The 215,926-nt window shown below is 73.6% G+C and carries 194 protein-coding genes, 2 tRNA genes, 1 other RNA gene and 1 pseudogene (1 of these 198 running past the window's edge); 70 read left to right on the top strand and 128 right to left on the bottom strand.

Annotated features, from left to right (window positions below):
* Positions 1-89: 89 nt before the first annotated feature.
* Together yidD and V6U88_RS10260 are read right to left on the bottom strand one after the other, a co-directional pair.
* Positions 90-476: a membrane protein insertion efficiency factor YidD gene (yidD, locus tag V6U88_RS10265; protein WP_334451880.1), complete on the bottom strand. Its 387-nt coding sequence runs from the start codon at positions 474-476 to the stop codon at positions 90-92.
* Positions 477-520: 44 nt separating this feature from the next.
* The gene (locus tag V6U88_RS10260) at positions 521-1,300 is read right to left on the bottom strand and encodes a PPOX class F420-dependent oxidoreductase (protein ID WP_334451879.1); all 780 of its coding nucleotides are present in this window, start codon (positions 1,298-1,300) and stop codon (positions 521-523) included.
* A gap of 59 nt (positions 1,301-1,359) precedes the next feature.
* On the opposite strand from V6U88_RS10260, the gene V6U88_RS10255 reads away from it, so the two are divergent.
* A complete protein-coding gene (locus V6U88_RS10255; protein WP_334451878.1) occupies positions 1,360-1,779 on the top strand; it encodes a VOC family protein in 420 nt (139 codons plus the stop codon).
* On the opposite strand, the gene V6U88_RS10250 is transcribed toward V6U88_RS10255, so the two are convergent.
* Positions 1,772-2,905: a hypothetical protein gene (locus tag V6U88_RS10250; protein ID WP_334451877.1), complete on the bottom strand. Its 1,134-nt coding sequence runs from the start codon at positions 2,903-2,905 to the stop codon at positions 1,772-1,774. The genes V6U88_RS10255 and V6U88_RS10250 overlap by 8 nt on opposite strands.
* Before the next feature lie 313 nt (positions 2,906-3,218).
* On the opposite strand from V6U88_RS10250, the gene V6U88_RS10245 reads away from it, so the two are divergent.
* Positions 3,219-4,751, top strand: a complete 1,533-nt coding sequence (locus V6U88_RS10245) for a gluconokinase (protein ID WP_334451875.1) — start codon at positions 3,219-3,221, stop codon at positions 4,749-4,751.
* 135 nt (positions 4,752-4,886) lie between these two features.
* Here V6U88_RS10245 and V6U88_RS10240 read toward each other — a convergent pair whose 3' ends face one another.
* From V6U88_RS10240 to V6U88_RS10195, 10 genes are all read right to left on the bottom strand, one after another.
* Positions 4,887-5,171 (bottom strand): putative quinol monooxygenase, encoded by a 285-nt coding sequence (locus V6U88_RS10240; RefSeq protein ID WP_334451873.1) that lies wholly within the window; start codon positions 5,169-5,171, stop codon positions 4,887-4,889.
* A gap of 76 nt (positions 5,172-5,247) precedes the next feature.
* Positions 5,248-6,006: a MerR family transcriptional regulator gene (locus V6U88_RS10235; RefSeq protein WP_334451871.1), complete on the bottom strand. Its 759-nt coding sequence runs from the start codon at positions 6,004-6,006 to the stop codon at positions 5,248-5,250.
* 162 nt (positions 6,007-6,168) lie between these two features.
* A complete protein-coding gene (locus V6U88_RS10230) occupies positions 6,169-6,807 on the bottom strand; it encodes a hypothetical protein (RefSeq protein WP_334451869.1) in 639 nt (212 codons plus the stop codon).
* A gap of 182 nt (positions 6,808-6,989) precedes the next feature.
* Positions 6,990-9,266, bottom strand: coding sequence for a putative bifunctional diguanylate cyclase/phosphodiesterase (locus V6U88_RS10225; protein WP_334451867.1), 2,277 nt, complete (start codon positions 9,264-9,266; stop codon positions 6,990-6,992).
* 302 nt (positions 9,267-9,568) lie between these two features.
* On the bottom strand, positions 9,569-11,083 hold the full coding sequence (locus tag V6U88_RS10220; RefSeq protein WP_334451865.1) for a hypothetical protein: 1,515 nt from the start codon (positions 11,081-11,083) through the stop codon (positions 9,569-9,571).
* A gap of 49 nt (positions 11,084-11,132) precedes the next feature.
* Complete coding sequence (locus tag V6U88_RS10215; RefSeq protein WP_334451863.1) at positions 11,133-12,221, bottom strand: hypothetical protein; 1,089 nt, start codon at positions 12,219-12,221, stop codon at positions 11,133-11,135.
* The gene (locus tag V6U88_RS10210; RefSeq protein ID WP_334451861.1) at positions 12,218-13,621 is read right to left on the bottom strand and encodes an MFS transporter; all 1,404 of its coding nucleotides are present in this window, start codon (positions 13,619-13,621) and stop codon (positions 12,218-12,220) included. The genes V6U88_RS10215 and V6U88_RS10210 overlap by 4 nt, the downstream gene beginning before the upstream one ends.
* An 81-nt stretch (positions 13,622-13,702) precedes the next feature.
* A complete protein-coding gene (locus V6U88_RS10205; RefSeq protein WP_334451860.1) occupies positions 13,703-13,879 on the bottom strand; it encodes a hypothetical protein in 177 nt (58 codons plus the stop codon).
* A 7-nt stretch (positions 13,880-13,886) separates the two neighbouring features.
* On the bottom strand, positions 13,887-14,120 hold the full coding sequence (locus V6U88_RS10200) for a zinc-ribbon domain-containing protein (RefSeq protein WP_334451859.1): 234 nt from the start codon (positions 14,118-14,120) through the stop codon (positions 13,887-13,889).
* A 41-nt stretch (positions 14,121-14,161) separates the two neighbouring features.
* Positions 14,162-14,455: a hypothetical protein gene (locus V6U88_RS10195; RefSeq protein ID WP_334451857.1), complete on the bottom strand. Its 294-nt coding sequence runs from the start codon at positions 14,453-14,455 to the stop codon at positions 14,162-14,164.
* A 211-nt stretch (positions 14,456-14,666) separates the two neighbouring features.
* On the opposite strand from V6U88_RS10195, the gene V6U88_RS10190 reads away from it, so the two are divergent.
* Positions 14,667-14,999: a YciI family protein gene (locus V6U88_RS10190; protein WP_442934602.1), complete on the top strand. Its 333-nt coding sequence runs from the start codon at positions 14,667-14,669 to the stop codon at positions 14,997-14,999.
* Between the two features lie 5 nt (positions 15,000-15,004).
* Complete coding sequence (locus V6U88_RS10185) at positions 15,005-16,210, top strand: RNA polymerase sigma factor (protein WP_334451855.1); 1,206 nt, start codon at positions 15,005-15,007, stop codon at positions 16,208-16,210.
* Positions 16,211-16,757: 547 nt separating this feature from the next.
* On the opposite strand, the gene V6U88_RS10180 is transcribed toward V6U88_RS10185, so the two are convergent.
* From V6U88_RS10180 to V6U88_RS10165, 4 genes are all read right to left on the bottom strand, one after another.
* Positions 16,758-17,612 carry an SRPBCC family protein gene (locus V6U88_RS10180; protein ID WP_334451853.1) on the bottom strand — a complete coding sequence of 285 codons (855 nt, stop codon included), beginning with the start codon at positions 17,610-17,612 and terminating at the stop codon, positions 16,758-16,760.
* A complete protein-coding gene (locus V6U88_RS10175) occupies positions 17,605-18,165 on the bottom strand; it encodes a helix-turn-helix domain-containing protein (protein WP_334451852.1) in 561 nt (186 codons plus the stop codon). The genes V6U88_RS10180 and V6U88_RS10175 overlap by 8 nt, the downstream gene beginning before the upstream one ends.
* A 94-nt stretch (positions 18,166-18,259) precedes the next feature.
* Complete coding sequence (locus V6U88_RS10170) at positions 18,260-19,606, bottom strand: class I SAM-dependent methyltransferase (RefSeq protein WP_334451850.1); 1,347 nt, start codon at positions 19,604-19,606, stop codon at positions 18,260-18,262.
* Complete coding sequence (locus tag V6U88_RS10165) at positions 19,603-20,985, bottom strand: FAD-binding oxidoreductase (RefSeq protein WP_334451848.1); 1,383 nt, start codon at positions 20,983-20,985, stop codon at positions 19,603-19,605. The genes V6U88_RS10170 and V6U88_RS10165 overlap by 4 nt, the downstream gene beginning before the upstream one ends.
* Positions 20,986-21,021: 36 nt before the next feature.
* Here V6U88_RS10165 and V6U88_RS10160 point away from each other — a divergent pair, with 36 nt between their 5' ends.
* The 3 genes from V6U88_RS10160 to V6U88_RS10150 are packed head-to-tail and all read left to right on the top strand — an operon-like array spanning position 21,022 to position 22,662.
* Positions 21,022-21,549, top strand: a complete 528-nt coding sequence (locus V6U88_RS10160; protein WP_334451847.1) for an aminoacyl-tRNA deacylase — start codon at positions 21,022-21,024, stop codon at positions 21,547-21,549.
* A gap of 48 nt (positions 21,550-21,597) precedes the next feature.
* Positions 21,598-21,882 carry a DUF427 domain-containing protein gene (locus V6U88_RS10155; RefSeq protein ID WP_334451846.1) on the top strand — a complete coding sequence of 95 codons (285 nt, stop codon included), beginning with the start codon at positions 21,598-21,600 and terminating at the stop codon, positions 21,880-21,882.
* Positions 21,883-21,939: 57 nt separating this feature from the next.
* A complete protein-coding gene (locus tag V6U88_RS10150; RefSeq protein WP_334451844.1) occupies positions 21,940-22,662 on the top strand; it encodes an RICIN domain-containing protein in 723 nt (240 codons plus the stop codon).
* Between the two features lie 4 nt (positions 22,663-22,666).
* On the opposite strand, the gene V6U88_RS10145 is transcribed toward V6U88_RS10150, so the two are convergent.
* Positions 22,667-23,965 (bottom strand): MFS transporter, encoded by a 1,299-nt coding sequence (locus V6U88_RS10145; RefSeq protein ID WP_334451842.1) that lies wholly within the window; start codon positions 23,963-23,965, stop codon positions 22,667-22,669.
* A gap of 53 nt (positions 23,966-24,018) precedes the next feature.
* Between V6U88_RS10145 and V6U88_RS10140 the strand changes: the two genes are divergently transcribed.
* Positions 24,019-25,011, top strand: a complete 993-nt coding sequence (locus V6U88_RS10140; RefSeq protein ID WP_334451840.1) for a GlxA family transcriptional regulator — start codon at positions 24,019-24,021, stop codon at positions 25,009-25,011.
* A 44-nt stretch (positions 25,012-25,055) separates the two neighbouring features.
* On the opposite strand, the gene V6U88_RS10135 is transcribed toward V6U88_RS10140, so the two are convergent.
* From V6U88_RS10135 to V6U88_RS10095, 9 genes are all read right to left on the bottom strand, one after another.
* Positions 25,056-26,024, bottom strand: coding sequence for an FUSC family protein (locus tag V6U88_RS10135; RefSeq protein ID WP_334451839.1), 969 nt, complete (start codon positions 26,022-26,024; stop codon positions 25,056-25,058).
* A gap of 88 nt (positions 26,025-26,112) precedes the next feature.
* Positions 26,113-26,628 (bottom strand): hypothetical protein, encoded by a 516-nt coding sequence (locus V6U88_RS10130; RefSeq protein WP_334451838.1) that lies wholly within the window; start codon positions 26,626-26,628, stop codon positions 26,113-26,115.
* 70 nt (positions 26,629-26,698) lie between these two features.
* On the bottom strand, positions 26,699-28,651 hold the full coding sequence (locus V6U88_RS10125) for a vWA domain-containing protein (RefSeq protein WP_334451837.1): 1,953 nt from the start codon (positions 28,649-28,651) through the stop codon (positions 26,699-26,701).
* Between the two features lie 3 nt (positions 28,652-28,654).
* Entirely contained in the window at positions 28,655-30,118 is a 1,464-nt protein-coding gene (locus tag V6U88_RS10120) for a magnesium chelatase (protein ID WP_334451835.1), read from the bottom strand.
* A gap of 94 nt (positions 30,119-30,212) precedes the next feature.
* On the bottom strand, positions 30,213-31,289 hold the full coding sequence (locus tag V6U88_RS10115) for a hypothetical protein (RefSeq protein WP_334451834.1): 1,077 nt from the start codon (positions 31,287-31,289) through the stop codon (positions 30,213-30,215).
* A gap of 72 nt (positions 31,290-31,361) precedes the next feature.
* Entirely contained in the window at positions 31,362-32,012 is a 651-nt protein-coding gene (locus V6U88_RS10110) for a response regulator transcription factor (RefSeq protein WP_334451832.1), read from the bottom strand.
* Positions 32,009-33,316: a sensor histidine kinase gene (locus V6U88_RS10105; RefSeq protein ID WP_334451830.1), complete on the bottom strand. Its 1,308-nt coding sequence runs from the start codon at positions 33,314-33,316 to the stop codon at positions 32,009-32,011. Before V6U88_RS10105 ends, V6U88_RS10110 begins: the two co-directional genes overlap by 4 nt.
* Positions 33,317-33,429: 113 nt before the next feature.
* Entirely contained in the window at positions 33,430-33,927 is a 498-nt protein-coding gene (locus tag V6U88_RS10100; RefSeq protein ID WP_334451829.1) for a hemerythrin domain-containing protein, read from the bottom strand.
* A 5-nt stretch (positions 33,928-33,932) separates the two neighbouring features.
* Positions 33,933-34,901: an aldo/keto reductase gene (locus V6U88_RS10095; protein WP_334451827.1), complete on the bottom strand. Its 969-nt coding sequence runs from the start codon at positions 34,899-34,901 to the stop codon at positions 33,933-33,935.
* Positions 34,902-34,968: 67 nt separating this feature from the next.
* Between V6U88_RS10095 and mgrA the strand changes: the two genes are divergently transcribed.
* Positions 34,969-35,958 (top strand): L-glyceraldehyde 3-phosphate reductase, encoded by a 990-nt coding sequence (mgrA, locus tag V6U88_RS10090; RefSeq protein WP_334451825.1) that lies wholly within the window; start codon positions 34,969-34,971, stop codon positions 35,956-35,958.
* A 65-nt stretch (positions 35,959-36,023) separates the two neighbouring features.
* On the opposite strand, the gene V6U88_RS10085 is transcribed toward mgrA, so the two are convergent.
* Complete coding sequence (locus V6U88_RS10085) at positions 36,024-36,944, bottom strand: lytic polysaccharide monooxygenase auxiliary activity family 9 protein (protein WP_334451824.1); 921 nt, start codon at positions 36,942-36,944, stop codon at positions 36,024-36,026.
* A gap of 454 nt (positions 36,945-37,398) precedes the next feature.
* On the opposite strand from V6U88_RS10085, the gene V6U88_RS10080 reads away from it, so the two are divergent.
* Positions 37,399-37,875 carry a hypothetical protein gene (locus tag V6U88_RS10080; protein WP_334451823.1) on the top strand — a complete coding sequence of 159 codons (477 nt, stop codon included), beginning with the start codon at positions 37,399-37,401 and terminating at the stop codon, positions 37,873-37,875.
* 168 nt (positions 37,876-38,043) lie between these two features.
* On the opposite strand, the gene V6U88_RS10075 is transcribed toward V6U88_RS10080, so the two are convergent.
* Positions 38,044-38,116: transfer RNA gene (locus V6U88_RS10075), tRNA-Ala, on the bottom strand.
* A gap of 90 nt (positions 38,117-38,206) precedes the next feature.
* Complete coding sequence (locus V6U88_RS10070) at positions 38,207-38,797, bottom strand: YqgE/AlgH family protein (protein WP_334451822.1); 591 nt, start codon at positions 38,795-38,797, stop codon at positions 38,207-38,209.
* 150 nt (positions 38,798-38,947) lie between these two features.
* Here V6U88_RS10070 and V6U88_RS10065 point away from each other — a divergent pair, with 150 nt between their 5' ends.
* Both V6U88_RS10065 and mdlC read left to right on the top strand, forming a co-directional pair.
* Complete coding sequence (locus tag V6U88_RS10065) at positions 38,948-39,751, top strand: S-methyl-5'-thioadenosine phosphorylase (protein ID WP_334451821.1); 804 nt, start codon at positions 38,948-38,950, stop codon at positions 39,749-39,751.
* Positions 39,752-39,889: 138 nt separating this feature from the next.
* The gene (mdlC, locus tag V6U88_RS10060) at positions 39,890-41,485 is read left to right on the top strand and encodes a benzoylformate decarboxylase (protein ID WP_334451820.1); all 1,596 of its coding nucleotides are present in this window, start codon (positions 39,890-39,892) and stop codon (positions 41,483-41,485) included.
* Positions 41,486-41,488: 3 nt separating this feature from the next.
* Here the strand turns inward: mdlC and V6U88_RS10055 are convergent, their stop codons facing one another.
* The 9 genes from V6U88_RS10055 to pruA form a co-directional block, all read right to left on the bottom strand.
* Positions 41,489-42,436, bottom strand: a complete 948-nt coding sequence (locus tag V6U88_RS10055) for a hypothetical protein (RefSeq protein ID WP_334451819.1) — start codon at positions 42,434-42,436, stop codon at positions 41,489-41,491.
* A 41-nt stretch (positions 42,437-42,477) separates the two neighbouring features.
* The gene (locus tag V6U88_RS10050; RefSeq protein ID WP_334451817.1) at positions 42,478-42,942 is read right to left on the bottom strand and encodes a hypothetical protein; all 465 of its coding nucleotides are present in this window, start codon (positions 42,940-42,942) and stop codon (positions 42,478-42,480) included.
* Positions 42,943-43,113: 171 nt separating this feature from the next.
* Positions 43,114-43,489, bottom strand: a transfer-messenger RNA (tmRNA) gene (gene ssrA / locus V6U88_RS10045).
* Between the two features lie 104 nt (positions 43,490-43,593).
* The gene (gene smpB / locus V6U88_RS10040; RefSeq protein ID WP_334451815.1) at positions 43,594-44,073 is read right to left on the bottom strand and encodes an SsrA-binding protein SmpB; all 480 of its coding nucleotides are present in this window, start codon (positions 44,071-44,073) and stop codon (positions 43,594-43,596) included.
* A 138-nt stretch (positions 44,074-44,211) separates the two neighbouring features.
* Positions 44,212-45,087 (bottom strand): permease-like cell division protein FtsX, encoded by an 876-nt coding sequence (gene ftsX / locus V6U88_RS10035; RefSeq protein ID WP_334451813.1) that lies wholly within the window; start codon positions 45,085-45,087, stop codon positions 44,212-44,214.
* Positions 45,088-45,157: 70 nt separating this feature from the next.
* Complete coding sequence (ftsE, locus tag V6U88_RS10030) at positions 45,158-45,838, bottom strand: cell division ATP-binding protein FtsE (protein WP_088969966.1); 681 nt, start codon at positions 45,836-45,838, stop codon at positions 45,158-45,160.
* Positions 45,839-45,956: 118 nt separating this feature from the next.
* Entirely contained in the window at positions 45,957-47,078 is a 1,122-nt protein-coding gene (prfB, locus tag V6U88_RS10025; protein WP_334451810.1) for a peptide chain release factor 2, read from the bottom strand.
* Positions 47,079-47,142: 64 nt separating this feature from the next.
* Positions 47,143-47,658: a PadR family transcriptional regulator gene (locus tag V6U88_RS10020; protein WP_334451808.1), complete on the bottom strand. Its 516-nt coding sequence runs from the start codon at positions 47,656-47,658 to the stop codon at positions 47,143-47,145.
* Between the two features lie 314 nt (positions 47,659-47,972).
* The gene (gene pruA, locus V6U88_RS10015) at positions 47,973-49,601 is read right to left on the bottom strand and encodes an L-glutamate gamma-semialdehyde dehydrogenase (RefSeq protein ID WP_334451806.1); all 1,629 of its coding nucleotides are present in this window, start codon (positions 49,599-49,601) and stop codon (positions 47,973-47,975) included.
* A gap of 354 nt (positions 49,602-49,955) precedes the next feature.
* On the opposite strand from pruA, the gene V6U88_RS10010 reads away from it, so the two are divergent.
* Positions 49,956-50,972: a hypothetical protein gene (locus tag V6U88_RS10010; protein ID WP_334451804.1), complete on the top strand. Its 1,017-nt coding sequence runs from the start codon at positions 49,956-49,958 to the stop codon at positions 50,970-50,972.
* A 16-nt stretch (positions 50,973-50,988) separates the two neighbouring features.
* On the opposite strand, the gene V6U88_RS10005 is transcribed toward V6U88_RS10010, so the two are convergent.
* The gene (locus tag V6U88_RS10005; protein ID WP_334451803.1) at positions 50,989-51,498 is read right to left on the bottom strand and encodes a DUF6912 family protein; all 510 of its coding nucleotides are present in this window, start codon (positions 51,496-51,498) and stop codon (positions 50,989-50,991) included.
* A gap of 198 nt (positions 51,499-51,696) precedes the next feature.
* Here V6U88_RS10005 and V6U88_RS10000 point away from each other — a divergent pair, with 198 nt between their 5' ends.
* Together V6U88_RS10000 and V6U88_RS09995 are read left to right on the top strand one after the other, a co-directional pair.
* Entirely contained in the window at positions 51,697-51,924 is a 228-nt protein-coding gene (locus V6U88_RS10000; protein ID WP_334451801.1) for a helix-turn-helix domain-containing protein, read from the top strand.
* Positions 51,925-52,030: 106 nt separating this feature from the next.
* Entirely contained in the window at positions 52,031-52,615 is a 585-nt protein-coding gene (locus tag V6U88_RS09995; protein ID WP_334451930.1) for an Rv3235 family protein, read from the top strand.
* A gap of 99 nt (positions 52,616-52,714) precedes the next feature.
* Here V6U88_RS09995 and secA read toward each other — a convergent pair whose 3' ends face one another.
* Positions 52,715-55,615 (bottom strand): preprotein translocase subunit SecA, encoded by a 2,901-nt coding sequence (gene secA, locus V6U88_RS09990; protein ID WP_334451799.1) that lies wholly within the window; start codon positions 55,613-55,615, stop codon positions 52,715-52,717.
* Positions 55,616-55,785: 170 nt separating this feature from the next.
* Between secA and V6U88_RS09985 the strand changes: the two genes are divergently transcribed.
* Complete coding sequence (locus V6U88_RS09985) at positions 55,786-56,943, top strand: GNAT family N-acetyltransferase (protein ID WP_334451798.1); 1,158 nt, start codon at positions 55,786-55,788, stop codon at positions 56,941-56,943.
* A complete protein-coding gene (locus tag V6U88_RS09980) occupies positions 56,940-58,049 on the top strand; it encodes a GNAT family N-acetyltransferase (protein WP_334451796.1) in 1,110 nt (369 codons plus the stop codon). The genes V6U88_RS09985 and V6U88_RS09980 overlap by 4 nt, the downstream gene beginning before the upstream one ends.
* Positions 58,050-58,125: 76 nt before the next feature.
* Here the strand turns inward: V6U88_RS09980 and hpf are convergent.
* From hpf to mtrA, 5 genes and pseudogenes are all read right to left on the bottom strand, one after another.
* Positions 58,126-58,748: pseudogene (gene hpf / locus V6U88_RS09975) on the bottom strand (ribosome hibernation-promoting factor, HPF/YfiA family).
* Between the two features lie 247 nt (positions 58,749-58,995).
* On the bottom strand, positions 58,996-59,703 hold the full coding sequence (locus V6U88_RS09970) for a ComF family protein (RefSeq protein ID WP_334451794.1): 708 nt from the start codon (positions 59,701-59,703) through the stop codon (positions 58,996-58,998).
* Positions 59,704-59,710: 7 nt separating this feature from the next.
* Positions 59,711-61,531 carry an LpqB family beta-propeller domain-containing protein gene (locus V6U88_RS09965; protein ID WP_334451928.1) on the bottom strand — a complete coding sequence of 607 codons (1,821 nt, stop codon included), beginning with the start codon at positions 61,529-61,531 and terminating at the stop codon, positions 59,711-59,713.
* Between the two features lie 67 nt (positions 61,532-61,598).
* On the bottom strand, positions 61,599-63,215 hold the full coding sequence (gene mtrB / locus V6U88_RS09960) for an MtrAB system histidine kinase MtrB (protein WP_442934609.1): 1,617 nt from the start codon (positions 63,213-63,215) through the stop codon (positions 61,599-61,601).
* A gap of 150 nt (positions 63,216-63,365) precedes the next feature.
* Complete coding sequence (gene mtrA, locus V6U88_RS09955) at positions 63,366-64,055, bottom strand: MtrAB system response regulator MtrA (RefSeq protein WP_154939275.1); 690 nt, start codon at positions 64,053-64,055, stop codon at positions 63,366-63,368.
* A 226-nt stretch (positions 64,056-64,281) separates the two neighbouring features.
* Here mtrA and V6U88_RS09950 point away from each other — a divergent pair, with 226 nt between their 5' ends.
* Genes V6U88_RS09950 through V6U88_RS09930 form a run of 5 tightly spaced genes read left to right on the top strand, consistent with a single transcriptional unit; the run spans position 64,282 to position 69,530 of the window.
* Complete coding sequence (locus V6U88_RS09950) at positions 64,282-65,133, top strand: hypothetical protein (RefSeq protein ID WP_334451793.1); 852 nt, start codon at positions 64,282-64,284, stop codon at positions 65,131-65,133.
* The gene (locus V6U88_RS09945) at positions 65,130-65,813 is read left to right on the top strand and encodes a DUF4129 domain-containing protein (RefSeq protein ID WP_334451792.1); all 684 of its coding nucleotides are present in this window, start codon (positions 65,130-65,132) and stop codon (positions 65,811-65,813) included. The genes V6U88_RS09950 and V6U88_RS09945 overlap by 4 nt, the downstream gene beginning before the upstream one ends.
* On the top strand, positions 65,810-67,234 hold the full coding sequence (locus V6U88_RS09940) for a DUF4350 domain-containing protein (protein WP_334451791.1): 1,425 nt from the start codon (positions 65,810-65,812) through the stop codon (positions 67,232-67,234). The genes V6U88_RS09945 and V6U88_RS09940 overlap by 4 nt, the downstream gene beginning before the upstream one ends.
* A gap of 59 nt (positions 67,235-67,293) precedes the next feature.
* Complete coding sequence (locus V6U88_RS09935; RefSeq protein WP_442934608.1) at positions 67,294-68,223, top strand: AAA family ATPase; 930 nt, start codon at positions 67,294-67,296, stop codon at positions 68,221-68,223.
* Positions 68,220-69,530 (top strand): DUF58 domain-containing protein, encoded by a 1,311-nt coding sequence (locus tag V6U88_RS09930; RefSeq protein WP_334451788.1) that lies wholly within the window; start codon positions 68,220-68,222, stop codon positions 69,528-69,530. Before V6U88_RS09935 ends, V6U88_RS09930 begins: the two co-directional genes overlap by 4 nt.
* A gap of 73 nt (positions 69,531-69,603) precedes the next feature.
* On the opposite strand, the gene V6U88_RS09925 is transcribed toward V6U88_RS09930, so the two are convergent.
* Positions 69,604-70,653: a stage II sporulation protein M gene (locus V6U88_RS09925; RefSeq protein WP_334451786.1), complete on the bottom strand. Its 1,050-nt coding sequence runs from the start codon at positions 70,651-70,653 to the stop codon at positions 69,604-69,606.
* 41 nt (positions 70,654-70,694) lie between these two features.
* Here V6U88_RS09925 and V6U88_RS09920 point away from each other — a divergent pair, with 41 nt between their 5' ends.
* Together V6U88_RS09920 and V6U88_RS09915 are read left to right on the top strand one after the other, a co-directional pair.
* Positions 70,695-71,681, top strand: coding sequence for an RDD family protein (locus V6U88_RS09920; protein WP_334451784.1), 987 nt, complete (start codon positions 70,695-70,697; stop codon positions 71,679-71,681).
* Positions 71,682-71,876: 195 nt separating this feature from the next.
* Positions 71,877-72,029: a hypothetical protein gene (locus V6U88_RS09915; protein WP_334451783.1), complete on the top strand. Its 153-nt coding sequence runs from the start codon at positions 71,877-71,879 to the stop codon at positions 72,027-72,029.
* Between the two features lie 177 nt (positions 72,030-72,206).
* Here V6U88_RS09915 and ahcY read toward each other — a convergent pair whose 3' ends face one another.
* The 14 genes from ahcY to V6U88_RS09845 form a co-directional block, all read right to left on the bottom strand.
* Complete coding sequence (gene ahcY / locus V6U88_RS09910) at positions 72,207-73,694, bottom strand: adenosylhomocysteinase (RefSeq protein WP_334451781.1); 1,488 nt, start codon at positions 73,692-73,694, stop codon at positions 72,207-72,209.
* Positions 73,695-73,998: 304 nt separating this feature from the next.
* Entirely contained in the window at positions 73,999-75,162 is a 1,164-nt protein-coding gene (gene manA, locus V6U88_RS09905; RefSeq protein WP_334451779.1) for a mannose-6-phosphate isomerase, class I, read from the bottom strand.
* 2 nt (positions 75,163-75,164) lie between these two features.
* Complete coding sequence (locus V6U88_RS09900) at positions 75,165-76,172, bottom strand: cation diffusion facilitator family transporter (protein WP_334451778.1); 1,008 nt, start codon at positions 76,170-76,172, stop codon at positions 75,165-75,167.
* Between the two features lie 76 nt (positions 76,173-76,248).
* Positions 76,249-77,445, bottom strand: a complete 1,197-nt coding sequence (locus V6U88_RS09895) for an SIS domain-containing protein (protein WP_334451777.1) — start codon at positions 77,443-77,445, stop codon at positions 76,249-76,251.
* Entirely contained in the window at positions 77,442-77,627 is a 186-nt protein-coding gene (locus tag V6U88_RS09890) for a Trm112 family protein (RefSeq protein ID WP_334451776.1), read from the bottom strand. The genes V6U88_RS09895 and V6U88_RS09890 overlap by 4 nt, the downstream gene beginning before the upstream one ends.
* A gap of 62 nt (positions 77,628-77,689) precedes the next feature.
* Positions 77,690-79,072, bottom strand: coding sequence for a phosphomannomutase/phosphoglucomutase (locus tag V6U88_RS09885; RefSeq protein ID WP_334451775.1), 1,383 nt, complete (start codon positions 79,070-79,072; stop codon positions 77,690-77,692).
* Positions 79,073-79,141: 69 nt separating this feature from the next.
* Complete coding sequence (locus V6U88_RS09880) at positions 79,142-80,218, bottom strand: hypothetical protein (RefSeq protein WP_334451774.1); 1,077 nt, start codon at positions 80,216-80,218, stop codon at positions 79,142-79,144.
* A 168-nt stretch (positions 80,219-80,386) separates the two neighbouring features.
* Entirely contained in the window at positions 80,387-81,058 is a 672-nt protein-coding gene (gene nfi / locus V6U88_RS09875) for a deoxyribonuclease V (RefSeq protein WP_442934601.1), read from the bottom strand.
* A 201-nt stretch (positions 81,059-81,259) separates the two neighbouring features.
* Complete coding sequence (locus V6U88_RS09870; RefSeq protein ID WP_334451773.1) at positions 81,260-81,484, bottom strand: hypothetical protein; 225 nt, start codon at positions 81,482-81,484, stop codon at positions 81,260-81,262.
* Between the two features lie 70 nt (positions 81,485-81,554).
* Positions 81,555-82,013 (bottom strand): DinB family protein, encoded by a 459-nt coding sequence (locus V6U88_RS09865; protein WP_334451923.1) that lies wholly within the window; start codon positions 82,011-82,013, stop codon positions 81,555-81,557.
* A 194-nt stretch (positions 82,014-82,207) separates the two neighbouring features.
* Positions 82,208-82,588 (bottom strand): hypothetical protein, encoded by a 381-nt coding sequence (locus V6U88_RS09860; protein ID WP_334451772.1) that lies wholly within the window; start codon positions 82,586-82,588, stop codon positions 82,208-82,210.
* A gap of 53 nt (positions 82,589-82,641) precedes the next feature.
* The gene (locus V6U88_RS09855; RefSeq protein ID WP_334451771.1) at positions 82,642-87,063 is read right to left on the bottom strand and encodes a toxin glutamine deamidase domain-containing protein; all 4,422 of its coding nucleotides are present in this window, start codon (positions 87,061-87,063) and stop codon (positions 82,642-82,644) included.
* Between the two features lie 18 nt (positions 87,064-87,081).
* Entirely contained in the window at positions 87,082-87,426 is a 345-nt protein-coding gene (locus V6U88_RS09850) for a hypothetical protein (protein WP_334451770.1), read from the bottom strand.
* Positions 87,419-87,850, bottom strand: coding sequence for a YbaB/EbfC family nucleoid-associated protein (locus V6U88_RS09845; protein WP_334451769.1), 432 nt, complete (start codon positions 87,848-87,850; stop codon positions 87,419-87,421). Before V6U88_RS09845 ends, V6U88_RS09850 begins: the two co-directional genes overlap by 8 nt.
* 76 nt (positions 87,851-87,926) lie before the next feature.
* Between V6U88_RS09845 and V6U88_RS09840 the strand changes: the two genes are divergently transcribed.
* Positions 87,927-89,150, top strand: coding sequence for an SUKH-3 domain-containing protein (locus V6U88_RS09840; protein WP_334451767.1), 1,224 nt, complete (start codon positions 87,927-87,929; stop codon positions 89,148-89,150).
* 121 nt (positions 89,151-89,271) lie between these two features.
* On the opposite strand, the gene V6U88_RS09835 is transcribed toward V6U88_RS09840, so the two are convergent.
* Positions 89,272-90,711 carry an aldehyde dehydrogenase family protein gene (locus V6U88_RS09835; protein ID WP_334451766.1) on the bottom strand — a complete coding sequence of 480 codons (1,440 nt, stop codon included), beginning with the start codon at positions 90,709-90,711 and terminating at the stop codon, positions 89,272-89,274.
* A gap of 141 nt (positions 90,712-90,852) precedes the next feature.
* On the opposite strand from V6U88_RS09835, the gene V6U88_RS09830 reads away from it, so the two are divergent.
* A complete protein-coding gene (locus V6U88_RS09830; protein ID WP_334451765.1) occupies positions 90,853-92,289 on the top strand; it encodes a gamma-aminobutyraldehyde dehydrogenase in 1,437 nt (478 codons plus the stop codon).
* A gap of 3 nt (positions 92,290-92,292) precedes the next feature.
* Positions 92,293-93,564 (top strand): 4-aminobutyrate--2-oxoglutarate transaminase, encoded by a 1,272-nt coding sequence (gabT, locus tag V6U88_RS09825; RefSeq protein WP_334451764.1) that lies wholly within the window; start codon positions 92,293-92,295, stop codon positions 93,562-93,564.
* 120 nt (positions 93,565-93,684) lie between these two features.
* Here gabT and V6U88_RS09820 read toward each other — a convergent pair whose 3' ends face one another.
* The gene (locus V6U88_RS09820) at positions 93,685-94,365 is read right to left on the bottom strand and encodes a hypothetical protein (RefSeq protein ID WP_334451763.1); all 681 of its coding nucleotides are present in this window, start codon (positions 94,363-94,365) and stop codon (positions 93,685-93,687) included.
* A 145-nt stretch (positions 94,366-94,510) separates the two neighbouring features.
* Entirely contained in the window at positions 94,511-94,729 is a 219-nt protein-coding gene (locus V6U88_RS09815) for a hypothetical protein (RefSeq protein ID WP_334451761.1), read from the bottom strand.
* 140 nt (positions 94,730-94,869) lie between these two features.
* On the opposite strand from V6U88_RS09815, the gene V6U88_RS09810 reads away from it, so the two are divergent.
* From V6U88_RS09810 to V6U88_RS09800, 3 genes are read left to right on the top strand one after another with little or no spacing between them, the layout of a single operon-like run.
* Positions 94,870-96,156, top strand: coding sequence for a GAF domain-containing protein (locus tag V6U88_RS09810; RefSeq protein WP_334451760.1), 1,287 nt, complete (start codon positions 94,870-94,872; stop codon positions 96,154-96,156).
* 38 nt (positions 96,157-96,194) lie between these two features.
* Positions 96,195-97,700 carry an aldehyde dehydrogenase gene (adh, locus tag V6U88_RS09805; protein ID WP_334451758.1) on the top strand — a complete coding sequence of 502 codons (1,506 nt, stop codon included), beginning with the start codon at positions 96,195-96,197 and terminating at the stop codon, positions 97,698-97,700.
* On the top strand, positions 97,700-98,047 hold the full coding sequence (locus V6U88_RS09800; RefSeq protein WP_334451757.1) for a DUF779 domain-containing protein: 348 nt from the start codon (positions 97,700-97,702) through the stop codon (positions 98,045-98,047). The genes adh and V6U88_RS09800 overlap by 1 nt, the downstream gene beginning before the upstream one ends.
* 238 nt (positions 98,048-98,285) lie before the next feature.
* On the opposite strand, the gene speB is transcribed toward V6U88_RS09800, so the two are convergent.
* Genes speB through V6U88_RS09765 form a run of 7 tightly spaced genes read right to left on the bottom strand, consistent with a single transcriptional unit; the run spans position 98,286 to position 106,011 of the window.
* A complete protein-coding gene (speB, locus tag V6U88_RS09795; RefSeq protein WP_334451756.1) occupies positions 98,286-99,299 on the bottom strand; it encodes an agmatinase in 1,014 nt (337 codons plus the stop codon).
* A complete protein-coding gene (locus tag V6U88_RS09790; RefSeq protein WP_334451755.1) occupies positions 99,296-100,498 on the bottom strand; it encodes a saccharopine dehydrogenase family protein in 1,203 nt (400 codons plus the stop codon). The genes speB and V6U88_RS09790 overlap by 4 nt, the downstream gene beginning before the upstream one ends.
* A complete protein-coding gene (locus V6U88_RS09785) occupies positions 100,498-101,919 on the bottom strand; it encodes an NAD(P)/FAD-dependent oxidoreductase (protein ID WP_334451753.1) in 1,422 nt (473 codons plus the stop codon). Before V6U88_RS09785 ends, V6U88_RS09790 begins: the two co-directional genes overlap by 1 nt.
* A complete protein-coding gene (locus tag V6U88_RS09780; protein WP_334451751.1) occupies positions 101,916-102,758 on the bottom strand; it encodes an ABC transporter permease in 843 nt (280 codons plus the stop codon). Before V6U88_RS09780 ends, V6U88_RS09785 begins: the two co-directional genes overlap by 4 nt.
* Positions 102,759-103,673: an ABC transporter permease gene (locus V6U88_RS09775; protein ID WP_334451749.1), complete on the bottom strand. Its 915-nt coding sequence runs from the start codon at positions 103,671-103,673 to the stop codon at positions 102,759-102,761. It abuts the gene before it with no gap.
* Positions 103,670-104,821 (bottom strand): ABC transporter ATP-binding protein, encoded by a 1,152-nt coding sequence (locus V6U88_RS09770; protein WP_334451921.1) that lies wholly within the window; start codon positions 104,819-104,821, stop codon positions 103,670-103,672. The genes V6U88_RS09775 and V6U88_RS09770 overlap by 4 nt, the downstream gene beginning before the upstream one ends.
* A 5-nt stretch (positions 104,822-104,826) precedes the next feature.
* Positions 104,827-106,011 (bottom strand): polyamine ABC transporter substrate-binding protein, encoded by a 1,185-nt coding sequence (locus tag V6U88_RS09765; protein WP_334451747.1) that lies wholly within the window; start codon positions 106,009-106,011, stop codon positions 104,827-104,829.
* A gap of 208 nt (positions 106,012-106,219) precedes the next feature.
* Between V6U88_RS09765 and V6U88_RS09760 the strand changes: the two genes are divergently transcribed.
* Complete coding sequence (locus V6U88_RS09760) at positions 106,220-106,732, top strand: Lrp/AsnC family transcriptional regulator (protein ID WP_334451745.1); 513 nt, start codon at positions 106,220-106,222, stop codon at positions 106,730-106,732.
* 215 nt (positions 106,733-106,947) lie between these two features.
* Here V6U88_RS09760 and V6U88_RS09755 read toward each other — a convergent pair whose 3' ends face one another.
* A complete protein-coding gene (locus V6U88_RS09755; protein WP_334451744.1) occupies positions 106,948-107,124 on the bottom strand; it encodes a hypothetical protein in 177 nt (58 codons plus the stop codon).
* Positions 107,125-107,302: 178 nt separating this feature from the next.
* On the opposite strand from V6U88_RS09755, the gene V6U88_RS09750 reads away from it, so the two are divergent.
* The 4 genes from V6U88_RS09750 (at position 107,303) to V6U88_RS09735 (ending at position 111,409) form a co-directional block, all read left to right on the top strand.
* A complete protein-coding gene (locus V6U88_RS09750) occupies positions 107,303-107,755 on the top strand; it encodes a MarR family winged helix-turn-helix transcriptional regulator (RefSeq protein WP_334451743.1) in 453 nt (150 codons plus the stop codon).
* Positions 107,756-107,940: 185 nt separating this feature from the next.
* Positions 107,941-109,287: an aspartate aminotransferase family protein gene (locus tag V6U88_RS09745; protein ID WP_334451741.1), complete on the top strand. Its 1,347-nt coding sequence runs from the start codon at positions 107,941-107,943 to the stop codon at positions 109,285-109,287.
* Complete coding sequence (locus V6U88_RS09740) at positions 109,272-110,033, top strand: pyridoxamine 5'-phosphate oxidase family protein (RefSeq protein ID WP_334451739.1); 762 nt, start codon at positions 109,272-109,274, stop codon at positions 110,031-110,033. The genes V6U88_RS09745 and V6U88_RS09740 overlap by 16 nt, the downstream gene beginning before the upstream one ends.
* Entirely contained in the window at positions 110,033-111,409 is a 1,377-nt protein-coding gene (locus V6U88_RS09735) for an NAD(P)/FAD-dependent oxidoreductase (RefSeq protein ID WP_334451738.1), read from the top strand. The genes V6U88_RS09740 and V6U88_RS09735 overlap by 1 nt, the downstream gene beginning before the upstream one ends.
* A gap of 135 nt (positions 111,410-111,544) precedes the next feature.
* On the opposite strand, the gene V6U88_RS09730 is transcribed toward V6U88_RS09735, so the two are convergent.
* On the bottom strand, positions 111,545-111,913 hold the full coding sequence (locus tag V6U88_RS09730) for a DUF3499 domain-containing protein (protein WP_334451737.1): 369 nt from the start codon (positions 111,911-111,913) through the stop codon (positions 111,545-111,547).
* A gap of 154 nt (positions 111,914-112,067) precedes the next feature.
* On the opposite strand from V6U88_RS09730, the gene V6U88_RS09725 reads away from it, so the two are divergent.
* Positions 112,068-112,517 (top strand): metallopeptidase family protein, encoded by a 450-nt coding sequence (locus V6U88_RS09725; RefSeq protein WP_088963879.1) that lies wholly within the window; start codon positions 112,068-112,070, stop codon positions 112,515-112,517.
* 82 nt (positions 112,518-112,599) lie between these two features.
* Here V6U88_RS09725 and V6U88_RS09720 read toward each other — a convergent pair whose 3' ends face one another.
* The 6 genes from V6U88_RS09720 to V6U88_RS09695 all read right to left on the bottom strand — a co-directional run bounded on the left by V6U88_RS09720 (position 112,600) and on the right by V6U88_RS09695 (position 119,296).
* Complete coding sequence (locus V6U88_RS09720) at positions 112,600-112,857, bottom strand: WhiB family transcriptional regulator (protein WP_007455784.1); 258 nt, start codon at positions 112,855-112,857, stop codon at positions 112,600-112,602.
* 471 nt (positions 112,858-113,328) lie between these two features.
* A complete protein-coding gene (locus tag V6U88_RS09715) occupies positions 113,329-113,673 on the bottom strand; it encodes a phospholipase (RefSeq protein ID WP_334451704.1) in 345 nt (114 codons plus the stop codon).
* A 14-nt stretch (positions 113,674-113,687) separates the two neighbouring features.
* Positions 113,688-115,085 carry a DUF4331 domain-containing protein gene (locus tag V6U88_RS09710; RefSeq protein ID WP_334451702.1) on the bottom strand — a complete coding sequence of 466 codons (1,398 nt, stop codon included), beginning with the start codon at positions 115,083-115,085 and terminating at the stop codon, positions 113,688-113,690.
* Positions 115,086-115,181: 96 nt separating this feature from the next.
* Entirely contained in the window at positions 115,182-115,463 is a 282-nt protein-coding gene (locus tag V6U88_RS09705; RefSeq protein ID WP_334451701.1) for a hypothetical protein, read from the bottom strand.
* 126 nt (positions 115,464-115,589) lie between these two features.
* Entirely contained in the window at positions 115,590-118,100 is a 2,511-nt protein-coding gene (locus tag V6U88_RS09700) for a bifunctional FO biosynthesis protein CofGH (RefSeq protein WP_334451700.1), read from the bottom strand.
* A 284-nt stretch (positions 118,101-118,384) separates the two neighbouring features.
* On the bottom strand, positions 118,385-119,296 hold the full coding sequence (locus V6U88_RS09695) for a hypothetical protein (RefSeq protein ID WP_334451699.1): 912 nt from the start codon (positions 119,294-119,296) through the stop codon (positions 118,385-118,387).
* 97 nt (positions 119,297-119,393) lie between these two features.
* On the opposite strand from V6U88_RS09695, the gene cofD reads away from it, so the two are divergent.
* Together cofD and V6U88_RS09685 are read left to right on the top strand one after the other, a co-directional pair.
* Complete coding sequence (cofD, locus tag V6U88_RS09690) at positions 119,394-120,341, top strand: 2-phospho-L-lactate transferase (protein WP_334451697.1); 948 nt, start codon at positions 119,394-119,396, stop codon at positions 120,339-120,341.
* On the top strand, positions 120,338-121,426 hold the full coding sequence (locus V6U88_RS09685; RefSeq protein WP_334451695.1) for a coenzyme F420-0:L-glutamate ligase: 1,089 nt from the start codon (positions 120,338-120,340) through the stop codon (positions 121,424-121,426). The genes cofD and V6U88_RS09685 overlap by 4 nt, the downstream gene beginning before the upstream one ends.
* Positions 121,427-121,439: 13 nt before the next feature.
* On the opposite strand, the gene V6U88_RS09680 is transcribed toward V6U88_RS09685, so the two are convergent.
* A complete protein-coding gene (locus V6U88_RS09680; protein WP_334451693.1) occupies positions 121,440-122,444 on the bottom strand; it encodes an ArsR/SmtB family transcription factor in 1,005 nt (334 codons plus the stop codon).
* Positions 122,445-122,721: 277 nt separating this feature from the next.
* On the bottom strand, positions 122,722-123,762 hold the full coding sequence (locus V6U88_RS09675) for a hypothetical protein (RefSeq protein WP_334451691.1): 1,041 nt from the start codon (positions 123,760-123,762) through the stop codon (positions 122,722-122,724).
* 120 nt (positions 123,763-123,882) lie between these two features.
* Between V6U88_RS09675 and V6U88_RS09670 the strand changes: the two genes are divergently transcribed.
* On the top strand, positions 123,883-124,422 hold the full coding sequence (locus V6U88_RS09670) for an NUDIX hydrolase (protein ID WP_334451919.1): 540 nt from the start codon (positions 123,883-123,885) through the stop codon (positions 124,420-124,422).
* A 24-nt stretch (positions 124,423-124,446) separates the two neighbouring features.
* On the opposite strand, the gene V6U88_RS09665 is transcribed toward V6U88_RS09670, so the two are convergent.
* Together V6U88_RS09665 and V6U88_RS09660 are read right to left on the bottom strand one after the other, a co-directional pair.
* Positions 124,447-125,538, bottom strand: coding sequence for a mannose-1-phosphate guanylyltransferase (locus V6U88_RS09665; protein ID WP_334451690.1), 1,092 nt, complete (start codon positions 125,536-125,538; stop codon positions 124,447-124,449).
* A gap of 63 nt (positions 125,539-125,601) precedes the next feature.
* Positions 125,602-126,747 carry a glycosyltransferase family 4 protein gene (locus tag V6U88_RS09660; RefSeq protein WP_334451689.1) on the bottom strand — a complete coding sequence of 382 codons (1,146 nt, stop codon included), beginning with the start codon at positions 126,745-126,747 and terminating at the stop codon, positions 125,602-125,604.
* A 151-nt stretch (positions 126,748-126,898) separates the two neighbouring features.
* Between V6U88_RS09660 and V6U88_RS09655 the strand changes: the two genes are divergently transcribed.
* Positions 126,899-127,588 carry a TIGR03089 family protein gene (locus V6U88_RS09655; protein WP_334451687.1) on the top strand — a complete coding sequence of 230 codons (690 nt, stop codon included), beginning with the start codon at positions 126,899-126,901 and terminating at the stop codon, positions 127,586-127,588.
* A gap of 13 nt (positions 127,589-127,601) precedes the next feature.
* Here the strand turns inward: V6U88_RS09655 and V6U88_RS09650 are convergent, their stop codons facing one another.
* Positions 127,602-129,650, bottom strand: coding sequence for an acetoacetate--CoA ligase (locus V6U88_RS09650; protein ID WP_334451685.1), 2,049 nt, complete (start codon positions 129,648-129,650; stop codon positions 127,602-127,604).
* A gap of 160 nt (positions 129,651-129,810) precedes the next feature.
* Entirely contained in the window at positions 129,811-130,329 is a 519-nt protein-coding gene (locus tag V6U88_RS09645; RefSeq protein ID WP_334451683.1) for an acyl-CoA thioesterase, read from the bottom strand.
* Positions 130,330-130,352: 23 nt separating this feature from the next.
* On the opposite strand from V6U88_RS09645, the gene V6U88_RS09640 reads away from it, so the two are divergent.
* Entirely contained in the window at positions 130,353-131,012 is a 660-nt protein-coding gene (locus tag V6U88_RS09640; RefSeq protein WP_334451681.1) for a hypothetical protein, read from the top strand.
* 46 nt (positions 131,013-131,058) lie between these two features.
* Here the strand turns inward: V6U88_RS09640 and V6U88_RS09635 are convergent, their stop codons facing one another.
* A complete protein-coding gene (locus tag V6U88_RS09635; protein ID WP_334451679.1) occupies positions 131,059-132,222 on the bottom strand; it encodes an acyl-CoA dehydrogenase family protein in 1,164 nt (387 codons plus the stop codon).
* A gap of 248 nt (positions 132,223-132,470) precedes the next feature.
* Here V6U88_RS09635 and V6U88_RS09630 point away from each other — a divergent pair, with 248 nt between their 5' ends.
* Both V6U88_RS09630 and V6U88_RS09625 read left to right on the top strand, forming a co-directional pair.
* Positions 132,471-133,898 carry a UDP-glucose dehydrogenase family protein gene (locus tag V6U88_RS09630; protein WP_334451677.1) on the top strand — a complete coding sequence of 476 codons (1,428 nt, stop codon included), beginning with the start codon at positions 132,471-132,473 and terminating at the stop codon, positions 133,896-133,898.
* Between the two features lie 157 nt (positions 133,899-134,055).
* Complete coding sequence (locus V6U88_RS09625; RefSeq protein ID WP_334451675.1) at positions 134,056-138,969, top strand: SCO7613 C-terminal domain-containing membrane protein; 4,914 nt, start codon at positions 134,056-134,058, stop codon at positions 138,967-138,969.
* 438 nt (positions 138,970-139,407) lie between these two features.
* Here V6U88_RS09625 and purE read toward each other — a convergent pair whose 3' ends face one another.
* The 3 genes from purE to V6U88_RS09610 all read right to left on the bottom strand — a co-directional run bounded on the left by purE (position 139,408) and on the right by V6U88_RS09610 (position 143,235).
* Complete coding sequence (gene purE, locus V6U88_RS09620; RefSeq protein WP_334451673.1) at positions 139,408-139,899, bottom strand: 5-(carboxyamino)imidazole ribonucleotide mutase; 492 nt, start codon at positions 139,897-139,899, stop codon at positions 139,408-139,410.
* A 40-nt stretch (positions 139,900-139,939) separates the two neighbouring features.
* A complete protein-coding gene (locus V6U88_RS09615) occupies positions 139,940-141,112 on the bottom strand; it encodes a 5-(carboxyamino)imidazole ribonucleotide synthase (protein WP_334451672.1) in 1,173 nt (390 codons plus the stop codon).
* Positions 141,113-141,198: 86 nt separating this feature from the next.
* Positions 141,199-143,235, bottom strand: coding sequence for a thioredoxin domain-containing protein (locus V6U88_RS09610; RefSeq protein ID WP_334451670.1), 2,037 nt, complete (start codon positions 143,233-143,235; stop codon positions 141,199-141,201).
* Between the two features lie 134 nt (positions 143,236-143,369).
* On the opposite strand from V6U88_RS09610, the gene V6U88_RS09605 reads away from it, so the two are divergent.
* Complete coding sequence (locus V6U88_RS09605; protein WP_334451669.1) at positions 143,370-144,401, top strand: phosphatidylinositol-specific phospholipase C domain-containing protein; 1,032 nt, start codon at positions 143,370-143,372, stop codon at positions 144,399-144,401.
* A gap of 196 nt (positions 144,402-144,597) precedes the next feature.
* Here V6U88_RS09605 and V6U88_RS09600 read toward each other — a convergent pair whose 3' ends face one another.
* The 3 genes from V6U88_RS09600 to mca all read right to left on the bottom strand — a co-directional run bounded on the left by V6U88_RS09600 (position 144,598) and on the right by mca (position 148,514).
* Complete coding sequence (locus V6U88_RS09600; protein ID WP_442934607.1) at positions 144,598-147,066, bottom strand: putative bifunctional diguanylate cyclase/phosphodiesterase; 2,469 nt, start codon at positions 147,064-147,066, stop codon at positions 144,598-144,600.
* 242 nt (positions 147,067-147,308) lie between these two features.
* The gene (locus V6U88_RS09595) at positions 147,309-147,584 is read right to left on the bottom strand and encodes a hypothetical protein (protein ID WP_334451668.1); all 276 of its coding nucleotides are present in this window, start codon (positions 147,582-147,584) and stop codon (positions 147,309-147,311) included.
* A gap of 48 nt (positions 147,585-147,632) precedes the next feature.
* Positions 147,633-148,514 carry a mycothiol conjugate amidase Mca gene (gene mca / locus V6U88_RS09590; protein ID WP_334451667.1) on the bottom strand — a complete coding sequence of 294 codons (882 nt, stop codon included), beginning with the start codon at positions 148,512-148,514 and terminating at the stop codon, positions 147,633-147,635.
* Positions 148,515-148,702: 188 nt separating this feature from the next.
* Between mca and V6U88_RS09585 the strand changes: the two genes are divergently transcribed.
* Positions 148,703-149,137: a DUF4307 domain-containing protein gene (locus tag V6U88_RS09585; RefSeq protein ID WP_334451666.1), complete on the top strand. Its 435-nt coding sequence runs from the start codon at positions 148,703-148,705 to the stop codon at positions 149,135-149,137.
* A 140-nt stretch (positions 149,138-149,277) separates the two neighbouring features.
* Positions 149,278-149,778, top strand: a complete 501-nt coding sequence (greA, locus tag V6U88_RS09580) for a transcription elongation factor GreA (RefSeq protein ID WP_334451665.1) — start codon at positions 149,278-149,280, stop codon at positions 149,776-149,778.
* Positions 149,779-149,853: 75 nt separating this feature from the next.
* On the opposite strand, the gene ilvA is transcribed toward greA, so the two are convergent.
* Genes ilvA through V6U88_RS09560 form a run of 4 tightly spaced genes read right to left on the bottom strand, consistent with a single transcriptional unit; the run spans position 149,854 to position 154,608 of the window.
* Positions 149,854-151,074: a threonine ammonia-lyase gene (gene ilvA / locus V6U88_RS09575; protein WP_334451664.1), complete on the bottom strand. Its 1,221-nt coding sequence runs from the start codon at positions 151,072-151,074 to the stop codon at positions 149,854-149,856.
* A complete protein-coding gene (locus tag V6U88_RS09570) occupies positions 151,071-151,991 on the bottom strand; it encodes a DUF4328 domain-containing protein (protein ID WP_334451663.1) in 921 nt (306 codons plus the stop codon). Before V6U88_RS09570 ends, ilvA begins: the two co-directional genes overlap by 4 nt.
* A 51-nt stretch (positions 151,992-152,042) precedes the next feature.
* Entirely contained in the window at positions 152,043-153,452 is a 1,410-nt protein-coding gene (locus V6U88_RS09565; protein ID WP_334451662.1) for an amidase, read from the bottom strand.
* 16 nt (positions 153,453-153,468) lie between these two features.
* Positions 153,469-154,608, bottom strand: coding sequence for a cystathionine gamma-synthase (locus tag V6U88_RS09560; protein ID WP_334451661.1), 1,140 nt, complete (start codon positions 154,606-154,608; stop codon positions 153,469-153,471).
* 421 nt (positions 154,609-155,029) lie between these two features.
* Here V6U88_RS09560 and V6U88_RS09555 point away from each other — a divergent pair, with 421 nt between their 5' ends.
* The 9 genes from V6U88_RS09555 (at position 155,030) to V6U88_RS09515 (ending at position 164,588) form a co-directional block, all read left to right on the top strand.
* Positions 155,030-155,449 (top strand): HIT family protein, encoded by a 420-nt coding sequence (locus V6U88_RS09555; RefSeq protein ID WP_334451660.1) that lies wholly within the window; start codon positions 155,030-155,032, stop codon positions 155,447-155,449.
* A gap of 174 nt (positions 155,450-155,623) precedes the next feature.
* Entirely contained in the window at positions 155,624-156,598 is a 975-nt protein-coding gene (locus V6U88_RS09550; RefSeq protein ID WP_334451659.1) for a Fic family protein, read from the top strand.
* A gap of 75 nt (positions 156,599-156,673) precedes the next feature.
* Positions 156,674-157,336 (top strand): peptide-methionine (S)-S-oxide reductase MsrA, encoded by a 663-nt coding sequence (msrA, locus tag V6U88_RS09545; RefSeq protein ID WP_334451658.1) that lies wholly within the window; start codon positions 156,674-156,676, stop codon positions 157,334-157,336.
* 203 nt (positions 157,337-157,539) lie between these two features.
* Positions 157,540-159,324: an N-acetylglutaminylglutamine amidotransferase gene (locus V6U88_RS09540; RefSeq protein WP_334451657.1), complete on the top strand. Its 1,785-nt coding sequence runs from the start codon at positions 157,540-157,542 to the stop codon at positions 159,322-159,324.
* 2 nt (positions 159,325-159,326) lie between these two features.
* Positions 159,327-161,168, top strand: coding sequence for an N-acetylglutaminylglutamine synthetase (gene ngg / locus V6U88_RS09535; protein WP_334451656.1), 1,842 nt, complete (start codon positions 159,327-159,329; stop codon positions 161,166-161,168).
* Complete coding sequence (locus V6U88_RS09530) at positions 161,165-162,349, top strand: osmoprotectant NAGGN system M42 family peptidase (protein ID WP_334451655.1); 1,185 nt, start codon at positions 161,165-161,167, stop codon at positions 162,347-162,349. The genes ngg and V6U88_RS09530 overlap by 4 nt, the downstream gene beginning before the upstream one ends.
* A gap of 360 nt (positions 162,350-162,709) precedes the next feature.
* Entirely contained in the window at positions 162,710-163,639 is a 930-nt protein-coding gene (locus V6U88_RS09525) for a ribonuclease Z (protein WP_334451654.1), read from the top strand.
* On the top strand, positions 163,636-164,145 hold the full coding sequence (locus V6U88_RS09520; RefSeq protein ID WP_334451653.1) for a GNAT family N-acetyltransferase: 510 nt from the start codon (positions 163,636-163,638) through the stop codon (positions 164,143-164,145). Before V6U88_RS09525 ends, V6U88_RS09520 begins: the two co-directional genes overlap by 4 nt.
* A 62-nt stretch (positions 164,146-164,207) precedes the next feature.
* Complete coding sequence (locus tag V6U88_RS09515) at positions 164,208-164,588, top strand: trypsin-like peptidase domain-containing protein (RefSeq protein WP_334451652.1); 381 nt, start codon at positions 164,208-164,210, stop codon at positions 164,586-164,588.
* Positions 164,589-164,632: 44 nt separating this feature from the next.
* Here V6U88_RS09515 and V6U88_RS09510 read toward each other — a convergent pair whose 3' ends face one another.
* Positions 164,633-166,003, bottom strand: coding sequence for a cystathionine beta-synthase (locus V6U88_RS09510; RefSeq protein WP_334451651.1), 1,371 nt, complete (start codon positions 166,001-166,003; stop codon positions 164,633-164,635).
* Between the two features lie 76 nt (positions 166,004-166,079).
* Positions 166,080-166,436 (bottom strand): YkvA family protein, encoded by a 357-nt coding sequence (locus V6U88_RS09505; RefSeq protein WP_334451649.1) that lies wholly within the window; start codon positions 166,434-166,436, stop codon positions 166,080-166,082.
* Between the two features lie 181 nt (positions 166,437-166,617).
* Between V6U88_RS09505 and V6U88_RS09500 the strand changes: the two genes are divergently transcribed.
* The 4 genes from V6U88_RS09500 to V6U88_RS09485 all read left to right on the top strand — a co-directional run bounded on the left by V6U88_RS09500 (position 166,618) and on the right by V6U88_RS09485 (position 171,465).
* Complete coding sequence (locus tag V6U88_RS09500; RefSeq protein ID WP_442934600.1) at positions 166,618-167,670, top strand: SGNH/GDSL hydrolase family protein; 1,053 nt, start codon at positions 166,618-166,620, stop codon at positions 167,668-167,670.
* A gap of 97 nt (positions 167,671-167,767) precedes the next feature.
* A complete protein-coding gene (locus V6U88_RS09495) occupies positions 167,768-168,571 on the top strand; it encodes an SGNH/GDSL hydrolase family protein (RefSeq protein WP_334451647.1) in 804 nt (267 codons plus the stop codon).
* A gap of 109 nt (positions 168,572-168,680) precedes the next feature.
* Positions 168,681-169,943 (top strand): acetyl-CoA C-acetyltransferase, encoded by a 1,263-nt coding sequence (locus V6U88_RS09490; protein WP_334451646.1) that lies wholly within the window; start codon positions 168,681-168,683, stop codon positions 169,941-169,943.
* Positions 169,944-169,983: 40 nt separating this feature from the next.
* On the top strand, positions 169,984-171,465 hold the full coding sequence (locus V6U88_RS09485) for a CYTH and CHAD domain-containing protein (RefSeq protein WP_334451645.1): 1,482 nt from the start codon (positions 169,984-169,986) through the stop codon (positions 171,463-171,465).
* A 4-nt stretch (positions 171,466-171,469) separates the two neighbouring features.
* On the opposite strand, the gene V6U88_RS09480 is transcribed toward V6U88_RS09485, so the two are convergent.
* From V6U88_RS09480 to V6U88_RS09465, 4 genes are all read right to left on the bottom strand, one after another.
* Positions 171,470-171,790, bottom strand: coding sequence for a hypothetical protein (locus tag V6U88_RS09480; protein ID WP_334451644.1), 321 nt, complete (start codon positions 171,788-171,790; stop codon positions 171,470-171,472).
* A gap of 37 nt (positions 171,791-171,827) precedes the next feature.
* Positions 171,828-172,583 (bottom strand): Bax inhibitor-1/YccA family protein, encoded by a 756-nt coding sequence (locus V6U88_RS09475; protein ID WP_334451643.1) that lies wholly within the window; start codon positions 172,581-172,583, stop codon positions 171,828-171,830.
* 163 nt (positions 172,584-172,746) lie between these two features.
* Positions 172,747-173,568, bottom strand: coding sequence for a Bax inhibitor-1/YccA family protein (locus V6U88_RS09470; RefSeq protein ID WP_334451641.1), 822 nt, complete (start codon positions 173,566-173,568; stop codon positions 172,747-172,749).
* 110 nt (positions 173,569-173,678) lie between these two features.
* A tRNA-Leu gene (locus V6U88_RS09465) sits at positions 173,679-173,759 on the bottom strand.
* Between the two features lie 102 nt (positions 173,760-173,861).
* Here V6U88_RS09465 and V6U88_RS09460 point away from each other — a divergent pair.
* Positions 173,862-175,697, top strand: a complete 1,836-nt coding sequence (locus V6U88_RS09460) for a hypothetical protein (RefSeq protein WP_334451639.1) — start codon at positions 173,862-173,864, stop codon at positions 175,695-175,697.
* A 63-nt stretch (positions 175,698-175,760) separates the two neighbouring features.
* Here V6U88_RS09460 and V6U88_RS09455 read toward each other — a convergent pair whose 3' ends face one another.
* The 16 genes from V6U88_RS09455 to eno form a co-directional block, all read right to left on the bottom strand.
* Positions 175,761-177,101, bottom strand: a complete 1,341-nt coding sequence (locus tag V6U88_RS09455; RefSeq protein WP_334451637.1) for an NAD(P)/FAD-dependent oxidoreductase — start codon at positions 177,099-177,101, stop codon at positions 175,761-175,763.
* Between the two features lie 103 nt (positions 177,102-177,204).
* On the bottom strand, positions 177,205-177,765 hold the full coding sequence (locus V6U88_RS09450) for a hypothetical protein (protein ID WP_334451636.1): 561 nt from the start codon (positions 177,763-177,765) through the stop codon (positions 177,205-177,207).
* Positions 177,766-177,880: 115 nt separating this feature from the next.
* A complete protein-coding gene (locus V6U88_RS09445; protein WP_334451915.1) occupies positions 177,881-179,257 on the bottom strand; it encodes a DUF58 domain-containing protein in 1,377 nt (458 codons plus the stop codon).
* Positions 179,254-180,264 (bottom strand): AAA family ATPase, encoded by a 1,011-nt coding sequence (locus V6U88_RS09440; protein WP_334451635.1) that lies wholly within the window; start codon positions 180,262-180,264, stop codon positions 179,254-179,256. Before V6U88_RS09440 ends, V6U88_RS09445 begins: the two co-directional genes overlap by 4 nt.
* The gene (locus V6U88_RS09435; RefSeq protein ID WP_442934599.1) at positions 180,264-180,851 is read right to left on the bottom strand and encodes a hypothetical protein; all 588 of its coding nucleotides are present in this window, start codon (positions 180,849-180,851) and stop codon (positions 180,264-180,266) included. The genes V6U88_RS09440 and V6U88_RS09435 overlap by 1 nt, the downstream gene beginning before the upstream one ends.
* A gap of 34 nt (positions 180,852-180,885) precedes the next feature.
* On the bottom strand, positions 180,886-181,629 hold the full coding sequence (locus V6U88_RS09430) for a DUF4129 domain-containing protein (protein ID WP_334451633.1): 744 nt from the start codon (positions 181,627-181,629) through the stop codon (positions 180,886-180,888).
* Positions 181,630-181,649: 20 nt separating this feature from the next.
* On the bottom strand, positions 181,650-182,390 hold the full coding sequence (locus tag V6U88_RS09425) for a uracil-DNA glycosylase (protein WP_334451631.1): 741 nt from the start codon (positions 182,388-182,390) through the stop codon (positions 181,650-181,652).
* The gene (locus V6U88_RS09420; RefSeq protein WP_334451629.1) at positions 182,383-183,069 is read right to left on the bottom strand and encodes a dienelactone hydrolase family protein; all 687 of its coding nucleotides are present in this window, start codon (positions 183,067-183,069) and stop codon (positions 182,383-182,385) included. The genes V6U88_RS09425 and V6U88_RS09420 overlap by 8 nt, the downstream gene beginning before the upstream one ends.
* Before the next feature lie 202 nt (positions 183,070-183,271).
* Positions 183,272-183,778 (bottom strand): LppU/SCO3897 family protein, encoded by a 507-nt coding sequence (locus V6U88_RS09415; protein ID WP_334451628.1) that lies wholly within the window; start codon positions 183,776-183,778, stop codon positions 183,272-183,274.
* A gap of 107 nt (positions 183,779-183,885) precedes the next feature.
* Positions 183,886-184,953, bottom strand: coding sequence for an HAAS signaling domain-containing protein (locus V6U88_RS09410; RefSeq protein WP_334451627.1), 1,068 nt, complete (start codon positions 184,951-184,953; stop codon positions 183,886-183,888).
* Complete coding sequence (locus V6U88_RS09405) at positions 184,950-185,282, bottom strand: PadR family transcriptional regulator (protein ID WP_154939485.1); 333 nt, start codon at positions 185,280-185,282, stop codon at positions 184,950-184,952. The genes V6U88_RS09410 and V6U88_RS09405 overlap by 4 nt, the downstream gene beginning before the upstream one ends.
* Before the next feature lie 82 nt (positions 185,283-185,364).
* Complete coding sequence (locus V6U88_RS09400) at positions 185,365-186,294, bottom strand: Ppx/GppA phosphatase family protein (protein ID WP_334451912.1); 930 nt, start codon at positions 186,292-186,294, stop codon at positions 185,365-185,367.
* A 185-nt stretch (positions 186,295-186,479) separates the two neighbouring features.
* A complete protein-coding gene (locus tag V6U88_RS09395; RefSeq protein ID WP_334451625.1) occupies positions 186,480-186,992 on the bottom strand; it encodes an amino-acid N-acetyltransferase in 513 nt (170 codons plus the stop codon).
* Position 186,993: 1 nt separating this feature from the next.
* Entirely contained in the window at positions 186,994-187,551 is a 558-nt protein-coding gene (locus V6U88_RS09390; protein WP_334451623.1) for a DUF501 domain-containing protein, read from the bottom strand.
* A 34-nt stretch (positions 187,552-187,585) separates the two neighbouring features.
* Positions 187,586-188,206, bottom strand: a complete 621-nt coding sequence (locus V6U88_RS09385) for an FtsB family cell division protein (RefSeq protein ID WP_334451622.1) — start codon at positions 188,204-188,206, stop codon at positions 187,586-187,588.
* Positions 188,207-188,237: 31 nt separating this feature from the next.
* Entirely contained in the window at positions 188,238-189,521 is a 1,284-nt protein-coding gene (gene eno / locus V6U88_RS09380; RefSeq protein ID WP_334451620.1) for a phosphopyruvate hydratase, read from the bottom strand.
* Positions 189,522-189,754: 233 nt separating this feature from the next.
* Between eno and V6U88_RS09375 the strand changes: the two genes are divergently transcribed.
* Together V6U88_RS09375 and nudC are read left to right on the top strand one after the other, a co-directional pair.
* Complete coding sequence (locus V6U88_RS09375; RefSeq protein WP_334451618.1) at positions 189,755-190,447, top strand: hypothetical protein; 693 nt, start codon at positions 189,755-189,757, stop codon at positions 190,445-190,447.
* Positions 190,444-191,346, top strand: coding sequence for an NAD(+) diphosphatase (gene nudC / locus V6U88_RS09370; protein WP_334451616.1), 903 nt, complete (start codon positions 190,444-190,446; stop codon positions 191,344-191,346). Before V6U88_RS09375 ends, nudC begins: the two co-directional genes overlap by 4 nt.
* A gap of 8 nt (positions 191,347-191,354) precedes the next feature.
* Here nudC and V6U88_RS09365 read toward each other — a convergent pair whose 3' ends face one another.
* The 4 genes from V6U88_RS09365 to mfd all read right to left on the bottom strand — a co-directional run bounded on the left by V6U88_RS09365 (position 191,355) and on the right by mfd (position 198,553).
* Positions 191,355-192,974 (bottom strand): DUF885 domain-containing protein, encoded by a 1,620-nt coding sequence (locus tag V6U88_RS09365; protein ID WP_334451615.1) that lies wholly within the window; start codon positions 192,972-192,974, stop codon positions 191,355-191,357.
* Between the two features lie 80 nt (positions 192,975-193,054).
* Complete coding sequence (locus V6U88_RS09360) at positions 193,055-194,053, bottom strand: nucleoside triphosphate pyrophosphohydrolase (RefSeq protein WP_334451614.1); 999 nt, start codon at positions 194,051-194,053, stop codon at positions 193,055-193,057.
* Positions 194,054-194,055: 2 nt separating this feature from the next.
* Positions 194,056-194,841 (bottom strand): hypothetical protein, encoded by a 786-nt coding sequence (locus tag V6U88_RS09355; RefSeq protein ID WP_334451612.1) that lies wholly within the window; start codon positions 194,839-194,841, stop codon positions 194,056-194,058.
* A gap of 61 nt (positions 194,842-194,902) precedes the next feature.
* Complete coding sequence (mfd, locus tag V6U88_RS09350; protein ID WP_334451610.1) at positions 194,903-198,553, bottom strand: transcription-repair coupling factor; 3,651 nt, start codon at positions 198,551-198,553, stop codon at positions 194,903-194,905.
* A gap of 278 nt (positions 198,554-198,831) precedes the next feature.
* On the opposite strand from mfd, the gene V6U88_RS09345 reads away from it, so the two are divergent.
* A complete protein-coding gene (locus V6U88_RS09345; RefSeq protein ID WP_334451608.1) occupies positions 198,832-199,743 on the top strand; it encodes a cyclase family protein in 912 nt (303 codons plus the stop codon).
* Between the two features lie 40 nt (positions 199,744-199,783).
* Here the strand turns inward: V6U88_RS09345 and V6U88_RS09340 are convergent, their stop codons facing one another.
* Positions 199,784-200,824 (bottom strand): S66 family peptidase, encoded by a 1,041-nt coding sequence (locus V6U88_RS09340; RefSeq protein WP_334451606.1) that lies wholly within the window; start codon positions 200,822-200,824, stop codon positions 199,784-199,786.
* A 193-nt stretch (positions 200,825-201,017) separates the two neighbouring features.
* Here V6U88_RS09340 and ppc point away from each other — a divergent pair, with 193 nt between their 5' ends.
* A complete protein-coding gene (gene ppc / locus V6U88_RS09335) occupies positions 201,018-203,804 on the top strand; it encodes a phosphoenolpyruvate carboxylase (RefSeq protein ID WP_334451604.1) in 2,787 nt (928 codons plus the stop codon).
* Between the two features lie 63 nt (positions 203,805-203,867).
* Here the strand turns inward: ppc and V6U88_RS09330 are convergent, their stop codons facing one another.
* Positions 203,868-204,674, bottom strand: a complete 807-nt coding sequence (locus V6U88_RS09330; protein WP_334451602.1) for a hypothetical protein — start codon at positions 204,672-204,674, stop codon at positions 203,868-203,870.
* Positions 204,675-204,728: 54 nt separating this feature from the next.
* Between V6U88_RS09330 and V6U88_RS09325 the strand changes: the two genes are divergently transcribed.
* On the top strand, positions 204,729-205,892 hold the full coding sequence (locus V6U88_RS09325; RefSeq protein WP_334451600.1) for a DNA recombination protein RmuC: 1,164 nt from the start codon (positions 204,729-204,731) through the stop codon (positions 205,890-205,892).
* 148 nt (positions 205,893-206,040) lie between these two features.
* On the top strand, positions 206,041-209,358 hold the full coding sequence (locus V6U88_RS09320) for a S8 family serine peptidase (RefSeq protein WP_334451598.1): 3,318 nt from the start codon (positions 206,041-206,043) through the stop codon (positions 209,356-209,358).
* Between the two features lie 187 nt (positions 209,359-209,545).
* Here the strand turns inward: V6U88_RS09320 and V6U88_RS09315 are convergent, their stop codons facing one another.
* Both V6U88_RS09315 and V6U88_RS09310 read right to left on the bottom strand, forming a co-directional pair.
* Positions 209,546-209,980, bottom strand: a complete 435-nt coding sequence (locus V6U88_RS09315; protein WP_334451596.1) for a hypothetical protein — start codon at positions 209,978-209,980, stop codon at positions 209,546-209,548.
* 38 nt (positions 209,981-210,018) lie between these two features.
* The gene (locus V6U88_RS09310; RefSeq protein ID WP_334451594.1) at positions 210,019-211,005 is read right to left on the bottom strand and encodes a 4-hydroxy-3-methylbut-2-enyl diphosphate reductase; all 987 of its coding nucleotides are present in this window, start codon (positions 211,003-211,005) and stop codon (positions 210,019-210,021) included.
* Positions 211,006-211,189: 184 nt separating this feature from the next.
* Here V6U88_RS09310 and xseA point away from each other — a divergent pair, with 184 nt between their 5' ends.
* Both xseA and V6U88_RS09300 read left to right on the top strand, forming a co-directional pair.
* Positions 211,190-212,404, top strand: coding sequence for an exodeoxyribonuclease VII large subunit (gene xseA / locus V6U88_RS09305; protein ID WP_334451592.1), 1,215 nt, complete (start codon positions 211,190-211,192; stop codon positions 212,402-212,404).
* A gap of 22 nt (positions 212,405-212,426) precedes the next feature.
* On the top strand, positions 212,427-212,639 hold the full coding sequence (locus V6U88_RS09300) for an exodeoxyribonuclease VII small subunit (protein ID WP_334451590.1): 213 nt from the start codon (positions 212,427-212,429) through the stop codon (positions 212,637-212,639).
* Positions 212,640-212,753: 114 nt separating this feature from the next.
* Here V6U88_RS09300 and V6U88_RS09295 read toward each other — a convergent pair whose 3' ends face one another.
* The gene (locus V6U88_RS09295; RefSeq protein WP_334451588.1) at positions 212,754-213,599 is read right to left on the bottom strand and encodes a hypothetical protein; all 846 of its coding nucleotides are present in this window, start codon (positions 213,597-213,599) and stop codon (positions 212,754-212,756) included.
* A gap of 217 nt (positions 213,600-213,816) precedes the next feature.
* Entirely contained in the window at positions 213,817-214,623 is an 807-nt protein-coding gene (locus V6U88_RS09290; protein WP_334451587.1) for a DUF4245 domain-containing protein, read from the bottom strand.
* A 159-nt stretch (positions 214,624-214,782) separates the two neighbouring features.
* Between V6U88_RS09290 and glpX the strand changes: the two genes are divergently transcribed.
* Positions 214,783-215,817: a class II fructose-bisphosphatase gene (glpX, locus tag V6U88_RS09285; RefSeq protein ID WP_334451586.1), complete on the top strand. Its 1,035-nt coding sequence runs from the start codon at positions 214,783-214,785 to the stop codon at positions 215,815-215,817.
* Positions 215,814-215,926, top strand: the beginning of a protein-coding gene (locus tag V6U88_RS09280) for a DMT family transporter (protein WP_442934598.1). Its footprint extends 859 nt past the window's final position; the window shows 113 of its 972 coding nt (coding positions 1-113); the start codon lies at positions 215,814-215,816; its stop codon lies beyond the right edge, outside the window. The genes glpX and V6U88_RS09280 overlap by 4 nt, the downstream gene beginning before the upstream one ends.

Here is a 215,926-nt window from a genome sequence, read left to right as displayed (position 1 = left end):
CCTCCCAGCGCGGGCCTTCACCCCCGCCCTGAAGGGCGGAGCACTGGCCCGCATCCCGGTAGCGCCGGGGTGGGACGGGCGGCGAGGGGTTATCGCACCGGGTCGTGGGTGCCGCGCGGCACGCCGGGCCGGCAGCGGCGCAGCCGGTCGGCCGCCATCCGCCCGCCGACGGCGAGGCCGTAGCGCTCGACGGCGGTGAGGCCGTACGCGCTGCACGTCAGGGTGTACCGGCACTGGCCGGGCCAGCGGTGCGACAGCCAGCGCCGGTAGCGGAGGATGGCGGCCCGGCCGGCCCGGTCGACGACCGGCGCCCGGCTGACCTGCGCGGTGGTGGCACCGAGGGTGAGCAGGAAGGAGAAGAGCCCGAGGTCGCAGCAGTTCGGACCGTCGCACTCGCAGGCGTCACAGCCGGCGTAGGCCCAGTCGCGCTTCTTCGACTTCTTGGCGGTGCGCCGGCCGAACAGTCTGTTGATCACGCCGTACATGGTGCGACAGTCCCGCTACCCGCGGAACGCGCTGGTCAGTCCAGCGACACCGTCAGGGCGAAGTGGACGGTACGGCCGGTGCGCCGCCGTCCGACCCGATGGGCGAGCGGCACCAGCACCCCGTGCAGCACCGGGTACTTGCGAACCAGCAGCCGAGCGGCGTGCCGCTCCTCGTCGCCCACAAGGCGCCGAGCGATGGCCTCGACGGCAGGGCCGGTCGGCCGGCCGCGACCGGTGCACGGGGCGACGGTGACGTGCGGATCGATGCGGATGCGCCGGGTCTTGCCGGCCCGTTCGAAGCTGCGCACGTACGCCTGCTCGCCGTCGACGGCGATGCTCACCGCCGTACCGACCGGCGTGCCGTCGCGGCGGAAGCTGGTCAGCAGCACGGTCTTCTGCCGGGTGAAGGGTGCCCACACCGGTGTTGCGCCGACCTCGACCGCGCCGAGCACTCCCCCGAGTTCACGCCAGCGCGCTACCAGCGCGACCGCGGCCAGCACGGCGGTGAACCCGACCAGCCCGGTCTGGGTGGCGCTGCCGCCGAGGTGCCGGTCGACGACGTGGGTGCCGGTGTGCGCGAGCGCCCCGGCGAGGTACCCGGCCAGGGCGACCGTGGGCGCGTCGGCCCAGATCGCGGCGAGCAGCAGGGTCACCCCGATGCCCAGTTGGAACGCGCCCACGTCGTGGACGAAGTGGTGGCTGGCGGGAAAGTCGACGGCCTGCGCGAAGCCTTCCGGTCGGCCCAGCCCCCACCCGCCGACGATCAGGGCGGCCACTCCGAGCAGGACGCAGGCGGCGCGGACGATGCTTTTCATGCCGCCTCGACGGGACGCGGTGGCAGAACGTGACGGTGCCCGGCGGTACGGTCCGAGGCATGGAGCAACGGATCAGCCTGGTCACTCTCGGCGTCGCCGACCTGCCGCGCGCCCGGGCGTTCTACGAGCGGCTCGGCTGGCGCGGCCAGGAGGTCGAGGAGACCGTCTTCTTCCAGGCCGGCGGCCTGGCCGTGGTGCTGTGGGGTCGGGACAAGCTGGCCGCCGACGCGGGCGTGCCGGATGTCGGCCCGGGCGGCGTGACGCTGGCGCAGAACGTCCGTTCCCGTGCCGAGGTCGACGACGTGCTGGCCACGGCGGCGCGGGCGGGCGCGCGGATCACCCGCCCGGCGGCGGAGACCTTCTACGGCGGCTACGCCGGCTTCTTCACCGACCCCGACGGTCACGTCTGGGAGATCGCCTGGAACCCGGGCTTCCCGCTCGCCGACGACGGCACGCTCGCCCTGCCCGACTTCACCTGAACACGGTGCGCCGCACACCCCGGTGGCCGGCGCAGGCGTCGCGCCGACCGCCGGTGAGGCTGACCGCGCCGTCCCGGCACTGCACCAGGTAGCCGCGGCCGGACCAGAAGTCCTGTGCGCAGTCGAACCAGTCGCAGATCCGGTGGTCGGGTTTGCGGACGCGTTTGCCGGCGCAGAAGTCGTACCCGATGGGGTTCGCCGGGGCGCCGCAGCGCCGCTCGGCCGACGTCGTCGGTGCGGGCGTGGGGGACGGGCGGCGCGCCTTCGGGGCGGCGGGCGGCGGCGGTGCGGCGGCGCGCGGCGCGGCGACCCGGGCGGGTACCGGCGTGGCGGCGACCGCGACGTCGGCGGCGGTGGTGGCGGGCGGGTCGGATTCGAGGAGCACCGCGGGTACGACCAGGGCGAGCGCGGCGGCGACGGCGACGGTGCGTCGGCCGCCGGGGAGGCGCCCGATCAGCCGGGCCTGCCCGGGGGTGGCGATCGCCTGCCGGAACGGTTTGGTCTGCTCGTGTTCGGCGATCAGCTCGCCGAGCTGCGCGATCACCGCCCCGCGCTGCTCGATGGCGTCGGCGAAGGCCAGGGTGAGGGTGAACCGGAACTCGGCCGCCGCAGTGGGCGGCACCAGCAGCCCACAGGTCTGCCGCCGGTCGAGGACCTGGATCAGCGAGACCGGGGCCGCCGGGTCGTGCAACAGCCCGGTCATCTTCCCGTACGCCCAATCGCGCCGCCCGCGTCCGCCGAGCAGCACCAGGCGACGGTTGGTGATCACGGCGACGCCGGCGTCGGTGACCTTGACCCCGTCGGGGAGCCGGTGGCGCAGCGGCGCCGGCAGCGGCTCGACGGTCAGGTCGGGGGCGGGCAACACCGCGGTGTGCCGGAGCTCGACCAGTTGCGCGGCGGGCAGCGCCCAGAAGACCACCTCGCCGGGAGCGAGTTCCAGGGGCAGCCCGTGGCCCGCCGCGACCGAGCCCTGCAGGCCGACCGCGAGGGTACGCAGCCGCCGCAGCTCGTCGTCGCGCTGCCGCCACGCCCGCTCGGCCTCGCGGTATGCCCGCTGCCGGCGCTCGTTCTGCTTTCGTGCCCAGGTGTAGCGCCAGGTGGAACCCGTCGAATCAGTTTCTGCCACGCCGACTCCTTCGCCGCGCGAGCCACCCAACCGAGGTGTCACCCGGATCAACGGCATCGGCGTGTCCGCCGGACTCGCCGAAGCGGGCGAATCACCCGATCGGGGGACCAATCAGCACGATAGGTGGAGGCAGCCGCGTCGATTCACGTTCCGCCCGGTCACACGCCGGCCGAAGAGATCGACGCCGGCCAGGCGGCGAGCATGCCGGGCGGGATCGTCCCGTGCGCCCTGCGGGGTGGCGGAAGCCTCGGTAACGTCAGCCGCAGCCGGACGGCGACGGGGGCCACCCGGCACGTCAGGCGGAGGTGGGCCGGTGAGCGTCGTGCTGGGCGTCGACATCGGCACCACCAGCACCAAGGTGGTCGCCTACGACACCGAGGGTGAGCAGCTCGCCCATCATGCGGTGGAGTATCCGCTGAACGAGCCGCACCCGGGTTGGGCGGAACAGGACCCGCCGACCATCTTCGACGCCGTCGTCGAGTGCCTCCGTACCGTGGTCGGTGAGCTGCCCGGGCCGGTGGCGGGCCTGTCCTTCAGCACCGCCATGCACAGCCTGATCGGGCTGGACGCCGACGGCGTCCCGCTCACCCCGTCGGTGATCTGGGCGGATTCCCGGTCCAGCGCGCAGGCGGAGCGGCTGCGGGCCGCGCCGCCGGGGCTGGCGCTGCACCGGCGCACCGGCACCCCGGTGCACCCGATGGCCCCACTACCGAAGCTGGTCTGGTACGCCGAGCAGGAGCCGCGGCTCTTCGCGCAGGTCACGCACTGGGTCGGCATCAAGGACTACGTGCTGCTGCGCCTGACCGGCGCGCTGGTCACCGACCACTCGGTGGCCTCGGCCACCGGGCTGATGGACATCCACCAGCTGGTCTGGGACGCGCAGGCGCTGAACATCGCCGGCATCGTCGAGAAGCAGCTGCCGCAGCTGGTCCCGACCACCACGGTGCTGCCCGGCCTCACCGCCGCGGCGGCCGCCGCGACCGGGCTGCCCGCCGACACCCCGGTGGTGGTCGGCGCGGGCGACGGGCCGCTGGCCAACCTCGGCCTCGGCGCGGTCAAGCCCGGCGTGGTGGCCTGCTCGATCGGCACCTCGGGGGCGATGCGGGTGGCCGTCGAACGGCCGGCCGTCGACCCGCTCGGCGGCGTGTTCTGCTACGCGCTGACCGTGGACCGCTGGGTGGTCGGCGGTGCGATCAACAACGGCGGCATCGTGCTCCAGTGGGCCGGTGACGCGCTCGCGCCGGAGCTGGGCGAGCACTCCGAGGAGGAGCTGCTGGCGCTGGCCGAGCGGGCCCCGGTCGGCTCCGGTGGGCTGATCATGCTGCCGTACCTGCTCAGCGAACGGGCGCCGCACTGGAGCGCCCTGCCGCGCGGCGCGTACGTCGGGCTGACCCACGGCCACCGCCGCGAGCACCTAGTCCGGGCGGCGCTGGAAGGGGTGTGCCAGCAGCTCGCCCTGGTGCTGGCCTCGGTGCGCGCGGCGGGCAACGAGGTGCGCGAGATCCGGGCCAGCGGCGGCTTCGCGCGCAGTCCGCTGTGGCGGCAGATCCTCGCCGACGCGCTCGGCATGCCGGTGCGCTTCCCCGCCGGGCACGAGGGCTCCAGCTTCGGCGCGGCACTGCTCGGCATGCAGGCGCTCGGGCTGATCCCGTCGATCGAGGTGGCGGCCGACCTGGTGGACATCGACGAGACCGTACAACCCGACCCGGCCGCCGCCGCGACCTACGCCGCGCTGCTCCCGCTCTTCTCCGAGCTGTACGACGCGCTGGTGCCGACCTTCGCGTCGCTGCGACGGCTGGCCCCCAGCCTGCCGCCGGAGCCGTCACCCACCGCCGCTCCCATGTGATCGCCCGTCCCTTCGCGGGCCGGACAACTGGTCGGTGATGGAGACGATCATCTTGATCGTCGGCTTCCTCGGCGTCCTTCTCCTCGACCTGGTGCTGTAGCGCCCGGCGGGCGGCGTTGAGGCGGTGGGTGGCGGTCAGGGGGCCTCGACGCCGGAGATGCGGTAGCGGTGCACCTCGGCGCCGAGGATCGCCGCCGTCTGCTCCTCCGCCGGGCCGGAGCCCCGGAAGGCGAGCAACTGGGTGTCGCTGTCCCAGCGCTCGTAGACGTTGATCCGGCCCGGCTCCACCAGGTCGGCACTGATCGCGAAGTCGATGCAGCCGGGCGCGGAGCGCGCCTGCCGGACGACCTCCGCGCAGGAGGCCAGGTAGTCGTCCCGCCCGGCCGGGTCGACGTAGAGACTGCCGGCGACGATGAGCACGGTGACCTCCGGTGGGCGGTGGGCCTGACAGGCACGATTGTGCCTGTCAGGCCCGACGTTCACCCGCCGCACCGGATCAGGCGCGGGTGATCGCGTTGGCGTGGATCGCCTCGCTCAGGTACGCCGCCATCCCCGGCGCGATCTTCTCGTAGTACGCGGTGAACCGCGGGTCCGCCAGGTACATGTCGGCCAGCCCGGTGTGGATCTCGTACGAGCAGTCGTAGAACCAGCGGCTGATCGACTGGCGGTGCTCCTCGGCCAGCGCCATCGCCTCCGGCGAGTCGGCCGGCGCCCCGGACGCCATCACCTCGACGAACCGCCGCCCCCAGTCCTCGTTCTCCGCCTTGATCCGCAGCCAGTCCTCCTTGGTGTGGGCGGCGGCGCGCCGGGTCGACTCCCGGTACGCGTCGGTGCCACCCCAGCGCTGCTCCGCCTCCTCGGCGTGCGCGTCCGGGTCGAAGTCCCCGAAGACCTCGAACCGCTCCTCCGGGGTCAGGTTGATGTTCATCCTTCTCGCCTCCATCGCGAGCTCGATCGCGGTGACCATCTCCTGGAGCTTCCCGATCCGCCCGGTCAGCAGCTCGTGCTGCCGGCGCAGGTGCACCGCCGGGTCGGCGGCCGGGTCGTCGAGGATCGCCGCGATCTCCTCCAGCGGGAACCCCAGCTCCCGGTAGAACCGGATGTGCTGCAACCGCTCCAGGTCCGCGTCGTCGTAGCGGCGGTAGCCCGCCGCGGTGCGCCCGCTGGGCGACAGCAGCCCGATCTCGTCGTAGTGGTGCAGCGTCCGGACCGTGACCCGGGCCGCCTTCGCCACCTGTCCCACCGTGTACGCCATGGTTTCCCTCCCTTCCGCGACCAAGGCTCCCGCCTGCCGTTGCGTGAGGGTCAAGCCCGATTCTGCGCGGGTCGTCACACCCTCGCCCCGGGAAGTCGGCGCGACGGCGAACGCCCCCGGCCGCCGAGGGGGTGGCGGCGGCCGGGGGCGTCCGGGTCGGGGTCAGGCGGTGGCCCGGTCCTTCGCCCGCTCCGGGGCGGCGAAGGCCTCGGTGGCCGGGGTGCGGAAGGCGTGCACCAGACCGGCGACCGACAGCAGCAGGAGCAGCCCCGCCCCGATGAAGGTCACCAGCGCCGCCTGGCCGGCCTTGCGGCCGAACTCGCTGAAGCCGTACGAGGTGAGCAGCAGGCCGCGCAGCGTCTCGCCCTTGAACACGGTGTCCCGCTGGGCGCTGACCTCGGCGAGCTGCTTCTGCAGGTCGGCCAGGGCCGGGTCGTTGGTCTTGGTGGCCTGCTCCACCTTGGCGCGCAGCTCGGTCTGCGGCTCGCCGAGGTCGGCGTAGGTCCGGCCGCCGGCGATGGAGGTCAGGTGCAGCCCGATGAACTCGTTGGCGTAGCACTCCGCCTGCTTGCCGGTGGTCAGCTGCTGGCCGGCGTACTCGACCAGGCAGTCCGCCTTCTTCTCCTCGTCGGTCAGCTGGTCGGCCGGCTTGAAGGAGATGTGCTGGGCGCCGAGCTGGTCGCGTACGTAGTCGTTGGCGAAGTTCGCGTTCGAGGTCAGGACGATGCCGGCGACGAGTAGCAGGACGGCGAGGCCCAGCCCACCGATGCTGAGCAGCAGGTCCAGAGTGCGTCGCTTCATGTCGGAACTCCCGTGGGGGTGGTGGGGGCGTCGTTGGTGTCGCCTCCCATCCTGGGCTGGCACGGGCGTCCCGGTCAGGGCCGAACCCCCTGTCCCGGCCGGGACCTTCGACTCCCCCGGCCCGGGCCGTCCGGCCGCCGACCGGCTCGGGCCGGTCGCCGGCGGAACCGAGCGGAGGGCGGTCAGACCGGGGCGGCGACCGGGCGCAGGTCGGCCAGGCCGCCGGGGCGGCCGTAGCGGTAGCCCTGCCCGTGTACGCAGCCGATCGCGGTGACCGCCGCGTGCTGCTCCTCGGTCTCCACCCCCTCGGCCACCACCGCCAGGTCGAACGCGCCGGCCAGCCGGGTCACCATCTCCACCGTCGCGTACGCCCGGGCGTCGGTGTCGAGCCGGGAGACGAACGACCGGTCGATTTTCAGGTCGGTGGCGGGGATGCGGTGCAGGTAGCTCAGCGACGAGTAGCCGGTGCCGAAGTCGTCGATGGCGATCCGGATGCCCAGCTCGCGCAGCTGACCCAGCCGCTCCAGCACCGCCTCGCTGCCGTCGATCAGCGCCGACTCGGTCAGCTCCAGGGTCAGCGCGCGGGGGGCCAGCCCGGCGCTGGCGGTGGCCGCGGTGACGGTGGCGATCAGGTCCGGCCGGCGCAGGTGGGCGGCGGCGATGTTCACCGCCACGGTGGCCTCCGGCGCCCGCTCCCGCCAGGTGGCGGCCGCCCGGCAGGCCTCGTGGATCACCCAGCGGTCGATCGGCACGATCAGCCCGGTCTCCTCGGCCAGCGGCAGGAACGCGGCCGGCCCGAGCAGCCCCAGCCGGGGGTGCCGCCAGCGGACCAGCGCCTCCGCGCTGCGTACCGCGCCGGTGGCCAGGTCGACGATCGGCTGGTATTCCAGGTGCAGCTGCTGCTCGTCGACCGCGCGGCGCAGGTCGGCGATCAGCTCCGCCCGGGTCACCGCCGACTCGCGCAGCCCCGGCGTGCAGGTCCGGTACGCGGACTTCCCGGCCGCCTTCGCCGCGTACATGGCGATGTCGGCGTCGCGCAGCAGGTCGGTGTGGGAGGCGTGCTGCGGGCCGTACTCGGCGATGCCGATGCTGGCCGACGGGTGCACGCCCACGTCCTCCTCGTCGGCCGAGGGTTGCAGGGCGGTGAGCAGCCGCTCGGCGAGCCGTTCCGGCGCGACCTGGCGGTCCCCGTCGACCAGCACGGCGAACTCGTCGCCGCCGAGCCGGGCGATGGTGCCGTCGTCGCCGACCGCGTCCCGCATCCGTTCGGCGATGCTGGTCAGCAGGGTGTCCCCGGTGGCGTGCCCGAACCGGTCGTTGACCTGCTTGAACCCGTCGAGGTCCAGGAGCAGGACGGCGACCGGCGGCCCGTCGCGCAACGCCTGGCGCAGCCGCCGGTTGAACATCAGCCGGTTGGGCAGGCCGGTGAGCTGGTCGGCGTAGGCGAGCCGGCGCAGCCGCGCCACCAGGCGCAGGTTCTCGTTGGCGGCCAGCCCCTGCCGCAGCGCCAGGGCGCCGAGCAGCGTCATCATGCCGATGAAGACCAGGTGCGGGGTCTGCCCGGTGGGATGCCGGGCCAGCACCACCGCGATGATCGCCCCGCCCACCGGCAGGTACGGCAGGGCGACCCGCCACCAGGGCGGCAGCGGTGACTCGACGGCCTCGTCGACGCCCTGGCCGACCGGCGGCGGATACGTGGTGGCCACGCCGATCAGCAGGTAGCTCAGCGGCCAGCAGACGTCGATCACGTGCCCGGGGACGTAGCTGCCCTGCGCGACGAGCGAGACGTAGACCGTGTCGGCGCCGGCCCGGGTGGCCAGGCTGGCGCCGATCAGGGTCAGCGGCCGCCAGATCGGGCGGGCCGGGCCGGCCACCGCCACCAGGATGGTCAGCTGCATCAGGTCGAGCATCGGGTAGAGCAGGCCGAAGGTGCGCAGCGGATCCGCCAGGTCGGCGTCGGCGATGTCCCGGAACACCACCACCCAGCCGATCGGGATCAGGGCGAGGGCGACGATCACCCCGTCGAGCAGGGTGCGGGCCTGGCCCACCGCGCTGCGCGGGGCGGCGAGCGAGCAGAGCAGGGCGGCGGTGCCGGTGACGATGCCGGCAGTGAAGACGGCCCCGATCAGCGGGGTGTGCGGCAGCGTCTCGTCGCCGAGGCGCTGCACCGCCCAGAGCGTACGACCGGCGGCGGCGAGGGCCATGGTGACCGCCAGCAGCGTCCAGAACCGGCGCAACGCCGGGGGATGCCGGCGGGCCGCGCCGGCGCAGGCGAGCGCCGACCAGACGGCCACCGTGATCGCGCCGGCGTCACTGGCCCCGGCCGCGCCCGGGAGCGCCGCGGCCAGCCAGACCGCCTCGACGAGGACGACCACCGTCGCGGCGAGGGCGCCCACCCGCCGGAAGCGGCTCGGGCGGGGCGGCGCGACAGCCTGTCGACGGGCGTCATCGGGCAGCACGGTGGTCGCTCCGGCTCTCTCTCCTGTGCGCACCTCGACGGTGAGGACCGGCTCCTGCGCACCTCGACGGTGAGGACCGGTGACGGGCGGCGAACCACCGAAGCCTAGCCAGCACGGTAGCGAGCCGCCAGGGCCGTTGAACCCGGGTGGACGGTCCGTTCAGGACGGTCCGACCGGCGCGACGGCGGGCGCCACGAGCTGTCCGGGTGGGAGGGACGCGGGTCGCGGCGGCGGTCAGCAGCGCCGTCGGCGGGGGCCGACCAGGGCGGGTGAGCCGGTGGCGGTGCCCGGGCCGCCGCTGCTCAGGCCCACTCCTCGGCGGGGTCGCCGTCGCTCGCGGCGGGCGCATCGTCGGCGCGGGTGGCCGGCGGACCGCCGTGCGTCCACGGGGTCTCCTCCGGTGCCGGGAACGCCCCGGCCGGCAGGAACGCGTCGGACAGGGTGGTGAAGCAGAGCCGCTCCCCCACCTCCGGCACGCTGCCCGGCGGCGCGCTCAGCCCCCGGCCCATCCCGCCGGAGAGCTCCAGCACCACCTCGGTCTTGCCGTCCGCCGCCGGGGTCAGGAAGACCACCTTCGCCTTCTGCCCGGGCCGGGCCGGCGAGTACAGCGTCGCCCCGACCGGCACCCGCACCGGCTCGGTGGTGACCAGCTGGATCCGGGGCCGCAGCACCGGCCGCTTCCCGGTGTCGTCCACCCGCTTCGGGTCGGCCAGCGTCACGTCCCCGACGAACGCCTCCCCGGTCAGCCGGTGCTCGGCCATCACCAGCGGGTCGTCGTAGGCGCGCTGCACCGCGTACGAGGTCAGGGCGCGTTCCAGCCGGTGCAGCCGCTGGGCGGCCACCACCGCGCCGTCGCGCCGCGGCTGCGGACCGCCGCCGGCGTCGACGTGCTCGGCGTGGCCGGTGAAGGCGTCCTTGTCGCCGTCCCAGCGGCCCGCCACCCGGGCCCCGGGCGGCAGGGCCCGCAGCAGCCCGACGCCGCGCCACATCAGCGCCCAGGTGGGCGCCAGCTGATCGCGCAACAGCCTTTCCAGCTCCGCGTACGCCTCGCCGCGCGCCGCCTCGTCGCCCGCGTCGGCGTACGCGGCGACGGCCGGGGCGAGCAGCCGGTTGTCGAACTCCGGGTCGGTGGCCGGGCCGGCGGGCGGACAGACCGCCGGGTCCTCGGCCCGGGCGGCCGCCTGCGCCCCGGTCAGCCCGGCCGGCGGGTCGATCCAGCCGAGCAGCGCCGGCAGGTGCAGGTCCTCCACCACGCTCTGGCCGGTGGCCCAGTGCAGGGTCAGCGCGTCGGTCAGCGCCACCAGCGCCGACGAGCCGGGCTGCTCGGCCCGCTCGGCGAAGAAGGTGAGCCAGCGGCCGAGCAGCGGCACCGACGGGTGCACCGGGTGGTCGCCGTCCGGGCGGCGGAACCGGGTGGAGCGGCCGAACAGCCGCAGGAAGGTGATTCCGGCCGGGTTCGGCACCAGCAGTTGCGGCGCGTCGACGTACCGGTGCCGGACGTCCCGACCCCGGTCGACCGGCACCGCCTCGGTGACGCTTCGGAACGAGTCGAGGTACGGCAACACGATGGCGGCCAGTTCGGCCGCGAAGCGGAAGCGCTGGTCCCGGTTGCGGGGCTGCGGCACGAACAGCAGCCGCGCCTCGTCGGGGGCGGTGCCGACCAGCGTCGCCAGGGGCGCGTTCGCTTCACCGGCCATGGCCAGCGGCACCAGCACCAGCGGCCGCTCGGACAGGTGCAGGTGCCGGACGGTGGCCACCGGCTGGGCCACCCCGGCGGCCAGCGCCTGCGCCTTGGCCAGCGCGCGCAGCGTACTCATGCCGGCCTCCGCACCGGTGCGGCCGGGCGGCGGCGGGCGGGCGGCGTACTCATGCGGGGTGTCCGGCGAGGGCGTCGGCGCGCAACCGGGCGGCGGCCCGCAGCAGCGCGGCGGCCTCCTCCTGCTCGGGCTCGGCGGCGCGTTCGCCGGTAGCCAGCGCCAGCACCTCGGCGACGGTGGCGACGCCGCCCAGCGCCTCCCGGACCGGCCGGCCCAGCGCCGCGGTGTGCCCGCCCGCCTCGTTTCGGCAGAAGTACGCCAGCTCGCAGCTGGCCAGGCACTCGGGCGCGTAGCGGGCCGGCACCCGGTGCAGCCCGGCGGCGAGCGTCACCGGGTCGGCGGCCGGGTCGGCGGTGAAGTCCGCCGGCACGGTGTCGAGCAGGGCGTCCAGCCTCGCCATCCGGTCGAGCTGGCGGCGCAGCACCAGCAGTTGCTTGCGGACGTCCAGCAGGCTGGCCACCGGCCGGTTGCCGAAGTCGCGCGGGCAGACCAGCACCACCTCGTGCGAGACCAGCTCCTCGTCGTGCCCCTCGGCGGCGAGCAGCTCGCGCAGCGCCAGCACGTAGACGGCCGACTGGATGGCGGCGGCGGCGACCTTCGCCGGGTCGGCCTGCCCGTCGACCACCGGAAACGACTTGATCTCCACCACGTGGAACCGGCCGCCGAGCCGGGCGGCGACCAGATCGGGCTCCAGGTGCACCCGCTGGCCGGCGACCGCCAGGCCGAGCAGCGGATGGTCGAAGAGCGCCGCCTCCGGCCCCTCGGCCGTCAGCGCCCGGCGGGACCGCTCGTGCCGGTCCGGCAGGTCGTCCGCGCCGCCCAGGTCCGTCCAGCTCGCCTGCTCCGGCACCGGTACGCCCAGCCGCTCGGCGACCAGCCGCAGCAGCTCCGCCCCGCCGTCGGCCTTGACCTGCGCCTCGAACGCGTTGCCCCGGGTGATGGCGAACCGGGACTGCCCGAAGCGGGCCGGGAAGCCGATCGCCTCGGCCAGCCTCGGCTTGTCCACCCCGGCGCCGTCCAGCACCGCCCGCCGGGCGCAGCCCGGGTTGCCGGTGAGCGCGGCGATGGTCCGGGCGTTGTGCCGCTTCGGCGGCAGGTCGCCGCGGATCGCGGCCAGGCGCTGCGCGGTGCTCGTCATGATCCGCCAGGATAGGCGCTCACCGCCGGTTCGGCCGGGACGCGGGCCCGGCGCACCAGCACGGCGGTCGCCACCGCGGCGACCAGGGCCACGCCGGCCATCGCCCAGAGCACGGTACGCAGCCCACCGGTGAAGCCCGGGTCGGCGAGCCGGCCGGCGGTGGTGCTGGCCAGCACCGCCCCGACCACCGCGATGGCGACGGTCTCGCTGGCCAGCCGCGCCGTATTGATCATCCCGGCGCCGGTGGCCGCCCGGTGCGCGGCGACGCTGCCGATCGCCAGCGCGTCGAGCAGGCCGATCGACAGTCCGACCCCGACACCGATGGTGAGCAGCGGGCCGGCCAGGGCGGCGGCGCCGCTGTCGGGAGCGAGCACGGTGGCCCAGGCGGCGCCCACCGCGACCACCGCCACCGAGGCGACGATCACCGCCGGGGCCGGCACCAGCCGGGTCATGGCCCCGCTGAGCAGCGGCAGCACCAGGGTCGGCGCGGTCAGCAGGATCAGCGTGGCGCCGGCCCCGCCGGGGCTCATCCCGACCACCGTGGTCAGGTACGACGGCAGGTAGACCAGCAGCGGCACCAGCACCGCGACGATGGTGGCCGCCGCCAGGCAGATGCCGAGGAACCGGGGGCTCGCCAGCAGGGCCAGGTCGAACATCGGGTCGGCCCGGCGGCGTTCCACCCGGACGAAGGCCACCAGCAGGGCCACCGCCGCGACGAAGGCCGCCACGATCACCGGGGCGGACCAGCCCAGCTCGGGGCCCTGCACGAACCCGAAGATGAGCAGCAGCAGCGCGGCGGTGAAGGTGACCGTCCCCGGCCAGTCGATCCGCCCGGCGTGCGGCTGGCGGGACTCGGGCAGCAGCGGGGTGAGCGCCAGCACCGCCACGGCGGCCAGCGCCGGCGCGGCGAAGACCGCCCGCCAGCCGAACGCGGAGATCAGCAGGCCGGCGATGGAGGGTCCGAAGGCCAGGCCGACGCCGATGGTCGTACCGAAGATGCTGAACACCCGGGCTCGGGCCCGACCGGGGAAGGCGTGGGCCAGCAGGGCGGAGGCGCTGGTCGCGGCGGCGGCCGCGCCGATGCCGGCCAGCGCGCGCAGCAGGTCGAGCAGCACGATGTTCCCGGCGACCGAGGCGAGCAGCCCGGAGCCGGCGAAGATGGCGACGCCGGTGGCGAAGACCCGGCGCCGGCCGAGCAGGTCCGCCAGCGCCCCGGTGGCCAGCATGAAGCTGGCGAAGGTGGCGTTGTAGCCGTTCACCACCCACTGCACGCCGGCCAGCCCGGCGTCGAGGTCCCGCCCGATGTCCGGCAGCGCGACCGACGCGCCGGTCAGCGACACCGGCAGCGAGAGGGTGGACAGCAGGACGGCGACCAGCACGACGGCCGGGTGGTTACGCAAGAATTCTCCCCGTTCGGACGGCGGGCCCAGCCTAGAACGCGCAGGTGGGAACGGATCCGGTACGGGCGGAAGATCACATGCTCAGCGCTCGGCGGAGCGGTTCCAGGGTGAGCGGGGCGAGCGGGCCCCGGCCAGCGGCCGGCGGCGGCGGTGCCGGCGGCGGCCCGGGGTGCAGGGCGGGCGGGAGACGGTGTGCACCGGCGCGGAAGCCGGTACGACCGGTTGCCGGCCGATCAGCCAGCAGAGGAAACGGGCCATCGCCGGTTCAGCCGACCGGGAGGCTGCGGGCCTCGTTCTTGGAGATGCCGTACTCGGCGCCGCAGAACGAGCACTGCTGCACGTAGCGGGTCCGAACCGGGATCAGCGGAATGAAGAAGAGGGTGAACTTGGTCGACCGGCGGGTGATCACCTGCGCGGCCCGGTTGCCGCAGTTGCGGCAGACCGCGGTGACCACGCCCGACCGGTTGACGGACGTGCGGAATCCGAAGATGAAGAACATCGCCGGCCTGTACCCACGGAAGGGGGCTCACACACCCGGTTTCAGGAAGAGGTTCGCCGCCACGGCCGGCGGGCGTCGAGCTGGACGGCAAGCAGCTCCAGGAACGCCCGGAACCGCTCCTCACCGTGTGGCGTGGGCATCTCGTCGGTCAGCGGGCCGCGGTGCCGCCGGGCCCGGGTGATGGCCGCGGCGTAGACGTCCGGACCGGCGCCGAACGACCGGCGTTCCACCATGGCCTCCGCCATCCGGGCGGCGGCGGCCTCGTCCAGCTCGGGGGTGAAGATCAACCCGTAGAGGATCTGGTTGACGACACCCTTCCAGTCGTCGCGGGGCATCGCGGTCCTCCTCGGTACTCCATCGCCGCTGAGCGCTGCCGATGACATGATCCCCTCGCGCCCCGCTTCGGCCGGGTGGACCCGCCGTACGGCGCGCCCGGCTCGGCCGGCGCCGACCATGCCGACAAAGATTTCCCACCCGCCGGTGTCCGGATCCGGGTCCGGTGTTCGTCACCCTGGTGAGAGACCACGACACTGAGGAGCGCCGCTGATGAGGTTCATGATGTTCGTCTGCACCGACACCGAGCCGGACACCGACCCGGACGCCGCGCCCGACATCGAGCAGTGGGTGGCGGAGCGGGACGCCCGCGGCCAGCGCCTGGAGGGCAGCGTGCTCGCCCCGCCCTCGGGGGCGACCACGGTCCGGGTACGCGGCGGCGAACTGCTGCTCAGCGACGGCCCGTTCGCCGAGACCAAGGAGGTCATCGTCGGGTTCGACATCCTGGAGTGCGCCGACCTGGACGAGGCGGTCGAGGTCGCCCGGGCCCACCCGATGGCGTACGGCGGGCGGATCGAGCTGCGCCCCTTCGCCGACCTGGACTGACGCGGGTGCTGGACGCGGCCGGCGCGGTGGCGGACGCGGGTGCCGAGGCGTACCCGCGGATCGTCGCCGCGCTGATCCGAGTCACCGGGGACTGGACGCTCGCTGAGGACTGCGCCCAGGAGGCGCTCGCCTCGGCGCTGGAGCGCTGGCCCCGCGACGGCGTACCCGGCAATCCGGGCGGCTGGCTGATGACGGCCGCCCGGAACCGGGCGGTGGACGTGCTGCGCCGGGCCTCGGTGGAGCGACGCCGACTGCGCGACCTGGCCCTGCTGACCGATCCGGAGCCGCCGACGGGCGCGGAGGGGGACGTGGTGGACGACCGGCTGCGCCTCGTCTTCACCTGCTGTCATCCGGCGCTGGCCCTGGAGGCGCGGGTCGCGCTGACCCTGCGCACGGTGGCCGGGGTGCCCACCGCCGACATCGCCCGCGCCTTCCTGGTCAGCGAGTCCAGCATGACCCGGCGGATCACCCGCGCGAAGACCAGGATCGCCACGGCCGGTATCCCCTACCGGGTGCCGACCGGGCCCGCGCTGGTCGAGCGGCTGCCGGGCGTCCTGGCCGTGCTCTACCTGCTCTTCACCCGGGGGTACGACGCCGACGGCGAGCCCGCCTTCGCCGACGAGGCGATCCGGCTGGCCCGGCTGCTCGACCGGCTGATGCCCGACCAGCCGGAGGTCGCCGGGCTGCGGGCCCTGTTCCTGTTCCAGAACTCGCGCCGCGCGGCCCGCCGCGACCAGGCCGGCGACCTGCTCACCCTCGACGAGCAGGACCGCTCCCGCTGGGACCACGCCGCCATCGCCGAGGGACTCACGGCGCTGGCGCGGGCCGGCCGTGGCCCGTACGCGCTCCAGGCCCGGATCGCCGCCGCCCACGCCACCGCCCCGACCGCCGCCGACACGGACTGGGCCGGCATCGCCGGCTGCTACGACGAGCTGGCCCGGCTCCGCCCCACCCCGGTGGTCCGCCTCAACCGGGCTCTGGCGCACGGCTACGCCTACGGGCCGGCGGCGGGACTGACCCTGATCAGCGAGGCCCGCGCCGGCGGCACCCTCGACGGCTACCCGCCCGCGCTGGCCGCCGAGGCCGAGCTGACCGCCCGCCACGGCGACCCGGTACGCGCCGCCGCGCTGTTCCGGACCGCCGCCGACCTCGTCGGCTCCGACCCCGAGCGGCGGGCGCTGCTGCGCCGCGCCGACGAGCTGGACCGCTGACGGCGCGCCGTCCCGTCGGCACCCACCGGTCTCCGGGCCGGTGGGCACCAGCGGGCCGACCGGCGCGGACGCCGTCGCCACCATGACGTGGGGTGTGCGAGCCCTGTGGAGCTGATGACGTCAACGAATCGGGGCCAAGGGCATCCACCACGTCGACGCTGCTGGCACGCCCGACCGGCCCGTCCCTGGTCAAGGCCGGCGCAGCTCCCGGACACCGCCCACCACGATCGGCACCTGGTAGCCGGCGAATGCCAGGCACCCGGCCCCCGGACACCGGGTGAATCGTTTGCGTCATCAGCTCCACAGGCACCGACACAGCAACACCCGATCAGCCCGTCCGTCTCAAGGGGCTCGGACCGCACCAGCACCGGGCGAGGACACTCTGCGCGGCACCCGCCAGACCACCGCCAGACCACCGCCGGTCGACGCGCCAGGATTCACGCCGGAACCGCGCCAGGAATGGAGCCGGAACCGGGACACGCTGCACGGACGGCGCGGGCCGCACCACGAGGGGGTGCGGCCCGCGTCGGCGGAGAGGGCCGGACGGTCAGGCACCGGTGGGCAGCTCCTCCATCACCCAGATCGGCTGCCAGTCGGCCATCTCGTGGTAGCGGCGCAGCTCGAAGAGGCCGGCCACCGACCCGCTCCAGGCCGCGTACGGCGGGTTGCCCTCGTCGAAGCCGCTCTGCACGAAGGTCAGCCGGGTCTTGCCGTCGGACTCGGCCAGCTCCCAGGTGGTCACGCCGGTCGGTCCCCAGTCGACGGACATCCGGCGGCCCGGCTCCAGGTCGACCACCTTGGCCGCGTAGCCGCTCTCGAAGCCGCCCATGGCGTACCGGCCGCCGACCCAGGGCTCGATGCCGATCGGGTAGCCGAACCAGGCGCTGGCCTGGGCCGAGTCGGTCAGCGACGCCCAGACCCGCTCGGCCGGCGCGCCGATCACCAGCTCGCCGCGCAGGTCGGCGGAGGTGAAGTCGGTCTTCGGCAGCAGCGGCCGTCCTTCCAGGTGGGCGGCGAGGTTGCCGATCGACAGGCTCCACCAGGTCTGCAGGACGCCGCGGATGGTGCTGCCGTCCAGCGCCTCGGCGAACTTGAAGTGGCTCTGGGTCACGGTCAGCAACGTGCTGTCCGGGCCCTCGGCCGCCAGGGATATCTCGCTGGTGGTCTCCACGCCGTCGAGCAGCCAGGCGAAGCGCAGCGTGTGCTCGTCGGCGTGCAGCAGGCGCTGGTGCGGCGCGTCGCCCTCCGGCGTGTAGCGGCCCCAGAACTCGTACCGTCGCGGCAGCTCGACCTCGGCGTGCTCGGCGAACCAGACGCGCAGCTCGGCCGGGTCGGTCAGGGCGCGCCGGACGGCCTCGACCGGCGCGGCGAGACGGGCACCCAGCTTCAACAGATCACTCACGGTCGTCCCCCTTGGGGTAGCAGGCCACGGCGAGCTTGAAGGCGTCTCCCTCGGCGCCGCCGTAGCGGGTGAACAGGTCCTGCAGCGTGGACTGCAGGTCGTGCAGGAACTCCTGCCGGCGCTCGGCCGGCACCCGGATCTCGCCGGACACCCCGATCGAGGGCAGCTCCGGCGCGGACCGGTCGAGGGCGGCGACGTCCGCCTGGACCTCCTCCATCAGGTCGAGCAGGTAGCCCAGGCTGAGCTCGTCGCGGGCCCGGCGTGCCCCGCCGACCCGCCCCACCAGGCGCGGCGAAAGCCAGTACGACCGGGCGGCGGCCTGGTAGATGCCCTCGCTGATGCCGCGCACCTTCCGGGTCGACACCTGCTCGACCAGCCCGGCCGCCACCAACTGCTTGACGTGGTAGTAGACGCGCTGCGGCGTCTGCTCCAGCCGGGTGGCCACCTCGGTGCAGGTGCGGGGCTCGGCCAACTGCCGCAGCACCTCGACGCGCTGCGGCTTGAGCAGGACCTCGGCCTGCTCGATCTGCTCCAGGTACATGACGTCTCTCATCGCACAAATGAGCTTGTACGTAAAAACTTTCTTTGTCAATGGGATCGAGGAAAGCCGCGCCGATCCGGCGCGGCTTTCCTCGACGGTCCCGGCGTCAGGGGGTCCAGTCGGGGCGCAGGGGGTACGACGTCTGCCCGTCCGGCCCGTTGCGGGTGGCCAGCACCTGGTGCAGCTGGATGCCGTTGGTCTCGAAGGCCAACCGCGAGCCGGCCATGTAGAGGCCCCACACCCGCGCGGTGCCCTGGCCCACCTCGGAGACGCAGAAGTCCCAGTTCTCGACCAGGTTGCGGCACCAGGCGGCCAGCGTCAGCGCGTAGTGCCGCCGCAGGTTCTCCTCGTGGTGCACCTCCAGCCCCACGTCGTGGATCTCGCCGATCAACCGGCCCGGCCCGGCCAGCTCGCCGTCCGGGAAGACGTACCGGTCGATGAACGCGCCGGAGCGGTGCGGGGCCCGGTTGTCGGCCCGGGTGATGCAGTGGTTGAGCAGCCGGCCGTCCGGCCGCAGCCGGTCGCGCAGCGCCCGGAAGTACGCCGGGTAGTTGCGCACCCCGATGTGCTCGGTCAGCCCGATCGAGGAGACCACGTCGAACTGCTCCCACGGGGCGTCCCGGTAGTCCAGGTGGCGCACCTCGGCCAGCTCGGTCAGCCCCTCCCGCTCGATCGCCACCTGCGCCCACCGCGCCTGCTCCCGGGAGAGGGTCACGCCCAGCGCCTTGACGCCGTACTCCCGGGCAGCGTGCCGGACCATGCCGCCCCAGCCGCAGCCGACGTCGAGCAGCCGCATCCCCGGCTTGAGCGCCAGCTTGCCGGCGACCAGGTCGTACTTGGCCGCCTGGGCCTGCTCCAGGGTGTCGTCCGGGCTGCGGAACACCGCGCAGGTGTACGTCATCGACGGGCCGAGCACCTTCTCGTAGAAGGCGTTCGAGACGTCGTAGTGGTGCGAGATGGCGGTGCTGTCACGCAGGCGGGAGTGGCGCAGCCCGTTCATCACCCGACGCCAGCGCGGTTGCGCCTCCTGCGGCGGGGGCGGCGGGGGCAGCAGCCGCTCCCAGCCCAGCCCGCGCACCAGGGCCAGCCCCTCGGTCAGCGGGGGCACCCGCACCCGCAACTCGTCTTTGAGCACCCGCAGCGTCTCGTACGGGTCGCCCGGGTGCACCCCCTCCAGCCCCAGGTCACCGCTGACGTACGCCCGGGCCATGCCCAGGTCGCCGGGGGCGGTGAGCAGGTACGACAGGCCCCGCTCGGAGTGGATGGACAGGGTGATCCCGGAGTCGGCCGGGCCCAGCACACTGCCGTCGTACCCGGTGATGCGCACCGGCAGGTCCCCGACGGTCAACGCCCGGACGACGTCCGCGACGGTCGTGCGTCCGCGCCGGCCTCCCGCCGGCGGTGGTGTGGCGGGGGAACTGCTCGCCCCCTGTTCACGATCGGTCAGGCTCATTTCCTTGCTACCGCCTTCTCGTACAGTCCGGTGAGCCGGTGGTCCGGGTCGTAACGGTCCTTCGCGGCGCGCCAGACGTCCCCGCCGTAGAGCCGGTCGAACGCTTCCCGGTCGTAGTACGCGTCCGAGTAGAGCGACTTGTGACCGCCCAGCTCGGACACCGCCCGCTCGATCGAGCGGTTCACATCGCCGTCCGCCGCCCCTTCGGCGATCGGCACGCTGCCCCAGAAGCCGACGTTGACGTAGGTCTGCCCCGGCCGGAGCGGGTACAGCGGCCAGGCCCGCGCCGAACCGGACCCGGCCGGCTCGCGCAGCCGCAGCGGGCAGAGCCAGACGGGGTTCATCCCCACGTTGCCGGCGAACCAGCGGAGGAATTCGGCGGTGGCCTCCAGCGGGATCTCGACGTCCTGCACCACCCGCTCGCGGGCGGGGCGGCCCCGCCAGCGGTCCACCCGAGCGGCGACCTGGTGCCGGTGCTCCAGCCGGACCAGCCGGTGGTAGAAGTCGCTGCGCCGCCACCGGGCCGGCCAGAGCCGGCGGAGGACCGGGTGCTGCACCCCGAACGCCGCCGAGCACCAGAACCAGTCGGTGTCCCAGCGCCAGAGGTAGTCGTGGGTGGTCAGCGCGTCGCGGGTGCGCCGGCGCAGCGACCGGTAGTAGATCTCCTGGCCGGTGTAGTCGCTGAGCTGCGGCGCGTCGTCGGTGAAGGTGCCCAGGGTCAGGTACGCCTCGCCGGGGCTGAACATCACCCCGTCCATCGCGTCGACGGGCTGCCCCTCCCACTCGCCCTTGACGACCACGTCGCCGATCGCCTCGGTCAGCTCCTCCAGGCGGCTGAAGCGCACGTTGCGCAGCGCCACCGCGTGGCGTACCGGTTGGAGTTCGATGCGCAGCCGGGTGGCGTAGCCGAGGCTGCCCAGCGAGTTGGGGAAGGCCGCGAAGAGGTCGGCGTGCTCCCCCTCGGGACGGATCGTGAGGATCTCGCCGGCGCCGGTCAGCACGTCCATCTCGGTCACCGACTCGTGCGGCAGCCCGTTGCGGAACGAGGTCGACTCGATGCCCAGGCCGGTGACCGCGCCGCCCAGGGTGATCGTGCGCAGTTGCGGCACGACCAGCGGCATCAGCCCGTGCGGAAGGGTGGCGGCGACCAGGTCCTCGTACGTGCACATGCCCTGGACGTCGGCGGTGCGGGCCCTCGGGTCGACCGCCAGCACGCCGTTCAGCCCGGAGACGTCCAGGCCGGGCGAGCTGGTGGCCGTCCGGGGACGGAAGAGATTGGAGGTGCGTTTGGCGAGGCGGACGGGTTGCCCCGGGGGCACGGCGGCGTACGACCGCCGCAACCTGTCCACCGCCTGGTCATGATCACGCAGCGCGCGCATGAGATCACTTTACGCGCCGAACGGCTTCCGCGTGGGATGTCCACGGTGGCCTTTTCGCATCCAGAATCGGACAGCCGCGTTACCGTGGCGGGCGTGCCGTCACCTGCTCTCACCGCACTGGACGCCGCCGGTCTGCCGTACCGGGTGATCCGGCACGGGCCGGTGCGCAGCCTCGCCGAGGCGGCCGCCGCCCGCGGCGTCGCGGTACCGGACGTGGTGAAGACGATCGTGGTCCGCCGCGGCCCGGACGACCACCTCTTCGTGCTCACCCCCGGCGACCGGGTGATCTCCTGGCCCAAGCTGCGCGCGCTGCTCGGCGTCAACCGGCTCTCCATGCCGGACGCGGCGGCGGCCCGCGCCGCCACCGGCTACGAACGCGGCACCATCACCCCGTTCGGCGCGACGACCGCCTGGCCGGTCGTCGCCGACGAGCGGCTGCGCGGCCGGGAGATCACCCTCGGCGCGGGCGAGCACGGCACCGCCGTCGCGCTGGACGCCGACGCGGCGATCACCACGCTCGGAGCGACGGTCGCCGACGTCACCGACCCGCAGCCGCCGGGCTGACACCGCCGATCGGTGGCCGCAGCGACGCGGGCGCAATAGCGTGGAGGCATGCCGAAAGCCGTCTGGAACGACCTGGTGATCGCCGAGAGTGACGACACCGTGGTGGTGGAGGGCAACCACTACTTCCCCCGCCAGGCCCTGCGCGACGACCTGATCCGGGAGTCGGCGACCCACACGGTCTGCGGATGGAAGGGCACCGCCTCCTACTACACGCTGGAGCACGACGGCCGGACCAGCGCCGACGCGGTCTGGTACTACCCGGACCCGAAGCCGGAGGCCGAGATGGTGCGCGACCGGGTGGCGTTCTGGAAGGACGTCACGGTCGTCGACTGAGTCACCGCCGGACGGGCCGGGTGGCCGTCGACCGGCCCGGTGGGTGAGGATGCCCCCATGTCCGTCTCCGACGAACACCACGACCCGTCCGGCACCGTCTACGGCGCCCGCCGGGCCGCCCGGCCCGGGCTGCCCCGGGACCCGCTGATGCGGTTCGCGCTGGCCACCGGGCTGGTCGGCGTACTGGTGGGGGTCTTCTTCGCCACCGGCGTGCTCGGCGGCGGCGACCAGCCGGTGGTGCCGGCGTCCGCCGCCTCGGCGCCCCCGCCGCAGCCGCAGCCGCCGTCGCCGGAGGTCACCGAGCCGGCCCCGACCACCCCGGCCGCGCCCTCGCCGACCGCCGCGCCCACCACCCCGCCCGCCCCGGTGGCCGGGCCGAAGGTGTTCCAGGCGGTGGCCTCGGGCCTCTGCGTCGGCACCGACGGCGACGACGAGAAGGCCGTCGCCGAGCTGGCGGCCTGCACCGGCGGGCCGGAACAGCAGTGGGTGGCCAACCCGGTCGCCCCGGACCTGGTCACCCTCACCAACACCGCGCACGGTCAGTGCCTGGACGTCGAGGGCGGCAGCGCCGACGACGGCGCGAAGCTCCAGCAGTTTCCCTGCCACGGGCAGGCCAACCAGCAGTGGCGGCTGACCCCGGTCGGCACCGGCCCGGTGCTGCTGGTCGCGGTGCACTCCGGCAAGTGCGCCGAGGTGAAGGACGGCGGCACCGAGGCCGGCGACGAGCTCCGTCAGGTGCCCTGCACCGGCGCCGCCCAGCAGCAGTGGACGGTGGGCTGACCCCTCAGCCCCGGTAGCTCCAGGCCCGCGGCGGCGGCGCCACCACGGGCACCGGCACCGGCACGGGCTCCCGGCGGCGCAGCAGCAGTGCGAGCCCGGCCGCGCCGATCGACAGCGCCCCGGCGACGTACCAGGCCAGCGCGTAGTCGCCGAGCCGGTCGCGGACCAGGCCCGCCCCGGTCGCGGCGACGGCCGCGCCGAGCTGATGGGCGGCGAAGACCCAGCCGAAGACCACCGCGCCCGACGCGCCGAAGTACTCCCGGCAGAGCGCGACGGTCGGCGGCACGGTGGCCACCCAGTCCAGGCCGTAGAAGACGATGAAGACCAGCATGCTCGGCTCGGCGGTGCCGGCGAAGAGTCCGGGCAGCACCAGCAGCGACGCGCCGCGCAGCGCGTAGTAGGCGCCGAGCAGCAGCCGGCTGTCCACCCGGTCGGTGAGCCAGCCGGAGGCGATGGTGCCGACGATGTCGAAGAGCCCGACCAGGGCGAGCAGCCCCGCGGCGGTGGTCTCCGCCATCCCGTGGTCGTGCGCGGCCGGCACGAAGTGCGTGCCGACCAGCCCGTTGGTGGTCGCGCCGCAGATCGCGAACCCGCCGGCGAGCAGCCAGAACGGCCGGGTCCGCGCGGCCGTGGCCAGCGCGCCGACCGCCCGGGCCGCCGCGCCGCCCGTCGTCGGCGCGGGCGGCACCACCTCGGCCGCGCCGTAGGCGGGCAGGCCGAGATCCGCCGGGTGTTCCCGCAGCAGCCAGGCCACCAGGGGTACGACGGCCAGCGCCGCCCCGGCGACGACGAGCGCCGCCGTGCGCCACCCGTGGTCGCGGACCAGCACGGCGAGCAGCGGCAGGAAGACCAGTTGCCCGGCCGCCCCGCCGGCGGTCAGCACCCCGGTGACCAGCCCGCGCCGACGGACGAACCAGCGCCCGGTCACCGTGGCCACGAAGGCGAGCGCCATCGACCCGGTGCCCAGCCCGACCAGCACCCCCCAGCAGAGGATCAGCTGCCAGCTCGCCGTCATGAACACGGTCAGGCCGCTGCCGACGGCCACCAGCGTCAGCGCCCCTGCCACCACCCGCCGGACGCCGAAGCGGTCCATCAGCGCGGCGGCGAACGGCGCGGTCAGCCCGTAGAGCAGCAGGTTGACCGAGACGGCGGCGGAGATGGTGGCCAGCGGCCAGCCGAACTCGGCGTGCAGCGGGTGCAGCAGGACCGAGGGGGTGGCGCGGAAGCCGGCGGCGCCGACCAGCGCGACGAACGCGACGGCGGCGACCAGCCAGGCCGGGTGGAGACGGCGGGATCGGTTCACGCTCCGAGTCTCGGCGGCGGGCACCCCGACAGACGAGTGGCCGGAAAGCCATCATGCGCAATAATCGGGCCATGACGATCGTCCCGCACCGGGTCGCGGTGCTCGCCATCGACCAGGTGGTCGGCCTCGACCTCGGCACCCCCTCCCAGGTCTTCGGCACCGCCCGCACCCCGGACATGCGGCAGCTCTACACCGTCGACGCCTGCAGCGCGGGGGGCCGCCCGGTACGCAGCACCGCCGGCTACCAGGTGCTCCCCGACCACGGGCTCGAACTGGTCGAGGCCGCCGACACGGTGGTCGTACCGGGCATCCACGGCGGCCCGGCGCTGACCGACGGCATCCTCGACCCGGAGGTGGCGGCGGCGCTGCGGACGGCCCACGAACGGGGCGCGCGGATCATGTCGATCTGCACGGGCGCGTTCGTGCTGGCCGCCGCCGGGCTGCTCGACGGCCGGCGGGCGACCACCCACTGGGCGTACGCGGAGGAGTTCCGCCGGCTGTACCCGGCGGTCGACCTGGACCCGGACGTGCTCTTCATCGACTGCGACGACGTGCTCACCTCGGCCGGGGTGGCCGCCGGCCTCGACCTGTGCCTGCACGTCATCCGCACCGACCACGGCAGCGAGGTGGCCAACCGCTCGGCCCGGCGCTGCGTGGTGCCGCCGTGGCGCGACGGCGGCCAGGCCCAGTACATCGAGCGGCCGGTGCCGGCGGGCGCGGGGACCGGCACCGCCGGCACCCGGGAGTGGGCCCGGCGCCGGCTGCACGAGCCGGTCACCCTGCGCGACCTGGCCGAGCACGCGCGGATGAGCGTGCGCACCTTCACCCGGCACTTCCGGTCCGAGACCGGGCTGAGCCCCGCCCAGTGGCTGCTCCAGGAACGCACCGAGCACGCCCGGCTGCTGCTGGAGACCACCGACCTGACCGTCGACCAGGTCGCCCACCGCTGCGGCTTCGGCACCGCCGCCGCCCTGCGCCAGCAGCTCCGCCAGCGCATCGGCGTCGCCCCGAGCGCGTACCGCCGGGCCTTCCACCGGCACCCCTGATCCGCGTTCCCGTGCCGCGAGCGAGGACCGCCCGGTCGGCGGGGTCAGGGTGGGGCGGCGGCGCGGAGCCGGTGCAGGGCGACGGTGGCGTCGCGCAGGTGCACCTCGATCACCGGGCGGTCGCCGGGGCCGGACGGCACGGGTGCGGTGGACCCGGGCCGGGATCCGGAGCGGTCGGTGGTGGCGGCGGAGAGCTCCGCCAGCCCGTCGGCCAGCTCGGTCAACCGGTCCGGCAACGGGCCCGACGCCACGGTGGGGTCGGACGTGAGCTGTCGCTGCACGTCGTCGCAGAGCAGCAGGGCGGCGGCAACCAGCACGTGGACGTCGTCGAGGGGGCGGTCGGCCCCGTGCAACCGGGCGGCGCGCCGGCGCCCGCGTACGGTGCGGCCCGTGACCCGGTGGGCCTCGACCCGGGCCTCGGCGAGCCGGCCGAGGCGGGCGTTGGCGTGTCGGGCCTGCTCGCAGGCGGCGGCCGCCAGCCCCGGCCCGCCCCGGCGCAGCGCCTCGGCCGCCGTCCGCAGCGCGCCCGCGGTGTCCCGCAGGATCTCCGGGACCGGCGCGGCGACCAGCTTCACCGGATCGGGGCTGAACAGCACCTGGCTGCCGAGCAGACCCAGCGCGCCACCGACCGCCACGTCCAGCAGATAGCCGGCGGGCGACCGCGCCGGCCCCAGTGCGGCCACGATCAGTACGGCGGTGCCGGACTGGACGTAGGTCAGCGGTCGCGGGTTGACCAGGGCGGCGATCGACATCGCCAGCGCGAGCGCCGGCACCATCACCAGGAATCCGATGCCGAGGTCGAGGGCCTGGACGACCTCCCCCACCGCGACGCCGGCCAGCACCCCCACGAACAGGTCGACGGCCTGGCGACCCCGCCCGCCCAGACCCGCCGACAGGCAGATCAACGAGCCGGTGGCGGCGAAGATCGGCGACTGGTGGCCGAAGACGGTCGCCGCGATCCACCAGGCCACGCCGGCCGTCAGCGCGCACTGGCCGATCAGCGGCAACGCCATCCGGATCCGGTGCGGCAACAGCGCGGGGACGACCGACCGGGCCGCTCTGCGCAGGCCCGCCCCGCGCCGGCTCACCGCACCGGCTGGCTCACGACCCGACCGACCGGTCGACGGTCGGCCGGTCGACAGTGGGCGCCCCCGGCGGCGTCCGCAGGACCCGGAGCTGCGCGAGGTGCTTCGGCAGGTGGACGCGGGCGTGCAGGTCGAGGGTGCGCGACCAGGGCAGGGTGTCGTCGACGACCAGGTCGAAGCCCTCCCGCAGGTGGGTGTCGACCGGGGTGTCCGCCGCCAGGCCGAGCCGGTCCACCAGGGCGCAGAGCTTCTGGCTGGTGGCCCGCAGCAGGGTGGCCAGCCCGTCCAGGCCGCCGCACTCGACGACCAGCGCGTCCACCTGGGGGCGGTGGATGGTCTCCAGGTCGTAGTAGGCGAAGGGCGAGCCGGCGAGGACCGCCTCGGTGGCCTCGCTCATCAGCTCGTCGTTGGCGGCCAGGTGGGCCACGATCTGCTCGGCGCTCAGCTGCCCCGGCGGCGGCTCGCCGAAGCCGCCCGCCTCCACCTCGGCGAGCAGTTCGTCGTAGATCCGCCGCAGCCCCGCGCTCTCCACGTCCCCAGTCAACCCCGCGGACCGGGGCGGACCGGGGCGTTACCGCACCGGGATCACCCGGACGGGCGGTTCAGCGCCGGCCGCGCCGGGCGCGCAGGTAGTCGGAGACCACGTACTCGCCGAGGTCGTCGAGGTCGGGGGTGAACATCCGGCCCTTCGAGCGGCGGGCCACCGCGTCGACGAAGCGGCGCAGCCCCGGGTCGTCGCCGAGCATGAAGAGGTTGAGCGTGGCGCCGTATCGGGTCAGCTTGTCCACCTCGCGGACGGTCGCCTCGATGGTCTCCGGCAGCGGCGGCCAGTGGAACAGCGCCTCCCCGTCGTCCGGGTCGAGGTGGGCGGTCGGCTCCCCGTCGGTGACCACCAGCACCACCGGCTCCGCGCCGGGATGCCGGCGCAGGTGCCGCCCGGCCAGCCGCAGCGCGTGCTGGAGGTTGGTGCCCTGCTGCATGTCCGGTTCCACCGCGGCCAGCTCCTGCTGGGTCAGCGTCAGCGCCTCCCGGCCGAAGCCGACGATCTCCAGGGCGTCCTGCGGGAAGCGGGTCGCCACCAGGTGCGACAGCGCCAGCGCCGTCTGCTTCATCGGCCCCCAGCGCCCCTGCGAGATCATCGAGTACGACAGGTCGACGCAGAGCGCCACCGCCGCCGACGCCCGCCGCTCGGTCTCCACCACCTCGAAGTCGTCGACCGCGAGCTGGACCGGCACCGCGGGGCCGGCCCGGCGGACCGCCCGGGTGAGGGTGCGCACCACGTCCAGCGGCTGCTCGTCGCCGTACTCCCAGGGCCGGGACGCGCCGCTGACCTCGCCGGCCGCGCCCGCCGAACGCAGGTCGTGCTGCCCGCGCGGCCCGGCGGTCAGGTCGGCGAAGACCCGGCGCAGCGCGGTGCCGGCGAGCCGGCGCAGCGCCTTGGGGCTCAGCGTCAGCCCGTCGGCGTCCCGGCTCACCCACCCCTGCCGGCGCAGTTCCCGCTCCAGCTCCCGCAGCCGGCGCACGTCGTCGGCGGCGTTGCGGCCCAGCGTCCGGGCCACCGCCTCGACGTCCACGTCGTCGAGGGTGGCGCCCGGGTGTTCCTGGTCGAGGGAGTCGAGCAGCTCGTCCAGCTCGCCGATCTCGTCGAGCGCCCCGGCCGCCTCGCCGTAGCCGAGCGGCCGGTCGCCGCGGACCCGCTCGCCGCGCTGCCAGTTGAGGTCGGGGCGCAGCGCCCGCAGGTGCCCGTCCAGCGCGGACAGCTCGCCGGCCAGCCGGTCGCCGAGGGACTGCCGCATCAGCCCGGCCAGCTCCTCGCGCTGCCGGTCCGACAGCGACCGCATCAGCCGCTCCCCGGCCGCCGACCGGCGGGCCAGCACGTCGACCAGCTCGTCGACGTCCTTCGGCCGCTCCGGGAAGAAGTCGCCGTGCCGGCGCATGAACTCGGCGAACGCGTCGGTGGTGTCCTCGGCGCGGGCGTGCCGGGCCAGCAGGTCGTTGAGGTCGCGCATCATCTCGGCGAGCCGCCGCTGCACCGCCGGGTCGGCGGCGGCCCGCGCCGCGTCGCGCAGCCCGGCGAAGCGCTGCTCCAGCACCTCGCCGCGCAGCCCGTCGAGGATCCGCTGGTACGTCTGCCGCGCCTCGTCGCTGGCCCACTCGTAGCCGGCCAGCTCCTGCACCGCGCGGGCGGTGGAGCGGGGCAGGTTGTCCAGCACCGCCTCGGCGAAGCGCGCGTCGTCGTCGGCGCGCCGGCGCAGCTCGTCGCGTTCGGCCGCGAGCGCCTGGTCGAGCAGGGCCTGCGACCGGGTGACCGCGCCGTCCAGGTCACCCCGGCGCAGCGCCTCGCGGCGCAGCCGGCGGGCCCGCGCGGCCAGGTCGGCCAGGCCGCCGCTGCCCTGCGGGCCGCGCCGCAGCAGGTCCCGCAGCGCCTCTCGCAGGCTGCCGCCGGCCAGCACCTCCGCGCCGACGGCGTCCACCGCGGCGCGGACGTCGTACGGCGGCGCGAGCGGGTCGGGCCCGCCGCGCCACTGGCCGTACCGGAACCGGTTGCCGGCCACGCCTCAGCCCCGGCCGCCGTAGACGGTACGGCCCGACTCGGTGACGTCCTTGCCGAGCCGGCGGGTCAGGTGCAGCCCCTCCAGGACGAACTCGATCCCGGCGGCGGCCTCCTCCGGGGTGGGCGCGTCGCCCAGCCCCAGCCGGTCCAGCGCCTTGGCCAACCCGGGCACCGTGCCGACCTGGCGCAGCAGTTCGGCCGAGGAGACCAGCTCGCCGGTCTCGATCACGGTGCCCTCGGCGACCAGGGCGGTGAAGCCGGACAGGTCCAGCCCGGCCAGCCGGGCCCGGAACGTCTCGGCGGTGGCGGTGCGCAGCAGGTGGGCCAGGATCTCGATCTCGCGCCCCTCCTCGCCGCTCTCGAACTCGACCTTGCCGCGCAGGGTCGAGGTGACCGACACCGCGTCGCCGACCCGGGCGACCGGGGCCTCGGGGCGTACCCCCTCGGCGGCGGGACCGGCGGCGAGCAGGCCGGAGCGGCGCAGCGCGGCGGCGGCGACGGTCTCGGCGGCGGCGATGGCGAAGCGGGCGGAGACGCCGGAGCGCGGGTCGACCGACGGCGACTCGCGGACCGCGCGGGCGAACCGGGCGAGCACCTCCAGCACGTGCTCCGGCACCTCGGCGACCAGCTCGGCCTCCTGCCGGATCAGGGCCAGCTCCAGCTCCAGGTCGACCGGGTAGTGGGTGCGGACCTCCGCGCCGAAGCGGTCCTTGAGCGGAGTGATGATCCGGCCCCGGTTGGTGTAGTCCTCCGGGTTGGCGCTGGCCACCAGGAAGAGGTCCAGCGGCAGCCGCAGCTGGTAGCCGCGCACCTGGATGTCCCGCTCCTCCAGCACGTTGAGCAGCGCCACCTGGATCCGCTCGGCGAGGTCGGGCAGCTCGTTGACCGCGAAGATCCCCCGGTTGGTCCGCGGCACCAGTCCGAAGTGGATGGTCTCCGGGTCGCCGAGGGTGCGGCCCTGGGCCAGCCGGATCGGGTCGACGTCGCCGATCAGGTCGCCGACGCTGGTGTCCGGGGTGGCCAGCTTCTCGCCGTAGCGCATCGAGCGGTGCAGCCAGCCGACCGCCAGGTCGTCGCCGGCCTCGGCGACCAGCGCGCGGGACGCCGGGGTGAGCGGATGCATCGGGTGCTCGTTGAGCACGGAGCCTCCAATCACCGGGGTCCACTCGTCGAGCAGCGCCACCAGCGACCGGATCAGCCGGGTCTTGCCCTGGCCGCGCTCGCCGAGCAGCACCATGTCGTGCCCGGCGAGCAGGGCCCGCTCGACCTCGGGCAGCACGGTGTCGTCGTAGCCGACGATGCCGGGGAAGCGGTCGGCGCCGGAGCGCATCCGGGCCAGGAGGTTGTCGCGGAGCTCCTGCTTGACCGTGCGGTACTGGTGGCCGGACGCGCGCAGCTCGCCGAGCGTGCCGGGCAGGTCGGCCGGTGGGACCGGGGCAATCGGGGAAGGCGCAGTCACCCGACCCACGCTAGCTCAGGAAAACGAGGGTGCCCCGTCGATCGACGGGGCACCCTCCTCCCCCGATGGCCGCAGGCCGGCGGCGGGGCGCCGGCCCGCGACGTCAGCCGCGACCGCAGCGGGCGCAGCCGCCCCGGCGGCGCAGGTGGTACGCGTACGTGGCCGCGCCGAGCGCGACGCCCCAGAACGGCCAGAGCAGCATCGGCGCGCTGGCCATGGTGAAGCCGCCACCGAGCCGCCAGAACTCGGGCGTGGTGACCAGACCGAGGGTGGCCGCGGTGACCGCGACCGCGACCAGGGTGGCCGGGACGACCGCGAGCTTCACCGGCACCGGCCGGCCGGCCAGACCGACCATCCAGCGGGGGAACCGCTCGCCCCAGCGCTGCACCAGCCCGAGGGTGAGGACCGCGCCGACGGTGGCGAAGGCGCCCAGCCCGGCGCCGGCCCAGACCTGTCCGGTCTCCTGCATGTCGTCCAGCAGCTCGGGGGAGATGCCGAGCGGGATGCCGGCCGCCCAGGCGAACCGGGTCAGCGCGTACGCGAAGGGGATCGCCGCGGCGGTCCAGGCGGCCCAGCGCCCCCAGCGGGCGGCGGCCGCACGGGTGGTCCAGCCCCGGTCGGCGCCGCCCCGGCCGCAGGCCACGCAGGCGTCGGCGGTCCGCCGCTGCCAGACCAGCAGCGCCCCGGCCAGCAGCACCCCGCCCGCCATGGCGGCCACCCGGACGCCGAGCGCCCAGGTGAAGATGTCGGAGTAGTCGACCGGCGGCCAGCCGAACGGGGCGCCGAGGATCAGGATCGGCGCGTAGCCGAGGATCACCAGCACCCGCGCGTCGGGCACCACCACGGCCAGGACGAAGGCGACCGTCCAGCCGTAGCCGAGCAGCAGCGCGCGCAGCGGGCCGGCGGTGCGGGCGCCCCGGCCGCTCATCGCGAGCGCGGCGACCGCGGCGGTCAGCAGCATCCCGGCGAAGAGCGGCGGCGCCACGTCGACGGGAACCAGCCGGAGCAGGTTCACCCCGCCGCCGCCCGGGTCGTTCGCGCCGAGCGGGTAGCCGACGCCGGTCAGCGTGCAGAGCAGGGCGAGTACGCCCCAGAGGCCGAGCCAGCCGGCGGCCAGCGGGGCGAGCCGGTCGGGTCGGCGGGAGGCCGGACGGTGGGTGGGAACATCGGTCGTCGTCATGCTCTCAGCCTCGGCCGCCGCGCCCGGGAAACCCTCCCGAGCGGTGACGAACCCGCTCCCCCGCCGGGGGGATCAGCCGGTGGGGACGACGAAGCCCGACTCGTACGCGGCGATCACCGCCTGGGTGCGGTCCCGCACCCCGAGCTTGGCCAGCACGTTGCCGACGTGCGTCTTGACCGTCTCCACCCCGACCACGAGCTGCCCGGCGATCTCGGTGTTGGAGAGCCCGGTGGTCATCAGCCGCAGCACCTCCGCCTCCCGCTCGGTCAGCCGCGCCGCGCGCAGCCGGTCCCCGCCCGAGGACCCGTACGCCCCGGCGAGGCGGCGGATGGCGGCCGGGAAGAGCAGCGAGTCACCGGCGGCGACCGCCCGCACGGCGGTGACCACCTCCGCCGGGCGGGCCCGCTTGAGCAGGAAACCGCTCGCGCCGGCGCGCAGCGCCTCGTAGACGTACTCGTCGTTCTCGAAGGTGGTGACCACCAGGACGCGCGGCGGGTCGGCGGAGGCGGCGAGCAGCCGCCGGGTGGCCTGGATGCCGTCGATCGCGGGCATCCGCACGTCCATCAGCACCACCCGGGGCCGCAGCCGCGCCACCAGCGGCGGCACCTCCGCGCCGTCGGCGGCCTCCCCCACCACCCGCAGGTCCGGCTGGGCGTCGATGATCGCCCGCAGCCCGACCCGGATCAGCTCGTCGTCGTCGACGATCAGCACGTCGGTGCTCACCGCGTCTCCTCCCTCGGCACCGGCAGCCGCACCCGGACCCGCCAGTGGCCGCCGTCCGGCCCGGCGTTGATCCGCCCGCCGAGCAGCAGCACCCGTTCCCGCATGCCGTCCAGGCCACGGCCGCCGCGTCCCGGCCGCGCCGCGCCGCCCAGCACGTTCTCCAGCTCGATCTCCAGCCAGCGCGGACTGCCGTCCGGCGTGTCGGCCGGCCCGTCACGATCCGGCGCGGTCGCCTCCCCGGGTACGTCCACCCGCAGGCGCACCGGGCCACGGCCGTACCGGGCGGCGTTGGTCAGCCCCTCCTGCACGATCCGGTAGCCCTCCCTCGACACCGCCGGGGGCAGCTCCGCCAGCCCGCCGTCGACCCGCGCCTCGACGGGGAGCCCGGCCGCCCGAGTGTCCGCGACGAGCCGGTCGAGCTGGGCCAGGGTGCGCTGCGGTGCGGTGCCGGCCGGGGCCCGGGCGCCGTCCTCGGTCTCCCGGAGCAGGCCGAGCACGTGGTCCAGGTCGTCCATCGCGTGCCGGCTGGTCTCCTCGATCGCGGTGAGCGCCCGGCGGGCGAACTCCGGGTCGTCGTCGAGGAGTTGGCGGGCGGCGCCGGCCTGGAGGGTGGCCACGGTCAGCGCGTGGCCCACCGAGTCGTGCAGCTCCCGGGCCAGCCGGTTGCGTTCGGCGAGCCGGGCCGCCCGGGCCGCCAGGGCGGCCAGTTGCTCGGCCGCCGAGGGGCCGAGCAGCACCGGCGCCATCGAGGCGGCGAGCGTGCCCAGCCCGGCGACCGCGTAGCCGAGGCCGAGCAGCATCAGCACCCCGGTCAGGGTGAGCCAGCCGGTGTCCCGCCCGTCGAGCGGCCCCCAGCTCTCCCGGGCGACCAGCTGGGTGCCGATGCCGAACTGCTGGGCGATGAACGACAGCGCCATCGGCAGGGCGCTGATCAGGGCGAACATCACCGCCCCGCCGACGATCATGTGCAGGGCGATCCAGAGCGCGGCGCGCAGCCGGGTCTCCCGGTCGGCCGGGTGCCCGGTGGCGGGCTCGGGCAGTGGCACGCCGAGCAGGGCGCGGGCGGCGGCGACCTCCAGCGCCCGGCTGCCGTCGAGGAAGAACGGCACCGCGCCGATGGCGGCGGCCACCACCATCAGCGCGAAGACCAGTAGTCGGGGCACCTCGCCGCGGGTGAGGAGCTGGACGAAAGTGCCGGCCAGCAGCGCGTACGGCAGGGCCAGCACCCCGCCGAGCAGGAGGAACACGCCGCGTCGACAGGTGCTCGCCCGAACCAGCGGCGCGACCAGCGCCCGGAGAGTCACCCGGCCATTCTCCCGCCCGGCCACGCCACGGCGACTCCCCCGTGTCGGGGATTCCGGCGCCGCCTCGTCGCCGGTGGTTCACCGGGTGCGGCGGTCGCCCGTCCGCCGGGGCCTCAGCGGTGTTCCTGCACGTACTTCTGCGGATCCTTGTCGTCGAAGCGCAGGTTGCGGCCGTTCTTGTGCTCGCCGTAGAAGGTCAGCCAGCGGGCGCCCAGCTCGGCGCGGAGTTCGACGTCCGCGTGCCGGCGGAAGTCCGGCAGCGCCCCGTCCTCCTCCTCGGCGAGGTGCTCGCTGTTCTCCCGGCGGGCCTTCCACACCGCCGCCCACCACTGGTCGGAGCCGACCGGGTGCAGCTTGGACTCGGCGATGGCGTCCCGGATCTCGTTGTGGTCGCCGATGGCGTCGGTGGTCTCGTCCTCGCCGTCGTCGCCGTGCCGCACTAGGTGCGGGTAGAGGATCGCCTCCTCCGCCTCGGCGTGGATGTCCAGGTGCAGGGCGAGCGCCTCCCAGACGGCCAGCAGTTCGGCCTCGTCGCGGGCGTCGTCGAGCCGGGCGAAGCCGCGCCGGAAGGCGGCGTGGTCGTCCAGGATCAGCGCGGTGATGTCGTCCATGCTGCTCACTTCCCCGCTCGGGCGCGGATCAGCTTCGGCACCGCGGCCAGGCCGGTGACCTGCCGGAACTGCCGGGCGGCGGTGACCAGGGCGGCGTACTCGTCGGCGCCGAGGTCGATCTCGGCGGCGGCCGCGTTGCGCTCCATCTGCTCCACACCAGACGCGCCGGGAATGGCCACCACGTTCGGGTGGTGCAGCAGGTAGGCCAGGGCGATCTGGCTGGGGGTGGCGTCGTGCGCGTCGGCCACCTCGCGCAGCGTCGCGATCAGGGCGGTGCCCCGCGCCAGGTTCTCCGGCAGGAAGTACGGGTTGGCGCGGCGCACCGCCCCGCTCGGCGGGTGCTTCGCGTCGTACCGGCCGGAGAGGAAGCCCTGCGCGAGCGGGCTGTACGCGATGACGATCCGGCCGGCCTGCTCCGCGTACGGGATCAGGTCCTCCTCCGGGGCCCGGTCGATCATGCTGTAGCGGACCTGGTTGCTCAGCACCCGCCGGCCCAGCGCGGCCTCGGCGAACCGCCAGCGGCGCAGGGTGTAGTTGCTCACCCCGACCTCGCCGACCAGGCCGACGTCCTGCAACGCGCGCATGCCGCGCATGGTGGTGGTGTCGGCGACCACCGGATTGGGCTGGTGCACCTGGTAGAGGTCGATGCCGTGCACACCGAGCCGGGCCGCCGAGGCGACCGCCCGCTGCTGCACCACCGGGGCGATCGGCAGCACCGGGAAGACCTTGCTGGCCACCACGACCTTCTCCCGGTCGCCGCCGAGGGCGGCCCCGAGGATCCGCTCGCTGCGACCGAAGCCGTACACCTCGGCGGTGTCGAAGAGGGTGACCCCCAGGTCGATCGCCCGCCGGACGATCTGGGCCGCCCGGCGCTCGTAGTCGGGGCCGTAGCCCCACTCCTTCGAACCGAACTGCCAGGTGCCGAGACCGATCTTGGAGATGGGCTTGGGCGTGTCGAGCGGGACGAAGCGCATGCGCTCGAAGCTACCCCCGCACACCGGGACGACACGCCCGTTCCGTGACGCGGATAAGGTCGGCGTCGTGAACTACCTTGCGGCTGACCAGCGCTACGACTCGATGACCTACCGGCGGACCGGACGCAGCGGGCTGCGGCTGCCCGCCGTCTCGCTGGGCCTGTGGCACAACTTCGGACCGGACCGGCCCTACGAGCGGCAGCGGGACATCGTGCGCCGGGCGTTCGACCTCGGCGTCACCCACTTCGACCTGGCCAACAACTACGGCCCCCCGCCCGGCGCGGCGGAGGAGGCCTTCGGCCGGATGCTGGCGACGGACCTCAAGCCGTACCGGGACGAACTGGTGATCTCCAGCAAAGCCGGCTACCTGATGTGGCCCGGCCCGTACGGCGAGTGGGGCTCGCGCAAGTACCTGGTCTCCTCGCTGGACCAGTCGCTGCGCCGGATGGGGCTGGACTACGTCGACATCTTCTACTCGCACCGCTTCGACCCGGACACCCCGCTGGAGGAGACGATGGGCGCGCTGGACGCCATCGTTCGCTCCGGCAAGGCGCTCTACGTCGGCATCTCCAACTACGACTCCGAGCAGACCGCCCGGGCCGCGGCGATCCTGCGTGACCTGGGCACGCCGCTGCTGATCAACCAGCCGTCGTACTCCATGTTGAACCGCTGGACCGAGGACGACGGCCTGCTCGACACGCTGGCGGAGGTCGGCGCCGGCTGCATCGCGTACAGCCCGCTGGCCCAGGGCCTGCTCACCGACCGCTACCTGGCCGGCATCCCCGAGGACTCGCGGGTGCGCACCAGCATCTTCCTCAACGAGAGCGACCTCACCGAGGAGAAGCTGGCCACCATCCGCGGCCTGGGCAAGGTGGCCGAGGGGCGGGGGCAGACCCTGGCCCAGCTCGCCCTCGCCTGGGCGCTGCGCGACCCGCGGATGACCAGCCTGATCATCGGCGCGAGCAGCGTGGCGCAGCTGGAGGGGAACGTCGCCGCGGTGCAGAACCTCGACTTCAGCGCCGAGGAGCTGGCCGAGATCGACCGCCTGCTCGGCTGAGCCGCCGAGACGTCCCGGCCGCCGCCCGTCTCAGGGGGCGCGGCCGGGGCCCGGCGGTGCCGGAGTCACCAGATGCGGCGGCGGCCGGCGCGGTGGTTGCGCACCTCACAGGCCCGGCCCGGCGGGACCGTGCCGGCCCGGCGCAGCCGCATCGCCACCATCGCGGCGATCAGCACGGTGACCGCCGCCGCCGCGCCGACCACCAGCCGGAGGCTGTCACCGCCGAGGTGGGTCACCGACGCCACGGGTACGCCCGGATCGCCGGGCACCGGCGCGGCGGTGAACCCGGGCACGGCGGTGCTGGCGGCGCGCGGCGCGCCGGCCGGGGCGGCCGGACTGGCCGGTGCGCTGGGGGTGGCCGGGCCGGCCTTTCGGAAGACCACGTCGGAGCAGGAGTAGTAGCTGTCCGGAGTGTCGGAGTTCTGCCACACGGTGTAGATCAGGTGCCGCCCGGTCAACCCGGCCGGCAGCCGGCCCGGCAGCTGGTACGACCCCTTGCGCAGCGGCGGGTCGGTGATCGTCAGGAACGGCCGCGGCGAGAGGTCCGCCCAGGTCAACCGGCTCTGCGGGTCGTAGCCGGGGCGCGTGGCGTAGAGCCGGAACGTGCCCTTGTGCGGGATGGTCCCCCGGTAGCGGAAGGTGAACTTCGCCCCGGCGGTCACCTCCGTCGCCGGCCAGTCGGTGCGGGGCAGGTCCAACCCCCGGTACGCCGACAGCCCGCCGCTGCACAGCTCACCGTCCGGGATCCGCTCCCGGTCCCGGCCGTCGACGCCGAAGACCCGGATGTTGTCCCACTCGCGTACCGCCGCTCCGGCCCGGACGGCGGCCCGGCAGGCCGGCGCGGCGGCGTGCGGGCCCTCGGGGCCGCAGGCGGCGGACCGGCTCAGCGGGCTGGTGGGTGCGCCGTGCGCGGCGGCGGGGGTCGCGGTCGGCAGGACGCTCACGGCGACGGCCGCGAGAACGGCGAGCACTCGGCGTACGGTCATGTGGACCTCCCAGGCACTGGTACGGGCGGGAGGCGCCAAAGGTTCGACCGGCGGTGGTGGTGGCACCGGCTCGCCAGCCTGGCCGCGTGCTTCGCCTTCCCGCGTATTCGCCGTCGACCGACCTGCCACCGCAGGCGGTGAACGCCCTGTCGCCGAGCCAGGCGCCGTTCCTGGGCCTGGCCCTCGTCGCGATCGGCGGGTTCCTGCTGTGGCACGCCGCTCAGCGGTCGAACCCTTCTCGGCAGGAGGAGCGCCGGGGGGATCGCGTTCCTGGTCCTCGGCTGCCTGATCAGCGCGGCCGGTGTGGTGAACCGTGGGGAGAGTTTGGGTGCCGGGGGTGGGGGAAGACACGGGCGCCGAGCGGGCCGGTCGGCTCGACCCGGCTGGACCGGCCCGTCCCGTCAGCGGCACCGTCGGTGCGGGCTTCGGCAGGACACCCCGAGGAGGAGCGACGATGGCCGACGCTCGACGGAGCACGACCGGGGCCGCCGCCAGGCCCACCAGCGCCCGGAAGGCCACCGGGGCCCGCAAGGCCCCGATGAACCGCAAGGCGGCGGCGAAGAAGGTCGCGGCCGCCACGAAGCGGGCGACCGGGGCGAGCGTGGCCAAGAGCCCGGGTGAGAAGCCCACCCCGACGACAGCGCGGGTGGCTCGGAAGAAGGCGACCTCGGCGACGGCCGCCCCGACCCGCACCCCGACCGCCAAGGCGGCCGCCGCCAAGAAGGCACCCGCCGCCAAGAAGGCAGCCCCCGCCAAGAAGGCGCCCGGGACGAGGGCGGCGACGAAGAAGGCGCCGACGAAGAAGGCGCCGACGAAGAAGGCCGCGGCTGCCCGTGCGCGGACGACCACGGCCACCCGGGCGCCGGCGAAGAAGGCCACCACCATGGAGTCCTTCGGCAACCGGCGCGCGCCCCGCAAGACCAACCGCTGACGGCCCGCCGGTCCCGGCTGTTCCGGGGCGGCACCGCCTCGGCCACGTCCCGCTGGTGCGATGGAGAGCGCGCTGTGGGGCGAGGGCCAGTAGTAATGTTGGCTACTTCACGCATCGGAAACGACGAAGGGCGCCCGTCATCTCTGACGAACGCCCTGGTCTCAAGGGTGGAGCCGAGGGGACTCGAACCCCTGACCCCCACACTGCCAGTGTGGTGCGCTACCAGCTGCGCCACGGCCCCTTGCTGTCGTCCCCGGTGTCCCGGGCACGCAGAGAACTATACACACGCTGCCCGGCATGGTCATCTCGCGGGGTCCCCACCCCGGGGCGCCTAGTTGAGCGCCACGTCGGGCGGGAAGTGGGCGACCGCCGCCAGCATCCCGCCCTGCCTCCGCAGCACCATCGGCCACAGGTCGTCCGGCCGGTCGACGAAGGCGTCCCCGGGCAGCGCGTCGAAGACGAACCAGGAGCCGTCCTCGATCTCCTGCTCCAGCTGCCCCGAGCCCCATCCGGAGTAGCCGGCGAAGACCCGGATGGCGCCGAGGCCGTCGCGCAGCCTCTCCGGGTCGGCCGACAGGTCGACGGTGCCCACCGCGCCGGAGATCTGCTGGAAGCCCTTGAGCCGGCGCATCGGGTGCCGCATCCGGGCCAGGCAGATCGCCGAGTCCGGCTGCACCGGGCCGCCCTCGAAGAGCACCGCGGGATGGCGGGCCAGGTCGCTCCAGTCGCCCAGTACGTCGGCCACCGGCACCTCGGTCGCCCGGTTGAGCACCACGCCGAGCGCCCCGCCGGCCTCGTGGGCGACCAGCAGCACCACCGTGCGGTCGAAGTTCGGATCCTTGAGGGCCGGAGTCGCGACCAGCAGCCGCCCGGTCATGGACTCCATGGCTCGACCGCCGATCGCCCGTCCCTCCTCCTGCATCTCGGACACCGTCAGCCGCGCGCCGGGTCGTGGAACCGGTCGCCGTCGGCCATCCGCGCTGTCACCGCCATGCCTGGCACCATAGCCTGCGCCCGGGGCGGTGGCTAAGGTCTGACCGGCGGGTGATCGAGCGGGAACGAGGGAGGGTCGATGGGTCCGACGGCGGACATCGCGGTGATCGGCGGGTCTGGGCTCTACGCGCTGCTCGACGGCGCCACCGAGCACGTGGTGGAGACGCCGTACGGGGCGCCCTCGGACCCGGTCACCGTCGCGGAGGTGGGTGGGCGGCAGGTGGCCTTCCTGCCCCGGCACGGCCGCGACCACCGGTACCCGCCGCACCTGATCCCGTACCGGGCGAACCTGTGGGCGCTGCGGTCGCTCGGGGTGCGCCAGGTGCTCGCCCCGTGCGCGGTCGGCGGCCTGCGGCCGGAGCTGGGCCCGGGCACCTTCGTCGTGCCCGACCAGCTGATCGACCGCACCAGCGGCCGGGCGCAGACCTACTACGACCGGGGCGCGGTGCACGTGCCCTTCGGCGACCCGTACTGCCCGGTCGGGCGGCGTACGCTGCTGGCCGCCGCGGCCGGGCGGGACGTGCCGGCGGTGGACGGCGGCACGGTGGTGGTGGTCGAGGGGCCGCGCTTCTCCACCCGCGCCGAGTCCCGCTGGTACGCCTCGATGGGCGGCACGGTGGTCAACATGACCGGCCACCCGGAGGCGGTGCTCGCCCGCGAACTGGCCCTCTGCTACACCTCCGTCGCGCTCGTCACCGACCTGGACGCCGGTGTGCAGGCCGGCGAGTCGGTCACCCAGGAGGAGGTGTTCCGGGTCTTCGCCGAGAACACCGACCGGCTGCGCGGCGTGCTGCTGGACGCGCTGGGCGCCCTGCCGGCCGACCGGGACTGCCCCTGCGGGCACGCCCTGGACGGCATCAAGACGCCCTTCCCGCTGCCCTGAGCGGCCCCGCCCGGGTGCGCCCGGCACGGTGAGCGGCAAAGCGCCCGACTTGTCCACCTCGCCCCGATAGATTCGGCAGGTCGGGGGCCGGTGTCAGCGCGAGCGTGCGGCACCCGCCGGACAGGGAGGCAGGGGGCGATGGCGACCGTCCGGGACACCACGTACGAGCTGCTGCGCGCCCTGGGCCTGACCACCGTCTTCGGCAATCCCGGCTCGACCGAGCAACCGTTCCTCCAGGACTTCCCCGCGGACTTCTGCTACGTGCACGCCCTGCAGGAGGCGTCCGCGGTGGCGATGGCCGACGGGTACGCACAGGTCACCGGCCGGCCCGCGCACGTCAACCTGCACACCGCCCCGGGTACCGGCAACGGCATGGGCAACCTGGTGACCGCCTGGCACAACCGGACGCCGCTGATCGTCACCGCCGGCCAGCAGAGCCGGGAGATGCTGCTGACGGAACCCCGACTGACCAGCCGCGCGCCGACCGAGCTGCCCCAGCCGTACGTGAAGTGGAGCTACGAGCCGGTCCGCGCGCAGGACATCCCGGCGGCGTTCATGCGGGCGTACGCGATCGCCGCCCAACCGCCGTCCGGGCCGGTCTTCCTCTCCCTGCCGCTGGACGACTGGAGCCAGCCGGCGGACCCGCCGCCCCCGGTGCGTACCGTGGCGACCCGCTTCGGGCCCGACCCCGGGCGGCTGCGGGAGTTCGCCGCGCTGCTGGCCGCCAGCCGCTCCCCGGTGCTGGTGCTCGGCGCGGCGGTGGACCGGGCCGAGGCCTGGCCGGTGGCGGTGGCGGTGGCCGAGCGGCTGGCCGCGCCGGTCTGGTCGGCACCGGCCCCGGAACGGGCCGCCTTTCCGGAGCGGCACCCGCACTACCGGGGGGTGCTCCCCTTCGCGATCGCGCCGCTGGCCGAGAAGCTGCGCGGGCACGACACGGTGCTGGTCGTCGGCGCGCCGGTGTTCCGGTACTACCCGTACGTCCCCGGCGCGCACCTGCCCGACGGCACGCGGCTGCTGCACGTCACCGACGACCCGGACGAGGCCGCCCGCGCGCCGGTCGGCGACAGCCTGCTCGGGGACGCCGGGTTGACCCTCGCCGCGCTGCTGGACCTGCTGCCGGCAACCGACCGACCGGCGCCGGAGCCCCGACCGGAGGCGGGACCGCCGGAGCCCGCCGATCCACCGGACGCGGACGCGCTCTTCGCCGCGCTGGCGTCCTGCTGGCCGGCCGACGGGGTGCTGGTCCAGGAGTCACCGTCCAACCTGGCCGCGCTGCGCCGGCGGCTGCCGACAACCCGCCCGGCGTCGTACTTCACCATGGCCAGCGGCGGGCTCGGGTACGGCCTGCCGGCGGCGGTCGGCATCGCCCTCGCCGAGCGGGACGCCGGTCGCAACCGGCCGGTGGTGGCGGTGATCGGCGACGGCTCGTTCCACTACTCGGTGCAGGCGCTCTGGACCGCCGCCCGGTTGCGCCTGCCGGTCGTCGTGCTGGTGCCGGTCAACCAGCAGTACACGATCCTCAAGTCGTTCGCCGAGCTGAAGCACACCCCCGGCGTGCCCGGGTTGGACCTGCCCGGCCTGGACCTCACCGCGATCGCCCAGGGGTACGGCTGCGCCACCCGGGTCGTCGGCACGCCGGACGAGCTGCCCGACGCGCTGGCCGCCGCGCTGCGGGCCGAGGGTCCGACGGTGCTTCCGGCGCCGATCAGCGGCGAGGTGCCGCAGATCCTCTGACCGTCAGCCGGCCTGCTGGATCAGCACCTGCCCGGTGAGCACGTCGAGCACCGGCCGGCCGCCGAGCGGCGCCTTCAGGGTGACCGTGACCGGCTCCAGCTTCAGTTGGTCGGTGCAGACGCCGGTGGCGCGGACGACCCCGCCGCCGACCACGACCACGTCCTCGCGCTCCTGCACCAGCGGCGTGATCCCGGTGTCGCAGGCGCCCACCCCGAGCACGTAGGTCAGCCGCGCCCCGTCCACCCGCTCGGTGTGCTGGGCGCCGACCACGCCGTCGGGACCCGGCCGGGTCGGTGCGGTCGGCTCGGGCACCGGGGTGACCGACTGCGGCGCCACCGCGACCCGGGCCACCGGAACGGCCAGCTCCGCCACGGTGAACAGCCAGGCCGGCACGTCGGCCACGCCACGGCTGGTGCGGACTTCGGCGGTGCCGAGCTTGACCGCGGTGACGGTGAGCGGGACGCAGGCGGTCGAGACCGGGCTGGAGACGGACCCGTCCGGGCCCGGCTCGATCGTCGGGGCGGGCACCTTCGGCCGCCCCTCGCACGGCGGCGGGTCACCCTGGTCCAGCTGCCGGTACGCCTCGGCGGCGCTGACCAGCGGCGTGGTCATCGTGCCGTCCGGGAACCGGATCGTGCCGGCGGCCGGGCGGGTGGCCGGCACCTCGATCTGGTCGGAGTACCAACCGGCCCGGAAGGCGACCTCCGTGTCGGCGGTGAAGTTCGGGTCGCCGACCAGGACCGTCGGGTCCTGCAGCGGCACGTACCCGGTCCGCCAGGCCGGTGCCGGGCGCCACGCCTCGGCGACCTCCGTGGCCCGCTGGTCGAACGCCTCCCACCGCTGGTCGCGGTCGGTGGCGGACGGTCCGCCGGCCGGGTCGGAGCCGGCCGGCGCGCAGCCGGCCGCGGTGACCACCAGGGGCAGGCCCAGCAGGGCGAGGATTCGGCGCATGGGGGTTGGACGCGGCGCAGCACCGCGCCGGTTCCCGCCGGTCAGGTTTCGCCGCCCAGATCCGTCTGGTACGCCTGCCAGAGCAGGTCCGCGCCGCGCTGCCGGTGCCGGGACAGCGCCCGCAGCAACTCGTCGGTGCGCCGGCGCAGCTCCTCGGCACACACCCCGGGCCGTTCGACCGCGCGTTGGAGGTCGGCCAGCGCCGCGACGATGGCCGCGTGCTCGCGGGTCAGCAGCCGCACGCCACGGTGCAGCCGGGGCGCCTGGGCGAGCACCTCCGCGTAGAGGCCGGCCGGGCCCTCGGTGATCTGGACGTGTTCGGCGAAGCCCCGGCGGACCGGGGCGAGGTGGACGATGACGCGTTCCCGCCAGCGCGGCTCCCCCGGCGGTACGGCGAGCGCCCGGGCCAGGGCGGGCAGGCCGCCGGGCGGGGCGGGCGGGCGCGCGGCGGGCGGGCGGACCGCCGGCGGGGCGACGGACGGCTGCTGGATCGGACCGGTGACCATGGGCACCTCCCGCGTTGCTGCACTACCGCATACAGCGATGGTGGACCCCTGCCGACGGGGCTGTCCAGGGGCGGGAGCGTCTCTTTCGCCCCGTGCGTCCCGATGGCCCCAGCAGACGCCGGAGAGACGACTGTGCGCCCCGGTCCAGGTGGACCGGGGCGCACATCGAGGTGGTGGAGGTGCCGGGAATCGAACCCGGGTCCTTCGCCGGTTTGTCAGGGCTTCTCCGAGCGCAGCTCGCTATGCCTCTACTCGGCCCCACCGCTCACGCGAGCAAGTTGGTGTGACGGGCCCAGTCGCTGATTGATCTCGCCGCACGGACCCCGCGACCGGGTCCGATTGGCCAGCCTCCTAGCTGATGCCGGCTGACTGGGACGAAGGCGTTCCCAGGCCGACAGACTCACTACTCGCCTCAGGCGGCGAGAGCGAAGTCAGCGCGATTGTTCTTGGCGCTTATTGGTTTCCGACGAACGATTCTCGAGACGACGTCGGCTTCCTCGGCTCGCTTCCCCTGCCGCAACGTACGAAGTCGAAACCAGTCACCCCCTCGGTCGGCCGCCCTGGTGGCGGCTCCGTCAAGAATAACGCCTGCCGCAACCGGATTCATCCCGAGGCCCGGGCCGGATCATCGACCCGGACAGAGACGACAAATCAGTCGTCCATGCCCTTGCCGCGCCGACCGGCCACCCGGGCGATCTCCCGGTCGGCGTCCCGCTTGGCGAGGTCCTGCCGCTTGTCGTACGTCTTCTTACCCTTGGCCAGGGCGATCTCCACCTTGGCCCAGCCGTCGGAGAAGTAGACCTGCAACGGCACCATGGTCAGGCCGCCCTCGCGGGTCTTGCCGATCAGCCGGTCGATCTCCAGCCGCTTGAGCAGCAGCTTGCGGGTACGCCGCGGCTCGTGGTTGGTCCACGTGCCCTGGGTGTACTCCGGGATGTGCATGCCGTGCAGGTAGAGCTCGCCGTTGCGCTCCTGGGCGAACGCGTCGACCAGGGAGGCCCGACCCGCCCGCAGCGACTTGACCTCGGTGCCGGTCAACGCCATGCCCGCCTCGTACGTGTCGAGGATGGCGTAGTCGTGGCGCGCCTTCTTGTTGGAGGCGACCACCTTGCGGCCCTTTTCCCGTGGCATCGGCGCCACCCCCTTTCCTTCTGATCCACGACCGGTACGACCGGCCGCGGGGCGGAGATCATGCTACCCGAGAGACAAGGGCCCTCCCGCGCCGTTTATTCCAGCGCGGAAGGGCCCTGACCGGGAGCCGCCGGGCGACTAGACCCGCAGGTAGAAGCGGAGCGTGATCCAGCCGGTGACGGCGCTGAACAGGGCGCCGACGCCCGCCATGATCGGGAACATCAGGAAGATGTCGCCCCACGAGACCGGCGTGATCAGGCCCTCCAGGGCGGAGAGCGAGCCGCTGCCGCCGAAGTACTTCCCGAGCGCCATGAACACCAGCGCGAGGACCGATCCGATCAGGCCGGCGACCACGGCCTCCAGCACGAACGGCGCCTGGATGAACCAGTTCGAGGCACCGACGAGCTTCATGACCGCGACCTCACGCCGCTTGCTGTACGCGGCGACCTGGATGGTGTTCGCCACCAGGAGCAGCGCGGCGGCGGCCATGAACACCGCGATCACCAGCGCGAAGGTCTGGATGCCGGTGAGGACGCCGAAGACCTTGTCGAGCAGCCGGCTCTGGTCGACGATCTCGTCGACCCCCTCGGTGTCCTTGTACTGGTCGTAGATGCTCTTGTACTGCTCCGGGTTGACCAGCGTGAGCCGGAACGACTCGGGCAACTGGTCCGCCTTGACGGCGTTCACCAGGTCCGGGGCGTCCTGGTACATCTCCTGGAACCGCTTGTACGCCTCGTCCTTGTTGACGTAGATGACCTCCTTGACCAGGGGGTCGCTCTTGAGCTTGGCGTCCAGGTCGGTGCGCTGCTGCTCGCTGACGTCGGTGGCGAGGAAGATCGAGACCTGGACGTTCTCGTAGTACAGGTCCTTCATGTCGCCGACCTTCTGGTACAGCAGACCGGCCCCGCCCAGCATGAACAGCGACACCGCCATGGTGATGATCATGGCGATGGTCATGGTGACGTTGCGCCACAGTCCGACCAGTACCTCGGACAGGACGTATTTCATCCGCATCGGGTGTTCCTCCGGCTCTCCGGCATGAGGTGTTCGTCGTCAGGGTGTACGGCAGGGGTGGAGCGCCGGCTCACCCGTAGACGCCGCGGGCCTGGTCGCGCACGATGCGGCCGCTCTCGATCTCGACGACGCGGCGGCGCATCTGGTTCACGATGTTGGAGTCGTGCGTGACCATCACGACGGTCGTGCCGGTGCGGTTGATCCGGTCCAGCAGGCGCATGATCTCGATCGAGGTGTCCGGGTCCAGGTTTCCCGTCGGCTCGTCCGCCAGCAGGATCAGCGGACGGTTCACGAACGCCCGGGCGACGGCCACGCGCTGCTGCTCACCACCGGAGAGCTCGTGCGGGTAGCGGTGCTCCTTACCACCGAGCCCGACCAGCTCCAGCACCTCCGGCACGACCCGGCGGGCGACCGCCTTGGTCTTGCCGATCACCTCGAGAGCGAACGCCACGTTCTCGTAGGCGGTGCGGTTCGGCAGCAGCCGGAAGTCCTGGAAGACGCAACCGATCGAGCGCCGGAAGTGGGGTCGCTTCCAGGAACGCATCGTGGTGACGTCCTTGCCGTTCACGACGACCCGACCCTTGTTGGGGCTGACCTCGTGCAGCAGCATCTTGATGATGGTGGACTTGCCGGAGCCGGATGGACCGATGAAGAAGACGAACTCGCCCTTCTCGATCGAGACGGACACGTTGTCGAGCGAAGGCCGGGACGCCTTCGGGTACGTCTTCGTCACTTGCTCAAGCTGAATCACGGGTGGTGAGTCTACGCGGTGTAACCGCTGAGCCAAGTCCTACGCCCCACCTCTGCGAAACGCGTCATCGATCGTCCCTCCTACCAGGAGATCGATGACGCGCTCCGCCCACGCTTGATCACGCAGCGTCGTTGGCGAGCTGCTGCTGCTTGCGCCAGCGGATGCCGGCCTCGATGAAGCTGTCCAGATCGCCGTCGAAGACCGAGGACGGATTGCCAGTCTCCTGCTCGGTTCGGAGATCCTTCACCATCTGATAGGGGTGCAGGACGTAGGAGCGCATCTGGTCGCCCCACGAACCGGCAGCGTCCGTCTTGAGGCCCTGGAGCTTGGCCTGCTCCTCCTGCCGCTTGCGCTCCAGCAGCCGGGCCTGGAGCACCCGCAGCGCGGAGGCCTTGTTCTGCAGCTGGGACTTCTCGTTCTGGCAGGTCACCACGATGCCGGTGGGGATGTGGGTGATCCGCACCGCCGAGTCGGTGGTGTTGACGCTCTGCCCACCCGGCCCGGAGGAGCGGTAGACGTCGATCCGCATCTCGTTCTCGGGGATCTCGATGCTGTCGGTCTGTTCCACCACCGGCAGCACCTCGACCCCGGCGAAGCTGGTCTGCCGGCGGCCCTGGTTGTCGAAGGGGCTGATCCGGACCAGCCGGTGGGTGCCCGACTCGACGCTGAGGGTGCCGTAGGCGTACGGGACCTTGACGGTGAAGGTGGCGGACTTCAGGCCGGCCTCTTCCGCGTACGAGGTCTCGTAGACCTCGGTCGGGTAGCCGTGCCGCTCGGCCCAGCGCAGGTACATTCGCAGCAGCATCTCGGCGAAGTCGGCCGCGTCCACCCCGCCGGCGCCGGCCCGGATGGCGACCAGCGCCTCCCGGGAGTCGTACTCGCCGGAGAGCAGGGTGCGGACCTCCATCTCCTGGATGGCCTTGCGCAGCCCGCCGATCTCCGTCTCGACCTCGGAGAGCACCCCCGGGTCGGACTCGGCCTCGGCCAGCTCGAGCAGGACACCGGCGTCGTCGAGCCGGGAGCGGAGGCTGCCGAGCTTGCTGATCTCGCCGTTGACGTACGAGAGCTGCGAGGTCACCTGCTGTGCCTTGGCCTGGTCGTCCCACAGGTCGGGCGCGGACGCCTGCTCCTCGAGCCGGGCCTTCTCCTCGTGCAGGCGGTCGAGGTCGAGCACGGCCTCGATGTTGCGTAGGGTGGCGTCGAGTTCCTTGAGCTGTTCGGCGTAATCGGCAGCGGTCACGACAGACAAGCGTACTGTGCGTGCGGCGGTCCGCTCACGTCACACCGCCGACCCGGGCAGATGATCAGCCGACCGGGGCGGTCTTCAGCCAGGAGAGCGCCGCCTTGTGGTAGGCCACGGCGAACTCCAACGCGCTCGCGTCGTAGTTCTCGCCCTCCTTCTTGGCGTTCTTCACCTGCTCGCGCACGTGCGCCAGGGCCTCGGTGTGGTACTCGTTGGCCGAGGCGTAGAGGTTCTTGAGCTGGCTGGCCGAGTGCAGGTTGCCGAAGGCGATCCGCAGGGCGATCGGGTTGCGGATGGTGTCCCGGCCCGGGTTCTCCGCCAACCAGCGGGAGAATGTCCGTTTCCCGCTGGCGGTGATCGCGTACGGCTGGCTCATCCGCGGCCCGGGCTTGCCGAGCCGCACGAAACCCCGCTCGGCCAGCACCGGCAACTCGCGGTAGACCTGACTGCGGGTCATCGACCAGTACGGCGCCAGTCGGCGCTCGGCGGCGGCCATCAGTTGGCCGCCTGTCATCGGGCCCTCGTGCAGCAGCCCCAGCAGGGCCGCCGCGGTGGGGTTGACTCCGGATTCCGCCATGCCCTCTAAGCTGCCACTTTGCCGTCGCAGCGTCCAGGATTTCCGGATTTGCCACCCAGGAGGATTTCCAATGTGCACTGTCGGCGGACGACAGTGCTGCCAGGACTATCGATGCCTACCGCCCATACGGCGTCCTCCCCACCCCCGGACGGCCACCCCCACTCCCCCACCCGGCCCCCACCTGCACTTTCGGCGGAGAGCGCGGCCATGACGCGCCGAATGGTCACGCTTTCCCGGAAAGTGGCGCTCAGAAGCGGGCGGACACGGAGCGGCCGCCGGTGACGCTGGGCGTCGCCGGCGGCCGGTGAACCGCGTCAGAGCATGTGCGGGTAGGTGTGGTCGGTCGGCGGGACGAACGTCTCCTTGAGCGTGCGCGGCGACAGCCAGCGGACCAGGTTGAGCCAGGAGCCCGCCTTGTCGTTGGTGCCGCTGGCCCGGGCGCCACCGAACGGCTGTTGCCCGACCACCGCGCCGGTCGGCTTGTCGTTGATGTAGAAGTTGCCGGCCGCGTACCGCATCCGCTCGGCGACCGCCTCGACCACCCGCCGGTCGTTGGCGAAGATCGAACCGGTCAGCGCGTACGGCGCGATCGACTCGGCCTGGGTGACCACGTCGTCGAAGCGGGCGTCGTCGAAGACGTGCACGCCGAGGATCGGGCCGAAGTACTCGGTGGTGAATGTCTCGTGCGCGGCGTCGCTGCACTCGAAGAGGGTGGGCCGGACGAAGTAGCCGACCGAGTCGTCGGCGGTGCCGCCGGCGAGGATCCGGCAGGTGTCGTCGTCGGAGATCAGCTCCAGGGCGGCGGTGTGCCGGCTGAACGCCTTGTCGTCGATCACCGCGCCGCCGAAGTTGCTGAAGTCGGTGACGTCGCCGTAGGTCAGCGAGTCCGTGGTGGCGGCCAGCCGGTCGCGCAGCCCGCCCTCCCAGAGCGAGCGCGGCACGTACGCCCGCGAGGCGGCCGAGCACTTCTGGCCCTGGTACTCGTACGCGCCCCGGATCAGGGCGGTGTGCAGGGCGTCGACGTCGGCGCTGCTGTGCGCGACCACGAAGTCCTTGCCGCCGGTCTCGCCGACCAGGCGCGGGTAGCCCCGGTAGCCGGCGATGTTCTCGCCGACGGTCCGCCACAGGTGCTGGAAGACCTTGGTGGAGCCGGTGAAGTGGATGCCGGCCAGGTCCGGGTCGGCGAGCACGACGTCGGAGACCTCCTCGCCCCGCCCGGTGACCATGTTGATCACGCCCGGGGGCAGGCCGGCCGCCTCGAACAGCCGCATGGTGAAGTGCGCGGCGAACTGCTGGGTCGGGCCCGGCTTCCAGACCACGGTGTTGCCGAGCAGGGCCGGGGCCGAGGGCAGGTTGCCGGCGATCGCGGTGAAGTTGAACGGGGTGACCGCGTAGACGAAGCCCTCCAGCGGGCGGTGGTCGAACCGGTTCCACACCCCCGGCGACGACATCGGCTGCTCCTCGAGCAGCCGGCGGGCGAAGTGCACGTTGAACCGAAGGAAGTCGATGAACTCGCAGGCCGAGTCGATCTCCGCCTGGACGACGGTCTTGGACTGGCCGAGCATGGTGGCGGCGTTGAGGGTGTCCCGCCACGGGCCGGCGAGCAGCTCGGCGGCGCGCAGGAAGATGGCGGCCCGCTCCTCGAACGGCAGCGCGCGCCACATCGGCGCGGCGTCCTTGGCGGCCTTGACCGCGGCGCGGGCGTCGTCGTGGTTGGCGTGGCCGGTGACACCGAGCACGTGGGCGTGCTTGTGCGGCTGGACGACGTTGATCGACTCGCCGCCGGCCATCCGCTGCTCGCCGGCGATCGTCATCGGCAGCTCGATGCGCTCGGCGGCCAGCTCGGTCAGGCGCCGCTGCAGCCGCTCCCGGTCGGCGCTGCCCGGCTCGTAGGTGCGTACCGGCTCGTTGCGCGGCTCGGGTACGGAGAACACGGCGTCCATCACAGGCTCCTGTGCGATCTCGACGGCGGTGGCGAAATCGGACCCGCGGGCACCGACCGGACGGCCGGACACCGGGCACCGCGCGGTGAGGCGTCGCGGCGGCGGGACCTCCGGCGATTCTCCCACGGCCCCCTCGGGCCGATCGCACGCCGCCCGTCCGGAAACCAAAGATCGGGAAGCCCCGGTCCGCGCCGGGCGCCGATCCGTACCCGAACGGCCCTCGCGGCCGAAGAAAAGCAGGCCGGTGACCGGCCAGCGGGCGCGCGGAGCCGGCGCGGGCGGGCGCGTACGCTGGATGACCGGTGACCTGCCCCGGCCCGCCGCCACGGCCGGCCGCCCGTCGAAGGGGAGACGATGAGCAAGCAGCCCGGCAGTTCGACGGCCGCGGAGCCGGACCAGCCGGACACCGCCGACCCGGTCGACGAGGTCGCACCGGCGGCCGAGGCCGCCCGCCCGGCGCGCGCTCCCGGCGCACCCGTGCTGGCCCTGCTGGCGGTCGGTTGGCTGGCGGCGATGCTCTGGTCCACCCGCGAGGCGATCAGCTCGGCGGCGGCCGGCCTCACCGCGATCAGCCTCTCCGCCTTCGCCCTGCCCGGGGTCATCTCGGCCGCGCTGGTGGCCGGGGCCGCGGTCTCCCTGGCGGTGACCGGGCTGCTGGCCCGGCGGGGCATCGACCGGGCCACCCTGCGCTTCGTGGTGGCGGTCGGCACCGGCCTGCTGGTCGGGCTCGCCGCCGCCGTCGCGATCAACCTGACGTACGCCGACAACGCGACCACCAACACGATCGCCGGCACCAGCGCCGCCGCGGCCATCATCGGCGGGGCGCTGGCCGGGGCCCGCGACGCCGCCCCGGTCGGCGCGATCGTCACCGCCGCCCTGGGCACCCTGCTCTTCGTGGTGGCGTTCAGCCGGGCCCGTGACCCGCTGTTCGACCTGTTCGGTGCCGACGGCTCCCAGGCCTCGCTGCTGAGCGCCGCCAAGTGGGTATCCCGCACCGAGTCGCTGCTCGCCGGCGTGCTGGCAGGGCTGCTCGCCTTCGGCTACCTGGTCTGGGCCCGCCGCCGGGCGCTGCGGCGCGACCCGGCGGCGCCCGCGCTGCGCTGGCCGGCGTACCTGGTCGCCGGGGCCGGGCCGGGCCTGCTCCTGCTGCTCGCCGAGGTGGTCATCCGGGTCGGCGGGCGGACCCTGCTCGACCTGGCCGGCGCGCTGAGCGAGGCGGACGCGGTCGCCCAGACGAGCCTCGGCACCTCGCGGGTGGACAACGGCATCTGGGTGCTGTTCGTGGGGGCGCTGACCGCGCTGGTCGCCTTCGGCCGCACCCTCGGCCCGGCGCCGCGCGACGACGACGACGCGGAGCCGGTCGAGGACTGAGCCCGGCGGGCTCGCCTCAGGAGGCCGCGCGGAGCAGCAGGTCCAGCTCCGAGGGGTCGTACCACTCCAGCTCGTGGTCCTCGGCGCCGTCGACGGTGAACTGGGCGTCCGGGTCGCCCGCCACGGCCTCGGCCACCACCTCGACGGCCGCGGCGACGTCGTTCACCGCCTCCGCCCCGTCCACGTGCAGCGCGGCCACCGAGGTCACCGGCACCGGCTGGTCGAGCCGGACCGTGCTGGAGCCGAGGTCGCCGTCGCCCCGACCGACCGTCGAGGGGGGCAGGTCCACCGAGACCACCACCCGGCGCCGGGGCGCGGCCGGGTCCTCCCGGAGCAGCTGGAGGGCGTCCTGGGCGGCGCGGGTGAACGCGACGTACTCCAGCTCCTCCTCGTCGCCCTCGGCGTACCACTCGCGCAGGGCGGGGGTGACGGCGTGCGCCTGGCCGGCGGACAGCCCCTGCTCCCGCAGCCGGGCCAGCATCGGCACGGTCGCCGGGACGTACACCCGGACCAGCTCGTCGCTCACCGTCGTTTCCCCCGATCGTTCGCGGACCGGCGGGTCTGCCGGTCCCGGGCGCAGATCATGCCGTACGCCGAGACCGTCATACACCGCGCACCGGCGCAGGGGAAGTTGCCGCACCGCGCCACCGGCCCGGGTGCTGCTGGGCCACCTCGGCCCGCAGTGGCAAACTGAGGCAAACGACGCCAACCCCGGGGGTTATCCGTGGAGCCGAGGTTTCTCCTGCTCTCCGACGTGGCCACCGAGCTGAACGTGTCGGACTCGCAGGTCTACCACATGGTGCGCAGCGGAGAGCTGCCCGCGATCAAGATCGGCGGACGCGGCCAGTGGCGCGTCGAGCGCGCCCGGCTGGAGGAGTACATCCAGCGCAAGTACACCGAGACCGCCGAGTGGGTACGCGGCAACCCCCTCGCCGACCGCGACACCGAGTAGCCACCCCGATGCGGTCGGCCATTGACGGCGGGCACTGTCATGCCCGAGTATCGAAGCTTGTCGGAGGCAAACGCAAGCAAACGCAACGATCCAAGGGGTGAGCACCATGGTCGACTCCCGCCGTCCCGGGCCCTCCCGGCCCCCGGTCCGGCTGCGCCCCGCCCCGGTCAGCGACCCGCCCTACGTCGACGAGTCACCGGACCTCTGGCCCCGCCCCGCCGGCCAGCTCGCCCTCGACCTCTTCGGGGCGGCACACCAGAGCGCCGGCCGCCCGCCCGGCCGCCGGCACGATTCCCGCCCCGGGCCGTCACGGCCCCGCTCCGGCCCGCCGCCCGAAGCGCTCGCCACCGCCACGCCCGAGGCCACCCGCGCCGCCCAACGCTTCGTCGCCACCTTCCTCGAGATCCTCAACGGCTACCGCCCGCCCGGCCAGCTCCGGTCCCTGGTCGAGCCGGGACGGGCCGCCGAGGTGACCGAGCAGCTGGCCCGCGCCTCCGCGCGCACCGGCCCGCTGCGCCGCCGGTCCAGCCGGGCGGCCGTGCACCTGCGCCGGCTGCGGGTCTGTGAGCCACGGTCGGCGGCGGTCGAGGCCGCCGCGGTGCTCGCCGGTGCCGGCCGCAGCTGGGCCCTGGCGGTACGCCTGGAGCAGCGCCGGGGCGGCTGGCTCTGCACCGCCCTGGAGGTGCTCTGACCCCGCTCCGCACCGGTCGGGGAACGGCGAGAGCCGCGGCCCTGAAGGACCGCGGCTCTCGTCGTGCCGACTGGGCGGGGGCGGGCCCCCGCGTCAGGATCAGGCGCCGCCGTTGGGCGCGCCGTGGCAGCGCTTGTACTTGCGGCCGGAGCCGCACGGGCAGGGCGCGTTGCGGGACGGGCCGGCTTCGGCCTCACCCTCAGCGGGCTGTCGGCCGGCGGCGCGGGCCGCGGCGGCCTGACCGCTCGCACCGGCGCCCACCGGGCGTCGCGGGGCGGCGGGGCGGGGCGGGGTCTCCGTACGCCCGACGCCGAGCGCGGGCGCCTCCTGCTCGGGCCGCTCCACGACGACCGCGCCGCGGCCGGCCTCGCCGTCGACGGTCGGAGCGGAGTACTGCAGGCCCTGCTGCTGCGGGGCGCGGCTGAGGCCCTTGGCGCGGATCTCGACCGGCTTCTCCAGGAGCTGGATCTCCTCGGCCTCCGGCTCCGGCTCCTGGACCTGCACCTCCAGGTTGTAGAGGAAGCCGACCGTCTCCTCCTTGATGCCGTCCATCATGGTGGCGAACATGTCGAAGCCCTCGCGCTGGTACTCGATGACCGGGTCGCGCTGGGCGTACGCCCGCAGGCTGATGCCCTCCTGCAGGTAGTCCATCTCGTAGAGGTGCTCGCGCCACTTGCGGTCGATCACCTGGAGCAGCACCATCCGCTCCAGCTGGCGTACCGCCTCCTCGCCGAGCTGCTCCTCACGCCGGTCGTACGCGGCGTGCGCGTCCTCCTTGAGGCGGGCGAGCAGGAAGTCGGCGTCGATGCTGGCCCGACTGCCGCCGGCCTCCTCCTCCATCTCCTCGATGGTGATGCCGACCGGGTAGAGCTGCTTGAGGCTGGACCAGAGCTGCTCCAGGTCCCAGTCCTCGGCGTAGCCCTCGCTGGTGGCACCGGTGACGTACGCGGTGACCGTGTCGTCGATCATGTTGCGGACCTGGTCGGAGAGGTCCTCGCCGTTGAGCACGCGCAGCCGCTCGGCGTAGACCACCTGGCGCTGCTTGTTGAGCACCTCGTCGTACTTGAGGACGTTCTTGCGGATCTCGGCGTTCTGGCCCTCGATCTGCGCCTGCGCGCTCTTGATCTGGCGGGTGACCATCTTCGACTCGATGGGCACGTCCTCCGGGATGTTGAAGCGCTCCATCACCGCCTCGACCGCGCCGGCCCGGAAGCGCTTCATCAGCTCGTCCTGCAGCGACAGGTAGAACCGGGACTCGCCCGGGTCGCCCTGCCGGCCGGCGCGACCACGCAGCTGGTTGTCGATCCGGCGGGACTCGTGGCGCTCGGTGCCCAGCACGTAGAGACCGCCGGCCTCGGCGACCTCCTCGGCCTCGGCCTCGCACGCCTGCTTCCAGGTGGGGAGGACCTCCTCCATCGCCTTGGCGTACTCCTCCTCGTTCTCCACCGGGTCGAGGCCGCGCTGGCGCAGCTCGCTGGTGGCGAGGAACTCGGGGTTGCCGCCGAGCAGGATGTCGGTACCACGGCCGGCCATGTTGGTGGCGACGGTGACGGCGCCCTTGCGGCCGGCCTGGGCGACGATCTCCGCCTCGCGGGCGTGGAACTTCGCGTTCAGCACCGAGTGCGGGATGCCGCGGCGGCGCAGCAGCTGGGAGAGGATCTCCGAATTCTCCACGGAGACGGTGCCGACCAGCACGGGCTGGCCCTTCTCGTGCCGCTCGGCGATGTCCTCGATGACCGCGTTGAACTTGGCCCGCTCGGTCTTGTAGATGACGTCGGGGCGGTCCTCCCGGACCATCGGCCGGTGCGTCGGGATGGTCACGACGCCGACCTTGTAGACCTTGTTGAACTCGCCCGCCTCGGTCTGGGCGGTACCGGTCATGCCGGAGAGCTTCTCGTAGAGGCGGAAGTAATTCTGGAGGGTGATGGTGGCCAGGGTCTGGTTCTCCTGCTTGATCTCCACCCCCTCCTTGGCCTCGATCGCCTGGTGCATGCCCTCGTTGTAGCGCCGGCCGTGCAGGATGCGGCCGGTGAACTCGTCGACGATCAGGACCTCGCCGTCGCTGACGATGTAGTCCTTGTCGCGCTTGTAGAGCTCCTTGGCCTTGATCGCGTTGTTGAGGTAGCCGACCAGCGGCGTGTTGACCGACTCGTAGAGGTTGTCGATGCCGAGCCGGTCCTCGACCTTGGCGACACCGCGCTCGGTGACCGCGATGGTGCGCTTGGCGTAGTCGACCTCGTAGTCGCCCGCGCCGTCGGTGCCGGGCTGGAGCCGGGCCACCACGCCGGCGAACTCCTGGTACCAGCGGGCGGAGTGCTCGGCCGGGCCGGAGATGATCAGCGGCGTGCGGGCCTCGTCGATGAGGATCGAGTCGACCTCGTCGACCACGGCGAAGTTGTGGCCGCGCTGGACCAGCTCGTCCCGCGACCAGGCCATGTTGTCGCGCAGGTAGTCGAAGCCGAACTCGTTGTTGGTGCCGTAGGTGATGTCGCACTCGTACGCGGCGCGGTGCTCGGCGGCCGGCCGGTTGGGCAGGACCACGCCGACGGTCAGGCCGAGGAACTCGTGCACCCGCCCCATCCAGGCGGCGTCACGCTGGGCCAGGTAGTCGTTGACCGTGACCACGTGCACGCCCTTGCCGGAGAGCGCGTTCAGGTAGACCGCCATGACCGAGGTCAGGGTCTTGCCCTCACCGGTCTTCATCTCGGCGATGTTGCCGAAGTGCAGCGCCGCGCCGCCCATCACCTGGACGTCGTACGGGCGCTGGCCGAGCACCCGCGCGGCCGCCTCGCGGACCGTGGCGAACGCCTCCGGCAGCAGGTCGTCGAGGGTCTCACCGTCGGCGAGCCGCTCCCTGTACTGCTCCGTCAGGCCGCGCAGCTCGTCGTCGGTGAGGTTGACGTAGTCGTCCTCGATCGAGTTGACGGCGGCGGCGATGGCCTTGAGCCGACGCACCATACGGCCCTCGCCGGCGCGGAGGACCTTTTCCAGAATCGACACGGATCAACGCTCCCCTAGACAGTCTCGAACCATCGTAGGCGCTCCATCGGCGCGATGGTCACTGGTGGCGGCGGACCGGCCCGACAAAACCGACATAGGACGCAGGCAGTGGCCACTGCCGGCGGTTATCCGGTTACGCCCACCGCGAACGATCCGGCACGATGGCTCGGATGGAGCCTGTGGAGATCATCGAGGACGGCCTGCTGCTGCGCCCCTGGCAGGCAGGCGACGCGGACGCCGTGCACCGCGCCTGCCAGGACCCGGACATCCAGCGCTGGACCACCGTACCGCGCCCGTACCTGCCGGAACACGCCCGCGGCTTCGTCAACGGGATCGCCCCGCTGGCGTGGGCCGAGGGCACCGGGGCGCCGTTCGCGGTCTGCGACCCGGACACCGGCGAGCTGCTCGGCTCCTGCGGCCTCGTCTCGATCGACCCGGCCCTGGCCTCCGGCGAGATCGGCTACTGGACCGCGTCCTGGGCGCGCGGCCGGGGCGTCGCCGTACGGGCCACCCGGGCGGTCGCCCGCTGGGCGTTCGACGCGCTGAAGCTGCGCCGGCTGGTCTGGCAGGCCGAGGTCGGCAACCATCACTCCCGGCTGGTGGCGCTGCGCGCCGGCTTCCAGGTCTCCGGCGAGCTGCGGCTGGCCCAGCCGGCCGACGGCGGCCGGGTGGAGGGCTGGATCGGCTCGCTGCTCCCCGGCGAGGTGCCCGCGCCGGGCGAGCCCGGCCCGGCCGGTCCGGACACCCTCGACGCCCGGCGGGCCGCCGTCCTCGGCCGCCCGCAGCCCGTCCTCTTCGCCACCGCCGGCGGGGCCGAGCTGCGGCTGCGCCCGATGGAGGAGCGCGACCTGGACGCGATCGTGACGACCTGCCAGGACCAGGACACCGTGCGCTGGACCACCGTTCCGCATCCCTACCAGCGGCGCGACGCCGAGTGGTACCTCGACCTCTGCGGGGCCAGCTGGGCGCGCGGCACCAGCGCCTGTTTCGTCATCGCCGACGCAGACGACGCCTACGCCGGCACCATCGACCTGCGCCTGAGCGCCGCCGACCCGCTCCTGGCCGACGTGGGCTTCATGACCGCCCCGCACGCCCGAGGCCGCGGCTGGATGCCGGCCGCGCTCGCCGCGCTGACCGCCTGGGGCTTCACCACGCTGGGCCTGGCCCGGATCGAGTGGAAGGCACACGTCGGCAACACCGCCTCCCGGCGGGTCGCCGAGAAGGCCGGCTTCACCGTCGAGGGCACCGCCCGGGGCGGGTTGCAGCACCGGGGCGAACGGGGCGACGCCTGGGTGGGCGCGCTGCTCGCCGAGGACATGACCTCGTGACCCCCGAGATCGTCGAGTCTCACGAGGTCCGGTTGCGCCCGTTCCGGCTCGACGACGTGGCGGACACCGCCGCCGCCTGCGCCGACCCGCTCACCCAGCGGTTCATCTCCGGCATGCCCGAGCCGTACACCGAGCAGAGCGCCCGGTGGTGGATCACCGAGGGCGCACCGGCGGCCTGGGCCACCGGCGGCGCCGCGTACGCGATCGCGGACCCGGCCAGCGACCGGCTGCTCGGCGGGATCGGCCTGAGCCAGCCGGTGCCGGCGCGGGCCCAGGCGGAGATCGGCTACTGGGTGGCGCCGTGGGCGCGCGGCCGGGGCGTGGCCACCGCCGCGACCCGCGCGCTGGCCGGGCAGGCCTTCGCCGCCGGGGTCGCCCGGCTGGAACTGCTCACCGACCGGGAGAACGCGGCCAGCCAGCGGGTGGCGCTGGCCGCCGGGTTCCGGCACGAGGGGGTACGCCGCGACGCGAACCCCAGCCGCGGCGGCGGCCGGCACGACCTGCTGGCCTGGGTACGTCTCGCCGACGATCCCGCCGGCCCGACGCCCCGGGCGCTGCCCGACCTGCCCGACGGCCGGCTCACCGACGGTCTGGTGACGCTGCGCCGGCTGGCCCCCGACGACGTGGACGTGCTGCACCGGCTGCACGGCCTGCCGGAGGTGGTGGCCAACCGGGTGCCCCCGGTCGCGCCCACGCGGGAGGCGGTTCTCCGGCGCTGCGCGCTCGCCGAGAGCCACTGGCTCACCAGCGCCTCGGCGGACCTGGCGGTACTCGACGCGACGAGCGGGACGGTGGCCGGCGGCTGCGCGCTGGTGTACGACGAGCCGGCCACCGGTCAGGCCATGCTCGGCTTCAGCCTGCTGCCCGAGTGGCGGCGGCGGGGACTCGGCGGCGCGCTGGTGCGGCTGCTCGCCGGGTGGGCGTTCGACCAGGTCGGGCTGGCCCGGCTCTGGGCCGGCACCCGCCCGGACAACGCCGGCGCCCAGCGGGTGCTGGAGTCGGCCGGCTTCCGCCGGGAGGGGTTGATGCGGGGCCGGCTACCCGGCCCGGACGGCGCCCGGGTGGACTCGGTGCTCTACGCGCTGCTCGCCGACGATCCGCGCTGACCGCGCCTCGGTCACGGAGCCGTGCGTGGGCGAACCCACCGCGACTCCGTGACCGGCTACGAGGGGTGGACAGGGGTCAGGTGTCGAGCGAGATGATGCCGTAGTCGTACGCGTGCCGCCGGTACACGACGCTCGGGCGGCCGGACTCCTTGTCGTGGAACAGGTAGAAGTCGTGTCCCACCAGTTCCATCTGGAACAGGGCGTCGTCCACGGTCATCGGTTCAGCGGGGTGCACCTTGGCCCGGGCGAGGTGCCAGGGCTGGTCGTCGTACTCGTCGGCCGGCTCCTCGGCCCGTTCGGCCACCGCGGTGGCCGTGCCGCCGGACGGCGCGCCCAGCTCGGCCACCGGCAGACCGGCGGTGGCGGCGGCGACGGAGATCGGTGCGTGCCGGCCCCGGTGCACGCGGCGGCGGTCGGCCGCCCGGCGCAGCCGGGTGTCCAGCTTGGCGATGGCCGCGTCGAGCGCGCTGTAGAAGTCGTTCGTGCAGGCCTCCGCCCGGATCACTGGCCCCCGGGAGACACAGGTGATCTCCACTCGCTGGCAGGTGTCGGACTGGCGGGGATTGCGTCGTGGAACAACTCCACGTCAACGCGGATGAGCTTGTGGTCGTAGCGTTCGATTTTTGCGAGTTTCTCAGCTACGTGCACCCGGTAATGGTCCGGCACTTCGACGTTTCGGCCCTTGACCACGATGTCCACGTGACCTCCCTTATTTCGGATGGTCGTCTGATCTTCAATCCGGTCGACCGACCTCGGGAGCATCCCTACGGCGTCGACCGGTCAGGTACGGCTACGCCTCCTTCCACCGCCGGGGGTGGGTTTGAAACCTCCTACCCCCGACAGCAAAACGCTAACTCCTGTTCGCCCAACAGTCACCCCCAGTTGCCGAGAACCCTCAGGAAATTCACACCTCCTACACCAAGGGGTGAAACGGAAACACGAAGCGTCACCAATGGCGCCGCTTTTGCGTTGCGGCGAGCACCGCCGCCGCGTTCGGCGTTATTCCCGAAGCCCGCAATGTGCGGGCCACCGCCGCCAGTGTCGCCCCGGTGGTGAGGATGTCGTCCAGCACCACCACGCTGCGGCCGCCGGCCGCCCGCCCGCCACCGACCGCACGAGGCCGGAACGCCGACGCCGCCGCCGCGGCCCGCCCGGCGCTGTCCAGCGCCACCGAGTCCGGCCGGGGCACCGCCCGCAGCGGCCGGGCCGTCCGCACGTCCCAGCCGGCCCCGCGCAGCCGCCGCGCCGCGTGCCGGGCCAGCCGGCTCAGGTGATCGCCGTAGCGGGACCGGGCCGCCGCCGCCGTGTCCGGCACCGGCACCAGCAACACCGGCCGCGCCGGGCCCACCGCCTCGGCCACCACCTCCGCCAGCAGCGCGCCCAACGGCCCGGCCAGACCGTGCCGGCCCCGTTCCTTGTACGCCAGCAGGGCCTCCCGCAACGGCCCGCCGTACGGGCCCAGGGCGTGGCAGGGCGGCAGGTCGGGCGGGGCCGGGGTGGGGCGCACCGGACCGGGGCGCAGCGCTTGGAGCTCGGTGGCGCAGTCCGGGCAGAACCCGCGCCGGCTCGCCGACCCGGGTCGCCGGCAGCCGGCGCAGCCGGTCGGCAGCAGCAGGTCGGTCAGGTCCGCCCAGAGCCCGCCGCCGCCCCGCACGACGCGCTCAGTACAGGAAGAAGGGGGCGGTCGGGCTGCCGGGGCGGACGCCGGCCGGCGGCGGCGTCACCTCCAGCACCTGGTCCCGCCGGATGGTGTCCGGCGAGGGGTAGCGGTAGGCGACCCCGTTGGCCTCGTACATGATCAGCGCGCTGGGCAGCCGCACCACCGGGTTCGTCGGGTACGCGGTCAGGTGCGTCACCCGGGCCCCCACGTCTGCCACCAACGCGGTCTCCAACGCGCCGTCGATGCTCACCTGGTAGACCGCCGAGCGATCGGCCGTACCGGCCACGACCAGGGTGTTCTCCGCCGCCCAGTCCACCGCCGACAGGTCGCGCAGCGAGGTGGCCACCTCGCGGGCCGGGCCGACCGAGACCAGACCGCCGTCCAGGTTCACCGCCGCCAGGTAGAGCCGGCCCCCGACCACCAGGGCGAGCCGGTGCCCGTCCAGCGAGCCGGCCACCGCCGTCACCGGGCCGGGGGCGGTCAACGGCACCTGGATCGTCCGGCCCCGGTCGTCGAAGCGGTGGAGCTGGCCGTCGGCGACCACCAGCCCGTACGGCTGGGCCGGATCGAGCGAGCGCAGCCACACCGGTCGGCCGATCGCGCCGAACGTCCGCGGACCCGGGGTGAGCCCCTGCACCGGGTCGGTGCCGTACCCGACGGCCAGCCGCTGCCGGCCACCCGGGGCGCCGACCACCAGGGCGGCGAAGATCTTGTCCTCCACCCGGCTGAGCCCGGCGGAGACGACGTTGCGGTTGCCGGCCGGCACCAGCGGCACGACCCCGCTGGCCTCCTCCGGGAAGGTCAGCGCGTGAATCGCGCCGTCGTAGACGGCGAACCGCTGCGGGGTGTCGTCGATCGGGTAGAGCGGGTGCGCCAGGCGGTGCTGGCGGAGGTCCGCGATCGCCACTCGGGACTGGTTACGGGTGGTCAGGTGGAGTCGGCCGTCCAGCTCCGGCAGGGACCAGGCGAGCTGGATGCCGATCTTGCCGAGCTCGCGGCTGTCGTCACCCGGCAGTTCGAGGGTGACCTCCCAGCGCCCGTCCGTCTCGATCGCGTTGTTGATCAGCGCGGTACGGTCCGGCAGGGGTCGGGCACCCGGGCGCAGCCACTCCGACGGGCCGGCGATCAGCCACTTGACCACCTCGCTGACCCGCCGCTCGTGGGGCACCGTCAGCGGCAGGTAGCGCTGGTCGGCGACCAGCCGGGTCTGGTTGGAGTTCCAGAAGTAGACCGCGGTGGTCTGGTAGTACTGGCGCAGCGCCTCGTCGCTGAGCAGCAGCACGTTCGGCGGGTCGGTGACGAAGAGGCCGGCCTCCTCGGTGCCCTGCTGCCCGGGCGACACCGCCCCGCGCAGGGTGAACCGGTACTCCCGCTCGGTCGCCACCGGGGGAGCCAGGACGCCGTTGGAGCGCAGCACGCCGATCTGCTGCACCGGCAGCCTTACCGAGAACAGCCCGTTGGCGTTCTCGGTGATCACCGGGTCCTCGGTCAGCCGCACCACGTTGACCGCGACCTCGCTGCCCTGCTTGTCCTGCAGGCGGCCCTTGTTCTCCGGGGCGATGAACTGCTTGACCCGCGCGTACGCCCGCTCCGGCTCGCCGGCGGCGGCGGAGAGGAAGTTGCGGACGAACATCTCCCGGTCGGTGCCGGCGGCCGCGCGGGCGGGCGGCTCGTCGCGGCGGAAGCTGGACGCACCGGCCTCCACCGCCGGCCCGGACCCGTCCACCTGCACCTCGGTGTTCTCGGGGATGCCGCAGCCGACCACGACGAGCAGCGCGGCGCAGAGCGCGCCGGCCAGCGTCCGCCCGCGCGGGGCCACCATCCGGACGATCACGGCATCACCCCTGTTCGCGACTGCGGGGCTCGCAACACCGGCTCACTCCTCGCGCTCACGACCGCACCTCCGTCCGGTCGTCGCCGGTGGCCGGGGCCGGCCCGACGGCCAGGGCGCCCTCGCCGGCGGGGGCGATCGCCAGCAGCTCGCCGGCGCGGGGGCCGCCGAAGGGCAGCGTGGCGTCGGCCGGCACCAGGCGCAGCGGCGAGGTGGTGAGCCGGTCCCCGGCGCGGGCCGGCAGGGTGAGCCGGAACTGCGCGCCCTGCCCCGGGGCGCCCCACGCCTCCAGCCAGCCGCCGTGCAGCCGGGCGTCCTCCAGGCTGATCGACAGGCCCAGGCCCGTCCCGCCGGTCTGCCGGGCCCGGGACGGATCGGCCCGCCAGAAGCGGTTGAAGACCAGCTTCTCCTCCCCCGGCTTGAGCCCGATGCCGTGGTCGCGCACGGTGATCGCGACGGCGGTCTGGTCCATCCCGAGGGTGATCAGCACCGGCTTCGCCTCGCCGTGCTCGACCGCGTTGCCGACCAGGTTGCGCAGCACCCGCTCGACCCGGCGGGGGTCGACCTCGGCGATGACCGGGGTGGTCGGCACGTCGAGGTGGATGGGTACGCCCACCCGCTCGGCCAGCCCGGCCAGCCGGTCGGCGACCCGGTGCACCACCGGCACCAGGTCGGTCGGCTCGGCGTCGAGCATGGCGAAGCCGGCGTCGAAGCGGCTGATCTCCAGCAGGTCGGTGAGCAGCTCCTCGAACCGGTCCAGCTCGGCCTGGAGCAGCTCGGCGCTGCGGGCAACGGCCGGGTCGAACTCGTCGCGCTCGGCGAAGATCAGGTCCGCGGCCATCCGGACGGTGGTGAGCGGGGTGCGCAGCTCGTGCGACACGTCCGAGGTGAACCGGCGCTGCAACCGGGACATCTCCTCCAGCCGGAGGATCTGCCGTTGCAGGTTGGTCGCCATCTGGTTGAACGAGGCGGCCAGCAGGGCCAGGTCGTCCTCGCCGTTGACCACCATCCGCTGGTCGAGCAGCCCGGCGGAGAGCCGCTGGGCGGTGCGGGCGGCCACCCGTACCGGCGTCACCACCAGGCGGGTGACCAGGGCGGCGAGCAGGCCGAGCAGCAGCACCAGGGCCACCCCGGTGGCGAGCACGGTGGCCCGGGCGTCGGCGGCGGTGGCGTCCTGCCGGGTCAGCGGCACCAGGTAGTAGAGCTCCAACTGGCCGAAGCGGGTGGGCACCGGCGACCCGTACACCAGGTACTTGGTCCGGTGCCCGCCGAGCCGGCCGGTGCGGATCTGGTGGGCGACCTTGCCCTCCGCGACGGCGGCCCGCAGCTCCCGGCTGATCAGCGGCCGGACGTCCATCGCCGGGGAAGTCCGGGTCTCGATGATCCCCGCGTAGCTGTCGGCGGTGATCGCCACGACCACCCCGCTGGTCTGCTGCGGGTCACCCCCGGCCAGGTAGTTGACCGTGCCCTCGATGGTGTCCTGGAGCTGGGCCTCCTGCGGCTGGCTGTAGAGGTTGAACTGCTTGGCCGAGTAGTCGCTGCCGCTGCGCAGCCGCAGCAGCACGTCGGTCTGCGCGTTCTCCACCAGGATGTTCGTGATCTTGTTGGCGATCAGGTAGGCGAAGCCGCCGACCAGCAGGCTGGAGACCACCAGCGTGATCGTGACCACCCGCATCTGCAACGACCGGCGCCAGGTCTGGTGCAGGCCGGCGGCCAGGCCGAGACCCTGCCCCACCAGGGCACGGCAGAGCACCCGCGCGGCGGGGCGCCAGCCGGCGGAGGTGCGGGATCGGGGGGTCGGGGAGCTGGTCACGGTGCGACCAGGCTATCCGGTACCCGCCTTGTAGCCCACGCCCCGAACGGTGAGGATGATTTCCGGTCGCTCCGGATCCGGCTCGATCTTGGCGCGCAGCCGCTGCACGTGCACGTTCACCAGCCGGGTGTCGGCCGCGTGCCGGTAGCCCCAGACCTGCTCCAGCAGCACCTCGCGGGTGAAGACCTGGCGCGGCTTGCGGGCGAGCGCGACCAGCAGGTCGAACTCCAGCGGCGTCAGCTTCACCTCCTCGCCGTCCCGGCTGACCGTGTGGGCCGGCACGTCGATGGTGATCTGGTTGCCGGGCGGCCCGATGGTCAGCATCTCCGGGGCGACGTCCTCGCCGCGCCGCAGCCGGGCCCGCATCCGGGCCACCAGCTCCTTGGGCTTGAACGGCTTGACCACGTAGTCGTCGGCGCCGGACTCCAGACCGAGCACCACGTCGACGGTGTCGCTTTTCGCGGTCAGCATCACGATCGGCACGCCGGATTCGGTCCGGATGGCCCGGGCCACGTCGATACCGCTCATACCGGGCAGCATCAGGTCAAGCAGGACGATGTCGGGTCGATTGTCCCGGAACGCGGCCAGCGCCCGTTCCCCGTCGGCGACGAACGAGGGCAGGAAGCCCTCGCTGCGCAGCACGATGCCGAGCATCTCGGCGAGCGCGGGGTCGTCGTCGACCACCAGTACCCGGGCTCTCATGGGATTTATGTTTCCATCCCCGTTCAGTTCGGTGGGATCGGCGTCACCCGGCACGGTACTGCCGTGGGTGGTGTCACCGCACGTCCCACGCGGAACACCGCCGTTGAAGGTCATCTGCTCAGGGCCGCCTGGCGTGCGGGTCCACCCGATCGGACCGGGCGTGTCACCATGATCCCCCGGGCGCGCCGCCGTCCGCCACCGCCACCCGTCAGGAGCAGGAGTACGCGTGCCCGACGTCGGCCCGACCGCCGTGCTCCCGAGGCGCCCGCTCACCGTCGGCGAGCTGCTGGACTCGGCCGTGCTGCTGCTGCGTACCCAGGGTCGGCTGCTGCTCCCGCTGGGCCTGCTCTTCGCCGTCGCCGAGCAGCTGCTGCTGTACCCGCTGCGGCTGGCCGCCGGCGTCGAACCGCCCACCTGGCTGCTGCGCGGGGACGGGTTCGCCGCGCTGTGGTTCCTGCTGGCGCTGGGCGCGGCGAGCGAGGCGGTGATCGTCACGCTGCTCGGCAACCCGGCCGCCCGGGCCGCCGGCGCCGCCCTGCTCGGCCGCCGCGCCGGGGTACGCGAACTGCTCCGCCCCCGCGGGGCCCGCTACGACGCCACCCTGCTCCTGGCGATCCTGGTCGGCCTCGTCGTCATGCTCGCCGGCCTGATGGGCCCGGTGTGGTTCGTCGCGTACGCCCTCTTCGGCTCCGTGGCCGCCGCCCTGGCGGTCGACCGGATGCCGGTGGAGCGGGCGGTCGGCCGCGCCGCGCGGCTCGCCCTACGCGGCGGTGGGCAGGCCGGCGCCGTCCGGCTGCTCGGCTACCTCGGCTGGTGGATCCTGCGGGTCGGCGTGGCCCTGGGCGCCCTCACCGGGCTCGACTCCTTCGACCTGATCGACCTCGACGACCAGGCCCTGGCCCAGGTCGCCGCCATCACGGTCTGGGCCGGCGTGAACGCCGTCGCCTACCCGGCGCTGGCCTGCCTGGACGCGGTGCTGCACCTGGACAACCGGATGCGCACCGAGGGCCTCGACATCCGGCTCGCCCGCTCCCCCGCCGGCCTCGCCGAGCCCGTCCTGCTGGCGGCCGACCGATGAGCTTCAGCCGCTGGTGGACCGAGACCACCGCTGCGCTCGGCGACCTGCTGCCGCTGCCGCTGGCGGCGCTGCTGCTCCTGCTGGCCGCCGCGCTGGCGGCGCTGGCCTGGTACCACTGGCCGGCGTGGGTGCCGCGCCGGCTGCCCCGCCTCCGGCTCCGACTCCCCCGGCTGCGGCTCCGGCTGCCTCGGCTACGGTTCCGGCTGCGACTGCCCCGGCTACGGTTCCGGCTGCGACTGCCCCGGCTACGGTTCCGGCTGCCCCGGCTGTCCCGGTGGCGGCGGCGTCGTCGGGCGCGACCGGCCGCCGAGGCGCCGGAGCTGCCCCGGCCCCGGGAGGAGGCCGAGCCGCCCCGCGGGCCGGCGCTCTCCCTCGCCGACCGGCTGGCCGCCGAGGGCCGCTTCGCGGAGGCGGTCCGGGAACGGCTGCGCGGCATGGTCCGCCGGCTGGTCGCCAGCGGGGCGGTCGAGCAGCGCCCCGGCATGACCGTCACCGAGCTGACCGAGGCGGCGGCCCGGAACCGTCCCCCGGTCGACCCGACGCTGCGCGCGGCGGGCACCATCTTCTCCGAGCTCTGGTACGCCCGGCGTACCGCCTCGGCGGAGCACGACCGGCGGATGCGGGAGCTCGCCGACGAACTGGACCGGGTGCTGGCCGGCGGTCCCGAGGAGCCGCGATGACCGCCACCGCCGCACCGCCGGCCGCCCCCGTGACCGTCCCGCCCCGACGGCGACGCCGCTGGCACCGGCTGGTGCTCCCCTTCGCGCTGGCCGCCGTGCTGCTCACGGTCACCGCGGTCACCCGCGAGGTCGACCAGCCGGACGCCACCGACCGGGGCTTCCTCTCCCCGGTGGCGACCGGCGACGACGGCGGCAGCCGGCTGGCCGAGGCGCTGCGCGGGCAGGGCGTCACCGTGCAGCGAGAGACCGACACCCTGCGGGCCCTGGTGGCGCTCGACACCGGGCCGGCCACGCTGTTCGTACCGGTGCCGCAGCTGCTGCACCCGGACACCGTCGGCGCGCTGGGGAAGCTGCCCGCCGGCCGCCGGCTCGTCCTGGTCGACCCGTCGCTGCCGGTGCTGGAGTCGGTGGACCTGCCGGTGGTGCGGGCCGACCGGCGCTGGGCCACCCGGGCCGTCGCCCCGGACGCCGACGGGGTGCCCTGCCCGCTGCCCGAGGCCACCCGGGCCGGCACCGCCGCCGCGCAGCTCCAGCGCTACGCCCCGCCCCGCGGCTTCGCGGCCACCCTGGACACCTGCTACTCCGGAGGGCTGGTCCACCTGCCCTGGGCGGCCGACGTGGTGGTGATCGGCGCCAGCGACCCGTTCCGCAACGACCGGATCGGCGAGTGGGGCAACCGGGCGCTGGCCACCGGGCTGCTCGGCGGCCACGGCCGGGTGGTCTGGCTCGACCTGGACGGCCCCGCCCCGCCCCCGCACTTCGGCACCGGCACCGGAAACGGCGAGCCGGCCTGGTCGCCCACCCCCGGCGGCTCCACCACCTACGACGGTGGCACCGGTGAGGGCGACGGCGGGCGGCCCGGCGACGGCTACCCGGGCGGCTCCGGGAACCCCGGCGACGCCGGTAACGACCCGTCCGACGGCGAGGACCAGGAGCAGGAGCAGGCCCAGCCGCCGGAGCGGCAGAACCCGCTCTGGGCGGCGTTCCCCGCCTGGTTCTGGGCGCTTCTGGTGCAGCTCGCGCTGGTGGCGCTGCTCGTGGTGCTCTGGCGGGCCCGCCGGCTCGGCCCGCCGGTCGCCGAGCCGCTGCCGGTGCGGGTCCGCTCCGCCGAGACGGTCCTCGGCCGGGCGCGGCTCTACCAGCGCGCCCGCGCCCGCGGCCCGGCCGCCGACACGCTGCGCGCCGCCGCCCTCGACCGGCTGTCCGCCCGGCTCAACCTGCCCGCCACCACCCCGCCCACGGAGGTGGCGGCGCTGGTCGCCGCGCGGGCCGGCGGCACCCCCGACGAGGCGCACGAGCTGCTGTACGGCGGGGAGCCCTCCTCCGACGCCGAACTGCTGGCGCTGGCCCGGTCGCTGGACCGGGTGACCCGTACGGTCGCGGCACCCCCCGACCACCCGACCGAAGGAGACCACCGGTGACCCACCCCGTCGCGCCCGCCCCGACCGCGACCGCCGGCGCGGACGACGCCCGCGCCGCCCTGCACCGGCTGCGCGCCGAGGTGGCCAAGGCGGTCGTCGGGCAGGACGCCGTGGTCACCGGGCTGGTGATCGCGCTGCTCTGCCGGGGGCACGTGCTGCTGGAGGGCGTACCGGGGGTGGCCAAGACGCTGCTGATCCGGACCGTCGCCACCGCGCTGGAGCTGGACTCCAAGCGGGTCCAGTTCACCCCCGACCTGATGCCGGGCGACGTCACCGGGTCGCTGATCTTCGACCCGCACACCGCCGCCTTCACCTTCCGGGAGGGGCCGGTCTTCACCAACCTGCTGCTCGCCGACGAGATCAACCGGACGCCGCCGAAGACCCAGTCGGCGCTGCTGGAGGTCATGGAGGAGCGGCAGGTCTCCGTCGAGGGCGCCCGTCGGCCGCTGCCCGACCCGTTCATCGTCGCCGCCACCCAGAACCCCATCGAGTACGAGGGCACCTACCCGCTGCCGGAGGCGCAGCTGGACCGGTTCCTGCTCAAGCTCACCGTGCCGCTGCCGACCCGGGACGAGGAGCTGGGCGTGCTGCGGGCCCACCACGCCGGCTTCGACCCGCGGGACCTGGCCGCCGCCGGCGTACGGCCGGTGGCCACCGCCGCCGACCTGGCCGCGGCCCGGGATGCGGTCGGCCGGGTGTACGTGGCCGAGCCCGTCCTCGGCTACATCGTGGACCTGTGCCGGGCCACCCGGGCGACCCCGGCGCTGGAGCTGGGCGCCTCGCCGCGGGGCGCGACGGCCCTGCTCAACACCGCCAAGGCGTGGGCCTGGCTGGCCGGACGGGACCACGTCACCCCGGACGACGTCAAGGCCACCGCCCGGCCGACCCTGCGGCACCGGCTGCGGCTGCGCCCGGAGGTGGAGCTGGAGGGCGTCGGGGTGGACGCGGTGCTGGACACGGTGCTGGCCACCGTGCCGACGCCGCGATGACCTGGCGGGCGGCCGTCCTGCTGCTGGGGGGCGCGCTGACCCTGCCGGCGTGGCCGGACCCCTTCCTCGGGGTCGCCGCGATGACCGGCGCGGTGCTGCTGCTCTGCGCCCTGGACTGGGCGCTGGCCGCGCCGCTGCACGCGGTCTCCGCCACCCGCGAGGGCGACCGGACCGTCCGGCTCGGCGGCACCGCCACCGTCGCGCTGCGCCTGGTCAACACCTCCGGCCGTACGCTGCGCGCCCAGGTCCGCGACGCCTGGGTGCCCTCGGCGGGGGCCCTGCCCGACGTACCGCCGGAGCGGGTCGTGCCGGTGGCGGCGGGCGGCGTCGCCCTGCTGCCCAGCCGGCTCACCCCGACCCGGCGCGGCGACCGGCCCGCGGTGGCCCTGGCGGTGCGCTCGCTGGGCCCGCTGGGGCTGGCCTTCCGGCAGCGCGCCGGGCGGCCCGCCACCCCGGCCTGGACGCTGCGGGTGCTGCCGCGGTTCGACTCCCGGCGGCACCTGCCGGAGAAGCTCTCCCGGCTGCGCGTGATCGACGGCATGCAGGTCACCCGGGGACGCGGTCAGGGCACCGAGTTCGACACCCTGCGCGAGTACGTGGTCGGCGACGACGTCCGCTCGATCGACTGGCGGGCCAGCGCCCGCCGGGCCGACGTGCTGGTGCGCACCTGGCGGCCGGAGCGGGACCGCCGGCTGGTCTGCGTGCTGGACACCGGCCGCACCTCGGCGGTGCGCGTCGGCGACGAGCCCCGGCTGGAGACCGCGATCGACGCGGCGTTGCTGCTCACCGCGCTCGCCGCCCGGGCCGGCGACCGGGTCGACCTGATCGCCGCGGACGCCGCGATCCGGGCCACGGTGACCGGCAGCGGGCGGCCGACGCTGCTCGGCCGGTTGGTGACCACGCTGGCACCGCTGCAACCGGCGCTGGTGGAGACGGACTTCGAGCTGATCGTCGGGGAGATCCTCCGTCGGGAGCGGCAGCGCAGCCTGGTGGTGCTCTTCACCGCGCTGGAGGCGGGCGCGCTCGGCGAGGGGCTGCTGCCGGTGCTGCCCCGGCTGGCCGCCCGGCACCGCGTGGTGGTGGCGGCCGTGCACGACCCGGTGCTCACCCGGCTGACCACCGCCGCACCCACCCGCCCCGAGGACGCCTACGCGGCGGCGGCCGGCTGGCGGGCGCTCGCCGAGCGGGACCGCGTCCGCGCCGCCCTGGCCCGCTACGGCGTGACCGTGGTGGACGCCCCGGCGGACCGCCTGGCCCCCACCCTCGCCGACACCTACCTCCGCCTCAAATCCCTAGGCCACCTCTAACCCCCCGACCCCTTTGCGCTGATCATGAAGTTGGCGGCGAAGTCGATCTCTTCCACTGCCGCCAACTTCATGATCACCGGGGTGCGGTGGGGGTGGGGGTGGGTGGGTGCCAGGCGCGGGTGGGGTCGGTGGAGGGCCAGAGTTCGGCCAGCCAGGGGTCGGGGTGGTCGGTGGGTGTCGAGTCGGCGGCGACGGCTCGGCGGCCGAAGACGACGACGTAGCCGAGGAAGGCCAGCCAGACCGTGGCCCCGAGCGCCACGCGGAGCGCTACCGGCACGGGCGCGGGGGTGACGAAGGCTTCCAGCAGGGCGGAGACCGCGAAGAGCCCGACCAGGCCGACGGCGACCAGGATCGCCGAGCGTCCCGCCTCGGCGACGGCCCGGGCCCGGGTGAGGTGCGCCGGGGGCGAGATCCACGCCCACGCCGTACGCAGTCCCACCCCGGCGGCGACGAACACCCCGGTCAGTTCGAGCAGGCCGTGCGGGGTGATCAGTCCGAAGAAGACGTCGGCCCGGCCGTAGGAGACCATCACGCCGCCGACCACGCCGACGTTCAGCGCGTTCTGCCAGAGCAGGTAGAACACGGGCACGACCAGCACCCCGGACGCCAGGCACTGGGCGGCGACCCAGGCGTTGTGGGTCCACAGGTGGAAGGCGAAGGTCGGCGCGGAGAACTCGGTGTAGTAGCCGGCGAAGCCGGATTCGACCAGGTCGGCCGCCGCCTCGGGGCCGATGAACGCCGCGGCGGTGTCCGGGTGGCCGGCGACGTACCAGATGAGGAAGCCGCTGAGCAGGCTGAACCCGGTCGCCACCGCGCACCACCACGGCCAGGCGCGGTAGACGGCGCCCGGGAAGCCGACGGTGAGGAACCGGATGACCGCGGACCAGGACGGACGGCGCCGCCCGGTCACCCGGGCCCGGGCCCGCAGCACCAGCTGGGAGAGGCGGCTGACCAGGCCGGGATCGGGTGAGCGGCTGCGCAGCGCGGACAGGTGGGTGGCGGCGCGCTGGTAGAGCGCCACCAGCTCATCGACCTCGTCGGCGTCCAGCCGCCGCCGGTCGCAGAGCTGCTCCAGCCGCCGCCACTCGTTCTGGTGCTCGGCGACGTACGCGTCGAGATCCACTCGTCCTCCCCCGTCCGGCGCTCATAGTGTTCACTGTGCGGGTGAGAGCGCAACCACCGGTGCCCGCCGCGACCGGCGCCGCCGACCGGTCCCCGACGGGCGCCGACGCCGGCCTGGTCAGCGGCGAGGCCGTCGAGCTGGACGTGCGGGCGGCCCGGCTGGGCTCCCGGGTGCTGGCGCTGCTGCTGGACGTTGCGGTCCAGCTGGTCCTGGTGGTGCTGCTCGCGATGGCGCTGGCGGGCCTGTCGCTGAACGCCCTGCCCGGCGTGGACGGCGCCCTGCTGAACGCGCTGGCGACCGTCCTGATGGTGCTGCTGCTGATCGGCTACCCGGTGCTCTTCGAACGGTTCAACCACGGCCGTACCCCGGGCAAGATGGCCGTCGGGCTGCGGGTGGTCAGCGCCGACGGCGGCCCCGTCGGGGTACGGCAGTCGCTGAGCCGGGCGCTGGTCGGGGTCGCGGTGGAGTGGCCCGGCCTGGTGCTGCCGCTGCTGAGCTGGGTGGCCGGCGTGGCGGTGATGCTCACCGACCGGCGCGGCCGGCGGCTCGGCGACCTGGTGGCCGGCACGATGGTGGTGCACACCCGCACCCAGCAGCCCTGGCTGCCGGCGCCGACGATCATTCCGCCGCTCACCGGCTGGGCGGTCAGCCTCGACCTGACCCGGCTGGACGACCCGCTGGCCCTGGCCGTACGGCAGTACCTGACCCGGGCGCACCGGTTCGCCGAGCCGTCCCGCACCCTGCTGGCCCGGGCACTGTGGAGCGAGGTGGCCGCGGCGACGACGCCGCCACCGCCGGCCCGCGTACCGGAGCCGCTCCTGCTCGCCGCCGTGCTGGCCGAACGGAACCGGCGCGGGGCGCTGCGGCTGCGCCGCTCCCGTACGCTCACCGCCGGCCTCTGGCCCGAGCTGGCACCGAACCCGGCCGGGCCCGCCGTACCCGTCGGGGCGACCACGGACCCCGCGCCGTCCGGCGACCTGCGCCCGGCGGTCCCGGCCCCCCGGGCGACGCCGACGCCCCCGGCCTGACCCCGATGCCGCCCGGTCAGGAGAGGACCGGGCGGCATCGGTCCACCCCACCGACGACGAGGCCACCGTGATCACTTCCATCGCCGACCCCGCCAGGCCACTGCCGCGGCCTGCCGGCCCGTCACCGACGGCCCGCCCGGGCGTGGCCCGGCCACCGTTCCCGGCCGTCCACCCCCGCGCCCTCGGGCACCGGGCATGAAGGGGCTCCTGCCGTGGCTGGCGGTGCTGGCGCTGGTCCTGGTCCTCAGCGAGCTGCGACTGCGCCCGCTGGCCGCCGCGGTGTCGCTGGCCTGGCTGGCCTGGTGCGTCTGGACCTGGATCCGACCCACCCGCCGCCCGTCCCGCTGAGTCGCCTGCGCGCCCCGGCGCCGCACGACATGCGACGTGTCGGGGTGTCCCCGCGCCCGGACACCCCGACACACCGCAAACCGGGGCGGCGGGCGGGTGGGGCCGACGGGCGGCGGCGTACGCGAAAAGGACCGGGTCGGCCGCGTGGCGGCCGACCCGGTCCTTTCGAGGTGGAACTCAGTAGCGGTAGTGCTCCGGCTTGAACGGGCCCTCGACGGAGACGCCGAGGTAGGACGCCTGCTCCTTGGTGAGCTGGGTCAGCTTGGCGCCCAGCGCGTCCAGGTGCAGCCGGGCGACCTTCTCGTCCAGGTGCTTCGGCAGCACGTACACGCCGATCGGGTACTCGTCGGTCTTGGTGTACAGCTCGATCTGGGCGATCGTCTGGTTGGCGAACGAGTTCGACATCACGAAGCTCGGGTGACCGGTGGCGTTGCCCAGGTTCAGCAGGCGGCCCTCGGAGAGCACGATGATCGCGTGGCCGTCGTCGAACTTCCAGAGGTCGACCTGCGGCTTGATGTTCTCCCGGGTGACGTCCGAGCGCTTCGCCAGGCCGGCCATGTCGATCTCGTTGTCGAAGTGGCCGATGTTGCCGACGATGGCCTGGTGCTTCATCCGGGCCATGTGCTCGTTGGTGATGACGTCGTAGCAGCCGGTGGCGGTGATGAAGATGTCGGCCTGCTCGACCACGTCGTCCAGGGTGGCGACCTGGTAGCCGTCCATCGCCGCCTGGAGCGCGCAGATCGGGTCGACCTCGGTCACCACGACCCGGGCGCCCTGGCCGCGCAGCGACTCGGCGCAGCCCTTGCCCACGTCGCCGTAGCCCATGACGACCGCCATCTTGCCGCCGATGAGCACGTCGGTGGCGCGGTTGATGCCGTCGATGAGCGAGTGGCGGCAGCCGTACTTGTTGTCGAACTTGCTCTTGGTCACCGAGTCGTTGACGTTGATGGCCGGGAAGAGCAGGGTGCCGGCGCGGTGCATCTCGTAGAGCCGGTGCACGCCGGTGGTGGTCTCCTCGGTCACGCCCTTGATCTCGGCGGCGATCCGGGTCCAGCGCTGGCCGTCCTCGGCGAGCGAGCGGTGCAGCAGCCCGAGGATGACCGCGTACTCCTCGGAGTCGGCGGACTCGACCGGCGGCACGACGCCGGCCTTCTCGAACTCGACGCCCTTGTGCACGAGCAGGGTGGCGTCACCGCCGTCGTCGAGGATCATGTTGGGGCCGCCGCCGTCGGGCCAGGTGAGCACCTGCTCGGTGCACCACCAGTACTCCTCCAGGCTCTCGCCCTTCCAGGCGTACACCGGGGCGCCGGCCGGGGCCTCGGGGGTCCCGTTCGGGCCGACGACGATCGCGGCGGCGGCGTGGTCCTGGGTGGAGAAGATGTTGCAGGACGCCCAGCGGACCTGCGCGCCGAGCGCGACCAGGGTCTCGATCAGGACGGCCGTCTGGATGGTCATGTGCAGCGAGCCGGTGATGCGGGCGCCGGCGAGCGGCTGGGCGTCGGCGAACTCGCGGCGGATCGCCATCAGGCCGGGCATCTCGTGCTCGGCGAGACGGATCTCCTTGCGCCCGAACTCGGCGAGCGACAGATCCGCCACCTTGTAGTCGCCCTCGGCGAGGGTGCTCGGCCGCGCGCCACTGGTGGACGCCTGGAGGGTGCTGGTCATGGAAGCTCCTGTCGAACGGTGTGCTGCGCGACCTTCCACCTTACGCGCATGGTCCAGTTGTGCACGGAGGCCGCCCGGAGACAGCGCACGGGGCGGTCGGTGATGGACGGACTTTCCGTCCACGAGCCGGCCGCCCCGTGCATCCCCCCGGTTTGGTTCCCCCGCGCGTTACCGGACCTTCGTCGCGACAACGCTGCGTACCCATAGAGTCACACTGCGCCAGAGGCGAGTCAAGCTATTTCGGAAAAGTCGGACTCGTGTCGCGCCACGTGGGCCGACATTCAGCGCGACAGGAGTGGACCCGCTAGCGCAGGCCGGCGGTGGCGACGAACGCCTCACCCGCGCCGCCGAAGACCAGCGGACCTGCGGCGGCCGGGCCGACGGCGGCCTGCCCGGGGCCGAGGGTGACCCGGCCGGCCCCGTCGTCCACCGTGACCCGCCCGGCCCGGCAGAGCACCACCCGGGGCCCCGGCGACGGCAGCCGCACCTCGGGCGTGGCCGCGTCCACCGTCACCCGGTGCAGCGCGAAGTCCTCGACCGGCACCGGCCAGCAGACCACGCCCGGCGCCACCGGCCGGGCGGTGACCACCGGGTCGGCCAGCACCTCGAAGCGGAGCACCCGCAGCAGCTCGTCGACGTCCACGTGCTTCGGCGTGAGCCCGCCGCGCAGCACGTTGTCGCTGGCCGCCATGATCTCCACCCCGGTGCCGCGCAGGTAGGCGTGCAGGTTGCCGGCCGGCATCCAGATCGCCTCCCCCGGCGCCAGCCGCACGTGGTTCAGCAGCAGCGCCACCAGCACCCCGGGGTCGCCCGGGTAGCTGGCCGCCAGCGCCCGGGCCAGCTCGGCGTCCGGACCGGCGACGCCCGCCGACACCACCGCGTCGACCAGCCCGGCGCGCTGGGCCGCCGGCCAGGTCAACAGCAGGCGTACGGCGTCCCGCAGGCCCGCCGGCCCGGTGCGCAGCGCGGCCACCACCGGTTCCAGCGCGGGTACGCCGAACGCGGCGAGCACGTCCGCCGACTCCGCCGGATCGCGGAACCCGCACAACGCCTCCATCGGCGCGAGCGCGACCAGCATCTCCGGCTTGTGGTACGGGTCGACGTAGTTGCGCGGCCCGTCGGTGCGCGCCGCGTCGGCCGCGTACCCGGCCCGGGCCTGCTCCGGGTCCGGATGGGCCTGCAGGCTCAGCGGGGCGTCCGCGGCGAGCACCTTCAGCAGGAACGGCAGCCGGGTGCCGAACCGGTCGAGGACCTGCTCGCCGAGCCAGCGGCCCGGCTCGGCGGCGATCAGGTCGACCAGGCTCACCCGGTCGCCGCCCCGGTCGACCGTGGCCGGGGCGCCCGGGTGGGCGCCCAGCCACAGCTCCGCCTCCGGCCCGTCACTGGGCACCGGGCGCCCCTGCAGCTCGGCGATGGCCGAGCGGGACCCCCAGGCGTAGTTGCGGATCGGGCCGTACAGCGGTTCCACGCTCAGCCTCCGGCCCGCCCGGCGACGTCACCCGGCTCGGTCTCCGACCCCGGTACGGCGGTGTGCGCGGCCGTGCCCGTGCCCGCGCCTGCGGCGGCGGCGGAGTAGATGTCCGGCTCCAGGTAGATCACCCGGGCGGTCGGCACGGCGGCGCGGATGCGGTCCTCGACGATGTTGATGCCGCGGGCCAGTTGCTCGGCGTTGTCGCAGGCCGGCACGCCGATCTTCGCGGCGACCATCAGCTCCTCGGGGCCGAGGTAGAGCGTCTTCATGTGGATGATCCGCTCGACCTCGGGGCCGTCGGTGATCGCCTTCTCGATGGCGGCGACGTCGTGCGTCTCGGCACCCTCGCCGAGCAGCAGGCTCTTGGTCTCGATGGCGAGGACGATCGCGATGACCACCAGCAGCACACCGATCATCGCGGTGCCGAGGGCGTCCCACACCCCGTCACCGGTGATCAGGGTCATGCTGACACCGAAGAGCGCGAGGATCAGACCGACCAGCGCGCCGAGGTCCTCCAGCAGCACCACCGGCAGCTCGGGCGCCTTGGCCCGGCGGACGAACTTCACCCAGGACTGGTCGCCCCGGACGAGGTTCGACTCCTTGATCGCGGTCCGGAAGGAGAACGACTCCATGATGATCGCGACCACCAGCACGACGACCGGCACCGCCTTGTAGTTCTCGATGCCACCCCCCTCGTGCCACTTGTGGTACGCCTCGTAGAGCGCGAAGAGGCCACCGACGCTGAACAGCACGATCGACACGATGAACGCGTAGATGTAGCGCTCCCGGCCGTACCCGAAGGGGTGCTGCGGGGTCGCCTCGCGCTTGGCCCGCTTGCCGCCGAGCAGCAGCAGGCCCTGGTTGCCGGAGTCCGCGACGGAGTGGATCGACTCCGCCAGCATCGACGAGGACCCGGTCAGGAGGAACGCGATGAACTTGGTGACGGCGATGCCGACGTTGGCCAGCAGGGCGGCGACGATCGCCTTCGTCCCGCCGTTGGCGCTCACGCCCCCGCTCCGTTCCGCCGCGTGGAGGCGTCGATCGCCACGCCGCTGAGCTGGGCGGTTCGTCCCTTGCGTTCGCTCACTGGTTCGACAGCTCCTTCATTTCGGTGATCGCCGGGACCGCCATCGGGTCCAGACCGTGGGCCAGGGCCAGGTAGACCGAGGCGAAGTCGGGTACCGCCACGAGCGAGGCGAGCCGCTCCAGCGCGGAGCCGCCCTCGGCGGTCACCACGTCGCAGCGCACGCCGCGCCGCTCGGCGAGGGTCTGCACCGCGTCGGCGCGGCGCTCCTCGACGGCGAGCGGCTCGTCGGTGTCGTCCTCGGCGTTGAGCCCGCCGTCGCGCAGCAGCACCAGCCGCAGCCGCGTCGGGTCGCCCTCGACCTCGCCCGGGTCGGCGAAGATGTCCCGCGCCGACTCGACCAGGCCGCCGAAGACGCCGTCGAGCAGGCCGACACGCCCGCGCCCGGCCTCGCCGAGCGCCCCGGTGACCACCGGGTAGCGGGCGTTGGCCGAGAGCGTGTCGCCGAAGCGCCGGGCCGCGACGGTGGCCAGCGGGGACGATCCCCAGACGATCGGGATCGACCCGGCCAGCCCGAGGGCCAGCGACTTCGCCGGGTTGACGAAGGACTCCGCGGTGGGGCGGCACCGATCGGCGTCGGCGTCCAGCCGGGCCGCGGTCTCCGCCAGATCCGCCTCGTTGACCTTCACGAGGCCGAGCGTACGGGCGGCCAGCAGAACCGGCACGGTGAGCGCCCAGAGACTGGCCCGGGCCGGGGCGCGCCGGGGCACCGGGATGAACGGGGCCCGGGCCCGCTCGGCGACGGACTGGAGCTGCGAGTCGGGCGCGCCGACGGCGACCAGGCGCGCGCCGCGGCGGTGCGCGGCCTCGGCGGCGCCGAGCGCCTCGGGGCTGCGACCGGAGGCGCTGACCGCGATGACCACGTCGGCCGCGCCGACCCAGCCGGGCACGCCGGCGCTGCGGTGCGCGATGACCGGCACCGGGCAGCGCGGCCCGGCGACCGTGGCGAGCACGTCACCGGTACGCCCGGCGGTGCCGATGCCGGCGATGACGACCGCCCGGGGACGACCGCCGTCCTCCAGCAGCGCCAAATTCGCCTCGGCGGCCAGGCTCGCCGACTCGCGCACCTGGGCGCCCGCCGAGGCGGTGAAGCGCAGCATGCCACCCGGGTCCTGCTCGGCGAAGGTGTCCGGGTCGTCCAGGACGGACTCGTCGGCCACCCGCCGGCCGCTGACCCCGGCCGAACCGTCCATCACCGCTGCGCCTCCGGGCCGCCGCGCGCCTCGTCCAGCAGCAGCACCGGCACGTCGTCGCGTACCTCGAAGATGCGACCGCACTCGGTGCAGGTGAGGGTCTGCGCCTGCGCGTCGTAGTCCAGCGGGGCGTGGTGTGTGTCCGGGCAGGCGAGGATCTCGAGCAACTGCGGGTCCAGGGCCACGGTGCGGCTCCTTCCACGTGTGCGGTCTCGTCGGCCGGCGGTGCCGACCGGCGCAGGCGATCTTATCGGCGAACCCGCTCCAGCACCTCGTCGCGCAGCGAGATCATTCGCTCCTCGGTCGGGCCCTCGACGTTGAGCCGCAGCAGCGGCTCGGTGTTGGAGGGGCGCAGGTTGAACCAGGCCCCGTCCGGGAAGCTCAGGGTGAGACCGTCCAGCTCGTCGGCCTCCGCACCCGGGTACGCGGCGCGCACCTCGGCGACCTTCGCCGCCTGGTCGGAGACCGTGGAGTTGATCTCGCCGGAGGCGACGTACCGCTCGTAGATGCTGGCCAGGATCGACAGCGGCTGGGACTGCTCGCCGAGGGCGGCCAGGGTGTGCATGGCGGCGAGCATGCCGGTGTCGGCGAACCAGAAGTCCCGGAAGTAGTAGTGCGCCGAGTGCTCCCCGCCGAAGATGGCGTTGGTGCGGGCCATCTCGGCCTTGATGAACGAGTGGCCGACCCGGGCCACCACCGGCGACCCGCCGTGCTCGCGGATGATCTCCGGCACCGCGCGGGAGGTGATCAGGTTGTGGATCACCGTGGATCCGGGGTGCTTGGCCAGCTCGCGGGCCGCCACCAGGGCGGTGATCGCGGACGGGGAGACCGGCTCGCCGCGCTCGTCGATCACGAAACAGCGGTCGGCGTCGCCGTCGAAGGCGAGCCCGATGTCGGCGCCGTGCGCCACCACCGCGCGCTGGAGGTCGACCAGGTTCTTCGGGTCGAGCGGGTTGGCCTCGTGGTTGGGGAAGGTGCCGTCCAGCTCGAAGTAGAGCGGCACGATCTCCAGCGGCAGGGGCGGCAGGGCGGCGTCGCCGAGCACGGTGGGCACGGTGTAGCCGCCCATTCCGTTGCCGGCGTCGACGACCACCTTCAGCGGCCGGATGGTGGAGAGGTCGACCAGCTTGCGCAGGTGCGCGGCGTAGTCCGGCAGCAGGTCCCGCCGCCGGGCCGGGACCGGCGGCTCGCCGGCCCCAAGCTCACCGCGGGCCAGCAGCGCCTGGGCCCGGTCGCGGATGTCGGCCAGGCCGCTGTCCTGCCCGATCGGGCGCGCCCCGGAGCGGCACATCTTGATGCCGTTGTACTGCGCCGGGTTGTGGCTGGCGGTGAACATCGCGCCGGGCAGGCCCAGCGCGCCCGAGGCGTAGTAGAGCATGTCGGTGGAGGCCAGCCCCAGCTCGATCACCGAACGGCCTTCGGACCGCACGCCGGTGGCGAAGGCGCTCGCCAGGGCGGGGCCGGTGGCCCGCATGTCGTGCGCGATGAGCACGGCGTCGCCCGGCTCACCGGAGTCGTTCAGGACCTGCGTCAAGGCCGCCCCGAGCGCCTCCGCGGTGCGCTCGTCCCACTGGTCGGGCACCGTCCCCCGGACGTCGTACGCCTTCACGATCTGGGACAGGTCAGACACCGGGCTCGCTCCTCGACAGCAGGTCTTCAACGAACCTGAGCCTAACGGAGCGGCGGGGTGCGCCCTGTCCTAGCCGGGCAGGCGGGGCATGAAGGTCGTCGCCTCCCCGTCAGGCGGCGTGGAGGCGGGCCGCTGCGGCGCCGGCGGCGTGGCCGCGGGCGGGGCCGACGTCGGCGCGCCGTACACCCCGCCGGCGGGACGAGGCGCGGGCGTGACGGTCGGGTACGCGCCGGCGCCGCCGTACAGGCCGTTGGGGCGGGCCGGGCCGGGCTGCTGGCCGTACACCTGGGGGGTCGGCGCGGGGGTGGCGCCGGGCACCCCGCCGCCGGAGCGGTAGGTGGTCGGACCGGGGTTGCGCGGCAGCGGGACGGCCGGGTACTCCGCCTGCTCGCGGGCGGGCCCGCGGTCCTTGCGGTTGTTGCGGATGAGCAGGGCGATCAGCCCGGCGCCGATGGCTACCAGGGCGATGCCGAACCACATGATCATGGATCCTCCGGAGGACTCTTCGGCAGCGGCGGTGGCCTGGCCGGGGGTCGGGGCGGCGAGGGCGGCCAGGGTCGGCTCGTCCGTGGCGGCCGGGGTCTCGGTCGCGCTCGGGGTGGGGGTCGGGGTGGGCTTGCGGCTCGGGGTCGGCGACGCGCTCGCGGCGAGGCGGCCACCGACCCGGGAGCTGTCGGCGCCCCGGCCGATGAGTCGGCCGACGGCGGTCGTCGCCTCGCCGACCACCTCCAACCTGCCCGCCGGGGCGCCCGCGACGAACGCGACCCGGTAGCGAACGGTGATGCTCTTCCCCTTGCACAACGTGGCATTCGCCGGCGAGGTACGGGCGGTGGCGACGCTGCCACCGCCGCCGGAGACGGCCACCGGGAACCAGCGGCCCCCGATGTTCACCTGTACCCGCACCTGGTCCGGGTTCAACCCGGCGAGCCGCAACCCGAGCGAACTGCGCAGCAGCACGCAGCCCTCGGTGCGCTTGCGCACCTCCATCTGGACGCCGCCCGCGGAACCGCCCGCGCTGAAGCTGCTCGCCGCGCGGACTCCGACCCGGTCGGAATCGGCGTACGCGGGAGCGGCGGCGACGGCGAGCAGGCCGCCGAGCAGCGCAGCGCCCGCCACCAGGCGCACGACCTGCCGACGCACGGTCATCTCCACCTCACCGTCTCTCCCCCGCTGAAATCCGGCGTCAGGCTACTACCGGGTCAGGGGGGCCTCCCCCCATTGAGCGCTCCAGATGTGTGCCGCATTACCCCGCGCGCCGTGTCGTGGGTCACGTCGACGGCCTGAATGGAGGCCGTCGGTCGCGGTGGCGGCGGGTCAGGTGAGGGCGGCGGCGAGGGCCTCGCGGCACAACCGGTCCGCGGTGCGGGTGGTCTCCGGCAGCCGGTAGCGCGGCGTGAGCGCGAGCACCTGATCGACGGCGTTGTCCAGGCTCATCCGGTGCCCGACGCTGACGAAGACCGGCTTCACCCCGTCCCGGGTCCGCAGCACCCGCCCGACCGGCTCTCCCCCGTCCACCAGCGGCGTGCCGTCACCCCGCCGCGGCCCCGGCTCGGTCCACTCGCCGACCAGCCGGGTCTTGCCCACCCCAATGGCCGGCAGCCCGGTCACCACCCCCAGGTGACAGGCGAGCCCGAAGCGGCGCGGGTGGGCCAGCCCGTGCCCGTCGCAGACCAGCAGCTCCGGGCGGACGGTCAACCCGTCGAGCGCGGCCAGCAGCGCCGGCAGCTCCCGGAAGGCGAAGAGCCCCGGCACGTACTCGAAGGCCAGCCGCCCCACGCTCACCGCCCGGTCGACCACCGCCAGCGTCGCGGCGTCCAGCACGGTGACGGCCGCCGCGAGCAGGTCACCGCGCTCCGCGTACGCGACGTCGAGGCCGGCCACCGGCGCGGGCCGGCGCGGACCCGGCCCGACCAGGTCGGCGAGGGGCCGCAACCGATCTTGTACGGCCACCGCCTCCGCGACCGTCCTCGGCGTGTCCACCTGCACCGGCGCCCCTCTCCGTCGCCGCGTCCCGGCGTAGCCCTGCCGTCTCGCGCCCTCGGCCCGCTCTTTGTCGCTTCATGCCGCGCCGGGGTCCGGTCCACTCATGCTCGGGCTTGATCGTCCCCAGTTGCGCCGGGTCGGGGTGTCTCCAGCGGCGGACACCCCGAGATCGCGCAACTGGGGTTCCCACTCCTGCCGGCGCCCCTATTCGCCGTCGTCGGCCCTGTCCGGTCGCTCGTCCGCGCGGGCGGCCGGACGCTCGTCCTTGCGGGTGATGGCGCCGAAGGCGACCGCGAAGGCGATACCGAAAGCGACACCGAAGGCCACCCCACCCTTGTCCCGGAAGATGGACAGGCCGACGACGAGGCCCAGCAGGAGGCCGCTCACCCATGCCAACCACTGCCGCTTCGACATGCCGGAGTTCGTCATGGGCCGATCCTATTTGGAGCGGGCGAACACCTGCTCCGCCTGCTCGCCCGGCCGCACCTGCACGGCCGGGTCACTGGCCGACGCGGCCGTCGATGCGCTCCCGCAGGAAGTCGGCGTGGCCGTTGTGGCGGGCGTACTCCTCGATCATGTGCACCAGCAGTTCGCGCAGCGAGATCGTCAGGTCTCCCCGGTACCCCTTGACGCCCAGGTCGGCAGCCTCGTCGACGAAACGTTCGGCGTACGCGACCTCCGCACGCCAGGCCGCCCACGCCTCCTCGACCACCTTCGGGTCGGCGACCGCGCCGTCGAAGTCGGCGTCGGGCTCCTCCTCCGTGCACCAGATCCGCGGCGCGTCCTCGCCGGCCATGGTGCGCCGGAACCAGCCCCGCTCCACCTCGGCCATGTGCCGGACCAGGCCGAGCAGCGACATCGTCGACGGCGGCACGCTGCGCCGCGCCAGCGCCTCGGCGTCGAGGTCGGCGCACTTGAGCTCCAGGGTCAGCCGGTGGTCACGCAGGTAGCCGACCAGGAGGCTCCGCTCGTCGTCGAAGCCGCCGGTGGAGCGGGGGTCCTCCTCGGGCTTGAGGAACAGGTTCGATCAGCCGAAGGATCGGGTGGGGAGGGTGGTGGGGGTGTCGACGTGAGGGTTCGTCATGTCGCGACCCTGACCCACGTGGGCGCGGGTGGCAAGAGAGTTCCATGGCTTCCATACATGCCGCCTGCCTAACTGTCGGCAAGCAGAGGATCGGCACCGGCCTCCCCCGCGCGCTGGAGATTTTCTTCGAACATGACGAAGGTCTTCCGATGGATACCGCGGATCAGGGCAATCTCCTCCGGAGTCGGATACCTGCGCTCTTGGGCCAGCGTGTCGGTAATGGCACTGACCGTTTCATAGAGCGCGAAAACCGGGCCACTTCCGCTGAGGTAACGCCCCCTCTCGCGCTCCGTCAATTCTATGAATTCGCTGCGGGTCAGAGTCTCCACATCATCGCCGCCTACCAACAGAATCTTGTCGATCAGCCTGTCCGCCGACTGCCAGCCACCGGTCTCTCTGACCAACTTCCAGACGACCATGTCACCGTCAGCGGTACCAACGATCTTCACCGGCGTGCCGTAGTAACTGAAGAACGCCGGGAGCTCAAGACCCTCTGCTCGCCTCACTGCCGCTCACTTTCGCTTGCGCCACTGTCCAGCGCCGCCCAGAAGGCCGCCCGCTCTCTGCGAAGCAAACCGTCCATGATCCTAACCTCTACTGCTGTCAGCTCGCGGCCCTCAGATTCGGCAATCGCCTCCAGGTCACGTCGCACCTCGTAAAGAGGATGCTCCCACACAGCGACCTCGTCCATCGCGGCAAGGTGCAGGCGCAGTTCCGCGATATGGCCGTTCGACATCCGCAAGTTGAGCAACACGTCGCGATAGCCGCTGGTGAGCGGCTTGACGAACCGATCCTTGATGCTGAGCACCACGACGTCTTCCCGCTGACCCAAAGCAGCGAGTGCTACATAAATGTCGTCCAAGTGATCAAATTGAACCTTTGCGGCGGCCAGATCCTTCAACTCGGCAGCATCATTATCGTATTCAATGAGCTTGTCCAGAACGCGGCGATAGCCCTTTGGTTTTAACCGCCATCCTGGGCGCCCACGCACAGCCGCCAACGACAGGGCCAATTGGTTCAACTCGCGCTGCGCCACCTCGGCAGCCTGGTAGAGGCTCCTCAGGTATGCCAGCCGATATTCTTCCTCATGCCTCCTCGAGACATCGAAGTTGGACTGGTATACCGCCTGCTTACGGGCACTGAAAGCTTCTGAAATCTGCCGCTGCTCGGTGGTCAGTGGTGTCGTATCCGCGGACGACCGGCTGTTAGCGCCAGGTATCGGCCTCATCGAGGAAACGTCGTCGAGCACTGATCCCAGGACCTCGATCGCCTGTTGATGAGCCGCAAGGTGGTGCAGCGTCAGCGGGCGGGCCGTCAGCGAGTGCGCGAGCTCCGGCGTCGTCAGGATCATCCGGGCCAGGTCGGGTCGCTGCGTCAACTGTCTGACCAGCGTCTCGGCGAGCAGCGGCTCACCGTACGGGGGCGTCTGCCACGTCTCGTCGAGCATGCGGGCAACTCGCGGATCGGCGAGCAACCGCGCCACGTCGTGGGCCGCCCCCTCGTCGAGGTGCGGGGCGAGCCGCCGGAGCGTGGGACCGTCGAGCTGGGCGGCCACTTCGGCAGGGGTGACACCCGCTTCGAACACCGCGTCGAGATCGGCGCTCGCCGCGACGACCTCACGAGCCGACGCCCCGGCAGCCTGCCGCTCTCCGTACGCCAGTTGACGTGCGCGCCGCAGCTCATCCGCTTCGTCGAGCGGCTCAGCCGCCTCCGGCGGGAGGTGGGGCACCGCAGGTGGCACCCCGTCCATCGCTGGACCGCTTCCCGAGGTAGCGGCGCCCGGGCCGTCGAGCAGGTGGAGGCGGTTCAGGTACGGGTCGCCGTACCCGGCCTCCTCGTCCGGCGTCGACGGGTAGTCGGGCAGGTCCGGAAGGACGCTGAACCGGCCCCGAGCCAGCCCGCCCAGCGGCATCGGTCGGCCGTCCCCGCCGAGCACGAGTGCGTCGATGCTGATGACGTTGTCAGGGTCGGCGACACCCTCGTGTCGGTAGAGGGGCTGGTCGTGGATCGCGCCGCTCTGCGGGTCGACGTAGAGGATGGTGCCGTTCTGGTTGAGGGCAACCCAGGCGTGCGAACCGCCGTTCTCCCACTCGGTGATGAGGAACGCGTAACTGCCGTGGCCGCCGATCTTCAGCTGGACGTGCAGGTTCTCGAAGCCACGGTCGACCGCGCTGCGCAGGGACGAGCTATCCGTCCCCTGCTCCCGACGGCCCACCAGCTTCTGGAAACGCCCGCCGGTGACCTGCTCCACCCGCTCCGGGCCGTTCTTCTCCCCCAGGATCGGGCGTCGGATGTCGCCTGCGGCGTAGCCGTCGAAGGTACGCGGCGCGGAGACCCGCGGCCGGCCGTGTACCCAGGTTTCGAAGAGCGACAGGGTGCAGTCGAGGCAGTTGATGCCGCGAGTGGGGTCGGCCTGCGGCCCGCCGTCGTTGGCGAGCGCGAACCACCCGCCCTGCCGGGGATCGGCGGTACGAACGACGCTGCCGTCCGGATTGCGGGGCATCTGCCGTTCGAGGTCGGTCTGGTGCAACGCCAGCGGCGGGCGCAGCCCACCCCACTGCCCGTACCGGCGGGATCGGTCGATCGGGGGCGGGTCGTCGTCGGTGCCGGTCAGCGCCGACCGGTCGCTGGTCTCGACCGCGCCGAGGGCGAGATCGGCGACGTCGTCGTTGATCCGCTGGAAGTCGGCCGCGTTGTCGATGAGGACCTCGGTCGGCACGACCTTCCCGGCCAGGATGTCCGCAGCCAGATCCTGCTCTTCGAACGCGTCGCGCTGGTCCTGGTTCGCAAGCCGCTGGAACCAGTCCGCCATCTCGACGCGGCCCTCTTGCTGCAGCTCGATCGCCCGACGGGCGGACCGGCGTGCCCTTTCCTCGTGACTCCGAGCCACCTCCTTGCGACGGGTGGCGGCGTCGAAGCGCCGCTTGTCCTCGTACCAGGCTCGCTGGGACTCGAAGTAACCCTGGTAGCGGCGTCGCTCAAGGGCTTCCCGTTCGGCCGCCCATTTTGCGGCGTACCACTCGGGGCTCCTCGGACGCGGTGGCTCGCTGGTCGGTCCCGGTGGAGCCGGCGAGAGGTGCGACTCGGGAAATGGTGAGGTCGCGGGAGCTGGTGCCAGCGATTCCAGCGACGGGAATGAATTCGCCTTCGTCGGCGGGGTGGTGACGTCCCCGTCCTGCTTCGGTGTCCGGGGCTCCTGCCGAGGCGGCGGTTCGGCGCCCACCGGCGAGGACGGCTGCATCGGCGGCGGGGTGACGGCGGGAGGGCTGCTGTGCACGCCTGCCACCGGCGGCTGCGCCAACGCGGACACGGTCGCACGGGCCGGAGTGACGCTGGTCGCCGTGTTGCCGGCCGCGCCGGCGCCAGCCGACGTCGCGGTGGTCGGCGTCGGCTGAGCGACGGGCGTCATCGTGGTGGCGGAGGCAGTCACGGGGGCGGTCGCCACAGGAGCGGATGTCACGGGGGCAGATGTCGCCAGGCTGGCAGTCGTGGGTGAAGCGCTGGAGTGACCGGCGGTGGCAGGCACCTCCCCGACCTGTAGCGACGGCGGGCGTTCGGTGGTGACCGATGAAAGCGTGGGGCTGCCCGACGAGGAAGCTTGCTCCGCCTGGGTTGCCACGGTGCCGCCGACATCCACGCTGACGGCCGCTGACCCGCCCCGACCGGACGCCGGCCCTGCCTCCGTAGCCGGACCAGCTTCCCACCGGCTCGCCGCCACTGGCTCCCGGGCCGGCTGCGGTGCGGGCGGAGAGGAGTCCGCGGGGGCCGCACCCGTTGCGGTGCCGCCAGACAGCGTCGACGGCCCCGCCTCTCGCGGCGATCCGTCGCGGGGCGAGGGAAGGCCGTCGCCCCCGGTCACCGGCGGTGGTGCGACGGGCAAGTCCACAGGCGGCAGCGGTGCGGCGAGCGAACTCAACTGTCCGTCGATGCGGGCGCGCACCGCCGCGTCGACCTGACCGGTCGCCGAACCGGTGGCGCCGGAGACGGCCGCCCGCGCAGCCTCCTCCAGCGACATGACGCCCTGGCCGGTGGCGAGGCCTGCCGCGCCCTCGGCGAGGGTTTCGCCGGTCATCTCCCGGCCGAAGTGTTCGGCGATCCGCGCGCCGCGACCCTGGGCGTGCCGGCCCAGCCCCGCCAGCGGCGCCACCGCGCCGCCGGCGAACCCGCCGACCGCCGACGCGCCGAGGTCGGCCAGGTCCAGGCCGTGGCGACGGCCAGTGGAGTTCTGGTACGCCTGCGTGGCGAGGCTGATCCCGGACTCCTCCGCCGCCTCCTCCAGCCCGCCCTTGACGGCGCGCCTGCCCAGCCCGCGCATGCCGTCCCGGGTGACCTCCTTGGCGGCCCGCTCCCCGGCCTCCTTGAAGCCCCGCTTGAGTTCCTTCTTGGCGAGTTGGGCGAGCAGCCGCTTGAAGATCTGCTGGACCACCAGGCGGCTGGCAGCGGTGGCCGCCCCGACCGCGGGTGACGCGGCGCCGGCGGTCAGCACGCTCGCCACGGCGATGGCCAGCAGCTCGACGACGAGGATGCCCAGTTCGATCCAGACCTCGAGCTTGGCGCCCTCGATGTCGCAGCCGCACTCCTCGACCAGGCGACCGAGGTCGCTGCTGACCGCGAGCAGGACGGGCAGGGGCGCCTCGTCACCCTCGGCCACCCGCCGCCAGGCGGTGTCGAACGCCTCGGCCACCAGGCCGATGCCGCCGTACCCGCTGCGTACGTCGGTCGCGGCGGCGATCGCGTCGTCGCGCGGGCCGGCGAGGGCCGCCGCGACGGCGTACCACTGGTCGGCGAGGTCCCAGACGGCGCGCTCGTCGCCCTCCGGCCACTCCACCCCGATGACCCAGTCGAGGGCCTCGTAGACCCAGCCCGGCAGATCCCATGGGCTGTAGTCGAGCGGGTGCGGGATCGGGCTCGGCAGCAGGCTCACGAGTTGGTCCTCCGCGGGTCAGCGCCGGTAGCCGTGGTGGCCGGACACGCCGTCGAGTCGCTGCCCGCTCGCGGTGTCGGTTTGCACCGTGGCCTCGACGGAGGCCACGACGTCGGCACCCAGCCCCGCCACCGCCCGCCCGACCCCCTCCCAGGCGCGCAGCAGCGTCTCCTCGTAGCCGCGGTAGCTCTTCTCGAACGCGGCGCCGATGTCGTCACGGCCCCAGGGACGCTGCGCGCTCGCCGCCGCGATCGCACCCCCGACCTGCGCACGCCGGGTGCCGATGGCCTCGCCGGCGAGGTGCAGGTCGGCGCCGCCACGGCGGGCCCGGTCCGGATCGAGCCAGAGCTGCCCCTCAGCCACGCCGTTCTCTTTCGCCCTGGAGCGCCGTGTCGGCGCGGCCGAGCAGCGCGCCGAAGTCACCGCTGCGGAGGAAGTCCGCCGACCCCGACCCCGCCGGCAGGTAGCCGGCCACCAGGTCCTGGGTGGCGGCCGCAGCGGCGGCCGTGGCCCGATGGACCGTCGTGGTGATCTTCCGGCTCAACGCCTTCGCGTCCCGGTCGTGGAAGACGGAGGGACTGAGTTGCACGTCGATCAGCTCACCCCGGGCGCCCACGGTGGCGGTCACCTGGCCGTCGTCGGAGCGTTCCGTGATCCGCAGCTCGGCCAGTTTGGTCTGCAGTTCGTCCAAACCGGACCGGAGCCGCCGGTACTGCCCGTACACCTCGTCGAACCGTGCCCGGAGGGCGCGATTGGCTTCCCGGTCAACGCTTTCAGCCAACGCCACCCTCCCCCGGTCACGTTCAGTCAGGCGAACCATACCGGGTGCCACGGAGTCGTGGGGGTCCGGTAGTTTTCAGCCTGTGATCGATCGCCAGCAGGCCGAGCAGCTCGCCACGGTGTGGGCCCGCCGCGACTCACAGCGCCTCGGCTACGAGTGCCGTCCGCGGATCGACGAGTTCGACCTGGGGTACGTCATCCGGTCGGTCGTGGCCCCGGACGTCGACGCCGTGCCGGGCGACCTGCCCACCACGGTCGTCGATAAGGAGACCGGCGAGGTCTCCACCTGGCCACGGGTGCCGGTCGCGGCGGTCGAGCAGATGTACCGCCGCAGCCGCCCCGCCGGCAGCCCGGCCCCCCGCACGGTCGACCCGGCGAGCCAACTGCTCCGTGAGATCCGGCGGCTGCCCACACCCGCCACGGTCGCCCACCTGACCGTCGAGGGCCGCACGTACATCGGTCACGGGGCCAAGGGCGACATCGAGTTGCACCACCACCCGCTGGTCCGCGCGTACCTGGACGAACTGCCCGCCGGGCACCTGGTCCGCGGCGGCGACCGGCACGCCGAGCTGATCGTCGTCTCCGACGTCCTCCACGAGTACGACCACCGCCGCGCCGCCGCCGGTCAGGCCCCGCTGACCATGCGGGAGGCGGAGTTGCTTCTCTTCGAATCCCCGTTCGAGCTCTTCCGCATTCGGGAACCGGGAGACCCGTCCGCCGGACCGGCGGAACGGGCATGCGACTCCTGCCTGAACTTCCTTGTGCACTTCGCGGTGATCGGATGGTCGGATCTGGCGTACACCCGGGAGATGCGGCCGGAGCCGCGGACCTCACCGGAGCCGGGCCGGTTTCCCCCTGAAGTGGCCAGTGCGCTGGTCGACGGCGGCTGGCGGCCGGGACGCGGAGACGAAGACATCGCCCGCATCGCGATTCTGGAGACACACGAGCGATCCAGCGGTCATCCGCAATTTCCCGCTGCCCAGGAAGCGCTCGCGAAGTTTCCGGGCCTGACGTGCGGCCGTCGAGGCCCGGGACGCGACGTGTGGATCTCCTGGTTCAGCATCGACCCGCTCCATGCGGCGCACACCGCTGACACCCTCGCCGACTTCGGGGCCGTCCTCGGCGTACGACTCTTCCCGATCGGCTCCGAACGGCAGGACAGCATCCTCGCCGTGGACGAGCGCGGCCGGATCTTCGCTCTGGACCAGGCCGGCGAGTGGTTCCTCGGCGACGACATCGACGCCGCGCTCACCACGCTCCTGCTCGGCCGGGCCCCGGCCCGGGTCCACGACGACGGCACATGGTGAGTGGCGGGTCGTATGCCCGATGAGCGATATACCTCAGAGGCATAAATATGCCTGAGAGGCATACCGCTCAACCTGATGACCGCTCCCGGCGGGGACACGCCCGGCCGACGCCGGACGGCGGCTAGAGCGCCACCCCGGTCAGCACCATCACCCGCGGCTCGGTGTAGTCCTCCATCGCACTGCGCAGCCCCTCGCGCCCCACGCCACTCCCCTTGACGCCCCCGTAAGGCATCTGGTCGGCCCGGTACGACGGCACGTCCCCGACGATCACCCCACCGACCTCCAGCACCCGCGCCGCCTCGAACGCCACGTCCAGCCGGTGAGTGAACACCCCAGCCTGCAACCCGTACGCCGAGTCGTTGACGGCGGCGAACGCGGCGCGGTCGTCGGTGACGCGCGCGACCACCAGGACCGGCCCGAAGACCTCCTCGGTGCAGACCTTCGCGTCGGCGGGCACCCCGGAGAGGACGGTGGGCGGGTAGGTGGCGCCGTCGCGCCGGCCGCCCACCTCGATGGTGGCCCCGGCAACGACCGCCTCGTCCACCCACGCCTCCACCCGCTGCGCCGCCTCCACGGAGACCAGCGGCCCGACGTCCGTCAAGCCGGAGGCAGGGTCGCCGACCCGCAGCTCCTGCACCGACGCGATCAGCCGGGGCAGGAAGCCGTCGTACAGCCACTCGTGCACGAAGACCCGCTGCACGGCGATGCACGACTGCCCGGCCTGGTAGTTGGAGAACGTGGCGATCCGGTGCGCCGCGAAGGTCAGGTCCTCGTCGGCGGCCCAGTCCTCGCAGATCACCGCCGCCGCGTTGCCGCCCAGCTCCAGGGTGACGTGCTTCTCCGGCACGGAGCGGCGGATCTCCGCGCCGACCGGGCCGGAGCCGGTGAACGACACCACCGGCAGCCTCGGGTCGGCGACCAGCTCGGCGGCGCGCTCGTTGGGCAGCGGCAGTACCGAGAACATTCCCTCGGGCAGCTCGGTCTCGGCCAGGATCTCCCCCAGCAGCAGCGCCGACAGCGGCGTCGCCGGGGCCGGCTTCACGATGATCGGCGCGCCCACCGCGATCGCCGGGGCGACCTTGTGCGCCACCAGGTTCAGTGGGAAGTTGAACGGGGCGATCCCCAGCACCGGGCCACGCGGCACCCGCCGTACCAGGGCGATCCGCCCCGTCGCCGCCAGGTCGGTGTCCAGGCGCTGCAACTCGCCGGAGAAGCGCCGCGCCTCCTCCGCCGCCCAGCGGAACGTCGACACCGCCCGCCCCACCTCGGCCCGCGCCCACTTGATCGGCTTGCCGTTCTCGGCGGTGATCAGCGCCGCGACCTCCTCGGCCCGCTCCGCCAGCCGCCGGGACACGTGGTCCAGGGCCGCCGCCCGCGCGTGCGCGGGCAGGGCCGCGGCCTGCGCCGCCACGCCGGCCGCCGCCGCGACGGCGGCCTCGACCTGGTCGGCCGTGGCGAGCGTGGTACGCCCCACCGTCCGGCCGTCGTACGGGTGGGTGACGGTCAGCTCGCCCTCGCCGTGGACGGGGCGACCGGCGACATAGAAGGCTCTCGGCTCCACGTCGGCAGCGTAGACGACGACCGGCCGCACGGAAACAGTCGCCACAGGCCTTGTCTGCCGCGAATTCAGTAGCGAAGATGGCAACGAGATTGCGATTACCTCCGCGACCAGACTCCCGGCCACCCCTGGAGAGACATCCTCATGAGCGACCAGCAGCAGCTGCGCAACTTCGTCAACGGCGAGTACGTCGACCCGGTGGACGGCGGGTACGCCGACCTGATCGACCCGTGCACCGGTGAGGTCTTCGCCCAGGCCCCCGTCTCCGGTGCGGCGGACGTGGACGCGGCGATGAAGGCCGCCGCCACCGCCTTCGAGAGCTGGCGGGACACCACCCCGGGCGAGCGGCAGAAGGCGATGCTCAAGCTCGCCGACGCCGTGGAGGCCCGCGCGGCCGAGCTGGTCGACGCGGAGGTGCGCAACACCGGCAAGCCGCGCCAGCTCACCGCCGACGAGGAGCTGCCCCCGGCGGTGGACCAGTTCCGTTTCTTCGCCGGTGCCGCCCGCCTGCTCGAAGGCCGCTCGGCCGGCGAGTACATGGCCGGGCACACCTCGTACGTGCGGCGCGAGCCGATCGGCGTCTGCGCGCAGGTGACGCCCTGGAACTACCCGCTGATGATGGCGGTCTGGAAGATCGCCCCGGCGCTGGCGGCCGGCAACACGGTGGTGCTCAAGCCGTCCGACACCACGCCGGTGTCGACGCTGCTGCTGGCCGAGATCGCGTCGGAGTTCTTCCCGCCGGGCGTGTTCAACGTGGTCTGCGGCGACCGGGACACCGGTCGTACCCTCGTCTCGCACCCCACCCCGCAGCTGGTGTCGATCACCGGCTCGACCCGCGCGGGCATGGAGGTCGCCTCCGCCGCCGCGCCCGACCTGAAGCGGACCCACCTGGAGTTGGGCGGCAAGGCCCCGGTGGTGCTCTTCGACGACGCGGACGTCGCGGCGGCGGCCGAGGCGATCGCGGTCGGCGGCTACTTCAACGCCGGCCAGGACTGCACCGCCGCCACCCGGGTGCTCGCCGGCCCCCGCGTGTACGACGACTTCGTCGCGGCGCTGGCCGAGCAGGCCCGCAACACGAAGACCGGCGCGCCGGACGACGCCGACGTGCTCTACGGGCCGCTGAACAACGCCAACCAGCTCGCCCGGGTCAGCGGTTTCGTCGACCGGCTGCCCGAGCACGCCAGCGTGGAGACCGGCGGCTCGCGGCTCGGCGAGCGCGGCTACTTCTACGCCCCGACCGTGGTCTCCGGGCTGCGCCAGGCCGACGAGATCATCCAGGACGAGGTGTTCGGCCCGGTCATCACCGTGCAGCGCTTCTCCGACGAGGACGAGGCGGTGCGCTGGGCCAACGGCGTCGACTACGGCCTCTCCGCCTCCGTCTGGACGCGCGACCACGGCCGGGCGATGCGGATGACCCGCCGCCTCGACTTCGGCTGCGTCTGGGTGAACACCCACATCCCGTTCGTCTCCGAGATGCCGCACGGCGGCTTCAAGCACTCCGGGCACGGCAAGGACCTGTCGGTCTACAGCCTGGAGGACTACACCCGGATCAAGCACGTCATGCACAACATCGAGGGCTGACCCATGACGTCGTCGGAGGAACTGCACAAGCGGCGCGGCGCGGCCGTGGCCCGGGGCGTCGGCAGCACCATCTCGTCCTACGTCGACCACGCGGGCGGCGGCACCATCACCGACGTCGAGGGCCGGCAGTGGATCGACTTCGCGGCCGGCATCGCCGTGGCCAACGTGGGCAACTCCGCCCCCCGGGTCGTCGAGGCGGTGAAGGCGCAGGTCGAACGCTTCACCCACACCTGCTTCATGGTCGCGCCGTACGAGTCGTACGTGGCGGTCTGCGAGCAGCTCAACGCGCTGACGCCGGGGAGCTTCGAGAAGCGTTCGGCGCTGTTCAACTCCGGCGCCGAGGCGGTGGAGAACGCCGTGAAGATCGCCCGGCACGCGACCGGGCGGCCGGCGGTGGTGGTCTTCGACCACGCGTACCACGGCCGGACCAACCTGACCATGGCGCTGACCGCGAAGAACATGCCGTACAAGCACCGGTTCGGGCCGTTCGCCGGGGAGATCTACCGGGTGCCGATGTCGTACCCGCTGCGCGACGGGGGTCTCTCCGGGGCCGAGGCGGCGGCGCGGGCGATCGAAATGGTGGAGAAGCAGGTCGGCGCGGAGAACGTGGCCGCGCTGCTGATCGAGCCGATCCAGGGCGAGGGCGGTTTCGTCGTACCGGCGGAGGGGTTCCTGCCGGCGCTGCGCGAGTGGGCGACGGCGGCCGGGGTGGTCTTCGTCGCCGACGAGATCCAGACCGGGTTCTGCCGGACGGGGCAGTGGTTCGCCTGCGACCACGAGGACGTCGTGCCGGACCTGATCACCCTGGCCAAGGGCATCGCCGGTGGGCTGCCGCTGGCGGCGGTGACCGGCCGGGCGGAGCTGATGGACGCGGTGCACGTCGGTGGCCTCGGCGGCACGTACGGCGGCAACCCGATCGCCTGCGCGGCGGCGCTGGCCAGCATCGAGACCATGCGGGAGCTGGACCTGGCCTGCGCGGCGCAGCGGATCGAGACGGTGATGGCCGCGCGGCTGCGCACCATCGCCGAGCGTGATCCGCGCATCGCCGAGGTACGCGGCCGGGGCGCGATGCTCGCGGTGGAGCTGGTGCAGCCCGGCACCCTCACCCCCGACCCGGCCGCGGCAGCGGTGGTCTCGGCGGCGTGCCACGCCGCCGGCCTGCTCACCCTGACCTGCGGCACGTACGGCAACGTGCTGCGCTTCCTGCCGCCGCTGGTCATCTCCGACGACGAGCTTGCCCGCGGCCTGGACATCCTGGACGCCGCCTTCCGCTGAGCCACCGCAACCCGCGCAGCGCGCACCGCCCCGCTTGGTGGAACACCATGGGTGTCACAGACCTCTCGTGACACCCATGGTGTTCCACTCATGCAGGACCGAACGCGTGTAAGACGGCGGTCAGCGGAGCAGTTCGACCGTGTTGCGGCGGACCAGGTTCTTGCCAGGCTCCCGGATCGCGTCCATCGCGGCGGCGTTGAGCAGCACGCAACTGCCCGACGGGCCGGTCACCGTCACCGTCACCACCTTGTTGTTGTCCAGGTTGGTCACCCGCAGCCGGGTACCGACCGGGAACTGGCCGCTGGTCGCGGCGGGCGCCCCGCCCTCGGCGGAGAAGGTGATCGCACCGGCGCAGACGCTCGCCGCGGGCGCACCACCCGGCCGCGCCGGGGGCTGCGCGCTGCCCGGCCGGGTCTGACCGCCCGGCTGGGTCGCTCCCCCGGGCTGCGCGGCGGCACCGTCCAGGCGCTCCACCAGGTTGCGGCGGATCACGTTCTTGCCCGGTTCCCGGACCAGCTCCATCGCGGCGGCGTTGAGCAGCACGCAACTACCGGACGGGCCGGTCACCGTCACCGTCGCGGCCTTGTTGTTGTCCAGGTTGGTCACCCGCAGCCTGGTGCCCGCCGGGAACCGGTCGCTGGTCGCGGCCGGGGCCCCGCCCTCGGCCGAGAACGTCACCGAGCCCTGGCAGGCGCTCTGCCGGGCGGGGGTGGTGTCGGCGAAGCCGAACCCGGTCCCGACCGACACCACCGCCGTGGCGACCACCGCCACCCCCGCCGCCAACACGTGCTTGCGCTGCACCTCGTGCCTCCCGTCGTCCGGTGATCTCCGTACGTCGCCTGGTACGGCCTGGGAGCGCTGCGCGGTTCAGCGGTTCCGGCAGGAAGGTTTACCGAAAGACGATCCGTGACTGGGAGATCACATAGCGGCGTGGTCCGGCAGGCTGTCAGATGTCGTTGTGCCAACCGCGGCGGATCTCGCCCGCCGGGCGCGGCTCGCCCTTGGCGATCACCCGCCAGAAGCGGTCCGGTTCGGCGTGGTCGCGCAGCGACAGCTCCACGCCGACGCGGACCCGGCGGTCGTCGCGCACCCAGGCCACCAGGTGGCGGTCGCCGCTGACCAGCTGGAGCTGCACCATCATCCGTTCCCGCGTCCCGACCATCACGACCGCCCCTTCTCCACTCACGACGCCGCGCCCTGCCGGCGACGACCGAGGCACCAGGATGAGGGGCGTCGATCGACCGCGGCAACCGGTATTGGCGATCAGGCGTGGGCTGCGTCACGATGGGCGCGAGGAGGTCGCCGATGGCTGACCCGTGGCTCGCCCTGGAATTCGGTGCCGATCCGGCCGAGCGGATCGCGCAGGTCGGCGCCGCCCACGAGGCGTTCCTCACCGCCGGGGACCTGCCGCCCCGGGTCCGCGACGTGGTCGCCGACTCCTGGCGGCGGTCGGCCGACGCGCTGCTCGACCCGGAGGCCACCGCCCCGGTCGACCTGACCGACGACGCGCTGGCGAGCTACCGCGCCGGCCACCCCCTCGCCCGGGTGCTGCCGCTCTTCCGCGACCTGCTCGGTGGCATCGCCGACGACGGCGCGCACCTGATGGCGGTCTGCGACGCGTACGGGCGGCTGCTCTGGGTGGAGGGGCATCCGGGGGTGCTCCGGCGCGCCGAGCGGATGAACTTCGTGCCCGGCGCCCGTTGGGACGAGGCGCACGCCGGCACCAACGCCCCCGGCACCGCCCTCGCCGTCGACCACAGCGTGCAGATCTTCGCCACCGAGCACTTCGTCCGCCCGGTGCAGCGCTGGACCTGCGCCGCCGCGCCCATCCACGACCCCACCGGCCGGCTGCTCGGCGCGGTCGACATCACCGGCGGCGACCACCTCGCCACCCCGCAGAGCCTCGCCCTGGTCCGGGCCACCGCGCGGGCCGCCGAGGCGTTCCTGGCCAGCGCCGCCCCGGTCGAACCCGACGTCATCTCGGTGGCCGCGCTCGGCCGGGACGAGGCCGAGGTACGCGTCGGCGGGCGGCGCATCCGGCTCGGCCGCCGGCACAGCGAAGTGCTCGTGCTGCTGCTCGATCATCCCGAGGGGCGCACCGGCGAACAGCTCGGCCTCGACCTCTACGGCGACGACCGGCTGCACCCGGTCACCCTGCGCGCCGAGCTGTCCCGGCTGCGCCGGGCGCTCGGCCCGGAACTGCTCGACTCCCGCCCCTACCGGCTGCGCGGCACCGTGCGCGCCGACTTCCGTACCGTCGGGGAGCTGCTGGAGCGCGGGGACGCGGCGGGCGCGCTGCAGGCGTACCCGGGGCCGTTGCTGCCCGGCTCGGACGCGCCGGGAGTGGCCCGGCTGCGCCGGCTGGTCGACGGGCAGCTGCGCGCGGCCGTGCTGGCCGCCGGCGACGCGGCGCTGCTCGCGGCCTGGACCGCGACGCCCGCCGGCGCCGACGACCTCACCGCCTGGCAGGCCCTGGCGCGGGCGTTGCCGCCGGGCGCGCCGCGCCGGCCACTCGCCCTGGCCCGCATCGGCCAGCTCTCCTCGGAGTACGACCTTCAGCGCGCAACGTTGCTGCAACGTCGGCGGACCTAGCCTCCCGCCATCCACCCCTTGCGATGGCGGAGGTACCCATGACGCGCTACGACGCCCCCACCCACTGGCAGTCCCGCTACGACCACTTCATCGGCGGCGAGTACGTCCGGCCGCACGGCGGGCGGTACTTCGAGAACCCGAGCCCGGTGACCGGGCAGACCTTCTGCGAGGTGGCCCGGGGCACCGCCGAGGACGTCGAGAAGGCGCTCGACGCGGCGCACGGCGCCGCCGACGCCTGGGGACGCACCTCGGTCGCCGAGCGGTCGCTGATCCTCAACCGGATCGCCGACCGGATGCAGGAGAACCTGGAATCCCTCGCGGTCGCCGAGACCTGGGAGAACGGCAAGCCGGTACGGGAGAGCCTGGCCGCCGACATCCCGCTGGCGATCGACCACTTCCGGTACTTCGCCGGGGCGATCCGGGCCCAGGAGGGCACCCTCGGCGAGATCGACGACGACACCGTGGCGTACCACTTCCACGAGCCGCTCGGCGTGGTCGGGCAGATCATCCCGTGGAACTTCCCGCTGCTGATGGCGACCTGGAAGCTCGCGCCGGCCCTCGCCGCCGGGAACGCGGTGGTGCTCAAGCCGGCCGAGCAGACCCCGGCGTCGATCCACTACTGGCTCTCGCTGGTCGCCGACCTGCTCCCGCCCGGCGTGCTGAACATCGTCAACGGCTTCGGCGTCGAGGCGGGCAAGCCGCTGGCGTCCTCGCCCCGGGTGGCGAAGGTGGCGTTCACCGGCGAGACCACCACCGGCCGGCTGATCATGCAGTACGCCAGCGAGAACATCAGGCCCGTCACGCTGGAGCTGGGCGGCAAGAGCCCGAACATCTTCTTCGACGATGTCAGCGCCGCCCACGACGACTTCCACGACAAGGCGCTGGAAGGCTTCACCATGTTCGCCCTCAACCAGGGCGAGGTCTGCACCTGCCCGTCCCGGGCGCTGATCCAGCAGGGCCACTACTCGGACTTCCTCGCCGCGGCGGTGGAGCGGACCAACCGGATCGTGCAGGGCCATCCGCTCGACACCGACACGATGGTCGGCGCGCAGGCCTCCAACGACCAGCTGGAGAAGATCCTGTCCTACCTGGACATCGGCCGGCAGGAGGGCGCGAAGGTGCTCACCGGCGGCTCGCGGGCGGACCTCGGCGGCGAGCTCTCCGGCGGCTACTACGTCCAGCCGACGATCTTCGAGGGCGACAACTCGATGCGCATCTTCCAGGAGGAGATCTTCGGCCCGGTGGTCTCGGTGACCTCCTTCGCCGACCTGGACGACGCCGTCAAGATCGCCAACGACACTTTGTACGGCCTCGGCGCGGGCGTCTGGACCCGGGACATGAACACCGCGTACCGGGCGGGGCGCTCGATCCAGGCCGGGCGGGTCTGGACGAACTGCTACCACGCGTACCCGGCGCACGCGGCGTTCGGCGGGTACAAGCAGTCCGGCATCGGGCGGGAGAACCACAAGATGATGCTGGAGCACTACCAGCAGACCAAGAACCTGCTGGTCAGCTACTCCACCAAGAAGCTCGGCTTCTTCTGATGGCCGACACCGTGACCGTGACCCCCGCGGCGGCCGAGGTGATCCGGTCGCTGCGGGAGCGGCACGGGCCGCTGATGTTCCACCAGTCCGGCGGCTGCTGCGACGGCAGCGCCCCGATGTGCTACCCGGCCGGCGAGTTCCGCACCGGGTCGTCGGACGTCCGGCTGGCGTCGCTGCAGGTGGACGGCGTGCCCGAGCCGGTGGAGTTCTGGATGTCGGTCGCCCAGTGGGAGTTGTGGAAGCACACCCGGCTGACGGTCGACGTGGTGCCGGGGCGGGGCAGCGGGTTCTCGTTGGAGGCCCCGGACGGGGTCCGCTTCCTCATCCGTTCCCGGCTGGCGGGCTGACGGCGCGGCGGCGAGTCGCGCGACTCGCCGCCGGTGGCCGTGCGATCGCCTCGGGCGCGTTGGCCCGCCTGCGCTGGAGGCAGGCACCGGTGCGGGCGTGATACCTCTGAGGCATCAAAATGCCTCAGAGGTATCACCGCCGCACGTGAGTCCGGCGGATCGACCCTTGTCAGGTCCGAAGTGCGAGCACCACGACAACCCGGGGAGATCCAATGCCCCGAACCGGTGCAGGTGCCGGTCAGCGGCCGTCCAGCAGCGGCTGGTTCGGGTCCCACGGTGACCCGCCGGCCGCGTCCCGCCGCCGCCGGGCGATGGCCGACAACGCCTCCAGGACCACCCGGTTGCCCAGGTACGCGGTGATGTCGGCGTGGTCGTACGGCGGGGCGACCTCGACCACGTCCACCCCGACCACGGGCAGCTCGTAACAGATCCGGCGGACCGCGTCGAGCAGCTGCCGCGAGGTCAGCCCGCCCGGTTCCGGCGTGCCGGTGCCCGGTGCCATGCCCGGGTCGACCACGTCCACGTCGACGGAGAGGAAGACCCCCTCGCACTCGTCGGTGGCGATTTCGAACGCCTCCGTCAGGCAGGTGTCGAGTCCACGGGACACCAGCTCGGTCATCTCGTACGAGCGCATCCGCTGCTCGGCCATCCAGGACAGGATGTCCGGCCCGGGCCAGTAGCCGCGCAGGCCGATCTGGAGGAAGCGGTCGCCGCGTACCGCGCCGGACTCGATGAGCCGGCGCATCGGCTGGCCGTGCCCGTGCAGCGAGCCGAACTCGATCTCGCCCGTGTCGGCGTGCGCGTCGAAGTGCACCAGCGACACCCGGCCGTATCCGAGGTGCCGGGCCACCCCGGTGGCGTCGGGCAGCGCGATGGAGTGGTCCCCGCCGAGCACCACCGGGATCGCGCCCGTCGAGGAGACCGCGTAGACGGCCGCCTCCAGGGCGGACAGCGACTTCTCGATGTCGCCGGAGAACATCTCCACGTCGCCGGCGTCGTAGACCCGCAGGTCGCGCAGCGCGTCGACGCGCAGCGCCAGGGACGGGCGGGAGCCGTCGTGGGCGAGGTAGCAGGCCTGGCGGATCGCGGACGGCCCGAACCGGGTGCCGGGCCGGTGCGAGGTGCCCCCGTCGAAGGGCGCTCCGACGATCACCACGTCGGCGTCGGCGAAGGAGGCCGGCTCGTCGAGGGTGCACCGGTCGACCCCGAGGAAGGTGATGTCGGGTCCGTACATGGCTCCGTAGCGGCTCATCGCTCCTCCATCCCCCACGGCGATCCGTAGCTGGTGAGCAGGTCGAGGAAGGGTACCGGCGGCAGCGCCTCCGGGCCGAGCACCCCGGCGCCGGACCAGGCGCCGGTGGCGAGCAGTTCCAGCGCCACCACCGGGTTGACCGCGGTCTGCCAGACGACGGCCTGGTGGCCGTACTCGCGCATCGACCACTCGTTGTCAACCACGTGGTAGAGGTAGACCTTGCGCGGCGCGCCGTCCTTGCCGCGGCCGGTCACGAAGGTCCCGGCGCAGGTCTTGCCGCGCATCTTCCCGCCCAGGGTCGCCGGGTCGGGCAGGCAGGCCGCGACCACGTCGCGCGGCGACACCTCGACGCCGCGCACCTTGACCGGAGCGGTGGAGTCGAGGCCGAGCTTGCGCAGCGTCTTCAGCACCTCGATGAACTCGTCGCCGAGGCCGTACTTGAAGGTGACCCGTTTCGCCTTGACCCAGCGCGGGATGAGCAGCACCTCCTCGTGCTCGACGTTGACGCACTCGACCGGGCCGATCCCCTCCGGGAAGTCGAAGACCTCCGGCTCGCTGAACGGCTCGGTGGTGAACCAGCCCCGGTCGGCCTCCCAGACCACCGGCGGGTTGAGGCACTCCTCGATGGTGGTCCAGATGGAGAACGACGGTGCGAAGTCGTAGCCGTCGACGGTGAGGTTCGCCCCGTCGCGGACGCCGATCTCGTCGATCTCGTCGAACAGCTCGTCGGCGGCGTACCGGGCGAAGATGTCGGACAGGCCGGGCTCGATGCCGATGCCGCAGAGCGCGAGGCGGCCGGCGGCTTCCCACCGGTCGGCGACGGCGAACTGGTCGTCGCCGAGCTTCACCCCGGTCTCCGCATAGGGGCGGGACGGGTGCGGGTGCGACAGCGACATGGCCATGTCGAGGTAGTCGGCCCCGGCGGCGAAGGCCCCGTCGAAGATCGGCATGACGAAGCGCGGGTCGACCGCGTTGAGCACATGCGTGATCCGGTGTTCCCGGCAGAGCGCGGCGACCGCGTCGGCGGCGGAGGCGTCGACCTTGGCGGCGACGAAGCGGTCACCGTGCCCGGCCACGGCACGCTCGGCCCGGCCGAGGTCGTAGTCGGCGACGACCATGGTCTCGAAGAAGGAACGGCGGGCGGCGATGGCGACCGCGGCGGAGCCGACGCCACCGGCGCCGACGAGCAGGATGCGCATCAGGAATCAAACCCCAAACCAAGACGATCGAGAGTACGGAGCCAGAGGTTGCGCCGGCCCTCGCGCGCGTCGGCGCGGGCGAGCGACCAGCGGGTGAGGTTGATGCCGGCGGCCCGGACGGGCTCCGGCGGGAACGGCAGCGGGGTGCTGCGGACCAGGTCGAGCCGGGTCAGCGGGGTCTCCTCGCCGCTCAGCAGGTCGAGCATCACCCGCGTGCCGAACCGGGTGGCCCCCACCCCCAGTCCGGTGTAGCCGGCCGCGTACGCCAGCCGACCGTCGTACGCGGTGCCGAAGAACGGGCAGAACCGGGTGCAGGTGTCGATCACGCCGCCCCAGCGGTGGCTGAAGCGCAACCCGGCCAGCTGCGGGAAGGTGGTGAAGAAGTGCTCGGCGAGGGCGGTGAAGGTGGCCGGGCGCTGCTCCAGCTCCGGGGCGACCCGGTTGCCGTAGTGGTAGACCGCGTCGTAGCCGCCGAAGAGGATCCGCCCGTCGGCGGTGATCCGGTAGTAGTGGAACTGGTTGCCGGTGTCGGCCAGCCCCTGCCGGTTGCGCCAGCCGATCGCGTCCCGCTGGGCCGGGGTCAGCGGCTCGGTCATCAGCGCGTAGTCGTAGACCGGCACGAGCCAGGCGCGCAGCCGGCGCAGCAGCGGCGGGAAGGCGTTGGTGGCGAGCACCACCTGCCGGGCCCGCACCGCCCCGGGCGCCGCGTCCGGCCCGCCGGCCGTCGCCGCCCGCAGCGCGGCGCCGTCGCGGCGCAGGCCGGTCACCCGGGTGTGCTCGTGGATCCGCACCCCCTCGTCGAGGCAGGCCCGGCGCAGGCCCCAGGCCAGCTTCGCCGGGTCCAGCATGGCCACCCGGTCGGCGTCCCACATCCCACCGAGGTACGTCGGCGAGTGCACCTCGGCGCGAACCTCGTCGCGGTCGAGCAGCCGCACGTCGTGGCCGTACCGGCGGGCCAGCTCGGCGTCCTCGGCGAGCCCGGCGAGCTGGTACGGCTCGACCGCCACGGCCAGCTCGCCGGTGCGCTCGAAGTCGCAGTCGATCCCGTACGCCTCGACCGTCGCCTCGATCGCGGCCAGGTTCTCCCGACCGAGCCGCTCCAACTCGTCGATCTCGCCGGGGAAGCGGTCCACGCCGTTGGCCAGCCCGTGGGTCAGCGAGGCGGCGCAGAACCCGCCGTTGCGCCCGGACGCCGCCCAGCCGCAGGTGCCCGCCTCGACCAGCAGCACGTCGCGCCCGGGATCGTCCCGCTTGGCGAGCAGCGCCGCCCACAGGCCGCTGTAGCCGCCGCCGACGACCAGCAGGTCGGCGGTGTGCGTACCGTGCAGCGGCGGCAGCGGGTCGGGCCGTTCCGGGCGGTCGAGCCAGTAGGGCACGGGCGCCGCCTCGGCGAGCGCCCGGCCGGTATGCGGAAGGATCATGACGGGCTCTTCGCCCGCCGGCCGGCCGCCGGGGCGGCCGCGAGGTGGGCGCGCCGGGCCCGGCGTCCGCGCAGCGAACTGGCCCCGACCAGCAGCAGCGCGATCACGAACATCGCCGTGCCGATCACGTTGACCTGCGGCGGGATGCCCCGCTGGGCGGCGCCCCAGACGTACATCGGGAAGGTGACCGTGGTGCCGGCGTTGAAGTTCGTGATGATGAAGTCGTCGAAGCTGAGCGAGAAGGCGAGCAGCGCGGCGGCCACGATGCCGGGCAGCACCAGCGGCAGGGTGATCCGCCGGAAGGTCTGCCATTCGCTGGCGTAGAGGTCCATCGCGGCCTCCTCCAGCCGCCGGTCCATCCCGGCCAGCCGCGCCTTGACCGTCACCACCACGAACGACACGCAGAACATGACGTGCGCGATGACGATGGTCCAGAAGCCCTGCGGCACGCCCGCGGAGACGAAGAGGGCGAGCAACGAGGTGCCCATCACCAGCTCGGGGGTGGCCATCGGCAGGAAGATCAGCACGTTGATCCCGGTACGGCCCCGGAACCGGTGCCGGACCAGGGCGAACGCCATCAGGGTGCCGAGGACGGTGGCGACGACGGTGGCGATGAAGCCGATCTGCACGCTGCGCACCACCGCGTCGCACATCTCCGCCGTGGCGCAGGGCTGCCGCCAGTTGTCCAGGGTGAACTCGTGGAAGTCGTACGACAGCCGGCTGGACGGGCGGTTGAAGGAGAGCCCGGCCACCACCAGGATCGGCAGGGCGAGATAGCCGAGCACCAGCAGGGCCACGCCCATCACCCAGCGGTCGGCGAGCCAACGGGACAGCCTCATTTACACCACCTCGTCCGTGCCGGCCCGGCGCAGGTAGACGAAGACCACGGCCAGGATCGCCGCCATCAGCAGGAACGACAGCGCCGCGCCCTGCGGGTAGTCCAGCCGGACCAGGAACGCCGAGTCGATGACGTTGCCGATCATGTACTCGTTCGGGGTGCCGAGCAGTTCCGCGTTGATGTAGTCGCCGGTCGCCGGGATGAAGAAGAGCAGCGTGCCGGCGATCAGGCCGGGCATCGACACCGGCAGGGTGACCCGGCGGAACGCCTGCACCGGGCTGGCGTACAGGTCGCTCGCCGCCTCCAGCAGCCGGTAGTCCAGCCGCTCCAGGCTCGCGTACAGCGGCAACACCAAAAACGGCAGGAAGTTGTACGTCAGGCCGAGGACCACCGCGACCGGGGTGGCGAGCAGCCGGCCGTCGGGGGCGAGCAGGTGCACGTCGCGCAGCAGCCCGACCAGGGCGCCGTTGTCCGACAGGATGGTCTTCCAGGCCAGGGTGCGCACCAGGAAGCTGGTGAACATCGGGGCGACCACGCAGACCAGCAGCAGGTTCTTCCACCGGCCGGCCTTCTGCGCGATCGCGTACGCCAGCGGGTAGCCCATCAGCAGGGCCAGCACCAGCGCGATCCCGGCGTAGCCGAAGGAGCGGGCGAACTGCGGCCAGTACGCCTGCAACGCGTCGGGGTAGTTGCCGAACGCCCAGGTCAGCGCGTACCCGGTGGAGAGCGAGCCGCTAGGGTCGTAGAGGCTGGCCGCGGCGAGTTGCAGCAGCGGCACGCCGAAGAAGACGAACAGCCAGGCCGCGCCGGGCAGCAGCAGCAGGTACGGCAGCAGCCGGTGGCGCCCCCGCCGGGGCGGTGGCGGCGCGCCGGCCGCCTGCCCCGACGGGGTCGGTACGTGGGCCAGGGCACTCATGAGGCCGCACCCACCGGTTCGTCGAGCAGCGGGGCGGTGCTGTCGTCCTGGCCCGGCTCGCGGGGCAGCAGGAAGGCGTGCCGGGGGTCCCAGTGCGCGACCACCGGGGCACCCACCGGCAACTGGCCGCCGGCACCGCTGTTCGCGGCGAACGCGGAGATCTCGCTCCCCCAGCCGGTCCGGACCAGGTACTGGGTGCTGACCCCCACGTAGGAGGCGTCGGTGACCACACCCTCGACGTGCTGGTGGCCGCCGGGCACCTGGTCGGCGGAGCCGACCAGGTGCAGCTTCTCCGGGCGGACCCCCAGGTAGACCGCGCCCCGGTCGGCGCGGGCGCGGTCGGCGGGCACCGAGAAGCGGGCCCCGTGGGCGGTGACCGGCACGTCCGCGCCGGCGGTGCCCGCGGCCTCGGCGGCCAGCAGGTTGGACTGGCCGAGGAAGTTCGCCACGAAGGCGGTGGCCGGGTACTCGTAGATGTCGGCCGGGGCGCCCAACTGCTCGATCCGGCCGGCGTTCATCACCGCGACGGTGTCGGCCATGGTCATGGCCTCCTCCTGGTCGTGGGTGACGTGCACGAAGGTGATCCCGACCTCGGTCTGGATCCGCTTCAGCTCGATCTGCATCTGCCGGCGCAGCTTCAGGTCGAGCGCGCCGAGCGGCTCGTCGAGCAGCAGCACCTGCGGCCGGTTGATCAGCGCGCGGGCCAGGGCGACGCGCTGCTGCTGCCCGCCGGAGAGCTGCGCCGGGCGGCGGCTGCCGTAGTCGTCGAGCTGCACCAGCGACAGCATCCGCATGACCTCGTCGTCGACCGAGCGGATGCCGCGCCGGCGCAGCCCGAAGGCCACGTTCTCGAAGATGTTCAGGTGCGGGAAGAGCGCGTAGCTCTGGAACACGGTGTTCACCGGCCGCTTGTACGGCCGCAGCCGGGCGATGTCCCGGTCGCCGAGCAGCACCTGCCCGCTGGTCGGTTCCTCCAGGCCGGCGATCATCCGCAGCGTGGTGGTCTTGCCGCAGCCGGACGCCCCGAGCAGGGCGAAGAACGAGCCCTGCGGGATGGTCAGGCTGAGGTCGTCGACCGCGGTGAACACGCCGAACCGCTTGGTGAGGTTGGCCAGCCTCAGGTCGCCGGCCGGTGACTCGTGCCCCATCGTCCTCACGCCCCGATGACCTGCTGGAACTTCGACTCGTACTCCTTCTCCTGCTTCTCGTCCAGGGCCATGAACACCTTGGACTTCGACAGCAGGGCCTCGTCCGGGAAGATCAGCGGGTTGGCGGCCAGCTCCCGGTCGATCTTCTCCATCTCCGCCTGCGCGCCCTTGACCGGGCAGATGTAGTTCACGTAGGCGGCGAGCTGCGCGGCGACGGCCGGCTCGTAGTAGTAGTTGATCAGCGCTTCGGCGTTGCCCTTGTGGGTGGCCTTGTTCGGCACCATCATGTTGTCGCTGAAGAGCATCACGCCCGACTCGGGCGCGACGAACTTGATCTTCTCGTCCTCGCCGGTGAGCTGGATGACGTCGCCGGACCAGCCGATGCAGGCGGCGATGTCGCCCTTGGCCAGGTCCGGGGCGTAGTCGTTGCCGGTGAACTTGCGGATCTGCCCCGAGTCGACGGCCTTCTTGAGCTTGTTGAGCGCGTCGTCGAACTGGGCCCCCGTGAAGTTGGCCGGGTCGTGCCCGTTGGACTGCATCAGCAGGCCCATGGTGTCCCGCATCTCGCTCAGCGCGGTCACCTTGCCCTTGAGGTCGGGGCGGGTCAGCAGCTCGTCGACGGTGCGGAGCTCCTTGGTGACGTTGCCGTTGTAGGCCAGGCCGGCCAGGCCGGACTGCCACGGGACGGCGATCCGGTTCTCCGGGTCGAAGGACCGGTTGATCAGCGACGGCAGCAGGTTGGCCGCCACGTTCGGAATCTTCGCCGGGTCGAGCTTCTGGATCCAGCCGAGCCGGATCATCCGGGCGGCCATCCAGTCGGTGAGGACGATGATGTCCCGGTCGGTGCTCTGGCAGCTCGCGAGCTGGTTCTGCACCTTCCCGAAGAACTCGTTGTTGTCGTTGATGTCCTCGGTGTAGGTGACCTGGATGCCGGTCTTCTGCACGAACGCGTCGAGGGTGGGGCGCTTCGACTCGTTCTTCTCGTCGACGTCCATGTACTGCGGCCAGTTGGCGAAGGCCAGCTTCTTCTCCGTCGCGGAGAGGTCCTCGCTCTTGCAGCCCGCCTCGGTCTGGGTCGCGGCCTTGGTGCCGCAGCCGGCGAGCGCGCCGCCCGCGGCGAGCAGGGCGGCCGAGGAGAGGGTGCCGGTGAGCAGTCCACGCCGGGTGAGGGGCTTCAGGGGAGTTCGCATGTGACGACTCCTAGGGGGTCGTCCGTCGGCGGCGGGGACGGGGTGACGCGCCGGCGGGAGGGGTCAGGTGCCTGGGACGACTGATCCTGACATGAGGTGACCGACCCCACAAGGGATTCCGTTGCGGGATTAGCTATGGACGACGAAATACGCCACACTGCCCGTTGGCACTAGGCTCACCCGGGGGAGCGGACATGGGGAGTGGTCGATGACGAACCGGCAGCAGGACAACGGCAACGGCGGACGGCGGCTCACCGTCCGCGAGGGGGCCAGTCACGCTCTGCTCGACGACGTCGCGAAGCAGATCATCGAGCAGCTCCAGGAGGACGGCCGCCGGCCGTACGCGACCATCGGCAAGGCGGTCGGGCTCTCCGAGGCGGCGGTGCGGCAGCGGGTGCAGCGGCTGCTCGACGCCGGGGTGATGCAGATCGTCGCGGTCACCGATCCGCTCCAGCTCGGCTTCCCCCGGCAGGCCATGATCGGCCTGCGTACCGACGGGGACCTGGAGTCGGTGGCCGACCGGCTCGCCGAGTTCGAGGAGATCGACTACGTGGTGATCACCGCCGGCTCGTTCGACCTGCTGGCCGAGGTGGTCTGCCGCAACGACGCCCACCTGCTGGAGATCCTGCAGAAGCTGCGCGCCGTCCCCGGGGTGCTGGCCACCGAGGCGTTCGTCTACCTCAAGCTCCGCAAGCAGACCTACAGCTGGGGTACCGCCTGACCGTCAACGGTGGGCGCGGTGGCGCGGCCCGGCCGGCAGCCGCACCACGCCCCGATCGCCGCCTGCGCGGTCAGAGAACCTGGGCGAAACGACCCATGGTCAGAAGACCTGGGCGAAGCAACCCACGGTGACGGCCAGGGAGAGCACCGCGATCGACACGGTCAGGAACGGCTTGGAAAGGCGCATCAGAATCCTCCGTGCGGTAGGTGACGAGCTCAGACGGCGTGCCGAATGAGCCATTCGTCCGAGTTGTAGCTGTTCTTCGCCGGGTCCGGCGCCGTGGTCGCCTGCTCCTCGACCATGTCCTCGGGGCGGATTCGCTCCGGGAGCTTGCCGAACCGGGCCTTGCGTACCGCTGCTGCGCGGTCGGGGCCGGCCTGCGCGGGTCGCATCGCATCGCCTCCTCGGCGGCTTGGTGAGAGGCCCTCCTCGGGAGCACCCGAGTGGAGGTGTGACGGATACGAGCATATGCTCGTATCCGTCGAGCTGCCAGGACGGCCTGGGGTCGGCGACCGGCCGCGCAGCAGGGCGCAGACGCGCTCACCGTGAACGGGAAGTCGGGAGGAGAAAGTGGTCGCTGAGCGGACGAACCTCGACGATTCGTGCAACTGTCTCGCATTACGCAAGGCGTCCCGGTTCCTCACCGCGACCTACGACAAGGCCCTCGGGCCGGTCGGTCTCCGCGCGACGCAGTTCTCCATCCTGCGGACGCTCCACGCTCAGGGCGAGATGACGATCACCAGCCTCGCCGAGCAGATCTTCATGGACCGTACGACGATGGCCACGAACCTCAAGCCGCTCGCGCGGGAGGGCCTGGTCACCGTCGAGCCATCGACCGCAGACCGCCGGGCACGGGTCGTCTCGATCACGCCGGACGGCCTCGCCCGCATCGACGCGGCCCTACCGCTCTGGCGAGCCGCGCAAGCCCGCTTCGAGGACAAATTCGGCGTCGACGAGGCGGCCCGACTGCGCGCGGCGCTCGGGGCCGTCCTCGACACCGGCCTCCAGCCGTGGGCCGAGTGAGCCTCACCGGGCAGGTCACCGACGTGCGGAATCCATTGCGCGTTCGCCGTACGGACGCTGAATCCGTCGCTGTAGCGCATCTACACCACCGATAGCACTTGCCTTTGCGGGGATGGCTGTGCGATAACCGTGGGCAGAGCGGCCGGTGTCACCCCCTGACCGGCCCGAGACCCGATGGGGCTGACATGGCCAACGCCACCGACCACCTCTGGATGCACTTCACCCGGATGGCCAGCTACTCCGCCGGCGAGGTCCCGACCATCGTGCGCGGCGAGGGTGCGTACATCTGGGACGCGCAGGGCCGCCGCTACCTGGACGGACTCGCCGGGCTCTTCGTCGTCAACGCCGGTCACGGGCGTACCGAGCTGGCCGAGGCGGCGGCCAAGCAGGCCGGCGAGCTGGCGTACTTCCCGCTCTGGTCGTACGCGCACCCGAAGGCCGTCGAGCTGGCCGAGAAGATTGCCTCGCTGACCCCCGGCGACCTGAACCGGGTCTTCTTCACCACCGGCGGTTCCGAGGCCGTCGAGGCGGCGTGGAAGCTGGCCCGGGCGTACTTCAAGCGCACCGGCCAGCCGAACAAGCACAAGGTGGTCAGCCGGTACATCGCGTACCACGGCACCTCGATGGGCGCGCTGTCGATCACCGGCCTGCCCGGCATCAAGAGCGACTTCGAGCCGCTGGTGCCCGGCGGCATCAAGGTGCCGAACACCAACTTCTACCGCGCCCCCGAGCACGGCGACTCGCCCGAGGCGTTCGGCCGCTGGGCCGCCGAGGAGATCGGCCGCGCCATCGAGCGCGAGGGGCCGGACACCGTGGCCGCGGTCTTCCTGGAGCCGGTACAGAATTCCGGCGGCTGCTTCCCGCCGCCGCCCGGCTACTTCGAGCGGGTCCGGGAGATCTGCGACGCGTACGACGTGCTGCTCGTCTCCGACGAGGTGATCTGCTCCTGGGGCCGGCTCGGCGAGTACTTCGGCGCGGTCCGCTACGGCTACCAGCCCGACATCATCACCACCGCCAAGGGCATCACGTCCGGCTACGCCCCGCTCGGCGCGATGATCGCCAGCGAGCGGCTGATGGAGCCGTTCCTCACCGAGACGGGGATGTTCGCCCACGGGGTGACCTTCGGTGGCCACCCGGTCTCCTGCGCGGTGGCCCTGGCCAACCTGGAGGTCTTCGCCCGCGAGGACCTGGTCGGCCACGTCCGGGCCAACGAGGGCGCCTTCCGGTCCACCCTGGAGAAGCTGCACGACCTGCCGATCGTCGGCGACGTGCGCGGCGACGGCTACTTCTACGGCATCGAGCTGGTCAAGGACAAGGCCACCCGGGAGACCTTCGACGAGGCCGAGTCGGAGCGGCTGCTGCGCGGCTTCCTCTCCACCGCGCTCTTCCAGGCCGGGCTCTACTGCCGCGCCGACGACCGGGGCGACCCGGTGATCCAGCTGGCCCCGCCGCTGATCGCCGACCAGCAGCAGTTCGACGAGATCGAGCAGATCCTGCGCGCCGTGCTGACCGAGGCATGGAACCGGCTCTGAGCGGTGGGCCCGGGCAGGACGGGGCCGGTTCCCGGGACACCGGGGGCCGGCCCCGCCCGGCTCCAGCGGATACCGGGGGCCGGGCCACGAGCACCCAGGCGGCCCCACCGGCCGGCGCCGGGACCGTCGGTGGCACCGAGCGCACCCGGGTACGCCGGCTGCCCGAGCTCGCCGTCCGCGACCGGGCCGCCCTGCACGCCGTGCTCGACGCCGGGCGGGTCGGTCACCTCGCCATCGCCGACGGGCGGCAGCCCTACGCGCTGCCGGTCGCGTACGCCCGGGACGGCGACCGGGTGCTGCTGCACGGCTCCACCGGCAGCCGGCTCTTCCGGCACCTGGCGGCCGGCGCGCCGGCCTGCCTCACCGTGACCCTGCTCGACGGCCTGGTGCTGGCCCGCAGCGCCTTCGCGTCCTCGATGAACTACCGGGGCGCGATGGTGCTCGGCGAGCTGACCGTGCTCGACGGCGACGACAAGCTGGCCGCCCTGGAACGCCTCTCCGAGCACCTGCTGCCCGGCCGCTGGGCGGTGATCCGGCCGCCGTCGGCGAAGGAACTGGCCGCCACCCTGGTGCTCGCCCTGCCGCTGGACGAGTGCTCGGTGAAGGTCAGCGCCGGCCCGCCCGACGACGACGCCGACGACCTGGACCGGCCGGTCTGGGCCGGGGTGGTGCCGGTGGCCGAGACGCTCGGCACCCCGCAGCCCGACCCGCGGCTGGGCGTCGACCTGCCCCCACCGGAGTGGTGATGCGCTACCAGGAGCTGTCGTACTGGCTGTCCAGCGTGGACGAGCCGCTGACCCCGCGTCCGGCGCTGCCCGGCGACGCCGACGCCGACGTGGTGATCGTCGGGGCCGGCTACACCGGGCTCTGGACGGCGTACCACCTCGCGCTCGCCGACCCGACGCTGCGGATCACCGTGCTGGAGTCGGAGATCGCCGGGTACGGCGCCTCGGGGCGCAACGGCGGCTGGTGCTCGGCGCTCTTCCCGACCTCGCTGCCCGCGCTGGCCCGGCGGCACGGCCGGGACCGGGCGCTGGCCATGCAGCGGGCGATGCAGGAGACCGTCCGCGAGGTCGGCCGGGTGGTGGCCGCCGAGGGCATCGACTGCGACTGGCAGCAGGGCGGGACGGTGGTGCTGGCCCGCAGCGAGGTCCAGCTCGGCCGGGCCCGGGCCGAGGTGGCCACGGCCCGGGAGTACGGGCTCGACCCCGAGGACCTGGTGCTGCTCGACGCCGCCGAGGCGTCCGACCGGTGCGCCGCCGAGGGGGTGATCGGCGGGACGTACACCCCGCACTGCGCGGTGGTGCACCCGGCCAAGCTGGTGCGGGGGCTGGCCCGGGCGGTGCAACGGCGCGGCGTCACGATCCACGAGCGGACTCCGGTCACCGCGATCCGGACCGGCGCGGCGGTGACCCCGCACGGCACCGTCCGGGCGCCCGTGGTGGTCCGGGCGACCGAGGGGTACACGCCGGGGCTGCCCGGCCAGCGCCGTGCCCTCGCCCCGGTCTACTCGCTGATGGTCGCCACCGAGCCGCTGCCCGAGGAGACCTGGGCCCGGATCGGGCTGGCCGAGCGGGAGACGTTCTCCGACCACCGGCACGTCATCATCTACGGCCAGCGCACCGCCGACGGTCGGCTGGCCTTCGGCGGGCGGGGCGCGCCGTACCACTTCGGCTCGCGGGTCTCCCCCGCGTACGACCGGGAGCCGGCGGTCTTCCGCGCGCTGCGCCGGGTGCTGGGCGAACTCTTTCCCGCCCTCGGGCCGGAGGTGCCGGTCACCCATGCCTGGGGCGGCCCGCTGGGGGTCGCCCGGGACTGGTCGGCCTCGGTAGGGCTGGACCGCGCGACGGGCCTCGGCTGGGCGGGCGGCTACGTGGGCGACGGGGTGGGCACCAGCAACCTCGCCGGCCGTACCCTCGCCGACCTGATCCGGGGCGTGGAGAGCGACCTGACCGCGCTGCCCTGGGTGAACCACCGCTCCCCGAGGTGGGAGCCGGAACCCCTGCGCTGGCTAGCGGTCAACGCCGGCCTGCGCGTGATGTTCTCCGCCGACCGCGCCGAACTGCGCTCCCAGCGCCCCTCCCGCCGCGCCGCCGCCTTCTCCCGCCTCCTCGGCCACTGACCCGCCTGCTCCCACCCGCGTCCCGGCTCGGTGATCAAGAGGTTCGCGTCGCCCAGGGTCCTGATCCCGACGCAAACTTCTTGATCACCGGGGGGCAGGCGGGCGGCGGGGCCGGGGGGCCGGCGGGGGTGGGGGTCAGTGGGTGGGGGGGATTACGCGGAGGTGGCCGCGGCGGCCAGTGTTCGGGGACTGGTGGATGTCGTGGTCGTCCTCGGGGGGACGGGGGGCCACCGGGCGGGCGGCCTCGCGGACGGCCTCGGCCAGCGCCACCAGGTCGTCGGTGGTGGGCGGCGGGGGCTCGAACTCGCCCTCGTGCCGGACCACGTCCCAGCCCCGGGGAGCAGTCAGGCTCCGGGCGTGCGGCTCGCAGAGGTCGTACGTGTGCGGCTCGGCGAAGGCCGCCAGCGGGCCCACCACCGCGGTGGACTCGTTGTAGACATAGGTCAATGTGGCGACCGCTTGCCGGGGGCAGCCGTTACGGGAGCAGCGCCGTGGTGACCTCACGGCGGCAGGGTATCTCCATTACCGGGTCCGGCGCACCGGTTCGCGTTCCGACACGCCCGTCACGGTGATCACAATTGCCACCCGTCCCGCCCCGCCGCGCCAGGAGTGCGGCGCTGCCGCAGGCCAGCCCGGCGCGGGAGCTACCCTGTGCCTCATGACGAGCCCGGAACACCGCCGCCCCGGCTCCGGCCGGCGCACCCACCGCGACCGCCACGGTCGCGGGCTGCGGGGGCGGCTGGTGCCGGCGACCGTCCCGCTGGCCCGCACCAAGGCCGAGGTCTTCGACGACCTGGTGCTCGACACCGTCGAGACGCTGGAGCGCCGGTTCGCCAAGGAGCTGGCCGGCGTCGAGTTCGCCGTCGAGGACGTCCCGCCGGACCTGAACGTCTACGACTCCGACGTGCTCGAGGACGGCGAGGTGCCGCTGGCCCGCCTGCTGCCGGGTCGCCCCGGCCGCCAGGAGGTGCCGCCGCGCATCGTGCTCTACCGCCGGCCGCTGGAGTTCCGCGCCATGGACCGCGAGGACCTCGCCGACCTGGTCCACGACGTGATCATCGAGCAGGTGGCGAACCTGCTCGGGGTCGACCCGGACGAGCTGGCCTGACCCCCCTCGGTCGGGCCGCCCCCGCGACACCGACCAGGGCGTGAGCCGGGCGGCCCCCACCGCCCCGGCCCCACACGTCAGCTCAGGCGGCCCGCCGCTTGAGCTTGCGCCGCTCCCGCTCGGAGAGCCCACCCCAGATCCCGAACCGCTCGTCGTGACCGAGAGCGTATTCGAGGCATTCCGTCTTGACCTCGCACCGCGAGCAGATCCGCTTCGCCTCGCGGGTCGAGCCGCCCTTCTCGGGAAAGAACGCTTCCGGATCGGTCTGCGAGCAGAGCGCCCGCTCCTGCCACTCCGGCGCGTTTCCGAGCAGGTCGGCCACCTCAAGCTGGCCGTCCATCAGATGCCTCCTTGTCGCGCACCGGCGTCATCGCCGCTGCAACCCCCCACGCGAAAGGCGTGCTTGTCCGTACGGTCCCATTTGTTGCGTTCCGTGCGAACAACCCCATTCAAATTACACGCGTGTAATGCGTGCGCCGTCAAGCTGAACTTGATAATGGAGTCGCCCTCCCGACACCGTGCGAGCGACCACTTCGGCCGCCCGGCCTCGCAACCTGCCCTATCGATTCAGACCCCGGACGAGTAACGCCCTCTCCGGCGAGTTGCCCGAGATTTCTGCCGTGGCGTGCCCATCGTGGACACCGTCGGGGTACGCCGGCGGAGGCTCCGGTGGACCAGCCCACCAAGATCAGGATCTCGGTGGGGCACAGGTTAACTCGGTTCGGCCGAGGCTGCCCGTCGAGGCGGAAATGCCGACAGCGCCCCGTCCACGATGTGGACGGGGCGCGACGGTTCGGACGCGGTACGGCGATCAGCCCACCCCCGAGGGAGCGCTGCTCGGCCAGACGAATTCGGCGACCGTGCCGCCGGTGACGGAGATCGCGCCGGCGGGCGTCGAATCGTCCCACCAGACGGTATAGAGGCCGGCTGGCAGGTCCGGGTAGACGGCACTGTGGAACACCCCGTCCCGGACCACGCGCTCCCGCACGGCGGAGTGCGTACGCGCCGCGCCGGGCTGGTCGGCCCGGCTGATCTCGATCTCCCGACCATGTTGGTCGCGCCCGGTGTGGACGATCAACGCGCCGGTGTCCGCGCCCAGGTCGAGCAGGACGGTGCCGCTCTCCGTCGGCCCGTACCGGTGGTCGTGCCCGTGCATGAGGTCGCCTCCGTTCAGGACTTCGCCACCGGCGGGTTGTTGAACCCGTCGTACGGCGTACCCAGGAAGGGGAAGTTGCCCAGGAAGGGCGCGGTCACGTCGGCGGCGCTCAGCCCCGGGGTGACCGCGCCGGCCGCCGCGTCGGGGGTGAAGGCCTTGTCCACCAGCGGGACGGTGACCCCGGCGATGGCCCGCAGGGCGATGCTCACCACGTCGTCGCCGACCCGCCGGCCGTTGGGGAAGCCGGCCAGGTCGCCGCCGAGCACGCCGAACCGGTCCGGCTTGGCGGTCGGCCTGATCGCGGTGTTGAGCCGCAGCATGTCGGCCTGCACCTCGCCGGTGTTGTTGGTGAAGCCGTCGATCAGCCCGGCCGGGATGCCGGTGAGCAGGATCGCCGCCAGGTCCGCCCGCGGCTTCTTGGTCTTGTTCAGCGCGTCGAGCCGGGGGAAGACGCCGGGGTAGAGCGTCGGCAGCAGTGCGGCCAGTTCCGGCTGTTCGACGAAGCGGGCGAACCGCTTGTCCTCCGTCGGCGGCAGCGTGTTCCACAGGTCCTTCTTGGACATCGGCACGATGACCTCGTTGAACAACGGGTTGCCCAACCGGGACACCTGGGTCCACGGGCCGGTGGCGGTGTCCCCGGCGACCCGGTCGCCGAGCACCCGCACCTGCTGCCGGGAGGCCGACGTCCACACCCCGATCACCGAGGCCCGGTCGGCGGCGCCGTACCGGTTGGCCTTGCGGCGCACCTTGCTCAGCGGCACCTGCACCGCGATGCTGTGCACGTTCATCCGGTCCACGGCGTTGACCGGCTCGCCCTCGGTCTTGAAGAGCTTCTTGCCGGCCACGTGCAACTGCTGGAACGGCCGCAGCGTACCCAGGTCGAAGATGGCGCCCAGGTCGACGAAGAAACCGTCCGCGCGCTGCCCGGCGAAGACCCGCTCCCCGGTGGAGAGGCTGTACGTCGCCTGCCGGGCCAGCTGGGCGTAGTTCGGGGTGGAGAGCGGGCCGACGTTGCACGGCGGGCAGGGCAGCTTGTGCGCGAGCACGTGCTCCCGGCCGTCGGCCACCCGGGTCAGCCGGTAGAACTGGCGCCGGTTCCAGTTCTCGCTGTCCAAGGATTCGATCGGACCGGTGTTGTAGAGAAAGCTGTTCGGATTCGTGATCTCGGTGGTGAATTCGAACCGGTAGGTCACGTCGGGACGGCCGTCACCGTCGTTGTCGATGTGGATCTCGTACCGCACGTCGTCGCCGAACTCGAAGAAGTTCGGTCCGCCGGAGGGGAGCTGCAACGGCACGTAGTTGGCGATCAGCGTCACCGAGTCGGGCCGGTCGGGGCTGACGAACGCGTACAGGTCGGAGCTGTCGGCGACCGGGTCCTTGCTTATCTCCGGTGCTTCGCGGTGGGAGGACATGGCGGACCAACCTTTGCGGGATCAGGAGTCAGGTGAGGGTGGCCGGGCGCCGAGAGCCCGCGCCGGGCCGTGCGGGGAGGGCGGTACGCCGGTGGGTCAGCGCCGCCCGGCGGCGCGCCGCAACCGGTCCGCCAGCCCGCGGTCGCGTACCTCGATCCGGGACGTGCCGACGAAGACGTCCATCGTCCCGGAGGCGGCGTCGCGCAGGTGGACCACGATCGGGTCGTCCTTCGCGCCGGCGGCCGACGGGGCGTTCTGCGCGGCCGACAGGCCCGGCACGGTGAGGGCGGCGGCGCCCAGGGTGGCGCTCGCCGCGGCGGTCAACGTCTGCCGGCGGGTCAGTCGCGGCCAGGGCCGCTTCCGCTCGTCACTCGTCATGGGGCACCTTTCCTCCGGCGGCGCGTACGCGCCCGCGGTGGCTCGCGAGGGGCTGCCGACGACGGCCCTCGCCTCAACCGCCGCCGGCGACCAGTGGTACGGCCGGTGCCGGGGAAAGGTTCGACGCTACGCGGGGTGGTGACCGTACGCGGTCGTCCGCTTGCGCGCCGGACGGCCGGCGGCCGCCGCGATGGCCCGCAACTGCTCCTCGGTACGCGCCGAACCGTTGCCGGAGCCGGCCATCCGGGAGATCGTCTCCTCCATCAGCGTGCCGCCCAGGTCGTTGCAGCCGCCCTGCAGCATCGCCACCGTGCCGGCGTCGCCCAGCTTCACCCAGGAGCACTGAATGTTGTCGATCCGGCCGTGCAGCAGCAGCCGGGCCATCGCGTGCACCGCCCGGTTCTCCCGCCAGGTGGGCCCCGGGCGGGCGATGCCGGCGAGGTAGATCGGCGCGTTGGTGTGCACGAACGGCAGCGCCACGAACTCGGTGAACCCGCCGGTGCGGTCCTGCACGCCGGCCAGCACCCGGAAGTGCGCGAGCCACTGCCCGGGGTGGTCCACGTGGCCGTACATCATAGTGGAGCTGGACCGGATGCCCAGCTCGTGGGCCGTGGTGACCACGTCGACCCAGGCGGCGGCCGGCAGCTTGCCCTTGGTGAGCACCCACCGCACGTCGTCGTCGAGGATCTCCGCCGCGGTGCCCGGGATGGTGTCCAGCCCGGCCTCGCGCAGCCGGGTCAGCCATTCCTTCACCGGTACGCCGGCCTTGGCGGCGGCGGTGACGATCTCCATCGGGGAGAAGGCGTGCACGTGCATCCCCGGCACCCGCGCCTTGATCGCCCGGACCAGGTCGGCATAGCCGGTCACCGGCATCTTCGGGTCGATCCCGCCCTGGAGGCAGACCTCGGTGGCCCCGGCCGCCCAGGCCTCCTCGGCCCGGTCGGCGACCTGCTCCACCGAGAGCCGGAACGCGTCGGCGTCCCGTTCCCGCTGGGCGAAGGCGCAGAACCGGCAGCCCACGTAGCAGACGTTGCTGAAGTTGATGTTGCGGTTGACCACGTAGGTGACGTCGTCGCCGACGGTGTCGCGCCGGACGGCGTCGGCGAGGCGGCAGAGCTCGTCCAGCGCCGGGCCGTCCGCGCCGAAGAGGGCGAGCGCCGCGTCGGCGTGCCGGGGCTCCAGCAGCGCCGCCGGGTCGTCGGCGGCCAGCCGCAGCCCGGCCCGTACGTCGGCGTCGCCCCCGCCACCGGTGGCCCCCGCGCTCACCTTGCCGGCGACGGCGGACCAGTCGCCGTAGACGCTGTCGAAGTCGCCCCGCCGGTCCCCGGTACGCCCGGTGGTGTCGATGGTGACGTGCAGGTCGGTCCGCCCGCCGTACGTCTCGTCGGGCTCCTGCCAGGGCCGCCCGACCGGCCGGGCGGACTCGACGGCGAGCCCGGTCTCCGGGTCCGCCAGCGCGCCGACGTGCGGCAGCAGCCGGTGGTCCAGCCAGGGGTCGCCGGCCCGGACGTACTCCGGGTAGACGGTCAGCCGCTCGCGCAGGGTGAAGCCGGACTTCTCGGTGTGCCGGGCCAGCTCGTCGAGCTGCGGCCAGGGCCGCTCCGGGTTGACGTGGTCGGGGGTCAGCGGCGACACCCCGCCCCAGTCGTCGATTCCGGCGCGCAGCAGCAGGTCGTACTCGCCCTCGATCAGGTTCGGCGGGGCCTGGATGCGGGCCTTCGGGCCGAGCAGCAGCCGGGTCACCGCGACCGTGGCGGCCAGGTCGTGCAGCTCGGCGTCGGGCATGCCGCGCATGGCGGTGTCCGGCTTGGCGCGGAAGTTCTGCACGATCACCTCCTGGAGGTGGCCGTACTCCCGCTGCGCCCGGCGGATCGCGAAGATCGCGTCGACCCGCTCGGCCGGGGTCTCGCCGATGCCGATCAGGATGCCGGTGGTGAACGGCACCCCGACCCGGCCGGCGTCGTCGAGGACCCGGAGCCGGACCGCGGGCTCCTTGTCCGGCGAGCCGAAGTGCGGGCCGCCCGGCTCCGACCAGAGCCGGGTCGCGGTGGTCTCCAGCATCATCCCCATGCTCGGCGCGACCGGCTTGAGCCGTTGCAGCTCCGACCAGGACAGCACGCCCGGGTTGAGGTGGGGCAGCAGGCCGGTCTCCTCCAGCACCGCCACCGCGCAGGCCCGCAGGTAGTCCAGGGTGGAGTCGTACCCGCGCTCGTCCAGCCACTGGCGGGCCGCCGGCCAGCGCTCCTCCGGCCGGTCGCCCAGGGTGAAGAGGGCCTCCTTGCAGCCCAGCGCCGCGCCCTGCCGGGCGATCGCCAGCACCTCGTCCTGCTCCAGGAAGGCGGCCGGCAGCCGGTGCGGCACCGTCGCGAAGGTGCAGTAGTGGCAGCGGTCCCGGCAGAGCCGGGTCAGCGGGATGAAGACCTTCTTGGAGTACGTCACCACGCCCGGCCGGCCGGCGTCACGCAGCCCCGCGTCCCGGATCTCCCCGGCGACGCGGAGCAGCTCGTCCAGCTCGGCTCCCCGTGCCGCCAGCAGTGCGGTCGCCTCCGCGACGTCCAAGGCGCGGCCGGTGGCCGCCCGGCGCAGCGCGCGCTGCACGCTCGCCTCGGTCGGAGCGGGATCGGTGCGGTCAGCCATCCGCTCAGACTATGCGCTGGCTCGGACGGCCGGACGGGCACGGAACACGGTGTGAGATCAACCCGCCCCGCGCCGGCCCGTCCCGGCTGATCGATTCGGTTGGTTGCCGGCGGGGCCGTGGTGGGAGGCAGATCCTCCGAGCACGGACCGTCACCCCGTTGCCCGGTCGCATCACATCGAGCGTGATACCTCAGAGTCATTTTGATACCTCTGAGGTATCACGCTCACTGCGGTGTTGCTTCGCTGACGCGACGCGCCCGACGACAGCGGACGGGCGGCTCGGCTCAGCGGGGGGAGTTCGGGTCGTCCCGGTGGAAGCGCTGGGTCCGGTCGGCGTCGTCACCGCCGGACGACGCAGCCGGCCCGGCCGCCTCACCCGGCTGGCGCGGGATGGTCTGGGTCGGGTCGGCCGACGGCGGCTGCCCGAACGGCGGCGCCGTGTTCGGACCCGCGAACGGCGGCGCGGGCTGGCCAGCGGTGCCGAACGGCGGGGCGGAGGACGGGGCCGGCTGGCCGTACTGGCCTGCGGACGGGTAACCCGCGGGCGGGTGGTTGCCGGGCTGCCCGGCCGGCGGGAAACCGGTTCCGGGGTGACCGCCGGGCTGGCCCGGGGGCGGGTAACCGGCGAAGGGGTAGCCGCCGCCCTGGCCGGACTGCTGCGGCCAGCCGGGCTGCGGCTGGCCGTACACGCCGGGCTGCGGCTTGGGGCGGGGGACGTAGTAGAACGTCCGCCAGATCCGGTAGACCACGAACGCGGCGACGGCGAAGACCGCGAACCAGGCGGCCCGGGTCAGCAGGCCGAGCAGGCCGTCCAGCACCTCCGCCTCGGCCAGCCGACCGACCAGCCAGATCAGGAAGGTCAGCGTGCCGAAGAGCGCGCCGAAGGCGTACTCGCCGACGGCGACCTGGGTGATCTGCTTCGCCCGCCCGACGATCGGCGACACGTGCGTGGCGAGCAGGACGGCCAGCAGCGGCAGGGCCGTCGCCTCGATGCCGACGAACGTGAAGAAGGTGCTGCCGGCCCGGCCCGAGAAGGTGCTGTACTCGGAGGCCGGCGCGAGCAGCCGGATCAGTCCGACGAAGAGCAGCACGGCGTTCGCGCCGAGCAGCACGAGCGCGGCCAGTTCGCGCAGTGGCCTGGTGAGCTGGCGGGCCTGCGTCGCGTCGTTCGGCGCCGGCTCGGCGGGGCTGGTCACGAGTTCTCCCTCGGGCGAAACGGACAGATGCCGACGTGAGCCTAGTCTCCCGGGCCACCGACGGACCGCAGGCGTCACGTACGCGAGGATGGACGTCATGCGCATTGTGGTTCTGACCGGCGGAATCGGGGGCGCCCGGTTCCTGCTCGGCGTCCGGGCGTACGCCCGCGAGGTGGGCGCCGAGGTGACCGCCGTGGTGAACGTCGGCGACGACCTGCTCCTGCACGGGCTCAAGGTCTGCCCCGACCTGGACAGCGTCATGTACACCCTGGGTGGCGGCGCCGACCCGGAACGCGGCTGGGGACGGGTCGGCGAGACCTGGACGGTCAAGGCGGAGCTGGCCGCGTACGGCGCGGAGCCGGCCTGGTTCGGGCTGGGCGACAAGGACATCGCCACCCACCTGGTGCGGACCACCATGCTCAACGGCGGCTACCCGCTCTCCGCGGTGACCGAGGCGCTGGCCAGCCGCTGGCAGCCCGGCGTACGGATGCTGCCGGCCACCGACGACCGCCTGGAGACCCACGTCGTGGTGGACGGCGAGGAGGGGCAGCGGGCGATCCACTTCCAGGAGTGGTGGGTGCGCTACCGGGCGGACATCCCCACCCACCGCTTCGTCTTCGTCGGCGCGGAGAGCGCCAAGCCGGCGCCGGGGGTGCTGGAAGCGATCGCCGGCGCCGACGCCGTGCTGATCGCGCCGAGCAACCCGGTGGTGAGCGTCGCCCCGGTGCTCGCCGTGCCGGGGCTGCGCGACGCGGTCGCCCAGGGTCCGGCCCGGGTGGTCGGGGTCTCGCCGATCATCGGTGGCGCTCCGGTGCGCGGCATGGCCGACCGGTGCCTGTCGGTGCTGGGCGTGGAGTGCAGCGCGGCCGGGGTGGGCCGGCTCTACGGCGGGCGCGGCGAGGGCGGCCTGCTCGACGGCTGGCTGGTCGCGCCGGAGGACGAGGGCACGGTGGTGCCGGGGGTGACGGTGCGGTCCGCGCCGTTGCGGATGACCGACGAGGCGGCCACGGCGCAGATGGTGCGGGCCGCGTTGGAGCTGGTGTGAAACTCGAGATCCTGCCGGTGCCGGGCATCGGCGACGTGACCGAGGGCGACGACCTGGCGGCGCTGATCGCGACCGCCGCGCCGTGGCTGCGCGACGGGGACGTGCTGGTGGTCACCAGCAAGATTGTCTCCAAGGCGGAGGGTCGGCTGGTCGACGTGCCGGTGGACGGGCCGGAACGGGTGGCCGCGCGCGACGAGGTGCTGGCCGCCGAGACCGCCCGGGTGGTGGCCAGCCGGGGCGCGACCCGGATCGTCCAGACCCACCACGGCTTCGTGATGGCCGCCGCCGGGATCGACGCCTCCAACGTCGACCGGAGCCGCCTGGTGCTGCTGCCCAAGGACCCGGACGCGTCGGCCCGGGCGCTGCGCGCCGCCCTGCAGGAGCGCTACGGCGTCGACGTGGCGGTGATTGTCAGCGACACCATGGGCCGCCCCTGGCGCAACGGGCTCACCGACGTGGCGCTCGGCGTGGCCGGCATGTCCGCCATCCGAGACCACCGGGGCGAGATCGACCCGTACGGCAACGAGCTGCACCTGACCCAGATGGCCGTGGTGGACGAGCTGGCCGGCGCCGGCGAACTGATCAAGGGCAAGTGCGACCAGGTACCGGTCGCGGTGATCCGCGGCTACCTGGGCGCCGGTCGTACCGACGACGGCGCGGGCGCGTCCGTCCTGGTCCGGGACGCGACGATGGACCTCTTCTCGCTCGGCACCGCCGAGGCGCGGGCGGCCGGCCTGCGGTCCGCCGCGACCCTCGCCGAGGACACCGGCCCGGCCCCGGCCGACCCGGCGTCCGTGCAGCGGGCCGTCGCCGCGGTCGCCGACGTGGTCGTGCCCGGCACCACCTTCACCCACGTCACCGACGACGAGGTACGCGCCGGCCTGACCGCCACCGTGCCGGGCTGGCCGGAGCGGGCCACCGGACTGATCCTCGGGGCGGCGCCCACCCCCGTCGACCGGGCGGACCTGGTGCGCTTCGGCGCCGACCTGCACCGGCTGCGCGCCGCGCTGGCCGCCGAGGGCGTACCCTCCGCGCTGCTGCCGCCGCCGGCGGGCAGCAGGGCCAGCGCCTGCCTGGCGATCTGACGCCAGGGCCGGGTCAGGCGTCGAGCATGGCCCGGCCCAGCGGGGTCAGGGTGTGCAGCACCGTGTTGCGGTCCCGCTGGCTGACCAGCAGCCCGGCGTTGCGCAGCACGGCGGTGTGCTGGCTGGCGGCGGCCGGCGAGATGTGCAGCCGCCGGGCCACCTCGCCGGTGGTGCAGCCGTCGTCGCTGGCCTCCAGCACGGCGGCCCGGGTCCGGCCGAGCAGCGCGGCGAGCGCGTCCCGCCCGGCCCCGTCGCGGGTCGGGCCGGCGCCCTCGCCGGGCGCCGGGGCCAGACCGCCCAGCCGGTCCACCGGATAGACCAGCACCGGGGGCAGCGCCGGGTCGAGCAGCGCCACCGGGGTACGCGCGCAGAAGAACGAGGGCACCAGCAGCAGCCCGCGCCCGTCCAGGTGCAGCTCGCGGCTGTACGGGTAGTCGTGCACCATCAACCGGCCGGACTCCCAGCGCATCGCGGGGCGCAGGCTGGACAACAGCCCTTCCGCGCCGCCGTCGAGCAGCGCCCGGGCGCGCCGGTTGCGGTCCGCCTCCACCGCCGCCTGGATCCGCCCCCAGTACGGCTCCAGCGCCACCGACCGGTACTGCGTCATCGAGTCGGTCAGGAGCCGGAGCACCTCCGGCTCGCCGCGGGCCAGCGCGCTGGCGGAGGAGGGCAGCGAGTTCGCCCCCGCCAGCACGGTCAGGTCCCGGTTCAGCAGGTCGATCGGGGTGGCCCGGACCGCCTCCAGCCCCGCCTCGAACCCCGCCACGCTCTCGTACGGGGTGAGGAAGTCGGGGAAATAGCCGCGCGGCGGGTTCAGCGCGAAGAGCAGCCGGAGCTGGTCGGAGGTGACGTCACGGCGCAGCTCGCGGGCGACGCCCCGGCGCCAGTGCGCCATCAGCGGGTCCCGGGTGCGGCCCTGCAGCAGGTGCAGACTCAGCACCAGCTCCCAGATCGGGTCGGCCGCGGGGGCCACCCGGGTCCGGAGGATGTCCTCCTGGGAGAAGTGGATCGTCAGCATGGAAGCGCTCCTGAGGGCGGGCAGGGGGATTGCCCACCGACCCTCTGCACTCTACCCGCCCGGCACTTACCTCCACTTTTAAGCCAGAGCTGAAAGACCTCGACGCCCCCGACCACCGGTTGGCATGCTCCTACTGCCCGGTCAGGCGGTGTGAAGGGGTCCACCTGCCACCCGACCGGGACGCCTGGGGCGCTGGACGCGCCCGGGAGACACCACGAGGGTCTGCGGCCCTGGTTCCGCAGAGGTGTCCCCGGGCGCTCCGCGCCCCACTGGCCCGTCAGCCGATCCAGAGCGCGACCCGGTGGTCCTCGTCGGTGACGTAGAAGCAGCTCCCGTCCAGCTCGGCCAGACCCTCCACGTGGTGGAAGGGCGCCAGGTCGGCCACCAGCTCCCCGGCGATCAGGTGGTCGTCGGCCGCCGGCGCCCAGCCGAAGCGCACGTGCCGGGAGGTCACCCCGCCACCCGCCGGGTGGTCGTCCAGCAGCACCGAGCCCTTGCCCAGCGCGTCGATCGAGCCGACCACCGCCGCGTAGCCGCCGTCGGCGGTCGGGGCGATCGCGCGGAAGCCGACCAGCGCGCCCGGCGGCGTCACCCCGGTCAGCGCGTACGCCCGGCCGGCCACCGGCCACTCCCCGCCCTCGGCGAACATCTCCGGCACCCCGACCAGCTCGACCAGGACCGGCTCACCGGCGGTGGTCACCGGGAAGCGGAGGCCGAGCAGCACCGTGCCGTCCGGGGTGAACGCGGCGGCCTCGACGTTCAGCGGCAGGTCGTCCTCGGCGAGCCGGCTCACCCAGCTCTTCGCCCGGGCGGTGCCCCGGGCCAGCGTCTCGACGATGAACCGGCGGCGGACCCGGTCCCCGGGCGGCAGCGGGGTGAACGGCGCCTTCGCCAACGCGTCGTTGACCACCCGGTGCACCCGGAACCGGTTGCGCACCACCCGCACCGGCAGGGTCCCCGCCGCCGCGTCGTCCTCCCGGAACCGCGCCACGAACGCCCGGCGGGGGCGCAGCGGACCGGCCTTCGAGCCGAAGTGCGAGCCGAAGACGTACACCCAGCCGTCGTGGTGGGCCAGCGCCTCGCCGTCCTCGGTGCGGCCGTTCTCCGGCCCGGCGTCGGCGGGCACGTGGTGGGCAATCCACTCGCCGTCGGCGCGTTCCAGCAGCAGCGCCAGGCAGCGCTCCACCGGGCCCTCGTCCAGCACGGTCCAGAACCCGCGTCGGGCGCCGTACGCGCGCAGCAGCGCCGGGGAACGGACCGGCAGCAGGTCGCTGGCCTCGTTGCCGGCCACGACGAACTCGACGAGTCGCAGGCTCACCGGGCCAGGGTACGGAGCCGCCGCTCGTAGAGTGTCGGGGTGCCCGACCTTCCCACCCCGACACCCCGCCCCGACCCGACGCCTCGCCTCGACCCGCCCGGAGCGGGCGGAGAGCCGGCGCTGCACGCCGACGCGGTGGCGCTGCTGAGCGGATGGGCGGCGACCAGCCCCGCCGCCGCCGAGGCGCGCGAGCGCACCCTGGAGCTGCTGGCCGCCGGGCCGGTGGCGATGAGCCGGAGCCACCGGCCCGGGCACGTCACCGCCAGCGCGCTGGTGCTCGACGCCACTGGCGCGCGGGTGCTGCTCTGCCTGCACGGCAAGTTCCGCCGGTGGGTGCAGCTCGGCGGGCACTGCGAGCCGGCCGACCGCACCCTCGCCGGGGCCGCGCTGCGCGAGGCGACCGAGGAGTCGGGGATCGCCGGGCTGGTCGTCGACCCGGTGCCGATCGACGTGGACATCCACCCGGTGGCCTGCCAGGGCGGCTCGCTGCACCACGACGTGCGCTTCGCGGTCTTCGCCCCGCCCGGCGCGGTGGAACGGGTCAGCGACGAGTCCGAGGCGCTGGGCTGGTTCCCGCCGGACCGGCTGCCCGAGCCGCTGGCCGGCGGGACGGTCCAGCTCGTCGCGCCGGCCCTGGCCGCGCTGCGCCGCCGCGCCTGAGTCGGCCACCGGCGGCGAAGCGGGTCAGACCAGGCCCTCCTCGCCCCGCTCCTTGAGCTGGTCGACCAGCACCTTGACGTCCTGGGCGCGGTCGCGCGGGCAGACCAGCACCGCGTCCGGGGTGTCCACCACGATCAGGTCCCGCACCCCGAGCGCGGCCACCAGCCGGCCGGACTGCGCCACCACCACCAGGTCGCCGCAGTCGTGCAGCAGCACGCCCGGCTTGGCGTCGGAGCCCAGCACCACGTTGCCGGCCGGATCGGCGGGGAGCACGTCACCGAGGGTGTGGAAGTCGCCGACGTCGTTCCACCCGAAGTCGCCGGGGACCGTCGCGACCCGGCCGGCGGTCGCCGCGCCCTCCATCACCGCGTAGTCGACGGAGATCTTCGGCAGGGTCGGCCAGACCGTGCCCAGGATGTCGTCCTGCTCGGGGGTGCCCCAGGCGGCGGCGATGGCGCTCACCCCGGCGTGCAGGGCCGGCTGCTGGCGGGCCAGTTCGGCGAGGAAGACGTCCACCCGCCAGACGAACATGCTCGCGTTCCAGAGGTGCCGCCCCGAGCGCAGGTACGCCTCGGCGACCGGCGCGGCCGGCTTCTCCTTGAACTCGGTCACCGGGCGCAGCGGACCGTCGCCGGTCGGCTCGCCGGTCTCCAGGTAGCCGTACCCGGTTTCGGCGCGGGTCGGGGTGATGCCCACCGTCATCAGTAGACCCCGCTCGGCGCCGCGTACCGCCGCGCGCACCGTCTCCACCCAGGCCTCGGCGTCGCGGATCAGGTGGTCGGCCGCGAAGGAGCCCATCACCGCCTCCGGGTCCCGCTGCGCGATCACCGCGGCGGCCAGCGCGATCGCCGCGCAGGAGTCCCGCGGGGAGGGCTCCACCAGGATGTTCTCCTCGGGCAGTCCGGTGAGCTGCCGGGCCACCGCCGCCGCGTGCGCCGCCCCGGTGACGACCAGGATGTGGTCCGGTGTGGTCAGCGGTGCCAACCGGTTCACGGTCGCCTGGAGCAGCGAGGCGCTGGTGCCGGTGAGGGGGTGGAGGAACTTGGGGTGCCCCGCGCGGGACAGCGGCCACAGTCTCGTGCCGCTGCCACCCGCCGGGATGACGGCGTAGAGCATCAGCACATCATGCCCGAACCGGCTGGGGGCGGACGCGGGGTCGTTCGTCCGGTCGTCGCACGCTCAGGACCGCGCCCGGCTCCACGCCGCGATGTGCACCTCGGCGCTGGACCCCCAGGTGAACTCCTTGGCCCGGTCGAAACCGGCCTTGGCCAGGGAGAGCCGGCGCTGCTCGTCGTCGAGGAGGGCGGCCAGGTCGGTGGCGATCTGCTCCGGGTCCTCGCTGGTGTAGGCGACCGCGTCGCCACCCACCTCGGGCAGGGACAGGCGCGGGGTGGTGAGCACCGGGGCCGCGCAGGCCATCGCCTCCAGGATCGGCAGCCCGAAACCCTCGCCGTACGACGGGTAGGCGGCGACCAGCGCGCCGCCGAGGAAGCCGGGCAGGTCGGCGTAGCGCAGGTAACCCGGGCGCAGCAGGCGCAGGTGCGACGGCACCTCGGCGACCGCGCGGTCGATGTCGTCGTCGTGCCCCTGGCCGCCGGCCACCACCAGGGCCGGCGGGTCGGTCCGGTCGCCCACCGCGCGGGCCCAGCCCCGGATCAGGTTGGGTACGTTCTTGCGCGGCTCCTTGGCGCCGAGGAAGGCCACGTAGCTGCTGTTGCCCAGCCCGAGCCGGGCCCGGACCCGGGCCTTCTCCTCCTCGCTCGGGGCGTGGAAGGCCGCGTGGTCGACGCCATGGTACGCGACGTCGATCCGGGTGGGGTCGGCGTCGAGCAGCCGGATCAGCTCGTCCCGGGTGGCCTTGCTCGGCACGATCACCCGGTCGGCGCGACGCAGCGAGGTCTTGATCGCGCTGCGGAAGAACGTCCGCCGGGACTTGTCGTAGTGCTCCGGCTCGGTGAAGAAGGTCGCGTCGTGCACGGTGACCGTGACCGGGCAGCCGGCCCGCAGCGGGCAGGTGTAGAAGGGCGAGTGCAGCACCTCCGCGCCGACCTGCTGGGCGAGCAGCGGCAGGCCGGTCTGCTCCCAGGCGAGGCGGGCGGGCCGGTGCGCGACGGCCGCCGGGGCTCCGATGACCTCCGCGCCCGGCAGCATCCGGGTGTAGCGCTCCAGGTCGGTGCGGAGGCTGACCACGACCAGGTCCACCCCCGTACCGCACACGGTGCCGAGGGCGCCGAGGAGGCCGTCGACGTATCTACCGACGCCGCCGCGGTCGGCGGGGACACTCGTGGCGTCGATGAGCACGCGGGGCGGGCGACCGGCGGTCACGGGGCGACTCCTTGAACTGGCGGGTCTGTGGGGAACAACACTCCGGGCAAGCCTACGCCGGAGCCCGGTCCGGACGCTGACTGCGACCCGACGGTACGCCGACTTGTCATCGACATCGAGTACGGGTCGCGGCGGCGTATCGTTCGCGCCGATGGCCGAGAACATTGCCGGGGTCTTCGCCGACGCGATCGCGACCGACCCCGCCCGCCCCCTGCTGACCTGGTACGACGACGCCACCGGCGAGCGCACCGAACTTTCCGGCGCGACCTTGGCGAACTGGGTGGCCAAGACCGCCAACCTGCTCGTCGACGAGCTGGCCCTCTCCCCCGGCGACGCGGCCGGGGTGCTGCTCCCGCCGCACTGGCAGACCGCCGCGGTGCTGCTGGGCTGCTGGTCGGCCGGGTTGACGGTGGCCGACACGCCGGGTGACGTGGACGTGCTCTTCGCCGCCGCCGACCGGGTCGCCGAGGCGGACGCCTGGCCGGCCGGGGACCGGTACGCCCTCGCGCTCGCCCCGTTCGCGGCCCCGCTGCGCGAGCTGCCGGCCGGTTTCGCGGACTACGTGGTCGAGGTACGCACCCACGGCGACCACTTCACGGCGTACTCCCCGGGTGGCCCGGGGGACGCGGCGCTGCTGGTCCGGGCGGACGCCCGCGCGACGGCGCTGGGGATCAGCCCCGGCGACCGCCTCCTGATCGACGCCGCCCGCCACCCCGACCCGGTCGACTGGCTGCTCGCCCCGCTGGTGCGGCGCGCCAGCGTCGTCCTCTGCGGCAACTTCGACGCCACCCGGCTCGACGGCCGGGTGGCGTCCGAGAAGGTGACCCGGACCCTCGCCTGACCCACCCCGCCCGTCAGGCGGGGGTGGGGGTGTCGTGGTCGGTGGTGCGGCGCTGGGCGAAGGCGGCGAAGGCGGTCAGCGATTCGGGGTTGGCCAGGGCCCCCTTGGCGGCGGCCGAGTCCACCGGGGTGCCGGTGAGGATCTTCTTGACCGGCACCTCCAGCTTCTTCGCCGAGAGGGTGCGCGGGACGGCGCGGACCTGGTGGATCTCGTCCGGGACGTGCCGGGGCGAGAGGGCGGTCCGCAGCTCACGGCAGATCTTCTTCCGCAGGGCGTCGTCCAGCTCCAGGCCCTCGGCGAGGACGACGAAGAGCAGCAGCTCACCCGCGCCGCCCTCGTCGTCCTCCAGGTGCACGACCACCGAGTCGACGACCTCGTCCAGCCCCTCCACCACCGAGTAGAACTCGGCGGTGCCGAGCCGCACGCCGCCCCGGTTGAGGGTGGCGTCGGACCGGCCGGTGATCACGCAGCCGCCCCGCTCGTTGATGGTGATCCAGTCGCCGTGCCGCCACACCCCGGGGTAGACCTCGAAGTACGCCTCGGAGTAGCGGCGGCCGTCCGGGTCGTTCCAGAAGCCCACCGGCATGCTCGGCATCGGCGCGGTGATCACCAGCTCGCCCAGCTCACCGATGACCGGGGTGCCGTCGGCGGAACGGGCCTCCACCTTCGCGCCCAGCGCCCGGCAGGTGATCTCCCCGGCGTGCACCGCCAGCAGCGGCACCCCGCCGACGAAACCGGTGCAGACGTCGGTGCCACCGGAGAGGGACTGCAGCTGCAGGCGCTCACCGACCGTCTCGTACACCCAGGTGAAGCCCTCGGCGGGCAGCGGCGCGCCGGTCGAGCCGACCCCGCGCAGCGCGGAGAGGTCGGCGATCTCCTTCGGCACCAGGCCGGCCTTGCGGCAGGCCAGCAGGAACGGCGCGGAGGTGCCGAAGTACGTCGTCCCGGTTTCCTCGGCCAGTCGCCAGAGCGCACCCAGGTCGGGGTGGCCCGGGTTGCCGTCGAAGAGCACGATCGCCGCACCCACCGCCGGGCCGGAGACCAGGAAGTTCCACATCATCCAGCCGGTGGTGGTGAACCAGAAGAACCGGTCGGCCGGGCCCAGGTCGTGGTGCAGGGCGAGCATCTTCAGGTGCTCCAGCAGGATGCCCCCGTGGCCGTGCACGATCGGCTTCGGCAGGCCGGTGGTGCCGGAGGAGTAGAGCACGTACAGCGGGTGGTCGAACGGCACCGGGGTGAAGGTCAGCGGCTCGTCGGTCTCCGCGGCTAACTCGTCCCAGCCCAGCGCGCCCTCCGGCGCGGCCTTCATTCGGTCCGGAGTGCCGCCCAGCGGCGCGGAGGCCGAATTATGGCCGTTGGTGCCCGCCGGGTCGAGGTAGGCGATGCCGACGGTGTGCTCCAGCGAGGGCAGGGCGGCCCGGATGGCGGCCACCTCGCCGCGCCGGTCCACCGGCTTGTCGCCGTACCGGTAGCCGTCCACCGCCACCAGCACCTTCGGCTCGATCTGCTGCCAGCGGTCGGTGACGCTGCGGGTGCCGAACTCAGGCGCGCAGGAGGAGAAGATCGCCCCCAGGCTGCTGGCGGCGAGCAGCAGCACGTACGTCTCGGGGATGTTCGGGGCGTACGCGGCCACCCGGTCCCCGGCGACCACGCCGAGCCGGCGCAGCCCGGCCGCCACCCGGCGGACCTGCTCGCGCAGCTGCGCCGCGGTCAGCGTGACCGGCGCGCGGGTCTGGCCGTGCGCGAGCACCACCGGGTCGTCGTCGGCGCGACCCGGCATCCGCAGCACGTTCTCGGCGTAGTTGAGCGTCGCCCCGGGGAACCAGCGGGCGCCGGGCATCGCCGGGTCGGTGAGGGTCGCCGTCGGCGGGGTGTGGGCGACCACCTCGAAGTGGTCCCAGATCGAGCGCCAGAACCCGTCCAGGTCCTCGACCGACCAGCGCCACAGCTCGTCGTAGTCGGCGAAGTCCAGCCCGCGGTGCTCCCGCAGCCAGCGCAGGTAGTTCCCGATCCGCGACCGCTGGAGTACGTCCGCCGGCGGCGTCCACAGCACGTCACCCACTGCTCCACCCTCCCTCGGGCCCCACACCACACTGTGCATGGGCCGTGGCGCCATCTTGCCCTACCTCGAAGCGTCATTCTCCGCACCCGACGCCGGTGAGGGGGCGTGGCCGGTCCACACGCCGGACCGGCCACCTGTGTGGGCCGGCCGGGCGGGCGCCTCAGCCGGCCCGGTGCGCCTGGATGGCCCGGCGCCGGGCCAGCCGGTGCGCCCGGCGGATCTCGGCCTCCCGGAACCGGCGCTCGTCGTCCAGGGTCTCCGGCAGCACCGGCCGGACCACCCGGGGCGCGCCGCCCACGTCGACCCCGACGAAGACCAGGTACGCGGTGGCCACCCGGACCGGCTCGTCCTCGGCGGAGTCCCAGCGCTCGGCGACCACCCGGACGCCCACCTCCATCGAGGTCTGCCCGGTCCAGTTCACCTGGGCGTGCGCGTGCACCAGGTCGCCGACCCGGACCGCCTCCGAGAAGACGATCTCGTCGATGGCGGCGGTGACGGCCGTGCCCCCGCTGTGCCGCGCCGCGGCGGCCCCTGCCACGTCGTCGACGAACTTCATCAACACACCGCCGTGCACCGTCCCGTAGAGGTTCACGTCGACGGCGGTCATGATGCGGCTCAGCGTGACCCGGGAGTACGAGGTCGGCTTGCCCGGCGGGGCGGCGGAGGGGTGCTCGGTCATGGAGGAAACGGTACGGTGCGCGGATGCGACATCTCTGGAGCTTCCTCGCCGGTCTGGTGGTGGCGCCCATCACCTGGGTACTGCTCACCCTCGGGCAGGACGGGTCGGATCGGACCGTGAACCGCTGGGTGGAGATCGGTACGTACAGCACGCCCAACCTGATCGAGCCGGCCGTCTACCTCGGCGTCGCCGGCATCCTGCTCGGCCTGCTCGGCACCCTGCGCATCTCGCCGCTCGGCCCCGTCGTCGCCGGGCTGCTGCTGGTCACCCCGTACGTCGGGATGTTCATCGCCCCGTTCACCGTGCTCGACGGCATCCCCGACGGCTGGAAGGTGCTCGGGGACCCGCTGCCGCTGCAGGAGCCGCTGCAGAACGGCACGCTGTTCCTGATCGGCCTGCTGCTGCTGATGGCGGCCTTCAGCGGGCAGCGCTGGCGGCGCTGGCCGGCGGCGTCGGCGACCGGGGCGGAGCTGACCCCGGCCGACGACACACCGTCGGAGGACACCTTCCCGTTGGGCGACTGGTCGTCAGGCGGGTCGCGCAACGAGCAGGAGACGGCCCCGCTCACCCTCGGCTACCCCGAGCTGAACACCCCCACCGAGCCGCTGCCCCGGCGCAGCGGCACGGAGTCGCCGTGGACCGCGCCGCCCCGCTACGGGGCCGGTGGCACCGAGGACCGTTGACGGTTGCGGGCGGGCCGGTACGCCGGCCCGCCCGCCCGAGCAGTGGTCAGCCCTTGAGGAGCTGGCGGGCCATCACGATGCGCTGCACCTGGTTGGTGCCCTCGTAGATCTGGGTGATCTTGGCGTCCCGCATCATCCGCTCGACCGGGTAGTCGCGGGTGTAGCCGTAGCCGCCGAGCAGCTGCACCGCGTCGGTGGTGATCTCCATGGCCGCGTCCGAGGCGAAGCACTTGGCCGCCGCGCCGAAGTAGGTCAGGTCGGCGTCGCCCCGCTCGGACTTGCCCGCCGCCGCGTACGTCAGCTGCCGGGCCGCCTCCAGCTTCATGCCCATGTCGGCGAGCATGAACTGGACGCCCTGGAAGTCGGCGACCGGCTTGCCGAACTGCTTGCGCTCGGCGACGTACCCCTTGGCGTAGTCGAGCGCGCCCTGCGCGATGCCGACGGCCTGCGCGGCGATGGTGACCCGGGTGTGGTCCAGGGTCCGCATCGCGGTGGCGAAGCCGGTGCCCTCGGCGCCGATCATCCGGTCGGCCGGGATCCGGACGTTGTCCAGGTAGACCTCGCGGGTCGGGGAGCCCTTGATGCCGAGCTTCTTCTCCGGCGCGCCGAAGCTGACCCCGGCGTCGGCCTTCTCCACCACGAACGCGGAGATGCCCCGCGAGCGGGCTGTGGGATCGGTCACAGCGAAGACGGTGTAGTACTCCGAGACGCCCGCGTTGGTGATCCAGCGCTTCACGCCGTTGAGCACCCAGTGGTCGCCGTCCCGCACGGCCTTGGTGGTCATCGAGGCGGCGTCGCTGCCCGCCTCCGGCTCGGAGAGGCAGTACGAGAACATGGCGTCGCCGGAGGCGACCCGGCTCAGGTACTTCTGCTTCAGCTCCTCGGAGCCGGCCAGGATCAGCGGCATGGTGCCGAGCTTGTTCACCGCCGGGATCAGCGACGACGAGGCGCAGGCCCGCGCCACCTCCTCGATCACGATGGCCGTGGCCAGCGCGTCCGCGCCGGCGCCGCCGTACTCGACCGGGATGTGCGGGGCGTGGAAGTCCGCGGCCCGCAGCGCGTCGTAGGACGCCTTGGGGAACTCGCCGGTCTCGTCCGCCTCGGCGGCGTTGGGGGCCACCTTCGCGTCACAGACCTCACGGACCGCCTCCCGGATCGCCTCGTGCTCATCGGGCAACCGGTAGACGTCGAACGACTGATCTGCGGCCATGTCGGCCCTCCCCTTTCACCGCTATCATGCGCAGTCTGTGGCGTCCGGAGGCCGCCGACTGCCGCAGACTGAAGGATAGCCACCAGGTCCGGCCGGACCTTACCGGCGGGTAGGCTCGCGCACGACAGGCGTCGACACGGCACAACTACCCTCACACAAGACGACAAAGTCCCTCGGTGCCCGGCCATGGCGCCCCCAGCCGAACGCGACGCAGCGAAGCGCCGCCAGTGCGAGCGGAGAAGACAGGCGTGACGATCCCGTACCCGAACATCCAGCCGGTGCCGGCCATCACCCCGGTGACGCCGCCCTCGGGTGCGCCCCGACCGCGGGTGACCTTCCTGGGCACCGGCTACCTCGGCGCGACGTACGCCATCTGCTACGCCGAGCTGGGCTACGAGGTCCTCGGCTTCGACGTCGACGCCGAGAAGATCGCCAAGCTCAACGCGGGCGAGGTGCCGATCCACGAGCCGGGCCTGGACGAGCTGCTCCGGCGCAACCTGGGCGCCGGCCGGCTGCGGTTCAGCACCGACATCGCCGAGGTCGCCGACTTCGGCGACGTGCACTTCATCTGCGTGGGCACCCCGCAGCGCGCCGACGGGATGGGCGCCGACCTGTCCTACGTCGAGGCGTCGGTGACCAGCCTGGCCCAGCACCTGACCCGCAAGGCGCTGATCGTCGGCAAGTCCACCGTCCCGGTCGGCACCGCCGAGTGGGTGGAGCAGCTGGTCGGCAAGCACACCCCCACCGACCTGGGCGTCGAGGTGGCCTGGAGCCCCGAGTTCCTCCAGGAGGGCTTCGCCGTCGACGACGTGCTGCGCCCCAACCGGATCGTGGTCGGCGTCAAGACCGAGTGGGCCAACGGCATGCTCTACGCCGCCCACAAGGGCGTCTTCGACCTGGCCGCCACCGAGGACCGCGAGGTGCCCCTGGTGGTCACCGACTTCGCCACCGCCGAGCTGGTCAAGGTCGCCGCGAACGCCTTCCTGGCCACCAAGATCTCCTTCATCAACGCGATGGCCGAGGTCTGCGAGGCCTCCGGCGGCGACGTCACCCAGCTGGCCCGGGCCATCGGGTACGACCCGCGCATCGGCAACCGGTTCCTCCAGGCCGGCCTCGGCTTCGGCGGCGCCTGCCTGCCCAAGGACATCCGTGCCTTCCAGGCCCGGGCGCAGGAGCTGGGTGCCGGGGAGGCGCTGCGCTTCCTGCACGAGGTGGACCTGATCAACCTCCGCCGTCGTACCCGGGTCCTCCAGCTCGCCGCCGACCTGCTCGGCCGCCGCTCCGGCCCGGCCGGCCCGGACTTCTCCGGTACCCGCATCGCGGTGCTGGGCGCCACCTTCAAGCCCAACACCGACGACGTCCGCGACGCCCCGGCGCTCGCCGTCGCCGCCCTGCTGGCCAAGTCCGGCGCGGACGTGCACGTGTACGACCCGCAGGGCACCGAGAACGCCCGCCGGGTGGCCCCCGAGCTGACCTACGAGGCCAGCATGAACGACGCGGTGACCGGCGCCGACCTGGTCTGCGTGCTCACCGAGTGGGCCGACTTCCGCAACGCCGACCCGGTCGTCCTCGGCGAGCTGGCCGCCGGGCGCAAGGTGGTCGACGGGCGCAACTGCCTCGACTCCACACTGTGGACGCAGGCCGGCTGGGAGTACCGCGGCATGGGCCGCCCCTGACGGACAAGCATCGACGCGCCGGCCGGGAAGCACCGCTTCCCGGCCGGCGCTCTGCGTTGTGCCGAATCGCCAGCGCCAGGTGTCGAAATCCGCGCCGGGGCAGGGCATGCTCGACACTGGAGGTCCACAGTGCGGGCCGGCCGGGTGGAGGGGTGTCGTGGAGAGCTTTCAGTGCTCCTCGTGCGGGCGGAAGATACAGCCGGCCGCCCGTTGCCCGCACTGCGGTGCCGAGCAGCCGCAGTGGCGCGAACACCTGGCGGAGATCGAGCGGTCCATCGCGGAGATGAAGGCGCGCGAGGCGGCCATCCTCGCCGAGCAGCGCCAGATCGCCGCCAAGATGCAGGCCGCCCTCTTCCAGCGCGACATCCTCGCCCACGCCGGTGAGGAGCGGCTCAAGCAGGCGACCCGGCCGCGCCGGGTGCTGCGCCGCAAGCCGGGCCGCCGACCGCCGACCGCCGCCACCGGCGCGCCGCCCCGGGTGCCCCGGCAGGGCGCCGCGCCGCCCGGGCCGGACGACGGCCCACCGCCGCCCCCGCGCGCCACCGCCAGCTGGCTGGACGCCGACGACCCGGAGCACCCGCCGGAGGCGTCCTCCCGGGAGGTGCAGAACATCCCGCTCGGGTTGGGCGCGCTGCTGCTGGCCGTGGCCGCGGTGGTCTTCGCCGCCGTCGCGACCAGCTCGATGGACGCCCTGGCCCGGCTGGGCATCCTGCTGGTCGCCACCGTGCTGCTGCTGCTCGCCCCGCCGGTGCTGGCCCGGCGCGGGCTCACCTCGACCGCCGAGACGATCGCGGCGGTCGGCCTGCTGCTGGTGCCGCTGGCCGGGTACGCGCTCTGGGCGGTGGACCGGATCGGCGGCGGCGGGGCCTCCGGCGCGGTCTTCTCCGGGGTGATCTTCGCGGTGACCGCCGCCGTCGCCCTCGGGTACGCCCGGGGCACCGGCCTGCGCGCGCCCCGCTTCGCCGCCGTGCTCGCCGCCCAACCCGTGGTGCCGCTGCTGGCGTACGACCGGATCACCGGCCCCGGCGGGTGGGCGCTCGCGCTGACCCTCGTCGCCGTGCTCGACCTCTGGCTGGCCCGCTCGTCGTTGCTGGTGGAACGCCCGATCCGCCGCGACCTGCCGGTCGACCCGCCGGCCCCGCCGACCGCGCCCCGGCAGCGCACCGCCACCGAGGGCCGGCCCGAGGCGGCCCCCGAGGAAGCCGGCGAGGTGCTCGGCGCCACGGCCGCCCCGGCACCGGAGGAGGTCGTCCGGCCGGTGCCGTGGCTGCCCCAGGTGACCTGGCTGCTGCACGGCGCGGCGGTGGCGCTCGCCCTGGCGTACGCGGTCACCGCGCTGCTGCGGGCGGCCACCGTACCGACGGCCACGGTGGCCGGCGCGGCACTGCTGCTGGCCGCGGCGGTGGCCCTGGCCGGGGCGCTGGTGCTGCGGCGACCGCCGATTCCCGACGTGGCCGCCGGCATCATGACCCTGGCCGTGATCGGGGCGCTCGGCCGGGTCGCCTCGGTCGCCTATCCCGGTCGCGCGCTGCTGCTGATCGCCGCCGTCATCACGCTCACCGGGCTGGCCGTGCGGGCCGTACCGGAGGCGGCCCGGCGCGGCCCGCAGTTCGCCGCCGCGGCGGCGCTCACGGTCAGCGGGGTGGTGGTCGCCGGCGGCGCCCTGCGCGCCGGGCTGGCCCCGGCCCGCGCGGCCCTGCCGGCCTGGTCGGCCGACCTGACCCGGTTCCCCGGCGAGCTGGCCGCGGCGGTCGGCCCGGCGGCCTGGCAGCTCGCCGCGAGCGCCCTGCTGCTGACCGTGGCGGCGGTGCTCGCCCTGCCCCCGGAGATCCGCCGCGAGTTCGCGGTGGTCGGCGCGGGGCTGACCGCGCTCGCCGTGCCGGCCTCCCTCGGCCTCGGCTGGGCGGCCGCGCCGTGGCCGATGGTGCTCGCGGCGGTCGGCATCGGGGTGCTCGGCCTCTCCGCCGGCACCAGCCGGGCCGCGCTGGTGCACGCCGTCACCGCGACGGTGGTCGGTGTGATCGGCGCCGGGGCCGCGCTGAGCCGGCCCGCGTTGACCGCGGCGGCGCTGGTCACCCTGGTCCTGGCGGGGGTGCTGGTCGCGCTCGCGCCCCGGGTGCGGATCACCCCGGCGGCGGCCGACACGCTCTCCGGCTGGGCGGCCGGCGGGGCGTCCTTCGCGCTGCCGGGCGCGGTGGCCGCCTTCGTCGCCGCCACCGAACCGGCCGTCCCCGCGCCGACCCCGGCGATGCTGCGCGAGCTGACCGTCCCGATCCTGGCCTCCGGCTTCCTCGCCGTCTGCGTCACGCTCGGCTACGCGGCCATGGTGCAGGTCTCCCAGCGGCACATCCCCCTGCCGCACGCGGCGGGCACGGCGCTCGGCGCGCTCGCGGTCGTCGCCGCCGCCTTCGGCGCCCCCGGCACCACCGCCGCCGACGCCTGGGTGGGCGGGCTGCTGCTGGTCGCCACCGTGCTGCTCCTGCTCGCCCCACGGATCGACGCCGGTCGCCGGTCCGACCTCGCCCTCGACGGCTCCGACCTGGCCGCCGCGGCGGTCACCGCCGCGCTGATCGCCACCCTGGCCCGGATCGCCGCGGTGATCTCCGCCGGCGGGCAGCTCGCGGTGGCCGCCGCCCTGGTGCTGCTGGTCGCCGTCGCCGCCCGGGCGATGCCCGAGGAGTGGCGCCGCGGCCCGGTGCTCGGGATCGCCGTCGGCGGTGTCCTGATCGGCCTGCTCGCCGGCTGGTCGGCCCTGCGCGGCGGGGTCGGGGTGCTCGCCACCCCCGGCCCGATCTGGGCCGGCGACCTCGCCGGCTGGCCGGCCGCCCCCACCGGCGGAAGCACCTGGCAGGCCCCGGTGGCCCTGGCGATGCTCGGCACGGCGGCCGGGATCCTGCTCCCGCCGCCCTGGAAGTACGACGTCGCCGGCGCGGCAGCCGTGCTCGCCACCGTGGGCGCCCCGGCCGCCTTCGACCTGCCCTGGTGGTCACCGGTGCTGGTCGGCACCATGGTCGCCACGGTCTTCGGGATGGCCGCGGTGGCCTCGGCCGACCCGCGCGCGGGGCTGTCCCGGGCGGTCGTCGCCGGTGCGGTGGCGCTGCACGCGGCGGCGGCCGGGCTGGTCCGGCCGTGGACCACCGCGCTGGCGCTGGGCGCCATCGCGCTGATCGGCCTGGTGGTCGCGGCGCTGGCCCGGGGGCTCGCCCCGTCGCTGGTGGAGGACGTGGAGACCGAGGGGATGCCGCCGCACCTGGTGCGGATCGGCGGCGCGGCGGCGGGCGCCGCCCTGCTGGCGCTGCCGGGCGCGGTCGCCGCGCTGGCCGCAGAGTTCGATCACTCGGCCCAGGTGGTGCTGACCGCCGCGCTGGCGGCGTCCAGCATCGGGTTGGCCGGGGTCGCCGCGGTCCGCCGCCAGGTGCCGCAGTACCTGCCGTACGCGAGCGCGGCGATCGTCGGCGGTGCGACGGTCAGCGCGTTGGCCGCCATCTTCGCCCACCTCCCCTCCGGGGTGTACGCCGCCGCGGCGGCGCTGCTCGGGGTGCTCGCCGAGCTGGTCCGGGCGGCCACCGTCCCGCCGGTCGGCTCGGCCCAGCCGGTCCGCCGGTGGGCCGTGCTGCTGGACGGCGCGCTGCGCCGGTTGCCGGACGACGGCACCGAACGCCGCTGGCGGGTCAGCCCCGCCGTCGGCGCGTTCGCCGCGGCGGCGCTGCCGACGATGCTGGCCCTGGCCTCGCTCGCGCCGCTGCTCTACATCGCCCTGGTGGAGCCGCACCGGATGCTCTCCCGGATCTGGCAGGGACCGCCGCCGGAGCTGCTCACCCCGCCCCCGGAGGCGGTCGATGCCACCCACGTGCTGACCGCGCTGCTGCTCACCGCGACCGCCGCGCTGGCGGCCACCGGGCTCAGCGGCGGGCGGCGCTCCCGGGCCGTACCGGTGGTCCTGCCGGGGCTGGCGGTGACCCTGCTGATCACCCCGGTCGCGCTCGGCCACGCCTGGCCGGAGAGTTCCCTGGCGGCGCTCGCGGTCTTCACCATCTCGATGCTCGGGCTGGCGCTGACCCCACCCCCGCCGCTGGCCGAGCGGGCCCGGTCGCTGCGGGTGACCCGGGTGCTGGTCTTCGTGATCGGGCTGGCCGGCGGCGGCGCCGGGCTGGCCGGCAGCCTCGGCACTCAGGGCCTGACCCTGTTCACGCTGGGCGGGGCGGTGGGTGTCGGCACCGTCGCCGCGCTCTTCGGCACCACCCAGCGGGCGCGCATCCTGGGCTGGCTCTTCGCCTCGCTGATGGCGCAGCTCTTCGTGCTCACCGCCGGGCTGGTCGCCGGGTTCGCCGCCGTCTGGTCGGCGTTCGGGGTGCTGGCGGTCGGCGCGGCGCTGCAGGTCTTCGCGGCGACCCTGCCGAGGCTGCGCCGGCCCGAGGCGATGCGCGAGGCGGCCACCGTGGAGTGGAGCGGGTACGCCGCCGCGCTGATCGCCCTGGCACTGGCCTACGACTCGCCCCGGCACATCGCCGCCCTGCTGGCCGCCTGGGGTGCCGTGCTCGGGGTGGCCGCGAGCCGGCCGGGGCGCCGCCCGCTGGAACGGCAGATCCTGTTCTGGGCCGTGGTGGCCTGCGAGATCACCGCCTGGTGGATCCTGATGCGGGTCGCCGACGTCGCGCTGCCCGAGGCGTACACGCTGCCGTTCGCGGCGCTGGCCCTGCTGGTGGGGGTGCTGGAGCTGCGGCACCGGCCGGACCTGTCGAGCTGGGTGGCGTACGGGCCGGCGCTGGTCGCCGCGTTCGTACCGACCTTGGCGATCGTGCTGGCCACCGAGTCCAGCATGCTGCGGCAGGTGCTGCTGCTGCTCGGTGCGGTGGCGGTGCTGATCTTCGGCACGACGAGCCGGCAGCAGGCACCGGTGATCGTCGGCGCCACGGTGACCGCGATCGCCGCGGTGCACGCGCTGTTCAGCCTGGGCCCGTGGCTGGTGCTGATCCCGGTCGGCGTGGTGCTGCTGGTGCTGGGGGCGAGCAACGAGCGCCGCCGCCGCGCCCAGGAGCGGTTGCAGACCGCGCTGCGCGGCATGAGATGAATTCGAGGGTCCCTGTGGCGTGGGTGCCTTGGTGCGCAGAGCGTGCCGGGTGGTTTGTTGGTCCCGGGCGGCGTGCGGGATGGCGTGATCAGGGATCGCGGCTACCCCTGGTGACGACAACTCCGGCCCAGGCCCCACCCCGTACCGCCTTTGCTCTGCTGCCCTCCACGCGCCACTCACGGCCCCTCGGGCCCTCTCCGCCCTGGTTTGGGGGTCGATCGCGGAGATCTTGGATAGTTCCCGTTCGATCGGAACGGTAACTGCCCAAGATTCGCAGGGGGTTTGGCGCCGGGTCGCGTTCCGGCTGTTCGCGGCGGTGTCGCCGATGGGGCAGCAGAGCAAAGGAGCGGACCTGGGACCCGAGGGCCGTCAGAGCCGACACACTGCGTGATGCCACCTGGCATCACTGGATGTGAGCACCGTCGTCGTGTGGAGCGGTCAGGCGAGGGAGGCGCGGAGGGCGGCTTCCTTGCCGGCCACCATCTCCTCCAGGCTCGCCTGGAAGGCGGTCATCCGCTTGAGCAGCGCCGGGTCCGAGGCGGCCAGGATGCGGACGGCGAGCAGGCCGGCGTTGCGGGCGTTGCCGATCGACACCGTGGCGACCGGCACGCCGGCCGGCATCTGCACGATGGAGAGCAGCGAGTCCATCCCGTCGAGGTGCTTCAGCGGCACCGGCACGCCGATCACCGGCAGCGGGGTCACCGAGGCGACCATGCCGGGCAGGTGGGCCGCGCCGCCCGCCCCGGCGATGATCACCTTGACGCCCCGTTCGGCGGCGGAGCGGCCGTACTCGATCATCTTGACCGGGGTGCGGTGGGCGGAGACGACGCCGACCTCGTAGGAGACCTCGAACTCGTCCAGCGCCTCGGCGGCGGCCTTCATGACCGGCCAGTCCGAATCGCTGCCCATGATCAACCCGACGGTGCTCACACGCGGCTCCCCTTCGTTCGCGACTGCGGGGCTGGCAAGCTCACGCCTCGCGCTCACTGTGTCCCTCGCGCAGCCAACGGGCGGCCCGCGCCGCCCGCGCCCGTACGTCGTCCAGGTCGTCGCCGAGCACCGTGACGTGCCCGATCTTCCGGCCCGGCCGCACCTGCTTGCCGTACAGGTGGACCTTGGCGCCCGGCTCGGCGGCGAAGAGGTGGTGCAGCCGCTCGTCGATGGAGATCCCGCCCGGCTCGCCGCCGAGGACGTTCGCCATCACCACCACCGGCGCGGTCAGCGAGGTGTCGCCCATCGGGTAGTCGAGCACGGCCCGCAGGTGCTGCTCGAACTGCGAGGTGCGGGCGCCCTCGATGGTCCAGTGCCCGGAGTTGTGCGGCCGCATGGCCAGCTCGTTGACGACCAGGCCGGCGTCGGTCTCGAACAGCTCCACCGCGAGCAGGCCGACCACGCCGAGCGCGGTGGCCAGGTCGATGGCGAGCTGCTGGGCGGCGAGCGCCAGCTCCTCCGGCAGGTCGGGCGCCGGGGCGAGCACCTCGACGCAGATCCCGTCCCGCTGCACGGTCTCCACCACCGGGTACGCGGCGACCTGCCCGAACGGCGAACGGGCCACCTGCACGGCCAGCTCCCGGCGCAGCGCCACCCGCTCCTCGACGATCAGGGAGGTGCCGCCGGCCAGCAGCGTCGCGGCCAGCTCGGCGGCCTGCGTGGCGTCGTCGACCATCCAGACGCCCCGGCCGTCGTACCCGCCGCGGGCCGCCTTGAGCACCACCGGCCAGCCCTGCTCGGCGCCGAAGTCGACCAGGTCGGCGGGCTCGGCGACCGGGCGCCAGGCCGGGTTCGGGGCGCCCAGCGCGCCGAGGCGCTCCCGCATGATCCGCTTGTCCTGGGCGTGCAGCAGCGCGTCGGCGGCCGGGAAGAGCCGCACGCCCTCGGCGGTGAGGGCGCGGATGTGCTCGGTGGGCACGTGCTCGTGGTCGAAGGTGACCACGTCGCAGCCCTTGGCGAAGGTGCGCAGCGCGGAGAGGTCGGTGTGATCGCCGTACTGGACGTCGGCGGCGACCAGGGCCGCGCCGTCGTCCGGGGCGAGCGCCAGTACGCGCAGTGACTGGCCGAGGGCGATGGCGGCCTGGTGGGTCATCCGGGCCAGCTGGCCCCCGCCCACCATGCCGACGACGGGGAGACCGGTACGGGAATCCATAGCGCCGCCAGCCTATCCGGGCGACCACCGGTCTCCGCCGCGAGGGGCGCAGGCCCGCCCGATCCACCCCGGCGGGGCGGCGGGCCTCAGCCGAGCTGGGCGACCAGGTCGTCGACCGAGGTCACCGGCCGCTGGCAGACGAAACCCCGGCAGACGTACGCGGTGGGTTGCCCGTCGACCAGCGGTCGCTCCGCGAGCAGCGGTACCCCCGGCTGGTCGGGTCGGCCGGCCACCACCACCGCGCCAGGCGGGGCGTGCTTCACCGCGGCGGCCACCAGCGGGTCACCCGCCGGGTCGTCGGTGGCGACCGCGATCTCGTACGGCCCGGAGAGCAGCGCCTCCCCCACCGTCGCCGCGTAGCCGGTGAACCGGGCGTGCCGCTCGACGATCGGGGCGACGGTGGCCAGGGCCGCCTCGGCCGCCTCCCGGTAGCGGCTCTCGCCGGTCAGCGCCGAGTACGCCACCAGCGCCGCCACGATCGCCGAGCGCCCCGACGGGGTGGCGTTGTCGGTCGGGTCGGCCGGCCGGGCGACCAACTGCTCCGCGTCGTCGGCCGTGTCGTAGAAGCCGCCGCCCGGGGCGGCGAACCGGGCCAGCGCGGTGTCCAGCAGCCCACCGGCCAGCTCCAGCCAGCGTCCCTCGCCGGTGAGCTGGTGCATGGCGCAGAACGCCTCGGCCACGCAGCCGTAGTCCTCCAGCACGCCGGCCGGCTCGCCCACCACCTTGTCGCGCGACGCCCGGCGCAGCCGCCCGTCCACGATGTGCACGGCGGCCAGGTGCTCCGCGGCGTCCCGCATCGCGCCGTCGGCGACGATGGTGACGCCCTCCATCAGGTTCACGTCCTCGTCGTCCGGCGAGGCGTACAGGGCGGCGACGCGGAGGAACTCGGCGATGGCGGTGATCGCCAGGCCGTTCCAGGCGGCCACCACCTTGTCGTCGCGGGCCGGCTGGGGACGGGCGTCACGGGCGGCCAGCAGCCGGCCGACGACGTCCCGCCAGCGGCTGCGGATCTCCGGGTCGGCGTCGTCCACGTCGCGGGCCAGCCGCAGCACGCTCGTACCGTGCTCGAAGGTGCCCGCCTCGGTCACCTCGAACAGGTCGGCGGCCCAGCGGCCGTCCTCCTCCCCCAGCGCCTCCACCAGCTGCGCCGGCGTCCAGGCGTAGGTGAGCCCCTCGACGCCCTCGGTGTCCGCGTCGAGGGCGGAGGCGAAGCCCTCGCCGGGGCGGTGCAGCTCGTCGGCGAGGAACCGGGCGGTGTCCCGGGCCACCCGCCGGGCCAGCCGGTCCCCGGTGAGCCGCCACAGTTCGGTGTAGCAGCGCAGCAGCAGCGCGTTGTCGTAGAGCATCTTCTCGAAGTGCGGCACGGTCCAGTGCGCGTCCACCGAGTAGCGGGCGAAGCCGCCGGCGAGCTGGTCGTGGATGCCGCCCCGGGCCATCGCCTCGGCGGTGTGCCGGGCGATCTCCAGGCTCCGCGTGGAACCGGTGCGCCGGTGGTGGCGCAGCAGGAAGAGCAGGTTCATGTGCGGCGGGAACTTCGGCGCCCCGCCGAAGCCGCCGTTCGTCGCGTCGTACTCCCGGGAGAGCTGGTCGGCGGCGGCGTCGAGCAGTTCGACGGTGAGCGGGGCGGCCGGCCCGCCGACGGCCTGGGCCCCACCGATCGCCTCGACCACGGCGGCGCCCTGGCGCAGCACCGCCTCGCGCTGGTCGCGCCACGCGGTGGCGACGGACTCGAGCAGCCGGACGAAGTTCGCCCGGGGGAAGTAGGTGCCGCAGAAGAACGGGGTGCCGTCGGGCGTGGCGAAGACCGTCATCGGCCAGCCGCCCTGCCCGGTCATCGCCTGGGTGGCGGTCATGTAGACGGCGTCGACGTCCGGCCGCTCCTCCCGGTCCACCTTGATTGCCACGAAGTCGTCGTTGACCAGCGCGCCGACCTGCTCGTTCTCGAACGACTCGTGTGCCATCACGTGACACCAGTGGCAGGCCGCGTAGCCCACCGAGATCAGCACCGGCACGTCGCGCCGCTTCGCCTCGGCGAAGGCCTCCGCGCACCAGGGCCACCAGTCGACCGGGTTGTCGGCGTGCTGGAGCAGGTACGGCGAGGTCGCATCGGCGAGTCGGTTCACCTGACGACCATATCCAGCCGGACGGGCCCGCGCCGGTCGGACCGACGGCAATCGCGGGAGCTTCCGCTGTTCACTTTCATCTATTTATATCTGTGCATGCCGGCGATCGTCGCCGGCCTCGCGAGGAGGCACGCATGCGCGGATCCCGTCGTCTGTCGGCACTCACCTCGGTCGCGGTGCTCGCGGTGGTCCTCACCGGACACCCCGCCGCCGCGGCCGTCGACTCCGGCACCCGGATCTCCGGGACCACGGCCGTCGGCACGCACAACGCGTACGAACGCGGCACCTACACCTACCTGGCGCAGGCGCTCGACGCCCGGCCCGGGATGATCGAGCTGGACGTCTGGCCGGACGTGTTCACGCGCCAGTGGCGGGTCAGCCACTCCAACCCGCTCGGCAACGACAACAACTGCGTCGCCGCCACCAGCGCCGCGCAGCTCTACACCGGCACCCGCAACAAGAACCTGGAACACTGCCTGGACGACATCCGGCTCTGGCTGGGCGCCCACCCCGACGCCGGGCCGCTGCAGCTCAAGCTGGAGCTGAAGACCGGGTTCAGCGCCCGTACCGGGCAGGGGCCGGCCCAGCTCGACGCGCTGCTCGCCGCCCGGCTCGGCGACCGCGTCTTCCGCCCGGCCGACCTGCGCGGCGGGTACGCCTCGCTGGACGCCGCCGCCCGGGCCGACGCCTGGCCGACCCGCCAGCAGCTCGCCGGCAAGGTGCTCGTCGAGCTGATCCCGGGCACCGTCGAGGAGGGCAACCCGACCGACACGCTGCGCACCGACGTCGAGTACGCCCGCCACCTGGCCGCGCTGGCGTCGGCCGGCACCCTGGCCCGGGCCCAGGCCTTCCCGGCCGTGCACAACGCCCAGGCCGGTGACCCCCGCACCCGCTACAGCGAGGTCGGCCTGCGGCCGTGGTTCGTCGTCTTCGACGGCGACGCGAGCGCGTACGTCAACGGCACCATCGACACCTCCTGGTACGCCACCAACCACTACCTGCTGGTGATGACCGACGCGCAGAACGTGCCGCCGGCGGTGGGGAACACCGACCCGGACGCCGCCCGGGCCCGCGTCGCCCAACTGGCGGCGGCGCACGCCAGCATCGTCTCCGCCGACTGGGCGGCACTGCCGGCCGTCGTCGGCGAGGTCCTCCCCCGCGCCTGACCCGCGGCCGGGCGGCTGCGCGCGACCGCGGCCCGGTTTGCCGCCTGGCCCCGGTTTGCGGCCTGGCCCCGGTTTGCGGCCTGGCCCCGGTTTGCGGCGTGTCGGGGTGTCCCGCCGCCCGGCCACTCCGACACGCCGCATCTCGCGAGCGGGCCGCGCACGGGCGCCTTCGGGGCCGGGCGAAGAGGGCCCGTGGTCAGGAGGCGCCGTCGGCGCGCAGCGGGAAGACGTTCGACTCGGCGGACTCGCGCAGCGTGCCGAGCACGGCGCCGATCTTGTCGGCCGGCATCGGTTTGAAGAAGTGGTACCCCTGCGCGGCGGTGCAGCCCAGCTCGGCCAGGGCGAGCCGCTGCTCGGCAGTCTCCACGCCCTCCGCGACCACCCGCAGCCCCAGCTCGTGGGCGAGCCCGACGGTGGTTCGGACGATCGCCGCGGCCTCCGGCGACTCGGCCATCCGGATGACGAACGAGCGGTCCACCTTCAGCTCGTCCACCGCGATCCGGGTCAGGAAGGTCAGCGACGAGAAGCCGGTGCCGAAGTCGTCGACGGCGAGCTGCACGCCCATCGCGCGGACCGTGGCGAGCACCTCGTCGATCACCTCCAGCTCGCTCATCACCACCGTCTCGGTGATCTCCAGGACCAGCCGCTGTGGCGGCACCTGGTGACGGCGCAGCGCGTCGGCGATCTCGGCCGGCAGGCGGGGGTCGAGCAGGCTGCGGGCGGAGAGGTTCACCGAGATCGGCACGTCGAGGCCGTCACGGGCCCAGTCGGCGGCCACCGCGAGCGCCTTGTCCAGCACGTACCGGGTGAAGGCGCCGAGCTGCTCGCTGTTCTCCACCGGGCGGATGAAGTCGACCGGGCCGAGCCAGCCGCGCCGCGGGTGCCGCCACCGGATCAGCGCCTCCACCCCGGTCGGGGCGCCGGTGGCCAGGTCGACCGCCGGTTGCAGGGCCAGTACCAGCTGGTCGTCGACCTGCAACGCCTCCCGCAGCTCCGCCAGCAGCGCCAGCTGGTCGGTGCTCGCGGCGTCCCGGGAGCTGTCGTACGCGGCGACGCTGCCGCCGCCCTCCTTGGCCTGGTACATGGCGATGTCGGCCCGGCGCAGCAGCTCGGTCAGGTCGGCGGTGCCCGCCCCGGCCACCACCACCCCCACCGACACCTCGACGGACATCCGCACCCCGGCCACCTCGGTCGGGGCGGCCAGCCGCTCGGCGATCTCCCGGGCCTGACGCAGCGCGTACGCCATCGGGGCGGTGCGGTCGCCGATCACCGGGACCGACGTCAGCAGCAGGGCGAACTCGTCCCCGCCGAGGCGCCCCAGCAGGTCGCCCGGGCGGGCGAGGGCGCCGAGCCGGTTGGCGGTGAGCCGCAGCAGCTGGTCGCCGGCGGCGTGCCCGAGGGTGTCGTTGACCTCTTTGAACTGGTTGATGTCGAGCAGCAGCAGCGCCACCGGGTGGTCGTGGGCGAGCTGCCGCAGGGCCTGGTCGCCCTTGCTGAGCATGGCCGCCCGGTTCACCAGCCCGGTCAGCGCGTCGTGCACCGCCTCGTACGACGACCGCGCGCTGACCAGTCGCAGCTCGCGGTGGGTGGCCGCGTCGTGCAGCGCGGCGGCGAGCGCGTCAGAGAAGGCGGCCACGGCGTCCCGCTCGCGGGCGCTCGGCGGCGCCGAGGCGGGGAAGCGGACCCGCAGCTCGCCGACCTCGACATCGCCGACGGTCAGCGCCCGGGCCAGCTCGTGCTCGACGGTGGCCGGGCGGGCGGGCGGGCCGACCTCGCGGTCGCGCACCTGGCCGGAGGCGTCCCCCCGGTAGCGGCGCCAACGGCCGTCGCCCCGCGCCACGTCGACGTCGACCAGCTCGGCGCCGAAGAGGGTGAGCGCGCCGGTCACCGCGGCGGTGGCCACCCCGCGCTCGTCGAGCTGGTTGAGCGCCGCGGTCGCCTCCGCGAACGCCCGCCAGTCGCGGCGTTCCTGGTCGGCCCGGAGCCGGTGCCGGTAGGTCTGCTGGAGCAGCCAGAGCGGGGGCGGGAGCAGCAGCAGCCAGCGGGCGTCGATCTCCACCAGGGCGACCACGACCAGGCCGACCGCCACGTTGCCGACGAACATCAGCAGCTTGCCGCGGAGGGCGGCGAGCACCGGCGGGCCGATGGCGACGCCGTGCCGCAGCGCCAGGGTGGCACCGCCGAGGCAGGCGGTGGCGAACAGGTAGCTCACCGAGCCGGCGATCAGGGCGAGCGCGAGCCCGGGGGTGGGCGCGGCCAGCAGCGGCGCGCCGAGCGCGGTGGCGACCGCCACGGCGAGCGCGGTGGCGGCGGTCAGCGAGGCGGCTATCCGGAGCACCTCGAGCGGCGGCCGGCGGTCGACGGCCAGCGACATCCCCGTCCAGGCCAGGCCGGAGCCGAGCAGCGCGGCGGCCGGCAGCCACCCGGCCGGTACGAGGTAGAGGCAGATGATCAGCGCGGCTTCGCCCCAGGTGATGCTGACCATGCCGGTGGCGGTGCGGAACCGCAGCCGGGCCAGCTGGGCGAGGGCGAACGCGACCAGGGCGATGCCGAACCGCGCGGCCGGGGGAAGGGGATCGTCCGACGGCAGCCCGGCGGGAACGGTCAGGCCGATCCCGACCGCCGTCAGGGCGGTCAGCGTGACGGCGACGGTCAGCAGCAGCACCCGTGGCGGGGTGCCGGCTGTCTCCGGCCGGTCGAGGTGCTCGCCGGCCCTGCCGGACGTCACCGGCCCGCTCCGTCCGCCGGCCCACGGGGGGTGCCCGGGACGGGCGCTGCTGCGACGGTCATGGCGCCCCCTCCCGCGCACGGCTCAGGGACTTTTCGGTCCCCCCGGCGGAAGGCTAAGCCAATCCGGGTGGCCGCAACAGGGGCTGACGACCCGGATCGGCGTGAATCACGCTCTGACTACCCGTTCCGGTGCTGCTGGTGGCCGTTGGGGGTGTCTGTGGGGGATTCCTGCGCCGAGGCCCCACCCGCCGGATCGGCGGCCGACGTGTCGGCCTGCCCCGGCGCCGGGAACCGGTCGGGCAGCCGACGCAGCCGGGAGTTCATGTTGCGGATCAGCAGGATGGTGGCGGTGGCCAGGAGCAGGATGAGGAACAGGCCCGTCGGCCCGGCCAGGCCACCCGTGCGGGTGTCCCCGAAGTTGTTCTCCGCGAGCACCTGAGCGGCGGTCAGCATGGTGTTTCTCCGATGTGCGGTGGGACTTCAGCGTAGCCCCCCGCCCGGTCAGCGGGCATGGGCCGTCTCGCGCACCCCGGCGAAGAGGTCCGACTCGGGCAGCGGGCTGTCGACCAGCGAGCGCACCAGCTGGAAGTCCTCGGTGGGCCAGGCGCGCCGCTGCAGCTCCATCGGCACGTGGAACCAGAAGCCGTCCGGGTCGATCTGGGTGGCGTGGGCGCGCAGCGCGTCGTCGCGGACCGGGAAGTAGTCGGCGCACTCCACCCGGGTGGTGATCCGGGGGCCCTTGTCCGGGCGGTCGTCCCAGCGCTTGAGCCACTCCTCGTACGGGGAGGCCAGGTCGGCGGCGAGCATGGCCTCGTGCAGCGCCATGATCTTGCCCTTGGAGAAGCCGATGTCGTAGTAGAGCTTGAGCGGCTGCCAGGGCTCGCCGAGCTCCGGGTAGCGCTCCGGGTCGCCGGCCGCCTCGAAGGCGGCGACGGAGATCTTGTGGGTCATGATGTGGTCGGGGTGCGGGTAGCCGCCCTCCTCGTCGTACGTGGTGACGACGTGCGGACGGAACTCGCGGATCAGCCGCACCAGCGGACCGGCGGCGACCTCGACGTCCTCCAGGGCGAAGCAGCCCTCGGGCAGCGGCGGCAGCGGGTCGCCCTCGGGCAGCCCCGAGTCGACGAAGCCGAGCCAGGCCTGCTCGACGCCGAGGATCGCCCGGGCGGCGTCCATCTCGGCGCGGCGGATCTCGCCGATGTTGGCCCAGACGTCGGGGCGGTCCATCTTCGGGTTGAGCACACTGCCGCGCTCGCCGCCGGTGCACGTCACGACCAGGACGTCCACGCCCTCGGCGACGTACTTCGCCATGGTCGCGGCGCCCTTGCTCGACTCGTCGTCGGGGTGCGCGTGCACCGCCATGAGACGCAGTTGCTCTGCCACTGTTGGGCGCTCCTGTCTGTGCCCGCCGGCGACCCACCCGGGCCACCCGGCTGACCTGCCGGAATCCTCCCCCGTGCCGGACCCTGCCGGCGCCGACCTGTCATCCTTGACGACAGGACGGGCTGGGAGCATGGAACTTCCCCATTCTTGCCGATGCCGCCGACAACAACGCCAGGAGATACCCGCCGGTGACCGAGACGCACGCCACAATCACGCCGGGCGCGCCCGCTTTCCCGCCCGGGCGGTACGGCCGCCGCCGGGAGCAGGGCCGCCGCCGGCCGCTACTGGTCTGGCTGCTGGTGGCCGTCCTGGTCGCCGGGCTGGGCCTGGTCGCGGCCCAGCTCTACGCCCGCTACGGCGACCCGACGTACGACGCCAAGGTGATCACCTACACCGACGTCACCGACACCGGGGTGAGCGTCGACTTCCGGGTCACCCTGCCGGAGAGCGGCACGGCGGTGTGCGTGCTGCGGGCCCGCTCCCACGACGGCGCGGAGGTGGGCCGGGACGAGGTCGCGGTCAGCGCCCGGCCGGGTGAGCGGCACGGCACCTTCCAGCACCGGATCACCACCACCGCCCGGCCCTTCATCGGCGAAGTGATCCGCTGCCGCCCCGCCGGCTGACCCGCTCACCAGCGCGAACGCCCGATACGACCGGTCCGGTTGCCGGCGCCGGTGGTGATCGACGACACCCGCGGGTGTGCCGCACTGGTAACTTGGTAACTCACCTGTCAGCCAGTTCCGCACGATCGAGGAGTACGCCTGTGTCCACCAATGACAACGAGGCGCCCGCCACCTGGCTGTCCCAGGACGCGTACGACCGCCTGAAGGCCGAGCTCGACCAGCACATCGCCAACCGGCCGGCCATCGCCGCCGAGATCAACGCCCGGCGCGAGGAAGGCGACCTGCGGGAGAACGGTGGCTACCACGCCGCCCGCGAGGAGCAGGGCAAGGCCGAGGGGCGCATCCTCTACCTCAAGGAGCTGCTGCGCACCGCCAAGGTCGGCGAGGCGCCGACCGCCGACGTGGTGTCGCCCGGCATGGTGGTGACGATCTACTTCGACGACGACCAGGAGGACACCGAGACGTTCCTGCTCGGCTCCCGGGAGATCGCCTCCACCACCGAGCTGACCGTCTACAGCCCGGAGTCGGCGCTCGGCAAGGCGATCCTGGGCGGCCGTCCGGGCCAGACCTGCACCTACACGGCGCCGAGCGGCGCCGACATCAAGGTGACCGTGGTCAGCTTCGAGCCGTTCTCCGGCTGAGTCCGGCCCCGCCGGGTCCGCGCGACCCGGCGGTTCCCATCGCGTACGGCCCGAGGCGTGGCACCGTCGCCGGTGTCACGCCTCGGCTGCGAAGACCACCTGGTAGCCGCTGGCCCGCAGGGCGCTGATCAGCGTGTCGGAGTGCTCGACGCCCCGGGTCTCCACCGACAGCGCCACCTCGACCTCGCCGAGGCGCAGGTGCGGGTTGGCTCGCTGGTGTTCCACGTCCACCACGTTCGCCCGGTGCTCGGCGATCTCCGTGAGCAGCGAGGCGAGCTGACCGGGCCGGTCCGAGCAGCGCACGGTGACCCGCAGGTAGCGTCCGGCCGCGGCCAGGCCGTGCTCGATCACCCGCAGCATCAGCAGCGGGTCGATGTTGCCGCCGGAGAGCACCGCGACCACCGGCGCCTCCACCTCGACGACCCGGGCCAGCAGCGCGGCCACGCCCACCGCGCCGGCCGGCTCGACCACCTGCTTGCCGCGCTCCAGCAGCATCAGCAGCGCCCGGGAGATGTCCTCCTCGGAGACCGTGACGATCTCGTCGACCAGCTTGCGGACGTGGGTGAAGGTGATCTCCCCCGGCCGGCCGACCGCGATCCCGTCGGCGATGGTGGCGAAGGACGGCAGGCGTACCGGCTCGCCGGCCACCAGCGAGGGCGGGAAGGCCGCCGCGCTGGCCGCCTGCACCCCGACCACCCGGATGTCGGGGCGCAGCGCCTTGGCCGCCACCGCCATGCCGGAGATCAGGCCACCGCCGCCGACCCCGGTGATGATGGTCTTCACGTCGGGGCACTGTTCGAGGATCTCCAGTGCCACGGTGCCCTGACCGGCGATCACGTCCGGGTGGTCGAACGGGTGGATCAGCACCGCGCCGGTCCGCTCGGCGTAGGTCTGCGCCGCCACCAGCGACTCGTCGACGGTGTTGCCGACCAGCTCGATCTGCGCGCCGTACCCCTTGGTGGCGGCCACCTTCGGCAGCGGCGCGTTCACCGGCATGAAGACGGTGGCGCGGGCGCCCAGCAGGCCGGCGGCGAGCGCGACGCCCTGGGCGTGGTTGCCGGCGCTGGCCGCGACCACGCCCCGGGCGCGCTCCTCGTCGCTCAGCCGGGAGATCCGCACGTACGCGCCGCGCACCTTGTACGACCCGGCGCGCTGCACGTTCTCGCACTTGAGCCACGCCGGGCCGCCGAGCGCGGCGCTGAGCGGCCGGGAGGGCTCCAGCGGGGTGGTGCGGGTGACGCCGGCGAGCAGTTCCCGCGCGGCCTGTACGTCGGCGAGACCGACCAGTTCCGTCATGCCCCGATCGTGCCACCCGCCACCGGGGGAACCGTCGGCGACGCCGGGGGCGTGTCGGCCGGCACCTGCGGCGCGGGCGCAACCTGCGGCTGCGGCTGCGGCTGCGGCGGGGCGAACGCACCGGGCACCGGCATGCCGGGGGTGACCGGCCAGGCCGGGGTGGCCCGGGCGATCCGGTCCTGCTGGGCGGCGGAGATCCGACGGATCAGCACGATGAACGACACCGCGGCCACCACGCAGGCGATCGCCGGGATGGCGTTGCGGCCGAGCGCGCCCTGGTAGTAGTCGACGTACGCCTGGAAGTCCGCGCGGTCGACGGCCGTCTCGGGCAGCCGGGCGTACTCAAGGTCGTTCTTGCGGCTGAACAGCCGCTCGCCGACGCTGAAGAGCAGCCAGGCGGCCCACCAGACGCCGACCAGCCCCGGGGTGCTCCGGCGCCAGAGGCTGTCCCGGGCGATGTTCGCCACCACCCGGGCGGGCACCACGAAGTTGGCGAACGGCACCAGCCAACCGGCGATCGCCCAGCCCTGACCGAGGGAGGGCAGCGCGCCGGGGAAGGCGTCGATGTTCTTGCGCGCCCGCCAGGTCCAGATGATGACCAGCACGGCGGCGGTCAGGTAGGCCACCACGAACGGCAGGCTCAGCGCCACCTCGAACAGCATCGCCCCGAAGAGCACCTCGCTGTCGCCGTCGCGCTCGGCCTGCCGCGCCAGCACCATCCCGGCCACCGGGGCGAGCGCGGACAGCAGGTAGAACGCGGCGGTGACGCCGACCGCGATCGAGGCGGCCAGGCCGATGCCGCGTACGGAGTGGGTCTCCAGCCCCGGCGTGACGGCCGGCTGTCCGAGGGGGGTGTAGCAGTTCTGGCACTCGTTGAAGCTCGGGGACGTGGCGTCCCCGCAGGTCTGGCACTGCATCGGTGACCGTCCAGGGGGTGCGGCAGGGGGGTGCGCGCACACGCTAGACGATCATGCAATGGCCGGCGACCCCGTTCCGACCCGGGGATAGCCGGGGGCGTGCCGGGACCACGGCGCCTGCATCTCGAACTGCCCGGCCACCGCGAGCAGCAGCAGCTCCGAGCCGGGCGGACCGACCAGCTGCGCCGCGACCGGCAGGCCGTCCGGGCGCCGGCCGACCGGCACCACGATGGCCGGCAGGCCGGCGATGTTCCACGGCGCGGCGTACGGGGCGTACCGGATGTTGGCCTTCATGTTGGCCGCCCAGGACCGGCCGGACCAGGAGGCGGCCTCCGGCGGCGGGCCGGCCAGCGCCGGGGTGAGCAGCAGGTCGACCGAGTGGTCGGTGAAGAAGCCGATCGAGCGCTCGCGCCAGGCGGCCCGGTCGGCCTCCCGGACGTACCCGCGTCGTTGCGCCCACTCGCCGAGCGCTACGTGCCGACGGCTGCGCCGCTGCAGGTCCCGCCGCGCGATCCCGGCGGCGCGCACCTCGACGGCGGCCGCGGCGAACCACGTCGCGATGCCCTGCAGGCCGAGCGCGGTCGGGTAGACCGGGTCGGCGGGAACGGTGTCGTGGCCGGCGGCGGCGAGCAGCCGGCCGGCGGCGGCCACCGCGTCCCGGTTGGGGGCGTCCGGCGAGACGCCCCGCACCGGGGAGCGCAGCGAGACGCCGACCCGCAACCGGGGCGGCGGGACCAGCTTGTCGGCGCGGCGGCCGGCGAGCACCTGGAAGCCGACGGCGGCGTCGGCGACCGTGGTGGTGAGCATGCCGTGCTCGGTGAGGCCGAACCAGTCCTCCGCGCCGAGCTGGGCGGGGACCACGCCCCGGCCCGGCTTGAGCCCGATCAGGCCGCAGCAGGCGGCCGGAATGCGGATCGAGCCGAGCCCGTCGTTGCCGTGCGCGATCGGCACCAGCCCGGCGGCCACCGCGGCGGCGGCGCCGCCGGAGGAACCGCCGGGGGTGCGCCCGGTGTCCCACGGGTTGCGGGTGACCGCCGACTCGTCGTCGGTGAGCGCCCAGAGGCCGAGCTCCGGCATCCGGGTCGCCCCGAGGATCACCGCGCCCGCGCCGCGCAGCCGCCGGACCACCTCGTGGTCGGCCTCCGCGACGGCGGTACACGCCGCGGCCGAACCGTTCCAGGTGGGCAGGCCGGCGACGGCGGTGTTCTCCTTCACCGCCACCGGCACCCCGGCCAACGGGAGGTTGGCCAGGTCCTCCTGCTCGTCGACCTTCTCCGCCTCGGTGATCGCCTCCCCGCCGCGTACCGTGCGGAACGCGGCGAGGTCGGCGTCGGCGCGGGCGATGTGGTCGAGGTGGTCGGCGACGACCTGGGTGGCCGAGACGTCGCCGCGGCGTACGCCCCTGGCGATCTGCTTGGCGGTCGCTCCGACCCAGGTCGGCATGATGTCCTGCACGGCCATCCTCCCCAGCCAGCGGTCAGCCCAGTGCCTGCTCCAGATCGGCGAGCAGGTCGTCGACCGTTTCGATGCCGACAGACAGTCGCACGAGATCGCCGGGAACTTCAAGCGGCGAGCCCGCAGCACTTGCGTGTGTCATCCGGCCCGGGTGCTCGATCAGGGACTCGACGCCGCCGAGCGACTCGGCGAGCACGAAGAGCTTGGCCCGGTTGCAGATCTCCACGGCGTGCTCCTCGCCACCGGCGGCGCGGAAGGAGATCATGCCGCCGAACCGGCGCATCTGCTTCGCGGCCACCTCGTGGCCGGGGTGCGCGGGCAGGCCCGGGTAGATGACCTGACCGACCTTGGCGTGCCCGTCCAGGTACGCGGCGATCCGCTCGGCGTTGTCGCAGTGCCGGTCCATGCGTACCCCGAGGGTCTTGATGCCGCGCAGGGTGAGCCAGGCGTCGAAGGGTCCGTTGATCGCGCCCATCGCGTTCTGGTGGTAGCGCAGTTCCTCGCCGAGGCCGGCGTCGGCGGCGATCAGCGCGCCACCGACCACGTCGGAGTGCCCGCCGATGTACTTGGTGGTCGAGTGGACCACCACGTCCGCGCCGTGCGCGATCGGCTGCTGCAGGTACGGCGAGGCGAAGGTGTTGTCGACCGCCAGCAGCGCCCCGGCGTCGTGCGCGACGGCGGCCAGGGCGGCGATGTCGGCGATGCCGAGCAGCGGGTTGGTCGGCGTCTCCACCCAGACGATCTTGGTGGTGGGACGCATGGCTGCCCGGACGGCGTCGATGTCGGAGACCTTGGCCGGGGTGTAGTCCAGCCCCCAGCGCTCGGCGACCCGGGCGAAGAGGCGGTAGGTGCCGCCGTACGCGTCGTCCGGGATCACCACGTGGTCACCCGGCTTGCAGACGGTGCGCAGCAGGGTGTCCTCGGCGGCCAGGCCGCTGGCGAAGGCGAGCGCCACCGGGCCGCCCTCCAGGGCGGCGAGGCACTCCTGCAGTGCGTCCCGGGTGGGGTTGCCGGAGCGGCTGTACTCGTAGCCGTTGCGGGGCGCGCCGACGGCGTCCTGGGCGTAGGTGCTGGTCTGGTAGATCGGTGGGATCACCGCGCCGGTGCGGGCCTCGGGGTCCTGGCCGGCGTGGATGGCGAGCGTCTCGAAGCCGTGACTCATTCCCGAGACGTTAGTCCGCCCGTCCGCCGGGGCGGGCGGAACCCGCCCGCGGGTCGCCCCGCTCTCCCCGTCGGGCGCGGTCCGAGTGTGCCCCACGCTCCCTGTGGAGCTGATGACGTAGACGATTCACGGCCCGCACCAACCACCCGGAGGCAACGCAGCCGCACCCGGTGAAGCCGGTCACCGCCGTCACCTTCGGGTCATCTCTTGTCGCTGGGACGACAACAGGTGCACCCGCAGTACTTCTCCGGACTTGCTGGTCACTGGGAGACGACCGGCGGGTGCCCGAGGGCTCGGATGAATCGTCTACGACGTCAGCTCCACAGCGCCCGGACTCCGCCCCGCCAGCCGCCGAGGCGTACGCCCAGCGACCCGTGTCGCGGGGGCGGGCGACCCCCCTGTCCGGCATTACGCTGCCCGGATGAGCGGGTGCGTGTTCTGCGGGATCGTGGCGGGCGAGGTGCCGGCGTTCCGGGTGGCCGACGAGCCGGACGGCGTCGCCTTCCTGGACACCCGGCCGGTCTTCAAGGGGCACGTGCTGGTGGTGCCCCGCACCCACCTGATCAGCCTCTCCGACCTGCCGGCGGACGCGCTGCCCGGCTACTTCCGCCTGGTCCAACGCCTCGTGGTGGCGGTCGAGACCGGACTCGGGGCCGGCGGGACGTTCGTGGCGATGAACAACAAGGTGTCCCAGTCCGTCCCGCATCTGCACACCCACGTGGTGCCCCGCACGAAGGGCGACGGCCTGCGCGGCTTCTTCTGGCCGCGCACCCGCTACGCCGACGACGCCGAGGCCGAGGCACACGCCGCCCGCGTCGCCGCCGCCCTGGCACCTGCCTGAGAGAGCTGTGATCGAGTAACAGCCCGCCCGGTCCAGCGTGGTTTTGTTCGGTTCAATTCGTTGGGCGCGTCACGAACAAAAGTCGCCGATTTTGTTCGGTACAGTTTGAATCGCTTCAACCGAACAAAATCGGAGTTGAACATGTCCGGACCTGGCCGCCCACCCCGTGCTGCGGTGTACCAGCGGATGGAAGACGCCGTTCGAGAATTGCGGGAACGGCTGGGTGGCCTGCCCACGCCGAACGAGGCCGAGGACATCTGGTCCGACATCTGGCACCAGGAGGCACACCACAGCACCGCCATCGAAGGGAACACGCTCGTCCTGCAGGAGGTGGAGAAGCTCCTGGAGGAGGGACGGGCCGTCGGTGCCAAACCACTGCGCGACTACATGGAGGTCAGGGGCTACGCCGACGCCGCCCGATGGGTGTACGGCCAGGCCCTCGCGCCGGGCGACTGGCAGTCCTCCGCGCTGCTTTCCCTGCAGGAGGTCCGCCACATCCACTACCTGGCGATGACGCCGGTCTGGACGGTCGCCCCGCACCCCCACGCCAGCGACACCGAAGGGCCGGGCAGCTTCCGGCGGCACGAGATCGCCCGCTTCCCGGGTGGGATGAAGCCACCCTCCTGGCCGGAGATCGACGCACGCATGGACAGTTGGTTGGGCAGGGTGAACGAACTCCCCCAGGACCGCCCGAGCCCACTGGCGGAACGACTCGCGGTCCTGCACAACGAGTTCGAGGTCATCCACCCCTTCCTCGACGGGAACGGACGGACGGGCCGACTCGTGCTCAGCCTCCTGCTCGGCAGGCTGGGCTACCCACCGGCGATCATCTACAAGCGCGACCGGGACGCCTACCTCAAAGCCATGCGAAGGGCTGACGCAGGCGACGCCGGACTGCTCGGTGAGTTGATCGCGCGCAGCGTCACGGCGAACCTGTACCGATTCGTGATGCCCGCCGTGGCCGGTCCGGTCAAACTGCTACCGCTACCGGCACTCGCCACCCCGGACCTGTCCGAGAACGCCCTCAGAGTCGCCGCCACGCGCGGCCGGCTCAAGGCGATCAAGGGCGACGACGGCACCTGGCGTAGCAGCCGGAGATGGGTGACCGACTACGCCAGGAGCCGATACAAGAGGCGTTCCCCACGCTGAATGCCCGAGGGATGGGTAAGGAACCGGGGCCCGCCGGCGTTGCACGCGGGGAGAGGTACCGAAAGGAGTCCCACCGTGTTCCTTCGCCGCATGAAGGCCGAACTGCCCACCCCCGACCAGGCCCTGCCAGGCCGCATGATCGCGATGCCGATCGGTGACCGGCACGAGGTGCTGCCGTCGACCCTGAAGGGTCCGTTCCCGGAGGGTGCCCAGGTCGCCGTCTTCGGCATGGGCTGTTTCTGGGGGGCCGAGCGGCTGTTCTGGACCCTGCCCGGGGTGATCACCACCTCCGCCGGCTACGCGGGCGGCAGCACGCCGAACCCGACGTACGAGGAGGTCTGCTCGGGGATGACCGGGCACGCCGAGGTGGTTCAGGTGGTCTACGACCCCGCGAAGATCAGCTACGAGGACCTGCTCAAGGTCTTCTGGGAGAACCACGACCCGACCCAGGGCATGCGCCAGGGCAACGACGTGGGTACCCAGTACCGCTCGGCGATCTACACCACCACCGACGAGCAGCGGGCGACCGCGGAGGCGTCGCGGGACGCGTTCGCGCCGATCGTGGCCCGGGCCGGCAAGGGTGAGATCACCACGGAGATCACGCCGCTCGGTGCGTACTACTTCGCCGAGGACTACCACCAGCAGTACCTCGCCCCGACCAAGAACCCGAACGGGTACTGCAACCACGGCCCCAACGGGCTGAGCTGCCCGGTCGGGGTGGCCCGCACCGCCGGCTGACCGGCCTGACGTTCGTCGACGGGCCTGCGGTGTTTGTCACACCGCAGGCCCGCTCCGATCCGGGCAGCGGCCCGTCCGCCGGCGGAAAAGTCGGCAGTGACCACGGGGCCGGGAAGAAGCGGCGCGCATTCTAGCAAACACCCAATGCCACCGACATCAGCTCAACAGGCGAACCGCAACGACCTCTGGCAGCATTGCCTGGCATGTGCGGACTGGCTGGGGAGTTCCGCCGTGACGGCTCACGGGCCGATATCGCGGCGGTGGAGCGCATGGCGGCGACGATGAGCGACCGGGGCCCCGACGACAGCGGGGTCTGGGCCCAGGGGCCGATCGCCCTCGGGCACCGGCGCCTGAAGATCATCGACTTGTCGGCGGCGAGCGGGCAGCCGCTGGTCGACCCCGACTCGGGACTGACCGGCGTCTTCAACGGCTGCGTCTACAACTACCGGGAACTGCGCGCGGAGTTGCAGGCCAAGGGGCACCGCTTCTTCTCCTCCGGCGACAGCGAGGTCGTCGTCAAGGCGTACGCCGAGTGGGGGCTCGACTTCGTCGACCACCTGATCGGCATGTTCGCCGTGGCGATCACCGAGCGGGACACCGGCCGGCTGGTGCTGGCCCGGGACCGGCTCGGCATCAAGCCGCTCTACCTGGCCGAGACGCCCGGCACGGTGCGCTTCGCCAGCACCCTGCCGGCGCTGCTGGCCGGCGGCGGCGTGGACACCGAGATCGACACCGTGGCGCTCGCCCACTACCTGAGCTTCCACAGCATCGTGCCGCCGCCGCGGACCATCCTGCGCGGCGTCACCAAGCTGCCCCCGGCGACCGTGCGGGTCTACGAGCCGGACGGCCGCACCCACGAGCGGGTCTACTGGGACCCGTCGTTCACCCGGGCCGCCGAGCGGGCCGACTGGTCCGAACAGGACTGGCAGGACGCCCTGCTGGAGTCGCTGACCACCGCCGTGCGCCGCCGGATGGTGGCCGACGTGCCGGTCGGCGTGCTGCTCTCCGGCGGCCTGGACTCCAGCCTGGTGGTCGCGCTGCTGGCCGGCGAGGGGCAGTCCGGCCTCTCCACCTTCTCCATCGGCTTCGACTCGGTCGGCGGCCGGGAGGGCGACGAGTTCGTCTACTCCGACCTGATCGCGAAGACCTTCGACACCGACCACCACCAGCTCAAGGTGGCCGCCGGCGACCTGGTGCCGCCGCTGGAGGCGGCCGTCGCGGCGATGAGCGAGCCGATGGTCAGCCACGACTGCGTCGCCTTCTACCTGCTCAGCCAGGAGGTGTCGCGGCACGTCAAGGTGGTCCAGTCCGGGCAGGGCGCCGACGAGATCCTCGGCGGCTACCACTGGTACCCGCCGCTGGCCGGCATCGACCGGGAGCGGGCCCTGGAGACGTACGCGAAGGCGTTCTTCGACCGGGACGCGGCCGGCCTGGCCCGGGTGCTCAACCCGGACCGGCTGGCCGACGGTGACCCGGCGCGGGAGTTCGTGGCCGCGCACCTGGCCCGGCCGGGCGCGCAGACCGCGGTCGACGCCGGCCTGCGGATCGACACCCAGATCATGCTGACCGACGACCCGGTGAAGCGGGTGGACAACATGACCATGGCGCACGGGCTGGAGGCCCGGGTGCCGTTCCTCGACCACGAGTTCGTGGAGCTGGCCGCGAGCTGCCCGCCCGAGCTGAAGCTGGCCCAGGGCGGCAAGGGCGTGCTCAAGGAGATCGGCCGCCGGGTCCTGCCGCACGAGGTGATCGACCGGCCCAAGGGCTACTTCCCGGTGCCGGGCCTCACCCACCTGGAGGGCAAGCTGCTCGACCGGGTACGCGACGCGCTCTCCGCGCCCGCCGCCCGCCGGCGCGACCTGTTCCGCGCCGACTACGTCGACGCGCTGCTCGCCGACCCGAACGCCGAACTCACCCCGTTGAACGGAAACAAGCTGTGGCAGCTGGGACTCCTGGAAATGTGGCTCCAGAGCCACGGGATCGACTGACCATGACCGAGACCGTGACGACCATCGACCGGGACCGGGACCGGGACCGGGATTGGGACCGCGTGCCGGGCCGACGCCGGGAGCGGGTCGGCCCCGGCGGCGACCCGGTCGCGCCCGGCACGCCGGAGGACCGCACGCCCAACACCGACGAGGCGGGCGTGGTGCTGGACTGCGGCTGGGGACGGCTGGTCTTCGGCCAGACCTTCACCCACCAGGCGGCCGTCGCGGACGTGCTGCGCTCCGAGGCGGCCGGCGCCCGGGACATCTGCATCTACCTGCGCGACCCGCACGTGCTGGTGTCCCGGCTGCCGGACGAGTTGTTCATCGACCCGTCGCTGACCTACCGGCTGCCGCTGGGCGAGCGGCGTCCGGCCGCCATCGACGGCGACGACGAGATCCCCGGCCTGGTGATCCGTCCGCTGCGCGACGCCGACGACGCGGACGCGGTCAACCGGATCTACGCCCGCAACGGCATGGTCACCGCGCCGGTCGACGTGCTGGTCGACAACGCCGGCACCGACCGCTTCCTGCACCTGGTCGCCGAGGCGGCCACCGGCGAGATCGTCGGCACCATCACCGGCGTGGACCACGTGGCGGTCTTCGCCGATCCGGAGAACGGCGCCAGCCTCTGGTGCCTGACCGTCGACTTCAACACCGCGCCGCCCGGCACCGGCCAGGCGCTGCTGACCGGGCTGGCCGACCGGCTGGACGAGCGGGGTCGGGCCTTCGTGGACCTGTCCGTGCTCGCCGAGAACTCCGGCGCGATCCGGCTCTACGAGCGGCTGGGCTTCCACCGGACCGCCACGCTCTGCGTGAAGCGGAAGAACCCGATCAACGAGCGGCTCTTCCTGCCCGCCGCCCCGGCCGGGTACGACGACCTCAACCCGTACGCGAAGATCGTCGCCGACGAGGCGATGCGGCGCGGCATCCGGGTCGAGGTCACCGACCCGCGCTGGGGCGAGCTGCGGCTGACCAACGGCGGCCGGACGATCCACACCCGGGAGTCGCTCTCCGAGCTGACCTCGGCGGTGGCGATGAGCCGCTGCGACGACAAGCGGGTCACCCGGCGGATCCTCGCCGAGGCCGGGCTGTCGGTGCCACGCGGCCGGACCGCCACCGGCGGCCCGGACGACCTCGCCTTCCTCACCGAGGTCGGCCCGGTGGTGGTCAAGCCGGCGCGGGGCGAGCAGGGCAACGGCATCACCGTCGGCGTCCGCACCGTCGAGGCGCTGACCGCCGCCGTCGAGCTGGCCCGCCGGTTCTGCCCGGACGTGCTGATCGAGGAGCTGCGCGACGGCGAGGACCTGCGGGTGATCGTCATCGACCACGAGGTGGTGGCCGCCGCCGTCCGCCGCCCGGCCCAGGTGACCGGCGACGGCGTGCACGACATCGCCGCGCTGATCGACCGGCAGAGCCGCCGGCGGGCCGCCGCCACCGGGGGCGAGTCCCGCATCCCGGTCGACGAGATGACCCGCGAGGTGGTCGCAGAGGCCGGGTACCGGATGACCGACGTGCTGCCCGAGGGCGAGGTGCTGGCCGTCCGCCGGACGGCGAACCTGCACACCGGCGGCACCATCCACGACGTCACCGCCGAGCTGCACCCGGCGATCGCCGAGGCCTGCGTGGCGGCGAGCCGCGCGCTGGACATCCCGGTGACCGGGCTGGACCTGCTGGTTCCCGCGCCGGACCGGCCGGAGCACGTCTTCATCGAGGCCAACGAGCGGCCCGGGCTGGCCAACCACGAGCCGCAGCCCACCGCCGAGCGCTTCGTCGACCTGCTCTTCCCCGGCACCCGGGCACCGCAGCGGCTCTGGTCCCCGGCCGGCCCGGGAGGTGCCGCGTGAGCCCGAAGCCACTGGAGATCGACCTGGACTACCTGCGCCAGGTGCTGCTGGAGCTGCTGGAGATCCCCAGCCCGTCGGGGCGTACCGACCACGTGCAGCAGTACGTCGGCGAGCGCCTCTCCGCGCTGGGCATCTCCTCCACGCTGACCCGGCGCGGTGCGCTGAGCGCCTGCCTGCCCGGGCCCCGCCAGACCGGGGCGGACCGGGCGATCGTGGTGCACACCGACACCATCGGCGGGATGGTGAAGCGGCTCAAGGAGAACGGCCGGCTGGAGCTGAAGACCATCGGTACGCACAGCGCCCGGTTCGCCGAGGGCGCCCACGTCCGGATCTTCACCGACGACCTGGACCGGGTGATCACCGGCCAGGTGCTGCCGTTGAAGGCCAGCGGGCACCGGTACAACGACGACGTCGACAGCCAGGGCGTCGGCTGGGAGCACGTCGAGGTCCGGGTCGACGAGCCGGTCGACGACATCGCCGGCCTCCGGGCGCTCGGCATCGACGCGGGCGACTTCGTGGCGTTCCTGCCCAACCCGACGATCACCCCCAGCGGGTACGTCAAGTCCCGGCACCTGGACGACAAGGCCGGCGTGGCCGCCGTGCTCACCGCCTTGAAGGCGATGGTCGACGCCGGGGTCACCCCGGTGGTCACCGCGCACCTGCTGGTCACCGTCACCGAGGAGATCGGCCACGGCGCCAGCCACGGCCTCGACCCGGACGTCGCGGAGATCGTCTCGGTGGACGCGGCGGTGGTCGCCCCCGGCCAGCAGTCCCGGGAGCACGCGGCGACGCTGGCGATGGGCGACGGGGTGGGCCCGTTCGACTACCACCTGACCCGCAACCTCGCCTCGATCGCCCGGGAGCACGGCGTCGACCTGGTCCGGGACGTCTTCGACTACTACCGCTCGGACGTGGCGGCGGCGGTCGAGGCCGGCGCACACGCCCGGGTGGCGCTGCTCGGCTTCGGCGTGGACGCCACCCACGGCCACGAGCGCACCCACCTGGACGGGCTGCGCCACCTCACCCAACTGCTCTGCCTCTACCTGCAGAGCGAGCTGGTCTTCCCGGAGTGGGACGCCGAGCCGGAGGGCGACCTGGCCGACTTCCCGTCACTGGCGGTGCAGCCGGCCAGCGAGGAGGGGCCGCGTGAGGGTCCGATCGGCATCGCCGACTCGACCTGACCGGTCCGCCCGTCGATCCCGCGACGAACACCTGCACCACCGCCGGACATTCCGCCCGGCCCTGTGATCGAAATCCGTTGCCGGTGCCCCGCAGGAGTCGATAGCGTGGCGGTACACGGGAAAGGAGGTGGTCCAGACTTGTATAGCAATCGGACTCGTGAGGTGGCTGTCCGCTAGCCGCTGTCCTCGACAGTGAAAACTCGTCCGCCGCGAGGCGGGCATGCACGATCGTCGAGACCGTGTGGCAGCGGTGCGGCGAAACCACGACAGCCACCCGACCCCCGGGGTGCCGGCCCAGTCCAGCCGGCCCGCGCGCGAGCGCGGAAGCCCCGGGGGTCGCTTCATATCCCGGGAGAGTCCGTGTCGATGCGCGAGCTGGTGGTGCTCGGGACGGCCAGCCAGGCCCCCACCCGGCAGCGCAACCACAACGGGTACGTGCTGCGCTGGGACGACGAGGTGATCCTCTTCGACCCGGGTGAGGGCAGCCAGCGGCAGTTGCTGCACACCGGCGTCACCGCCACCGACCTGACCCGGATCTGCGTCACCCACTTCCACGGCGACCACTGCCTCGGCCTGCCCGGGATCATCCAGCGGCTCTCCCTGGACCGGGTGCCGCACCGGGTGGCGGCGCACTTCCCGGCCGGCGGGGCCGAGTACTTCGCCCGGCTGCGCCACGCCACCTCCTTCCACGAGACCGCCGAGCTGGCCGTCGAGCCGATCGAGGCGGACGGGCAGCGGATCACCCTGGGCGTCGGCACGCTGGAGGCCCGCCGGCTGCGGCACCCGATCGAGACGTACGGCTACCGGCTGGTGGAGCCGGACGCCCGCCGGATGCTGCCGGATCGGCTGTCCGCGTACGGAATCGTGGGGCCGGCTGTCGGGGAGCTGCTCCGCGTCGGCCACCTGGACCTGGAGGGACGCCGCGTCACCCGGGACGAGGTGAGCGTGCCCCGACCGGGCCAGCGGTTCGCCTTCGTGATGGACACCGGGCTCTGCGACGCGGTGTACGCCCTCGCCGAACACGCCGACCTGCTGGTCATCGAGTCGACCTTCCTGGAGTCGGAGGCCGCCCTGGCCGCCGAGGTCGGCCACCTGACCGCGGCTCAGGCCGCGCGGGTGGCGACCGAGTCGGGGGTACGCCGGCTGGTGCTCACCCACTTCTCCCAGCGGTACTCCGACCCGCGGCGCTTCGCCGACGAGGCCCGCGAGCACTTCGCCGGTGACCTGGTGATCGCCGAGGACCTGGCCACCGTGCCGGTCCCGCCCCGCCGGGTAGCCTCGGCCGGGTGACCGTCACGCTCCGCCCCGCCACCGACGACGACCTGATGGGAATCGGTGCGCTGCACCAGCGGTCCCGGGTGGCCGCCTACTCCTCGTTCCTGCCCGCCGAGGCGCTGGCCGACCCGACGCCCGAGGCGATGGGCCGGTACTGGGTCGAGCGGTTCGGCTGGGAGCGCGACGACCACCGGATGACCGTGGCCGAGCGCGACGGCCGGCTGGTCGGCTTCAGCTACCTGGGCCCGGACGACGACGGCGACCCGGGCACCGGGCTGCTCAACGCCATCCACCTCGACCCCGACGAGCGGGGCCGGGGCACCGGCCGGGAGCTGATGGTCGACGCCCTGGACGCCATGCGGGCGCGGGGCTGGTCCCGGGCGGCGCTCTGGGTGCTGGCGCAGAACGACTCCGCGCGTCGCTTCTACGAGCGCGGCGGCTGGACGCCCGAGGGCACCCGGCGCGACGAGCACTTCGGCCCCGTCGTCGTCGCGCAGGTCCGGTACGCCCGACCGCTGTGACCCGGCCGTTCGCTCTGAGCTGATCGGGGCATGCCCGTCGATCCGGTCGCGTTGCCGGATGCATGGACACCGATCACACCGAGCGGGCGGAGGACGCCGCGCTCGACGCGTACTCCCGGGTCGTCACCGGCGTGGCGGCCCGGGTGCTGCCCAGCGTGGCCGCCCTGTCGGTGCGGACCACGCGCGGGGCGGGCGCCGGCTCCGCGATCACCGTGGGCACCGACGGCCTGCTGCTGACCAGCGCCCACGTGGTGCAGGGCGCCCGGGACGGCTCGGCCGCCTTCGGCGACGGCACCGAGGTGCGGTTCCGGGTGGTCGGCGCGGACCCGCTCTCCGACCTGGCGGTGCTGCGGGTGGACGAGGCGACCGTGCCGCCGGTGGAGCTGGGCGACGCGGACACCCTCGTCGACGTGGTCGCGGTCCCCACCGAGCTGAACCGCTGACTCCCCTCCCCCTCCCCCGCGGGGAGGGAGGGGGTGGGGGTGGGTCAGCGGGCGCCGAGGTGGGCGAGGAGGTCCTGGCGGGTGAGGACGCCCTTGGGCTTGCCGTCGACCAGCACCAGGGCGGCGTCGGACTTCTCCAGCAGGCCGACGGCCTCGCTCACCGGCTGGCCGCCGCCGATCATCGGCAGCGGCTCGGCCATGTGCCGCTCGATGGTGTCGTGCAGGTGCGCCTGCCCGGTGAAGAGCGCGTCGAGCAGGTCCTTCTCGGCGATCGAGCCGGCCACCTCGCCGGTCACCACCGGCGGCTCGGCCTTGAGCACCGGCAACTGCGAGACGCCGTACTCGCGCATGTAGTCGATCGCGTCGCGGACCGTCTCGGTCGGGTGCACGTGCACCAGCTCGGGCAGGCCGCCCGGCTTGCTGGCGAGCGCGTCGGCGACGGTCGGCTCGGTGCCCGAGTTGTCCAGGAAGCCGTACCGGGCCATCCAGGTGTCGTTGAAGATCTTCGACAGGTAGCCCTTGCCGCTGTCCGGCAGCAGCACGACGATCACGTCGTCCGGGCCGGCCTTGCGGGCCACCTCCAGGGCGGCCACCACGGCCATCCCGCAGGAGCCGCCGACCAGCATCCCCTCCTCGCGGGCCAGCCGCCGGGTCATCTCGAACGAGGCCTTGTCCGAGACCTCGATGATCTCGTCGGCGACGCCCCGGTCGTAGGTCTCCGGCCAGAAGTCCTCGCCGACGCCCTCGACCAGGTACGGCCGGCCGGTGCCGCCGGAGTAGACCGAGCCCTCCGGGTCCGCGCCGATGACCCGCACCCGGCCCTCGGAGGCCTCCTTCAGGTACCGGCCGATGCCGGAGATGGTGCCGCCGGTGCCGACGCCGGCCACGAAGTGGGTGAGCCCGCCCTCGGTCTGCTTCCACAGCTCGGGGCCGGTCGTCTCGTAGTGCGAGCGCGGGTTGGCCGGGTTGCTGTACTGGTTGGGCTTCCAGGCGCCGGGGATCTCCCGGGCCAGCCGGTCGGAGACGTTGTAGTAGGAGCGCGGGTCCTCCGGCGCGACGGCGGTCGGGCAGACCACCACCTCGGCGCCGTACGCGCGCAGCACGTCCTGCTTGTCCTGGCTGACCTTGTCCGGGCAGACGAAGACGCACTTGTAGCCCTTGAGCTGCGCCACCAGGGCCAGCCCGACGCCGGTGTTGCCGCTGGTCGGCTCGACGATGGTGCCGCCCGGCTTCAGAATGCCCGCGGCCTCGGCGTCCTCCACCATCCGCAGCGCGATCCGGTCCTTCACCGAACCGCCCGGGTTGAGGTACTCCACCTTCGCCAGCACGGTGGCCTGGATGCCCTCGGTGACGTTGCGCAGTCGTACCAGCGGGGTGTTGCCGATCAACTCGACGACGTTGTCGTAGTACTGCACCTCGTTGTGCCCTTCGTTGCGGCGCCGGCGCCGGCGGCCGGGCAGACGTTTCGTTCGTCGCCCAGGGTACGTGCCGTCAGGGGATCATCTGCCCGGGGATGACGGAGCCGCGACGAGCCTCCCACTCCAGGAAGCGCTCGGTCTCCGCCAGCACGCTACCGGCCAGCCAGGTGACCATGACCGCGTCGTCCACCAGGCCGAAGACGGTCAGGAACAGCTCCGGCACCACGTCCACCGGCGAGAGCACGTACGCCGTCGCCGCCGTCATCATGGCCAGCCGGAGGCCGCCGTCGTACTCCCCCCGGGTGGTCGCTTTGATCATCCGGGGCAGCGCCGCCAGCCGCTGCCCCAGCGACGGGCCGCCCCGGGCGCCCGCCATCAGTGCCCGCGCCAACGCGGTGAACGCCGCGCTCCGCTTCAACGTCCTGCTCATCCGTCCAGCCCCTTTCCGCCCGACCAGCGTGACGCGGGGGCGCAAGCCCACCGCGACCTGCGGCCCGGGGCCGTCGCCCCGGCGCCGTCACCCGTCAGGTACCCAGATGCGTCGTTCGCCAGCCATGCGCCGGCCGCCACGAGGAGAGCGGCGTGTCGTTCCGGCGCGATAACGTGGCGGTATGGGGGTGGCTGGTTCCGTCGTACCGGTCGGTCCGCGCTGGCAGCGCGCCCGACGGATCGCCCGGATGGCGGCGATCGGCACCGGCGCGGGCGCGGCGGCGTTCGTCGCGACCGGCGGGGTGCTGATCGGTCAGGCCCGTCAGGCCCGGCGCACCATCCCGATGGCCGAGGCGCCCCCGCCCCGCTGTGACGGCGTCTATGGCGCGAAGTGCCCCGGCCCGCCGCTGACCATGGTCGTGCTCGGCGACTCGTCGGCGGCCAGCTACGGCGTGCACCGGCGCCGGGAGACCCTGGGGGCGCTGCTCGCCACCGGGCTGTCCCGACGGCTGCACCGGCCGGTCCGGGTGCACCGCTTCGCCGTGGTGGGCTCCCTGTCCGCCGGGCTGAAGCCGCAGGTCGAGTCGGCGCTGGAGTGCGACCCGGACGTCGCCGTGATCCTGATCGGCGGCAACGACGTCACCAACCGCACCCCGCCCGGGCTGGCGGTGCGCTACCTGGTCGACGCGGTCCGCGCGCTGCGGGCCACGGGCTGCGAGGTGGTCGTCGGCACCTGCCCCGACCTCGGGGCGATCCAGCCGATCCAGCCGCCGCTGCGCTGGCTGGCCCGGCGGTGGAGCCGGCAGCTGGCCGCCGCCCAGACGGTGGCGGTGGTCGAGGCGGGTGGCTGGACGGTTTCCCTCGGCGACATGCTCGGTCCCCGGTTCGTCGCCGAACCGACCCGAATGTTCGCCTGGGACCGGTTCCACCCGTCCGCCGAGGGGTACGCGGTGGCCGCCGCCGCGCTGCTGCCGACCGTGATCTCGGCGCTCGGCACCGGCCCGGAGCGCAGGCCTGTCCTGGGCCGGGGCGAAGGGGTACGGTCGCTGCCGGAGGCCGCCCAGGAGGCGGCCCGGCACGCCGGTACGGAGGTCAGCGGCACCCAGGTCCGGGGCCGCGACCGCGGGCCGGCCGGCCGCTGGGCGCACCTGCGCCGGCGGGCCTTCTTCGGCGTCGGCGCGGTGCCGCAACCCGGTTCCGCCACCGACTCACCCACACTGGAGGGATCGGCATGAGCGAGCGAACCATCGGGCCCCGCGCGGCGGAGCCCCATGCCGACCGCAGCCAGGGGCAGGAGTGCCGGCACGCCGTCGAGCACCGGGAGGTGTCGTCATGACCGAACGCGGCATCGGCGCGGAGCTCGCCGTCCGGCTCGGGAAGGCGGCGGCCGTCTCCCTGGTCGCCGGCACCCTCGGCGGCGCGGCGGTGCTCGCCGGGCAGGCCGTCGCCGCTCGTAACCGCAGCTACGCCCAGCCGGAGCTCGGCCTGGCGCTGCGCGCCACGGTGGGCCGGGCCGGCGCCCCGCCGCTGCGGCTGGTGCTGCTCGGCGACTCCTCGGCGCTCGGCGTCGGGGTCGAACGCTTCGACGAGACCGTCGGCGGGCAGCTGGCCCACCTGCTGACCGAGGGGCCGACCGGGCGGCAGGTGCACCTGTCCAGCGTGGGGGTCTCCGGCTCCCGCTCCACCGACCTGGCCACCCAGGTGGCCCGGGCGCTGCTCGGCGAGCGTCCCGACGTGGCGGTGATCCTGATCGGCTCCAACGACGCCACCGCGATGCGCCGGCCGGGCGAGGCCGCGGCGTACCTCGGCGCGGCGGTGCGCCGGCTGCGCGACGCGCGGGTCGAGGTGGTGGTGGGCACCTGTCCCGACCTGGGCGCGGTCCGTGCCGTCGCGCAGCCGCTGCGGCAGGTGCTCGGCTGGTCGGGGCGGCGGATCGCCCGGGCGCAGATTGCCGCCGTGCTCGACGCCGGCGGCAGCGTGGTCGACCTGGGCGCGGAGACCGGGCCGGTGTTCCGCGCCGACGCCGGGACCCTCTGCGCGGACGGCTTCCACCCCTCCGCCGACGGGTACCGGGTCTGGGCGCACGCCCTGCTGCCGGCGGTGGCCGCCGCGGCCGCCGCGGCCGCCCGCCACTGAGCGGACCGGCGAACGGCACGGCAGGTCGGCGGACGGCACGGCGCGGGGTGACATTTCCCGCCGCCCTGGCAGCTTCCGCGCCAAGTTACCGGCGAGTTAACGTTGGTTCATGCCGATTGAGTCGTCCCGCGACGCCGTCATCGTCGCCACCGCCCGCTCCCCCATCGGTCGCGCGTTCAAGGGTTCGCTGCGCGAGGTCCGCCCCGACGACCTCGCCGCGACCATCGTCCGGGCCGCGCTGGACAAGGTCCCCGGGCTCGACCCGACCGAGGTCGAGGACCTCTACCTCGGGTGCGGCCTCCCCGGCGGCGAGCAGGGCTTCAACATGGCCCGGGTGGTCGCCACGCTGATGGGCCTGGACGGCCTGCCCGGCGCCACCCTGACCCGCTACTGCGCCTCGTCGCTGCAGACCACCCGGATGGCGATGCACGCGATCCGCGCCGGTGAGGGCGACGTCTTCATCTCCGCCGGCGTGGAGATGGTCTCCCGGTACGCCCGGGGCAACTCCGACACCCTCCCCCCGGAGGCGCAGGCCCTGGTCGGCGGCGGCTGGGAGAACCCGCGCTTCGCCGAGGCGCAGGAGCGCTCGAAGGCCCGCGCGGCCGGTGGCGCCGAGGTGTGGAGCGACCCGCGCGAGGCCGGCCAGCTCCCCGACATCTACCTGGCGATGGGGCAGACCGCCGAGAACCTCGCCCAGGTGTACGACGTGACCCGCGAGGACATGGACGCCTTCGGCGTACGCAGCCAGAACCTCGCCGAGAAGGCCATCGCCGACGGCTTCTGGGCCCGCGAGATCACCCCGGTCACCACGCCGGACGGCACCGTGGTCAGCACCGACGACGGCCCGCGCGCCGGCGTCACCCTGGAGGCGGTCGCCGGCCTCAAGCCGGTCTTCCGCCCCGACGGCCGGATCACCGCCGGCAACTGCTGCCCGCTCAACGACGGCGCCGCCGCCGTGGTGGTGATGAGCGCCCAGCGCGCGAAGGACCTCGGGCTCACCCCGCTGGCCCGGATCGTCTCCACCGGCGTGACCGCCCTGTCGCCGGAGATCATGGGCCTCGGCCCGGTCGAGGCGTCCCGGCAGGCCCTCAAGCGGGCCGGCATGACCGTCGACGACGTCGACCTGGTCGAGATCAACGAGGCGTTCGCCGCCCAGGTGATCCCCTCCTACCGGCAGCTCGGCATCCCGGAGGAGAAGGTCAACGTGATGGGCGGCGCGATCGCCGTCGGCCACCCGTTCGGCATGACCGGTGCCCGGATCACCGGCACGCTGCTCAACTCCCTGGAGTGGCACGACAAGACCATCGGCCTGGAGACCATGTGCGTCGGTGGCGGCCAGGGCATGGCGATGGTGCTGGAGCGGCTGAGCTGAGTCACGGTTCGCCGGTCGCCCGCCCGGGTACCGGAGCCGCATGGCGACGGTCGTGGAGCGGGAACGCAAGTACTCCGCCGACGAGGGCTTCCGGCTGCCGGACCTGACGGGGTGCGGTGGCGTCGCGACGGTGTCCGACGCCACCGCCCTCGACCTGGACGCGGTCTACCTGGACACCGCCGACCTGCGGCTGGCCCGCAGCGGCTTCGCGTTGCGCCGGCGGACCGGCGGCCACGACGCGGGCTGGCATCTCAAGGTCGGCGCGGCCGGTGGCGCCCGCACTGAGTACCAGTTCCCGGCCGGGGCGGACGACGTCGACCCGCCGGCGGAGCTGGTCGCGCTCTTCCGGGCCGCCGCCCGTGGACGGGCGGTCGAGCCGGCGGCACGCGTCACCAACCGCCGGATGGAGCGCCGGCTGCTCGACGACCGCGGCCGGGTGCTGGCGGAGGTGGTCGAGGACACCGTCGAGGGGCGGGATCTCGTCACCGGCGAGCGGCAGGCGTGGCGGGAGATCGAGGTCGAGCTGGTCGACGGCGACGAGCCGCTGCTCGACGCGGTGGAGTCGCGGCTGCGCGAGGCGGGCAGCCGTCCGGTCGCCGTCTCCAAGTCCCACCGGGCCCTCGCCGGCCGTCTCGCCGCCGCGGCCGAAGGGACCGCGCCGGATCCCGTCGTCGCCTACGCGCTCGCCCAGCGCGACGCGCTGATCGCGAACCATCCCGGGGCCCGGCAGGGCGACGAGGACGCGGTGCACGACACGCGCGTCGCCGTCCGCCGGCTGCGCGCCACCCTGCGCACCTTCCGTGGCCTCTGGGACCGCCGGGAGAGCGAGGCCGTCCGCGCCGAGCTGCGGTGGCTCGGCGCCCAGCTCGGCGCGGTCCGGGACGCCCAGGTGATGGCCGCCCGACTCACCGACGCCGTGCGGGCCGAGCCCGTCGAGCTGGTGCTCGGCCCGGTCGCGGCGCGCGTCTCGGAGCGGTTCGCCGCCGACCTCGCCACCGCCCTCGACGAGCTGGGACGGACGTTCGACTCGGACCGGTACCCGGACCTGCTGACCCGGCTGGACCGGCTGCTGGAGGGGCCGACCGCGCGCAGCGCCGACGCGCGGTGGGTGGCCCGCCGGGTCCGCCGGGCGATCAGCCGCGCGGACGACCGGCTGGACCGGGCCCTCGACGGGCAGCCGGCGGAGGAGGCGGACCTCGCGCTGCACGAGGCGCGGAAGGCGTACAAGAACGCCCGGTACGCGGTGGAGGTGCGGGAGCCGAGCGCCGGGAAGCCCGCCGCCGCGCTCGCCGGTCGGCTCAAGGAACTCCAGGACCTGCTCGGCGCGCACCACGACTCGGTGGTCACCCGGGAGGTGCTGCGTCGGCAGGCGCTGCGCGCGTACGCCGACGGCGAGAACACCTTCACCTACGGGATCCTGCACGCCCGGCAGGCCACGGCCGCCGACCGGGACCTGCGCGCCGTCCCCGCCGCCCGGGACCGGGCCCGCCGGCGCAAGGTACGACGCTGGCTGAAGAGCTGAGCCGTCAGAGCGCCGTGCGGGTCGCCGTCACCTCGGCGGCGGCCCGGGCCAGTGTCTCGTCCGGCGCCCCGGCCGCGACCAGGTCGGCGGCCACCACCCGGAGCTGGTCCACCAGCGCCAGGTCGTTGTCCAACCGGGGTACGCCCCGACGCGGCTCACCCTCGGCGTCCGCGCCGAGGTTGGCCAGCTCCTGCACCAGCCGGTGCATCAGGTCGGCGCGGGACACGTTGCCCCCCTCGGCGACCGCCGCCCACCGCGGCTGCTGCCAGTGCCCGACCTGACGGACCAGCAGCTCCACCGCCCGGCCCAACTCCGCTGCGCTCATCGCCGCCGAGTCTACGGCCGCAGCGCCCCGCCCCCGCTCACCGGCGTAGGTAGCTCAGCAGCCGCAGGATCTGCCAGTACAGGAAGATCAGCCCGACCAGCAGCCCGAAGGCGCAGAGCCAGGCGTACCGGCGGGGCAGGCCGCCCCGGACCGAGCGTTCGACCTGGTCGAAGTCGAGGATGAAGCTGAGCGCCCCGGCGATGATCGCCACCCCGGAGAAGACGTACGGCAGCCAGCCGACCTGGCCGGAGAGGGAGTAGATCTCCACGCCCTGCCGGCCGGTGAACAGCCGGAAGACCAGGTTGACCAGGCTGATCGCGAGCAGCCCGATCAGGGTGCCGATCACCAGGCGGGCCAGGCGCGGCGTGGCCCGGACGACCCGGGCCCGGTAGAGCAGCGCCATCCCGAGGAACACCCCGAAGGTGCCCACCACGGCCTGCGCCACGATGCCCGGGTAGACCAGCTCGAACGCCCGGCTGGCCACCCCCAGCAGCACCCCCTGGAGCAGGGCGTACCCGATGATCGGGGCCGGGTGGGTGATGCCGCGCAGCGAGATCACCAGGACCAGCACGATGCCGGCCAGGGCGGTGCCGGCCAGCGCCGCCGGGACCCACATCTCCTGCGGCACGACCACCCAGGCCACCGCCGCGGTGGCCCCGGTGAGCAGCAGCAGCCCGACGGTACGGACCACCACGTCGTCGACGGTCACCGCCTCCGCGCCGCCCGCCCCGGGCAGCCGGTGCGCCCGGCTGGTGTCGTCCAGCCGGTCCAGAACCGGGTTGGCGCTGCGCACCCGCCACCTCCTCGCCAGCCGTACCCCTGGTGTCACTCTCCCCCGGACGGCCCGCCGGCGGCGGGGAAACGGCGGGGCCGGGGTGCGGCGGGCCGGGGCGGGCCGGATACGACGGCGCCCGCCGCCGCGGGTCGCGGTGGCGGGCGCCGAGGGGTTCGGACGATCAGTCGTCGCCCTGGAAGTAGCTGATCAGCCGGAGCAGCTCCAGGTAGAGCCAGACCAGGCTGACCACGATGCCGAACGCGGCCGTCCAGGAGTAGCGCTGGGGCAGCCCCATCCGGACGCCGTCCTCGACCTCCTTGAAGCTGAGCACGAAGCTCAGCGAGGCGACCACGATGCAGACCAGGCTGAAGCCGATGGCCAGCGGGCTGCCGTCGCGCAGGCCGGTGTTGACGTCGAGGAAGACCGCCAGCACGAAGTTGATCAGCATGACGGCGAAGAGGCCGGCCATCACGGCGATCATGCCCTTGACGAACTTCGGGGTCGCCCGGATGACCTTCGCCTTGTAGAGCATGGCCATCACGAAGAAGACACCGAAGGTGGCCACCACGGCCTGGAGCACGATGCCTTCGAAGGCGGTCTCGTACGCCTTGCTGACCAGGCCGACGAAGGCGCCCTCGACGACGGCGTACGCGACGACCAGCGCCGGGTTCGCCATCCGGGAGAACGAAATGATCAGGCCGAGCACCAGGCCGACCATCGCGGCGCCGATCCACGCCGGTCCGAGGAGCGCGTCCGGGACCAGCACCCAGGCGGCCGCGGCGGAGACGCCGAGGATGCCCAGCAGCGCGACGGTCTTGACGACCACGTCGTCGATGGACATGGTGCCGGCGGCCGGGGCCACCGGGTAGCCGGGCTGGCCCGGGTACTGCGGGGGAATGCCGGGCTGTCCGTGGCCGTACTGCCCGGGCGGGGCGTACCCGGCGGCACGCTCCCGCTCGGCCGCCTGGCCGAGCCGGGCCAGCACCGGGTTCGAGGTCTTCACTTCTCAGGCCTCCCTCAGGGGGTCATCGCACGCACGACGTGCCCTACAAGAGTAAACGCACCAGGCGACCTGCGCGCCCGTGCGCCGGCTGAGGGGAAGCTGAGAGAGAGTGCCCGGGGCGGGGGTCGAACCCGCACGCCTTTCGGCAGCCGCTTTTAAGGCGGCCGTGTCTGCCGTTCCACCACCCGGGCGGGTGGCACCGGCGCGTCGACACGCGGCGGTGCAGTGCCACCGTAACCGTTCACCGGCGACCCGGCGTACCCCGTGACGGGTGCCGCACTAGGGTCGAGCCCGTGACCAGCGCAGCCCGTACGGCGTCCGACCCCGACCCCGACCTGGCTGTCGGCCTCGCCGAGCCGGCCGCGCCCGGAACCCGCGCCCGCCGCTGGCGGGCCACCGTCGCCCGGCACCGCACCGACCTGCTCGTCGGCCTCGCGTTCGTGCTGCTCGCCGGCTGGCTCACCAACGGCCTCTGGCCCGACCCGACCGGCCGGGTGCTGGCGCTCAACCCGGAGGACCAGACCCTCTACGAGTGGTTCCTGGCGGTCGACTCGCGGGCCCTGCTCGGCGACTTCGGCCTACTCACCGACCGGCTCAACAGCCCGGACGGGGTGAACCTGATGACCAACACCACGGTCATCGCGCTCGGCGTGCTCTGCGCCCCGGTCACCCTGCTCTTCGGCGCGCCGGTCACCTTCGCCCTGCTGGCCGGGGTGAACCTCGCCGGCACCGCCGTCGCCTGGTACCTGCTCTTCACCCGTACGCTGCGCGCCCGCCGGCTCGCCGCCGCGCTCGGCGCCGGCCTCTGCGGCTTCGGGCCGGGCATGGTCTCCCAGTCCAACAGCCACCTGCACATGACCGCGCAGTGGCTGGTCCCGGTGATCGTCTGGCTGGTCGTGCGGCTGCTGCGCGCGGCCGACCCCGGCGTCGCGTCGCTGGACCGGCCGGACCGGCGCCGGCTGGTCACCTCGGCGGTGGGGCTGGCCGCCGCGGTCACCGTGCAGATCTTCGTCGGCGAGGAGGTGCTCTTCCTCACCGCGGTCACCCTGCTGGTGATGACCGTCGCGTACGCGGTGACCGACCGCGAGCTGCTGCGCCGGGCGCTGCCCGGCTTCGCGGGCGGCCTGATGCTCGCCGCCGGGCTGGCCCTGCTCGTCCTCGGCTACCCGCTGTGGTTCCAGTTCGCCGGGCCGCAGGGCGTGGCCGACGGCATGTTCAGCCCGCACTACTTCTCCGCCGACCTGCGCAGCTGGTGGACCATCTCCCCGCTGTCGGTGATCGGCAGCGACTCGTCGGCCCGGCTGACCACCGGCCCGGCCGAGTACAACACCTTTCTCGGTCTGCCGCTGCTGCTGGTCGCCGCCGGCTGCGCGCTCTGGCTGGGCCGCCGGCCCGTGGTGGTCGCCTGCGTCGCCGGCGCGCTGGTGATGGGCGCGCTGTCGCTCGGTCCGCAGGTGGTGCACGACGGTGACCGCAGCGCCATGCCCGGGCCGTTCGCGCTGCTCGCCGGCCTGCCGGTGATCGACGGCGCGCTGCCGATGCGGTTCGGGCTGGCGGTGCTGCCGCTGGCCGCGACCCTGCTGGTGCTCGCGGTGGACCGGGCGCTGCGCCGGCCCGGCCGGGCGCGGCTGCTGGTCCCGGCCGCCGTGGGAGCGGCCCTGCTGTCGGTCTTCCCCGCTCCCCTGCCGACGGCGGAGCGCCCCCCGCTGCCCGAGTTCGTCACCGGCGGGCACTGGCGGGAGTGCGTACGCCCCGGCGGGGTGCTGGTGCCGGTGCCGGCCGCCACCCCCCAGGAGCCCTGGCCGATGCGCTGGGCGGCGGCGGCCGACGCGGAGTTCGGCATCCCGGAGGGGTTCTTCATCGGCCCGTACGGCCGGGACGGCAGCGCCACGATGGGCACCTCCAAGCAGCCCACCTCGGTCCTGCTGGCAGACGTCGCCAAGCGTGGCCACGAGCCGGTGATCGGCGACGAGCAGCGGCGGCAGGCCCGGGTGGACGCCGACTTCTGGGGCGCGGACTGCGTGGCGGTCACCGACGACGCCCCGCACGCGGAGAGCCTGCGCCGCACGCTGGTGCAGCTCTACGGCCCGGGCACCCGGATCGCCGACGCCTGGACCTGGCGGGTCTGAACCGCCCCCGCTACGAGGAAGGCCCCCTCCCGTGCCGGGAGGGGGCCTTCGTCACGAACAGGATCAGACCGGACGTCCGGCACCCGCGCCGACCGGCTGGGACGCCTCGGCGAACTCCTCGCGCGGGTCGTGCAGCTGACCGAGGGCGACCACCTCACGCTTGAGGAAGAACGCCAGCGACCAGTCGACCACGACCCGGACCTTGCGGTTGACCGACGGGATCCGGCTCATGTGGTACGTCCGGTGCATGAACCAGGCCGGCCAGCCGGTCATCTTCACGCCGTACACCTGGGCGACGCCCTTGTGCAGGCCGAGGCTGGCCACGCTGCCCGCGTGCTTGTGCTTGTAGTTGACCGGCTCACGACCGCGGATCACGTTCGCGATGTTGTCGGCCATCCGGGCCGCCTGACGCACCGCGTGCTGCGCGCTCGGCGAGCAGTAGTTGCCCGGCTCCTTGGTCAGGTCCGGAACGGCGGCGCAGTCGCCGGCACTCCAGGCGCCCTCGACGACCTCGTCGCCGTCGACGATCTGCAGCGTCGGCAGGCAGGTGACCCGCCGGCGCTCGTCGCGCGGGAAGTCGGTCGCGTCGAGCATCGGCGAGGGCTTCACGCCGGCCGTCCACACGATGGTGTCGGAGCGGAAGGTGTCGCCGTCGGAGAGCTTGACCACGCCGTCGACGCAGGACTCCAGCCGGGTGTCCAGGCGGATGTCCATGTTGCGCTTGAGCAGCTGCTGGACGGTGTAGGCGCCCATGTCCCGGTCGACCTCGGGCAGCACCCGCTGGGTCGCCTCGACCAGCACCCAGCGCATGTCCTCGGGCTTGAGCTCCGGGTAGTACCGCAGCGCGTCCCGGGCCATGTCCTCCATCTCGGCCAGCGCCTCGATGCCGGCGTAACCGCCGCCGACGAAGGTGAAGGTGAGCGCCGAGCGGCGGACCTCCGGGTCCGGCGTGGCGGCCGCCACGTCGAGCCGGTCCAGCACGTGGTTGCGCAGGTAGATGGCCTCGCCGATGGTCTTGAACCCGATGCCGTGCTCGTGCAGGCCCGGGATCGGCAGCGTCCGGGAGACCGAGCCGGGGGCCAGCACGACGTGGTCGTACTGGATCTCCCGGGTGGGGCCGCTGATCGGCTGCACCACCGCGGTCTTCCGGTCGTGGTCGATCCGCGTCACCGCACCCGCCACGACCTTGCACCGGCGCAACTCACGCCGCAGCGGCACCACGGAGTGCCGGGGCGAGATGTTGCCGGCCGCCGCCTCGGGGAGGAACGGCTGGTAGGTCATGTGCGGCTGCGGGTCGACGACGACGACCTCGGCCTCACGGGAGCTCAGCTTCTTGGACAGGCGCAGAGCGGCGTACAGGCCGACGTGCCCGGCACCCACGACAAGGATCCGCTTCGGATTCACGTCATCTATCTTTCCCCGGGCGGCTCGGGTAATCCCGTCCGAGACCCCCTTCTGTGACGGAGCACAACCCCTGTGACCTGCGCAACGTCCCGGAGCCGCCCCGCTATCCGCGACGCAGCAGCCAGCCCAGCAGCCCGGTCAACCCCACCGCCACCAGCAGTCCTGCCACCGTCGCCGCCTGAAACCCGGCACCTTTGCCGATCTCGCCCAGCCAGGCCAGGATCACCCCGACCACGGCCGTGGCGAGCATCACCGCGCCGGCCCGCGTGAGCCAGCGCAGCACCAGATCCGGGTCGACCACCCCGTCGTAGGGCAGCACCGCGGCGAGCGCGCAGAGGGTGTGCGCCAGGTAGAGGGCGGCGGCCACGGCGAGCAGCCGCCAGAGCGCGATCGGCCGGTCGTAACCGGCGGAGGCGATCACCCAGCCGCCCACCGTGACCAGGGCGGCGAAGGTCGGCCACGCCCGGCGCGGGGCCACCGCCGGGAGCACCGCCACCACCGTCAGGGCCAGCAGCGCCCGCGCGCTGAACATCTCGACCGGGTACGCCAGCAGCAGCCCGACCAGCACGGTGAGGAAGACGCCGGCGCGCACCAGCAGCGGCACCAGGCTCACCCGGTTGACCGCCGTCCGCAGCGCCCGCACCCGTTCGGTGACCGCCTTCATCTGTGCCAGCTTTCGTTCGCGACTGCGGGACTCCGCTGCGCTGCGTTCCTCGCGCTCACCGGTGCCCGCCTTCGTTTCGCGACCGCGGGACTCCGCTGCGCTGCGTTCCGCGCGCTCACCGGGCACCCACCCGTGGGGCGGTGGCCAGGCGGGCCACGTCGCGCAGCACCTGGTCCAGGCTGCCCGCGCCGGCCCAGCGCACCACCGGCACACCGTGCTCACGCAGCTGGGCGATCATCGTGTCCCGGTCCAGCCGCCAGAGCCGGTACGCCACCGGCGCCCAGCCCCGCTCGCCCGGAGGGCTGAGATCGGTGGGCAGGGTGTCCACCGCGACCACGAACCGGCCGCCCCGGGCCAGCCGGGCCAGCATCTGCGCGGAGCGCTCGTCCAGCAGCGGGGTGAGCACCACCACCAACGCGTCGGCGGAGAGCACCTGCGGCCCGAAGACCTGGTCGTACGGCTCGTGCGGGGATGCCTCGGCCCGCACGTCGAGCAGCCACTCCAGCACGGTCAGGTACTGCCGACGGCCGGTGGCGGGGCGCAGCCGGCGGGCCGCCGGCCCGTACTCCAGCATCGCCACCCGGTCACCCCGGTGCAGGTAGTGCTCGGCGATCGCGGCGGAGGCCCGGACGGTGGTGTCCAACACGGACGCCGCGCCCTTCACCCCGCCGGAACGGCCCGCCTCGGCGAGCACGTCGAGCAGGACCACCACCTCGGCGTCCCGATCGGACAGGGTGGCCGCCACGTGCAGCTGCCGGGCCCGCAGCGAGACCCGCCAGTCGATGCGGCGCAGCCGGTCGCCCGGCCCGAAGACCCGTACGCCGGCCAGCTCACCGCCCTCGCCGGGGCGGCGTGAGTGGTGCGCGCCGACCAGCCCGGCCGCCCGGGGCATCGCCTCCACCGCCTCGAACGGCTCGGTCTCCGGATAGACCCGCAGCCGCACCGGGTCGGTGATCACCGCGCGGGAGACCAGCAGCCCGTCGGCGGCGGCGACCCGGGCACCGGCCGGCCCGATCGGGTGCCGCCCCCAGCGCAGCGCGGTGCCGGACAGCTCCAGGTCGACCGCCCGGCCGGTCGGGATCGACGTGACGAAGGGGCGGTCGGCGCCGGAGCGGCGCACGTCCACCCCGGCCCCGCCGAAGCCGACCCGTTCGATGCGCAGCCACGGTGAGACGCGGGCCCGCACCACCGCCACGTCGTACGAGACGGTGTCCGGGTTGCCGACGCTGACCGTGGCGGCCAGCGCGCCCCCCTCGACCAGGTGCGGGTCGTCGGCGAGGATCTCCAGCTGCGGCACGGCGGTGGGCCGGCGGCGCAGCGCGTACGCGGTGCCGAGCGCGAACGGCGCGGCGAGCACGACCAGGTCGACCCGGCCGAGCAGCACGGCGGCGATCAGCAGTGACCCGGTGAGCAGCACCGCCCGGCCCAGCGCCCAGGTGGGCGTCCAGCCCGCCGCCGACTCCGGCCCTTCCTCGGTGGGCACGGCCGTCAGCGCCCCGACCGGCCGGCCGCGTAGCTGGGCAGCGCGCCGCTGGCCGGGGCGGGCGTCTGCTCCAGCACCTCTCCGACCACGAAGGACGGATCGACCCGGCGCAGCCACATCTCCGGCCGCAGCGTGATCCGGTGCGCGAGCGCCGGCGCGGCCACCTCCTTGACGTCCTCCGGCACCACGTAGTCGCGGCCGGCGAAGACCGCCCGGACCCGGGCGAGCAGCAGCAGCGCCAGCGAGCCGCGCGGGGAGGCGCCGACCAGCACCGACGGGTGCTCGCGGGTGGCGGCGGTGAGGTCGACGATGTACCGGCCGACCGAGTCCTCCACCACCACGTCCTCCAGCGCGGTCTGCATGGCACGCAGCGTGGCGGCGTCCACCACCGGTTTGATCTCGGCCTCCTCGCGGCGGCGGGCCATCCGCCGGCGCAGCACGTCCCACTCCTCCTCGCGCTGCGGGTAGCCGAACGACACCCGCAGCAGGAACCGGTCCAGCTGCGCCTCGGGCAGCGGGTACGTCCCCTCGTACTCGATGGGGTTGGCGGTGGCGAGCACGTGGAACGGCTCGTCCAGCCGGTAGGTGACGCCCTCGACGGAGACCTGCTTCTCCTGCATCGCCTCCAGCAGCGCCGACTGGGTCTTCGGCGGCGTCCGGTTGATCTCGTCGGCGAGCAGCAGGTTGGTGAAGAGCGGACCGGCGCGGAAGGAGAAGTCACCGCTGCGCTGGTCGTAGAGGAAGGAGCCGGTGACGTCGGCCGGCAACAGGTCGGGGGTGAACTGGAGGCGGCGGAAGTCCAGGCCGAGGGCCTGCGCGAAGGACCGCGCGGTCAGCGTCTTGCCCAGCCCGGGCAGGTCCTCCAGCAGCACGTGCCCACCGGCCAGGATGCCGGCGAGGACCAGCTCCAGGGACTCCCGCTTACCGACCACGACCTGACCGACCGCGTCCAGCACCGCCCGGGCCAGGTGGCCGACCTCCGTGGCGGGGATGCTTTTGCGATCCACGTCGTTCATCAGATCTTCTCCAGTTCGGCGACGATCGCCGCGAGGTCGCGCGGCGACGGGGGGCGGCGGGAGGGGGTGTCGAGGAACGTCCACAGCGGCTCCCCGAGCAGCGTGCGGGCGCGGGCCGGGTCGGACTCGCGGGTCACGCCGTGCCGCTGGCGCAGCCGCTCGTCGGCCAGTTCGCCCAGGCGCGGCAGGATCCGCTCGGTGAACCGCTTCCGGTTGCCCGAGGACCAGTCCAGCGGCCGTTCCCATCCGTTGATGGCGGCCCGCAGGGCGTCCTGCGAGCCCCAGTTCCAGGCGCCGGGCTCCTCGCCTGCGGGCGGGCGCCCGCCGGCGCGGGGCGGGGGTGGCGGGGCGAGGCCGGCGGTGACCCGGCGGACCGCCAGTACCGCCAGCACACCCGCCACCACGATCCAGATCGGGAGCTGCAGGCCGACCGCGCGCAGGACGGCGAGGACCACCGCGGTGACGGCGGCGGCGACCGCGAGGGTACGCAGCACCGCCCGGCCCCGGCCGCCGCGCTGCCGGCCGGCGTGCGGGGGCGGCTCCTCCTCGAAGCTGAGCAGGTCGTCGAGGCCGGTGCGCTCGCTCACGACCGCACCGCCCGGGGCTCGACGGGTCGCGCGGTCACGCCGGCGTCTCCTCGGCCGTGGTGGCGAGGGCGGCGAGCTCGCCGCGCATCCGGCGCAGCGCGGCCCGGGCCTGGTCGCGCATCCGGGCGTCGACGGTGTGGGTGGCGTAGCGGGCCTCGCGGTAGACGTGGGCGAACCCGTCCAGCACGTCGGCGCCGGCGATGGCGGGCACTCCGGCGGCCGGGTCGCCCCGCAGCAACCGGGTGACCAGGTCGGTCGGGGTGTCCCCGGTACGCCGGGGCACGCCCGCCTCGGTGGCGGCCTCCTCCAGGCGTACCCAGCAGGCGATCACGGCGGTGCGCGGGTCGGTGTCCGCGTCGTCCAGCTCGACCAGTCCGGCGTCGAGGGCGGCGACCACCTCGCGGGCGGTGCCCTCGGCGGTGCGCCGGGCGCGGGCGGTGGGGACGGCCCGGGTGGTGCGGCGCAGGGCGCCCCGGATCAGCGTCCAGGCCAGGTAGCCGAGGGCGACCAGGATGGCCAGGCCCAGCAGGACGATCGCCACGGTGGCGATCCACTGCGGAATGTTCGCCTGGGTCCGCTCGGCGCCGGAGCGCGGCTCGATCGGGATCGAGGGGGCCGGCGCGGCGGAGGGGTAGTCCGGGACGTAGGGGATCTGCTTGGCGGCGGGCGGGATACGGCTCGCGCCGATCGAGGAGTGCCCGGCGGCCAGCGCCGCGGCGGCGAGCAGGAGGGTCACCGCGAGGACGGGCCACCACCTGCGCAGTACGCCGAGGTCCATCGCCACCGTCCCACGCAGCCTCAGTCCACCCCGGCGAGCTGTTTCGCCCGGGCGAACACGTCGTCCAGCATTCCTGGTGTCAGCCGTCCCGTGAAGGTGTTCTGCTGGCTGACGTGGTAGCAACCGAGCAGCTCGGGGGCGGCAGTCCCGGACCAGTGTGCCCCATGGCCGAAGACCGGTCGCGGGCTGGGCGGGCGGACGCCGTACACGTCGCGCAGCACCGGCCACCACGCCGCCCAGGCGAAGGCACCCAGCGCGACCACGACACGCAGGGTGGGCCGGATCAGCGCGACCTCGCGGTGCAGCCACGGCGCGCAGGTGTCCCGCTCCACCGGGGTGGGCTTGTTGTCCGGCGGCGCACAGCGCACGCTGGCGAAGATCCGGGTGTGGGCCAGGGTGAGGCCGTCGTCGGCGGAGACGCTGGTCGGCTGGTTGGCCAGGCCGGCGCGGTGCAGGGCGGCGAAGAGCACGTCGCCGGAGCGGTCCCCGGTGAAGATCCGGCCGGTGCGGTTGCCGCCGTGCGCGGCCGGGGCCAGCCCGAGGATGCCGATCCGGGCGTCCGCCGTGCCGAAGCCGGGCACCGGCCGGCCCCAGTAGTGCTGTTCGCGGAAGGCCGCCCGCTTCGTCCGGGCGACCTCCTCCCGCCAGGCGACCAGGCGCGGGCAGGCGAAGCAGTTGCTGACCGCGCCGTCGAGGTCGGCCAGATCGGTCGCCCGCGCGGCGCGGGCGACCACCTCTGCGGGGGTACGGGGCTCAGCCAAGCTTGGCCCGGAAGAGTTCCAGGGTGCGGGCCCAGGCGGTGGCGGCGGCGCGCTGGTCGAAGTTCTCCGGCCGGTCCTCGTTGAAGAACGCGTGCGCGGTGCCCGGGTAGTCGTAGGTCTGGCAGGTGCCGCCGGCGGTCTCGATCGCCCGGCGGGCGGTCTGTACGCCGTCGGCGGCGGAGAGGCCGTCCGCCTCGGAGCAGTGGATGACGGCGGCCTTGCCCGCGTAGTCGGTCCACTCGGAACGCATCGCCTCCCAGGGCAGCCTCGGGTAGAAGGCGGCGGTGGCAACGATCCGCTCGGAGCGGGTGGCCGCCCAGAGTGCCAGGCTGGCGCCGGCGCAGAACCCCGCGCAGCCGACCTTGCCGGTGACCTCGGGACGCCCGGCCAGGTAGTCCGCCGCGACGGCGATGTCGGCCGCCGCCTCGTCCATCTGCCCGCTGTTCAGCATCTGCCGGGGCTCACTCGGCTTGCTGGCCGGCTGACCGTGCCGGAAGTCCGGGGCGAGGGCGACGAAGCCGGCCTCGGCGAAGCGGTCCGCGACCGACCGGATGTGGGGCACGAGACCCCACCAGTCTTGGATGACGATGACCGCGGGGCTGGCCGCACCGCTGGAGGGTATCGCGAGATACCCCTCGCTCGTCCCACCGTTGCTGGCGTAGCTCACCATCTCGCCCATCGGCCGTCCTCCTAGCGGTCAGTCATCGTTGGCTGGTCGCCCAGTGGTCCTACGTGCCGGTAGCCTGCCACGCCGTGAGCGCGCCGGGAAGACGCGAGAACAGTGGCATATACCTCCCGTTCACCGCATGGTGAACCCGCGTACGACGACGGCGGCGCGGGTGACTTCCCGCGCCGCCGTACGACGGTGGTGCCGAGGCCGGTCAGGCCTTCCTGGTGAGACAGAGCAGGTAGCCCTTGCCGCCCGGGGCGATGTTGTAGAAGAGGTAGCCGTCCTGGTCCGGCTTGATGTACGGCTCGCACGCCTGGCCGGTCTTCGCCTGCGCCTCGGTCTGGTCCTCCACCCGACCGACCACCGTGTAGACGGCCTCGGTCGAGGTGCACTTCACGACCTCGGCGCCGCTGACCGAGCGCTGTTCGGTCCCGGTGACCGTGGGCAGCTCGGCGATGCAGTCCCCGGCCTTGGCCTCGGCCGTCTCATCCTTGTTGAAGAAGGTGCCGATGGCCGTGCCGAGGCCGAACTTGAGGCCGGCGACGACCAGGAACACGCCCACCGCGCCGATGACGGCCAGCGCACGTCCGCCGGACCCCTTCGCCGCCGGCTCGACCGGGGACGCCGCCGGGGCGGCCGGCGCGGTCGCGTCGGGCTGCGCGGCCGGCTCGGGCTGCGCGGCCTGTGGCGCGGGAGGCGGTGCTACCTGCTCTGACACTGAGGGTCCTTCCGAGGGGTGGATGAGCAGACGACACCGTAGCCACCAAGATCGAACTGCGCTGTCCCGTTCCCCTCAGCCGTTCAGCCATTTCCCAGCATGGATCCTCACCCGGTCGGGCCGGGCGTCGGCGCGGCCGGCACGGTCGCGGTCGGAGCCGGCGCGCCCGTGGTCGGCGGTGGTGCGCTCACGGTCGGCGCGGGAGCGGCACCGGTCGGCGCGGGAGCGGCACCGGTCGGCGCGGGAGCGGTCGGCGTCGCCGTGGCCGAGGGCACGGCGGTCGTCGGAACGGTGCCCGGCTGGACCGGCACCGGGGCCGGCGGGCGGGGGCGGAACGGCGCGTCGGCGGGGCAGTACGGGTAGCCGCGCTGCACCGGGTTGACGTCGGGCAGGGCCGGATCGGTGCAGGACGGCCAGCCGAGCCGGATCGGGGTGCCGTTCTGGTCGAAGAGGCGGGCGTTCTCCACCAGCCGCCCCTCGCTGTCGTAGACGTAGACGTCCTGCACCTCGTCGTACGGGGTGCGCACCGAGATCGGGTCGTAGTATTCGCTGGGCCAACGTGCCCGCTGATCGACGCTGACCAGCAGGGACAGCGCGAAGATGATCAGCACGGCGGTGCCGGCTTGCAGCAGGAACCGAGGCCACCGCCGCAGCTCGCCGCCGCGGCGACCCAGCCAGATCGAGGCGAGCACGCAGCCGATCAGCACCACCAGCCCGAGCAGCGGGTTGTCGCCGACCCGGGGCAGCAGAGCGGTCGGGCCGCCGGCGAGCACTCCGAGAAGCAGTGCCGCCAGGTAGCCGCGCAGCACCCACCACGCCGGGCGGAGCAGGCGGAGGAACTCACTCGCCGAGGCGTACCCGAGCAGGGGGCCCAGCCGGGTGTCCAGGCCGGCGAGTCGGACGCGGGCCCGGCTCGCGGCGGCGCCGAACCGCTGCTCCAGGCCGAGCCGGCCGGCGGACCGCTCACCCGCCCCGGCCGCGGCCCGCAGCTCGGCCGCGTACGCCTCCGGCTCGCCCAGCCGCTCCACCAGCGAACCGCCGTCCTCGGCGGCGACCTCGGCGAGGTGCTCCGGCAGGTCCTCGGTCAACTCGTCGCGGGCCTCCGGCGGCAGGTCGGCCAGCGCGGCCCGCACCCGCTCCACGTAGTCCGTGATCTCCTGCCCAGTGACGGTCATGCCGCCATCCCCCGATCGTCGAGCAGCCTGTCCATGGTGGTGGCGAACGAGCGCCAGGTCTTGCCGGAGCGGGTGAGCTGGTCACGGCCGGCGGCGTTGAGCGCGTAGTACTTGCGGTGCGGCCCGGACTCGCTGGGCACCACGTACGTGGTGAGCAGGCCGGCGCCGAAGAGCCGGCGCAGCGTGCCGTAGACCGAGGCGTCGCCGACCTCGTCGAGACCGGCCTCGCGGAGCCGGCGCAGGATGTCGTACCCGTAACCGTCCTCGTCCTTGAGGACGGCGAGGACGGCCAGATCGAGCACACCCTTGAGCAGTTGTGTGGTGTCCACGCTTCGCACACTACTGCGCAGTGCGAAGTACCGTCAACAACACGCTAGTAGGACGGCTCCCCTTTTCGGAGGCCGACTGCGGTCAGGCGAGGGACCAGGCGATGCCGTCGAGGATGTCGTGCTCGGAGGCGACCACGGAGGGCATCCCGGCCCGCTCCATGATCACGCGAAGGACCAGCGCGCCCGCGCCGATCACGTCGGCCCGGCCCGGGTGCATCACGGGGATGGCCAGCCGCTGCTCGCGGGTCTTCGCCAGCAGGTCGGCGGTCACGTCGGCCACCTGCTCGTACGACACCCGGGCGTGGTGGATGCGCGCCGGGTCGTACTCGGTCAGCCCTTGCGCGATGGCGACGACGGTGGTGACCGAGCCGGCCAGGCCGACCAGCGTGGCCGCCTCGCGGCCGGGGACGGCCTCCAGCGCGCGGTCCACGGCGACCGCGATGTCGGCCTGCGCGGCGGCGATCTCGTCCAGGGTGGGCGGGTCGCCGTGCAGGTGCCGCTCGGTCATCCGGACGCAGCCGATGTCCATCGAGATCGCCGCCTGCACCCCGCCCTCCCGGGTGCCGACGACGAACTCCGTCGAGCCGCCCCCGATGTCGACCACCAGGTACGGCGGCTTCGCGTCGGCGGGCAGCCCCCGCACCGCGCCGGTGAAGGAGAGCCGGGCCTCCTCGTCGCCGGTGACCACCTCGGGCGCGACGCCGAGGGTCTGCTCGACCATGGCCCGGAAGTCGCCGGCGTTGGAGGCGTCCCGGGAGGCGGACGTGGCACACATCCGCACCCGCTCGGCGCCCAGCTTCTCGATCTCGGCGGCGTAGTCGGCCAGCGCCACCCTCGTCCGCTCGATCGCCTCCGGAGCCAGCCGGCCCGTCTTGTCGACGCCCTGGCCGAGCCGGACGATCTCCATCCGACGGGTCAGGTCGACCAGCGGCGCCTGCGCACCGGCCGACGGGTCAGGCAGGTCGGCGACCAGCAGGCGGATGGAGTTGGTCCCGCAGTCGATGGCGGCCACACGCGTCGTCACGGCAGCAACCCTACGGCAGCCTCACCGTCCCAACCCGTCGGTCGCCGACGGCGGCATCACCCCCGTCGAGGGTGATACCTGAGAGTCATTTTGATGCCTCTGCGGTATCACGCTCGCCGGGGTGGCCGTGTCCGGAGGGCGCGGCCGGGGGCAGCACGCCGAGGGCGGATCGGCTACAGGCGCAGCAGCATCCGCGTGTTGCCCAGGGTGTTCGGCTTGACCCGCTCCAGGTTCAGGAACTCCGCGACACCCTCGTCGTACGAGCGCAGCAGCTGTTCGTAGACCGGCTGCGGCACCGGCGCCCCGTCGATCTCGGTGAAGCCGAACGAGCCGAAGAAGCGGGTCTCGAAGGTGAGCACGAAGATCCGCGCGACGCCCAGCTCCCGGGCGGCGTCGATCAGCTCGCCCACGATCCGGTGACCGATCTTCCGGCCCCGGCACACCGGGTCCACCGCCACCGTGCGGATCTCGGCCAGGTCCTCCCACATCACGTGCAGCGCGCCACAGCCGACCACGGCACCGTCACCGGTCACCGCGACCCGGAACTCCTGCACGTCCTCGTAGAGGGTGACGGTCGCCTTGCTCAGCAGCCGCCGGTCGTCGGTGTAGGTGTCGACCAGCCGCCGGATGCCGCGCACGTCCCCGGTGCGCGCCCGGCGTACGACGATCTCGTCGGCGGCGCTCACGTCACTCCGCCGCCGGCACGTCCACGCAGGGCCCCGCCGCCCACCACTTCTCCACCAGCGCCAGCGTCTCGTCGCCGAACGGGTTGACCCCCGGCCCGGCGCCGAGCGCGTGCCCCAGGTGCACGTGCAGGCACTTCACCCGGCCCGGCATCCCACCGGCGGAGATGCCGGCGATCTCGGGTACCTGGCCGATCGCCTCCCGCCGGGCGAGGTAGTCCTCGTGCGCCGCCCGGTAGCGGGCGGCCAGCTCCGGGTCCTCGGCGAGCCGGTCGGCCATCTCCTTCATCAGCCCGGCCGACTCCAGCCGGCTGCACGCCGCCGTGGCCCGGGGGCAGGTCAGGTAGAACAGCGTCGGGAAGGGCGTGCCGTCGGCCAGTCGCGGCGTCGTCTCCACCACGTCGGGCAGCCCGCACGGGCACCGGTGGGCCACCGCCCGGGTACCGCGCGGCGGGCGTCCGAGCTGCGCGGCCACCGCGGCCAGGTCGGCCTCGGTGGCCGGTTCCCGCTGCGGCAGGGGTACGGAGTCCGCCGCCGGCTCCTGCGGTGGTACGACAGTCACGGTGCCCATCTCTCGTTCGGTGCTCGGGTGGTGCTCACTTCTCGGGGCGCTCGCCGTTCGCCGCCCGCACGCTCGACCAGAGCGTGTCGTACCAGGGGTCGGGGGCCTTCGGCGGGACCGGCGGCTTGCCGGCATTGGCGTCCCGCGCCGCGCCCTCCGGGTCGTTCAGCACGATCACCGGGACCTCGCCCGGCGGGACCATGTAGAACCGCTCCCGCGCCTGGATCTTGATGTACTCCTTGTCCTGCCACTTCGCCGCCTCGGCGGACAGGTCGGAGATGCGCTGCCGCTGGGCGGCCTGGGACGCCTCCATCCGCTCGATGTCCACCTGCTGATCCAGGTAGACCCGGACCGGATAGGTGTACGCCAGGGCGAGCGCGATCAGCACCGCGAAGAGCACGGTGGCCCGCCCGGTGAAGCGTCGGGGGTGGGGTGCGGTGAGCCGCTTGATGGTGCCGCCGGCCGCCGTACGACGGGCGGCGGGACGGCTCGCGGAGCGTACGCCCTCGGCGCCCCGCGCCCGGCCCGCGGTGGCCCGCGGCTCGGCGCGGACCCCGCCGTCGCGCACGGTCGGCCGGGCGCCACGGGCCCCGCCCGGCCGACCGGTCGGTCGACGGGCGGGGCGCTGACCGCCCGGTGTGCGGCGCTGCTGCATCGTCACACCCCTCCCCCGAGGCTTTCGCGCGTCAGGCCGAACGGTAACGCGGGAACGCGCCCGCACCCGCGTACCGCGCCGCGTCGGCCAGCTCCTCCTCGATCCGCAGGAGCTGGTTGTACTTGGCGACCCGGTCCGAGCGGGCCGGGGCACCGGTCTTGATCTGACCGCAGCCGGTGGCGACCGCCAGGTCGGCGATGGTGGTGTCCTCGGTCTCGCCGGAACGGTGGCTCATCATGCACTTGAAGCCGGCCCGGTGGGCCAGGTCCACCGCGTCCAGCGTCTCGGTCAGCGAACCGATCTGGTTGACCTTGACCAGCACCGCGTTCGCGGCCCGCTCCGCGATGCCCCGGGCGATGCGCTGCGGGTTGGTCACGAAGAGGTCGTCACCGACGATCTGGATCCGGTCGCCGACCGCGGCGGTCAGGGTCGCCCAGCCGCTCCAGTCGTCCTCCGACAGCGGGTCCTCGATGGAGACGATCGGGTAGTCGCCGATGAGCTTGGTGTAGTAGTTGCTCATCTCCTCGGCGGACTTGGCGCTGCCCTCGAAGGTGTAGGTGCCGTTGTCGAAGAACTCGGTGGCGGCGACGTCGAGGGCGAAGACGATGTCGGTGCCGAGCCGGTAGCCGGCCTTCTCCACCGCCTCGGCGATCAGGTCCAGCGCGGCGGCGTTGCTCGGCAGGTTCGGGGCGAAGCCGCCCTCGTCACCGAGGCCGGTCGACAGGCCCTTCTTCTTCAGCACCGACTTCAGCGCGTGGTAGACCTCGGCGCCGGAGCGCAGCGCCTCACGGAAGCTGGGCGCGCCGATCGGCGCGATCATGAACTCCTGGACGTCGACGTTGGAGTCGGCGTGCGCCCCGCCGTTGAGGATGTTCATCATCGGCACCGGCAGCAGGTGCGCGTTCGGGCCACCCAGGTAGCGGAAGAGGCTCAGCTCGGCGCTGCCCGCGGCGGCCTTCGCCACCGCCAGGGAGACGCCCAGGATGGCGTTGGCGCCCAGCTCGGCCTTGTTGTCGGTGCCGTCGAGGTCGAGCATCTTCTGGTCGATCAGCCGCTGCTCACTGGCCTCGTAGCCGATGAGCTGGTCGACGATCTTGTCCTCGATGTTGGTGACCGCGTTCTCGACGCCCTTGCCCTGGTAGCGGTCGGCGTCACCGTCGCGCAGCTCGATCGCCTCGAAGGCGCCGGTGGAGGCGCCGGAGGGCACCGCGGCGCGGGCGATCGTGCCGTCGTCGAGCCCGACCTCGACCTCGACCGTCGGGTTGCCCCGCGAGTCGAGAATCTCCCGGGCGACGATTCCCTCGATGGTTGCCACTGAGTCGCTCCTCGTTCGTGTGTGCGAATCCGGTATGGGCCGCGACGGTGCGGCTGGGGCAGGTGTTGAACGCAGCGTATCGGGCGGCGCCCGGCCGCACGTCGTCGCCCGCCGTACCCACCGCACCGTGAATCGCCACCGGCGCGAGGGCTGAGACGGACATTCCCGGATTCTCGGGCCTCAACCGGCAACGGGTTTGCGTCGGGTGGACCCGATCGACCACCCTGGTCGCCATGCCCGCCGTATCGACCACTCTCCGCGTGCTGGCCGTGTCGCTCGCCGCGTCGCTCACGGTGACCGGATGCCAGACCCTGGACGACGCCGGACGGGCGCTGGGCCGGGCCGACCTGGTCAACGACCTGGCCGCCCGGATGGACGGCGCACTGACCGGGACCTGGGCCGCGGACTACCGCTTCGCCGGCGGCCGGACGGCCTCGATCGCGCAGACGGAGGAGCCGCTGCGCTCCTCCTACACCTGGTCCGACGGCAAGATCACGGTGACCCAGGAGGCCGTCACCCGGTGCGAGATCACCGGCGGGCGGACCGCCTGCACCGTGCTGCCGCCGGAGCTGACCGCCGGCAAGCCCTCCGTGGTCGTCTACACGGAGGCGGACAAGCGAGGGCTGGTCACCCCACCGGCCGTGATGGCGCTGCTCACCGAGGCCGCCCTCGACCCGCAGGCCCAGATCACCCAGTCCGACACCACCGTCGCCGGGCACCACGCCACCTGCGTGGACGTGCGCCGCTCGGCCGGCGACTTCACCACCTGCGTCACCACCGAGGGGGTGCTGGGCAGCTTCACCGGCACCCTCGACGGCACCCCGACCGAGGTGGCGCTGACCCGCTACACCGAGACGGTCGACGCGACCGTCTTCGCCGTGCCGGCGGGTGCGGGTGTGGTGGACCGCCGGCCGACCGTCTCGTGACCACGCCCTCCCCCGAGCTTCCCGCCGACCCGGCCACCGCCGGCGAACCGGCGATGCGCAACGGCGAGGGTTTCCTGCCCGGAGCGGACGGCAGCGCCGCGCCGGCCCCGGACGACCTGGCTCTGCCGGTCTCCGGCCGCCGGGTGCTCACCCGGGCCGACGGGCAGCCCGCCCGCGTCGGCGAGCTGCCCGCCGGCACCGACTGGGTGCCGATCGGCACGCTGGACGGCGTACCGGCCTGGGCGGCCGAGGTCGCCGAGGCGGCCGGGAGCGACCAGCCGACCGGGCGCTGGCGCAGCTGGCGGTCGCTCGCCGCCGAGCTGCCGGAGCCGTACGCCACGGCGGCCGGGCGGGCGCTGGCGGTGGTCACCTGGCGGCGTACCCACCGGTGGTGCGGGGCCTGCCGCGCCGAGCTGGCCGACGTGCCCGGCGAGACGTCCCGCCGGTGCCCGGGCTGCGACCTCTACGTGCCGATGCGGCTCTCCGCCGCCGTGCTCACCGCGATCACCCGCCCCGGCCCGGCCGGCGGCCCCGACGAGCTGCTGCTGGTCCGGCACGCGTACGGGCCGACGGAGCTGTGGGCGCTGGTGGCCGGGTTCGTGGAGGCGGGCGAGACGCTGGAGGCGGCGGTCCGCCGGGAGGTCGGCGAGGAGGTCGGGCTCGCCGTCGACCGGGTGGCGTACTTCGGCAGCCAGCCGTGGGCGATGTCCGGCCCGGGGACGCTGCTGACCGGGTTCACCGCCACCGCCGCCGACCCGACGGCGGAGCCGGTGGTGGACGCGCGCGAACTGGTCGAGGCGCGCTGGTTCCCGCTGGACGCGCTGCCGGCGGAGCTGCCGCCGGCGTACTCCATCTCGCGCTGGCTGATCGACGCGACGGTGACCGCCGGGGGGCGCTGAGACCCGCCTCAGATGCCCAGCAGGGTGCGCAGGTGGCGCGGCGGCGGGCAGTCGTGCGCGAGCATCGCGTCGTGCCAGTCGCGCACCGACACCCCGTCCGGGCGCGACGAGGCGATGTCGGCCATCTCGCTGTAGCCGACGAAGTAGGTGGAGAGCTGGGTGGAGGTCAGCAGCGCCCGCCGCCACTTGCCGGCCGCCTCGCCCTCCTCCTGGAAGCCGCGCCCGGTCATCAGCGCCATCGCCTCGGACTCGGGCAGCTCCTCGCAGTGCACCAGCTGGTCGAGCAGCGCGTTGATGGTCATCCGCAGCTGCATCTTGAGCTGCTGCAACCGCACCGGCAGGCCGCCGAAGCCGAGGCCGGCCATCAGCTCCTCGGTGTAGACCGCCCAGCCCTCGATGAACACCCCGGACTCGGTCAGCGGGCGGACCCGGGTCGGGCCGGCGTACCGGCGGGCGTGGGCGAGCTGGAGGAAGTGACCGGGCATCGCCTCGTGCACGGTCAGGTTGCGGATCATGTGGTCGTTGTACTCCCGGTAGAACGACTCGACCCGGTGCGCGGGCCACTCCGCCGGGGTGGGCGCGATGCAGTAGAAGGTGGGCAGCGCCGCCGTCTCCAGCGGGCCGGGCGAGTCGCAGTAGGCGACCGCGACGCCCCGGGCGAACTCGGGCATCTCCTGGATCACGCACGGGTCGTCGACCAGGGTGATCAGGTCGTGGTGCCGGACGAAGTCGACGGCCTCGTCCAGCGTGGTCGAGGCGAGGTCCACGATGGAGCTGTCGTCCGGGTGCTCGGCGGCGAGCAGGTCCAGCGCGCGGCGTACCGTCTCGTCGTCGGCCGGCCCGCCGACCAGCTCGACGGCCGCCGCGCGGATCTCCTCGGTGACCCGCTCCAGGTTGGCCCAGGCGCGGCGCTGCACCTCGGCGGCGCCCAGCTCGGTGTCGAGGGTGTGCCACAGCCGCGCCTCCCAGCGCCGCCGGCCCAGCCGGGGGTCGCGCCCCGGCCCGGCGTCGGCGGCGAGCCCGCCGCGCAGCCAGGCCACGAACTCCTCCAGCGCTGCGATGGCCCCGGTGGCGGCCGGCTCCACCCGGTCGAACAGCGCGGGCGCCTGCGCCAGCAGCAGGGGTACCTCGTCGCGGATCAGCGCGGCCGTGCCGGTGAACTGCCCCACCGCCGTCTCGGCGTGGATCCGCGGCATGTCGCGCAGCGTCGCGCGCGCGGTCGCCAGCGCATCGGGTACGGCCGACAGCCGCCCGGTCAGGTGGGTGAGGCGCTCCTCGACCGGGGCGTACGGGCGGGCCACCAGCGCGTGCAGCAGCGGCCCCGGGTTGTGCCGCAGCGGGTCCCACTCGTACGCGCGGATCTCGCCCAGCTCGAACAGCTCCCGGTCGACCAGGGCGCTGAGCAGCGCGTGGTCGACCTGCTCCTCGACGTCGAGCGCGTCGGGGTCCAGCTCGGAGAGCGCGTCGGCGGCCTCCCGCAGCATCGCCTGGTCGGCCTTGACCGCCTCCGGGGAGAGGTCGGGCAGCCGGTCGTCGTAGCGGTGGTCCCCGGCGGAGGTGGCGAGCCCGGGGCGGCTCTCCAGCAACGCCTCGACGATCCGCTCCGCCAGCGGCACGAACTCTTCCATCCCCCGACCCTACCGACCCCACCGTCCACCCATGGGCCGGTGATCACGAAGTTCGCGTACCTCCGGCGGGTCGCTGTTGATCAGCTTGGCTCGGCGGGCGGGGTGGACCCGGTTGCCTCGGCGGTGCGGACGGCGTCGGCGTAGGCGAGGGTGGTGCGGCGCAGCGCCGCCTCGGGGTCGATGCCGGCCTGCCTCGCCGCGGCGACGGTGGCCAGGAGGCTGGCACCGAGTCTCGCCTCGGGGTCCACCTGGGTGTCGGCCAGCGGGGGCGGGACGGCCAGGCCGACCCGAGCCGCGCGGTCCAGGATCTTGGCGGCCAGGGCGAGCGCGGGCTGGCTCAGCGCGACGCCGTCCAGCACCGATGCCCGGGCCTTCTCGGCCTGCTTGATCCGCTCCCAGCTCGCCTCGATCTCCTCCAGCGTGCCGGTCTCCGCACCGGCGAAGACGTGCGGATTGCGGCGAACCATCTTGTCCACCAGGCCGCCGGCCACGTCGTCGACGCTCCACCGCTCGTCCTCGGGCAGCTCCTCGGCGAGCCGGGCGTGCAGCAGCACCTGGAGCAGCACGTCGCCCAGCTCCTCGCGGAGCGCGTCGGTGTCGTCGGCGCTGATCGCGTCGTAGGCCTCGTAGCACTCCTCCAGCAGGAAGCCGGCGAGGCTGCGGTGGGTCTGCGAGCGCTTCCACGGGTCGCCGCCGGGCGAGGCGAGCCGGTCCATCACCTCGACCGCGTCGAGCAGCCGTGCGCCGGGCGGGTCCCAGGAGCCGTACATCAGCTCCAGCTCGGCCAGCCCCGGCTTGCGGGCCAGCCGCAGGCCCAGCTCCCGGGCGAGCGCCTCGTCACCGGCGGGACCGGCCAACCAGACCGCCGTGCCGTGCGCGGCCACCGCGTCGAGCAGCGCCTGCGTCGCGCCGGTCTCCACCACCGTGACCTCGGCGCCCGCCGCCCGCACCGCCGTGGTCAGCGCGCTCTCCGCGCCGGCCAGCACCGGCGCGGAGCGTACGACGTCCCAGGCGGCGGCGGTCAGCAGGCCGGCCGGCAGCCGGGGCGACGTGACCAGCAGGACGATCCGGGCGGGCATGCTCAGGGGGCCACCGGCCCGGTCGGCTCGGCCGGGGTGGCGACCGGCTCCGGGGTCGAGATGTCGGTCACCGGGCCGCTGGCGTCGACGTACGGCAGGGCGTAGAAGACCAGCTCCTGGCCCTTGTTGACCCAGGACGGGACGCCGAGCGGCCGGAAGCGCGGGTTGACCGACAGGTCCACCTTGTCGGCCTGCTCCTCCAGCGCGGCGCTGAGCGCCGACGCGGTACGGACGAAGCCGCCCTCACCGAAGAGCTGCCGCACCTGGGCCACCGAGAGGCCGGACTGGATCCCGCCGGTCTTCTCGATCGCGTCGTAGACGGCCATCACCGCGGCGTCGCTGAGCTCGGCCGGCGGCAGCTTCTGGGTGAGCACCAGGGAGATGTCGGCCCACTCGCCCCAGAGCTTGGCGAACTCGGCCTGCGCCGGCATCTGCAGCTGCGGGGCGAGCTGCTCCGGGGTGACCTGGTCCGTCACCTGCAGGCCCTGCTCGGCCACGACCTTCCGGCCCAGGTCGATGCTGACCAGCAGGTTCACCACGTCCTGCCGGGTCACCGCGGAGCGGAGCTGCTCCGCGGTCGGGGTGACGCCGGCCTGCGTCGCGCTCTGGCGGATCGCCTCCGCGTACTTCGCCTGGGCGTCCTCGTAGATCGCGTCGACCCGGGCGACCGAGTAGGTCCGGTCACCGACGTACGCGGCCACGTCGGGCGAGGACTTCCCGCAGGCGGCGAGGGAGAGGACACCGAGAGCCGCGACGCTGGCGGCGGCGATGAGACGGCGTGCACGCATGCCGGTCACTCTCTCATGCTCGGCACGGTGGTGTGACGCCGCCCACCACGGGCGCGCAGCCTCACGCCGACGCCCCCGCCAGCGCCGCCGGCTCGCCCAGCACGTCGGAGAGAAGCTGCGCGCACCACTCCAGCAGTGCCTGGTCGCGCAGCGGCTCGCCGCCGACCCGGCGGGTGCTCGGCCGGGGCACGCTGACCTGGTCGAGCGCGGACTTGTAGACCGAGTCCGGGTGGTAGCGCTTGAGCCGCAGCTGCTTGGAGTCGGGCAGCGGCAGCGGGCCGAACCGGATGTGCTTGCCCTGCATCGACACGTCGGTCAGGCCGTACCGGCGGGCCAGCAGGCGGAACCGGGCCACCGCGACCAGGTTCTGCACCGGGGCGGGCGGCTCGCCGTACCGGTCGGTCATCTCGGCCACCACCTCGCGCAGCCGCTCCTCGTCGCGCGCCTCGGCCAGCTTGCGGTACATCTCCAGGCGCAGCCGCTCCACGCCGACGTAGTCGTGCGGCAGGTGCGCGTCGATCGGAAGGTCGATCTTGACGTCGACCTCCTCCTCGGTGCGCTCGCCCTTGAACGCCGACACCGCCTCACCGACCATCCGGACGTACAGGTCGAAGCCGACGCCCTCGATGTGGCCGGACTGCTCGCCGCCGAGCAGGTTGCCGGCGCCCCGGATCTCCAGGTCCTTCATCGCCACGTACATGCCGGCGCCCAGCTCGGTGTGCTGGGCGATGGTGGCCAGCCGCTCGTGGGCGTGCTCGGTGAGCGGCTTCTCCGGCGGGTAGAGGAAGTACGCGTACGCCCGCTCCCGGCCCCGGCCGACCCGGCCCCGGATCTGGTGCAGCTGGGCCAGGCCGAGCAGGTCGGCCCGCTCCACGATCAGGGTGTTGGCGTTCGGGATGTCGATGCCGGACTCCACGATGGTGGTGCAGACCAGGACGTCGAACTCCTTCTCCCAGAAGCCGACCATCACCTTCTCCAGCGCGTCCTCGCCCATCTGGCCGTGCGCCACCGCCACCCGCGCCTCCGGCACCAGCTCGCGGATGCGCCGGGCCGCCTTGTCGATCGACTCGACCCGGTTGTGCAGGTAGAAGACCTGCCCGTCGCGGAGCAGCTCGCGGTGGATGGAGGCGGCCACCTGCCGGTCGTCGTACGCCCCGACGAAGGTGAGCACCGGGTGCCGCTCCTCCGGCGGGGTGGCGATGGTGGACATCTCCCGGATGCCGGTGATCGCCATCTCCAGCGTCCGGGGGATCGGCGTGGCCGACATGCTGAGCACGTCGACCGAGGCGCGCAGGCTCTTCAGGTGCTCCTTGTGCTCGACGCCGAAGCGCTGCTCCTCGTCGACGATGACCAGGCCGAGCTGCTTGAACCGGGTGGCCGTCTGGAGCAGCCGGTGGGTGCCGATGACGATGTCCACCGTCCCGTCGGCCACCATCTCCAGGGTCCGCTCGGACTCCTTCGGCGTCTGGAACCGGGACAGCTGCCGGATCTGCACCGGGAACTGGCTCATCCGCTCGGCGAAGGTGTTGTAGTGCTGCTGCACCAGCAGCGTGGTCGGCACCAGCACCGCCACCTGCTTGCCGTCCTGCACCGCCTTGAACGCCGCGCGCACCGCGATCTCGGTCTTGCCGTAGCCGACGTCGCCGCAGATCAGCCGGTCCATCGGGACCGTCTGCTCCATGTCCCGCTTGACCTCTTCGATCGCGGCGAGCTGGTCCGGCGTCTCCTGCCAGGGGAAGGCGTCCTCCAGCTCCCGCTGCCACGGGGTGTCGGGGCCGAACGAGTGCCCCTTGGACGCCTTGCGGGCGGCGTAGAGCTGGATCAGCTGCGCGGCGATCTCCTTGACCGCCTTGCGGGCCCGCGCCTTGGACTTCTGCCAGTCCGAGCCGCCCATCTTGTGCAGGGTGGGCTGCTCGCCGCCGACGTAGCGGGAGAGCTGGTCGAGCTGGTCGGTGGGGACGAAGAGCCGGTCGCCGGGCTGGCCGCGCTTGCTCGCCGCGTACTCGATGACCAGGTACTCCCGGGAGGCGCCGTTGACGGTGCGCTGCACCAGCTCGACGTAGCGGCCGATGCCGTGCTGCTCGTGCACCACGTGGTCGCCGGCCTTGAGCTCCAGCGGGTCGATGGTGTTGCGCCGCCGGCTCGGCATCTTGCGCATGTCCCGGGTGGAGGTGCCCCGGCCGCCGGTGACGTCGTTGCCGGTGAGCAGCACGAACTTCGACGCCTCGTCGACGAAGCCGGCGGTCAGGCGACCGCAGCTGACCAGCAGCTCGCCCGGGGCGGGCGCGGTCGGCACCTCCTCGACCAGCCGGGCGCCCAGACCGGCGTCGCGGAGCACCTCGACGGCCCGCTCGGCGGGACCGTGCCCCTCGAAGACCAGCGCGACCGACCAGCCCTCGCCGGCCCAGCGCTTGATGTCGTCGACCACCCGCGAGGTCTCCCCGTGGTAGAGCGGAGCGGGCTGCGCGGCCAGGCTCACCGCGATCGCGTCGTCGGGCGTGACGTCCACCTCGGCCGGCTCGTCCTCCCAGGGCTGCCGGACCTCCGCGGTGGCACCGGCCTCGCCCAGACCGAACGGGGCGAGGGTCCACCAGGGCTGGCGCAGCGTGCGGGCCGCCGCGCGTACCTCGGCCAGGGTCTTGAAGGCAGCGGCGCCGAGGTCGACCGGGGCCTGACCGCCGGTCGCGGCCGCGGCCCAGCTGGCCTGGAGGAACTCGTCCGAGGTACGGACCAGGTCGTGCGCCCGGGTACGGATCCGCTCCGGGTCGCAGAGCAGTACGTGGGTGCCGGCCGGCATGCAGTCCAGCAGCAGCTCCAGGCTCTCGTTGCCGAGCAGCGCCGGGACCAGCGACTCCATCCCCTCGACGGGGATGCCCTCGGCCAGCTTGTCGAGGATCTCGGCCAGCTCGGGGTGCTCTCCGGCCAGGGCGGCGGCCCGCTCCCGCACCGCCGGGGTGAGCAGCAGCTCCCGGCAGGGCGGCGCCCAGAGCTGCGGGACGCCCTCGATGGTGCGCTGGTCGGCCACCGCGAAGGTGCGGATCTCCTCCACCTCGTCGCCCCAGAACTCGACCCGGGACGGGTGCTCGTCGGTGGGCGGGAAGACGTCCAGGATGCCGCCGCGGACGGCGAACTCGCCGCGCTTGGTGACCAGGTCGACCCGCGCGTACGCCATGTCGGTGAGCCGGCGGGCGACCTCCTCCAGATCGGCCTCGTCGCCGGCGGACAGCTGCACCGGTTCGAGGTCGCCGAGCCCCTTGAGCTGCGGTTGCAGCAGCGACCGCACCGGCGCGACGACCACCCGCAGCGGGCCGGTGCGGCCGTGCGCGTCGGCCGACTGCGGGTGCGCCAACCGGCGCAGCACCGCCAACCGGCGGCCGACGGTGTCGGAGCGGGGCGAGAGCCGCTCGTGGGGCAGCGTCTCCCAGGACGGGAAGACCGCCACCTGCTCGGGCGGGAGCAGGCTGCCCAACGCCGAGGCCAGGTCGTCGGCCTCGCGGGTGGTGGCGGTCACGGCGAGCACCGGGCGGCCGGCGCCGCCACCGGGCCCTCCGTCGATCGGGTCGGCCGCGACGGCGGCGACGGCGAACGGTCGCAGCGCCGCCGGGGCGGTGAGATCGAGGCCGTCGACCTGGGCGGCACCGGAGCGCGCCAGGTCACGCGCCCGGGCCAGCCCGGGATCGGCCAGGGCGGCGGAGAAGAGTCCGGTGAGCATCTGTGATCACTTCCAGGAAATCGACGCACGGCGACGGCCCCGCGTCCAGCCGGACGGGGGGTGCACCCGTCGAGACTATCCCGCCCGGCGGACAATCCGGGCCCAGCCGTGAGGGCCGGCCCGGGACCCGCCCACCCCCACCCCCACGGGCACGAATTCCCGGAACGAGTGGCACGTCGCAGGCCACTTTTCATCGGAAAGCGCGGGGATCTCGACCCGGGTGGGGGCGGCGCGAGGGGATCTTGACGGGGCTGTGTGGGGCGTGGTCGGGTGGGTGGATGGGGAAGCAGTACCGGGCGCGGTTCGACGCGGAGGTCACGTTCGCCAACGGGGGTGGGCTGCGGACCGACGGGTTCCGGCTGGACATCCCGGGGCCGGAGATCGACGACGCGGCGCTGGCCGCGCTCTTCGTCCGCCACCTGGGGCTGCTGATGGTCGCCGAGGTGCGGATCAGCGGCAAGACGATCGTCGAGGAGCCGCACAAGGGCGGCCGGGGCGTCACCACTGACCGGGGTGACACGGGCCGCCGCCTGGTCGAGCTGAGTCACGTGATCACCAACGGCATGGTCACCCTGCCCGGGTGGCCGGGCCCGTCGATCAGCGAGTGGCTGACCCGCGAGGCGTCCCGGGCGAGCTACGCCCCGGGCACCGAGTTCCAGGTGGGCCGGATCGACATGATCGCCAACACCGGGACGTACCTGGACACGCCCGCGCATCGCTGGGCCGACGGCGTCGACCTCACCGGCACCCCGCTGGACCGCCTCGCCGACCTGCCCGGCGTGGTGGTCCGGGTGCCGGCCGGCACCCGCGCGGTGGACCGGCTGCTGCTGGCGCCGTACGACGTCGCCGGGCGCGCGGTGCTGCTGCACACCGGCTGGTCCGCGCACTTCGGCACCGACCGGTACGGCGCACCGGACGCCCCCTACCTGACCGGGGACGGGGCTCGCGCCCTGGTGGAGGCGGGTGCCGCGCTGGTCGGCATCGACTCGGTCAACATCGACGACATGACCCCGGCGGCCGGGGGTGAGCGCCCCGTGCACAGCGCGCTGCTGGCCGCCGGCATCCCGATCGTGGAGCACCTGACCGGCCTGGACGGCCTGCCCCCGGAAGGGTTCCGCTTCACCGCCGCCCCGCCGATGGTGGCCGGCATGAGCACCTTCCCGGTCCGCGCCTTCGCCGTCGTCGGCTGACCGGCGCACCCCGACGTGCGGCGGAGGCCAGGACCGCCGGTCAGTACCGCACGGAGATCCGCCGCTCGACGGCGTCCACCCGGATCTCGCCGCCGTACGGGATGATCAGCTGCGGGTCGGTGTGGCCGAGGTCGACGTCGAAGACCACCACCGCGTCCGGGCGGTACGGGGCCAGCGCCCGGGTGACCGCCTCCCGCTGCGCCGCGGCCCAGGCCAGCCGATCGGCGACCGGCCGGGGGTTGTCGAAGTCCCACGCCTTGGGGCGGCCGACGACGACGGCGGGGAAGGCGGCGAGCAGCCCCCGCTCCCCCATGTTCCGCACGATCCGGAACACCTCCTGGGCGGACGGCAGCTCCTGCGAGGTTTCGAGGACCAGCACCGAGCCGGCCAGTTCGGCGGCGGTGGGGACGCGGTCGGCGGCCATCAGCCAGTGCAGGATCTCCAGGTTGCCGCCCCAGGTGCGCCCCTGCACCACCGTCGACGGCCCCTGCCAGCGCCAGCCGGTGCCGGGGAACATCACCGGCTCGTCGGCCAGGGTGGCCGGGTCGCGCCAGTCCCGCGGCTCGTCACCCCACTCCGGCGCGGGCGTCAGGTCGTACCAGCCGGAGGTGAAGAGGGCGGCGCGCAGCGAGTCGAGGGTGAGCGGGTGCGCCCTGCCGGACCGGCCGAGGTGCACCAGCACCGATCCGCCGTGGTACGCCACGATGCCCAGCCGGTACAGGTGGTTGAGGACGTTGGTGTTGTCCGAGTAGCCGAAGTACGGCTTCGGGTTGGCCCGCAGCACCGCGTCGTCCAGGTGCGGGGTGACCGTGATCAGGTCGTCGCCGCCCACGGTGGCCAGCACGGCGGTGACCGTCGGGTCGGCGAAGGCGGCGGTGAGGTCCCGGGCCCGCTCCCTCGGGTCCGCGCCCATCGTCCGGGTGGTCGGGTACTCCACCGGCTCCAGGCCGAACTCCTCGCGCAGCCGGCGCAGGCCCAGTTCGTACACGTGGGGGAAGAGGCCCGGCAGGCCGGCGGAGGGTGAGACGACCGCGACCCGGTCGCCGGGGCGGGGCTTGCGGGGGTAGTTCGGGGAGGTCATGTCCGGACGCTACCGGCCGCGACCAACCGCTTTTCCGATCGTCCGACCGACCCGGACGCCGAGGCCGGGTGAGCGCGGACGACGAGCGTGGGGAAGGTGACATCCCGGGCCCCCTCCTTACCGGCGGCTCCCCACGGATACGATCGGCGGAGTCGGACAGCGCTGTCCTTCGTACTCACGTAAGGAGCGCATGGTGACCGACCAGCACGACCACGACGGCCCCGACGCCGCCCTGCGGGCCGACATCCGCCGCCTCGGCACCCTGCTCGGCCAGACCCTGGCCCGCCAGGAGGGCCGCCCCCTGCTCGACCTGGTCGAGGAGATCCGCGCCCAGGTCCGCTCCGACGCCCCGGCCGCCGCGCAGCGGCTCGGCGGGCTGGACGTCACCACCGGCACCAAGCTGGCCCGCGCCTTCTCCACCTACTTCCACCTGGCCAACATCACCGAGCAGGTGCACCGCGCCCGGGACCTGCGCCGGCGCCGGGCGGTGCACGGCGGCTGGCTCGACCAGGCGGCCAAGATGATCGCCGAGCGCGGCGTGCCGGCCGAGGAGATCGCCGCGGCGGCCCGCCGGCTCGCGGTACGCCCGGTCTTCACCGCCCACCCCACCGAGGCGGCCCGCCGTTCGATCCTGTCCAAGCTGCGCGCCATCGCCGACGAGCTGGACACCGAGACCACCAACGCCATCCTCTACGGCGCCAGCGACGAGGGCCCGGCCAACCGGCGCCTGGCCGAGCTGCTGGACCTGATGTGGCAGACCGACGAGCTGCGGCTGGACCGGCCGGACCCGACCGACGAGGCCCGCAACGCCATCTACTACCTGCGCGACCTGCACGCCGAGGCCGCTCCGCAGGTGCTCGACGACCTCGCCGACACGCTGCGCACCCTCGGCGTGGAGACCTCGCCGACGGCCCGCCCGCTGACCTTCGGCACCTGGATCGGCGGCGACCGGGACGGCAACCCGTTCGTCACCCCGGCGGTCACCCGCGAGGTGCTGCACATCCAGCACGAGCACGGCATCACCGCCACCGAGGCGGCGATGGAGCACCTGATCAACGAGGTCTCCGTCTCTCGCCGGCTGCGCGCGGTGTCGCTGGACCTCTCCGCCAGCCTCGCCGCCGACCTGGACGCGCTGCCCGAGGTGGCGCCCCGGTTCCGCCGGGTCAACGCCGAGGAGCCGTACCGGCTCAAGGCGCGGTGCGTGAAGGCGAAGCTCGCCAACACCCGGGAGCGGCTGCGTCAGGGCACCCCGCACGTGCCGGGGCGGGACTACCGCGGCACGGCCGAGCTGATCGCCGACCTGGAGCTGCTGCGCGCCTCGCTGGCCCGCAACTCCGGGCAGCTCACCGCCGTCGGCCGGCTCGCCTCCACCATCCGTACGGTCTCCGCGTTCGGCCTGCACCTGGCCACCATGGACGTGCGCGAGCACGCCGAGGCGCACCACGCGGTGCTGGCCCAGCTCTACGCGGCGGTCGGCGAGGTGTCGGACTACCCGTCGCTGACCCGGCTGGAGCGGACCAAGCTCCTCGCCGACGAGCTGACCGGCCGGCGGCCGCTGTCGACCCTGGACACTCCGCTGACCGAGAACGCGCAGAAGACGTTCGACGTGTTCGGCGCGATCCGGGAGGCGCAGGACCGGTTCGGCGCCGAGGTTATCGAGTCGTACATCATCTCGATGACCCTCGGCGTGGACGACGTGCTCGCCGCCGTGGTGCTCGGGCGCGAGGCCGGGCTGGTCGACGTGCACAGCGGGCGGGCCCGGATCGGCTTCGTGCCGCTGCTGGAGACCCCGGCCGAGCTGAACGCCGGCGGCGAGCTGCTCGACGAGCTGCTGTCACTGCCCGCCTACCGGGCGCTGGTCGCGGCCCGGGGCGACGTGCAGGAGGTGATGCTGGGCTACTCCGACTCCAACAAGGAGGCGGGCATCACCACCAGCCAGTGGTCGATCCACCGGGCGCAGCGGGCGCTGCGGGACGTGGCCGCCCGGCACGGCGTGCACCTGCGGCTCTTCCACGGCCGGGGCGGCACGGTCGGGCGCGGCGGCGGGCCGACGCACGACGCGATCCTGGCCCAGCCGTACGGCACCCTGGACGGCGCGATCAAGGTGACCGAGCAGGGCGAGGTCATCTCCGACAAGTACACGCTGCCGGCGCTGGCCCGGGAGAACCTGGAGCTGACCGTGGCGGCGGTGCTCCAGGCGACGCTGCTGCACACCGCGCCCCGCCAGCCGGCCGAGATGCTGGAACGCTGGGACGCGGCGATGGACGTGGTCTCCGAGTCGGCGTTCCGCTCGTACCGGGGGCTGGTCGAGGACCCGGACCTGCCGGCGTACTTCTGGGCCTCCACCCCCACCGAGCTGCTCGGCGCGCTCAACATCGGCTCGCGGCCGGCGAAGCGCCCCAACACCGGGGCGGGGCTGGGCGGACTGCGGGCCATCCCGTGGGTGTTCGGCTGGACGCAGACCCGGCAGATCGTGCCGGGCTGGTTCGGGGTCGGCTCCGGGCTGGCGGCGGCGCGGGCGGCCGGGCTGGAGGACGTGCTCGCCGAGATGAACCGCAACTGGCACTTCTTCCGCACGTTCCTGTCGAACGTCGAGATGATGCTGACCAAGACGGACCTGAGCATCGCCCGCCGCTACGTGGAGACCCTGGTCCCGAAGAAGCTGCACCCGATCTTCGACAAGATCGAGCAGGAGTACGAGCTGACCAAGCAGGAGGTGCTGGCGGTGACCGCCTCGCCGGCCCTGTTGGAGAACTCGCCGGTGCTCCAGCGCACCCTCGCGGTGCGGGACACCTACCTGGAGCCGCTGCACCACCTCCAGGTGGCGCTGCTGCGGCAGTACCGGGACTCCGGTGCCGCCGGGCGCGCGGTGGCGACCGCGCCGGGCGGCCGTCGCGCGCCGAGCGACGGTACGGCGTTGGAGCGGGCCCTGCTCACCACGGTCAACGGCATCGCCGCCGGGATGCGCAACACCGGCTGACGAGCGACGCGAAAGGCCCCGGTCACGCCGACCGGGGCCTTTCGCGTGTGGTTCAGCCGGCGGTCACCAGTCGCCGCCGCCGCCGAAGTCCCCGCCCCCGAAGTCGCCACCGCCGAAGTCGCCGCCACCGAAGTCGCCCGCCTGGTCGGCGCCGCCGAAGTCGCCCTGGTCGCCGGCGTCCGCGCCCTGGTCACCGGCGTCCGCGCCCTGGTCGGCGCCGTCGTTAGGGCCTTCCTGGTAGCCGGCCTCGTAGCCGTAGCCCGGGTCGGCGAAGGCCGGCGAGAAGAGCGCGTCGGCGATCAGTAACCCGCCGAGCACCCCGGCGCCCGCGCCCAGCGCGGTCTTCCACCACGGCGTCGAGTACCAGCCGGCCGGCACCGGCCGCCCCTGGAAACGCCCACCGGGGTAGTAGTAGGGCGTGTCCCCGCCCGGCTGCGGGCCGGCCTTGAACGTCTGCCCCTGCACCTGCACCTGGCGTTCCTTGGTCAACTCGCCGGTGCCCTGCGCGGCGGCCAGCGGGGGCAGCTCCGGCCCCGGGTCCAGGCCGAGCGCCACCCGCGCCGCGCGGGCGTACGCCAGCCCCTCCAGCGCGGTCTCCCGGGCCAACCGGTACTGCTGGACCGTCGCGGCCTGCTCCAGCTGGCTGCCCGCGGCGTTGTAGCGCTCCGCCGCGTCGACCAGCGCCTGGCGTACGGCCGGGGCGTCGCCGTGCAGGTTCATCACCTGCCCGCCGAGGCGCTCGTACCAGCGCTGGGCGTCGGCGCGCACGTCGGCGAGGCTGCGCGCCTCGCGGGCGGCCTGCTCCCGCCGCCACCAGACGAACCCGCCCACCAGGAGCACCACGAGAACCGCCACGAGCAGAAGTTCCATGGCGCTGAACGTACCCGCAGACGTGCGGTCGTACCCGTTTGGCAAGCTCTGGTGATGGACTTCTCGACGCTGGCCGTGGTGGTCGTCTGCCTCGTCGCCGGCGGTGCGGTGGGCTGGTACGCCGCCCGGGCCCGGTCGGCCACCGAGATCGCCCGCTTGGAGGCGACGCTGGCCGCCACCCGGGAGGGCGAGGGGCGGCTGGAGCAGTCGATGCGGGCGCTGAGCTACGAGGCGACCGCCCAGTCGCAGGAGGCGGTCGCCCGGGCGGTGGCCCCGCTGCACGACACCCTGCGCCGCTACGAGCAGCGGGTGGGCGAGCTGGAGCGCGACCGGGTCGACGCCTACGCCGAGCTGCGCGAGCAGGTCCGCGCCATGAGCACGGTCTCCGGCGAGCTGCGCACCGAGACCAAGCAGCTGGTGGCGGCGCTGCGGGCGCCGCAGGTGCGGGGCCGCTGGGGCGAGCACCAGCTGCGCCGGATCGTCGAGGCCGCCGGCATGCTGGAGCACTGCGACTTCAACGAGCAGGTCACCGCCGCCACCGACCACCAGGGGGTACGCCCTGACCTGGTGGTCCGGCTGCACGGCGGCCGGACGGTGGTGGTGGACGCCAAGGCGCCCTTCGACGCGTACCTGACCGCGATGGAGGCACGCGACGAGCGGGGGCGGGACACCCACCTCGACGCCCACGCGCGGCACCTGCGGGCGCACGTCGACGCGCTGGCCGCGAAGTCGTACTGGTCGGCGTTCGACTCGACACCGGAGTTCGTGGTGCTCTTCGTGCCGGCCGATCCGTTCCTCGACGTGGCGTTGCAGCGCGACCCGACGCTGCTGGAGCACGCCTTCGCCCGCGACGTGGTGCTGGCGACCCCGGCGACCCTGGTGGCCCTGCTGCGTACGGTCGCCTACTCCTGGCGGCAGGAGGCGCTGGCCCGCAACGCGGTCGCCGTCCACTCGCTGGCCCGCGAGCTCTACGGACGACTGTCCACCCTGGGCGACCACGTCGGCAAGCTCGGCTCCTCGCTCGGCGGGGCGGTCACCGCGTACAACCGGGCGGTGGGCTCGCTGGAGGCGCGGGTGCTGGTCAGCGCCCGCAAGTTGGCCGAGCTGGGGGTTTCCGACCAGGAGTTGGCCGCCCCGGCCCAGGTCGAGGTGGCGCCCCGCCAGCCGCAGGCCCCGGAGCTGCTCGACGCCCCGTCCACGGTGGACCGGTCCGCCTAGCGTCGCGGATGTGACAGTACGCATCTGTGCATGTCACGAAGTGGTCACAAGGTACCGCTCGGTAGTGACACCACCACGACGCAGCACAAAGGATTCGCTCACGCGTGCCCTGTCATCTCAGGGCCCTGTTCTCTGGAGGAAAGAGAACGTGAGCAGACCCCGCAATCTGAGCCGGCGTACCTCCGCCGGGCTCTTCGCCTCGGTCGTGGCCGCCGGCGCCATGGCCGGTGCGGGCAGCGTCGCCACCGCGAGCGCCGCCCCCGCGACCAGTCCGGACGCTCCCGCCAACGCCGTCGAGACGCTGGGCGCGCACGACGCCAAGCTGCTCGCCGAGGCGGAGGCGAAGCACGCGCCGACCGTCACGCTGATCGTCGCCACCGACAAGGGTGAGGCGAAGGACGTCGCCGACGCCGTGAAGAAGCTCGGCGGCACGGTCAGCCAGCGCTTCGACTCCATCGGGTACGTGCTGGCCAAGGTCCCCACCGCGAAGGTGCTCAAGACCGCCACGCTGCCCGGCGTCGCCGCGGTCGACCTCGACGAGATCATCCAGCTCCCGGACCCGACCCCGGAGTCCGCGCCGAACGGCGCGACCGCCGCCGAGCAGGGCGAGACCCTGGCCGGGCCGGGCGCAGGAACCGGCGCCGTCAACCCGTACATGCCGACCAACGAGACCGGCGCCGAGGCGTTCAAGGCCGCCCACCCCGAGTGGGACGGGCGCGGGGTCACCATCGGCATCATGGACTCGGGGGTGGACCTCGACCAGCCGGCGCTGCAGAAGACCACCACCGGCGAGCGCAAGATCGTCGACTGGGTCACCTCGACCGACCCACTCGAGGACGCCACCTGGCGCGCGATGACCACCGAGGTGACCGGCCCGACCTTCACCATCGGCACCACCAGCTGGACGGCCCCGGCCGGCAGCTACCGGTTCGCCACCTTCCGGGAGTCGATCACCGCCCCGGCCGGCGCGACCAGCGAGGTCGGCGGTGACGTCAACCGCGACGGTGACACCACCGACTCGTGGGGGATCCTCTACAGCACCGACACCCACGACATCCGGGTGGACGTCAACGGCAACCGCGACTTCACCGACGACGAGCTGATGCGCCCGTACAAGGAGAAGTTCCAGGTCGGCCACTTCGGCACGGACAACCCGGCCACCGCCGTCCGCGAGCAGATCCCGTTCGTCGTCGAGTACCGCGAGGACGTCGACCTCAACCCGGGTGACGGGCAGCCCGGCCCGTACGCCGACTTCGTCAACATCGGCATCGTCCAGGCCACCCACGGCACGCACGTCGCCGGCATCACCGCCGCCAACGACATGCTCGGCAACAGCGCCTTCGACGGCGCGGCCCCCGGCGCCAAGCTGGTCTCCTCCCGCGCCTGCACCTGGACGGGCGGCTGCACCGCCGCGGCCCTCACCACCGGCATGGCCGACCTGGTGATCAACCGCAAGGTCGACGTGGTCAACATGTCGATCGGCGGCCTGCCGGCGCTGAACGACGGCTCGAACGCCCGCGCCCAGCTCTACAACAGCCTGATCACCACCTACGGCGTGCAGCTGTTCCTCTCGGCCGGCAACTCCGGCCCGGGCCTGAACACCATCGGCGACCCGTCGGTGGCGTCCAACGCGGTCAGCGTCGCGGCCAGCATCAGCAAGGAGACCTGGCTGGCCAACTACGGCTCGGTGGTCCGCAAGGACAACGCGCTGTTCAACTTCTCCTCGCGCGGTCCGCGGGAGGACGGCGGTCTCAAGCCCAACATCGCCGCCCCCGGCTCGGCGATCTCCACCGCGCCGACCTGGCTGCCGGGCGTGCCGGTCGCCGAGGCCGGCTACCCGCTGCCGCCGGGCTACCAGATGCTCAACGGCACCTCGATGGCCGCCCCGCAGGCCGCCGGCGCCGCCGCGCTGCTGCTCTCCGCCGCCCGGGCCAACGACCAGGGCGTCACCCCGGCCGCGCTGCGCCGGGCCATCTACAGCTCGGCTCAGCCGATCGAGGGCGTCGCCACCTACGCCCAGGGCTACGGCATGTTCAACGTGCCGGGCGCCTGGGAGCTGCTGGACCAGGGCGTCGAGACCCGCTCGTACACCTCGGACGCGCCGGTCTGCACCGAGCTGTCGAAGAACCTGACCCGCTACGACGCCGGCACCGGCACGTTCGTGCCGAACCCTGACCGCGGCGCGGGCGTCTACAACCGCTGCGCCGCCGGGCAGGGTGGCCAGAAGGTCAACCAGACGAAGACCTACAAGGTCAAGGTCACCCGTACCAGCGGACCGGCCGGCAACATCCGGCACGACGTCACGCTCCGCGGCAACGACGGCACCTTCACCGCCCCGCGGTCGGTGGTGCTGCCGCTCAACAAGACGGTCACCGTCAACGTGGTCGCCAAGCCCCGCACCGACGGCGCGCACGGCGCGCTGATGACCATCGACGATCCGGCCACCAACGTGGTCGACTTCGAGGTCTCCACGGTGGTGGTCGTCTCCAACGACGTGCGGCAGCCGGCGTACTCCTTCTCGGCCGAGGGTTCGGTCGACCGGAACAGCTTCACGTCGTACTTCGTGACCGTCCCGGCCGGCGCGGGCGCGCTCCAGGTCAACCTCTCCGGCATCGCCACCGGCTCGCAGACCCGGTTCATCGCCATCAACCCGTACGGCATCCCGGTGGAGAGCACCGCCAGCACCGCCTGCTACACCAACTTCTCCAACGTGGCGGCCTGCAAGCCGCAGGAGCGGGACTACCAGAACCCGATCCCCGGGGTCTGGCAGATCGAGGTGGAGTCCCGGCGCACCTCGCCGTCGCTGAACAACCCGTTCCAGCTCCAGGCCCGGGTGCAGGGCGTGCAGGTAGAGCCGGCCACCGTCGCACTGCCGTCGGTGACCGCCGGCACCCCGACCCAGGTCTCCTGGGGCCTGACCAACACCTTCGGCCCGGTGTCGGTGACCGGCCAGGGTGGCGCGCTGTCCAGCGTGCACGCCGAGCGGCCGACCATCGCCCAGGGCGCGCAGCAGGAGTACATGGTGACGGTGCCGGCCGGGGCGACCAGCTTCACCGCCCGGATCGGCAACACCGCCGACCTCGGCGCCGACCTGGACCTGTCGGTCTTCCTGGGCGCCACCCGGGTGGGCAGCTCGGCCGACGGTGACTCGGAGGAGGCGGTCACGCTGAGCAACCCGGCCGCCGGCACCTACCGGGTGGTGGTGGACGGCTACGCCGTCGACGGTCCGGGCACCAGCACCGCCTACGACTACCGGGACTCGTTCTCCGCGCCGTCGCTGGGCACGCTGTCCGCCCCGGCCACCCCGCTCCCGCTGAACCACGGCGACACCGCCGCCCTCACCGGTACGGTGACCGCCCTGTCCGCCCCGGCCGCCGGCCGAGAGCTCTACGGCGACCTGGCCGTGACCACCACCGAGGGCGCGGTCATCGGCCGCGGCTCGGTCGCGATCGGCGCGGTGAACTGATCACCGCCTGACGGCGGTCCCGCGACCGCCACGCACCACAGGAGCCCGTCCCCGGTCCCCGGGGGCGGGCTCCCCCCTTCCGCCCTCCCCCGCCCCCTTGCCGCCACCCCGGCGATCATGAAGTTGGCGGTGGCATTCGTCCGTTTCACTGCCGCCAACTTCATGATCAAGAGCGGCGGGGAGGGGGTCAGGAGCGGCGGGCGGACTCGACGACGAAGGGAGTGCCCTGCTGGCAGGTGGTCATCATGTCCGGCTTGGCCTGGCCGGTGACGGTGACCTTGGCACCGACGGTCAGGACGTCGCGGGGGCCACCGATGAGCTGGTAGCCGCCGACCAGGAGGCAGCCGGGCTCCACGCCGGCCTCGATGGTGCCGGTGATCGTGTTGGCGCCCGGGCCGGGCGGCAGGCTGGGGCCCACCGGCGGTCGCTTCGTGGGCGGCACGGTCGGCGGGACGCCGGTCGGGTCGCCCGGCTGCGTCGGGTCGCTGCTGGGCGAGCTGGTCACCGGCGATCCTTCCGAGGGGCTGGCGGTGCCCGTACGGTCGTCGCCGGCCTGACCGCCGCAGGCGCTCAGCGCCGCGCCGACGACCAGGGCGGCGAGGACCATCCGAGGAGTCTTCATACCCATTCCGACGTGGCCGGCCGGGGATCCGTTCCCGGTCAGACCCGGGCGGCGGCGGCCTTCATGTCGCGCTTGAGCTCCTGCGGCAGCGAGAAGGTCAACCGCTCGTTGGCGGTGGTGATCTCCTCGACGTCGGTGAAGCCCCGCTCGGCGAGGTGGGCCAGCACGTCCTGCACCAGCTCGTCCGGCACGCTCGCGCCAGAGGTGACGCCGACCGTGCCGGCGCCGGTCAGCCAGGCGTCGTCGATCTCGTGCGCGAAGTCGACCAGGTGTCCGGCGCGGGCGCCGGCGTCCAGGGCGACCTCGACCAGGCGCACCGAGTTGGAGGAGTTGCGGGAGCCCACCACGATCACCACGTCGCACTCCGGGGCGATCTCCTTCACCACGTGCTGGCGGTTGGAGGTGGCGTAGCAGATGTCGTCGCTGGGCGGCGACTGGAGCAGCGGCAGGCGCTGCTTGAGCCGGGCCACGGTTTCCAGCGTCTCGTCCACCGAGAGGGTGGTCTGGGAGAGCCAGACGACCTTGTTCGGGTCCCGCACGGTGACCTTGTCGACGCCGTCGGGGCCGTCGACCAGCTGGATGTGCGCCGGGGCCTCGCCGGCGGTGCCGACGACCTCCTCGTGCCCCTCGTGGCCGATCAGCAGGATGTCGTAGTCCTCGGCGGCGAAGCGCTTCGCCTCCTGGTGCACCTTGGTGACCAGCGGGCAGGTCGCGTCGATCGCCTTCAGCGAGCGCGCCCTGGCCTGCTCGTAGACCTCCGGGGCGACGCCGTGGGCGGAGAAGATGACGGTGGCGCCCTCGGGCACCTCCTCGTTCTCCTCGACGAAGATCGCGCCCTTGGCCTCCAGGGTCTGCACCACGTGCTTGTTGTGCACGATCTGCTTGCGCACGTAGATCGGGGCGCCGTAGAGCTTGAGCGCCTCCTCGACGGTCTGCACCGCCCGGTCGACACCCGCGCAGTAGCCGCGGGGCTTGGCCAGGAGCACGCGCTTGCCGGTCCGGGGGGTCGTCTCAGCCTGGGTCACCCGACCATCGTACGTGTCCGCTTCTGGGGCGGCAGCCGCTGCGACCCGCACCACAGCCCCCACGGGGAGCACCACCGTCGCGATCACCGAGCCGGGGCCGCCGGTGCTCACCGCCCGCCCCGGCGAGCGGCACGCGCTGTCGGGGCTGCCGCAGGTCGTCGGAGGCTGACCGTAGGGTGGGCGGGTGACCGACGCCCCGCGCAGCACCCCGGAGGAGCCCTGGCCGGTCCGGGTGGTCAGCCAGAAGGTCGGCGCCTGGATCGCCCGCCTCGGCTGGGTCTGGGTCGACGGCCAGGTGGCGCAGATCAGCCGCCGCCCCGGCGCCAGCACCGTCTTCCTGACCCTGCGCGACCCGTCGGCCGACCTCAGCCTGACCGTCACCACCAACCGGGACGTCCTCGACTCCGGCGCGCCGGAGCTGCGTGAGGGCGCCCGGGTGGTGCTGCACGCCAAGCCGGAGTTCTACGCGGCGCGGGGCACGCTGAGCCTGCGCGCCGACGAGATCCGCCAGGTGGGGCTCGGCGAGCTGCTGGCCCGGCTGGAGAAGCTCAAGAAGCTGCTCGCCGCGGAGGGGCTCTTCGACCGCGCCCGCAAGCGCCGCCCGCCGTTCCTGCCCGGCCGGGTCGGGCTGATCACCGGCCGCGCCTCGGCGGCCGAGCGGGACGTGCTCACCAACGCCCGGCGGCGCTGGCCGGCGGTGGAGTTCCGCACGGTCAACGTGGCGGTGCAGGGGCCGAGCGCGGTGCCGCAGATCGTCGACGCGCTGAAGGTGCTCGACGCCGACCCGAGCATCGACGTGATCATCCTGGCCCGGGGCGGCGGCGGCATCGAGGACCTGCTGCCCTTCTCCGACGAGGCGCTGTGCCGGGCGGTCTTCGCCTGTCGTACGCCGGTGGTCAGCGCGATCGGCCACGAGACGGACGCGCCGCTGGTCGACTACGTCGCCGACGTGCGCGCCTCCACGCCGACCGACGCGGCCAAGCGGGTGGTGCCCGACCTCACCGAGGAGGTCCGCCTCATCGGCCAGGCCCGGTCCCGGCTGGAACGCGCGGTCCGCAACCTGGTCGACCGCGAGTCGCACCGGCTCGACCTGCTCCGCTCCCGCCCGGTGCTGGCCCGCCCGCAGGTGATGGTCGACCAGCGGGCCGCCGAGGTGACCGCGCTGCGCGACCGGACGGGCCGCTGCCTGGACCATCGCCTCGGGGCCGCCGCCGACGACCTGCGGCACACCCTGGCCCGGCTGCGCGCCCTCTCCCCCGCGGCCACCCTCGACCGTGGGTACGCGATCGTCCAGCGCGCCGACGGCCACGTGGTACGCGCCGCCGACGAGGTGGCCAAGGGCGATCCGCTGCGGGTACGCCTCGCCGACGGCGAGCTGACCGCGACCGTCGACGGCTGAGGAGTGTGGTGGGATGGGTGCGATGACGGACGAGACCAAGGACGAGCGGCTCAGCTACGAGCAGGCCCGCGCCGAGCTGGCCCAGGTGGTGGAGAAGCTGGAGGCCGGTGGCACCTCGCTGGAGGAGTCGCTGGCGCTCTGGGAGCGCGGCGAGAAGCTGGCCGCGGTCTGCCAGCGTTGGCTGGACGGCGCCCGGGCCCGGATCGACGCCGCCCGGCAGGCCGCCGACTCCTGACGCCCGTCCGCGCCTGCGGGACGGCCGGGGCGGACGGACAGCCTGCCCGGCGCGACGGGAGGCACGGACAGCAGTGACGGGACGGCCGACAGCCGCCCCGCCACCGGAGTCGGCTCAGTTGAACAGGTTGTAGAACTCCTTGGGCGCCTCGACGACCTGGTCGGCCGGCGGCTTCTGCGCGGCGGCGGCGTTGCCGTAGTCCGAGTAGGTGACCTTGATGTCCTGCGCGGCGTTCTGGCCGGCGGCGGGAATCCGGACCACCATCTCGCTGAGCCGGCCCTGCGGGTCCAGCTTGGCGGTGAACGGCACCGACTTGGCCTGCGGGCCGAGCGCGGTCACCACGGACTGGTCGACCGAGCCGGCCTCGGCCGCCTTCGACACGTCGAGCGTGCCGGCGTAGGTGCCCTGGCCGGTCTGCCGGACCTCGGTGATGCCCTGGGTCAGCACCTCGCTGCCCGCCGGGTCGATCTTCTCGAAGTCGAAGCCCAGCGCCTTGTTGCCCTTGATCCGGGTCTGGTCGAGGTGCTGGTACTTGCCGAGGTTGAGCTTCTGCGCGCCGGGGATGCTGCCGGCGGACTTGCCGCCCAGCTCCAGCTTCACCCAGCTGTCCGGCTTGGCGTGGATCAGGTCGAGCTTCATCGACAGATCCGAGGACGCGTCACCGATCAGGACGCGCATCTCGGCGCTCTGGCTCGGCTCGTGCACCTGCCCCTCGGCGCTCGAACCGGCGCCGGACATGGTGAACCGGAAGTTGCCGTTCCTGATCTCGTTCGTGGAGTTGAGCAGGGCCTGCTTGGCGTCGCCGTTCACCGCGCCGGAGGCGCCCGGTGCGGCGCTGCCGGAGACCGTGGGGGACGCGGAGGCCCCCGCCTCGCCGGTCCCGGTGCTGTTGCAGGCGGCCAGGCCGGGGGTGAGCAGCGTCGCGGCGAAGACTGCCGCACTGAAGCGTCGAATGGTCACGTGAACCTCTCAGGTGGGTCGTCCGGCCCGCTGGGGCACCGGAAGCATGGCGTCGGGGCCTTGCACCTGCCCCGCCGCACGAGTCCCGTCCGGCCGACGGAACGAGCCGGCGAGGTCGCGTACCTTCTGTTCCCTGCCGCCGCGTTCGGCAATCCCTGTCCGGTCCACCTGGTGGAACGCCGCTGGTGTCGGCGCCGAGCCCGGAGGCCCCGCTGCGCTACCGCAACGAGCCGGCGAGCTGCCGCAGCTCGTTGTCCCGGGCGTCGCCGACGACGAGGATCGTGCGGTTCGGTTCGAGCAGCACCAGCGCCTGGTCGTTGCCCCGGCTGGTGTACCGCTGCCAGGTGCGCCCGCCCAGGTCGGTGGGGCCCTGCGGCTGCCCCTCGGCGGTCAGCTCGGCGGGCAGCAGCCGCTCCGCCGGTACGTTGCTCTGCAGCAGCTGGACGCCCCGCCCCTCCGGGGTGAGGTAGCCGATCCGGAGGTTGGCGCCACCCTCGACCGTGCGGTAGCTGGCGTTGACCGTACGCCAGCCGGAGCCCAGCCCGGCCGGCTCGCTGACCGGAAAGGCGTTCGCCGAGCGGGCCTGCTCGTAGGCCGGCGCGGGGTCGATCACGGTCGGCTGCTCGCCACCGAGGAAGCCGCGGTAGAAGGCGATCAGCAGGGCGATCGGGACGAGCAGCACCAGCAGCGAGAGCGCCATGTCCTTCGGCGACCGCTCGGAGCGGGCCTTCTCCCCGGGGGCGGGGCGTCCGGCGGCCGCCGGATGCGCCGGCGGCACGTCGGCGTCCACCACGGCGGCGTCGCGGGCCGGCTCGACCAGCGCCGGCTCACCCGCGCCTGCGCCGCCGCCGGCCGTCGTCTCCACCAGCGCCGCCTCGGCCGACGCCGGACCGGTGCCGGCCGGGCCGGTCGGCGGGCCGGACCCGGCCGCCGCGTCGGTCGCCCCGGTCGGGGTCACCGGCGGCTGGCCGTCGGGCGGGGTCTGGTCGGCGGGTACGCGGTCGGCAGGCTGTGCGGGGTCCACCGGTCCATTCTCGCAGCCGCGCGGGTGACCGATCCCGCCCACCACCGCCCCGCCCCGGCACCGGACCTGTCATCGTGTGAGGATCAGCGACAAAGCTGGCAGTGGCGAGCGCAGCACCCTGCCGGTCCCACCCCGCAACGTCGCGAGGAGGAAGCCGTCATGACGACGCACACCAGGACGCGGATCCCCCAGGATCTCGACCGCAACCTTGCCCTCGATCTGGTCCGGGTCACCGAGGCCGCGGCGATGGCCGCCGGCCGGTGGGTCGGCCGGGGCGACAAGGAGGGCGGCGACGGAGCAGCCGTCGACGCGATGCGCAAGCTGATCAACTCGATCCCGATGCGCGGGGTCGTGGTGATCGGCGAGGGCGAGAAGGACAACGCGCCGATGCTCTTCAACGGCGAAGAGGTCGGTGACGGCACCGGTCCCGAGGTGGACGTCGCGGTGGACCCGGTCGACGGCACCACGCTGATGAGCAAGGGCATGCCGAACGCACTGGCGGTGCTCGCGGTCTCCGAGCGCGGCGCGATGTTCGACCCGAGCGCCGTCTTCTACATGGAGAAGCTCGCGGTGGGTCCGATGTACGCCGACGTGGTGGACATCAACGCCGGGGTGGCCGACAACCTGCGCCGGATCGCGAAGGTCAAGGGCACCGACGTATCCGAGGTGACGGTCTGCGTGCTGGACCGGTCCCGCCACGACGATCTGGTCAAGCAGATCCGGCGGACCGGGGCGGGCATCCGGTTCATCTCCGACGGCGACATCGCCGGCTCGATCGCGGCGGCCCGGGGCGAGTCCGACGTCGATGTGCTGATGGGCATCGGCGGCACGCCCGAGGGGATCATCTCGGCCTGCGCGCTCAAGTGCATGGGCGGGGCGATGCAGGCCAAGCTCTGGCCGCGCGACGCCGAGGAGCGGGAGAAGGCGCTCGCCGCCGGGCACGACCTGGACCGGGTGCTGAGCACCGACGACCTGGTCACCGGGGACAACTGCTTCTTCGTGGCCACCGGCGTCACCTCCGGCGACCTGCTGCGCGGCGTGCGCTACCGGGCCGGCGGCGCGTACACCCAGTCGATCGTGATGCGCTCCAAGAGCGGCACCATCCGGGTGATCGACTCGTACCACCGGCTGGAGAAGCTGGCCCTGTACTCGGCGGTCGACTTCGACGGCCGGCCGCTGGCCGAGCAGGAGTGACCGCGACCGGGACGGCGGTCCGTCCGACCGTCCCGGCGTCCCGGCGGATCGCCGCGACCGGGCTGGCGACCGCCTCCGGGGTCGCCGTGGCCGTGCAGTCCCGGATCAA

This window comes from Micromonospora sp. CPCC 205739 (genome assembly GCF_036906795.1).
Lineage (GTDB): Bacteria > Actinomycetota > Actinomycetes > Mycobacteriales > Micromonosporaceae > Micromonospora.
The sequence above is the reverse complement of the archived record's forward strand: the minus strand, read 5'-3'. Positions and strand labels throughout refer to the sequence as shown.

Excerpts from the sequence above, each read along its gene's own strand:
- V6U88_RS10260 (WP_334451879.1), bottom strand. The coding sequence starts at position 1,300 with ATGAAAAGCATCGTCCGCGCCGCCTGCGTCCTGCTCGGAGTGGCCGCC.
- V6U88_RS10255 (WP_334451878.1), top strand. The coding sequence starts at position 1,360 with ATGGAGCAACGGATCAGCCTGGTCACTCTCGGCGTCGCCGACCTGCCG.
- V6U88_RS10235 (WP_334451871.1), bottom strand. The coding sequence starts at position 6,006 with ATGGCGTACACGGTGGGACAGGTGGCGAAGGCGGCCCGGGTCACGGTC.
- V6U88_RS10230 (WP_334451869.1), bottom strand. The coding sequence starts at position 6,807 with ATGAAGCGACGCACTCTGGACCTGCTGCTCAGCATCGGTGGGCTGGGC.
- V6U88_RS10220 (WP_334451865.1), bottom strand. The coding sequence starts at position 11,083 with ATGAGTACGCTGCGCGCGCTGGCCAAGGCGCAGGCGCTGGCCGCCGGG.
- V6U88_RS10215 (WP_334451863.1), bottom strand. The coding sequence starts at position 12,221 with ATGACGAGCACCGCGCAGCGCCTGGCCGCGATCCGCGGCGACCTGCCG.
- V6U88_RS10205 (WP_334451860.1), bottom strand. The coding sequence starts at position 13,879 with ATGGCCCGTTTCCTCTGCTGGCTGATCGGCCGGCAACCGGTCGTACCG.
- V6U88_RS10200 (WP_334451859.1), bottom strand. The coding sequence starts at position 14,120 with ATGTTCTTCATCTTCGGATTCCGCACGTCCGTCAACCGGTCGGGCGTG.
- V6U88_RS10195 (WP_334451857.1), bottom strand. The coding sequence starts at position 14,455 with ATGCCCCGCGACGACTGGAAGGGTGTCGTCAACCAGATCCTCTACGGG.
- V6U88_RS10190 (WP_442934602.1), top strand. The coding sequence starts at position 14,667 with ATGAGGTTCATGATGTTCGTCTGCACCGACACCGAGCCGGACACCGAC.
- V6U88_RS10175 (WP_334451852.1), bottom strand. The coding sequence starts at position 18,165 with ATGAGAGACGTCATGTACCTGGAGCAGATCGAGCAGGCCGAGGTCCTG.
- V6U88_RS10170 (WP_334451850.1), bottom strand. The coding sequence starts at position 19,606 with ATGAGCCTGACCGATCGTGAACAGGGGGCGAGCAGTTCCCCCGCCACA.
- V6U88_RS10165 (WP_334451848.1), bottom strand. The coding sequence starts at position 20,985 with ATGCGCGCGCTGCGTGATCATGACCAGGCGGTGGACAGGTTGCGGCGG.
- V6U88_RS10160 (WP_334451847.1), top strand. The coding sequence starts at position 21,022 with ATGTCCACGGTGGCCTTTTCGCATCCAGAATCGGACAGCCGCGTTACC.
- V6U88_RS10155 (WP_334451846.1), top strand. The coding sequence starts at position 21,598 with ATGCCGAAAGCCGTCTGGAACGACCTGGTGATCGCCGAGAGTGACGAC.
- V6U88_RS10150 (WP_334451844.1), top strand. The coding sequence starts at position 21,940 with ATGTCCGTCTCCGACGAACACCACGACCCGTCCGGCACCGTCTACGGC.
- V6U88_RS10140 (WP_334451840.1), top strand. The coding sequence starts at position 24,019 with ATGCGCAATAATCGGGCCATGACGATCGTCCCGCACCGGGTCGCGGTG.
- V6U88_RS10135 (WP_334451839.1), bottom strand. The coding sequence starts at position 26,024 with ATGGCGTTGCCGCTGATCGGCCAGTGCGCGCTGACGGCCGGCGTGGCC.
- V6U88_RS10115 (WP_334451834.1), bottom strand. The coding sequence starts at position 31,289 with ATGACGACGACCGATGTTCCCACCCACCGTCCGGCCTCCCGCCGACCC.
- V6U88_RS10100 (WP_334451829.1), bottom strand. The coding sequence starts at position 33,927 with ATGGACGACATCACCGCGCTGATCCTGGACGACCACGCCGCCTTCCGG.
- V6U88_RS10095 (WP_334451827.1), bottom strand. The coding sequence starts at position 34,901 with ATGCGCTTCGTCCCGCTCGACACGCCCAAGCCCATCTCCAAGATCGGT.
- V6U88_RS10085 (WP_334451824.1), bottom strand. The coding sequence starts at position 36,944 with ATGACCGTACGCCGAGTGCTCGCCGTTCTCGCGGCCGTCGCCGTGAGC.
- V6U88_RS10080 (WP_334451823.1), top strand. The coding sequence starts at position 37,399 with ATGGCCGACGCTCGACGGAGCACGACCGGGGCCGCCGCCAGGCCCACC.
- V6U88_RS10070 (WP_334451822.1), bottom strand. The coding sequence starts at position 38,797 with ATGCAGGAGGAGGGACGGGCGATCGGCGGTCGAGCCATGGAGTCCATG.
- V6U88_RS10065 (WP_334451821.1), top strand. The coding sequence starts at position 38,948 with ATGGGTCCGACGGCGGACATCGCGGTGATCGGCGGGTCTGGGCTCTAC.
- mdlC (WP_334451820.1), top strand. The coding sequence starts at position 39,890 with ATGGCGACCGTCCGGGACACCACGTACGAGCTGCTGCGCGCCCTGGGC.
- V6U88_RS10055 (WP_334451819.1), bottom strand. The coding sequence starts at position 42,436 with ATGCGCCGAATCCTCGCCCTGCTGGGCCTGCCCCTGGTGGTCACCGCG.
- V6U88_RS10050 (WP_334451817.1), bottom strand. The coding sequence starts at position 42,942 with ATGGTCACCGGTCCGATCCAGCAGCCGTCCGTCGCCCCGCCGGCGGTC.
- smpB (WP_334451815.1), bottom strand. The coding sequence starts at position 44,073 with ATGCCACGGGAAAAGGGCCGCAAGGTGGTCGCCTCCAACAAGAAGGCG.
- ftsX (WP_334451813.1), bottom strand. The coding sequence starts at position 45,087 with ATGCGGATGAAATACGTCCTGTCCGAGGTACTGGTCGGACTGTGGCGC.
- V6U88_RS10020 (WP_334451808.1), bottom strand. The coding sequence starts at position 47,658 with ATGGCGGAATCCGGAGTCAACCCCACCGCGGCGGCCCTGCTGGGGCTG.
- pruA (WP_334451806.1), bottom strand. The coding sequence starts at position 49,601 with ATGGACGCCGTGTTCTCCGTACCCGAGCCGCGCAACGAGCCGGTACGC.
- V6U88_RS10010 (WP_334451804.1), top strand. The coding sequence starts at position 49,956 with ATGAGCAAGCAGCCCGGCAGTTCGACGGCCGCGGAGCCGGACCAGCCG.
- V6U88_RS09995 (WP_334451930.1), top strand. The coding sequence starts at position 52,031 with ATGGTCGACTCCCGCCGTCCCGGGCCCTCCCGGCCCCCGGTCCGGCTG.
- V6U88_RS09985 (WP_334451798.1), top strand. The coding sequence starts at position 55,786 with ATGGAGCCTGTGGAGATCATCGAGGACGGCCTGCTGCTGCGCCCCTGG.
- V6U88_RS09965 (WP_334451928.1), bottom strand. The coding sequence starts at position 61,531 with ATGGTGGCCCCGCGCGGGCGGACGCTGGCCGGCGCGCTCTGCGCCGCG.
- mtrB (WP_442934609.1), bottom strand. The coding sequence starts at position 63,215 with ATGCGGGTGGTCACGATCACGCTGGTGGTCTCCAGCCTGCTGGTCGGC.
- mtrA (WP_154939275.1), bottom strand. The coding sequence starts at position 64,055 with ATGAGAGCCCGGGTACTGGTGGTCGACGACGACCCCGCGCTCGCCGAG.
- V6U88_RS09945 (WP_334451792.1), top strand. The coding sequence starts at position 65,130 with ATGAGCTTCAGCCGCTGGTGGACCGAGACCACCGCTGCGCTCGGCGAC.
- V6U88_RS09940 (WP_334451791.1), top strand. The coding sequence starts at position 65,810 with ATGACCGCCACCGCCGCACCGCCGGCCGCCCCCGTGACCGTCCCGCCC.
- V6U88_RS09930 (WP_334451788.1), top strand. The coding sequence starts at position 68,220 with ATGACCTGGCGGGCGGCCGTCCTGCTGCTGGGGGGCGCGCTGACCCTG.
- V6U88_RS09915 (WP_334451783.1), top strand. The coding sequence starts at position 71,877 with ATGAAGGGGCTCCTGCCGTGGCTGGCGGTGCTGGCGCTGGTCCTGGTC.
- ahcY (WP_334451781.1), bottom strand. The coding sequence starts at position 73,694 with ATGACCAGCACCCTCCAGGCGTCCACCAGTGGCGCGCGGCCGAGCACC.
- V6U88_RS09880 (WP_334451774.1), bottom strand. The coding sequence starts at position 80,218 with ATGACCGTGCGTCGGCAGGTCGTGCGCCTGGTGGCGGGCGCTGCGCTG.
- V6U88_RS09870 (WP_334451773.1), bottom strand. The coding sequence starts at position 81,484 with ATGACGAACTCCGGCATGTCGAAGCGGCAGTGGTTGGCATGGGTGAGC.
- V6U88_RS09830 (WP_334451765.1), top strand. The coding sequence starts at position 90,853 with ATGAGCGACCAGCAGCAGCTGCGCAACTTCGTCAACGGCGAGTACGTC.
- gabT (WP_334451764.1), top strand. The coding sequence starts at position 92,293 with ATGACGTCGTCGGAGGAACTGCACAAGCGGCGCGGCGCGGCCGTGGCC.
- V6U88_RS09810 (WP_334451760.1), top strand. The coding sequence starts at position 94,870 with ATGGCTGACCCGTGGCTCGCCCTGGAATTCGGTGCCGATCCGGCCGAG.
- adh (WP_334451758.1), top strand. The coding sequence starts at position 96,195 with ATGACGCGCTACGACGCCCCCACCCACTGGCAGTCCCGCTACGACCAC.
- V6U88_RS09800 (WP_334451757.1), top strand. The coding sequence starts at position 97,700 with ATGGCCGACACCGTGACCGTGACCCCCGCGGCGGCCGAGGTGATCCGG.
- speB (WP_334451756.1), bottom strand. The coding sequence starts at position 99,299 with ATGAGCCGCTACGGAGCCATGTACGGACCCGACATCACCTTCCTCGGG.
- V6U88_RS09790 (WP_334451755.1), bottom strand. The coding sequence starts at position 100,498 with ATGCGCATCCTGCTCGTCGGCGCCGGTGGCGTCGGCTCCGCCGCGGTC.
- V6U88_RS09785 (WP_334451753.1), bottom strand. The coding sequence starts at position 101,919 with ATGATCCTTCCGCATACCGGCCGGGCGCTCGCCGAGGCGGCGCCCGTG.
- V6U88_RS09780 (WP_334451751.1), bottom strand. The coding sequence starts at position 102,758 with ATGAGGCTGTCCCGTTGGCTCGCCGACCGCTGGGTGATGGGCGTGGCC.
- V6U88_RS09775 (WP_334451749.1), bottom strand. The coding sequence starts at position 103,673 with ATGAGTGCCCTGGCCCACGTACCGACCCCGTCGGGGCAGGCGGCCGGC.
- V6U88_RS09770 (WP_334451921.1), bottom strand. The coding sequence starts at position 104,821 with ATGGGGCACGAGTCACCGGCCGGCGACCTGAGGCTGGCCAACCTCACC.
- V6U88_RS09765 (WP_334451747.1), bottom strand. The coding sequence starts at position 106,011 with ATGCGAACTCCCCTGAAGCCCCTCACCCGGCGTGGACTGCTCACCGGC.
- V6U88_RS09760 (WP_334451745.1), top strand. The coding sequence starts at position 106,220 with ATGACGAACCGGCAGCAGGACAACGGCAACGGCGGACGGCGGCTCACC.
- V6U88_RS09755 (WP_334451744.1), bottom strand. The coding sequence starts at position 107,124 with ATGCGACCCGCGCAGGCCGGCCCCGACCGCGCAGCAGCGGTACGCAAG.
- V6U88_RS09745 (WP_334451741.1), top strand. The coding sequence starts at position 107,941 with ATGGCCAACGCCACCGACCACCTCTGGATGCACTTCACCCGGATGGCC.
- V6U88_RS09740 (WP_334451739.1), top strand. The coding sequence starts at position 109,272 with ATGGAACCGGCTCTGAGCGGTGGGCCCGGGCAGGACGGGGCCGGTTCC.
- V6U88_RS09735 (WP_334451738.1), top strand. The coding sequence starts at position 110,033 with ATGCGCTACCAGGAGCTGTCGTACTGGCTGTCCAGCGTGGACGAGCCG.
- V6U88_RS09725 (WP_088963879.1), top strand. The coding sequence starts at position 112,068 with ATGACGAGCCCGGAACACCGCCGCCCCGGCTCCGGCCGGCGCACCCAC.
- V6U88_RS09720 (WP_007455784.1), bottom strand. The coding sequence starts at position 112,857 with ATGGACGGCCAGCTTGAGGTGGCCGACCTGCTCGGAAACGCGCCGGAG.
- V6U88_RS09715 (WP_334451704.1), bottom strand. The coding sequence starts at position 113,673 with ATGCACGGGCACGACCACCGGTACGGGCCGACGGAGAGCGGCACCGTC.
- V6U88_RS09710 (WP_334451702.1), bottom strand. The coding sequence starts at position 115,085 with ATGTCCTCCCACCGCGAAGCACCGGAGATAAGCAAGGACCCGGTCGCC.
- V6U88_RS09705 (WP_334451701.1), bottom strand. The coding sequence starts at position 115,463 with ATGACGAGTGACGAGCGGAAGCGGCCCTGGCCGCGACTGACCCGCCGG.
- V6U88_RS09700 (WP_334451700.1), bottom strand. The coding sequence starts at position 118,100 with ATGGCTGACCGCACCGATCCCGCTCCGACCGAGGCGAGCGTGCAGCGC.
- cofD (WP_334451697.1), top strand. The coding sequence starts at position 119,394 with ATGCGCATTGTGGTTCTGACCGGCGGAATCGGGGGCGCCCGGTTCCTG.
- V6U88_RS09680 (WP_334451693.1), bottom strand. The coding sequence starts at position 122,444 with ATGCTGACGATCCACTTCTCCCAGGAGGACATCCTCCGGACCCGGGTG.
- V6U88_RS09665 (WP_334451690.1), bottom strand. The coding sequence starts at position 125,538 with ATGCTCTACGCCGTCATCCCGGCGGGTGGCAGCGGCACGAGACTGTGG.
- V6U88_RS09655 (WP_334451687.1), top strand. The coding sequence starts at position 126,899 with ATGGCCGAGAACATTGCCGGGGTCTTCGCCGACGCGATCGCGACCGAC.
- V6U88_RS09645 (WP_334451683.1), bottom strand. The coding sequence starts at position 130,329 with ATGACCGAGCACCCCTCCGCCGCCCCGCCGGGCAAGCCGACCTCGTAC.
- V6U88_RS09640 (WP_334451681.1), top strand. The coding sequence starts at position 130,353 with ATGCGACATCTCTGGAGCTTCCTCGCCGGTCTGGTGGTGGCGCCCATC.
- V6U88_RS09635 (WP_334451679.1), bottom strand. The coding sequence starts at position 132,222 with ATGGCCGCAGATCAGTCGTTCGACGTCTACCGGTTGCCCGATGAGCAC.
- V6U88_RS09615 (WP_334451672.1), bottom strand. The coding sequence starts at position 141,112 with ATGGATTCCCGTACCGGTCTCCCCGTCGTCGGCATGGTGGGCGGGGGC.
- V6U88_RS09605 (WP_334451669.1), top strand. The coding sequence starts at position 143,370 with ATGCGCGGATCCCGTCGTCTGTCGGCACTCACCTCGGTCGCGGTGCTC.
- V6U88_RS09595 (WP_334451668.1), bottom strand. The coding sequence starts at position 147,584 with ATGCTGACCGCCGCTCAGGTGCTCGCGGAGAACAACTTCGGGGACACC.
- ilvA (WP_334451664.1), bottom strand. The coding sequence starts at position 151,074 with ATGACGGAACTGGTCGGTCTCGCCGACGTACAGGCCGCGCGGGAACTG.
- V6U88_RS09570 (WP_334451663.1), bottom strand. The coding sequence starts at position 151,991 with ATGCAGTGCCAGACCTGCGGGGACGCCACGTCCCCGAGCTTCAACGAG.
- V6U88_RS09565 (WP_334451662.1), bottom strand. The coding sequence starts at position 153,452 with ATGGCCGTGCAGGACATCATGCCGACCTGGGTCGGAGCGACCGCCAAG.
- V6U88_RS09560 (WP_334451661.1), bottom strand. The coding sequence starts at position 154,608 with ATGAGTCACGGCTTCGAGACGCTCGCCATCCACGCCGGCCAGGACCCC.
- V6U88_RS09555 (WP_334451660.1), top strand. The coding sequence starts at position 155,030 with ATGAGCGGGTGCGTGTTCTGCGGGATCGTGGCGGGCGAGGTGCCGGCG.
- V6U88_RS09540 (WP_334451657.1), top strand. The coding sequence starts at position 157,540 with ATGTGCGGACTGGCTGGGGAGTTCCGCCGTGACGGCTCACGGGCCGAT.
- ngg (WP_334451656.1), top strand. The coding sequence starts at position 159,327 with ATGACCGAGACCGTGACGACCATCGACCGGGACCGGGACCGGGACCGG.
- V6U88_RS09515 (WP_334451652.1), top strand. The coding sequence starts at position 164,208 with ATGGACACCGATCACACCGAGCGGGCGGAGGACGCCGCGCTCGACGCG.
- V6U88_RS09505 (WP_334451649.1), bottom strand. The coding sequence starts at position 166,436 with ATGAGCAGGACGTTGAAGCGGAGCGCGGCGTTCACCGCGTTGGCGCGG.
- V6U88_RS09500 (WP_442934600.1), top strand. The coding sequence starts at position 166,618 with ATGGGGGTGGCTGGTTCCGTCGTACCGGTCGGTCCGCGCTGGCAGCGC.
- V6U88_RS09495 (WP_334451647.1), top strand. The coding sequence starts at position 167,768 with ATGACCGAACGCGGCATCGGCGCGGAGCTCGCCGTCCGGCTCGGGAAG.
- V6U88_RS09490 (WP_334451646.1), top strand. The coding sequence starts at position 168,681 with ATGCCGATTGAGTCGTCCCGCGACGCCGTCATCGTCGCCACCGCCCGC.
- V6U88_RS09485 (WP_334451645.1), top strand. The coding sequence starts at position 169,984 with ATGGCGACGGTCGTGGAGCGGGAACGCAAGTACTCCGCCGACGAGGGC.
- V6U88_RS09480 (WP_334451644.1), bottom strand. The coding sequence starts at position 171,790 with ATGAGCGCAGCGGAGTTGGGCCGGGCGGTGGAGCTGCTGGTCCGTCAG.
- V6U88_RS09450 (WP_334451636.1), bottom strand. The coding sequence starts at position 177,765 with ATGAAGGCGGTCACCGAACGGGTGCGGGCGCTGCGGACGGCGGTCAAC.
- V6U88_RS09440 (WP_334451635.1), bottom strand. The coding sequence starts at position 180,264 with ATGAACGACGTGGATCGCAAAAGCATCCCCGCCACGGAGGTCGGCCAC.
- V6U88_RS09430 (WP_334451633.1), bottom strand. The coding sequence starts at position 181,629 with ATGGACCTCGGCGTACTGCGCAGGTGGTGGCCCGTCCTCGCGGTGACC.
- V6U88_RS09420 (WP_334451629.1), bottom strand. The coding sequence starts at position 183,069 with ATGGGCGAGATGGTGAGCTACGCCAGCAACGGTGGGACGAGCGAGGGG.
- V6U88_RS09410 (WP_334451627.1), bottom strand. The coding sequence starts at position 184,953 with ATGACCGTCACTGGGCAGGAGATCACGGACTACGTGGAGCGGGTGCGG.
- V6U88_RS09385 (WP_334451622.1), bottom strand. The coding sequence starts at position 188,206 with ATGCAGCAGCGCCGCACACCGGGCGGTCAGCGCCCCGCCCGTCGACCG.
- V6U88_RS09375 (WP_334451618.1), top strand. The coding sequence starts at position 189,755 with ATGCCCGCCGTATCGACCACTCTCCGCGTGCTGGCCGTGTCGCTCGCC.
- V6U88_RS09365 (WP_334451615.1), bottom strand. The coding sequence starts at position 192,974 with ATGGAAGAGTTCGTGCCGCTGGCGGAGCGGATCGTCGAGGCGTTGCTG.
- V6U88_RS09360 (WP_334451614.1), bottom strand. The coding sequence starts at position 194,053 with ATGCCCGCCCGGATCGTCCTGCTGGTCACGTCGCCCCGGCTGCCGGCC.
- V6U88_RS09355 (WP_334451612.1), bottom strand. The coding sequence starts at position 194,841 with ATGCGTGCACGCCGTCTCATCGCCGCCGCCAGCGTCGCGGCTCTCGGT.
- mfd (WP_334451610.1), bottom strand. The coding sequence starts at position 198,553 with ATGCTCACCGGACTCTTCTCCGCCGCCCTGGCCGATCCCGGGCTGGCC.
- V6U88_RS09345 (WP_334451608.1), top strand. The coding sequence starts at position 198,832 with ATGGGGAAGCAGTACCGGGCGCGGTTCGACGCGGAGGTCACGTTCGCC.
- V6U88_RS09340 (WP_334451606.1), bottom strand. The coding sequence starts at position 200,824 with ATGACCTCCCCGAACTACCCCCGCAAGCCCCGCCCCGGCGACCGGGTC.
- V6U88_RS09330 (WP_334451602.1), bottom strand. The coding sequence starts at position 204,674 with ATGGAACTTCTGCTCGTGGCGGTTCTCGTGGTGCTCCTGGTGGGCGGG.
- V6U88_RS09325 (WP_334451600.1), top strand. The coding sequence starts at position 204,729 with ATGGACTTCTCGACGCTGGCCGTGGTGGTCGTCTGCCTCGTCGCCGGC.
- V6U88_RS09315 (WP_334451596.1), bottom strand. The coding sequence starts at position 209,980 with ATGAAGACTCCTCGGATGGTCCTCGCCGCCCTGGTCGTCGGCGCGGCG.
- V6U88_RS09300 (WP_334451590.1), top strand. The coding sequence starts at position 212,427 with ATGACGGACGAGACCAAGGACGAGCGGCTCAGCTACGAGCAGGCCCGC.
- glpX (WP_334451586.1), top strand. The coding sequence starts at position 214,783 with ATGACGACGCACACCAGGACGCGGATCCCCCAGGATCTCGACCGCAAC.